The sequence below is a fragment of the Mesorhizobium sp. CAU 1732 genome (assembly GCF_039888675.1).
Classification (GTDB): domain Bacteria; phylum Pseudomonadota; class Alphaproteobacteria; order Rhizobiales; family Rhizobiaceae; genus Aerobium.
The window spans coordinates 100,001-319,344 of sequence record NZ_JBDQQR010000002.1; the positions used below are offsets into that span (position 1 = coordinate 100,001).

General features: G+C 63.8%; 229 protein-coding genes, 3 tRNA genes, 1 other RNA gene, 1 pseudogene and 1 riboswitch (2 of these 235 running past the window's edge). Of the genes and pseudogenes, 100 read left to right on the forward strand and 134 right to left on the reverse strand.

The annotated features are described in order from the left end of the window. Positions 1 to 1,513: the 3' portion of a M23 family metallopeptidase gene (locus tag AAFN55_RS18110; protein WP_347800374.1), read on the forward strand. 437 nt of this gene lie to the left of the window's left edge; 1,513 of the gene's 1,950 nt are visible here — the last part of the coding sequence; its start codon lies off the left edge, out of view; the stop codon is at positions 1,511 to 1,513. A gap of 62 nt (positions 1,514 to 1,575) precedes the next feature. Here the strand turns inward: AAFN55_RS18110 and AAFN55_RS18115 are convergent, their stop codons facing one another. The 11 genes from AAFN55_RS18115 to AAFN55_RS18165 form a co-directional block, all read right to left on the reverse strand. Next, on the reverse strand, positions 1,576 to 3,111 hold the full coding sequence (locus tag AAFN55_RS18115) for a L,D-transpeptidase (protein WP_347800375.1): 1,536 nt from the start codon (positions 3,109 to 3,111) through the stop codon (positions 1,576 to 1,578). 346 nt (positions 3,112 to 3,457) lie between these two features. After that, the gene (locus AAFN55_RS18120; RefSeq protein ID WP_347800376.1) at positions 3,458 to 3,943 is read right to left on the reverse strand and encodes a hypothetical protein; all 486 of its coding nucleotides are present in this window, start codon (positions 3,941 to 3,943) and stop codon (positions 3,458 to 3,460) included. Between the two features lie 393 nt (positions 3,944 to 4,336). Then, the gene (locus AAFN55_RS18125; protein ID WP_347800377.1) at positions 4,337 to 5,023 is read right to left on the reverse strand and encodes a class I SAM-dependent methyltransferase; all 687 of its coding nucleotides are present in this window, start codon (positions 5,021 to 5,023) and stop codon (positions 4,337 to 4,339) included. 291 nt (positions 5,024 to 5,314) lie between these two features. Beyond that, positions 5,315 to 7,918 carry an ATP-dependent chaperone ClpB gene (clpB, locus tag AAFN55_RS18130; RefSeq protein WP_347800378.1) on the reverse strand — a complete coding sequence of 868 codons (2,604 nt, stop codon included), beginning with the start codon at positions 7,916 to 7,918 and terminating at the stop codon, positions 5,315 to 5,317. Positions 7,919 to 8,137: 219 nt separating this feature from the next. After that, entirely contained in the window at positions 8,138 to 8,893 is a 756-nt protein-coding gene (locus tag AAFN55_RS18135) for a DUF4167 domain-containing protein (RefSeq protein ID WP_347800379.1), read from the reverse strand. Positions 8,894 to 9,196: 303 nt separating this feature from the next. Further along, positions 9,197 to 10,069, reverse strand: a complete 873-nt coding sequence (gene prmC / locus AAFN55_RS18140; RefSeq protein ID WP_347800380.1) for a peptide chain release factor N(5)-glutamine methyltransferase — start codon at positions 10,067 to 10,069, stop codon at positions 9,197 to 9,199. Positions 10,070 to 10,230: 161 nt separating this feature from the next. Beyond that, positions 10,231 to 11,307: a peptide chain release factor 1 gene (gene prfA, locus AAFN55_RS18145; protein ID WP_347800381.1), complete on the reverse strand. Its 1,077-nt coding sequence runs from the start codon at positions 11,305 to 11,307 to the stop codon at positions 10,231 to 10,233. Positions 11,308 to 11,320: 13 nt separating this feature from the next. Then, positions 11,321 to 13,591, reverse strand: coding sequence for a phosphoenolpyruvate--protein phosphotransferase (ptsP, locus tag AAFN55_RS18150; protein ID WP_347800382.1), 2,271 nt, complete (start codon positions 13,589 to 13,591; stop codon positions 11,321 to 11,323). 78 nt (positions 13,592 to 13,669) lie between these two features. After that, positions 13,670 to 14,923, reverse strand: coding sequence for an aspartate kinase (locus tag AAFN55_RS18155; protein WP_347800383.1), 1,254 nt, complete (start codon positions 14,921 to 14,923; stop codon positions 13,670 to 13,672). A gap of 146 nt (positions 14,924 to 15,069) precedes the next feature. Further along, the gene (locus AAFN55_RS18160) at positions 15,070 to 15,831 is read right to left on the reverse strand and encodes an ABC transporter permease (RefSeq protein WP_347800384.1); all 762 of its coding nucleotides are present in this window, start codon (positions 15,829 to 15,831) and stop codon (positions 15,070 to 15,072) included. Then, positions 15,828 to 16,754, reverse strand: a complete 927-nt coding sequence (locus AAFN55_RS18165) for an ABC transporter ATP-binding protein (protein WP_347800385.1) — start codon at positions 16,752 to 16,754, stop codon at positions 15,828 to 15,830. Before AAFN55_RS18165 ends, AAFN55_RS18160 begins: the two co-directional genes overlap by 4 nt. Before the next feature lie 189 nt (positions 16,755 to 16,943). Here AAFN55_RS18165 and ubiG point away from each other — a divergent pair, with 189 nt between their 5' ends. Beyond that, positions 16,944 to 17,693, forward strand: a complete 750-nt coding sequence (ubiG, locus tag AAFN55_RS18170; RefSeq protein ID WP_347800386.1) for a bifunctional 2-polyprenyl-6-hydroxyphenol methylase/3-demethylubiquinol 3-O-methyltransferase UbiG — start codon at positions 16,944 to 16,946, stop codon at positions 17,691 to 17,693. A gap of 140 nt (positions 17,694 to 17,833) precedes the next feature. Here ubiG and AAFN55_RS18175 read toward each other — a convergent pair whose 3' ends face one another. From AAFN55_RS18175 to AAFN55_RS18195, 5 genes are all read right to left on the reverse strand, one after another. Then, positions 17,834 to 18,484 (reverse strand): LysE family translocator, encoded by a 651-nt coding sequence (locus AAFN55_RS18175; protein WP_347801038.1) that lies wholly within the window; start codon positions 18,482 to 18,484, stop codon positions 17,834 to 17,836. Between the two features lie 197 nt (positions 18,485 to 18,681). Next, entirely contained in the window at positions 18,682 to 19,107 is a 426-nt protein-coding gene (locus AAFN55_RS18180; protein WP_347800387.1) for a DUF1178 family protein, read from the reverse strand. Next, positions 19,104 to 19,964, reverse strand: a complete 861-nt coding sequence (locus AAFN55_RS18185) for a carbon-nitrogen hydrolase family protein (protein WP_347800388.1) — start codon at positions 19,962 to 19,964, stop codon at positions 19,104 to 19,106. Before AAFN55_RS18185 ends, AAFN55_RS18180 begins: the two co-directional genes overlap by 4 nt. Positions 19,965 to 19,973: 9 nt before the next feature. Next, the gene (gene grxC / locus AAFN55_RS18190) at positions 19,974 to 20,240 is read right to left on the reverse strand and encodes a glutaredoxin 3 (protein WP_347800389.1); all 267 of its coding nucleotides are present in this window, start codon (positions 20,238 to 20,240) and stop codon (positions 19,974 to 19,976) included. Between the two features lie 27 nt (positions 20,241 to 20,267). Next, on the reverse strand, positions 20,268 to 21,020 hold the full coding sequence (locus AAFN55_RS18195; RefSeq protein WP_347801039.1) for a ComF family protein: 753 nt from the start codon (positions 21,018 to 21,020) through the stop codon (positions 20,268 to 20,270). A 104-nt stretch (positions 21,021 to 21,124) separates the two neighbouring features. On the opposite strand from AAFN55_RS18195, the gene AAFN55_RS18200 reads away from it, so the two are divergent. Beyond that, positions 21,125 to 21,964 (forward strand): methyltransferase domain-containing protein, encoded by an 840-nt coding sequence (locus tag AAFN55_RS18200; RefSeq protein ID WP_347800390.1) that lies wholly within the window; start codon positions 21,125 to 21,127, stop codon positions 21,962 to 21,964. 16 nt (positions 21,965 to 21,980) lie between these two features. On the opposite strand, the gene AAFN55_RS18205 is transcribed toward AAFN55_RS18200, so the two are convergent. From AAFN55_RS18205 to AAFN55_RS18230, 6 genes are all read right to left on the reverse strand, one after another. Further along, positions 21,981 to 22,151: a Flp family type IVb pilin gene (locus AAFN55_RS18205; RefSeq protein WP_347800391.1), complete on the reverse strand. Its 171-nt coding sequence runs from the start codon at positions 22,149 to 22,151 to the stop codon at positions 21,981 to 21,983. Positions 22,152 to 22,248: 97 nt separating this feature from the next. Continuing rightward, the gene (locus AAFN55_RS18210) at positions 22,249 to 22,614 is read right to left on the reverse strand and encodes a hypothetical protein (RefSeq protein ID WP_347800392.1); all 366 of its coding nucleotides are present in this window, start codon (positions 22,612 to 22,614) and stop codon (positions 22,249 to 22,251) included. 238 nt (positions 22,615 to 22,852) lie between these two features. Next, positions 22,853 to 23,263, reverse strand: a complete 411-nt coding sequence (locus AAFN55_RS18215) for a (deoxy)nucleoside triphosphate pyrophosphohydrolase (RefSeq protein ID WP_347800393.1) — start codon at positions 23,261 to 23,263, stop codon at positions 22,853 to 22,855. A 2-nt stretch (positions 23,264 to 23,265) separates the two neighbouring features. Then, positions 23,266 to 24,048 (reverse strand): GNAT family N-acetyltransferase, encoded by a 783-nt coding sequence (locus AAFN55_RS18220; RefSeq protein ID WP_347800394.1) that lies wholly within the window; start codon positions 24,046 to 24,048, stop codon positions 23,266 to 23,268. Positions 24,049 to 24,051: 3 nt separating this feature from the next. Next, positions 24,052 to 25,293, reverse strand: coding sequence for a bifunctional glutamate N-acetyltransferase/amino-acid acetyltransferase ArgJ (gene argJ / locus AAFN55_RS18225; RefSeq protein WP_347800395.1), 1,242 nt, complete (start codon positions 25,291 to 25,293; stop codon positions 24,052 to 24,054). 24 nt (positions 25,294 to 25,317) lie between these two features. Further along, a complete protein-coding gene (locus AAFN55_RS18230; RefSeq protein ID WP_347800396.1) occupies positions 25,318 to 26,220 on the reverse strand; it encodes a peptidylprolyl isomerase in 903 nt (300 codons plus the stop codon). Between the two features lie 252 nt (positions 26,221 to 26,472). On the opposite strand from AAFN55_RS18230, the gene secA reads away from it, so the two are divergent. The 5 genes from secA (at position 26,473) to AAFN55_RS18255 (ending at position 32,660) form a co-directional block, all read left to right on the forward strand. Continuing rightward, entirely contained in the window at positions 26,473 to 29,199 is a 2,727-nt protein-coding gene (gene secA / locus AAFN55_RS18235; protein ID WP_347800397.1) for a preprotein translocase subunit SecA, read from the forward strand. A gap of 88 nt (positions 29,200 to 29,287) precedes the next feature. Next, positions 29,288 to 29,551: a type II toxin-antitoxin system RelB/DinJ family antitoxin gene (locus tag AAFN55_RS18240; protein WP_347801040.1), complete on the forward strand. Its 264-nt coding sequence runs from the start codon at positions 29,288 to 29,290 to the stop codon at positions 29,549 to 29,551. Between the two features lies 1 nt (position 29,552). Further along, a complete protein-coding gene (locus AAFN55_RS18245) occupies positions 29,553 to 29,825 on the forward strand; it encodes a type II toxin-antitoxin system YafQ family toxin (protein WP_347800398.1) in 273 nt (90 codons plus the stop codon). A gap of 142 nt (positions 29,826 to 29,967) precedes the next feature. After that, positions 29,968 to 31,380, forward strand: a complete 1,413-nt coding sequence (locus AAFN55_RS18250) for a lipopolysaccharide biosynthesis protein (protein WP_347800399.1) — start codon at positions 29,968 to 29,970, stop codon at positions 31,378 to 31,380. Then, positions 31,380 to 32,660: a GNAT family N-acetyltransferase gene (locus AAFN55_RS18255; RefSeq protein ID WP_347800400.1), complete on the forward strand. Its 1,281-nt coding sequence runs from the start codon at positions 31,380 to 31,382 to the stop codon at positions 32,658 to 32,660. The genes AAFN55_RS18250 and AAFN55_RS18255 overlap by 1 nt, the downstream gene beginning before the upstream one ends. Positions 32,661 to 32,666: 6 nt before the next feature. On the opposite strand, the gene AAFN55_RS18260 is transcribed toward AAFN55_RS18255, so the two are convergent. From AAFN55_RS18260 to AAFN55_RS18295, 8 genes are all read right to left on the reverse strand, one after another. Then, a complete protein-coding gene (locus tag AAFN55_RS18260) occupies positions 32,667 to 34,298 on the reverse strand; it encodes an acyl-CoA synthetase (RefSeq protein ID WP_347800401.1) in 1,632 nt (543 codons plus the stop codon). A gap of 52 nt (positions 34,299 to 34,350) precedes the next feature. Continuing rightward, a complete protein-coding gene (locus tag AAFN55_RS18265) occupies positions 34,351 to 35,088 on the reverse strand; it encodes a DUF296 domain-containing protein (RefSeq protein ID WP_347800402.1) in 738 nt (245 codons plus the stop codon). Positions 35,089 to 35,197: 109 nt separating this feature from the next. Next, positions 35,198 to 36,826: an acyl-CoA synthetase gene (locus AAFN55_RS18270; protein WP_347800403.1), complete on the reverse strand. Its 1,629-nt coding sequence runs from the start codon at positions 36,824 to 36,826 to the stop codon at positions 35,198 to 35,200. After that, a complete protein-coding gene (locus tag AAFN55_RS18275) occupies positions 36,823 to 37,668 on the reverse strand; it encodes an IclR family transcriptional regulator (RefSeq protein ID WP_347800404.1) in 846 nt (281 codons plus the stop codon). The genes AAFN55_RS18270 and AAFN55_RS18275 overlap by 4 nt, the downstream gene beginning before the upstream one ends. Beyond that, positions 37,665 to 38,474, reverse strand: a complete 810-nt coding sequence (locus AAFN55_RS18280) for an SDR family NAD(P)-dependent oxidoreductase (protein WP_347800405.1) — start codon at positions 38,472 to 38,474, stop codon at positions 37,665 to 37,667. Before AAFN55_RS18280 ends, AAFN55_RS18275 begins: the two co-directional genes overlap by 4 nt. 72 nt (positions 38,475 to 38,546) lie before the next feature. Next, positions 38,547 to 39,560 (reverse strand): TRAP transporter substrate-binding protein, encoded by a 1,014-nt coding sequence (locus tag AAFN55_RS18285; protein ID WP_347800406.1) that lies wholly within the window; start codon positions 39,558 to 39,560, stop codon positions 38,547 to 38,549. Between the two features lie 31 nt (positions 39,561 to 39,591). After that, complete coding sequence (locus tag AAFN55_RS18290) at positions 39,592 to 41,436, reverse strand: TRAP transporter large permease subunit (protein ID WP_347801041.1); 1,845 nt, start codon at positions 41,434 to 41,436, stop codon at positions 39,592 to 39,594. Positions 41,437 to 41,761: 325 nt separating this feature from the next. Beyond that, positions 41,762 to 41,846 (reverse strand) — tRNA-Leu (locus tag AAFN55_RS18295). A gap of 171 nt (positions 41,847 to 42,017) precedes the next feature. Between AAFN55_RS18295 and AAFN55_RS18300 the strand changes: the two genes are divergently transcribed. Genes AAFN55_RS18300 through AAFN55_RS18310 form a run of 3 tightly spaced genes read left to right on the forward strand, consistent with a single transcriptional unit; the run spans position 42,018 to position 44,343 of the window. Continuing rightward, on the forward strand, positions 42,018 to 42,602 hold the full coding sequence (locus AAFN55_RS18300) for a YqaA family protein (protein WP_347800407.1): 585 nt from the start codon (positions 42,018 to 42,020) through the stop codon (positions 42,600 to 42,602). A gap of 8 nt (positions 42,603 to 42,610) precedes the next feature. Further along, entirely contained in the window at positions 42,611 to 43,120 is a 510-nt protein-coding gene (locus tag AAFN55_RS18305) for a disulfide bond formation protein B (protein ID WP_347800408.1), read from the forward strand. Positions 43,121 to 43,134: 14 nt separating this feature from the next. After that, on the forward strand, positions 43,135 to 44,343 hold the full coding sequence (locus tag AAFN55_RS18310; protein ID WP_347800409.1) for an NAD(P)/FAD-dependent oxidoreductase: 1,209 nt from the start codon (positions 43,135 to 43,137) through the stop codon (positions 44,341 to 44,343). A gap of 9 nt (positions 44,344 to 44,352) precedes the next feature. On the opposite strand, the gene AAFN55_RS18315 is transcribed toward AAFN55_RS18310, so the two are convergent. Continuing rightward, a complete protein-coding gene (locus AAFN55_RS18315) occupies positions 44,353 to 44,910 on the reverse strand; it encodes an HNH endonuclease (protein ID WP_347800410.1) in 558 nt (185 codons plus the stop codon). A 116-nt stretch (positions 44,911 to 45,026) separates the two neighbouring features. Further along, positions 45,027 to 45,701 carry a DNA-3-methyladenine glycosylase gene (locus AAFN55_RS18320; protein WP_347800411.1) on the reverse strand — a complete coding sequence of 225 codons (675 nt, stop codon included), beginning with the start codon at positions 45,699 to 45,701 and terminating at the stop codon, positions 45,027 to 45,029. Between the two features lie 71 nt (positions 45,702 to 45,772). On the opposite strand from AAFN55_RS18320, the gene gluQRS reads away from it, so the two are divergent. Further along, positions 45,773 to 46,648, forward strand: a complete 876-nt coding sequence (gene gluQRS / locus AAFN55_RS18325) for a tRNA glutamyl-Q(34) synthetase GluQRS (RefSeq protein WP_347800412.1) — start codon at positions 45,773 to 45,775, stop codon at positions 46,646 to 46,648. Between the two features lies 1 nt (position 46,649). On the opposite strand, the gene AAFN55_RS18330 is transcribed toward gluQRS, so the two are convergent. After that, entirely contained in the window at positions 46,650 to 46,937 is a 288-nt protein-coding gene (locus AAFN55_RS18330; RefSeq protein WP_347800413.1) for a hypothetical protein, read from the reverse strand. 175 nt (positions 46,938 to 47,112) lie between these two features. On the opposite strand from AAFN55_RS18330, the gene AAFN55_RS18335 reads away from it, so the two are divergent. Continuing rightward, positions 47,113 to 47,976, forward strand: a complete 864-nt coding sequence (locus AAFN55_RS18335) for a DMT family transporter (RefSeq protein WP_347800414.1) — start codon at positions 47,113 to 47,115, stop codon at positions 47,974 to 47,976. On the opposite strand, the gene AAFN55_RS18340 is transcribed toward AAFN55_RS18335, so the two are convergent. Next, positions 47,973 to 48,827, reverse strand: a complete 855-nt coding sequence (locus tag AAFN55_RS18340) for a YihY/virulence factor BrkB family protein (protein WP_347800415.1) — start codon at positions 48,825 to 48,827, stop codon at positions 47,973 to 47,975. The genes AAFN55_RS18335 and AAFN55_RS18340 overlap by 4 nt on opposite strands. Positions 48,828 to 48,877: 50 nt before the next feature. Between AAFN55_RS18340 and AAFN55_RS18345 the strand changes: the two genes are divergently transcribed. From AAFN55_RS18345 to AAFN55_RS18375, 7 genes are all read left to right on the forward strand, one after another. Continuing rightward, positions 48,878 to 49,744, forward strand: a complete 867-nt coding sequence (locus AAFN55_RS18345) for an SDR family oxidoreductase (protein ID WP_347800416.1) — start codon at positions 48,878 to 48,880, stop codon at positions 49,742 to 49,744. A gap of 22 nt (positions 49,745 to 49,766) precedes the next feature. After that, positions 49,767 to 49,958: a twin transmembrane helix small protein gene (locus AAFN55_RS18350; RefSeq protein ID WP_347800417.1), complete on the forward strand. Its 192-nt coding sequence runs from the start codon at positions 49,767 to 49,769 to the stop codon at positions 49,956 to 49,958. A 2-nt stretch (positions 49,959 to 49,960) separates the two neighbouring features. Beyond that, a complete protein-coding gene (locus AAFN55_RS18355) occupies positions 49,961 to 50,194 on the forward strand; it encodes an amino acid transporter (RefSeq protein WP_347800418.1) in 234 nt (77 codons plus the stop codon). Positions 50,195 to 50,358: 164 nt separating this feature from the next. Continuing rightward, on the forward strand, positions 50,359 to 50,940 hold the full coding sequence (locus AAFN55_RS18360; protein WP_347800419.1) for a cob(I)yrinic acid a,c-diamide adenosyltransferase: 582 nt from the start codon (positions 50,359 to 50,361) through the stop codon (positions 50,938 to 50,940). A 36-nt stretch (positions 50,941 to 50,976) separates the two neighbouring features. Continuing rightward, positions 50,977 to 51,744: a rhomboid family intramembrane serine protease gene (locus AAFN55_RS18365; RefSeq protein ID WP_347800420.1), complete on the forward strand. Its 768-nt coding sequence runs from the start codon at positions 50,977 to 50,979 to the stop codon at positions 51,742 to 51,744. A 199-nt stretch (positions 51,745 to 51,943) separates the two neighbouring features. Then, positions 51,944 to 52,690, forward strand: coding sequence for an electron transfer flavoprotein subunit beta/FixA family protein (locus AAFN55_RS18370; protein ID WP_347800421.1), 747 nt, complete (start codon positions 51,944 to 51,946; stop codon positions 52,688 to 52,690). 24 nt (positions 52,691 to 52,714) lie between these two features. Continuing rightward, complete coding sequence (locus AAFN55_RS18375; protein WP_347800422.1) at positions 52,715 to 53,644, forward strand: electron transfer flavoprotein subunit alpha/FixB family protein; 930 nt, start codon at positions 52,715 to 52,717, stop codon at positions 53,642 to 53,644. Between the two features lie 61 nt (positions 53,645 to 53,705). Here the strand turns inward: AAFN55_RS18375 and AAFN55_RS18380 are convergent, their stop codons facing one another. Further along, positions 53,706 to 54,944, reverse strand: a complete 1,239-nt coding sequence (locus AAFN55_RS18380; protein ID WP_347800423.1) for a serine hydrolase — start codon at positions 54,942 to 54,944, stop codon at positions 53,706 to 53,708. 258 nt (positions 54,945 to 55,202) lie between these two features. On the opposite strand from AAFN55_RS18380, the gene AAFN55_RS18385 reads away from it, so the two are divergent. The 6 genes from AAFN55_RS18385 (at position 55,203) to AAFN55_RS18410 (ending at position 61,748) form a co-directional block, all read left to right on the forward strand. Continuing rightward, the gene (locus tag AAFN55_RS18385) at positions 55,203 to 56,084 is read left to right on the forward strand and encodes a 3-hydroxybutyryl-CoA dehydrogenase (protein ID WP_347800424.1); all 882 of its coding nucleotides are present in this window, start codon (positions 55,203 to 55,205) and stop codon (positions 56,082 to 56,084) included. 387 nt (positions 56,085 to 56,471) lie between these two features. Beyond that, positions 56,472 to 57,677, forward strand: coding sequence for an ABC transporter substrate-binding protein (locus tag AAFN55_RS18390; RefSeq protein ID WP_347800425.1), 1,206 nt, complete (start codon positions 56,472 to 56,474; stop codon positions 57,675 to 57,677). A gap of 242 nt (positions 57,678 to 57,919) precedes the next feature. Beyond that, on the forward strand, positions 57,920 to 58,717 hold the full coding sequence (locus tag AAFN55_RS18395; protein WP_347800426.1) for an ABC transporter ATP-binding protein: 798 nt from the start codon (positions 57,920 to 57,922) through the stop codon (positions 58,715 to 58,717). After that, complete coding sequence (locus AAFN55_RS18400; RefSeq protein ID WP_347800427.1) at positions 58,714 to 59,418, forward strand: ABC transporter ATP-binding protein; 705 nt, start codon at positions 58,714 to 58,716, stop codon at positions 59,416 to 59,418. The genes AAFN55_RS18395 and AAFN55_RS18400 overlap by 4 nt, the downstream gene beginning before the upstream one ends. A gap of 3 nt (positions 59,419 to 59,421) precedes the next feature. Further along, positions 59,422 to 60,426: a branched-chain amino acid ABC transporter permease gene (locus AAFN55_RS18405; RefSeq protein WP_347800428.1), complete on the forward strand. Its 1,005-nt coding sequence runs from the start codon at positions 59,422 to 59,424 to the stop codon at positions 60,424 to 60,426. Continuing rightward, a complete protein-coding gene (locus AAFN55_RS18410) occupies positions 60,423 to 61,748 on the forward strand; it encodes a branched-chain amino acid ABC transporter permease (RefSeq protein WP_347800429.1) in 1,326 nt (441 codons plus the stop codon). Before AAFN55_RS18405 ends, AAFN55_RS18410 begins: the two co-directional genes overlap by 4 nt. A gap of 51 nt (positions 61,749 to 61,799) precedes the next feature. Here AAFN55_RS18410 and AAFN55_RS18415 read toward each other — a convergent pair whose 3' ends face one another. Continuing rightward, positions 61,800 to 62,471 carry a TlpA disulfide reductase family protein gene (locus AAFN55_RS18415; protein WP_347800430.1) on the reverse strand — a complete coding sequence of 224 codons (672 nt, stop codon included), beginning with the start codon at positions 62,469 to 62,471 and terminating at the stop codon, positions 61,800 to 61,802. 39 nt (positions 62,472 to 62,510) lie between these two features. Here AAFN55_RS18415 and argH point away from each other — a divergent pair, with 39 nt between their 5' ends. The 4 genes from argH to AAFN55_RS18435 all read left to right on the forward strand — a co-directional run bounded on the left by argH (position 62,511) and on the right by AAFN55_RS18435 (position 68,213). Next, the gene (gene argH, locus AAFN55_RS18420) at positions 62,511 to 63,914 is read left to right on the forward strand and encodes an argininosuccinate lyase (RefSeq protein WP_347800431.1); all 1,404 of its coding nucleotides are present in this window, start codon (positions 62,511 to 62,513) and stop codon (positions 63,912 to 63,914) included. A 72-nt stretch (positions 63,915 to 63,986) separates the two neighbouring features. After that, the gene (locus tag AAFN55_RS18425) at positions 63,987 to 64,196 is read left to right on the forward strand and encodes a lipoprotein (RefSeq protein WP_347800432.1); all 210 of its coding nucleotides are present in this window, start codon (positions 63,987 to 63,989) and stop codon (positions 64,194 to 64,196) included. Positions 64,197 to 64,216: 20 nt separating this feature from the next. After that, positions 64,217 to 65,485: a diaminopimelate decarboxylase gene (gene lysA, locus AAFN55_RS18430; protein ID WP_347800433.1), complete on the forward strand. Its 1,269-nt coding sequence runs from the start codon at positions 64,217 to 64,219 to the stop codon at positions 65,483 to 65,485. 130 nt (positions 65,486 to 65,615) lie between these two features. After that, entirely contained in the window at positions 65,616 to 68,213 is a 2,598-nt protein-coding gene (locus tag AAFN55_RS18435; RefSeq protein ID WP_347800434.1) for a TIGR02302 family protein, read from the forward strand. Positions 68,214 to 68,240: 27 nt separating this feature from the next. On the opposite strand, the gene AAFN55_RS18440 is transcribed toward AAFN55_RS18435, so the two are convergent. Both AAFN55_RS18440 and rpmB read right to left on the reverse strand, forming a co-directional pair. Continuing rightward, positions 68,241 to 68,861 carry a queuosine precursor transporter gene (locus tag AAFN55_RS18440; RefSeq protein WP_347800435.1) on the reverse strand — a complete coding sequence of 207 codons (621 nt, stop codon included), beginning with the start codon at positions 68,859 to 68,861 and terminating at the stop codon, positions 68,241 to 68,243. A 74-nt stretch (positions 68,862 to 68,935) separates the two neighbouring features. Beyond that, positions 68,936 to 69,232, reverse strand: a complete 297-nt coding sequence (rpmB, locus tag AAFN55_RS18445; protein WP_347800436.1) for a 50S ribosomal protein L28 — start codon at positions 69,230 to 69,232, stop codon at positions 68,936 to 68,938. Positions 69,233 to 69,478: 246 nt separating this feature from the next. Between rpmB and AAFN55_RS18450 the strand changes: the two genes are divergently transcribed. The 3 genes from AAFN55_RS18450 to AAFN55_RS18460 all read left to right on the forward strand — a co-directional run bounded on the left by AAFN55_RS18450 (position 69,479) and on the right by AAFN55_RS18460 (position 71,911). Continuing rightward, entirely contained in the window at positions 69,479 to 70,252 is a 774-nt protein-coding gene (locus AAFN55_RS18450) for a DUF3108 domain-containing protein (RefSeq protein ID WP_347800437.1), read from the forward strand. Positions 70,253 to 70,364: 112 nt separating this feature from the next. Next, positions 70,365 to 71,246: an EamA family transporter gene (locus tag AAFN55_RS18455; RefSeq protein WP_347801042.1), complete on the forward strand. Its 882-nt coding sequence runs from the start codon at positions 70,365 to 70,367 to the stop codon at positions 71,244 to 71,246. Next, positions 71,246 to 71,911 carry a lysoplasmalogenase gene (locus tag AAFN55_RS18460; protein WP_347800438.1) on the forward strand — a complete coding sequence of 222 codons (666 nt, stop codon included), beginning with the start codon at positions 71,246 to 71,248 and terminating at the stop codon, positions 71,909 to 71,911. The genes AAFN55_RS18455 and AAFN55_RS18460 overlap by 1 nt, the downstream gene beginning before the upstream one ends. Here the strand turns inward: AAFN55_RS18460 and AAFN55_RS18465 are convergent. Together AAFN55_RS18465 and gloB are read right to left on the reverse strand one after the other, a co-directional pair. Next, positions 71,889 to 72,332, reverse strand: a complete 444-nt coding sequence (locus AAFN55_RS18465; protein WP_347800439.1) for a cupin domain-containing protein — start codon at positions 72,330 to 72,332, stop codon at positions 71,889 to 71,891. The two genes, AAFN55_RS18460 and AAFN55_RS18465, sit on opposite strands and share 23 nt — an antisense overlap. Further along, positions 72,329 to 73,096, reverse strand: a complete 768-nt coding sequence (gloB, locus tag AAFN55_RS18470; RefSeq protein WP_347800440.1) for a hydroxyacylglutathione hydrolase — start codon at positions 73,094 to 73,096, stop codon at positions 72,329 to 72,331. The genes AAFN55_RS18465 and gloB overlap by 4 nt, the downstream gene beginning before the upstream one ends. A 113-nt stretch (positions 73,097 to 73,209) precedes the next feature. Here gloB and AAFN55_RS18475 point away from each other — a divergent pair, with 113 nt between their 5' ends. Then, positions 73,210 to 73,968 carry a methyltransferase domain-containing protein gene (locus AAFN55_RS18475; protein WP_347801043.1) on the forward strand — a complete coding sequence of 253 codons (759 nt, stop codon included), beginning with the start codon at positions 73,210 to 73,212 and terminating at the stop codon, positions 73,966 to 73,968. Positions 73,969 to 73,972: 4 nt separating this feature from the next. Beyond that, positions 73,973 to 74,476: a peptide deformylase gene (locus AAFN55_RS18480; protein WP_347800441.1), complete on the forward strand. Its 504-nt coding sequence runs from the start codon at positions 73,973 to 73,975 to the stop codon at positions 74,474 to 74,476. A 21-nt stretch (positions 74,477 to 74,497) separates the two neighbouring features. Here the strand turns inward: AAFN55_RS18480 and metA are convergent, their stop codons facing one another. Next, a complete protein-coding gene (gene metA / locus AAFN55_RS18485; protein WP_347800442.1) occupies positions 74,498 to 75,400 on the reverse strand; it encodes a homoserine O-succinyltransferase in 903 nt (300 codons plus the stop codon). A gap of 53 nt (positions 75,401 to 75,453) precedes the next feature. Next, positions 75,454 to 75,531, reverse strand: a riboswitch (SAM riboswitch). An 80-nt stretch (positions 75,532 to 75,611) separates the two neighbouring features. On the opposite strand from metA, the gene hisC reads away from it, so the two are divergent. Then, the gene (gene hisC / locus AAFN55_RS18490) at positions 75,612 to 76,715 is read left to right on the forward strand and encodes a histidinol-phosphate transaminase (RefSeq protein ID WP_347800443.1); all 1,104 of its coding nucleotides are present in this window, start codon (positions 75,612 to 75,614) and stop codon (positions 76,713 to 76,715) included. A 4-nt stretch (positions 76,716 to 76,719) separates the two neighbouring features. Then, positions 76,720 to 77,655 (forward strand): prephenate/arogenate dehydrogenase family protein, encoded by a 936-nt coding sequence (locus tag AAFN55_RS18495; RefSeq protein ID WP_347800444.1) that lies wholly within the window; start codon positions 76,720 to 76,722, stop codon positions 77,653 to 77,655. A gap of 5 nt (positions 77,656 to 77,660) precedes the next feature. On the opposite strand, the gene AAFN55_RS18500 is transcribed toward AAFN55_RS18495, so the two are convergent. Then, positions 77,661 to 78,662: a DUF2125 domain-containing protein gene (locus AAFN55_RS18500; protein ID WP_347800445.1), complete on the reverse strand. Its 1,002-nt coding sequence runs from the start codon at positions 78,660 to 78,662 to the stop codon at positions 77,661 to 77,663. Positions 78,663 to 78,725: 63 nt separating this feature from the next. Here AAFN55_RS18500 and AAFN55_RS18505 point away from each other — a divergent pair, with 63 nt between their 5' ends. After that, complete coding sequence (locus AAFN55_RS18505) at positions 78,726 to 79,274, forward strand: gamma-glutamylcyclotransferase (protein ID WP_347800446.1); 549 nt, start codon at positions 78,726 to 78,728, stop codon at positions 79,272 to 79,274. On the opposite strand, the gene AAFN55_RS18510 is transcribed toward AAFN55_RS18505, so the two are convergent. From AAFN55_RS18510 to ftsE, 4 genes are all read right to left on the reverse strand, one after another. Next, positions 79,234 to 80,034 (reverse strand): 1-acyl-sn-glycerol-3-phosphate acyltransferase, encoded by an 801-nt coding sequence (locus AAFN55_RS18510; protein ID WP_347800447.1) that lies wholly within the window; start codon positions 80,032 to 80,034, stop codon positions 79,234 to 79,236. The two genes, AAFN55_RS18505 and AAFN55_RS18510, sit on opposite strands and share 41 nt — an antisense overlap. Before the next feature lie 76 nt (positions 80,035 to 80,110). Continuing rightward, complete coding sequence (locus AAFN55_RS18515) at positions 80,111 to 80,845, reverse strand: YdcF family protein (protein WP_347800448.1); 735 nt, start codon at positions 80,843 to 80,845, stop codon at positions 80,111 to 80,113. A gap of 67 nt (positions 80,846 to 80,912) precedes the next feature. After that, positions 80,913 to 81,899, reverse strand: coding sequence for an ABC transporter permease (locus tag AAFN55_RS18520; protein ID WP_347800449.1), 987 nt, complete (start codon positions 81,897 to 81,899; stop codon positions 80,913 to 80,915). Continuing rightward, complete coding sequence (gene ftsE / locus AAFN55_RS18525) at positions 81,892 to 82,551, reverse strand: cell division ATP-binding protein FtsE (RefSeq protein WP_347800450.1); 660 nt, start codon at positions 82,549 to 82,551, stop codon at positions 81,892 to 81,894. The genes AAFN55_RS18520 and ftsE overlap by 8 nt, the downstream gene beginning before the upstream one ends. Before the next feature lie 181 nt (positions 82,552 to 82,732). Between ftsE and AAFN55_RS18530 the strand changes: the two genes are divergently transcribed. From AAFN55_RS18530 to AAFN55_RS18540, 3 genes are read left to right on the forward strand one after another with little or no spacing between them, the layout of a single operon-like run. Beyond that, complete coding sequence (locus tag AAFN55_RS18530; RefSeq protein ID WP_347800451.1) at positions 82,733 to 83,356, forward strand: hypothetical protein; 624 nt, start codon at positions 82,733 to 82,735, stop codon at positions 83,354 to 83,356. Continuing rightward, complete coding sequence (gene hpt, locus AAFN55_RS18535; protein ID WP_347800452.1) at positions 83,356 to 83,898, forward strand: hypoxanthine phosphoribosyltransferase; 543 nt, start codon at positions 83,356 to 83,358, stop codon at positions 83,896 to 83,898. Before AAFN55_RS18530 ends, hpt begins: the two co-directional genes overlap by 1 nt. Before the next feature lie 3 nt (positions 83,899 to 83,901). Next, positions 83,902 to 84,264 (forward strand): response regulator, encoded by a 363-nt coding sequence (locus AAFN55_RS18540; RefSeq protein ID WP_347800453.1) that lies wholly within the window; start codon positions 83,902 to 83,904, stop codon positions 84,262 to 84,264. Here the strand turns inward: AAFN55_RS18540 and AAFN55_RS18545 are convergent, their stop codons facing one another. The 4 genes from AAFN55_RS18545 to AAFN55_RS18560 all read right to left on the reverse strand — a co-directional run bounded on the left by AAFN55_RS18545 (position 84,265) and on the right by AAFN55_RS18560 (position 88,996). Next, positions 84,265 to 85,215, reverse strand: coding sequence for an esterase-like activity of phytase family protein (locus AAFN55_RS18545; protein WP_347800454.1), 951 nt, complete (start codon positions 85,213 to 85,215; stop codon positions 84,265 to 84,267). Between the two features lie 200 nt (positions 85,216 to 85,415). Beyond that, positions 85,416 to 87,308, reverse strand: coding sequence for a cobaltochelatase subunit CobT (gene cobT / locus AAFN55_RS18550; RefSeq protein WP_347800455.1), 1,893 nt, complete (start codon positions 87,306 to 87,308; stop codon positions 85,416 to 85,418). Between the two features lie 3 nt (positions 87,309 to 87,311). After that, on the reverse strand, positions 87,312 to 88,298 hold the full coding sequence (gene cobS, locus AAFN55_RS18555) for a cobaltochelatase subunit CobS (protein ID WP_347800456.1): 987 nt from the start codon (positions 88,296 to 88,298) through the stop codon (positions 87,312 to 87,314). A gap of 77 nt (positions 88,299 to 88,375) precedes the next feature. After that, positions 88,376 to 88,996 carry a J domain-containing protein gene (locus AAFN55_RS18560; RefSeq protein ID WP_347800457.1) on the reverse strand — a complete coding sequence of 207 codons (621 nt, stop codon included), beginning with the start codon at positions 88,994 to 88,996 and terminating at the stop codon, positions 88,376 to 88,378. A gap of 163 nt (positions 88,997 to 89,159) precedes the next feature. Between AAFN55_RS18560 and AAFN55_RS18565 the strand changes: the two genes are divergently transcribed. Then, positions 89,160 to 89,462, forward strand: coding sequence for a BolA family protein (locus AAFN55_RS18565; RefSeq protein WP_347800458.1), 303 nt, complete (start codon positions 89,160 to 89,162; stop codon positions 89,460 to 89,462). Between the two features lie 74 nt (positions 89,463 to 89,536). On the opposite strand, the gene AAFN55_RS18570 is transcribed toward AAFN55_RS18565, so the two are convergent. Genes AAFN55_RS18570 through AAFN55_RS18580 form a run of 3 tightly spaced genes read right to left on the reverse strand, consistent with a single transcriptional unit; the run spans position 89,537 to position 92,531 of the window. Continuing rightward, positions 89,537 to 90,808, reverse strand: a complete 1,272-nt coding sequence (locus AAFN55_RS18570; RefSeq protein WP_347800459.1) for an HlyC/CorC family transporter — start codon at positions 90,806 to 90,808, stop codon at positions 89,537 to 89,539. Continuing rightward, entirely contained in the window at positions 90,805 to 91,932 is a 1,128-nt protein-coding gene (gene aroB / locus AAFN55_RS18575; RefSeq protein ID WP_347800460.1) for a 3-dehydroquinate synthase, read from the reverse strand. Before aroB ends, AAFN55_RS18570 begins: the two co-directional genes overlap by 4 nt. Continuing rightward, positions 91,929 to 92,531, reverse strand: a complete 603-nt coding sequence (locus tag AAFN55_RS18580) for a shikimate kinase (protein WP_347800461.1) — start codon at positions 92,529 to 92,531, stop codon at positions 91,929 to 91,931. Before AAFN55_RS18580 ends, aroB begins: the two co-directional genes overlap by 4 nt. A gap of 246 nt (positions 92,532 to 92,777) precedes the next feature. Between AAFN55_RS18580 and AAFN55_RS18585 the strand changes: the two genes are divergently transcribed. Beyond that, a complete protein-coding gene (locus tag AAFN55_RS18585) occupies positions 92,778 to 92,927 on the forward strand; it encodes a histidine kinase (protein ID WP_347800462.1) in 150 nt (49 codons plus the stop codon). Positions 92,928 to 92,941: 14 nt separating this feature from the next. On the opposite strand, the gene AAFN55_RS18590 is transcribed toward AAFN55_RS18585, so the two are convergent. The 4 genes from AAFN55_RS18590 to AAFN55_RS18605 all read right to left on the reverse strand — a co-directional run bounded on the left by AAFN55_RS18590 (position 92,942) and on the right by AAFN55_RS18605 (position 95,793). Then, positions 92,942 to 93,115: a hypothetical protein gene (locus AAFN55_RS18590; RefSeq protein ID WP_347800463.1), complete on the reverse strand. Its 174-nt coding sequence runs from the start codon at positions 93,113 to 93,115 to the stop codon at positions 92,942 to 92,944. A gap of 316 nt (positions 93,116 to 93,431) precedes the next feature. Further along, positions 93,432 to 94,415, reverse strand: a complete 984-nt coding sequence (locus tag AAFN55_RS18595; protein WP_347800464.1) for an HWE histidine kinase domain-containing protein — start codon at positions 94,413 to 94,415, stop codon at positions 93,432 to 93,434. A 272-nt stretch (positions 94,416 to 94,687) separates the two neighbouring features. Then, positions 94,688 to 94,855 (reverse strand): DUF1328 domain-containing protein, encoded by a 168-nt coding sequence (locus AAFN55_RS18600; RefSeq protein WP_347801044.1) that lies wholly within the window; start codon positions 94,853 to 94,855, stop codon positions 94,688 to 94,690. 143 nt (positions 94,856 to 94,998) lie between these two features. After that, entirely contained in the window at positions 94,999 to 95,793 is a 795-nt protein-coding gene (locus AAFN55_RS18605; protein ID WP_347800465.1) for a response regulator, read from the reverse strand. A 228-nt stretch (positions 95,794 to 96,021) separates the two neighbouring features. Between AAFN55_RS18605 and AAFN55_RS18610 the strand changes: the two genes are divergently transcribed. Beyond that, complete coding sequence (locus AAFN55_RS18610) at positions 96,022 to 96,228, forward strand: NepR family anti-sigma factor (RefSeq protein WP_347800466.1); 207 nt, start codon at positions 96,022 to 96,024, stop codon at positions 96,226 to 96,228. A 2-nt stretch (positions 96,229 to 96,230) separates the two neighbouring features. Next, the gene (locus AAFN55_RS18615) at positions 96,231 to 96,779 is read left to right on the forward strand and encodes a sigma-70 family RNA polymerase sigma factor (RefSeq protein WP_347800467.1); all 549 of its coding nucleotides are present in this window, start codon (positions 96,231 to 96,233) and stop codon (positions 96,777 to 96,779) included. Here the strand turns inward: AAFN55_RS18615 and AAFN55_RS18620 are convergent. Continuing rightward, the gene (locus AAFN55_RS18620; RefSeq protein WP_347800468.1) at positions 96,752 to 97,165 is read right to left on the reverse strand and encodes a response regulator; all 414 of its coding nucleotides are present in this window, start codon (positions 97,163 to 97,165) and stop codon (positions 96,752 to 96,754) included. The two genes, AAFN55_RS18615 and AAFN55_RS18620, sit on opposite strands and share 28 nt — an antisense overlap. A 150-nt stretch (positions 97,166 to 97,315) precedes the next feature. On the opposite strand from AAFN55_RS18620, the gene AAFN55_RS18625 reads away from it, so the two are divergent. After that, positions 97,316 to 98,071, forward strand: coding sequence for a Crp/Fnr family transcriptional regulator (locus AAFN55_RS18625; RefSeq protein ID WP_347800469.1), 756 nt, complete (start codon positions 97,316 to 97,318; stop codon positions 98,069 to 98,071). A 5-nt stretch (positions 98,072 to 98,076) separates the two neighbouring features. Here the strand turns inward: AAFN55_RS18625 and AAFN55_RS18630 are convergent, their stop codons facing one another. Beyond that, positions 98,077 to 99,174 (reverse strand): AI-2E family transporter, encoded by a 1,098-nt coding sequence (locus AAFN55_RS18630; RefSeq protein WP_347800470.1) that lies wholly within the window; start codon positions 99,172 to 99,174, stop codon positions 98,077 to 98,079. A 23-nt stretch (positions 99,175 to 99,197) separates the two neighbouring features. Here AAFN55_RS18630 and AAFN55_RS18635 point away from each other — a divergent pair, with 23 nt between their 5' ends. From AAFN55_RS18635 to AAFN55_RS18645, 3 genes are all read left to right on the forward strand, one after another. After that, positions 99,198 to 99,641 carry a hypothetical protein gene (locus tag AAFN55_RS18635; protein ID WP_347800471.1) on the forward strand — a complete coding sequence of 148 codons (444 nt, stop codon included), beginning with the start codon at positions 99,198 to 99,200 and terminating at the stop codon, positions 99,639 to 99,641. A gap of 9 nt (positions 99,642 to 99,650) precedes the next feature. Beyond that, a complete protein-coding gene (locus AAFN55_RS18640; protein ID WP_347800472.1) occupies positions 99,651 to 100,097 on the forward strand; it encodes a hypothetical protein in 447 nt (148 codons plus the stop codon). Positions 100,098 to 100,179: 82 nt separating this feature from the next. Continuing rightward, positions 100,180 to 100,392 (forward strand): hypothetical protein, encoded by a 213-nt coding sequence (locus AAFN55_RS18645; protein WP_347800473.1) that lies wholly within the window; start codon positions 100,180 to 100,182, stop codon positions 100,390 to 100,392. A gap of 7 nt (positions 100,393 to 100,399) precedes the next feature. Here the strand turns inward: AAFN55_RS18645 and AAFN55_RS18650 are convergent, their stop codons facing one another. Next, the gene (locus AAFN55_RS18650; protein ID WP_347800474.1) at positions 100,400 to 101,299 is read right to left on the reverse strand and encodes a diacylglycerol kinase family protein; all 900 of its coding nucleotides are present in this window, start codon (positions 101,297 to 101,299) and stop codon (positions 100,400 to 100,402) included. 225 nt (positions 101,300 to 101,524) lie between these two features. Between AAFN55_RS18650 and AAFN55_RS18655 the strand changes: the two genes are divergently transcribed. The 4 genes from AAFN55_RS18655 to AAFN55_RS18670 all read left to right on the forward strand — a co-directional run bounded on the left by AAFN55_RS18655 (position 101,525) and on the right by AAFN55_RS18670 (position 104,636). Then, entirely contained in the window at positions 101,525 to 102,529 is a 1,005-nt protein-coding gene (locus tag AAFN55_RS18655; RefSeq protein ID WP_347800475.1) for a PRC-barrel domain-containing protein, read from the forward strand. A 220-nt stretch (positions 102,530 to 102,749) separates the two neighbouring features. Continuing rightward, positions 102,750 to 103,685 carry a VOC family protein gene (locus AAFN55_RS18660; RefSeq protein WP_347800476.1) on the forward strand — a complete coding sequence of 312 codons (936 nt, stop codon included), beginning with the start codon at positions 102,750 to 102,752 and terminating at the stop codon, positions 103,683 to 103,685. 11 nt (positions 103,686 to 103,696) lie between these two features. Next, positions 103,697 to 104,317, forward strand: coding sequence for an alpha/beta hydrolase (locus tag AAFN55_RS18665; RefSeq protein ID WP_347800477.1), 621 nt, complete (start codon positions 103,697 to 103,699; stop codon positions 104,315 to 104,317). A 22-nt stretch (positions 104,318 to 104,339) separates the two neighbouring features. Beyond that, the gene (locus tag AAFN55_RS18670; protein WP_347800478.1) at positions 104,340 to 104,636 is read left to right on the forward strand and encodes a GNAT family N-acetyltransferase; all 297 of its coding nucleotides are present in this window, start codon (positions 104,340 to 104,342) and stop codon (positions 104,634 to 104,636) included. Between the two features lie 12 nt (positions 104,637 to 104,648). On the opposite strand, the gene AAFN55_RS18675 is transcribed toward AAFN55_RS18670, so the two are convergent. Then, positions 104,649 to 105,197: an AAA family ATPase gene (locus AAFN55_RS18675; protein WP_347800479.1), complete on the reverse strand. Its 549-nt coding sequence runs from the start codon at positions 105,195 to 105,197 to the stop codon at positions 104,649 to 104,651. A gap of 233 nt (positions 105,198 to 105,430) precedes the next feature. Here AAFN55_RS18675 and AAFN55_RS18680 point away from each other — a divergent pair, with 233 nt between their 5' ends. From AAFN55_RS18680 to AAFN55_RS18700, 5 genes are all read left to right on the forward strand, one after another. After that, positions 105,431 to 107,182 carry an ATP-binding protein gene (locus AAFN55_RS18680; protein ID WP_347801045.1) on the forward strand — a complete coding sequence of 584 codons (1,752 nt, stop codon included), beginning with the start codon at positions 105,431 to 105,433 and terminating at the stop codon, positions 107,180 to 107,182. Next, the gene (locus tag AAFN55_RS18685; protein ID WP_347800480.1) at positions 107,179 to 108,537 is read left to right on the forward strand and encodes a sigma-54 dependent transcriptional regulator; all 1,359 of its coding nucleotides are present in this window, start codon (positions 107,179 to 107,181) and stop codon (positions 108,535 to 108,537) included. The genes AAFN55_RS18680 and AAFN55_RS18685 overlap by 4 nt, the downstream gene beginning before the upstream one ends. Positions 108,538 to 108,737: 200 nt before the next feature. Then, positions 108,738 to 109,715 carry a tripartite tricarboxylate transporter substrate-binding protein gene (locus AAFN55_RS18690; protein WP_347800481.1) on the forward strand — a complete coding sequence of 326 codons (978 nt, stop codon included), beginning with the start codon at positions 108,738 to 108,740 and terminating at the stop codon, positions 109,713 to 109,715. Positions 109,716 to 109,788: 73 nt separating this feature from the next. Then, positions 109,789 to 110,271, forward strand: a complete 483-nt coding sequence (locus AAFN55_RS18695) for a tripartite tricarboxylate transporter TctB family protein (protein ID WP_347800482.1) — start codon at positions 109,789 to 109,791, stop codon at positions 110,269 to 110,271. A gap of 1 nt (position 110,272) precedes the next feature. Continuing rightward, positions 110,273 to 111,778 (forward strand): tripartite tricarboxylate transporter permease, encoded by a 1,506-nt coding sequence (locus AAFN55_RS18700; RefSeq protein ID WP_347800483.1) that lies wholly within the window; start codon positions 110,273 to 110,275, stop codon positions 111,776 to 111,778. Positions 111,779 to 111,812: 34 nt separating this feature from the next. On the opposite strand, the gene AAFN55_RS18705 is transcribed toward AAFN55_RS18700, so the two are convergent. Then, complete coding sequence (locus AAFN55_RS18705) at positions 111,813 to 111,947, reverse strand: hypothetical protein (protein WP_347800484.1); 135 nt, start codon at positions 111,945 to 111,947, stop codon at positions 111,813 to 111,815. A gap of 6 nt (positions 111,948 to 111,953) precedes the next feature. On the opposite strand from AAFN55_RS18705, the pseudogene AAFN55_RS18710 reads away from it, so the two are divergent. Together AAFN55_RS18710 and AAFN55_RS18715 are read left to right on the forward strand one after the other, a co-directional pair. After that, positions 111,954 to 112,103: pseudogene (locus AAFN55_RS18710) on the forward strand (Fe3+/spermidine/putrescine ABC transporter ATP-binding protein); the annotation flags it as partial. Positions 112,104 to 112,221: 118 nt separating this feature from the next. Continuing rightward, positions 112,222 to 112,536, forward strand: coding sequence for a hypothetical protein (locus AAFN55_RS18715; protein ID WP_347800485.1), 315 nt, complete (start codon positions 112,222 to 112,224; stop codon positions 112,534 to 112,536). A gap of 250 nt (positions 112,537 to 112,786) precedes the next feature. Here AAFN55_RS18715 and AAFN55_RS18720 read toward each other — a convergent pair whose 3' ends face one another. The 3 genes from AAFN55_RS18720 to AAFN55_RS18730 all read right to left on the reverse strand — a co-directional run bounded on the left by AAFN55_RS18720 (position 112,787) and on the right by AAFN55_RS18730 (position 116,352). Continuing rightward, positions 112,787 to 114,397 (reverse strand): methyl-accepting chemotaxis protein, encoded by a 1,611-nt coding sequence (locus AAFN55_RS18720; RefSeq protein ID WP_347800486.1) that lies wholly within the window; start codon positions 114,395 to 114,397, stop codon positions 112,787 to 112,789. A 633-nt stretch (positions 114,398 to 115,030) separates the two neighbouring features. After that, positions 115,031 to 115,107: transfer RNA gene (locus AAFN55_RS18725), tRNA-Arg, on the reverse strand. An 81-nt stretch (positions 115,108 to 115,188) separates the two neighbouring features. Then, positions 115,189 to 116,352, reverse strand: coding sequence for a M20 aminoacylase family protein (locus AAFN55_RS18730; protein WP_347800487.1), 1,164 nt, complete (start codon positions 116,350 to 116,352; stop codon positions 115,189 to 115,191). Positions 116,353 to 116,615: 263 nt separating this feature from the next. On the opposite strand from AAFN55_RS18730, the gene AAFN55_RS18735 reads away from it, so the two are divergent. Together AAFN55_RS18735 and AAFN55_RS18740 are read left to right on the forward strand one after the other, a co-directional pair. Further along, positions 116,616 to 117,659, forward strand: a complete 1,044-nt coding sequence (locus AAFN55_RS18735; protein WP_347800488.1) for a D-alanyl-D-alanine carboxypeptidase family protein — start codon at positions 116,616 to 116,618, stop codon at positions 117,657 to 117,659. 5 nt (positions 117,660 to 117,664) lie between these two features. After that, a complete protein-coding gene (locus tag AAFN55_RS18740) occupies positions 117,665 to 118,777 on the forward strand; it encodes a GTP-binding protein (protein ID WP_347800489.1) in 1,113 nt (370 codons plus the stop codon). A gap of 11 nt (positions 118,778 to 118,788) precedes the next feature. On the opposite strand, the gene AAFN55_RS18745 is transcribed toward AAFN55_RS18740, so the two are convergent. From AAFN55_RS18745 to AAFN55_RS18760, 4 genes are all read right to left on the reverse strand, one after another. Continuing rightward, positions 118,789 to 119,031, reverse strand: a complete 243-nt coding sequence (locus AAFN55_RS18745) for a sulfurtransferase TusA family protein (RefSeq protein ID WP_347800490.1) — start codon at positions 119,029 to 119,031, stop codon at positions 118,789 to 118,791. Beyond that, positions 119,028 to 120,422 (reverse strand): murein L,D-transpeptidase family protein, encoded by a 1,395-nt coding sequence (locus tag AAFN55_RS18750; protein ID WP_347800491.1) that lies wholly within the window; start codon positions 120,420 to 120,422, stop codon positions 119,028 to 119,030. Before AAFN55_RS18750 ends, AAFN55_RS18745 begins: the two co-directional genes overlap by 4 nt. 216 nt (positions 120,423 to 120,638) lie before the next feature. Beyond that, positions 120,639 to 121,589: an acetyl-CoA carboxylase carboxyltransferase subunit alpha gene (locus AAFN55_RS18755; protein ID WP_347800492.1), complete on the reverse strand. Its 951-nt coding sequence runs from the start codon at positions 121,587 to 121,589 to the stop codon at positions 120,639 to 120,641. A gap of 89 nt (positions 121,590 to 121,678) precedes the next feature. Further along, a complete protein-coding gene (locus AAFN55_RS18760; RefSeq protein ID WP_347800493.1) occupies positions 121,679 to 122,608 on the reverse strand; it encodes a site-specific tyrosine recombinase XerD in 930 nt (309 codons plus the stop codon). Between the two features lie 151 nt (positions 122,609 to 122,759). On the opposite strand from AAFN55_RS18760, the gene AAFN55_RS18765 reads away from it, so the two are divergent. Then, entirely contained in the window at positions 122,760 to 123,095 is a 336-nt protein-coding gene (locus tag AAFN55_RS18765) for a hypothetical protein (RefSeq protein ID WP_347800494.1), read from the forward strand. A 70-nt stretch (positions 123,096 to 123,165) separates the two neighbouring features. Beyond that, the gene (locus tag AAFN55_RS18770; RefSeq protein WP_347800495.1) at positions 123,166 to 123,420 is read left to right on the forward strand and encodes a glycine zipper domain-containing protein; all 255 of its coding nucleotides are present in this window, start codon (positions 123,166 to 123,168) and stop codon (positions 123,418 to 123,420) included. A gap of 72 nt (positions 123,421 to 123,492) precedes the next feature. On the opposite strand, the gene AAFN55_RS18775 is transcribed toward AAFN55_RS18770, so the two are convergent. The 3 genes from AAFN55_RS18775 to xylF form a co-directional block, all read right to left on the reverse strand. Beyond that, positions 123,493 to 124,275 carry an ATP-binding cassette domain-containing protein gene (locus AAFN55_RS18775; RefSeq protein WP_347800496.1) on the reverse strand — a complete coding sequence of 261 codons (783 nt, stop codon included), beginning with the start codon at positions 124,273 to 124,275 and terminating at the stop codon, positions 123,493 to 123,495. A 9-nt stretch (positions 124,276 to 124,284) separates the two neighbouring features. Next, entirely contained in the window at positions 124,285 to 125,598 is a 1,314-nt protein-coding gene (locus AAFN55_RS18780) for a sugar ABC transporter permease (RefSeq protein WP_347800497.1), read from the reverse strand. Between the two features lie 116 nt (positions 125,599 to 125,714). Beyond that, positions 125,715 to 126,755, reverse strand: a complete 1,041-nt coding sequence (xylF, locus tag AAFN55_RS18785; protein WP_347800498.1) for a D-xylose ABC transporter substrate-binding protein — start codon at positions 126,753 to 126,755, stop codon at positions 125,715 to 125,717. Positions 126,756 to 126,943: 188 nt separating this feature from the next. Between xylF and AAFN55_RS18790 the strand changes: the two genes are divergently transcribed. Beyond that, a complete protein-coding gene (locus tag AAFN55_RS18790) occupies positions 126,944 to 128,191 on the forward strand; it encodes an ROK family protein (RefSeq protein ID WP_347800499.1) in 1,248 nt (415 codons plus the stop codon). 4 nt (positions 128,192 to 128,195) lie between these two features. On the opposite strand, the gene AAFN55_RS18795 is transcribed toward AAFN55_RS18790, so the two are convergent. From AAFN55_RS18795 to AAFN55_RS18860, 14 genes are all read right to left on the reverse strand, one after another. Then, positions 128,196 to 129,806, reverse strand: a complete 1,611-nt coding sequence (locus AAFN55_RS18795) for a CRTAC1 family protein (protein ID WP_347800500.1) — start codon at positions 129,804 to 129,806, stop codon at positions 128,196 to 128,198. Then, entirely contained in the window at positions 129,806 to 131,128 is a 1,323-nt protein-coding gene (locus AAFN55_RS18800; RefSeq protein WP_347800501.1) for a vanadium-dependent haloperoxidase, read from the reverse strand. Before AAFN55_RS18800 ends, AAFN55_RS18795 begins: the two co-directional genes overlap by 1 nt. Positions 131,129 to 131,224: 96 nt before the next feature. Then, positions 131,225 to 131,914, reverse strand: coding sequence for a phosphate regulon transcriptional regulator PhoB (gene phoB / locus AAFN55_RS18805; protein ID WP_347800502.1), 690 nt, complete (start codon positions 131,912 to 131,914; stop codon positions 131,225 to 131,227). A gap of 13 nt (positions 131,915 to 131,927) precedes the next feature. After that, positions 131,928 to 132,635 (reverse strand): phosphate signaling complex protein PhoU, encoded by a 708-nt coding sequence (phoU, locus tag AAFN55_RS18810; protein WP_347800503.1) that lies wholly within the window; start codon positions 132,633 to 132,635, stop codon positions 131,928 to 131,930. Between the two features lie 21 nt (positions 132,636 to 132,656). After that, a complete protein-coding gene (gene pstB / locus AAFN55_RS18815; protein ID WP_347801046.1) occupies positions 132,657 to 133,496 on the reverse strand; it encodes a phosphate ABC transporter ATP-binding protein PstB in 840 nt (279 codons plus the stop codon). Between the two features lie 35 nt (positions 133,497 to 133,531). Next, positions 133,532 to 134,905, reverse strand: coding sequence for a phosphate ABC transporter permease PstA (pstA, locus tag AAFN55_RS18820; RefSeq protein ID WP_347800504.1), 1,374 nt, complete (start codon positions 134,903 to 134,905; stop codon positions 133,532 to 133,534). A 2-nt stretch (positions 134,906 to 134,907) separates the two neighbouring features. After that, positions 134,908 to 136,278 (reverse strand): phosphate ABC transporter permease subunit PstC, encoded by a 1,371-nt coding sequence (pstC, locus tag AAFN55_RS18825; protein WP_347800505.1) that lies wholly within the window; start codon positions 136,276 to 136,278, stop codon positions 134,908 to 134,910. Between the two features lie 108 nt (positions 136,279 to 136,386). Then, positions 136,387 to 137,427, reverse strand: coding sequence for a substrate-binding domain-containing protein (locus tag AAFN55_RS18830; protein WP_347800506.1), 1,041 nt, complete (start codon positions 137,425 to 137,427; stop codon positions 136,387 to 136,389). A gap of 165 nt (positions 137,428 to 137,592) precedes the next feature. After that, complete coding sequence (locus AAFN55_RS18835; protein WP_347800507.1) at positions 137,593 to 141,801, reverse strand: PAS-domain containing protein; 4,209 nt, start codon at positions 141,799 to 141,801, stop codon at positions 137,593 to 137,595. Between the two features lie 101 nt (positions 141,802 to 141,902). After that, positions 141,903 to 142,457, reverse strand: a complete 555-nt coding sequence (locus tag AAFN55_RS18840; protein ID WP_347800508.1) for a sugar transferase — start codon at positions 142,455 to 142,457, stop codon at positions 141,903 to 141,905. Positions 142,458 to 142,459: 2 nt separating this feature from the next. Continuing rightward, positions 142,460 to 143,689 (reverse strand): O-antigen ligase family protein, encoded by a 1,230-nt coding sequence (locus AAFN55_RS18845; protein WP_347800509.1) that lies wholly within the window; start codon positions 143,687 to 143,689, stop codon positions 142,460 to 142,462. A 225-nt stretch (positions 143,690 to 143,914) separates the two neighbouring features. Beyond that, positions 143,915 to 143,989, reverse strand: a tRNA-Glu gene (locus tag AAFN55_RS18850). A 93-nt stretch (positions 143,990 to 144,082) separates the two neighbouring features. Then, a complete protein-coding gene (locus AAFN55_RS18855; protein ID WP_347800510.1) occupies positions 144,083 to 144,496 on the reverse strand; it encodes a VOC family protein in 414 nt (137 codons plus the stop codon). After that, complete coding sequence (locus AAFN55_RS18860; RefSeq protein WP_347800511.1) at positions 144,493 to 144,885, reverse strand: fimbrial protein; 393 nt, start codon at positions 144,883 to 144,885, stop codon at positions 144,493 to 144,495. Before AAFN55_RS18860 ends, AAFN55_RS18855 begins: the two co-directional genes overlap by 4 nt. Positions 144,886 to 144,910: 25 nt before the next feature. Here AAFN55_RS18860 and AAFN55_RS18865 point away from each other — a divergent pair, with 25 nt between their 5' ends. Beyond that, positions 144,911 to 145,954, forward strand: a complete 1,044-nt coding sequence (locus AAFN55_RS18865) for an RluA family pseudouridine synthase (protein WP_347800512.1) — start codon at positions 144,911 to 144,913, stop codon at positions 145,952 to 145,954. Between the two features lie 167 nt (positions 145,955 to 146,121). Beyond that, on the forward strand, positions 146,122 to 147,033 hold the full coding sequence (gene rpoH, locus AAFN55_RS18870; protein WP_347800513.1) for an RNA polymerase sigma factor RpoH: 912 nt from the start codon (positions 146,122 to 146,124) through the stop codon (positions 147,031 to 147,033). A gap of 164 nt (positions 147,034 to 147,197) precedes the next feature. On the opposite strand, the gene AAFN55_RS18875 is transcribed toward rpoH, so the two are convergent. Further along, complete coding sequence (locus AAFN55_RS18875) at positions 147,198 to 148,814, reverse strand: hypothetical protein (RefSeq protein WP_347800514.1); 1,617 nt, start codon at positions 148,812 to 148,814, stop codon at positions 147,198 to 147,200. 72 nt (positions 148,815 to 148,886) lie between these two features. After that, positions 148,887 to 150,185, reverse strand: coding sequence for an adenylosuccinate synthase (locus AAFN55_RS18880; protein ID WP_347800515.1), 1,299 nt, complete (start codon positions 150,183 to 150,185; stop codon positions 148,887 to 148,889). A gap of 207 nt (positions 150,186 to 150,392) precedes the next feature. Here AAFN55_RS18880 and AAFN55_RS18885 point away from each other — a divergent pair, with 207 nt between their 5' ends. From AAFN55_RS18885 to AAFN55_RS18900, 4 genes are all read left to right on the forward strand, one after another. Next, the gene (locus tag AAFN55_RS18885; RefSeq protein ID WP_347800516.1) at positions 150,393 to 151,286 is read left to right on the forward strand and encodes a DMT family transporter; all 894 of its coding nucleotides are present in this window, start codon (positions 150,393 to 150,395) and stop codon (positions 151,284 to 151,286) included. Positions 151,287 to 151,462: 176 nt separating this feature from the next. After that, complete coding sequence (locus tag AAFN55_RS18890) at positions 151,463 to 153,937, forward strand: membrane-bound PQQ-dependent dehydrogenase, glucose/quinate/shikimate family (protein ID WP_347800517.1); 2,475 nt, start codon at positions 151,463 to 151,465, stop codon at positions 153,935 to 153,937. 72 nt (positions 153,938 to 154,009) lie between these two features. Then, positions 154,010 to 154,261, forward strand: coding sequence for a plasmid stabilization protein (locus tag AAFN55_RS18895; protein WP_347800518.1), 252 nt, complete (start codon positions 154,010 to 154,012; stop codon positions 154,259 to 154,261). Beyond that, positions 154,258 to 154,677: a type II toxin-antitoxin system VapC family toxin gene (locus AAFN55_RS18900; protein ID WP_347800519.1), complete on the forward strand. Its 420-nt coding sequence runs from the start codon at positions 154,258 to 154,260 to the stop codon at positions 154,675 to 154,677. Before AAFN55_RS18895 ends, AAFN55_RS18900 begins: the two co-directional genes overlap by 4 nt. 3 nt (positions 154,678 to 154,680) lie before the next feature. Here the strand turns inward: AAFN55_RS18900 and serA are convergent, their stop codons facing one another. Together serA and AAFN55_RS18910 are read right to left on the reverse strand one after the other, a co-directional pair. Further along, positions 154,681 to 156,279: a phosphoglycerate dehydrogenase gene (serA, locus tag AAFN55_RS18905; protein WP_347800520.1), complete on the reverse strand. Its 1,599-nt coding sequence runs from the start codon at positions 156,277 to 156,279 to the stop codon at positions 154,681 to 154,683. A 73-nt stretch (positions 156,280 to 156,352) separates the two neighbouring features. After that, a complete protein-coding gene (locus AAFN55_RS18910) occupies positions 156,353 to 157,531 on the reverse strand; it encodes a phosphoserine transaminase (protein WP_347800521.1) in 1,179 nt (392 codons plus the stop codon). Positions 157,532 to 157,715: 184 nt separating this feature from the next. On the opposite strand from AAFN55_RS18910, the gene AAFN55_RS18915 reads away from it, so the two are divergent. After that, positions 157,716 to 158,015, forward strand: coding sequence for an XRE family transcriptional regulator (locus AAFN55_RS18915; RefSeq protein ID WP_347800522.1), 300 nt, complete (start codon positions 157,716 to 157,718; stop codon positions 158,013 to 158,015). Positions 158,016 to 158,079: 64 nt separating this feature from the next. Here the strand turns inward: AAFN55_RS18915 and AAFN55_RS18920 are convergent, their stop codons facing one another. The 5 genes from AAFN55_RS18920 to AAFN55_RS18940 all read right to left on the reverse strand — a co-directional run bounded on the left by AAFN55_RS18920 (position 158,080) and on the right by AAFN55_RS18940 (position 163,814). Further along, positions 158,080 to 158,745, reverse strand: a complete 666-nt coding sequence (locus AAFN55_RS18920; protein ID WP_347800523.1) for an outer membrane protein — start codon at positions 158,743 to 158,745, stop codon at positions 158,080 to 158,082. Between the two features lie 183 nt (positions 158,746 to 158,928). Next, entirely contained in the window at positions 158,929 to 159,720 is a 792-nt protein-coding gene (locus AAFN55_RS18925; RefSeq protein ID WP_347800524.1) for an outer membrane beta-barrel protein, read from the reverse strand. 210 nt (positions 159,721 to 159,930) lie between these two features. Continuing rightward, on the reverse strand, positions 159,931 to 161,283 hold the full coding sequence (gene glmM, locus AAFN55_RS18930; protein WP_347800525.1) for a phosphoglucosamine mutase: 1,353 nt from the start codon (positions 161,281 to 161,283) through the stop codon (positions 159,931 to 159,933). A gap of 212 nt (positions 161,284 to 161,495) precedes the next feature. Then, the gene (locus AAFN55_RS18935) at positions 161,496 to 162,572 is read right to left on the reverse strand and encodes an SO2930 family diheme c-type cytochrome (RefSeq protein WP_347800526.1); all 1,077 of its coding nucleotides are present in this window, start codon (positions 162,570 to 162,572) and stop codon (positions 161,496 to 161,498) included. 3 nt (positions 162,573 to 162,575) lie between these two features. Beyond that, positions 162,576 to 163,814, reverse strand: coding sequence for a parallel beta-helix domain-containing protein (locus tag AAFN55_RS18940; protein WP_347800527.1), 1,239 nt, complete (start codon positions 163,812 to 163,814; stop codon positions 162,576 to 162,578). A 74-nt stretch (positions 163,815 to 163,888) separates the two neighbouring features. Between AAFN55_RS18940 and AAFN55_RS18945 the strand changes: the two genes are divergently transcribed. Next, positions 163,889 to 164,527 carry a helix-turn-helix domain-containing protein gene (locus AAFN55_RS18945; protein WP_347800528.1) on the forward strand — a complete coding sequence of 213 codons (639 nt, stop codon included), beginning with the start codon at positions 163,889 to 163,891 and terminating at the stop codon, positions 164,525 to 164,527. A 130-nt stretch (positions 164,528 to 164,657) separates the two neighbouring features. On the opposite strand, the gene ftsH is transcribed toward AAFN55_RS18945, so the two are convergent. The 17 genes from ftsH to ruvC form a co-directional block, all read right to left on the reverse strand. Continuing rightward, complete coding sequence (ftsH, locus tag AAFN55_RS18950) at positions 164,658 to 166,598, reverse strand: ATP-dependent zinc metalloprotease FtsH (RefSeq protein ID WP_347800529.1); 1,941 nt, start codon at positions 166,596 to 166,598, stop codon at positions 164,658 to 164,660. A gap of 118 nt (positions 166,599 to 166,716) precedes the next feature. Next, positions 166,717 to 168,096 (reverse strand): tRNA lysidine(34) synthetase TilS, encoded by a 1,380-nt coding sequence (gene tilS, locus AAFN55_RS18955; RefSeq protein ID WP_347800530.1) that lies wholly within the window; start codon positions 168,094 to 168,096, stop codon positions 166,717 to 166,719. Between the two features lie 2 nt (positions 168,097 to 168,098). Beyond that, the gene (ybgF, locus tag AAFN55_RS18960; protein WP_347800531.1) at positions 168,099 to 169,100 is read right to left on the reverse strand and encodes a tol-pal system protein YbgF; all 1,002 of its coding nucleotides are present in this window, start codon (positions 169,098 to 169,100) and stop codon (positions 168,099 to 168,101) included. A gap of 189 nt (positions 169,101 to 169,289) precedes the next feature. After that, positions 169,290 to 169,799 carry a peptidoglycan-associated lipoprotein Pal gene (pal, locus tag AAFN55_RS18965; RefSeq protein ID WP_347800532.1) on the reverse strand — a complete coding sequence of 170 codons (510 nt, stop codon included), beginning with the start codon at positions 169,797 to 169,799 and terminating at the stop codon, positions 169,290 to 169,292. A 219-nt stretch (positions 169,800 to 170,018) separates the two neighbouring features. Next, entirely contained in the window at positions 170,019 to 171,335 is a 1,317-nt protein-coding gene (tolB, locus tag AAFN55_RS18970) for a Tol-Pal system beta propeller repeat protein TolB (protein ID WP_347800533.1), read from the reverse strand. A gap of 53 nt (positions 171,336 to 171,388) precedes the next feature. Next, on the reverse strand, positions 171,389 to 172,441 hold the full coding sequence (locus AAFN55_RS18975) for a TonB family protein (protein WP_347800534.1): 1,053 nt from the start codon (positions 172,439 to 172,441) through the stop codon (positions 171,389 to 171,391). 5 nt (positions 172,442 to 172,446) lie between these two features. Beyond that, positions 172,447 to 172,902, reverse strand: a complete 456-nt coding sequence (tolR, locus tag AAFN55_RS18980) for a protein TolR (protein WP_347800535.1) — start codon at positions 172,900 to 172,902, stop codon at positions 172,447 to 172,449. 10 nt (positions 172,903 to 172,912) lie between these two features. Beyond that, positions 172,913 to 173,623 carry a protein TolQ gene (gene tolQ, locus AAFN55_RS18985; RefSeq protein ID WP_347800536.1) on the reverse strand — a complete coding sequence of 237 codons (711 nt, stop codon included), beginning with the start codon at positions 173,621 to 173,623 and terminating at the stop codon, positions 172,913 to 172,915. Positions 173,624 to 173,862: 239 nt separating this feature from the next. After that, positions 173,863 to 174,354, reverse strand: a complete 492-nt coding sequence (gene ybgC, locus AAFN55_RS18990) for a tol-pal system-associated acyl-CoA thioesterase (protein ID WP_347800537.1) — start codon at positions 174,352 to 174,354, stop codon at positions 173,863 to 173,865. Positions 174,355 to 174,374: 20 nt separating this feature from the next. Then, positions 174,375 to 174,866 carry a GNAT family N-acetyltransferase gene (locus AAFN55_RS18995; protein WP_347800538.1) on the reverse strand — a complete coding sequence of 164 codons (492 nt, stop codon included), beginning with the start codon at positions 174,864 to 174,866 and terminating at the stop codon, positions 174,375 to 174,377. Continuing rightward, positions 174,863 to 175,903, reverse strand: a complete 1,041-nt coding sequence (gene ruvB / locus AAFN55_RS19000; RefSeq protein WP_347800539.1) for a Holliday junction branch migration DNA helicase RuvB — start codon at positions 175,901 to 175,903, stop codon at positions 174,863 to 174,865. The genes AAFN55_RS18995 and ruvB overlap by 4 nt, the downstream gene beginning before the upstream one ends. Next, positions 175,900 to 176,298 (reverse strand): PIN domain-containing protein, encoded by a 399-nt coding sequence (locus AAFN55_RS19005; RefSeq protein WP_347800540.1) that lies wholly within the window; start codon positions 176,296 to 176,298, stop codon positions 175,900 to 175,902. Before AAFN55_RS19005 ends, ruvB begins: the two co-directional genes overlap by 4 nt. Continuing rightward, positions 176,295 to 176,579, reverse strand: a complete 285-nt coding sequence (locus tag AAFN55_RS19010; RefSeq protein WP_347800541.1) for an AbrB/MazE/SpoVT family DNA-binding domain-containing protein — start codon at positions 176,577 to 176,579, stop codon at positions 176,295 to 176,297. The genes AAFN55_RS19005 and AAFN55_RS19010 overlap by 4 nt, the downstream gene beginning before the upstream one ends. A 63-nt stretch (positions 176,580 to 176,642) precedes the next feature. Further along, entirely contained in the window at positions 176,643 to 177,263 is a 621-nt protein-coding gene (gene ruvA, locus AAFN55_RS19015) for a Holliday junction branch migration protein RuvA (protein WP_347800542.1), read from the reverse strand. A gap of 13 nt (positions 177,264 to 177,276) precedes the next feature. Further along, positions 177,277 to 177,693, reverse strand: coding sequence for a type II toxin-antitoxin system VapC family toxin (locus AAFN55_RS19020; RefSeq protein WP_347800543.1), 417 nt, complete (start codon positions 177,691 to 177,693; stop codon positions 177,277 to 177,279). Next, a complete protein-coding gene (locus tag AAFN55_RS19025; RefSeq protein ID WP_347800544.1) occupies positions 177,674 to 177,943 on the reverse strand; it encodes an AbrB/MazE/SpoVT family DNA-binding domain-containing protein in 270 nt (89 codons plus the stop codon). The genes AAFN55_RS19020 and AAFN55_RS19025 overlap by 20 nt, the downstream gene beginning before the upstream one ends. Before the next feature lie 61 nt (positions 177,944 to 178,004). Further along, complete coding sequence (ruvC, locus tag AAFN55_RS19030) at positions 178,005 to 178,532, reverse strand: crossover junction endodeoxyribonuclease RuvC (protein ID WP_347800545.1); 528 nt, start codon at positions 178,530 to 178,532, stop codon at positions 178,005 to 178,007. 151 nt (positions 178,533 to 178,683) lie between these two features. Between ruvC and AAFN55_RS19035 the strand changes: the two genes are divergently transcribed. After that, a complete protein-coding gene (locus tag AAFN55_RS19035) occupies positions 178,684 to 179,460 on the forward strand; it encodes a sulfite exporter TauE/SafE family protein (protein ID WP_347800546.1) in 777 nt (258 codons plus the stop codon). Positions 179,461 to 179,469: 9 nt separating this feature from the next. Here AAFN55_RS19035 and AAFN55_RS19040 read toward each other — a convergent pair whose 3' ends face one another. The 3 genes from AAFN55_RS19040 to AAFN55_RS19050 form a co-directional block, all read right to left on the reverse strand. Beyond that, entirely contained in the window at positions 179,470 to 180,003 is a 534-nt protein-coding gene (locus AAFN55_RS19040) for a DUF1465 family protein (protein WP_347800547.1), read from the reverse strand. Positions 180,004 to 180,387: 384 nt separating this feature from the next. Next, positions 180,388 to 182,034, reverse strand: coding sequence for an acyl-CoA synthetase (locus tag AAFN55_RS19045; RefSeq protein WP_347800548.1), 1,647 nt, complete (start codon positions 182,032 to 182,034; stop codon positions 180,388 to 180,390). A gap of 49 nt (positions 182,035 to 182,083) precedes the next feature. Continuing rightward, positions 182,084 to 182,854 carry a sulfite exporter TauE/SafE family protein gene (locus tag AAFN55_RS19050; protein WP_347800549.1) on the reverse strand — a complete coding sequence of 257 codons (771 nt, stop codon included), beginning with the start codon at positions 182,852 to 182,854 and terminating at the stop codon, positions 182,084 to 182,086. 181 nt (positions 182,855 to 183,035) lie between these two features. Between AAFN55_RS19050 and AAFN55_RS19055 the strand changes: the two genes are divergently transcribed. The 6 genes from AAFN55_RS19055 to AAFN55_RS19080 all read left to right on the forward strand — a co-directional run bounded on the left by AAFN55_RS19055 (position 183,036) and on the right by AAFN55_RS19080 (position 188,462). After that, entirely contained in the window at positions 183,036 to 183,683 is a 648-nt protein-coding gene (locus tag AAFN55_RS19055; RefSeq protein ID WP_347800550.1) for a thiamine phosphate synthase, read from the forward strand. Positions 183,684 to 183,686: 3 nt separating this feature from the next. Next, a complete protein-coding gene (locus tag AAFN55_RS19060) occupies positions 183,687 to 184,670 on the forward strand; it encodes a tetratricopeptide repeat protein (RefSeq protein WP_347800551.1) in 984 nt (327 codons plus the stop codon). A gap of 94 nt (positions 184,671 to 184,764) precedes the next feature. After that, positions 184,765 to 185,331: an elongation factor P gene (gene efp / locus AAFN55_RS19065; protein ID WP_347800552.1), complete on the forward strand. Its 567-nt coding sequence runs from the start codon at positions 184,765 to 184,767 to the stop codon at positions 185,329 to 185,331. A 32-nt stretch (positions 185,332 to 185,363) separates the two neighbouring features. After that, positions 185,364 to 186,155, forward strand: coding sequence for an inositol monophosphatase family protein (locus AAFN55_RS19070; protein ID WP_347800553.1), 792 nt, complete (start codon positions 185,364 to 185,366; stop codon positions 186,153 to 186,155). A gap of 251 nt (positions 186,156 to 186,406) precedes the next feature. Further along, the gene (locus AAFN55_RS19075) at positions 186,407 to 187,429 is read left to right on the forward strand and encodes a MotA/TolQ/ExbB proton channel family protein (RefSeq protein ID WP_347800554.1); all 1,023 of its coding nucleotides are present in this window, start codon (positions 186,407 to 186,409) and stop codon (positions 187,427 to 187,429) included. Position 187,430: 1 nt separating this feature from the next. Next, the gene (locus AAFN55_RS19080; RefSeq protein ID WP_347800555.1) at positions 187,431 to 188,462 is read left to right on the forward strand and encodes a peptidoglycan -binding protein; all 1,032 of its coding nucleotides are present in this window, start codon (positions 187,431 to 187,433) and stop codon (positions 188,460 to 188,462) included. 313 nt (positions 188,463 to 188,775) lie between these two features. Here the strand turns inward: AAFN55_RS19080 and AAFN55_RS19085 are convergent, their stop codons facing one another. Then, on the reverse strand, positions 188,776 to 189,129 hold the full coding sequence (locus tag AAFN55_RS19085) for a DUF1304 domain-containing protein (protein WP_347800556.1): 354 nt from the start codon (positions 189,127 to 189,129) through the stop codon (positions 188,776 to 188,778). 158 nt (positions 189,130 to 189,287) lie between these two features. On the opposite strand from AAFN55_RS19085, the gene AAFN55_RS19090 reads away from it, so the two are divergent. From AAFN55_RS19090 to AAFN55_RS19115, 6 genes are all read left to right on the forward strand, one after another. Then, positions 189,288 to 190,772: a carboxypeptidase M32 gene (locus AAFN55_RS19090; protein WP_347800557.1), complete on the forward strand. Its 1,485-nt coding sequence runs from the start codon at positions 189,288 to 189,290 to the stop codon at positions 190,770 to 190,772. A 317-nt stretch (positions 190,773 to 191,089) separates the two neighbouring features. Continuing rightward, positions 191,090 to 191,503 carry a hypothetical protein gene (locus AAFN55_RS19095; RefSeq protein WP_347800558.1) on the forward strand — a complete coding sequence of 138 codons (414 nt, stop codon included), beginning with the start codon at positions 191,090 to 191,092 and terminating at the stop codon, positions 191,501 to 191,503. Positions 191,504 to 191,638: 135 nt separating this feature from the next. After that, complete coding sequence (locus AAFN55_RS19100) at positions 191,639 to 193,294, forward strand: FAD-binding dehydrogenase (RefSeq protein ID WP_347800559.1); 1,656 nt, start codon at positions 191,639 to 191,641, stop codon at positions 193,292 to 193,294. A gap of 26 nt (positions 193,295 to 193,320) precedes the next feature. Then, a complete protein-coding gene (locus AAFN55_RS19105) occupies positions 193,321 to 194,469 on the forward strand; it encodes an amidohydrolase (protein WP_347800560.1) in 1,149 nt (382 codons plus the stop codon). A gap of 54 nt (positions 194,470 to 194,523) precedes the next feature. Then, positions 194,524 to 194,796: a hypothetical protein gene (locus tag AAFN55_RS19110; protein WP_347800561.1), complete on the forward strand. Its 273-nt coding sequence runs from the start codon at positions 194,524 to 194,526 to the stop codon at positions 194,794 to 194,796. Between the two features lie 82 nt (positions 194,797 to 194,878). Further along, positions 194,879 to 195,226 carry a VapC toxin family PIN domain ribonuclease gene (locus tag AAFN55_RS19115; protein WP_347800562.1) on the forward strand — a complete coding sequence of 116 codons (348 nt, stop codon included), beginning with the start codon at positions 194,879 to 194,881 and terminating at the stop codon, positions 195,224 to 195,226. A 3-nt stretch (positions 195,227 to 195,229) separates the two neighbouring features. On the opposite strand, the gene AAFN55_RS19120 is transcribed toward AAFN55_RS19115, so the two are convergent. Beyond that, positions 195,230 to 197,032 (reverse strand): ABC transporter transmembrane domain-containing protein, encoded by a 1,803-nt coding sequence (locus AAFN55_RS19120; RefSeq protein ID WP_347800563.1) that lies wholly within the window; start codon positions 197,030 to 197,032, stop codon positions 195,230 to 195,232. Between the two features lie 200 nt (positions 197,033 to 197,232). Here AAFN55_RS19120 and rpmE point away from each other — a divergent pair, with 200 nt between their 5' ends. After that, the gene (gene rpmE / locus AAFN55_RS19125; protein ID WP_347800564.1) at positions 197,233 to 197,454 is read left to right on the forward strand and encodes a 50S ribosomal protein L31; all 222 of its coding nucleotides are present in this window, start codon (positions 197,233 to 197,235) and stop codon (positions 197,452 to 197,454) included. 148 nt (positions 197,455 to 197,602) lie between these two features. Here rpmE and AAFN55_RS19130 read toward each other — a convergent pair whose 3' ends face one another. Further along, positions 197,603 to 197,893: a SelT/SelW/SelH family protein gene (locus AAFN55_RS19130; RefSeq protein ID WP_347800565.1), complete on the reverse strand. Its 291-nt coding sequence runs from the start codon at positions 197,891 to 197,893 to the stop codon at positions 197,603 to 197,605. 111 nt (positions 197,894 to 198,004) lie between these two features. Here AAFN55_RS19130 and ssrS point away from each other — a divergent pair. The 4 genes from ssrS (at position 198,005) to AAFN55_RS19150 (ending at position 200,507) form a co-directional block, all read left to right on the forward strand. Next, positions 198,005 to 198,161: non-coding RNA, 6S RNA (ssrS, locus tag AAFN55_RS19135), on the forward strand. Positions 198,162 to 198,196: 35 nt separating this feature from the next. After that, positions 198,197 to 198,784, forward strand: coding sequence for a 5-formyltetrahydrofolate cyclo-ligase (locus AAFN55_RS19140; RefSeq protein WP_347800566.1), 588 nt, complete (start codon positions 198,197 to 198,199; stop codon positions 198,782 to 198,784). 7 nt (positions 198,785 to 198,791) lie between these two features. Beyond that, positions 198,792 to 199,613, forward strand: coding sequence for a YmdB family metallophosphoesterase (locus AAFN55_RS19145; RefSeq protein WP_347800567.1), 822 nt, complete (start codon positions 198,792 to 198,794; stop codon positions 199,611 to 199,613). 123 nt (positions 199,614 to 199,736) lie between these two features. Next, positions 199,737 to 200,507 carry a TerC family protein gene (locus AAFN55_RS19150; RefSeq protein WP_347800568.1) on the forward strand — a complete coding sequence of 257 codons (771 nt, stop codon included), beginning with the start codon at positions 199,737 to 199,739 and terminating at the stop codon, positions 200,505 to 200,507. A 265-nt stretch (positions 200,508 to 200,772) separates the two neighbouring features. On the opposite strand, the gene AAFN55_RS19155 is transcribed toward AAFN55_RS19150, so the two are convergent. Next, positions 200,773 to 201,591, reverse strand: a complete 819-nt coding sequence (locus AAFN55_RS19155; RefSeq protein WP_347800569.1) for an MBL fold metallo-hydrolase — start codon at positions 201,589 to 201,591, stop codon at positions 200,773 to 200,775. A 199-nt stretch (positions 201,592 to 201,790) separates the two neighbouring features. Here AAFN55_RS19155 and AAFN55_RS19160 point away from each other — a divergent pair, with 199 nt between their 5' ends. Together AAFN55_RS19160 and AAFN55_RS19165 are read left to right on the forward strand one after the other, a co-directional pair. After that, entirely contained in the window at positions 201,791 to 202,540 is a 750-nt protein-coding gene (locus AAFN55_RS19160) for a YebC/PmpR family DNA-binding transcriptional regulator (protein WP_347800570.1), read from the forward strand. A 94-nt stretch (positions 202,541 to 202,634) separates the two neighbouring features. Beyond that, positions 202,635 to 203,471, forward strand: a complete 837-nt coding sequence (locus tag AAFN55_RS19165; protein ID WP_347800571.1) for a MoxR family ATPase — start codon at positions 202,635 to 202,637, stop codon at positions 203,469 to 203,471. Positions 203,472 to 203,476: 5 nt separating this feature from the next. On the opposite strand, the gene AAFN55_RS19170 is transcribed toward AAFN55_RS19165, so the two are convergent. Next, positions 203,477 to 204,541 (reverse strand): MBL fold metallo-hydrolase, encoded by a 1,065-nt coding sequence (locus tag AAFN55_RS19170; RefSeq protein WP_347800572.1) that lies wholly within the window; start codon positions 204,539 to 204,541, stop codon positions 203,477 to 203,479. Positions 204,542 to 204,740: 199 nt separating this feature from the next. Here AAFN55_RS19170 and AAFN55_RS19175 point away from each other — a divergent pair, with 199 nt between their 5' ends. After that, positions 204,741 to 205,187 (forward strand): GNAT family N-acetyltransferase, encoded by a 447-nt coding sequence (locus tag AAFN55_RS19175; RefSeq protein ID WP_347800573.1) that lies wholly within the window; start codon positions 204,741 to 204,743, stop codon positions 205,185 to 205,187. Here AAFN55_RS19175 and AAFN55_RS19180 read toward each other — a convergent pair. Together AAFN55_RS19180 and AAFN55_RS19185 are read right to left on the reverse strand one after the other, a co-directional pair. Next, positions 205,182 to 205,625, reverse strand: coding sequence for a type II toxin-antitoxin system VapC family toxin (locus AAFN55_RS19180; RefSeq protein ID WP_347800574.1), 444 nt, complete (start codon positions 205,623 to 205,625; stop codon positions 205,182 to 205,184). The genes AAFN55_RS19175 and AAFN55_RS19180 overlap by 6 nt on opposite strands. Next, positions 205,622 to 205,873: a hypothetical protein gene (locus tag AAFN55_RS19185; protein ID WP_347800575.1), complete on the reverse strand. Its 252-nt coding sequence runs from the start codon at positions 205,871 to 205,873 to the stop codon at positions 205,622 to 205,624. Before AAFN55_RS19185 ends, AAFN55_RS19180 begins: the two co-directional genes overlap by 4 nt. 86 nt (positions 205,874 to 205,959) lie before the next feature. Here AAFN55_RS19185 and AAFN55_RS19190 point away from each other — a divergent pair, with 86 nt between their 5' ends. After that, positions 205,960 to 207,150: a VWA domain-containing protein gene (locus AAFN55_RS19190; protein WP_347800576.1), complete on the forward strand. Its 1,191-nt coding sequence runs from the start codon at positions 205,960 to 205,962 to the stop codon at positions 207,148 to 207,150. Positions 207,151 to 207,190: 40 nt separating this feature from the next. On the opposite strand, the gene AAFN55_RS19195 is transcribed toward AAFN55_RS19190, so the two are convergent. Further along, on the reverse strand, positions 207,191 to 207,892 hold the full coding sequence (locus AAFN55_RS19195; protein WP_347800577.1) for a hypothetical protein: 702 nt from the start codon (positions 207,890 to 207,892) through the stop codon (positions 207,191 to 207,193). Between the two features lie 111 nt (positions 207,893 to 208,003). Here AAFN55_RS19195 and msrB point away from each other — a divergent pair, with 111 nt between their 5' ends. Together msrB and AAFN55_RS19205 are read left to right on the forward strand one after the other, a co-directional pair. Continuing rightward, positions 208,004 to 208,405, forward strand: coding sequence for a peptide-methionine (R)-S-oxide reductase MsrB (gene msrB / locus AAFN55_RS19200; RefSeq protein ID WP_347800578.1), 402 nt, complete (start codon positions 208,004 to 208,006; stop codon positions 208,403 to 208,405). Between the two features lie 493 nt (positions 208,406 to 208,898). Next, positions 208,899 to 209,690: a hypothetical protein gene (locus AAFN55_RS19205; protein ID WP_347800579.1), complete on the forward strand. Its 792-nt coding sequence runs from the start codon at positions 208,899 to 208,901 to the stop codon at positions 209,688 to 209,690. Positions 209,691 to 209,761: 71 nt separating this feature from the next. Here the strand turns inward: AAFN55_RS19205 and AAFN55_RS19210 are convergent, their stop codons facing one another. The 4 genes from AAFN55_RS19210 to AAFN55_RS19225 form a co-directional block, all read right to left on the reverse strand. After that, on the reverse strand, positions 209,762 to 210,922 hold the full coding sequence (locus tag AAFN55_RS19210; protein ID WP_347800580.1) for a M20 aminoacylase family protein: 1,161 nt from the start codon (positions 210,920 to 210,922) through the stop codon (positions 209,762 to 209,764). Between the two features lie 96 nt (positions 210,923 to 211,018). Continuing rightward, positions 211,019 to 211,282 (reverse strand): DUF2312 domain-containing protein, encoded by a 264-nt coding sequence (locus AAFN55_RS19215; RefSeq protein WP_347800581.1) that lies wholly within the window; start codon positions 211,280 to 211,282, stop codon positions 211,019 to 211,021. Between the two features lie 77 nt (positions 211,283 to 211,359). Then, positions 211,360 to 211,668 (reverse strand): DUF1244 domain-containing protein, encoded by a 309-nt coding sequence (locus AAFN55_RS19220; protein WP_347800582.1) that lies wholly within the window; start codon positions 211,666 to 211,668, stop codon positions 211,360 to 211,362. 25 nt (positions 211,669 to 211,693) lie between these two features. Continuing rightward, the gene (locus AAFN55_RS19225; protein ID WP_347800583.1) at positions 211,694 to 212,491 is read right to left on the reverse strand and encodes an N-formylglutamate amidohydrolase; all 798 of its coding nucleotides are present in this window, start codon (positions 212,489 to 212,491) and stop codon (positions 211,694 to 211,696) included. Positions 212,492 to 212,802: 311 nt separating this feature from the next. Here AAFN55_RS19225 and AAFN55_RS19230 point away from each other — a divergent pair, with 311 nt between their 5' ends. Together AAFN55_RS19230 and pyk are read left to right on the forward strand one after the other, a co-directional pair. Continuing rightward, positions 212,803 to 213,213, forward strand: a complete 411-nt coding sequence (locus AAFN55_RS19230; protein ID WP_347801047.1) for a DUF1036 domain-containing protein — start codon at positions 212,803 to 212,805, stop codon at positions 213,211 to 213,213. Further along, entirely contained in the window at positions 213,210 to 214,646 is a 1,437-nt protein-coding gene (gene pyk, locus AAFN55_RS19235) for a pyruvate kinase (protein WP_347800584.1), read from the forward strand. Before AAFN55_RS19230 ends, pyk begins: the two co-directional genes overlap by 4 nt. A 5-nt stretch (positions 214,647 to 214,651) precedes the next feature. On the opposite strand, the gene AAFN55_RS19240 is transcribed toward pyk, so the two are convergent. The 6 genes from AAFN55_RS19240 to AAFN55_RS19265 form a co-directional block, all read right to left on the reverse strand. After that, complete coding sequence (locus AAFN55_RS19240; RefSeq protein ID WP_347800585.1) at positions 214,652 to 215,710, reverse strand: alpha/beta hydrolase; 1,059 nt, start codon at positions 215,708 to 215,710, stop codon at positions 214,652 to 214,654. A gap of 54 nt (positions 215,711 to 215,764) precedes the next feature. Beyond that, positions 215,765 to 216,352, reverse strand: a complete 588-nt coding sequence (locus AAFN55_RS19245; protein ID WP_347800586.1) for a tetratricopeptide repeat protein — start codon at positions 216,350 to 216,352, stop codon at positions 215,765 to 215,767. 62 nt (positions 216,353 to 216,414) lie between these two features. Further along, positions 216,415 to 216,540 carry a type B 50S ribosomal protein L36 gene (gene ykgO / locus AAFN55_RS19250; protein ID WP_347800587.1) on the reverse strand — a complete coding sequence of 42 codons (126 nt, stop codon included), beginning with the start codon at positions 216,538 to 216,540 and terminating at the stop codon, positions 216,415 to 216,417. A 132-nt stretch (positions 216,541 to 216,672) separates the two neighbouring features. Then, a complete protein-coding gene (locus AAFN55_RS19255; RefSeq protein WP_347800588.1) occupies positions 216,673 to 217,749 on the reverse strand; it encodes a 5-(carboxyamino)imidazole ribonucleotide synthase in 1,077 nt (358 codons plus the stop codon). Continuing rightward, complete coding sequence (purE, locus tag AAFN55_RS19260; protein ID WP_347800589.1) at positions 217,746 to 218,243, reverse strand: 5-(carboxyamino)imidazole ribonucleotide mutase; 498 nt, start codon at positions 218,241 to 218,243, stop codon at positions 217,746 to 217,748. The genes AAFN55_RS19255 and purE overlap by 4 nt, the downstream gene beginning before the upstream one ends. 87 nt (positions 218,244 to 218,330) lie before the next feature. Then, positions 218,331 to 218,534: a YdcH family protein gene (locus tag AAFN55_RS19265; RefSeq protein ID WP_347800590.1), complete on the reverse strand. Its 204-nt coding sequence runs from the start codon at positions 218,532 to 218,534 to the stop codon at positions 218,331 to 218,333. A gap of 229 nt (positions 218,535 to 218,763) precedes the next feature. On the opposite strand from AAFN55_RS19265, the gene AAFN55_RS19270 reads away from it, so the two are divergent. After that, positions 218,764 to 218,940 carry a DUF465 domain-containing protein gene (locus AAFN55_RS19270; protein ID WP_347800591.1) on the forward strand — a complete coding sequence of 59 codons (177 nt, stop codon included), beginning with the start codon at positions 218,764 to 218,766 and terminating at the stop codon, positions 218,938 to 218,940. 144 nt (positions 218,941 to 219,084) lie between these two features. Here the strand turns inward: AAFN55_RS19270 and AAFN55_RS19275 are convergent, their stop codons facing one another. Further along, a protein-coding gene (locus AAFN55_RS19275) for a metalloregulator ArsR/SmtB family transcription factor (protein ID WP_347800592.1) crosses the window boundary here: on the reverse strand, positions 219,085 to 219,344 show its 3' portion. It continues 4 nt past the right edge of the window; only the last 260 of its 264 coding nucleotides appear in the window; its start codon lies beyond the right edge, outside the window; its stop codon occupies positions 219,085 to 219,087.

A 219,344-nucleotide genomic window follows, 5' to 3' on the forward strand; every position in this document is an offset into this window, starting at 1 on the left:
GTTGGAGGTGTTCTCCGAAGACGGCGCCGCGCAGACCGCCAATACCGGCGTGATCTACGGCGCCAAGGTGGACAGCGAGGTCAGCCTGCGCACGATCGACTTCCCGATCGAGACCGCGACCTTCGACGAACGCAGCGCCCTGACGGCCGAAGAGGTCGAGACGGTCGTGCGCAACACGGGCGCGATCCTCACCGATGGCGACGTACAGGTGGCCGCACTTCATTACGTGGACCCGCAGCGCTTCGGCGATACACTCGCGACCCAGACGCTGAGCGCGTCCTACGGCATCCGCATCGTCCCAGAAAACGTCTCGGTGTCCGCCCGCGAAACCAGTCTGGTTCCAGAGATAGAGTACGCCGAGGACATCATCCCGTTCCCGGCCGACCGCGAGATCGCCGAAGCGCTCGACGAGGCCGGCTATTCCGGCGACGATTCGGACGGCATGGCCGAATCCTTCGCGAAGCTCCTGAATGGATCGGTTCTGAAGGCGGGGCATGTCCTGCGGCTCGGCATAGAGACGCGAAACGAGGTCAGCCGCATCGTGCGCGGCAGCGTCTATGAGGGCCGCAACCACATCAGGACCATCGCCCTCGACGATCACGACCAATACGTGCCGGGCAGCGAGCCCGAACCCAATCCGGCGGTGCTCACCGCATTCGACGAGAACCAGCCGGTGGTTCGCACGCGTGGCGATCTGCCGACGGTCTATGACGGCATCTACCGCGCCGCGTATTCCTACGGCCTGTCGCGCACCATGACGCAGCAGCTCGTCAGGCTTCTGGCATCGGACGTCGACTTCCAGTCGAGGCTCACTCCGACCGATCAACTCGACGTCTTCTTCTCCCAGCCCGACGATGACGACACCGCCACGGAGGAATCGGAACTCCTTTATGTGCAGGCGTCCTTCGGCGGGACCATGCGGACGTTCTATCGGTTCCAGATGGAAGACGGCGGGATCGACTACTTCGATGAAGAGGGCCGCAGCGCCCGGCAGTTCCTGCTGCGCAACCCGGTGCCCAACGGCACCTTCCGCTCCGGCTTCGGCGGGCGGCGGCACCCGATCCTCGGCTATACCCGCATGCATACCGGCGTCGACTGGTCCGCACCGCGCGGCACGCCGATCATCGCGGCAGGCAACGGGGTCGTGGAAAAGGCGGGATGGGCCGGCGGATATGGACGGCAGACGATCATCCGTCACGCCAACGGCTACAAGACGTCCTACAACCACCAGAACGCGATCGCGCGCGGCGTCACGGAAGGCGCCGAGGTTCGGCAGGGCCAGGTGATCGGATATGTCGGCACGACGGGCCTGTCGACCGGGCCGCATCTTCATTACGAGCTGATGGTGAACGGGACGAAGGTCGATCCCATGCGGGTCCGCCTCCCCGGCGGCCGCGTGCTCAAGGGCGATGAGCTGGAAGTCTTCCTCGAAGAGCGCAAGCGCATCGACACGCTCCTCGAGGAGCAGGATGCGCCGTCGCTTCGCATGGCGAGCGCCAGGGTCGAGAACTGATTTCGCTCAAGTTGAGCTGAGAACGCGGATCGGCCGCGAACAAGCGGCCGACCAGTCCGGCCCTACTCCACGAATTCCACGACCGTGCCCGCCTTCACCATCTTGGCGAGTTCCTGCGCGTTCCAGTTGGTCAGCCGGATGCAGCCGTTCGATTCGGTCTTGCCGATCTTCGACGGGTCCGGCGTTCCGTGGATGCCGTAGGTGGGCTTCGACAACGCGATCCAGACTGTGCCGACCGGACCGTTCGGACCGGGTGGAATCGTCAGGACCTTGTCATTGTCGCCCTGCTTGAAATTGATCTTGGGATTGTAGGTGTATTGCGGGTCGATGGCGATGCGCTGCACGGTGTGCGTGCCTGTCGGCGACGGCGTCGCAGCCGAGCCGATCGTCGACGGATAGACCGCGATGAGCTTGCCGTCCTCGCCATAGGCGCGAACCTGCCTCTGTCCCTTGTCGGCCACGATGCGCGTGACAGTGCCGGTGCGCGGCTTGCCGACATTTGCGACCCTGATGATGGTGCCGGGACGATCGAAGCTGAGGCCAGGATTGAGCGCGCGCAGGTAATTTTCGTCCATGTGGAAGCGTTCGGCCAGCATTTCGGCGACCGAGACGAAACCGAGACGGTCCATCTTGGCCTTTTCGCCATAGTCCGTCGGAACCGAGGCGACGAATGGGCCGGCCACGTCGACCGGGGTGATCTCGTAGCTGGTGAATGCGTCACCGCCGGATGCGGCGAGCGCGGCATCGACATAAGCCGTGTCGTAGGTGCGCAGCGTCTCGCCGGTCAATTCGCGATAGGCGGTGATCGCCTTGTTGACGTTGTCGCCGATCCGCCCGTCGATGACGCCGGGATGCGCGCCGGCACGCCCGAGCAGGATCTGGATCTTCGCGACGTTTTCAGTCGCGCCCTTCTGGACGATTTCCGGCTGCTGTGTCACGTCCGGCAGAGCGCCGGCGCCCTGGGGTGGCACGCCGGTTCCTTCCGGCGGCATGCCGTCGATGATGCTGCCTTGCGCATTCGGATCGGGAATGATGGCGACCGACGAATTGTCGAGCGGCGCGCGCTCGATCTGGTTTCCACCGAGAACATTGGGCGGGTTCTGCCTCGCCATCGGATCGTTCGGCAACGGATTCCCGAAACCGCGATCCTCGTAGGGCGGCGGCTCGCGGGCAAAATCCTCATAGCCGGGCTCAACCGGGGCGGGCTGTGCAGGATAGTCGTTGAAATCGGGCGGCGGGTATCCCTGACGGTTGAGCTCTTCCATGCGCCGCTCGCGCCGCAAACGCGCCATATCGTCGGGATTGTCGAGATAATAACGGTCCTGCTGCGGAAGTCCGCGCGGCGGCTCCTCGAAACGCCTGAACGAGCCCTGCGGCTCGCGGATGGAGATGACCTCGCCGGTATAGACGTCGACCAGCACTTCGCGCCCGTATCGGTCGTAATAGACCTCGACCTCGCGGGATTGCGCAAGCTGGGTCAGAGTGTCGGCCTTCACCGCTCGCGGCGACGGCTCGGTATCCGCAAAGGCGCGCGCAGCCGCCGTTTCGGCCATCCCGAAGGAGGTGAGCATCGCGAGGGTGAAGAGCCTGCCTATCATTCTGAAAGTCCCGTTTTCGTCAAAACGCCGCGAGGCCGCGATTCGTTCACCACAGCCCTTGCGGCATATGCTGCATCATCAGAGATGAACCTGACATGAAAATGGCCGCTTGATGGCGGAATCACCACGGCCCGGCATCGTCGCCGTCCACATGCGCGACTGCATGCCCGGCGCTCGGAGGCGGCCGTGTGCTGCCGGAGCGCGGCCGACCCGCCCAACCAGAATTGCCGTGAAACCGATGGGCGAAACATCAGCACGGCGGCAAGGGGAATCAAACGGCGCGGGATTTTCCGCGGCGCCCTGGAAAAGAGTTTGATTGCGTCGGGGAGAAAAACGCACCGGCAGGTCATGAGGTGTCGTGGGCCGGATGCGGTGCGCCGGGGACGAACGCCGCGAGCCTCGACAGGGAGGCAAGCATGTCGCGAAGCGCCGGCATCCGACATGCTAGCATCCGACTGGCCGGCACCGCGGCAGGGTCGCCGCCGATCCGCCTGCACACGGCGGAGAGCCGCCTTGCCTGCCTGTCGAGCAGCCCTGCCAGCGCGCGAAGGCTGATCGCGAGACGCACGGCATCCGCAGGGCCTGCGCCGGCCGGGACGATCGGTATCGATGCGCCCGGCGTGTCCGGGCCGCCGGCGACGAACTCGCGCGCCACGGCCTCGGCCTGCCGCAGAAACCACAGGACCAGGCTTCGCACGGCGGGGGAACGGCCGGAGGCGCGCTCGGCCAGAACCGCAAGCGCGCAGAGCATGGCGACTATACGGCCAAGCGCCGCCCGTTCCTCCTCCACCGCCCGCTTCCAGTCCATCGCCGCCACTCCGTTGTTCAGCACGGCATTGTCCGGGAGGTGCGGAGGGAGGTGGATAGAATTTGCGCACCATTGCTGACAGATGCTGACAACGCCCGGTTTTAGACCATCCTGCGGCGGGACCGGCGAGGCATGGATCCCCGGGTCTGCGCCCGAGGATGACGAAGTGGAGTGGGAACGCTTTCTCAAGTTCTGATACGACGCTGTCGGTTGTCTGGGCGACCAAACTACCGACTTCGTCATTCTCGGGCGACCGGAGCGAAGCGGAGGGAGACCCGGGAATCCATGCCTCGGCAGTTGGTGACGAGTGGGGTGGTGCCGGATGGTTCGTCCATTTCGGATGTGCGGTGAGTGCCCAGTTCTGCACCACCCTGCGGCGAACCCGCGAGGCGTGGATCATGCGCAGGCCGGACGACGCTATTCTGCGTAAGCCACCCAGCCTTTGATGCTCAATCCTGCGTAGAACAGGCTGGCACCCGAAAATCCCGCGTCGCCCAGCATGGCGACGTCGTCTTCCGGCGACAGGATCGTCAGCCGGCTGCTGATTGCCTGGCGGGCGCTCTCCGCATGGGCGGGGTCCGTTCCATTCGACAGGCCGTAGGCAACATGACGGGCGATCCATATCGACCGCTCGGGCTCGCTCTGCGGGAAGCTGAGGTGGACGAGCACGAATGGCGCACCCGCCTTCAGGCGCCGCCTGATCTGCTTCAGGGTTTCGAGGCGCTGGTCGCGGGGAATGAAATGGAACGTCAAAATGGATGTGGCGGCATCGAAAGGCCCTTCCGGGGCGGCGTCGATATAGCCTTCATGGAGCCGCATGCGTGCGGCATGCGGCGCGGCCACCTGCTCGGCCAGCCGCAGCATATCGCCCGAGGGGTCCACGCCGTCGAACGACCATCCCGGATGCGCTTCGGCGAGCGCCTTGAGTTCCTGTCCGCCACCCGCCCCCAGAACCAGAACGCGGCCATCCGTTGGCATGCGCTCCGCGAGCAACAGTGACACCATGCGGTGCAGGTTGGAATAACCCGGCACCTGCCGTGGCGGGCCTTCGCCGTAAGACCTGACGGCGCTCCCGGAAAACGGCGTGTCGATATTGCGAGGCATGGATGGTCTCCAGATTGCCGTTGCCGGAGCGCGCCTTGCCGCGCTGTCGAACGTCAGCGTCGAGCATGGCGAGGGGCATGTCCGACGGACGGCCACTTCAACTCATGTAACACACAATGTTACATTTCGGATTGCGCGTCAAGACGGCCGGTCTCGTTCAGAATGTTGCGACGAGCAGACAAACCATCCATCCAGCCCAACGGCTATGACGCGTGCCTGTATCGAGACCTCTTCCCAGCGCTTTCGCCTGCCTGAGCGCTACATCACGCTGGGAATGGGTTCTGAGGCGCGTTACGCCGCTTCAGCTTCGGCCAGCCGCGGCTTGGGCCTGAAGTTCAGGCGGTCGGAGCCGGACGTGATCTTCACCAGCGAGCCGTCGAGGATTTCGCCCATGAGGATCTTCTCCGCCAGCGGATCCTGCAATTCCTTCTGCATGACACGCTTGAGCGGGCGTGCGCCATAGGCCGGGTCGTAGCCCTTGTCGGCCAGCCAGGCGACCGCATCACCATCCAGTTGAAGCTCGATCTTGCGGTCGGCCAGCAGCTTTTCAAGCCGCCCGAGCTGGATTTCGACGATCCGGCCCATGTCCTGACGGCGCAGGCGGTGGAACAGGATCACTTCGTCGATGCGGTTCAGGAACTCGGGCCGGAACGACGCCTTGACGACACCCATCACCTCGTCGCGGACCTTGTCGACATCCTCGTTCTCGCCCAGCGCGACGAGATATTCGGCGCCGAGGTTCGACGTCATGATGATGAGCGTGTTGCGGAAATCGACCGTGCGGCCCTGACCGTCGGTCAGCCGGCCGTCGTCCAGCACCTGCAACAGCACGTTGAAGACGTCCGGATGCGCCTTTTCGATCTCGTCGAACAGGATCACCTGATAGGGCCTGCGGCGAACCGCTTCGGTCAGCGCCCCGCCTTCCTCATAGCCGACATAGCCCGGAGGCGCGCCGATGAGGCGGGCGACCGAATGCTTCTCCATGAACTCCGACATGTCGATGCGCACCATCGCTGTCTCGTCATCGAACAGGAACGAGGCGAGCGCCTTGGTGAGCTCGGTCTTGCCGACGCCCGTCGGGCCGAGGAACATGAACGAGCCGATCGGCCGGTTCGGGTCCTGGAGCCCGGCGCGCGCGCGGCGCACGGCCTTGGACACAGCCTGAACGGCTTCGCCCTGCCCGACCACCCGCGTGCCGATCTCGTCTTCCATGCGCAGCAGCTTCTCGCGCTCGCCTTCCAGCATCTTGTCGACGGGAATGCCCGTCCAGCGCGACACGATGTGCGCGATGTGCGGCGGCGCGACGGTTTCTTCCACCATCGAGCCGCGCGCGTCCTGCGATTCGGCCTCGGCAAGCTTCTTTTCCAGATCGGGGATGCGCCCATAGGCAAGCTCGCCCGCCTTGGCGAATTCGCCCTTGCGCTGCGCGATGGCAAGCTCGTTGCGCGCCTCGTCGAGGTCCTTCTTGAGGTCGGCCGCAAGCCCGAGCTTTTCCTTCTCGGCAGCCCAGAGCGCAGTCAGCCGCGAGGACTCCTCCTCTATGTCGACCAGTTCCTTTTCGAGCCGGCCGAGCCGATCCCTGGAGGCTTCATCCTTCTCGGCCTTGAGCGCCTCGCGCTCGATCTTGAGCTGCATGATCCGGCGGTCGAGTTCGTCGAGCTCTTCGGGCTTGGAATCGACCTGCATGCGCAGGCGCGCCGCCGCCTCGTCGACGAGGTCGATCGCCTTGTCGGGCAGGAAGCGGTCGGTGATATAGCGGTTCGACAAGGTCGCGGCAGACACCAAAGCGGAGTCCGAAATGCGCACCTTGTGGTGCTGCTCGTACTTCTCCTTCAGGCCACGCAGGATCGAAACGGTGTCCTCGACGGTCGGCTCGCTGACGAAGACCGTCTGGAAGCGACGGGCGAGAGCGGCGTCCTTCTCGACATGCTTGCGGTATTCGTCGAGCGTCGTCGCGCCGACGCAGTGAAGCTCGCCGCGCGCAAGCGCGGGCTTCAACAGGTTCGACGCGTCCATCGCGCCGTCGCCCTTGCCGGCGCCGACGAGCGTGTGCATCTCGTCGATGAACAGGATGATGTTGCCTTCGGCGGCGGTCACCTCGGACAGCACCGCCTTGAGCCGCTCCTCGAACTCGCCGCGATATTTCGCGCCGGCGATGAGCGAGCCCATGTCGAGCGCCATCAACTGCTTGTCTTTCAGCGATTCCGGCACGTCGCCATTGACGATGCGCAGCGCCAGCCCCTCCGCGATCGCGGTCTTGCCGACGCCCGGCTCGCCGATCAGCACGGGGTTGTTCTTGGTCCTGCGCGACAGGACCTGGATGGTGCGGCGGATTTCGTCGTCGCGCCCGATGACCGGGTCGAGCTTGCCGGCGCGGGCATCGGCGGTCAGGTCGCGCGCATACTTCTTCAGCGCGTCATAGCCCTGCTCGGCAGACGCCGAATCGGCGGTGCGGCCCTTGCGTATCTCGTTGATCGCCTGGTTGAGCGCGGTCGGCGTAATGCCGGCCTTGGACAGGATGTCGGCGGTTTTGGCGGATGTCTCGACCGCCATCGCGGTCAACAGGCGCTCGACGGTGACGAAGGAATCGCCCGCCTTCTTCGCCAGATCCTCCGCGGTCGCGAACACCTTGGCGAGCGGCTGAGCCAGATAGAGCTGGCCGTTTCCACCCTCGACCTTCGGCATGGCCTCAAGCGCGCTCTCCACGCCGAGACGCGCGTCGCGCGGCCGCCCGCCCGCGCGTTCGATCAGCGAGGCGGCAAGGCCTTCCTCGTCGTCGATCAGAACCTTGAGGAGATGTTCGGGCGTGAACTGCTGGTGATTGCGCGACAGCGCCATCGTCTGGGCGGACTGGATAAAGCCCCGAACCCGCTCGGAATACTTCTCGATATTCATGCATGTCTCCATTCCCTCACCGGCCCGCTTCGCGGCGCCGGATCAGATTGCGGTGACGGACCCCCAACGCGGCAATCATGCCATCGCGTTCAGCGGCAGGTCCAGTTCGTGTTGATATGGGTATCTCTTCCCATCCCCTCAAGATCATACAAGCAGGGGCGGAAACGAAAAACGGCGGGCCGAGGCCCGCCGCTTGAATTCACGCTCGAAACTGCCCGGTCACTGGGCCGCTTCGGTCACCGGCTCGTCGCTGCCGGAAGGCTGGTCGCCCTCGGCAGCGTCTTCCGCCTTCACGCGCGGACGGCGCGGACGACGGGGCCGACGCGGTGCCGCCTCGGCGTTTTCTTCGTCGGCAGCGGGCACCTGGACCTCGGCCACCGCAGGCTGCTGATCACTGGAAACGGGCGCGACATCCTGCTGCTTCAGAGCGACTTCGGCCGGCACGCCTTCGATCACGGGCTGCGGACCGGTCCCGCTGGGCGCGACATTGCCACGATTGTCGCGGTTGTCACGACCCTCGCGGTTATCGCGATCGCGGTTGTTGTCGCGGTTTTCCCGCGGCTCGCGCTGCTGCTGCTGGACAGGCTGCTGATCGTTGCCGGAGGACTGGAAGCCCTCCTCGCCGTCGTCATCCATATCCTCGTCGTCGCGCGTGTTGTTCTCGCGAACCTGCTGCTGCGACTGCTGAGCCAGGGCGACCATGATGATGCGGTTGTAGTGCTCCGCATGCTGCAGGTAGTTCTCGGCCATCACGCGGTCGCCGGACGTCTGGGCGTCGCGAGCGAGCGTCGTGTATTTTTCCGCGATCTGCTGAGCGGAGCCGCGGATTTTCACATCCGGACCGTTGCTCTCATAGCTGCGGGTGAGTGGATTAGGGCCCTTGCGGTTGTTGTTGTTTCCGCCGCCGCTATTGTTGTTGTTGTTATTATTGTTGCTGCCGCGTCCGCGCATGCGCCTGTTCTGCTGTGGCCTCATTCGAGTCTCTTCTTTTGAGAATGCTGTTGGGTTCCGGAGAGGCGGCGCTAACCGCCTGCTTCTCGTTCCTTGTCGGCGCAAAGCCGCAAGAACCGCGCCTCCGCCACGTAATTCCTGTCCCGGTTCATGTTACTTGCCGGAATCCCCGCACGAAGCTATGGCGTCGTTTAACGCAACTCGGCAGCTTGTCCCCTGGGAACCGAATCGATAACAGCACTGCCTGCTTCGTTTCATCCGGTAGCGGGAAACTATCCGCAATAATCATGCTTGCCAAGGCCTTTTTTGCGCTGCGCCATCACGGCTTTAGACTGCAAATAACAGTGCCCGTTCATGCCCTCCAAGATCGCGCGCGCTGCGCACGAAGACGAGGCCATGCTTTTCGAAAATCGCGCGGACGACGTCCGCCTGATCATGTCCAACTTCGACTGCGACGTGTCCGTCTTCCTGGAGATGGTGCCTCGCTCCTGCAGCGATGGCTCTGTACGGATCCAGTCCATCTGGTCCGCCGTCGAGCGCGGCAAGCGGGTCATGGTCCCGCACTTCACGCTCAAGCAAGTCTATCTCTCTGGACGCTATATAGGGCGGATTTGAGACGATGATGTGAAATCGCCCCTCGATCGCCTGGTACCAGTCCGATTGAACGGTGGTGACGCGTCCCGTGTTGCCAGTCATATCGGCATTGGCAGAGGCGGTTGCAAGCGCATCCGCCGAAATATCCGATGCCAGGGCCGTTGAACGCGCCTCCTCGCTGAGAAGTGCGAGCGCAATCGCGCCGGTTCCGGTGCCCATATCGAGGATGGTGCACGCGCCGTGGCGGTCGGCTGCAGCCTTCACCAGGGGCAAGACCAGATCGACGAGCGTTTCCGTATCCGGGCGCGGCTCCAGCGTTTCGGAAGAGAGTTTGAGTTTCAGGCCGTAGAAATCGCGGCTGCCGATAATGCGGTGGACCGGTTCGCCCGCGAGACGCCGGTCGAGCGCGGCAAGCACGGCGGCGACCTGCCCCGCCTGCACCTCGCGATCGGGATCGGTGATCGCATCGGTACGGCTCGTTGCGGTGAAATGCTCGACGAGAAGCCTTGCGTCGAGGGCGGGTTCGGGCCTGCTCGCCTCTTCCAGCATGCGCCTTGCATGCCTGACTAGCGACCCGAGCGTGTAGGACACCACGTCAGCCGCCAAGCGCGCTTTGCAGCATCGCACCCCCCTCTGGCCTGCCGGCCATCTCCCCCTCAAGGGGGGAGATTAGTCTCGTCGGCGACACCGCGTAATCTCCCCCCTTGAGGGGGAGATGGCCGGCAGGCCAGAGGGGGGTGAGCGCCGGATGAAGCATCGATCGCGCCTCAGTTCGATCCCAGATCGAGCAACAGCTTCGACTGGTGGTCGGCGATCAGGGCGTCGACGATCTCGTCGAGATCGCCCTCCATCACCTTGTCGAGCTTGTAGAGCGTGAGGTTGATGCGATGGTCGGTGACGCGGCCCTGCGGAAAATTGTAGGTGCGGATGCGCTCGGAGCGATCACCGGAACCGACCTGAAGCCGCCGCGCTTCGGAGCGTTCGTCCGCCGCGCGGTTGCGCTCGATGTCGAACAGGCGCGCCCGCAGGATCTGCATCGCCTTGGCACGGTTCTGGTGCTGGGATTTTTCGGCCGAAACCACCATGATTCCCGTTGGCAGATGGGTGATGCGAACAGCGGAATCGGTCGTGTTGACGTGCTGGCCGCCCGCGCCCGACGCCCGCATCGTGTCGATGCGGATGTCCTCGGCGCGGATGTCGATATCGACGTCTTCGGCTTCCGGCAGGACAGCTACGGTGGCAGCCGATGTGTGGATGCGGCCGCTGGCCTCCGTATCGGGCACGCGCTGCACGCGGTGGACGCCCGATTCGAACTTCAGATGCGCGAAGACACCCTTGCCGGACACCGTGGCGATGACTTCCTTGAAGCCGCCCATTTCACCGTCGCTCGCGGAGGCGATCTCGATGCGCCAGCCGCGCGCGGCGGCGTAGCGCTCATACATGCGATAGAGATTGCCGGCGAACAGAGCGGCCTCGTCGCCGCCCGTGCCGGCGCGGATTTCGAGGATGGCGTTCTTGTCGTCGGCGGCATCCTTCGGCAGCAGGAGGACCTGAATGTCCTTCTGAAGCCCCTCGATGGTCTCTTCCACGCCCGGAATGTCGGCTTCGGCGAGGCCGCGCATCTCGGCGTCCGTGCTTTTGTCGGACAGCATCGCCTGGAGGTCCGCGAGTTCCCCCTCCGCACCACGCAAGGCGCGGATCTTGGCCGCGATGTCCTCGAGGTCGGAATATTCCGACGCCATTTTCACATAGGCTTCCGGGTCGGGTCCGGCCGCCATCTGCGCCTCGAGCATTTCGAAGCGTTTCAGGACCTGGTCCATCCGGTCGCGGGGCAATTCAAGCATCAAAGAGGGCCTGTCAAAGAGGTATGTCGTGGTCGGCGGCAAAGCCCTGCAGCAGGCTGCGGATATTTGCTTCGCTTCCATGCGAATCCAGGGTCTCGGCGAGATGCGCGGTGAGCTTGGCGAGCGGCAGTTCGCGCAGCATCGCCTTGACCGGGCCGATCGCCGCCGGAGACATCGATATCGAGCGGTAGCCGACGCCGAGGAGCGCCATCGCGGAAATCGGCCGTCCGGCCAGTTCGCCGCACAAGGTCACCGAGGTCCCGGTCTTCACGCCGGCCTCAGCGATCTGCCGGAGTACGCGCAGGAACGGCACCGAAATCGGGTCGAAACGGCCGGCGAGCTGGGTGTTGCCACGATCGGTCGCGGTGATGAACTGGAACAGGTCGTTCGATCCGACGGACACGAAATCCACCATGCTCATCAGTTCGTCGAGCTGCCAGAGCAGCGACGGCACCTCGATCATCGCCCCGAGCTTGAGCGTGGTCGGCAAATGATGCGCGAAGCGCGACAGATGCCGGACCTCGCGGTCGATGATCTCGCGCGTCTGGCGGATTTCGCCAATCTCGGTCACCATCGGCAGCATGACGCGCAATTCGCGCCCCCCGGCAGCCTTCAGAAGCGCGCGCATCTGGGTACGCAACAGGCCGGGGCGATCGAGCGTCAGGCGCACGGCGCGCCAGCCGAGTGCCGGATTTTCCTCCTGCCCCGCGCCCTTGAAGTAGGGCAGCACCTTGTCGCCGCCGATGTCGATGGTCCGGAAGGTCACCGGCTTGTCGCGCGCCGCCGTCAGCACGTCGCGGTAAAGCCGCTCCTGCGCTTCGGCGCGCGGGAAGGTCGATGCGATCATGAACTGGAGTTCGGTGCGGAAGAGGCCGATGCCGGCAGCGCCCGATTCGGCGAGTTGCGGCAGGTCGACGGCGAGGCCGGCATTCATCATCAGGTCGATGCGCACGTCGTCCTTGGTGACGGACGGCATGTCGCGCAGTTCGCGGTAGAGTTCCTGACGCCGCGCGCGGAACCTGACTTTCTCGGCGTAGGCGGCTTCCACGTCGGCCTGCGGCCGCAGATGCATCATGCCTTCGTCGCCGTCGACGATGATCGCATCGCCGTTTTCCGACATCGACACCGCGCCCTTCATCTGGCCGGTGACCGGGATGCCCATGGCGCGCGCGACGATGACCACGTGGCTCGTGACGGCGCCGTCTTCGAGGATGAGCCCACGCAGCTTCTCGCGCGGATAGTCGAGCAGTTCGGCGGCCCCCATCGAGCGCGCCACCACGATCGCATCGCGCGGCAGCATGCCGGCAAGCTCGTTCGGGCCGCGCCCCATGAGCATGCGCAGCAGGCGATTTGCGAGATCGTCGAAATCGCTCATCCGCTCGCGCAGATAGGGGTCGGTCATGTGCATCATGCGCGCGCGCATGTCGCTCTGGACCTTCTCGACCGCCGCTTCAGCGGTCAGGCCGTTGCGGATCGCCTCTTCGAGACGGCGCACCCAGCCGCGATCGTTCGCGAACATGCGGTAGGCTTCGAGAACCTCGCGATGCTCGCCCTCGAAGGCGACCTCGCGCCGCGACAGCATGTCGTCGATGGAAAGCCGCAGCGAGCCGAGCGCCTCTTCGAGCCGCACCAGTTCCTCGTCCGAATCCTCGTTGAAGAGGTTGGTGACGACGATGCGCGGCTCGTGCAGGACCACATGGCCGAGCCCGACGCCTTCGTTGAAGCCCATGCCCGAGATCGAGACCGGACGCGACATATCGAGCTCGATGCCGGGGCGCGTCAGCCGCGAAAGATCACCGGTCGCGATCAGTTCGGCGATGACCATGGCGGTCGTTTCCAGCGCCTCGACCTCGTCCTCGCGATACTGGCGCATGGTCTTGTTCTGCACGACCAGCACGCCGAGCGTGCGGCCGGCGCGAAGAACGGGCACGCCGAGGAACGAATTGTAGATTTCCTCGCCCGTTTCCGGGAGGTAGGCGAAGGCCGGGTGCTTCTGCGCTTCCGACAGGTTGAGCGGCCGGGCGCTGGCCGCGATCGTACCGACGAGGCCCTGCCCCAGCCGAAGCTGCGCCAAGTGGACCGACCCGGGGTTGAGACCCTCGGTGGCGTAGAGTTCGAGCATCGAATCGGCGCGCAGCACGTAGAGCGAGCAGACTTCGGCGACCATGTTCTGGGCGATATGGTGCACGATCAGGTCGAGCCGCGCCTGCGGTTCGAGCGCTTCCGCCATAAGTTCGCGGAGCCGTCTCAGCAAAAGGCGTGGGCCTGCGGCCGTGTCACGCATGGCGCCCTCTTTCGAATGCCTGCGGAACGGCGACCGTCATCGTCCGCCGTCCTCTTCCGCAAGCCGGTGTATCGTCTTCTACTGCTTATCCAGACCGTAGACGGAATGCAAAGTCCGAACCGCGAGTTCTGTGTATGGTCCGTCGATCAGGATCGAAATCTTGATCTCGGATGTCGTGATCGCGCGGATGTTGATGCCCTTCTCCGACAGCGCCGTGAACGCGGTCGCGGCGACACCTGCATGGCTGCGCATGCCGATGCCGATGACCGACACCTTGGACATGCCGTCATCGTGCTGAACCACGTCGAAACCGACGGTTTTCTTGACCTTTTCGAGCACGGCGAGCGCCTTGGCGACGTCGCCAGAGGGCACGGTGAAGGTCATGTCGGTGAACGCGCCGTCCTCCGAGATGTTCTGGACGATCATGTCGACATTGATGTTGGCCTCGGCCAGCGGCCCGAAAATACCGCCGGCGACGCCGGGGCGGTCCGCGACGCGGCGCAGCGATATCTGTGCCTCGTCCTTGGCGTAGGCGATGCCGGTGACGACTTGCTGTTCCACGATTTCATCCTCGTCGCAAATGAGGGTTCCGGGCGGATTGTCGAAATCGCCCATGCCGGGTGCGTCCGGATCCTCGAATGATGAACGCACGAAAGTCCGAACCTTGTGCACCATGGCCAGTTCGACCGAGCGCACCTGCAGCACCTTGGCGCCGAGCGACGCCATTTCCAGCATTTCCTCGAAGGAAATGCGAGACAGGCGGCGCGCCTTCGGCTCGATGCGCGGGTCCGTGGTGTAGACGCCATCGACGTCGGTGTAGATGTCGCAGCGGTCCGCCTTCACGGCGGCCGCGATCGCGACCGCGCTCGTGTCAGAGCCGCCACGGCCCAGCGTCGATATGCGGTTGTCGGGCGCGATGCCCTGGAAGCCGGCGATGACGGCGACCTGCCCCTCGCCGAACCGCTTGATCAGGAACGACCCGTCGATCTCCTTGATGCGGGCGGCACCATGCGCGCCGTCCGTCTTGATCGGGATCTGCCAGCCCTGCCACGAGCGGGCATGCACGCCGATCGACTGAAGCACGATCGCCAGAAGCCCGGCGGTGACCTGTTCGCCCGATGCGACGACGGCGTCGTATTCGCGCGCATCGTGCATGGGCGAGGCTTCGCGGGTCCATCCGACGAGTTCGTTGGTCTTGCCAGACATCGCCGAGACGACGACGGCGACTTCGTGGCCCGCGTCGACCTCACGTTTGACGTGACGCGCCACATTGCGGATGCGGGCGATGTCGGCGACCGAAGTCCCACCGAATTTCATCACGATACGCGCCATGGAAGCGTCTGATCCCTGCACTGCGTTTCCGGGGCTCAAAAGCCCGGAATTCTCAAATGAAAGCGCCCCGGCAGACCGAGGCGCGAATGCGCGGGTTCCTTAGCGAAAAGCGGGGTGCTGCGCAAGGATGGGAGCCCGCACGACGTTCAGGTCTTCAGCTTGTATCCGGTCCTGAACATCCAGGTGATGATGGCGAGGCAGACGCCGAGGAAGGCGAACGTCATCACAAGGCTCATGCCGACGCTCACATCCGATGTGCCGATGAAGCTCCAGCGGAATCCGCTGACCAGATAAACCACCGGATTGCCGAGCGAGATCGTCTGCCAGAGCGGCGGGAGCATGTCGATCGAGTAGAACGTGCCACCCAGGAAGGCGAGCGGCATGACGATCAGGAGCGGGATGATCTGCAGCTTCTCGAAACCGTCCGCCCAGATGCCGATGATGAAGCCGAACAGGCTGAAGGAGACGGCCGTCAGCACCAGGAACAGCATCATCATGAACGGATGCTGGATGTGCAGCGGAACGAACAGGGCGGCCGTGGCCAGGATGACGAGGCCGATCATGACCGACTTGGTCGCCGCCGCCCCGACATAGGCGACCACGATCTCCAGATGCGAGATCGGTGCCGACAGGATCTCGTAGATCGTGCCGGTGAATTTCGGGAAATAGATGCCGAAGGACGCGTTGGAGATCGACAGCGTCAGAAGCGACATCATGATGAGGCCGGGCACGATGAACGTGCCGTAGCTGACGCCGCCGATTTCCTCGATGCGCGAGCCGATGGCGGCGCCGAACACCACGAAATAAAGCGAGGTCGAGATGACCGGCGAGATGATGCTCTGCATGATCGTGCGGAAGGTGCGCGACATCTCGAACATGTAGATCGACTTGATGGCGTGGAGGTTCATGCGCGTTCTTTCACGAGACCGACGAAAATGTCTTCCAGCGAGCTTTGCCGGGTTTCCAGGTCGCGGAACCGCAAGCCTGCCTTCGCGAAATCGCCGAGAAGCGACGTGATGCCGGTGCGTTCGCCGTGGGTTTCATAGGAATAGATAAGCTGGCGGCCGCCATCGGCGAGTTCCAGCCCGTAGGAGGCCAGCGAGTCCGGTATGGCGTCGATCGGCTCGGGCAGTTCCAGCGTGAGCTGCTTGCGGCCGAGATTGCGCATCAGCGTCGTCTTGTCCTCGACGAGGATGATCTCGCCCTTGGAGATGACGCCGATGCGGTCGGCCATCTCCTCGGCTTCCTCGATGTAATGCGTGGTCAGGATGATCGTGACGCCGGTCTCGCGCAGCGAGCGCACCAGCGCCCACATATCGCGGCGAAGCTCCACGTCGACGCCTGCGGTCGGCTCGTCGAGGAACAGGATTTCCGGTTCGTGGGACAAGGCCTTGGCGATCATGACGCGCCGCTTCATGCCGCCGGAGAGGTTGATGACCTTCTCGTCCTTCTTCTCCCACAGCGACAGCGAGCGCAGCACTTTTTCGATATGCGCCGGGTTGGCGCTCCGCCCGAACAGGCCGCGGCTGAACGAAACCGTCGCCCAGACCGACTCGAAGGCGTCAATCGACACCTCCTGCGGCACCAATCCGATCAGCGATCGCGTCTTGCGGTAGTCCGTGAGAATGTCGTGCCCATCGACCTTTACCACACCGCTCGTCAGATTGACGGTGCCGCAAACAATGCCGATGAGCGTGGTCTTTCCCGCCCCGTTCGGCCCGAGAAGAGCGAAGATTTCACCCCTCTGCACATCGAGGCTGACGCCCTTCAGGGCGGAAAAACCGGACGCATATGTCTTCGAAAGATTCTGTATGGAAACTGCGGGTTGCATGGGGGCGATTCTTGAAAAGATTTTCTATTTTGATGCGCATATAGGTTGGATCGCACCGATCACAATCCATTTCCGTGAGGCCAGTACCGGCTCCTGACAAACCGCGACAGGATGGGCGCAGCCGGAGTGCCTTCTTGACTTTCTGGCCGCTCCGCCCGACTTGATGGCCTCGCCAGAGGAGACGACACCATGCCGGAAGCCAACCGAACGACGATCGACGACGGTGAAATAGAGCGCTTTTCGGCCATGGCAGCCGAGTGGTGGGACCCCAACGGCAAGTTCCGCCCGCTGCACAAATTCAACCCGATTCGGCTGTCCTACATACGCGACCACGTCGCAGCCCGCTTCGGGCGCGATCCGCGCGCGGCCAAGCCGTTCGAAGGTCTTCGCTTCCTCGACATCGGCTGCGGCGGCGGACTGTTGTGCGAGCCGATGGCGCGGCTTGGCGCCGAAGTGGTCGGCGCGGACGCGTCGGAGACCAACATCGAAGTGGCAAAACTGCATGCGGCCGAGAGCGGGGTGACGATCGATTATCGCGCCACGACCTCGGAAGCGCTGGCCGAAGCCGGCGAGCAGTTCGACGTCATCCTCAACATGGAAGTTGTCGAGCATGTCGCCGATGTCGATCTTTTCATCGAAAGCTGCGCGCAGATGGTCAAGCCGGGCGGCATCATGTTCGTCGCCACCATCAACCGCACCCTGAAGGCACTCGGCCTGGCGATCGTCGGCGCGGAATACGTCCTGCGCTGGCTGCCGCGCGGCACGCACCAATATGGCAAGCTGGTTCGGCCCGAAGAGCTCGAACGCGCGCTGGCCGCCGCCGGCATGACGATCACCGACCGCACCGGCGTGACCTACAACCCCCTCGGCGACCGCTGGCAGCGCTCCACCGATCTGGACGTCAACTACATGGTTCTGGCGGAGAAGGCGGCGCAGTAGCGGGCTAAAACTGCCGACAATCGCGCCGCAACATCCCCTGGACGTCGCCAATTATTGTGCTTGCGGGCGACATGCCATCGCTTCCAGATCGTCACCCACGGGCCAGCCGCTAGCGCGACTTCCAAGGGAGGCCGGACGGTCTATTTCTTTTGATTGCCCGCAAAGGCAGCCGTCAAGCCAAGGCCGATATAGACGAAACCACTGACCCAGCGTTCAGCCTTGAGGTAAACGGGACTGCGCTTCAGCCAGTTGCCGGCCGTGCCGGCAGCAAGTGCGTAGGCACCATCCGTCAGAACGCCAATCGCAGTGTAGAGAATCCCGAGAAAAGCGATCTGCATTGCCACATGGCCGCGGTCGACCTCAACGAACTGCGGCAGGAAAGCGAGAAAGAACAGCGCTGTCTTCGGGTTGAGGAGGTTGACTACAAAGCCCTCGCGAAAGAGGCGCATACGGCTGCGCGTCGGTAAACCGCCCTCGACGTCGGGAATGTCCGATGGGCCGAAGAGCTTTTTGAGACCAAGCCAGATCAGGTAGGCCGCACCAGCATACTTCACGACGCTGAAGGCGAGCGCGGACGATGCCAGGAGCGCCGACAATCCCACGGCGGCAGCGACGACATGAACAAGCGTGGCCGAATGGATGCCAAGGATCGAAACGAGGCCGGCAGAGCGACCCTGCTCGACCGAGCGCGCGAAGATGTAAAGAACTGCCGGTCCCGGCACGAGAAGCAGCACGAGCGTTGCGCTGACGAACAAGCTGAGATTCGTTGCGCTGGGAATTGCCAGATCCATGATTGTGTCCCTATTCCTTCTACAGCAACGATAGCATTTGTCTTTGTCCAAGGCGAGATATGCGCGCCCCCGCGAAACTCCTGATCAGAAGGGAAATTCCTGTGCACGCGGAGAATGTCTCGCTGCGCTTCGGGCGATGACGGGAACGAAATCGCGGTCGAAACTATCCATGCCGAGCGCGCGCTCAGGTCTGCGGCCTAGTTCCTATCGTCAGGAAAGGTCGGGAGCGGCACGAATTCGATGCCGTCCTCGATGAGGCCTTTGGCTTCCTCGAGGGTCGCTTCGCCGTAGATGCCGCGCGTGTCGGTTTCGCCGAAATGGATCTTGCGGGCTTCTTCCGCGAATTTGTCGCCGACATAGTCGGCGTTTTCGCGCACCTTTTCGGCGATGGCCTTCAACTGCGCCAGCGCCTTGCGCTGCTCTGCGCCGATCGCCAACGCCATCTTCTCGCGCTTTCGCCCGGTGGAAACCGCGGGCGCCATCAGGGTCTTTTCCACCTTCGCCGAGTGGCAGACCGGGCACGAGACAAGCCCGCGCTTCAACTGGGTTTCGAAATCGTCTCCGTTGCGGAACCAGCCGTCGAACTCGTGCTCATGGTCACAGGACAGCGAAAAGCGGATCATGATGCCTGCCTGTGCCGGGTATCGACTCTGGCGAGCGCGACCTCGAAATCGCGGATGTTCTTGAGGTTGGGCACTTTCTGGCGCGCCTGCGTCGAAGCGGCCAAATCGATCTCCGCCAGCACGACGGCCGGCTCGTCATGGTCGGCTTCGGCGACGATCCGGCCCCATGGATCGACGATCAGGGAATGGCCGTAGGTCTCGCGGCCGTCTTCGTGCGTGCCGCCCTGCGCGGCGGTGATGACGAAGGCCCCGTTCTCGATCGCACGGGCGCGCTGGAGCACATGCCAATGCGCCTCGCCAGTCTGGCGCGTGAAGGCTGCCGGCATGGTCAGGATCTGAGCGCCTGCGAGCGCCTGTGCGCGAAACAGTTCCGGAAAGCGCACGTCGTAGCAGACGGCCATACCCAACCGGCCGAACGGCAGATCGACGATCGTGCCGCAGGTTCCGGGCTCATAGGTCGACGATTCGCGCCAGCTTTCGCCATTGTCGAGATCGACGTCGAACATGTGGATCTTGTCATAGGACGCGATCTTCGCGCCGTCCGGTCCGAACAGGAAACCGCGATTGGCCACCTTGCCATCCGGGCGGGCGATGGCGGTCGAGCCGACATGGACATGGATGCCGAGTTCGCCGGCAAGCGCTGCCGCCTTGTGGGCGACGGGATCGTCCGCCTCAGGCTTGATCAGCGCCATGAGTTCCACGCGGTCGCGCAGGAGCGCACCCGTCATCTCGGGCGACTGCACATAGGCAGCCCCCTTACCGGCCGCCTCGCGTACCAGCGCCTCGAAATCCGCCACGTTGCGCGCAGGGTCCATGCCCGAGCGCATCTGCAGTGCCGCAACCTTCACCGTCGTCATTGTGCCATCCTATCCTTGCGCGCCGGCGAGCATCGCGTCGAGCTTGCCCGCACGCTCCAGCGCATGAAGGTCGTCGGAGCCGCCGACATGGATATCGCCGATGAAAATTTGCGGGAAGGTGCTGCCGCCCTTGGCGCGCGTGATCATCTCCTGCCGCAGTTCCGGCGAAAAACTCGCATCGTGCTCGGTATAGGCCACGCCCTTGGAATCGAGCAGGCGCTTTGCCGCCGCGCAGTATCCGCACATCACGCGCGTATAGATGGTTACGTCCGTCATGGTTCAATTCCACTCAAGCTTTTCATCTCATATAGTCTCGGCTTCGTCCCGCCGGAAGTCCCCCGGAAGCACCCGCGCGAAGGTGAGCACGTCGACATCACCGGCGCCACCGCGTTTCAGGGCCTTGGCCAGCGCGTAGACCGTGGTTCCGGTCGTGTATACGTCATCGACGACGAGGACCCGTCGGCCGGCAAGTGCCGCCTTCGATCGGGGATCGACGCGAAACGCCCCGCGCACATTGTCTTCGCGTTCGCGAGCCCCGAGCCCCACCTGCTGCTTCGTCGCCTTGATGCGCGCCACAAGCTCCGGCGCGAAGCGCTTGCCGGAGAGATCGCAGATCGTCCGCGCAAGCTCGGCGGACTGGTTGAAACGCCGGACGAAGAAACGCCTGCGATGCAGCGGCACCGGCACGATGAAATCCGCGTCCGCGAGCAGGTCCGCGCCCGCCCGCACCATCCAGCGCGCCATCCACGGCGCAAGCTCGGTCCGGTCGCGAAACTTCAGCCCCTGCACCATCTCGCGCGCGACACCCGAATACACGACCGCGGACCGGGCGCGCGAAAAGGGCGGCGGGTTGGCGATCGCCTCCGGCGAGACGCTGCCCTCGCCCATGTCATGGGTGAACGGCGTGCCGAGTACCTCGCACCACGGACGCTCGATGAACCGAAGCCTGGGCCAGCATTTGCCGCACAGGGCACCCGGCTGCGTGACCAGCCGCCTGCATCCGCCGCACATCGGCGGAAACAACACGCTCGCAGGCCAGCGGAGTGCTGCCTGCATCAAGCCCTTGAACTCCGTCGTCCGATCGGTCACGAGAAACCCTGCCCTGCCCGCACCATATCAGAGTTGAACACGAGCGGCAGTGTGCCGGCAAAGGGAATGGAATGGACCCGATCTTCGATCATCAGAGCCTGGCGGCAAACAGGCGGCGCGCGCGGCACATCGGCGATGAGGGCGCGGCCTTCCTGATGAACCGCGCCGCCGACGACCTCGCGGACCGCCTCTCGACGGTCGGCCGGCAGTTCGCGCGCGCGGCAATCCTGTCTCCGGCAGCAGACGCCGCAGCCGCCGTTCTCAGGGCGAGCGGAAAGGTGACGGATATCGTGGAGCCGAAGGACATCGAACCGGAAGTGCTGGCGCTCGACGCGGAAAGCATCGACCTCGCGATTTCGCTCTACGGACTGCACGCCATGAACGACGTTCCGGGCATGCTGGTCCAAATCCGCCGGGCTCTGAGGCCAGACGGGCTTTTCCTGGGCTGCATGGCGGGATCGGGTACGCTGGGCGAGCTTCGCGACGCGCTGCTCGCAGCCGAGACCGAGCTGTCGGGTGGCGCCAGCCCCCGTGTCTTTCCATTCGCGGATGTCCGCGACGCCGGCGCGCTGCTGCAACGCGCGGGCTTTGCGCTTCCCGTCGCCGATATCGAGACGGTCACCGTGCGTTATGAGACCATGTTCGGCCTGATGCGCGACCTGCGCGCGATGGGCGCGGCCAATGCGCTGGTCGCCCGCAGCAGGAAGCCCGCGCCTCGCGCGCTTTTCATGCGGGCGGCAGAGATTTATGCGGAGCGGTTTTCCGACGATGACGGCCGCATCCGGGCGACGTTCTCGACGATCTGGCTGTCGGGCTGGGCACCACATGCCTCGCAGCAAAAGCCATCGGCACGCGGCAGCGCGACCGTGTCCCTGACGCAGGTGCTTGGGAAGGAAACCGGGAAGCCGTAGGAAGCGGAATGCCCGCTCACTTCTTGACGGCATTCTCCATGATGTCGGCCGAAATCTCGAAATTGCCCTGGATGACATTCACTGCACTGCTGAAACCGCCCATGATCGCCAGCGACAAGACAGCGATGATGAGCCCGTATTCAACAACGGTTGCGCCGCTCTCGTCCTTCAGGAACGCTTTCATCATCGTTTCAGCCCCGCTCATTCCCGCGCAAGCCCGCAGAATGGCGCAACACTAGACCTTTCAAGCATATAAAAGGTAAAGGATGATGGTTATCGAAACCTCAGCACTCGCCGCTGCGGGCTCCATTCGCACGGATGATGCACACCGAATTCGGTGACGGCTGGAGGACGCTGCGGCGAACCGTATAGGTGTTCTGGTTGCGTTGGCCGATCGTGCCCGTGGCCATCATGTCGACGCCCGCCGGATAGGAAGACTGAGCCATGCGCCGCGTCTCCTTGTCTGCGATCGGCGTGAGGATCAAAGCGAGCGCCACAGCGGCCGACCCGAAGAGAAGCGCGACCCGCAATGCGCTCATCCCCGCTTCACTGCCGCGCCACTTCTGGTCGGAGGCGGGATAGTTCCACTCGTCGCGCATCTGCATCCGTCCCCGGTCTGGACCATCGGCGGCCCACGCTGCGCGAGCCATATGGTTCAGATTTTCACGTTTCGCTAAACGATCGATTAACGATCAGAGTGGTTCTGGATGAGGTGAAATCGCTGCTTAAGAAACGCCCCCTCCACCACTTCGTGGTCCCCCTCCCCCATGAAGATGGGGGAGGATCCAGGTAGCGATTGTCCGCGGCCTCGGATCCTCCCCTGCGAAGCGGGGGAGGGGGACCGCCGGAGGCGGTGGAGGGGGTGTTTCGGTGAAAACCTGAAACGCTCTAGAGGAGGTCGATCAGGAAGGGGATCAGCGGCTCGTCGGCGGGCGGCATGGGATAGTCCCGCATCTTGTTGGGACGAACCCATTTGAGGACCTGGCCCTCCTGCGGCTGGGGAATGCCCCAGAAGCGCCGGCACACGAAAAGCGGCATCAGAAGCGTGAAGGTCTCGTAGGCGTGGCTGGCGAAGGTGAGCGGCGCGAGACAGGCGACTTTCGTGTCGATGCCAAGCTCTTCCTTCAACTCGCGAACGACGGTTTCCTCCGGCGTTTCGCCCGGCTCGACCTTGCCGCCGGGAAATTCCCAGAGACCCGCCAGTTGCTTGCCTTCCGGCCGCTGCGCCAGAAGCACGCGGCCGTCGGCATCCACCAGCGCGCAGGCAGCGACGAGCAGGAGTTTCTTCGGTTCACTCATGCTCACGGCTCCGCAGGCGGCGGCTGGCGATAGTGGTAGCGATAGACCTCCGTGAAGCCGAGCGAGCGATAGAGGCCTATCGCGGTCGTGTTTTCCGCTTCCACCTGAAGCCAGGCTTCGCGGGCACCGCGCTTGCGCGCCCATTTCAACGCCGAGAGCAAGGTGCGGCGCCCATGGCCCTTGCCGCGCTCGCTTTCGACCGTCGCGACCTCGAACAGTCCGGCGAGATCGCCGTCATGGACGCAGATGGCGGTCGAGAGCGGCGTCCCCTCCTGCTCGAGCACGAACAGGCCGGTCTGCGGTTCGATGGAACTGATCACCTCGGACAGGCCCGGACGCAAGGAGGCGTCGAGGTTGCGGATCGACATCGCCGCGCTGATGAACCTGCCCATGTCCTTGAGCGGAATCTGATGCATCGCGTCGCGGACCATCGCGTCGTCGAGCGTGGCGCGCATCACCAGCGATTCTGAAAACCTCACCCAGCCTTCGCGGTCGAGGTGGGCGGCGACCTTTCGCCCCGAAAGCGGCGACATGCGAAAGGTCAGCGGCCGTCCATAGGCGTCGAAGCGCCTCGCAGCGCGCGCGATCCGCTCGGTCAGATTGGCGTCGTCGCCAGGATCGAGCGGGCTGACCGAATTGAGACGCTTGGCGGGATGTCCCGCCGTCAGCCGAACCGCCCACGCACCGTCATAGTGGACGGACGCGGCTGGCCAGGCGCGCGAGCCGGCCGCCTCGTAGCGGCGTACGATTGCGAGATCCTGAAAGGGCCGGCCGCCGGTCGTCACGGTCTAGCTCCGGTAGTCGCCGTTGATCGCGACATACTCCTTGGTCAGGTCGCAGGTCCAGACGGTCGCCTTGCCGCGTCCCAGCCCCAAATCGACGCGAATGGCGACCTCGTCACGCTTCATGTAGGCGGACGTGTCTGCCTCCGAATAGGCCGGGTCGCGTTCACCTTCATGGGCGACGCGAATGTCGCCGAACCAGATCGCCAGAAGATCGCGGTCGGCCGGCTCGCCGGCCTTGCCGACCGCCATCACGACGCGCCCCCAATTGGCGTCCTCGCCCGCAACCGCGGTCTTCACCAAGGGTGAATTCGCGATCGACAGGGCCACGCGCTTGGCCGAGCGGCCGGATTTTGCGCCGGTCACGGTGACTTCGACCTGCTTGCGCGCGCCTTCGCCGTCTCGCACGACCTGCAAAGCGAGGTTCTTCAGCATGCGGTTCAGTGCCCGCCGGAACTGCGACAGGCGCGGGTCCTTCGCGTCCGTGATTCGCGGCGCACCACGCTTGGCCGCAGCACCCGTGGCAAACAGCATGAGCGTGTCGCTGGTCGATGTGTCGCTGTCGACCGTGACGGCGTTGAACGTCTTGCCGACGCCCTTGGAGAGCAAATCCTGCAAGGCTGCCGCCTCGATCGGCGCATCGGTTGCGATGAAGGACAGCATCGTCGCCATATCCGGCGCGATCATGCCGGCACCCTTGGCGATGCCGTTGATGGTGACCGGCGTATCGCCGAGCATCACGGTGGCGGTCGCGTATTTCGGGTAGGTGTCGGTGGTCATGATGGCCTTGCCGGCCTCGGACCAGAGCCCTTCCTCGGCGCGTTCTACCATACCTTCGAGCAGATGCGAGAAGCGCCCCGCATCGAGCGGTTCGCCGATCACGCCAGTCGAGGCGAGGAAGACGTCGCCAGGCGTGCAGCCGGCCGCTTTCGCCGCCGCCTCACCCGTCATACGTGTCGTTTCCCGGCCACGCTTGCCCGTGAAGGCGTTCGCGTTGCCGGAATTGACGACGAGGACGCGCGCCTTACCGCCCGTCAGGTTCTGCCGGCAGAAATCGACGGGGGCCGACGGGCATTTCGAGCGCGTGAACACGCCCGCGACACTCGTCCCCTCGTCGAAGATCATCGCGACGAGATCGGTGCGCCCCTTGTACTTGATGCCCGCCTCGGCGGTGGCGATGCGAACCCCCTCGATCGAGGGCATTTTTGGCTGCTTCTTCGGAGCGAGCGGCGAAACGGCGTCTGACATGGCGGCGGCTCTCGCGTCGAAGGTTTACTCTTGCTCTGCGTCTTCGGCAGGTGCCGCACCATCGGCCGGTGCGGCAGGCGCAGCCGCCGGCTCCATCGCAGCCTTGAGGGCGGGATCGGTCACCTCGACGTCAGCCTCTTCGCGCAGCTTCGAGACCGTCTCGAAATACGTTTCACGCAGCAGCAGCGAGCGGATCTGCTCGGACACCTGCTCGAAAGCCGGCGGCTGCTTGCTGCGCTTGTCTTCCAGCTTGATCACATGCCAGCCGAACTGCGTCTCGACCGGCTCCTTGGAATAGCTGCCGACTTCCATCGCAAAAGCCGCCTGCTCGAAAGCCGGAACCATCTGGCCCTGCGCGAAGTAGCCGAGGTCGCCGCCCTGCGCGGCAGCACCGTCGGTGGACTTTTCCTTGGCTATCGCCTCGAAGTCGCCGCCGCCATCGAGCTCGGCGATGATCGCGTCGGCTTCTTCCTTGGTCTTGACTATGATGTGGCGGGCGCGAACCTCTTCGCCGGCGGGCGCCTTGGCGATTTCCTCGTCATAACGCGCGCGAACGGCTTCATCGGTGACGGTCGATGCGATCTCGTCTTCGATATAGGCGCTGTGGAGCGCGCGCTGGCGAAGCAGTTCCATGCGCTTCTTGAAATTCTCGTCGTCGCCGAGGCCCTTTTCCTCGGAGAGCGCCGAAAGAAGCCTGATCTCGACGATGGCCGACAGGGCGGCTGCACGGCGCTGCTCTTCCGGAAGCTGGGCGAATTGCTGGTCCAGGTCGGTGATCGCCATGGTCAGGTCGCTCTCGGTGACGGGCTGACCGTTGATCGTCGCGACGACGGCATCGTCCTGCGCCGAGGCCATGCCAGCGATGGCCAACATCGCCGTGGCGGCGCCAAGAGTAACGATCGACATGCGACGGAACGAATGCTTCATCTGATGATCTCCAATGTGGGGATTGCCGGGTCGGGGGTTAGGAGCCCTTCAAACCAGCCAAAATGTGGCGATTTTCCGCGCGGTTTCCCCGCAGGGAGCGGCGTTGACATCGCATGTGCCCCCTCTTATCTGTCCTTCCACTTGGCGTCCAGAAGCGATTTTGCGGCGCTCTTCCTGTTTCATCCCGCAAATGATGTCGGTAGCGGGTCCTGCCCTGGCGGTGCCGGGCATTCCATACTGAAAGGACCATTGATGGTCAGCCTTGGCGTATTCGCCCGCAAGATTTTCGGTTCCTCCAACGATCGCCGCATCAAAGGTATGCGGCCCCGGGTGGAGGCGATCAACGCGCTGGAGCCTGAACTGAAGGCCCTTTCCGACGAGGCGCTGCGGGCGCGCACGGATATGTTCCGAAAGGAACTGGCCGAAGGAAAGAGCCTGGACGACATTCTGGTCCCGGCCTTCGCGACCGTTCGCGAAGCTGCGCGGCGCGCGCTGGGCCTGCGCCCCTTCGACGTCCAGCTCGTCGGCGGCATGGTCCTGCATGGCGGCGGCATCTCCGAGATGCGCACCGGCGAAGGCAAGACGCTGGTCGCCACCCTGCCCGTCTATCTGAACGCATTGTCCGGCAAGGGCGTCCACGTCGTCACGGTCAACGATTATCTCGCAACGCGCGACGCCGAGTGGATGGCCAAGGTCTACGGATTCCTCGGCCTGACGACCGGCATCATCGTTCACGGCCTCTCGGACGAGCAGCGCAAGGCGGCTTACGCCTGCGACGTCACCTACGCGACCAACAACGAGCTCGGCTTCGACTATCTCCGCGACAACATGAAATATGATCGCGCCCAGATGGTGCAGCGCGGTCACAATTACGCGATCGTCGATGAAGTCGATTCGATCCTGATCGACGAGGCGCGCACGCCGCTCATCATTTCGGGCCCGCTGGACGACCGTTCCGAACTCTACAATTCGGTCGACAGGTTCATTCCGATGTTGCTCGAGGGCGATTACGAGGTCGACGAGAAGCAGCGCACGGCCACCTTCACCGAAGACGGTACCGAGAAGCTGGAGAACCTTCTTCGCGAAGCCGGGATGCTCAAGGGCGATTCACTGTATGACGTCGAGAACGTCGCGATTGTCCACCACGTCAACAATGCCCTGAAAGCGCATCGCCTGTTCCAGCGCGACAAGGACTACATCGTCCGCAATGGCGAAGTCGTCATCATCGACGAGTTCACCGGGCGCATGATGCCCGGCCGCCGCTTCTCCGAAGGTCTGCATCAGGCGCTGGAAGCCAAGGAAAAGGTGACGATCCACCCCGAGAACCAGACGCTGGCCTCGATCACCTTCCAGAACTACTTCCGCATGTATTCCAAGCTCGCGGGCATGACGGGTACGGCACTGACCGAGGCCGAGGAATTCGGCAACATCTACGGTCTCGAAGTCTCCGAAATTCCGACCAACGTGCCGGTGTCGCGCATCGACGAGGACGATGAGGTCTATCGGACGGTCGAGGAGAAGTACAAGGCGATCGTCCGCGAAATCCGCGAAGCGCATGCCAAGGGCCAGCCGACGCTGGTCGGCACCACCTCGATCGAGAAGTCGGAGCAGCTCGCAGAGCGCCTGCGCGCCGAAGGCTTCAAGGATTTCCAGGTCCTGAACGCCCGCCATCACGAACAGGAAGCGGCCATCGTCGCCCAGGCCGGGCGGCCGGGCGCGATCACGATCGCCACCAACATGGCTGGCCGCGGCACCGACATCCAGCTTGGCGGCAACGCCGACATGCGCGTCGCGCAGGAACTCGGCGACATGCCGGAGGGCGAGGAGCGCGCGGCGAAGGAAAAGGCGATCCGCGAGGACGTCCAGCGTTTGAAGGAACTGGCGCTTGCGGGCGGTGGCCTCTACGTTCTGGCGACCGAGCGCCACGAAAGCCGCCGCATCGACAACCAGCTTCGCGGCCGTTCGGGCCGTCAGGGCGACCCGGGTCGCTCGAAATTCTTCCTGTCGCTGCAGGATGACCTGATGCGCATCTTCGGGTCCGAGCGCATGGACACGATGCTGCAGCGCCTCGGCCTCAAGGAAGACGAGGCCATCATCCATCCCTGGATCAACAAGGCGCTCGAAAAGGCGCAGAAGAAGGTCGAGGCCCGCAACTTCGACATCCGCAAGAACCTCCTGAAGTTCGACGACGTGATGAACGACCAGCGCAAGGTGGTGTTCGAGCAGCGCATCGACCTGATGGATGGCGGCAGCCTGACGGAAACCGTCGCCGAGATGCGCCAGGACGTGGTCGAAGACCTCGTCGCCAAGCACATCCCTCCGAACGCCTATGCGGAGCAGTGGGATCTCGCCGGCCTCAAGGAAGGCGTCAGCACCTCGCTCAACCTCGATCTGCCGATCGAGGAGTGGGCGGCCGAGGAAGGCATCGACGAGGAACAGATCACCGAGCGCATCATGGAAGCGACCGAGGCAGCCGCCAAGGATCGCGCCGAGCGCTTCGGGCCGGACATCATGGCCTATGTCGAGAAGTCGATCGTGCTTCAGACGGTGGACAGCCTGTGGCGCGAGCATCTGGTCAATCTCGAGCACCTGCGCTCCGTCGTCGGCTTCCGCGGCTATGCGCAGCGCGATCCGCTCAACGAGTACAAGACGGAAGCGTTCGAGCTCTTCCAGTCGATGCTGAGCAATCTGCGCCAGGCCGTGACCGCACAGCTCATGCGCGTCGAACTGGTGCGCGAGGCCGCCGAAGCGCCGCCCCCGCAGGTTCCCGCGATGCATGGCGCGCATGTCGATGCGACGACCGGCGAGGACGATTTCGGCGGCGATACCGCAGTTGCGGTCGCGGCGGAAAACCGCATCGTCCCGGCGGAGGAGCGCGATCCAGCCAACCCCTCCACATGGGGCAAGGTGAGCCGGAACGAAGCGTGCCCCTGCGGTTCGGGCAAGAAGTTCAAGCACTGCCACGGCACGTTTGCCTGAAAGGCGCGGTAAGTTAAGCAGTGCTTGTCCGTGCCACGGGCTTGCGAAGCCATCTCTCTGTAGCTACATTGTAGCTTAAATCTCGGAGATTATGATGGCTACGGAGACCGTGGTCCGCGCGCGGATCGACGCAAAAACCAAAGACCAGGCGACCGAAGCACTGGCAGCGATGGGGCTGTCGGTTTCGGACGCCATTCGCCTGTTGCTGGTGCGCGTCGCGGCCGACAAGGAGTTTCCCTTTTCGGTGAAGGTCCCGAACGCCACGACACGGAAAGCGATGGCCGAGCTGGAGAATGGCAAGGGCAAGCGTTTTGCCTCCCCAGATGAATTGTTCAAGGACCTAGGCATCTAACGTGCTCACACCTGTTCACACCGGCCAATTCCGGCGTGATGTGAAACGTGTTGAGAAGCGCGGCAAAGATCTCGGCAAATTGCGCGAACTTCTGGGTCTCTTGCTCATCGAAAGCGAGTTACCGGCCACTTACAAAGATCACCCGTTGAAAGGCGACTGGAAAGGCTTTCGTGACGCCCACATAGAGCCCGATTGGCTGCTGATCTATCGGGTCGTCGGCACCGAACTCCAACTCGCTCGCACCGGCACTCATGCCGATCTATTCAAGGCGTGATCGCGCTGTCACTAAGCTTGCTGGCAGCACGCGGCAATAGCGTTACAGAATTGCTCCACACGCACCAATCCGCCTATCTCATCGTTTCTTAAAGACTCTCGGCTAGGGATTGACGGTCCTTTGGAGTAACGGAGTGTATCGCGTGCGCTTTTCCGCAGCATCGACGGCTGATCGGTTTTTGCCGGAGCCATTGGCTGCAAAGGCACGCCCGCTTCTCGGCAAGGTCGATGCGATCATGTTCACCGGAGACGAGCGCGGCCAGGCTGGCCGTACGTCGCTGACGGCGTTTGCGATCCGTATCGTCAGCGCCGTGATCGCGCTCTTCAGCCAGGTGCTGATGGCGCGCTGGATGGGCGGCTTCGAATACGGCATCTTCGTCCTCGTCTGGACCACGATGATCATCGTCGGCAACCTGTCCTGCCTCGGCTTCCACACCGCCGTCGTCCGCTACATCCCCGAATATCGCGAGCGCGGCCGTCTGGCCGAACTGCGCGGCGTGATGACGGCCAGCCGCCGGATCGTTCTCGCCGTGTCGTCGGCGGTTGCATTGGCCGGACTCGCCGGGCTCTGGTTCTTCGGCGATACGATCGAGAGCTATTACGTCATCCCGTTCTATCTCGGCATCGTCTGCCTGCCGATGATCGCGCTGTCCGACACGCTGGAAGGCACGGCGCGCGCCAATTCTTGGGCCGTGCTGGCGCTGGCGCCGATCTATCTCCTGCGCCCGATCCTCATTCTGGCGCTCATGGGCATCGCGCTCTACGCCGGTTACGCACCCGACGCGCAGACCGCGATCGTGACGGCGATCCTCGCCACCTACATCACGACGATCTACCAGATCGCGGCGATCGCGCCGCAGGCCGGCCGCGAGGTGCGCACGACGCGCCCGGTCTTCCGCACGCGCGAATGGCTGATCGTCTCGCTGCCGATCTTCCTCGTCGAGGGGTTCTTTTTCCTGCTTACCAACGCCGACGTGCTGATGGTCGGCTGGTACATGTCGCCGACCGATGTCGGCATCTATTTCGCGACCGTGAAGACGTTGGCGCTCGTCCATTTCGTCTATTTCGCGGTCAAGGCGGGCGTTGCGCAGCGCTACGCGCAATACGCCCACAGCGGCGACATGGTGACGCTCGCCACCTTCGCCCGGGAGACCGTGGCATGGACGTTCTGGCCATCGCTTGCGATGGGTGCGGCCGTGCTCATTATCGGCAAACCGATGCTGATGCTGTTCGGCCCCGGCTTCGATGCCGGCTACCCGCTGCTCTACGTGCTTGTCTTCGGCGTCGTCGCGCGTGCGTCGGTCGGTCCGGCCGAAAGCCTGCTGACGATGAGCGGCAACCAGAACATCTGCGCCGCCGTCTACGGCATGACGCTCGGCATCAACATCGTGCTCAACGTGCTGCTCATTCCGCAATTCGGCCTCTGGGGCGCAGCCCTCGGCACGGCAATCGCGATGACCAGCGAGGCCATAATGCTGGCGTTCGTTGTCTGGCGACGCCTCGGCATCCTCATGTTCGTTCCGTTCTCCGGCAAGACAAGCGCAGGAGCAGTCTGATGGTTGCAGTCCCCCTTCTGGAAGAACTGAGCGGCAGCGCATCCGGGCGCATGATCGGAGGTTTTGCCGACTATGTGGGCGGCGACGTTCCGCCCTCGCTGGTCGAGCAGATGGAAAACCGCCCGCCCCGCAAGCTCGCGATCTACCCCGCCTCGGCCGGGTTCGATCTCGTCGAGGAACTGGATTTCCTCTGCGCCCGCTCGGTCGAGCAGAACATCTTCTTCAACCCGCGTTTCCTCGCGCCCGCCATGCCGCGCCTCGAGGACCGGGACGTGCGCCTTGCCGTGATCCGCGATGGAGACGAGAACCGCAGCCGCCTCCGGCTGCTCGTGCCCTTCACCATCGAGAAGCCCGCGACGCCATTCGGCGTGACCTTCCTGCGCACATGGTCGAGCCCGTTCGGCCCGCTCGGTACGCCGCTGGTCGACCGTGACGATCCGGTCGGCGTGGTGGAGGATTTCTTCGGCATGCTGGCGCGTCCGCACCTGAACCTGCCCAAGGTGCTGGTCATGCCGGAAGTGCGGCTCGACGGGCCGTTCGCGGCGATGGTCAGTTCGCTCTCGGAAAGCCGCAACCTGCCGGTTTCGATCACCAACCGCGTCGAGCGCCCTCATCTGGAAAGCGCGCTAGGCGGTGACGATTATCTGCGCGGCACGCTGAGCGCCCATCATTTCAAGGAGATGCGCCGACTGAAGCGCCGGCTAGGCGACAAGGGTGCGGTCGAGTATGTGATCGCGCGCCAGCCCGACGAGATCAGGCAAGGCATCGAGACGTTTCTGGCGCTGGAGATTTCGGGCTGGAAGGGTCGCGAGAAGACGGCCATGGCGGTCGATCGTTTCCGCGCCGCCTTCGTACGCGAAGCAGCCCATCGCCTGGCCGAAAAGGACCTCTGCCGCATCCATGAACTGCGCCTCGACGGCAAGCCCATCGCGAGCCTTGTGGTCTTCGTCGAGGCCGGCGTCGCCTACACCTGGAAAACGGCCTACGATGAGGACTATGCCTCCTATTCGCCCGGTACGCTCCTGATGATCGAGACGACGCGGACGCATCTCGAGGACCCCAACATCGATGTGACGGATTCCTGCGCCGTGCCCGATCACCCCGTCCTGGGTCGGCTTTGGGGCGAGCGGCGCCCGGTCGGCACGATCGCCATCGGCCTGACCCCGGACGCCGAGCGCATGACGCATCAGGCGGCCTCGCAGCTTCTCCGCGCCAAGCAGACGCGCAACATGGCACGCATCCTGCGCAACCGGGTCAGGAAGGCGTTCGGCCGGGGATAGTAAGCCTTATTCCACCTCGCTCCGCGCCCGGTCGCGAAAAATGCGGCGGATGACCTTGCCGGTCGTCGTCAGCGGCATCGAATCCACGAATTCGACCTCGCGCGGATATTCATGCGCCGAGAGCCGCTCGCGCACCCACAGGCTGATCTCGCCGGCGAGCTCCTCGTCCTTCGTGACACCGTCCTTCAGCACGACATAGGCCTTGACGATTTCGGTGCGCAGCGCGTCGGGCTTGCCGACCACGGCGGCGAGCGCGACGGCGGGATGGCCCGTCAGGCAATCCTCGATCTCGCCGGGCCCGATGCGGTAGCCGGCAGATGTGATGACATCGTCGTCGCGGCCGAAGAAATGCACATAGCCGTCGCCGTCCTCGATGCCCTGGTCGCCGGTCGTCATCCAGTCGCCGATGAATTTTTTGGCGGTCGCTTCCGGGTTGTTCCAGTATTCGAGGAACATGACCGGGTTGGGCCGCCGCACGGCGATCTGGCCGGGCTCGCCCATCGGCACGCGCCTGCCCTCCCCGTCGATGACCGCCACCTCATGGCCCGGCACCGGCTTGCCGATCGCGCCGCCCCTGCTCACGCCGATCGCGTTGCACGAGGCGAGCACGAGATTGCACTCGGTCTGGCCGTAGAACTCGTTGATCGTCAGGCCGAACTCAGTCTTCGCCCAATCGTAGGTCTCGCGCCCGAGCGCCTCGCCGCCCGAGCCGATCGTGCGCAGCTTGAGGTCGAAGTTCCGCACGACGCTGCCGGCCGATTTCAGCATGCGCAGAGCCGTGGGCGGGATGAAGGCGTTGCGCACGGCGACCTTCTCCATGAGACCGAGTGCCGCCTCGGGATCGAACCGCTCGAAGCGCGCGGAGACGACGGGCACGCCGAGATAGAGCCCCGGCAGGAGCACGTTGAGCAGGCCGCCGGCCCATGCCCAGTCGGCCGGGGTCCACAGGCGGTCGCCCGGCTGCGGCAGGAATTCGTGCGGCATCTGCACACCCGGCAGATGCCCCAACAGGACGCGGTGGCCGTGCAGCGCGCCCTTGGGCGGCCCGGTCGTGCCGGACGTGAAGATCATCATAGCCGGATCGTCGGAGCCGGTCTCCTCGGCGACGAGATAGGGCGAACCCGCGGCGACGATCCTGTCGAAACCCAAGGCACCTGCGCCCGCCCCGTCGATAGAGACGATCGTTTCCAGTGCCGGCAGCCGCGCACGGATCGTCTTGAATTTGGCGTTGCCGGCTTCGGTGGTGACAACCGCCTTCACGCCCGCCGTCTGAAGCCGATACTCCAGCGCCTCGACCCCGAACAAAAGCGCCAGCGGCACGGCGATCGCGCCGAGCTTGTAGATCGCGAGATGCGCGATGACGGTCTGGAAGCTTTGAGGCAGGAGAAGCGCGACCCGATCGCCGCGCGCGACGCCGAGCGCGCGCAGCCCGTTTGCGAAGGCATTCGAGTGTGCCGCGAGTTCGGCGTAGCTCATCGTCTCGGCGTCGCCATCCTGCCGATAATCGATCAGCGCGATCCGGTCGGGCTCGATCGCGGCCCATCGGTCGGACACCGCGACGCCGATGTTGAAGCGCTCCGGAATGTGCCAGCGAAAATCGCGATAGAGCGCATCGTAGCTGTCGCGTCGTTCAAGCATGGGCGTTCGCGGTCCACGAGGTTGCGAGGTGTTTACGGACGTTCTGGCCCTTTCAGGCCTCGACCACAAGCAGTTCGAACGTGACGCAGACGGCATTGACGCCCGCGACGAGCCGCCCTTCGCCGATTTCACCGGCCATGCCGACCAGCGCGATGTCGAGGTTGCATCGCCCGTCACGGACGTCACCACGCTTCACCAGCACTTCGGTGGCGTAGGAGGTCATGTCGGGTCCGTCCTCGAACCGCGCGCCGACGAGGCTGCCGATGCCTTCGACGCTTGCATTCGCGATGCCGTGGTCGCGGCAAATTTCCTCGATGGCGGCGCCGATATCCTGATTGGGCCGGATGGTACACAGCACGGCGCGCGTGCCACGACTGACATGCTCATCGGTGCCGTTGACTGCTTGGAACAGCCGGAAATTCGTCTCCGCATCGTCGCGGACGTCGAAGCGCGCGCCCGAGACAAGCCATGCGTCTGCTGCCACAGGCTCGTGAAACTCACTCTCGAGCGGCAGGAGGTGACCCATGCGGCGCTCCCCGTCGGGCAACAGCCACGATCCATGGCAATGCAGGAAGGGCTCGCCGTCACGGAGACCGACGATCATGCCGGCATCCTCGATCGTGCACACGCCGTCCGGCGCATGCGTCTCGCTGTACCACGCCGCATGGCAGTCGTCAGGCGCTGCCGCCGGGATCACGTAGCGCATCGGCGCGACCGTCGCCCCGCGCAGCCGCACGAACCCGCTGGATGCGCCTGTTGCGCGAAACGCGTCCGCCACTGCCTGGTTCACGCTCCTGCCCGGTTGCAAAGTCAGACGCACACGATCGACGGTGCATGACGCGCTGGTGCTGCGTTCCGCATTGACGGGACCGGGATGACGGATGGAGCGCATCGTCAATTCAGGCCGGAACGTTTTCGCCCGGCGAGACGCCATGGCGTCGCTCGAACTCTTCGCGGATCGCCTTCTTGGCGATCTTTCCATAGGCGGATTTCGGCATCTCGTCCCACCACACGATGCGCTTCGGCAGCTTGTAGCGGGAGACTTTGCCCTCGAGCCAGCGGCCAAGCTCGATCGTGCCCGTGTCGGCACCGGCGCGCGCGACGCAGACTGCCACGCCGACCTCGCCCCACATCGGATCGGGAATGCCGAAGACGGCGACTTCGCTGACGTCCGGGTGGAGCAGGATCTTCTCCTCGATTTCGCGCGGATAGATGTTCGAGCCGCCGGAGATGTACATATCCGACGAGCGGCCGGTGATGTAGACGAAGTTTTCGGCGTCCATGTGACCGAGATCACCAGTGCGGAACCAGCCGTTGCGGAACGCCTTGGCGTTGGCCTCGGGATTGTCGAAATAGCCGGCGAAGACGGCCGGGCCGATGACGCAAATCTCGCCGGTCTCGCCGGGTGCGACCACCTCGCCCGCATCGTTCTGGATTTCGACCTGCATGCCCGTGCGCTCGAAACCGCAGGTGCCGATCCGCGCGTGCTCGTCGTCCCCCGCGCTGTGGAAGGCGGGCGGCAGGACTGTGATGTTGCCGGTCACCTCCCCGAGCCCGAAATACTGCACCAGCACGGCGCCGAGCGTCGCGAGCGCCTTCTTCTGGTCGACCCGGTACATCGGCGCGCCGGCATAGATGACGTAACGCAGCGAGGAATGATCGAAGCGGCCGACGCTCTCGTCCTCGACCAGCAGCTTGAGGATCGTCGGCACGGTGAAGATGTTCGTCACGCGCCATTGTTCGACCAGCGCCCAGACGGTCGGAACATCGAGCTTGTCGGTCGGCAGCAGGATCGTCTTGACGCCATGCGCGACCTGAACGAGCTGGTGCACGCCAGCACCATGCGACAGCGGCGCAACCACGATCGAGGCATCCTCACGCGATGTTCCGGGCATCAGGTCGCAGAGATGGTTGGTGACCACGAACGCCATCTGGCCATGCGTCAGCACCGCGGCCTTCGGCCGGCCCGTCGTGCCCGAGGTGAAGAAGAACCAGCACGGATCATCACGGTCGACGGCGACCGCCGCGACGGTCGCGCCGGCATGGCGCGCGATCACGGCATCGATATCGTCGCCGAAATCACTGGCGCCGATGGACAGCACGAAGCGCAGATCCGGCGCGCCGTCACGGCAGGCCTGTGCATGGGCCGGAAACGCCGCGCCGCAGATCATGCCGCGCGCGCCGCTCGCTTTTGCGAGGTAGGCGACCTCCTCAGGCGACTGGCGGTAGTTTGCTGGCACCCAGACCGCGCCGATGCGGAAACAGGCGAACATCGATTCGAACATCTGGTTGCAGTTCGCCGACTGGATCAGCACCCGGTCGCCCTTGGCGAGGCCGAACTCGTCGCGCAGGGCGGACGCAAGCGCGTTAACCCGCGCCTCCATCTCGCGCCATGTCCATTGCTCGTCGCGCCATACGAAGCCGATGTCGTCGGGATTGCGGCGCGCGGCCTGCGACAGGAAATTCGCGAGGTTCATCACGCGGGTAGAGACCGGCTGGATGCCGGGAGAAGTCTGTGCGGCGCTCATCGCGCTTGCCTCTTGATCTGCGGTTTCGGAAGCGCCGGCTCTCTTGCTGAAAACATCTGCGTCAGCCGTTCCTCGACGCGAGTCGCCTCAGCGGTCAGGAGCGCTGCGAGCTCGACCTGACGAGCGGGTTGCATGCGGCTGTCGATCGCGGCGATGGACAACGCGCCTGACGGACGGCCATCCCGCCCTCGGATGGCGACACCGATACCCCATGAATTGGCGAAGATGAGCCCCGGATTGAGCGCGAAACCGTTTTCGCGCGTCAGCGCGACGTCCTGCCGGATCCGTTCGACCGGCAGCATCGGATAGGTGCCCGTCAGCACCGTTTCGTTTGCAGCGAGGATGGCATCGACCTCCGTATCGGGAAGCGCCGCCAGCATCGCAAGCGAACCCGCACCGACGCCCAGCGGATGCTCGAAGCCGGCCTGAAGCGCATGAGTGCGAACGGGATAGGTCCCCTCCTCGCGATAGAGGCAGACGGAGAACGTGTCGCGCCGCACCGAGAGAAAGCTTGTATCCTCCGTCTTCTTGGACATGCGCAGCAGGCTGTCCATCGACACCTGAAGCAACCCAAAGCGGCGCGAGGCGAGGCTGCCCAGCACATAGGCTTCCTCGCCGAGAAAATAGCGCCGGCTGGCCTCGTCCTGCTCGACCAACCCCGCCCGCATCAGAGCGAGCAGCAGCCGGCGCGCGGTGGGCTTGTTGAGCCCGCTTTCATTGACAATGTCGGTCAGGCCGGCGCCACGGTCGGCGTGACGCCCGATGAGGGACAGGAGGCCAAGCGCCCTGTCGACGCTCTGCGCGCCGGTCTGGTCGCGGTCGGGGCGGGCTGCCATGTTCATGCGGGGCGGATCTCGCCGACAGCACAACTCTGCCCGCCATCGACGGGGAGGCAGACGCCGGTGATGAATTTCGCTTCGCCCGACGCAAGGAACACGGCCGCCGCCGCGACGTCCCATGCCGTGCCCATCGTGCCGAGAGGGACCATCGCATTGCGTGCGGCAACCATCTCATCGGGCGACGCATATTGGCCGGAAATCTGTTTGTAGATCATCGGCGTGTCGATCAAGCCTGGCATGATGCAATTGGCCCTTATGCCCTGCCGCGCATATTGCATCGCCAACGCCACCGTGGCCTGATTCACCGCAGCCTTGGTCGCGTAATAGGCGAAATACGGATAGCCGACATAGCGGATCGCGGCGAGCGAGGAGATGTTGACGATCGCGCCCGAACCCTTGGCGAGCATATGCGGCAGCACGGCTTTCGCCGTGCGGTAGACCGGCCCTAAATTGAGATCGATCGCCGCCTGGAATTTGTCCTCGTCGAGTTCGAGCGGTCCGCCCATATGGGTGACGCCGACATTGTTATGCAGGATGTCGATCGCACCGAAGTGCGCCGCCGTCGCGTCCGCAGCAGCACGAACAGACGCCAGTTCGGTCACGTCGGCCGCGATCGCAATCGCGTCGAACCCTTCGGCACGGATGATCTGCGCCGTCTCCTCGGCCGCATCTTCGGAGAGATCGACGCACGCTACGCGTGCGCCCTCGCGCGCATAGGCGACCGCGGCCGCCTTGCCGTTGCCCCAACCGGGTCCGGAAGAGCCCGCGCCGAACACGATTGCGGATTTGTCTTTCAGGCGATCGACCACGACCACTCCGTTATAGATACCCAGGCGGCAGTCGGGCGGAACACGGTCTCGCCCGACTGCCTGTTTCCATGATCAGCCGAGCGTCGTGCCGACCGCCTTTTCGAGAATGGCCCAGGCCTCGTCGCCATACTTGCCCTTCCACTCCGCGTAGAAGCCGGCATCCTTGAGCTTCTCGCGGAAAGATGCCGCGTCGGGCTCGTTGATCTCCATGCCGTTGGAGACGAGTTCCTCCTTCAGCGTGGCGTTGAGGTCCGCAACGTCGGCGCGCTCGTTGACCGCAGCCTCGTCGAGGTTCTTCGCGACGATCGCGCGCACATCCTCGGGCATCGCTTCCCACGCCGCCTTGTTGGCGAGGAACCAGAAGCCGTCCCACATGTGGTTGGTAATGGAGCAGAACTTCTGCACTTCGTAGAGTTTTGCCGTGGAGATGATGGCGAGCGGGTTTTCCTGGCCGTCCACGATGCCGGTCTGCAGCGCGGAATAGACCTCCGCGAAATTGATCGAGGCGGGCGCGGATTCGAACGCCGTGAACATCGAGGTCCAGAGCGGGCTGACCGGCACGCGAATCTTCATGCCCTTGAGGCTTTCAGCGGTCTCGATCGGGCCGGCCGAGGACGTGATCTGACGGAAGCCGTTATCCCAGATCTTGTCCATGACGACGAGGTTCGCCTTCTCGATCTCAGCCCGGACATAGGCGCCGAGATCGCCATCCATCGCCGGCCAGACCTGATCGTAGCTCGGGAAAGCGAAGCCGATGCCGCTGATCGAGGCATTAGGCACCAGCGTCGACAGGATGAGCGGCGAGAGCGTGAAGAACTCGACGCCGCCGGAGCGCACCTGGCTCAGCATGTCGGTGTCTGCGCCGAGCTGGTTCGACGGGAAGATCTGGATCGCGACGCGACCGGAGGTCTCCTCGCGGATCTTGTCGACGGCCTCCTGCGCGCGCACGTTCATCGGGTGCGAGATCGGCAGGTTGTTGGCGTATTTGTAGTTGAACTCGGCCGACTGCGCGCCGGCATGGCGGATGGTCGCGACGAGCGGCACGGCGGCGGCTCCGATCATCAGGCTGCGTCTGGTGATGGTCATTTCGGTTTCCTCCTGGTTGATTATCGTTGGATCAGAGATAAGCGATCGAGAGCGCCGGGATGGCCGCGATCAGCAGCAGCCCGACAAGCAGTGCACCGAGATAGGGCCAGATCGCGCCCATGGCCTCGTCCGGCGAGACGTTGCCTATCTTGCACGCGATGTAGAAGCCGATGCCGATCGGCGGCGCCATCAGGCCGATGTTCATCGCGGTGACCACGACCATCGAGTAGTGCACGTCGTGGATGCCCAGCCTCGCCGCGATCGGGAACATGATCGGCGCCATGAGAACGATCGCAGGCAGCCCCTCCAGCACGCAGCCCAGCACCATGAAGACGACGATCGACACCAGCATGAATGTGAACCACCCGCCCGGCAGGTCGGTCATGTAGACGGCGAGCTGGTTGGCGAAGCCGGTCTGGGTCAGCGCCCATGCCATCGCCGATGCCGTGCCGAGGATCAGCAGGATCGCTCCCGACAAGGCGGCCGTCTCGACCAGCATCGAATAGAATTTCGCGGGGCGGATGCCGCCATACAGAACGATGCCGATGATGATGGCGTAGAGCACCGCGATCGTGGAAACTTCGGTCGCGGTTGCAACGCCACCGCCCACCATGCCGCGGATCAGGAAGGGCAGAACGAGCGCCGGCCCGGCGATCAGCAGGGTCGACCAGACGACGCGGAGCGGAGCGCGTTTCACGCCCTCCATGTTCTCGCCCGACGCCTTCCAGCGCGCCAGCACGGCCAGCACGAGCAGCAGCACCATCGCGATGATGAAGCCGCTCGTGAAGAGCGCGGCAATTGACACGCCCGCGACCGAGCCGAGCACGATCAGGACGATCGACGGCGGTACGGTGTCTGCCATGGCAGCACCCGTCGCCAGAAGCGCGATCATCTCCTTCGGCTTGTGCCCGCGCCGCTTCATCTCGGGAAACAATGCGGGCGCGACGGTCGCCATGTCGGAGACCTTGGAGCCCGAAATACCCGAGACGAGGAACAGAGAGCCGAGAAGCACATAGGACATGCCGGCCTTCACATGGCCGAGCATCGACGCCATGAAGTTCACGATCGCCCGGCCCATGCCGGTCGCATCGAGCACGCATCCCAGCAGCACGAAGATCGGCACGGACAGCAGGATGAGGCTCGACATGCCCTCGTCCATGCGGCCGACCATCACGATCAGCGGCACGCGCGTCGAAAACAGGATGAAGGCGAGCGTACCCAGCCCGAAGCAGAACGCGATCGGCACGCCCATGGCGAGACACAGCGCGACGAGAAAGACGAGGAAGATCAGGATATTGGTATAGCCGAGCGTCATGAAGACGGGCTTGAGCAGCCACGCCCCGCCGGCGAGAATCGCGATGAGCACGATCGCGCCAACGAGATGCGCGACGGTCGATTCGCGAACCGCATGCGCGACGGCGATGATGAACATCAGCGCCAGCCCGGCCACGATCGCCGAAGCGCGATAGCCGACTGAGATGTTCAGCGCGGCCGATGTCAGGAACGATTCTTCCCTGACGTAGACATAGGCCGGCCAGATCAACGCCAGGATCACGGTCGCGACGACCATCAGCGCCAGCGTCGAAACGAAGGCGCGACCGCGCTCCGGCACCATACCGATGAACAGCGTCAGCCTGAGATGCTCGTTGCGATCGATCGCGATCGCCGATCCGAGCATGGCGAGCCAGAGAAACGAGATGGACGCCGCCTCGTCGATCCAGACGATCGGCAACGCCAGCACGTAGCGCGAGAAAACGCCGGTCAGCAGCAGGCCCACCACCACCAGAAGCAGAGCAGCAGCAACCGCTTCGACGGGGCGCATGAAACGCGAACCCGACCGCGCATCGATGACCTCGGCGGGCGTATCGATCGCCATGGCATTGTTCTCGGCAAGCTGCATGCCGCTATCTCCTCCCCTGGCGAAACCGCCTTTGCAGACTGGTCGCGGACAACGCCTCCCGCTCCGCGACCGTGCAAATGGTCCACATTACGGACCATATTTCTATGTTGCTGAATTCTTGGCACGGCAAAGCGGGCGTGACAAGACGTCGTCACGGTCAATACGTTCCATATTGTAGATCGCATTCCGAAAAAAACGCGGCGGGTGGCCGAGATATAGGCTGCGGCGATCGTCAGAAAGCGCGCAGACGAGCAGGTGGCCGCGTCGCAGCGGCTGTTTCAAGGAAGAAAAGGATGAATTTTGGTGCCCCTGGCCGGGATCGAACCAGCACTCCTTGCGGAACTCGATTTTGAGTCGAGCGCGTCTACCAATTCCGCCACAGGGGCCCAAGACGGGCAGATCCGGCGCAAGCCGCCGGATGAGCGGGACTATACGTTTGGACGACCTGTCGTCAAGCGACGACCCGACACCTGCGCGAAAAAGGATCGCACAGCCGTGCTGCATTGCACCATGGCCGTTTTCTTCCTAGGACGGGAGAGACGAAACAAGGATTCCTGATGCTCAGACGCCTTTATGACTGGACGATGGCCCTCGCCCGAACCCGCCACGCCGAACGCTCCCTCGCCGGAATATCCTTCGTCGAAAGTTCCTTCTTTCCGATCCCGCCCGATGTCCTGCTGATTCCCATGGTTCTCGCCGAGCGCCAGAAATGGGTGCGCTATGCGGTGATCAGCACGGTCGCGTCGGTGGCCGGCGCGCTGCTTGGCTACCTGATCGGCGCCGTCCTGTTCGAGAGCATCGGCCATCCGATCCTGGCCTTCTACGGCTACATGGATAAATTCGAGGAGTTCCAGCTCGCCTTCAATCAGTGGGGATTGCTGATCGTCCTCGTGTTCGGCGGGCTCACGCCCCTGCCTTACAAGGTCATCACGATCGCGTCCGGCGTGACGGGTCTTCTCCTGCCGGTTTTTATCGTTTCGTCGCTCATCGCCCGTGGCACCCGCTTCTTTCTCGTGGCATGGTTGCTGCACTATTTCGGGGAGCCTATCCGGACGTTCATCGAGAAGCATCTCAGCCTTCTTTTTACCCTTTTCATGGCGCTGCTGATCGGCGGTTTCATCGCCATCCGCTACTTATTCTAGGGCCCGACATGTCACTGACCGCTGCCACAGGAAAAACCCAGATCATCGGAGCGGGGCTTGCCGCGCTCGGCATGGCGATCACGGTGGGAACCGCGCTCGGCTTCCAGCACATTGGCGGCTACATTCCATGTAAGCTCTGCCTCGAGCAGCGGCTGCCTTATTATATCGGCGTGCCGGTCATGGCGCTGGCATTCCTGTCTGCCGCCCTGAAGGGACCGCCGATCGTCACCCGTGGCCTGCTTCTCGTCGGCGGGTTGCTCATGACGTGGGGGCTCTATCTCGGCGGCTTCCATGCCGGTGTCGAGTGGGGCTGGTGGCCCGGCCCGACCGATTGCGGCGTGGTCGAAGCACCGCAAGGCGGCAGCGGCAGCCTGCTCGACCAGCTCAACGCCGTCATTCCGCCCTCGTGCGACCAGGCGACGGGGCGTTTTCTCGGGCTCTCCTTTGCCGGCTGGAACGTGATCACAAGCCTTGCGCTTGCCGCGATCGCCTACGTCGCAGCGTTCCGGAAAGCCTGAGCGACGCATGTTCCATGCAGGCTGAGACGTTCGACACCGTCATCCTGGGCGCAGGCGCTGCGGGAATGATGTGCGCGATTCATGCCGCATCGCGCGGTGGGCGCGTGCTCGTCGTCGATCATGCGAGATCGCCCGGCGAGAAAATCCGCATCTCCGGCGGCGGGCGCTGCAACTTCACCAACACGGGCACCACCCCGCGCAATTTCCTCTCGGCAAATCCGCATTTCGCCAAATCCGCGCTTGGCCGATACACGCCGCGCGATTTCATCACCTTGGTCGAGAAGCACGGCATCACCTATCACGAGAAGACGCTGGGGCAGCTCTTCTGCGATCATTCCGCCAAGGACATCATCGCGATGCTCCTGAACGAGATGGCGCGCATGGGGTGCGAGGTACGCCTGGCAACCACGCTGGAGGGGATCGAGAAGGCAGAGGATGGGTTTTCCGTCACGCTTGGCGGCGACGGTGCAGCAAGAATCCAGTGCCGACACTTCGTGGTGGCGTGCGGGGGAAAATCCATTCCCAAGATGGGTGCAACGGGCTTCGGTTACCAGATCGCGGACCAGTTCGGCCTCGCCGTGACCGACACGCGCGCGGCACTGGTGCCGCTGACATTCGGCGAGGACGTTCTCGCCGGTTTCCGCGAGATCGCAGGCGTCGCGGCCGATGCGCGGGTTTCCTGCGGCAAGATGGCGTTCGACGAGGCGCTCTTGTTCACGCATCGCGGCCTCTCCGGCCCCGCCATTCTGCAGATTTCGTCCTACTGGCGCGAGAAGCATCCGATCAGGATCGCGTTCCTGCCGAAGGACGACGTCTTCGCTGCCCTTGTGGCGTCCAAGCGGGAGAATGGGCGCCGAAGCGTTGCGAATGCGCTGAGCGAAATCCTGCCGAAGCGGCTGGCGAGCCATCTAGCGGAGACGCATGGCTGGTCGGGCACGATGGGTGAGACGACCGACAAGAAGCTCGCGTCGATCGCCGCCACCATCCAGGGGTGGGAGGTGTTCCCGATCGGATCGGAGGGATACCGCACAGCCGAAGTCACGCTCGGTGGCGTCGATACCGCCGGCCTGAACTCGCGGACGATGGAAACCAAGGCCATAGAAGGCCTCTATTTCATCGGTGAAGTCGTCGATGTGACCGGCTGGCTCGGCGGCTACAATTTCCAATGGGCCTGGGCGTCCGGCTGGGCGGCGGGGACCGCCATAGCCGAGCGGCAGGCATAGCGGCCGGCCCTACGGCTCCAGTTCGACATCCCAGTAGAGATAATCCATCCAGCTCTCATGCAGATAGTTGGGCGGGAACAGCCGGCCATTGTTGTGCAGGTCCTGCACGGTCGGCTGGAACGGCTTCTGGCGCGGCCACATCTTGGCATCGCGGGTGAGAAGCCCGCCTTTCCGCAGATTGCAGGGCGAGCAGGCCGCGACCACGTTTTCCCACGTCGTCGCACCGCCGCAGCGGCGGGGTGTCACGTGATCGAAGGTCAAATCCTCGGGAGTGCCGCAATACTGGCACTGGAAACGGTCACGCAGGAAGACGTTGAAGCGCGTGAACGCGGGATAGCGGGACGGCTTCACATAGCTCTTGAGACAGACGACGCTCGGCAGTTGCATCGAGAAGGATGGCGACGACACCGCATGCTCGTATTCCGCGACGATGTTCACGCGGTCAAGGAAGACGGCCTTGATCGCGTCCTGCCAGGACCAGAGCGACAAGGGGTAGTAACTCAACGGACGGTAGTCCGCGTTCAGCACCAGTGCGGGAAGCGCATCCGGCGAGACTGCGATCGTCACTGATTGACCTCCTGAGACCCGTTATGGACTTCGGTGCATGCTGCGATCGGCGCGGATACTGTAATCCCGAGATTGCAGGAATGTGAAGCTCCATTTTTTCGGCTCGACGTGCCAGATCAGCCTGTTTTTGTTGTTTTTTTCGTGACGACAGCCGGAGGCGCTCCATCGCGCCCGCGCATTTCGCGGTAGTATGCCCAGAAGAGACGCGCAGCGACGCCCCTCCACGGGGCCCATGATTCGGCGAGCGTATAAAGCGCCTTGGCTGGAGGGCGCGGCTCGATGCCGAGCGCGTGGCCGACCGCGCTTTGCAACGCCACGTCGTGAGCGGGGAAGATGTCGGGGTGCCCGGCAGAGAACAGGAGGTACACCTCCGCCGTCCATGGGCCGACGCCGTGAAGCGCGGTCAGGCGCGCCATCGCCTCGTCGGCGTCGATCGTCGCGAGATGGTCGAGGTCGAGCCCATCATCGGCCACCGCAGCGGCGATCGAGAGCAGCGTCTTCTGCTTCGGGCGCGACAGGCCGGCTGCGCGAAAGATGTCTTCTCCCGCTGAAAGCATGCCCTTCGCGTCGAGAGGATCAATGAGCGTCGTCAGGCGACCGAGGATCGCATCCGCGCTCGCCCGCGAGACCTGCTGCGAGACGATGATCGAGACCAGACTGGCAAAGCCGGGAGGCGACAGGCGCAAAGGAACTTCGCCTGCGCGGGTGACGACAGCGCCCAGACGCGGATCGAGGCGCATAAGCGCCGCAAGCCCCTCCTCGATGTCGTCCAGCGTTTCAATGCGTCGCATGCCTTGCCCTCTCGCGCGGCGCACCGTAGCAATCACGCAATGCGCACGACAACCCGCTTTGCCAAAGCCTCATGACACGTCCGGTCTTCCGCTTCGCGCCGAGCCCGAACGGCGCGCTTCATCTTGGCCATGCCTATTCGGCGCTGCTCAACCGGCAGCTCGCGGGCGAAACCGACGGTCGCCTGCTGCTGCGGATCGAGGACATCGACACGACGCGCTGCACGCCTGAATTCGAAGCCGGGATCTATCGCGACCTCGCCTGGCTGGGGCTTGAATGGGAAAAGCCGGTGCGCCGTCAGTCGGACCATTTCGGGGATTATGAGCGCGCGCTGGAAACGCTTGTCGATGCCGGGCTCGTCTATCCGTCCTTCCTGACGCGCGGCGAGGTCCGCGCAATGATCTCCGACGCGGAAGCTGATGGCCGCGAATGGCCGCGCGACCCCGATGGCGTGCCTCTGGTTCCGTCGATTGAGCGCCAGCTCTCCGAGCGGGAACGAAAGAGCCGCATGGCGGGCGGCGATCCCTTTGCGTGGCGCCTGAATGTCGATGCGGCCTTGTCCCATGTCGGCCATTCGCTGTCATGGGATGAGCAGGGTGCGGGGCCGAACGGTGAGACGGGAGTCATGGACGCAAGGCCTGACGCCTGGGGCGATGTCGTGATTGCGCGCAAGGACGTGCCGACGAGCTATCATCTTTCGGTCGTCATCGACGACGCGCTGCAGGCCGTGACGCATGTCGTGCGTGGCCGCGACCTGTTCTTCGCGACCGGCGTGCACCGTCTCCTTCAGGATGTGCTGGGCCTGCCCGAGCCCCTCTACATCCACCACGATCTGGTTCTGGGCGATGACGGCCGCAAGCTCTCCAAGAGCCACGGCGATACCGGCATCGCGGCGCTGCGCGAGGCGGGGCTGACGCCTGAAGACATCAGGCGCATGGTGGGATTGTAAGTCAGAGCCGTGTCAGGGCTGCCTTCAGCAGGGCCAGGACCGAAAGGCACGCGAACGCGCCGGCCAGGCCGGTAGTGATCGCGAGCTGCAGGTCGCGCATCGAGTAGCCGAGATTGTTGGCGAGCGAGACGCCCAGGAAGAACCCCACGGTGATGATGATGGCGTTGCCGGACGCGCCGAATCCGTCGGGGCCCATGATCGCATTCAACGCCAGCGCAAGGATGAAGGCGATGATGCCGACAACCACGAAAGCCATCAAGAGCCAACCGGCTCCCAGATCCCACAACATGCCAAAACCTCTCCGAACGAGCGGACAGGATGCGCCCCGTCGTGCCACACGCATCAAGGCAACGAAGCGTAAGCTTCAATTCTTTCGCTTTGCTTGCACGATTGATTGGCATTAGAGCCATTCAGAGCGATGCCCAGGGGAACGACAGTGTTTCCAACGTCGCAACAGAAGAGACATGCAGACCGCCACCCGTTTCATCCCCGCTCTCTTCGTCCTGCTCTGGGCAACCGGCTTCATCGGCGCGCGCTATGCAATGCCGTGGTCCGAACCTTTCTCGTTCCTGGCGGCCCGCTTCGCCATCGCCGTCGCGATCCTTGCGCTGCTCATACTGATTTTCCGTGCCCGCCGGCTCGCGCCGCGAGAGGCGCTCCACGCGATCATTGCCGGCGCGCTGATCCATGGCGTCTATCTGGGTGGCGTATTCTGGGCGATCCGCAACGGCATGCCTGCCGGTCTTTCCGCTCTCATCATCGGATTGCAGCCGCTGATTACCGCAGTGCTCGCGGGTCCCGCACTTGGCGAGCGTATTCTCCCGCGACACTGGATGGGTCTGACGATCGGCTTCGTCGGCATCCTCATCGTGCTCGGCCCCAAGATCGGCGACGCACTCGGCGGCGTCACGCCGGCGACATTTGGCGCATGCGTCCTTGGCGCGCTGGGGATCAGCGCAGGCACCATCTGGCAGAAGAAATTCGTCGGCAATGCCGATCTGATCACCGGCACGCTGTGGCAGTATCTGGGCGCGACCATCCTGATGGCGGTGGGGTCCTTCGCGCTCGAGACGCGCACCTTCGAGCTGACCGGCGAACTGATCTTCGCCATGACCTGGCTGGTTCTGGTGCTGTCGATCGGCGCGATCTTCCTCCTGATGTGGATGATCCGCGAGGGCGAGATGTCGAAGGTCTCGTCGCTGTTCTATCTCGTACCGGCAGTAACCGCGATCATCGCATGGATCCTGTTCGACGAGACGCTGAACGCGTTGCAGATCGTCGGCATGGTCGTCACGACGTTCGGCGTCGCGATCGCCACCCGGCGTTAGTTTGGAACACGCGCCCGCGCTTCGAGGAAGCGCTTGATCGCCGCGTTGAGCTCGCCGCCCATGATGAAGATCACGGATACGATGTAGAGGAAGACCAGCGCAATCATGATCGAGGCCAACCCGGCATAGGTCGTCGCGTAGGATGAGTACCGGCCGAGATAGGCCGCGAATACGGACGAGCCGACCACCCAGAAGACGAGCGTGAAGATCAGGCCCGGCACGATGTCCTTGAAACGTCGCCGCCCCGCAGGCAGCCAGAAATGCACGGCGATCAGCCCCACCACGATCACCCATGACGCGATGATGAACCGCCAGATCGTGATGGTGCCCATATAGGGCTCGATCCATGGCAGACGGCTCTCCGCGAGACTCGCGACCAGCGGTGCCAGCACCAAAAGCGCCGAAACGATCACGAAGCCGATCGTCGCGACGATCACGAACAAAATGCTCTGCGCCCGCAGGTAGAAGATCGATCGGGTCTCAGAGACGCGGTAGGCCCGGTTGAGGGAAATCCGCAACGCCTCGATGCCGTTCGAGGCGAAGAAGGCCGCGATCAGGATGCCGACCGTCAGCGCGTCGCCGCGCTGCACGGTGAGCACGTTCGTCACCTCATGCGCGATCGGCCCGGCGATCTCGTCGGGCCAGGTATCGAAGACCAGATGCACGGCCGTATCGGCGAACGCCTTGGCGCCGAGGAAACTCGCCAGCGACGTTGCGAAGATCAGGAAGGGAAACAGCGCGAGCAGCGCCGAAAGCGCGAGATGGCTCGCCATCGCCCACCCGTCATCATCATTGAAGTGCCCGATCGCGTCACCGAGGACGCGCTTCAGGACAGCCAGTATGCGCAGCATTGTTCCGCCGATTGTATCCCTTGTGCGAATATGGGAAGGGAATGTCGCACATGGCAAGCATCGAAGCAGCTACGAACGACCGCACCGACAAGTTGCGCACAATCATCGTGACCGGCGCATCGTCCGGCATAGGCGCATATTGCGCGCGTGCGCTCAAGCGGGACGGCTGGCGGGTGTTTGCGACGGCGCGCCGGCCGCAAGACATCGCGACCCTGGAAGCCGACGGCATCGAAGCCTTCTATCTCGATTACCGAGACGCTGATTCGATCGAGCAACTCGTCGCCGACGTGCTCGGCCGCACCGGCGGGCGGCTCGATGCGCTCTACAACAATGGCGCGCATGCGCAGGCAGGCGCGGTCGAGGATCTGCCGGTCGAGGCCCTGCGCGAGCAGTTCGAGGCGAACGTCTTCGGCTGGCACGACCTCACGCGGCGCATCGTGCCCGTGATGCGCGCGCAAGGGCATGGCCGAATCGTCCATTGCTCGTCGATCCTCGGCCTCGTGCCGGTCAAGTATCGCGGCGCATACGCCGCATCGAAGCATGCGATCGAGGGCCTCATGCTGTGCATGCGTGCCGAACTGGAAGGGTCCGGCATCGAGGTCTCGATGATCCAGCCCGGACCGATCGAATCGAAGCTTCCGGAAAACGGGCTCGCTTGGTTCGAGCGTTTCATCGATACGGAAAACTCGGTCCATCGCGATGCCTACCGGGCGCAATTGGCGCGCCTCAGGCAGGGCGGCGTCAAGTCGCGGATGAAGCTGGGACCGGAGGCGGTATACAGGGTGCTGCGCCACGCACTGGAACATCCGCGCCCGCGCCCCAACTATGTCGTGACGACACCTGCGAAGATCGGTGTGTTTCTCAAGCGTATACTGCCGCCCGCACTGCTCTACCGCATTCTTGCCTCCCGGGCCTGAGCCCGCTCAACGGAAACAAGCCATGTCAACGGTCTTCAACATCCTGGCAATCCTCTTCATGGTCGCGGTCCTGATCGTGCTCGGCCGCGGCCTCGTGAACATGATGCGGGGAGGGTCGGGCAACACGTCGAACAAGCTCATGCAGGCGCGCGTCGCCCTGCAGTTCTTCGCCCTCATCTTCATCATGCTCGCGCTGTATTTTTCGCGCGGCTGACGATGGCTGATATCCAGGTCACCATCCACAACGAGCGGATCAAGCTGCTCGCGACGTTTGTCAACGGTACGGGAATCGCGGTGTTCGCTGTCGGTGGACTGGCTCCCGTGTTCTCCGGCCTCTACGGTTCCTCGGGTACGACAGCGTTCCTGCTTCTGGTGAGCGCGGTTTGTTTTCTGGTCGCATGCACGCTACATTATGCTGGAAGCGTCATACTCAAGAGGCTGAAGCCGTGACCGGGTTGGAAATGATATCTCTGCTGATGATGCCTGTGGCCGGCCTGGTCATCGCAGGTGGCGCCATCTATTTCGCCAATCACATCCGCTAGAGTTCCTAAAGTCGGCACTGGAATGGCTCTGCGAGCCCCTGTCGCCATCCTCTATTTCTGAACTGCGTTGAAATGGTCATCCTGAACCGCATCTACACGAAGACCGGCGACGACGGCACGACGGCGCTCGGATCGGGCGAACGCCGCCCGAAATTCGACCTGCGCATTTCGTCCTACGGCACCGTCGACGAGGCCAATGCCTGCATCGGCATGGCGCGTATCCACACCGCCACCGAAAACCCCGAGATCGACGCGATGCTCGGCCGCATCCAGAACGACATGTTCGATCTCGGTGCCGACCTTGCCACGCCGGACACCGGTGAGGATCTGGGCTATGAGCCTCTGCGCATCACGGCAGCTCAGGTCGAAAGGCTCGAGGCCGACATCGACACGCTCAACAAGAACATCAAGCCGTTGCGCACCTTCGTGCTGCCGGGCGGCTCGCCGGCCGCCGCCGCCCTGCATCTGGCGCGCACAGTCGCCCGGCGCGCCGAACGCCTGATGGTCGAAGCCTCGATGCGGGATGGCGAGAAAATCAGCGCGGACGCCATCAAATACATCAACCGCGCCTCCGATTTCCTGTTCGTCGCCGCCCGCGCGGTCAATGACAATGGCGAAAGCGATGTGTTATGGGTGCCGGGTCAGAACAGATGACGGCATGACCGCGCGACCGGAGTGGGGCAGCAAAGAATGTTCATTCCACTTCACGATGCCAACAGCCTGAAATACATAAAAGTCCAGTACGTCACGCTCGGTCTGATCGCGGCGAACTGCGTCATCTATCTGCTGACCGCCGTGGGCTCCGAGCAGTTCACGGAGGCCGCCGTCTTCGGTCTCGGCTACATTCCCTCGACGGTCTTCAACATCGCGGAACGCCCAGACGAGTTGGTGATCGTTCCCGACAATTTCACCTACATCACCTATGCCTTCCTGCACGGCGACATCCTCCACCTCGGCGGCAACATGCTGTTCCTCTGGGTTTTCGGGGACAATGTCGAGGATGCGCTCGGCCACGTCAGATATCTGATCTTCTATCTGGCATGTGCCGCTGCCGGTGCTTTCCTGCATGGCCTGATCATCCCGGATTCGGAAGCCCCGCTGATCGGCGCGTCGGGTGCGATCGCCGGCATCGTGGCGGCCTATCTGATCCTTCACCCCCGCGTGAAGATCTGGGTGCTGGCGCTCGGCCGTATCCCGCTTCGGCTTCCTGCCTGGATATTGCTGGCGCTCTGGATTCTGTTCCAGTTCGCGATGATCGCAATAGGCGGCGAGGACCAGATATCGTGGGCCGCCCATGTCGGAGGCATCATCGCAGGCGCGATCCTGGTGCTGGTCCTGAGGCGAAGAAACGTTCCGCTTCTGGACAGCCAGGTCGTGACGCCGCGCGCAGCAGAGGTCGAGACGCCGATCGAGGCACCTGCAACATCGGATACCCCTTCTCCATGGGGACGGCGCTGATTCAAACGGTTTGAAGTCCGCGCCCGTATTGACGCTGGTGCGACGTATGACTACAGCCACAGGCGATCACGGTTCCTGCCGTTGAAGTAAGGCGGCAGAACGTGCGGAGTTTCGCCTCGGCGATGTCGGTATCCGGCAAGCGAACGCCATGGAAAGCTGATAGCCAGCCACGGAAATTTCTCGGAAAGGTCTCTAGCGCATGAAAGTTCTTGTCCCAGTCAAGCGGGTGGTGGACTACAACGTCAAAATCCGCGTGAAGTCGGATGGCTCGGGCGTCGAGCTTGCCAATGTGAAGATGTCGATGAACCCCTTCGACGAAATCGCCATCGAAGAGGCGATCCGTCTGAAGGAAGCCGGCAAGGTCGAAGAGATCATCGTGGTCTCCATCGGACCCGCGCAGGCGCAGGAAACGATCCGCACCGCGCTTGCCATGGGCGCCGACCGTGGCATCCTGATCAAGGTCGACGAGACCACCGAGCCGCTGACGGTCGCCAAGCTCATCAAGGGCGTGGTTGATGCGGAAGCACCTGAACTCGTCATTCTCGGCAAGCAGGCGATCGACGACGACGCCAACCAGACCGGCCAGATGCTGTCGGCACTGCTCGGCTGGTCGCAGGCCACTTTCGCCTCGAAGGTCGAACTCGGCGACGGCACCGCAAAGGTGACGCGCGAAGTCGATGGCGGCCTCCAGGTCATCGACGTCAAGCTTCCCGCGATCATCACCACCGATTTGCGCCTCAACCAGCCGCGCTACGCGTCGCTGCCGAACATCATGAAGGCCAAGAAGAAGCCGCTCGACGAGAAATCGGCCGCCGATTACGGTGTCGACGTCGCACCGCGCCTCAAGGTGCTGAAGACGGAAGAGCCGGGTGGCCGCAAGGCTGGCGTCAAGGTCAAGGACGTGGCGGAGCTGGTGTCGAGCCTCAAGTCGGCCGGCGTCATCTGATCCAGGCACAGGAGATCTAAAACAATGGCTATTCTTCTCGTTGCCGAACACGACAACGCAACCGTTTCCGACCAGACCGCCAAGGCGCTCTCCGCAGCAGTCAAGATCGGCTCGGACGTCGATATCCTGATCGCTGGCAAGGGCGCCAAGGCTGCCGCCGACGCAGCCGCGAAGCTCAAGGGAGCCCGCAAGGTCCTGCTCGCGGAAAGCGACGAACTCGAGCACCGCCTCGCGGAGCCGACGGCGGCACTGGTCGTCTCGCTCGCCGGTTCCTACGACACGATCGTCGCCCCGGCCACCACGATGGGCAAGAACGTCCTGCCCCGCGTCGCGGCCCTGCTCGACGTGATGCAGGTGTCCGAAATCATCGAAGTCGTTTCGGCTGATACGTTCAAGCGCCCGATCTATGCGGGCAATGCGATCCAGACAGTCCAGTCGACCGACGCCAAGAAGGTGATCACCGTTCGCACGGCCTCCTTCCAGGCAGCCGAAGACGGTGGCTCGGCGTCCGTCGAGAGCGTCAACGCGGCAGCCAATCCGGGCCTTTCGACCTTCGTCGAAAACCGCCTGTCGGAAAGCGATCGTCCGGAACTCACTTCCGCGAAGATCATCATTTCGGGCGGCCGCGCGCTCGGCTCGTCGGAAAAGTTCACCGAGGTGATCCTTCCGGTTGCCGACAAGCTCGGCGCCGCCGTCGGCGCGTCGCGTGCGGCAGTCGATGCGGGTTACGCGCCCAACGACTGGCAGGTTGGCCAGACCGGCAAGGTCGTGGCGCCGGAGCTCTACATTGCTGTCGGCATCTCGGGCGCGATCCAGCATCTCGCCGGCATGAAGGACTCGAAGGTCATCGTCGCGATCAACAAGGACGAGGAAGCGCCGATCTTCCAGGTCGCCGATTACGGCCTCGTCGGTGACCTCTTCACCATTCTGCCGGAACTTGAAAAGGCGCTCTAAAACGAAGCGCTGCAAATCGGATCGAGCGGCCGGGGGCTTTCGGGCTCCCCGGCCGTTTTCGTTATTGTGCGAGCGAAGCTGCGACCTGGCGGAAGAACTCGATGTTCTCCGCCTGCCGCCCGACCGGTTCCGGCGTGTGGTTTATCTTGACGATGACCAACTCGTTTTCCGGATCGATGTAAATGAACTGGTGGTGCAGCCCGATCGCCGCATAGGCATCTGAACCCGGGAACGTCCACCACTGGTACTGGTAGCCGAGATCCTCTCCCGGTGCCGTGGGCTCGTAGCCTTCGTCGGGGACGGTCGATTGCCTGACCCAATCGGCGGGCACCACCTGTTTCCCGTTGGCGATGCCATCATTGAGGAACATCAGCCCGAAGCGGGCGTGGTCGCGTGCCGTGGCGTTCAGTCCCGCGCCAAAGAACTCCCGGCCAGCCGTCTCCGGCCCGTCCATGATCCAGTAGGCGTCGTTCTCCATGCCGGCCGGCTTCCAGAGCTTTTCCGACATATACTCGGCGCCCGTCTTGCCCACGGCCTTCTCGAGGATGCAGCCCAGCACGCTGGTGTCGAGGGTGGCATAGTTGAACGCCGCGCCGGGGCCGTTCGGACCGGGTTTGGATTCGTTCGCGGCATAGTCGCACCAGCGATATTTGTAGCCCACCAGAGAATTGTCATGGACCTTGGTGAGCTGCGTCTCGCTGCCGAACTGGTAGACCTCGAGCCATTCGACGCCAGAGCGCATGCGCAAGAGATCGCGGACCGTAGCGCCGTCATAGCCCGTCCCCGCCATCTCGGGCAGGTAGTCCGTCACCTTGTCGTCGAGGCTCTTGATGGCGCCGTCAGCGACTGCGAGGCCGATCAGCGTGGCGACGTAAGACTTCGCGACCGAGAAGGTTATGAAGCGCGTACCGGCACTGCTGCCGTTCCTGTAGCTCTCATGGACTATATTGCCGTCCTTGATGACGACGAGCGCATTTGTAGACGATGCCTCGAGAAAGCCCTCCAGATCGAGCGTCCTGTCGCCGATCGAAAAATCGCCCTCTATCGACGCCGGCTTCGACGGCAATTCCCAGATCTCGTCTCCCGCCGAGACACTGCGCGTCGCGAACATCTGATCCATGTGCTGGAACGTCAGATAGTTGAGCGAAGCCTCGAACATATGCGCGCGGGCATCGATCATCGTCGGCGTCAGCCAGCGTTCATCGTTTTCGGCAAGGGCGGGCGTCGCTTCAACGAAGAACGCCGTCGCAAGCGCCAGGCCAAGCAGCCGGGCGCGATGTAGCAATTCCATACGTCGCATCGCTTCCTCCCAGTAAATGCGCATGAGAAATTGTTATATACCATAATATTTATGGATGATAACGGAACGATGTCAAGCTCCCTCGCTCGGGGCGCGGAATCGTCTGGTCCGCCGCCTTATCCGATCGGCGGGCGCGCTTTATCTCCGACAGTTTTCGATATTAAATGCGTCAATCGGGGGTAGACGCAGTCGCCCCACCCTTTTAGTTTGCGCTGCACAAGAAATGGGCGGCGACCGCCCGGCGACGGGACCATTGTCATGACAGGCAAGATTGCAACGGTTGGCATCATTGGAGCCGGCCAGATGGGCGGCGGCATTGCACACGTCACCGCGCTGGCGGGTTACAAGGTCAAGCTCTACGACATCTCGCCGGACCGCATCGAAAACGGCATCGCCACCATCAACGGCAACATGGCCCGTCAGGTTTCGTCCGGCAAAATGGAGGAGGCCGCGCGCAAGAAGGCGGTGGCCAACATCTCGCCTGCCCCGCGCATGGAAGACCTGGCGGACGTCGATCTCGTCATCGAGGCGGCAACCGAGGAAGAGCCGGTCAAGCGCAAGATCTTCGCGCAGCTTTGCCCGATGCTGAACCCCGAAGCGCTGCTTGCGACCAACACGTCGTCGATCTCGATCACCCGCCTCGCGGCGCAGACCGACAGGCCGGAGCGCTTCATCGGCATCCACTTCATGAACCCGGTGCCGGTGATGAAGCTGGTCGAACTCGTCCGCGGCATCGCGACCGAGGACACGACCTTCGAGACCGCGAAGGCGTTCGTCGCCTCGCTCGACAAGACGATCACCGTCGCCGAGGATTTCCCGGCCTTCATCGTCAACCGCATTCTGCTGCCGATGATCAACGAGGCGATCTATACGCTGTATGAAGGCGTCGGCTCGGTCGAGGCGATCGATACCGCCATGAAGCTCGGCGCCAATCACCCGATGGGCCCGCTTCAGCTCGCTGACTTCATCGGCCTCGACACCTGCCTGTCGATCATGCAGGTGCTGCATGACGGCCTGTCGGACTCGAAGTATCGCCCCTGCCCGCTTCTGGTGAAGTATGTCGAAGCCGGCTGGCTCGGCCGCAAGGCCGGGCGCGGCTTCTACGATTATCGCGGCGAGCATCCAGTCCCGACGCGCTGAGCCATACGCCAGTCGAGGCTCAGCGCCGGCGGATGCGATCGCAACCCTGCTCCTTCGCGCTGTAGAGACGTCGACCGGCCAGGCCGTCATGAAACCGTGACCTCTCCTCCGGCACTTCCTTGACGGAAGTGTTGTGAGGTGACGTTAGTCTGTGACGACGAAGACAAAGCCGCGTCCCTCCAAAGAAAAAACACAGCGCGGGAAGACCCTGACGATGCGTCAACCGCATAGCGTTAGCCATTACGTCGATTTTCCTTTTGTTTTCAGTGATTGCGATCATCCGACCCTTTACAAAAGGAGATCACGCTAACAGTATCCCCGCCAATCCGGACCGGGGGTCCGGGCGAAAATCCAGTCTCAGGGACCACTCCAAGGGAGGTACTATCCATGTCAACCAAGATCCGCGCGCTGCTCGCCGCGTCCGTTGCCGGAGCGACATTGCTCGCTGCCTCGGCTGCGGTGCAGGCTCAGGAAGTCAAGGTCGGAATCATCTTCGGCTTCACCGGCCCGCTCGAAACCATCACGCCCGGCATGGCCGGCAGCGCAGAGATGGCGCTGAAGGAAGTCAACGACAGCGGCTTGCTGCTCGACGGCCAGACGCTGACGCCGGTGCGCGCTGACTCGACCTGCATCGACAACGCCGCCGCGACCGCCGCAGCCGAGCGCCTCGTCACGACCGACAACGTCGCGGCCATCGTCGGCGCCGACTGCTCCGGCGTGACCATCGGTATCGTCAACAACGTCGCCGTGCCGAACGGCGTGGTGATGATTTCGCCGTCGGCCACCTCGCCGGCACTCACCGACATCGACGACAAGGATTACTTCTTCCGCACCGCGCCGTCCGACGCGCGCCAAGGCGAAATCCTCACAGAGGTGATCCGCTCCAACGATATCAATTCGGTCGCCGTCAGCTACACCAACAACGACTACGGCAAGGGCTTCTCGGATTCGTTCGTCGCGGCCTTCGAGGCAGCCGGCGGCACGGTGACGATCGCCGCTCCGCATGACGACGGCAAGGGCGACTATTCGGCGGAAGTCGGCGCGCTCGCTTCGGCGGGCGGCGACATGCTCGTCGTTCTCGGCTACGTAGATCAGGGCGGCGTCGGCATCATCCGCGCCGCGGTCGACACCGGCGCGTTCGAGCGCTTCGGCCTCGGCGACGGCATGTATGGCCAGAGCCTGATCGACGCGATCGGCGACGATCTCGAAGGCACGGTCGGCGTCATCCCGGGCGCGGAAGGCGAAGGCTCGGAGAAGTTCGCGGCAGCAGCCACGGCAGCCGGTCTCGACCCGACCAGCTCCTACACCGGTGAAAGCTACGACGCAGCGGCGCTGATCGCTCTCGCCATCCAGAAGGCCGGATCGACCGACCGCACCGCGATCCGCGACGCAGTCCTCGACGTCGCCAACGAGCCGGGCGAGAAGATCCTGCCGGGTGAACTGGCGAAAGGCCTTCAGATCCTCAAGGACGGCGGGGACATCGACTATGTCGGCGCTACCAATGTCGAGCTGATCGGACCCGGCGAAGCCTCCGGCACCTATCGCGAGTACATCGTCGAAGGCGGCGAGTACAAGACGGTCGGCTACCGCTAAGCGGCAGCGCTCCAACCACAGCCTGGCTTCGCGAGAAGCCAGGCTGTTTTTGTATTTCGCGCCGCCGTTCACGCAAAAGTGGCCATATTCGACGGCCTGCGACAGGTTTTCGCGGCCAAAAACAGTCAAATTCGGCGAAAATTCGCGCGGGTTTCTTGCGTTCGACGCGTGTTCATGGGCAAGAAGCGCAATCTTCCAACTAGCAAGAATGAAAAGAGCCGAACAAGGCTCAGGGGACCCGAATGATCCGTGTAGACGATCTACATATGAACTTCGGTGGCATCCGGGCAGTCGACGGGGCGAGTATATCCATCGCCAAGGGCTCGATCACCGGCCTCATCGGACCGAATGGTGCCGGCAAGACCACGCTCTTCAACGTGATCGCCGGCCACTACAAGCCGAGCTCCGGGACGGTCTGGCTCGGCGACGAAGACATCACCGGCCTCTCGCCGCACGAGCTTTTCCACAAGGGACTGCTGCGCACGTTCCAGGTCGCGCATGAATTCTCGACGCTGACCGTGCGCGAGAATTTGATGATGGTGCCCGCAAGCCAGCCCGGCGAGACGCTCGTCGATGTATGGCTGCGCCCTTCCAAGGTGCGCGCGAGGGAAGAGGAAGTCCGCGTTCGCGCCAATGAAGTGATCGAGTTCCTCGAAATCTCGCATGTCGCCGACGAGCTCGCGGGAAACCTGTCGGGCGGCCAGAAGAAGCTGCTCGAGCTTGGACGAACCATGATGGTCGACGCCAAGATCGTTTTCCTGGACGAAGTCGGCGCGGGCGTGAACAGGACGCTCCTGAACACGCTAGGCGACGCAATCATCCGCTTGAACAAGGAACGCGGCTACACGTTCTGCATGATCGAACACGACATGGATTTCATCGGCCGCCTCTGCGACCCGGTCATCGTGATGGCCGAGGGCAAGGTGCTCGCCGAAGGAACGGCTTCGGAAGTCCGCGCCAACGAGCACGTGATCGAAGCCTATCTCGGCCGAGGACTCAAGAACCGCCCAGCCCGCAAGTCGAAGGGAGCAGACACATGAGCTTCCTCAAGGGCGAGGCCATGACCGGTGGCTATGGCGGCGCAGACATCCTGCATAGCTGCACGATCGAGGTAGAGAAGGGCGAGATCGCGGTGATCGTCGGCCCCAACGGCGCCGGCAAATCCACGGCAATGAAGGCGATCTTCGGCATGCTGGGACTGCGCGAGGGCCGGGTGATGCTGGGCGAGACCGACATCACCGGGCTGTCACCGCAAGACCGCGTCAAGGCGGGCATGGGTTTCGTGCCGCAGACCTCGAACGTGTTTGCGACGATGAGCGTCCAGGAAAACCTGGAAATGGGCGCCTACATCCGCGACGACGATTTCCTGGGAACAATGGAGCAGGTTTTCGACCTGTTTCCCATTCTCAAGCAGAAGCGTCGTCAGGCGGCGGGAGAACTGTCGGGCGGCCAGCGCCAGCAGGTCGCGGTCGGCCGCGCGCTGATGACCAAACCGACGGTACTGATGCTCGACGAACCGACCGCCGGCGTCTCGCCGATCGTGATGGACGAGCTCTTCGACCGCATTCTCGAAGTTGCCGCCACCGGCATCGCCATCCTCATGGTCGAGCAGAATGCCCGTCAGGCGCTCAACATCGCGGATCGCGGCTACGTGCTCGTGCAGGGCCGCAACCGTTTCACCGACACCGGAGAGGCGCTGCTCGCCAATCCGGAAGTCCGTGCATCGTTCCTGGGGGGTTGAGCGATGATCGATTTTCTCAACGCGCTCGTCGTCTTCGCCAATTTCGTCTTCATCCCCGGCCTCGCCTATGGCGCGCAGCTCGCACTCGGCGCGCTGGGCGTCACGCTGATCTACGGCATCCTGCGCTTCTCCAACTTTGCCCATGGCGATCTGATGGCTTTTGGGACCATGATCACCATTCTGGTGACGTGGTGGCTGACGGGCATGGGCGTCTCGTTCGGCCCGATGCCGACCGCGCTCCTCGCCCTGCCGATCGGCATTCTCGGCGCCGTTGCGATGGCACTCCTGATCGACCGGCTGGTCTTCCGCTTCTACCGGACGCAGAAATCCGCCGGCATCGTCTTCGTGATGGCGTCGGTCGGCGTGATGTTCGTGCTCAACGGCATCGTGCGCCTCGTCATCGGCCCGAACGAGCAGCGCTTCGCTGATGGCGAACGCTTCCTCGTCACCGTTCGCGGGTTCCGGGAATGGTCGGGCCTCGCGGAAGGCCTCGCGATCCGCCTGCCGGTGGTGATCACGCTCGTCGTAGCCGTCATCGTCGTAGCCGCGCTGTTCTGGTTCCTGCAATATTCGCGCACCGGCAAGGCAATGCGCGCCTATTCCGACAATGAGGATCTGGCGCTGCTCTCCGGCATCAACCCGGACCGCGTGGTCGCCGTGACATGGATCATCGCCGCAGCACTCGCGACGATCGCAGGTGTGCTCTACGGCCTCGACAAGAGCTTCCGCCCGTTCACCTACTTCCAGCTCCTGCTGCCGATCTTCGCCGCCGCGATCGTCGGCGGCATCGGCCAGCCTCTGGGAGCCATTGCGGGCGGCTTCGTGATCGCCTTCTCGGAGGTGACGCTGACCTATGCCTACAAGCGCGTGCTTGAATATCTGGGCTTCGAGCCGGCTGGCCTCGTGCAGCTTCTGTCGACCGAGTACAAGTTCGCCATCTCCTTCGTCATCCTCGTGCTGGTTCTGCTGATACGACCGACGGGCATCTTCAAGGGGCGCGTGCTATGAGCAACACCCAACGCATCATCTCGCTCTACGGCCTCATGGCGATCCTGCTGATCATCGTGGGCATGTTCCAGAGCTGGACGCTCAGCCTGACGATCCTGAACCTGTGCCTGATCTCCGCGATCATGGCGCTCGGGGTGAACATCCAGTGGGGTTATGCCGGCCTGTTCAATGTCGGCATCATGGGCTTCGCGGCACTCGGTGGCCTCGCGGCCGTGCTCGTCTCCATGCCGCCGGTTCCCGGCGCATGGGAAGCGGGCGGTATCGGCATCGGGCTGGCACTGCTGGCCCTGATCGGCACGGTCGGTCTCGTCATGGTGGTGCGCGCCTACACGACCGGCTGGACACGAAAGCTCGCCTCGCTCGCCGTCGCCATCGCCGGTTATTTCGTGATCCGCGCCGTCTTCGATCCAGCGGTCGCCGCAATCGAGAGCTTCGACGCGGCCCGCAGTGGCTACCTCGGGGGTCTCGGCCTTCCGATCGTCTTCTCCTGGCTGGTGGGTGGCGTCTTCGCCGCCGCCGCCGCCTGGCTGGTCGGCAAGATCGCGCTCGGTCTGCGCTCGGACTATCTCGCCATCGCGACGCTCGGCATTTCGGAAATCGTCATCGCGGTCATGCGCAACGAGGAATGGCTGACCCGCGGCGTCAAGAACGTGTCCGGCCTGCCTCGCCCCGTCGCCTACGAGGTCCAGCTCCAGCAGGCGCCTTGGTTCATCGACCTCGCAGCCCAGCTCGGCATGAACCCGGCCTTCGCCTCGGCGGTCTATGTGCGGCTGTCCTATGCGATCCTTTTCGCGATCGTGCTCATCATCCTTATGTGGCTTGCCGAGCGTGCGCTGAATTCGCCCTGGGGGCGTATGATGCGCGCCATCCGCGACAATCGCGACGCGGCGGAAGCGATGGGCAAGGACGTCACAGGCAGGCATCTCCAGATCTTCGTGCTGGGGTCGGCTGTGGTGGGCATCGCCGGCGCGATGCTGACGACACTCGACGGCCAGTTCACGCCCGGCCAGTACAATCCGCTGCGCTTCACCTTCCTCATCTGGGTGATGGTGATCGTCGGCGGGTCCGGCAACAATTGGGGCGCCGTTCTGGGCGGCTTCCTGATCTGGTTCCTGTGGGTCGAAGCCGAGCCGGTCGGTGGCTGGTTGATGTCGGTGATGACGTCCGGCTTCGCGGCAGACAATCCAGTCCGCCAGCAGCTTGTCGACGCCGCGCCCTACATGCGGCCGCTCTTGATGGGTGTCATCCTGCTTCTGGTGATGCGGTTCGCGCCGCGAGGGCTGATACCGGAGCGCACCGCGCCCGCCATGCGCAGGAAATAGGCCGCCCCATAAGCCACGTCATCCCGGCCTCCGGGATGACGCCTTCTCCAATTACATCGCCGCGTCGATCAGGCGCTTGGCGTCTGGGCTGGCCCACTCGGCCGGGCCGTTCATGTTGGCCAGCATGCAGCCTTCGTCGTCGATGAGGAGCGTCACCGGCAAGCCCAGCGCGAGGCCGCGCCGCTTCAGATCGTTGAACAGGCCGAGCGTCGAATCGCGATAATAGCCGAGCGCATCGACGTTGGTCTCCTCGAGGAAGCGCTTCGGCTTCTCGTCGTCGCCGGTATCGACATTGACCGCCACCACTTCGAAGCGGTCGTCGCCCATGTCCTTCTGCAACTGGTTCAGCGCCGGCATCTCGTGACGGCAGGGCGCGCACCATGTGGCCCATAGATTGACCAGCAGCGTCTTGCCGGACAGATCGGCGATCGTCATCGGCGCGCCGTCGGGTGCGTTGAAGGCGAGCCCCGAAAGATCCTGCGGCGGGCTCGCACCGAGCATCGCCGCGACCTCGCCCTGCGCGGCGTCGCCGGCGGCCTTTGCGGCCTCGATTTTCGCCGCGCATGCGTTTTCGGCAGCCGGGTCGGCGGCCGACATTTCAGGCGCGTTGTTGCCAGACATGCCGCCCATCACGTATACGCCGATCGCGCCGGCCGTCAGGCCCGCAACGACCGCGATTGCGATCAGGCGCGACGTGGGCAGGTGGAATGGTCCGTTTGCCATGGATGTGTCCAGTCAGTTTCCGGGGGCCGGGTTATCACGATGAGCGAGAAAAAGGCCAGCAACCAGATGTGGGGCGGACGATTTGCCTCGGGTCCAGCAGCGATCATGGAAGCGATCAACGCATCCATCGGCTTCGACAGGAAGCTTTACGCGCAGGACATTCGAGGCTCCATCGCCCACTCTGAAATGCTTTCGGAAACGGGCATAATTTCCGGCGAGGATCAAAAGAAGATCGCTCACGGGCTGAACACGATCCTGTCAGAGATCGAGGCCGGGACGTTCGAATTTTCCACGAAGCTCGAAGACATCCACATGAATGTCGAGGCACGGCTGGCCGAGATCGTCGGCCCGGCGGCCGGGCGGCTTCACACCGCACGCTCGCGCAACGACCAGGTGGCGGTCGACTTCCGCCTCTGGGTCAAGGAAGAACTGCAGCGCACCGACACGGCGCTCGTCGGGCTGATCGACGCCTTCCTCGAGCGTGCGCAGGAGCATGCGGCGACCGTGATGCCGGGCTTCACGCACCTCCAGACCGCGCAGCCCGTCACCTTCGGCCATCATTGCATGGCCTATGTCGAGATGTTCGGCCGCGATCTGTCGCGCGTGCGCGACGCGATCGAGCGGATGGACGAAAGCCCGCTCGGCGCAGCGGCTCTGGCCGGCACCGGCTTCCCGATCGACCGTCACCGAACGGCCAAGGCGCTCGGCTTTCGCGAGCCGACGCGTAACTCGATCGACAGCGTTTCGGATCGCGATTTCGCGCTTGAATTCATGTCGCTCGGCGCGATCTGCGCCACGCATTTGTCGCGCCTCGCCGAAGAGATCGTCATCTGGTCGACGCCGCAATTCGGCTTCGTGCGCCTGTCCGACCAGTTCTCGACCGGCTCCTCGATCATGCCGCAGAAGAAGAACCCTGACGCAGCCGAACTCGTTCGCGCCAAGACGGGACGCGTGACCGGCCATCTGATCGCGCTTCTGACGGTCATGAAGGGCCTGCCGCTCGCCTATTCGAAGGACATGCAGGAAGACAAGGAGGCCGTCTTCGACGCCGCCGAAACGCTCGACCTGATGATCGCCGCGATGACCGGCATGGTCACCGACATGACGATCAACACCGCAGCCATGAAGAAGGCCGCCGGTTCCGGCTACTCGACAGCAACCGATCTTGCCGACTGGCTGGTGCGCGAGGCGGGCCTGCCGTTCCGCGAGGCCCATCACGTCACCGGACGCGCCGTGGCGCTCGCCGAGAGCCGCAAGGTGCCGCTGGAGCGTCTTTCGCTCGAAGAACTGCGCGAGATCGACAGCCGTATCTCGGCCGAGATTTTCGACGTCCTGTCGGTGTCCTCGTCGGTCAAGAGCCGCGCATCGTTCGGCGGCACCGCACCCCAGGAAGTGCGCCGCCAGATCCGCTACTGGAAGAAGCGCCTGAAACGCGACGCTTGACGCGCGTCAGGGGATGCGCGGCCTGAAAAAACTCGCTAGAAACGCGTCACGACAATTCTGACGGACAAGCTCATGCGCGCCGGAACTATCATCAGGACCACAATGCTGATCGCGGCTGTCGCCGTCGCTGTCTCCGCCTGCGGGCGGCGCGGCGATCTCGACACGCCATTCGAAGCGCAGCAGAACGCGCGCAAAGAGGCTGAGCGCAACGACCAGCCTCTGCCGCCGGAGCCGACCCCACCTGTGCGCGACCGGCCCTTCGTTCTCGACCGGCTGATCTAAATCCGCGAAAGACTGCGCCCGTGAACCATTTCGACTATCGCGACGGCGTGCTGCACGCCGAGGATGTTTCGGTGCCTGCGATCGCGGCTGCCGTGGGAACGCCGTTCTACTGCTATTCGACCGCCACGCTGACCCGTCACTACACCGTCTTCGCCAAGGCCTTTGCGGAGCTCGACGCTCTGGTCTGCTACGCGATGAAGGCCAATTCCAACCAGGCGGTGATTCGCACGCTGGCGAAGCTTGGCGCGGGCGCCGACGTCGTCTCGGAAGGCGAGTTGCGCCGTGCGCTGGCAGCCGGCATCCCGCCGGAAAAGATCCTGTTCTCCGGCGTCGGCAAGACGGCGGCCGAGATGGACTTCGCGTTGGCCGCCGGCATTCACTGCTTCAACGTCGAATCGAAGCCCGAACTGGAGCTCCTGTCCGCGCGCGCGGTCGCGGCAGGGCGTATCGCGCCCGTTTCCTTGCGCATCAACCCCGATGTCGACGCGAAGACGCACAAGAAGATTTCGACCGGTAAGGCGGAAAACAAGTTCGGCATCGCATGGCGCGATGCGCGCGAAGCCTATGCGCGCGCGGCCACCCTGCCGGGCCTGCGCATCACTGGCATCGACATGCATATCGGCAGCCAGATCACCGAATTGCAGCCCTTCGACGATGCGATCAAGCTCCTGGTGGAACTGACGCGGACGCTGCGCGACGAGGACGGGCACGACATTCGCCACGTCGATGTCGGCGGCGGGCTGGGCATCCCCTACCGCCTCGACAACAATCCGCCTCCCCTGCCCGACGCCTATGCCGAGATCGTGCGCAAGCACATGAAGCCATTGGGCCTCAAGACGATCTTCGAGCCGGGCCGCCTGATCGCCGGCAATGCGGGCATCCTCGTTTCCGAAGTCATCTTCGTGAAGGAAGGCGACGCGAAGAATTTCCTGATCGTCGACGCGGCGATGAACGACCTGATTCGTCCGACGCTCTATGACGCGTTTCACGAGATCATGCCGGTCGTCCAGCCGGCCGCCGATGCGCCGCGCATGATGGTCGACGTCGTCGGGCCGGTCTGCGAGACCGGAGACTATATCGGGCAGGATCGAGACCTGCCGAGGCTCGCCTGGGGCGACCTGATTGCGGTCGCCACGGCTGGTGCCTACGGCGCCGTGCAGGCAGGAACCTACAATACGCGCCTGCTGGTGCCCGAAGTGCTCGTGAACGGCGATCGCTTCCACGTCGTGCGCCCTCGCCCCACCTATGACGATCTGATCGGCCTCGATTCGGTGCCCGACTGGCTCTGAACCGGCCGCACCGATCGCCGAACCGTCCATCACGATTTGGTGGCCTGCCTCGCCATCGCCGCGTTTACTGTTATCCTAGGAGCGCGATGCGGCGCATGCGGGCGCCGTCGCCGAGCCTCGAAAGGGTCTGATGTCGGAGACGGGCAAGGACAATCGCAGTTCATGGATGGAGCGCGGGCTTCTGGCGCATCTGGGCCGGACGCGCGGCAGCGTTCGCGCCGCGATCGTGCTCGAACGGCTCTGGCCGCTCTGCCTGCCGCTGCTGATCGTCGCCAGCCTGTTCCTGAGCCTGGCCTGGCTCGGTGTGTTTCGGATCGTTCCCGAATGGGCGCGCCTCGTCTTGTTGGCAGGCCTTGGCATGGCCGCCATCGCAAGCCTCGTGCCCCTACGCCACTTCCGGAAACCGTCCGCATCGGAAATCGACGGCCGCATCGAGCGCGCGAACAAGCTTGAACACGCGCCGGTCCGCACCCAGACCGACACGCTCTCCTCGACATCGCAGGACAGTTTTGCGCAGGCGCTCTGGCGCGAGCACCAGAAGCGCATGGCGGAACGTCTCGACCGCCTCTCGGGCGACATGCCGCGCACACGCGTGCCCGAACGCGACCCATGGGGCCTGCGCACCATCGTGGCCCTGCTGCTGGTCGTCGCCTTCGCATTCTCCTTCGGTTCTCTCGGCGGCTCGCCCGTGGACGCGTTCCGTACCCACGCGCGCTCCGATGCCGTGCCGCCACGCATCGATGCGTGGGTGACGCCACCCGCCTATACGGCGAAGCCTCCCATGTTCCTGAACGCCCAAGTAGGGGACGAAGCGCCCGTCTTCCGCGTGCCCGCAGGCAGCGCGATCGCGGTTCGGGTGACGGGCGGCGCGGGCGACGAAGCGCTCTCGTTTCTCGACGCACACACTGGCGAGGCGGCTGCGGTCGCGGTAGCCGACGCCGCCGCGCCAGGCGCGACGCCGCAGCCACAGCGCACGCAGGCGCCGCTTGCACGGCAGTTTGCCGGCACGCTCGATGCGGACGGCATGTTGACGCTGCAATCGGGCGACAGCGAACTGCAGCGCTGGGCTTTCAACGTCATACCCGACACCCCGCCCGTGATCCGATTCGCGGGCGAGCCGAAGCGCGCGGTCAACGGCGCGCTCGAACTCACCTACGAAGTCGAGGATGACTACGGCGCATCCTCGGGGCAGGCCGTCATCGTGCAGGCGGACGAACCCGCCTCGGACGCACATCCGCTCTACGAAGCGCCGGAGATGCAACTGACGCTGCCACGCCGCAATGGCCGCGACATTGCCGCGCGCACCGTGCGCGATCTGTCGGAGCACCCATGGGCCGGCGCGCGCGTGGATTTGACGTTGAAGGCGGTCGATGGAGCGGAGCAGGAAGCGTCGAGCGAGACCAAGACGATCATCCTGCCTGAACGCCCCTTCGCCAACCCGCTGGCCAAGGCGCTGGTCGAGCAGCGACGCATCCTCGCACTCGATGCGAACCGCAAGCCGCACGTGCTCAACCTCATGGATGCGGTGACGCTTCGGCCTGAAGACACGTTCGACAACATGTCCCACTATCTGGGCATCATGTCGGCCCGCAGCCGCCTTGCGATGGCTGAAAGCGACGATCAGCTTCGCGAAGTCGCCGACTATCTCTGGGAAATGGCGCTGCAGATCGAGGACGGCGCGCTGTCGGACGCCGAGCGGCGGCTGCAACAGGCTCAGGAAGCGCTCAAGCAGGCGCTGGAGAACGGCGCGAGCGACGAGGAAATCGACGAACTGATGGCCGAGCTGCGCGAGGCAATGCGCGACTTCCTGCGCGAATTCGCGGAACGCGCCCAGCAGAACCCCGAGATGGCGATGCCCATGCCCCAGAACGGGCAGGAGCTGAGCCAGAGCGACCTCGAACGCATGATGGACCAGATCGAGGACCTCGCGAAGTCAGGGTCCCGCGATGAGGCTCAGGAGCTTCTGTCGCAGCTTCAGGACATGATGAACAATCTGCAGGCCGGTCGCCAGCCGCAACAGGGTCAGGGCCAGCAGCAGAGCGAAATGCGCCAGCAGATGGACCAGCTCGGCGAACTGATGCGCCGCCAGCAGCAGATGATGAACGAGACTTTCCGCCTCGACCAGATGCAGCGCGGGGAGCGTCAGCCCGGCCAGCAGGGCGAACAAGGAGAGCAGGGCCAGCAAGGTCAACAGGGGCAACAAGGTCAGGACGGGCAGCCGATGACGCCCGAGGAGTTTGCCGAGGCCCTGCGACAGTTGCAGGAGGGCCAGGGGCAGCTCCAGCAGGATTTGCAGGCGCTCACCGAAGCGCTCGAAGGCATGGGCCTTGAGCCCGGCGAAGGTTTTGGCGATGCGGGCGAAGCCATGGGCCGCGCCGAGGGCTCACTTGGCGAGGGACAGGGCGAGCGCGCGGTCGGCGAGCAGGGACAGGCGCTGGAAGCGCTTCGCCGCGGCGCTCAGGACATGATGCAGCAGATGCAGCAAGCCCAGCAGGGCGAGGAAGGCGGCAGCGAACAGGGCGGACGCCAGCAGAGTTCGGATCGCGATCCGCTCGGCCGCCCGCGCGCCACGACCGGTCCGGATTTCGGTAATTCCGTCGATGTTCCCGACGAGATCGACGTGCAGCGCGCGCGCCAGATTCTGGAAGAAATCCGCCGCCGGCTCGGCAATTCGCTGAGCCCGCAACTGGAGCGCGACTATCTGGAGCGGCTGCTGGAAATGCGGTGAGGCCTCGGGCCCGCCGCGTAGCCGACCCTACCGCACCGACGGCAGGGGCCGCAGCACGCTGAGAAGCGCACCGTAGGGTGCGAGCATCAGCAGCCCGATCACGATCTTCACCGTGAAATCGCCGAGCGCAAGCGACACCCACAGCGGGACGTCCGCGCCGAAGAACGGCACCGCGAAGCCGAGCGACCCGTCTTCCAGCCCGAACCCGGTATCCAGGAAGGCGAAGCGGGCGGCAAAGGCGAGCGAGAAGAAGATGATCGTGTCGATGATCGAGCCAAGCACCGACGAAATCAGCGGCGCCTGCCACCAGACCCTGTGACGCAGCCGGTCGAACACATAGACGTCGAGAAGCTGGGCGACGAGAAAGGCGGAGCCAGACGCGATCGCGATGCGCGGCGACGCCAGCCAGATCGACAACACGACCGCGATGGCAAAGCCGACATAGACCACCTTGCGGGCGGCCGCGGGGCCATAGCGCCTGTTGGTCAGGTCCGTGACGAGGAAGGCCACCGGATAGGTGAACGCACCCCAGGTCAGAAGATCCTGCAGGCCAAAATGCTGGAACGGGAACTGGACGAGGAAATTGGAGGCTGCGACGACCGCTGCCATTGCGGCCACGAAGGGCCAGACCGAGACTTGCCGGGTCATTTTTTTATCCTGGGTAATGGAACCAGTCGGCGGGCGAATGCCCGCCGCAAGATCGAAAGTCGAGAGTGCTGGCCTTAGGCGGCCTGCTGCTCCGCGAGCTTCTTGGTGATCTGCTTCTTGAGCAGGCGCGCGCGCTGCGACAGGTCATCGGTGCCTGCCTTGACGAGGAACGCGTCGAGACCGCCGCGATGCTCGACCGTGCGAAGCGCATTGGCCGAAATGCGCAGACGCACGTTCTGGCCGAGCGCCTCGGAGATCAGCGTCACGTCGCAAAGATTCGGCAGGAAGCGGCGCCGGGTCTTGTTGTTGGCGTGGCTTACATTGTTGCCGGTCATCACGGCCTTGCCGGTCAGTTCACAAGCGCGGGACATGTCATGCACCTTCGTTACGTTACAGGGCCATACCGAACTACCGCACCATGTGATACGGCGCGCGGGTAGTTTCAGGCGGCCTTCTGGAAAAAGTTGCCGTTCCATAGTGGCATTTGGCGCGGCGGTCAAGCGCAAGCTGCCATCTGAACTGCGCGCCGGCCGCCTCTCCACACCTCATAGAATGGGCGCATTCGCCGGGCAACACCCATCGAGAGGGATATTGCGCACAGCCACAGGGAGCAACCTATGTCGCACTCATGGTCGGGTCTCGCCATCCTTGCCGCTCTCGTCCTGCCGGTATCCGAGGCTGCGGCGAAGCAGGAATCCTATCGCGCCGATTATTCCGTGACGCTGCTCGGCCTGCCGGTCGCCAGGGCGAGCTTCGACAGCACGTTTTCCGGGGATCGCTTCAGCATCAACGGCTCGCTGGCGAGTTCGGGCATCGCGCGGCTGTTCGAACGGACAGACGGAACGACAAGCGCCAGGGGGTCGGTCACCAAGGACGGCGTAAGGCCGCAATCCTTCGTTGCGGACTACACATCCGGCAAGAAGAAGGCGCGCACGACCATCGCATTTTCAGGCGACCGGATCACCAAGGTCGAGAATACCCCGACGCCCAGACGCGGTGGCGACTGGATCCCCGTTCCCGGCGATCAATTGAAGGCGGCACTCGATCCGCTTTCCTCCACGCTGATACGCACGACCGATCCATCCAAGGTCTGCAACCGCACCATCCGGGTTTTCGACGGCGAGATGCGGGCGGACCTCAAGTTGACGCACCGCGAGACCGGAGCGATACGTGGCTTCACCGGGGAAGGCGTCACGTGCGACGCGCGTTTCGTGCCTGTCGCCGGTTATCGCAGGGGACGCAGCCAGATCGAGTTCCTGAAGAACCGGAGCCGGATCCAGATCGCCTTCATGCGCCTCGGCGAAACCGGTTTCTACACGCCGGTCGATGCGTCCATCGGCACGCAGGTCGGCACGTTGCGCATCAGGCTGAGCAGCCTCCAGCCGCGCTGACGGAACCTGCGGCTGCTGGCCGATCACAGCCGGCAACCAGCGTAGCGCCTCTTGCGACATCTCCGCCGTGCCGCTAACCCTGCCCCGGAGATTTCCTGGAGTGACGACGAATATGGCGCGTGCAACGCTGATCGGCTTTTCGGCTGTGGTTATGTGGGCGTTGCTGGCGTTGCTCACCGCGCGCTCTGGCGCGGTCCCGCCGTTCCTGTTGTCCGCGCTGACATTTGCGATCGGCACGGCCGTCGGGCTGGCGATGCGCGTGGTCGCCAAACCCGCGCCGCACCCGCCCATACCGCCGATCGTGTGGCTCGTCGGCATCGGCGGGCTGTTCGGCTATCATTTCTTCTACTTCACCGCGCTGCGCAACGCGCCTGCGGTCGAGGCAAGCCTCATTGCCTATCTCTGGCCGCTGCTCATCGTCGTCGGTTCGGCGCTCCTGCCCGGCGAGCAATTGCGGTGGCATCATGTGGCCGGCGCATGCCTGGGCCTGCTCGGGGCGTTCCTCATCGTCACCAATGGCGGCAATCTCACCTTCGATGGCGAATACGTCTTCGGTTATGCGATGGCAGGCATTTGCGCGCTCCTGTGGACGGCCTATTCGCTCCTGTCACGTCGTTTCCCGGCCGTTCCGACGAGCGTGGTCACATGGTTCTGCGCCGCAACCGCGGCGCTGTCCCTGATCTGCCATCTGCTGCTCGAAGAAACCGTCTGGCCAGCAGGGGCCGGCGAATGGCTCGCCGTCGCGGGCCTGGGCCTGATGCCGGTGGGCGCTGCCTTCTACGCGTGGGACCACGGGGTGAAGCACGGCAACATCCAGGTTCTGGGCGCATCGAGCTATGCCGCCCCGCTTCTGTCCACGCTTGTGCTGATCGTGGCCGGTGCCGCAGCGGCCAGCACGAACATCCTGCTTGCCTGCGCCCTGATCACCGCCGGCGCGGTGCTCGCCGCGAAATCGATGCTGTTCGGCGGCACGACCGGCAAGGCGGGCCAGTGATGCCTTTCGCGGGCGGCATCGAAGATCTCTCCAACGGCACGCTGATATTCTCGGCGATATCGGCGTTTTTCTATCTTGCCGCGTTGAGGCAGCCGCCATCATGGCGGCGCACCGTGGCCAAGACCGCAGCGACGGGCCTGCTGGCCGTGCTTGCCGTCATGGAAGGCGGACCATGGCTGTTGGTGGCGGCGCTCGCCCTGAGTGCCGCAGGTGACGCGTTCCTGTCGCAGGACGGCGAGCCGGCATTCCTGAGCGGATTGGGTAGCTTCCTGCTCGCTCACGTCGCCTATGTCGCGCTGTTCGTGATGACAGGCGCGGGCATCGAAATCCTGACCGCGCAGACATGGCGGATTCCGTTGCCGGTGATCGTTCTCATCGCCTCGGTTCCACTCATTTTGAGGCTCATTCCGGCCGTCGGCGATGCGCTGCGCATACCGGTTGCGGTCTACGTTGCAGCGATTCTCGCCATGATGATCGCGTCAGCCATGGTGCCCGCCCCGATCATCATGATCGGCGCCGCGCTGTTCGTCGCGTCCGATGCGATCCTTGCGAGCGAGCGCTTCCTGCTCGGCGCATCGTCATGGCATCGCATCTGGACCGGGCCGGCGGTGTGGGTGCTCTACTATCTCGCCCAACTGGCAATCACGCTGGGCTTCCTGATCTGACAGGCGGCGTCCAGTCCGGTGGAGCAAGCTCGAACGCGGAAAACGAAAAGCCCGGCGCGACGGTACAGCCGACAAGCGTCCAGTCGCCAGTTGTCTCGGCGGCCTGCCAGACATTGGCAGGCACCACGCCCTGCGGCCGCTGGCCGGCGCCAAGATCGATCCCCAGGCGAATAAGATCGGTCTCCGCATCACCCTCCCGCCACAGGCTGAGATCGAGCGGCGCTCCGGCATGGAAGTGCCAGATCTCCGTCGCGTCCTTCACCCGGTGCCAGTGCGAGCAATCGCCCTTCTCCAGCAGGAAATAGATCGCCGTCGAGTGGCCGCGCTCGCCGCCCTCGGCGTCGCGGAACATCTCGACATACCAGCCGCCCTCGGGATGACGCTGCATGCCAAGCGCGGCGATGATCTCCGCAGCCGTCACGCCAGATCCTTGCGCTTGCGGATTTCCGCGAACACCTCTGCGTCGGTCGCGCGCTCCATGCCGAGATTGCGGCGAATCGCCGGGTCATGCGCACGCAGGAACGGGTTGGTTGCGAGCTCGACGCCGATCGTCGTGGGCAGTGTCGGCTTGTCATCCGCACGCAGAGCCTCGATCTCCTTTGCACGCTTCGTCAGCGCAGAGTTGGTCGGGTCGATCGTCACCGCGAAGCGGGCATTGGACAGCGTATATTCGTGGCCGCAATAGACCGTCGTCGCCGCCGGCAACGCCGCGAGCTTGGCGAGCGACGCATGCATCATTGCCGGCGTTCCCTCGAACAGCCGCCCGCATCCGAGTGCAAAAAGCGTATCGGCCGCGAACAGGACGCCAGATTTCGGCAAATAGTAGGATACGTGGCCCGCCGTGTGCCCCGGCGTCTCGATAACACGCACCTCCTCGTCTCCGAGCTGGAACGAATCGCCCTCGGAGACCTGCCGGTCGATGCCGGGAATCTTCGACGCCTCCGCCTTCGGGCCAATGATCGTCAGCCCGAAGCGTTCCTTCAGCGCCAGATTGGCCTCGACATGGTCGCCATGGTGATGCGTCGTCAGGATCATCGTTGGTTGCCACCCGGTGCGCTGGATCGCCTCGAGAATCGGGCGTTCCTCGGGTGCGTCGATGATCGCGGTAGCGCCGGTCGCCTTGTCGTGCACCAGAACCCCGAAATTGTCGCTGCGGCACAGGAATTGTTCGATCTCGACGGCCATGTCTGTCTCCTTGATGTTCATTGGACGATAGAACAATGGCCGCGTCGCCGAAACCGGATTTCCTGGAAGACGGCTTTCTTGAGTTCGACGCCGCCTGTCGATACGGTCGCGCCATGCTGTCGGACATCATCGATCTGCGGTCGTTCTATTCGTGCACGCTTGGCCGGCTGGCGGAGCGTTCGATCACGATGGCGTTGTCTTCAGTGTGGGCGACGCTGCCCAACGAGCGCCTCGTCGGGTTGGGCTACACGCTGCCCTGGCTGGAACGGTTCGGCACGGACGCCGAGCGCGTCTTCGCCTTCATGCCCGCCATGCAGGGCGCGGTGAACTGGCCGCCCGCCGGACCTTCCGCGACCGCACTCGTCTTCGACGAGGAACTGCCGCTGTTCGATTCGTCCATCGACCGCATCCTTATGGTTCATGCCCTCGAACACACGGAGAACCCACGCGAGACGCTGATGGAAATCTGGCGCGTGCTTGCGCCGGGCGGACGTCTCGTCGTCGTCGTGCCGAACCGGCGCGGCATGTGGGCGCGATTCGAGCATACGCCCTTCGGCAATGGCCGCCCATTCTCGCGCGGGCAGCTCAACGCGCTCCTGCGCGACACGAACTTCACGCCGGGTTCATGGGCGGACGCGCTTCACTTCCCGCCCTCGAAACGGCGCTGGATGATGCGGCTGCACGCACTTTTCGAGCGCGCCGGCAGACGGTTCTGGCCGATATTCGCGGGCGTGATCGTGGTCGAGGCGCAGAAGCGGCTCTACCAGGGCATCCCGGTAGCGGCCCGGTCGTCACGGCGGGTGTTCGTGCCGGTCATGAGCCCGCAAGGTGCGACCCGCGCCATGCGAAACGCCGAGACCGGCGGCTCCTGACCGCATGGCTGTCCGCCCGATCGTTCGCTATCCTGACCCCGCGCTGCGAAACCCATGCGCAGCCGTCGATACGTTCGACGGCGACCTCCGCGCGCTCGCCGACGATCTGCTCGACACCATGCGCGCGGCACCCGGCGTCGGCATCACCGCAGCTCATATCGGCGTTCTCAAGCGCGTAACGGTGATCGAACTGTCGCGGGAGGATGGCGTGCGCGTCTATGTGAATCCGATCATCGAAAACGCGTCGGACGAGACGGCCCGCCACACCGAAGGCAGCGTTTCGATGCCGGGTGTGACCGACGAGATCGAACGCCCTGCCCGCATCCGTGTCCGCTACCAATCGCTGACCGGCGAGCACGTCACGGAGGATGCCGACGGCTTCCTCGCAACGTGCATCCAGCACGAAATCGACCAGCTCGACGGTATCTTCTGGCTCCAGCGCCTCTCGCGCCTGAAACGCGACCGCGCGATCAAGCGCTGGGAGAAGATGCTGCGCGCGCCGGGCTGATCGCTTCAACCCGGCCAAGCCCTACAATTCGTACGTGGTCGTCTGGTAGACCTGATTGATCCAGTTGCCGAACAGCAGATGCGCGTGCGAGCGCCAGCGATTGAGCGGCGGGCGGCTCGGGTCGTCGTCGGGATAATAGCCGTGCGGCACGTCGATCAGTGTGCCGAGCGCGATGTCGCGGTCGTACTCTTCCTTGAGCGACGTCGAATCGTACTCGATATGATTGAACATATAGAGCCGGTTGCCGGTCTTCTCCGCCAGCATGCAGGGGCCGGTCTCCTCCGATTCCATCAGCAGTTCCAGGCCCTGGCCGGACGGAATATCGCTGCTGCGAACCTCGGTCCACCGCGAGACGGGTATGGCGAAATCGTCGGAGAACCCGGTGAGATAGGGCGACGCGGGCGCATTGTTGCCATGGCGGAAAACGCCGAACGCCTTTTGCTCCAGCGTGTATTTCGGAATGCGGTGGAAGTGCCAGGCAGCGGCCATCGCCCCCCAGCAGATGAAGAACGACGAATGCACGTTGGTCTTCGTCCAGTCGAGGATGCGCGTCAGTTCCTCCCAGTAGGTGACGTCCTCGAAAGCCAAAAGTTCGATCGGCGCGCCGGTGACGATGAAGCCGTCGAACTTGCGCGATTTGACCTCATCCCACGTCTGATAGAAGGAGATCAGGTGATCCTCGGACGTGTTCTTGGCCTTGTGGTTGCCGATGCGCACCAATGTAAGCTCGACCTGCAGCGGCGTGGCACCGATCAGCCGGGCAAACTGCGCCTCGGTCCTGATCTTGTTCGGCATGAGGTTGAGCAGACCGATCTGCAACGGCCGGATATCCTGCCGCAGCGCGGTCTGTTCGTCCATCACGGACACGCCCTCGCGCACCAGGATGTCGCGGGCGGGAAGCTGGTCGGGGATCTTGATGGGCACTGCAAACACTCCAAAACAAAAAGACCGGCGGCGAAATCGCGGCCGGTCCAACGGACTTGTTGCAATCGGCCCTTTAGCAAGTTGTTTTACGTGGCTGCAAGCCGACCGGCCAAATCACCACGGATCAGGCCTGCTTTTAGGACGCCGTGGACTTTGCGTCAACGCCAAACCTTGGTAGAGCAGGCCGCCTTTCAAAGCTGGATCGCCCACAATGACCATCAAGTCTCGCCCTCAGCCCCGCCCCGGCGTCATGGACATCGACGCCTACGTGCCCGGCAAGAGTCATGCGCCGGAGGGTGTCGCGAAGGTCCACAAGCTGTCGGCCAACGAGAATCCGCTCGGGCCCTCGCCAAAGGCGGTGGAAGCCGCGCGCGCGGTGGCCTCGAACCTCCAGCTCTACCCGGACGGGGCTGCAACGCGGCTGCGCGAGGCGATCGCCGCCAGGCACGGGCTCAACGTCGCAAACATCATGATCTTCAACGGCTCCGACGAAGCGCTGGCGCTGCTGGCGCGCGCCTATGTCGGCGAGGGCGACGAGGGCATCTACAGCGCGCACGGTTTCCTGGCCTACCCGATCTATATCCGCTCCGTTGGCGCCACACCGGTCCCCGCCAAGGAGACCGACGAGCGCAGCGACGTGGATTCGATCCTCGCCGCCGTGACCGAACGCACGCGAATCGTCTACCTCACCAATCCCAACAACCCGACCGGCACCTATCTGCCGTTCGAGGAAATCCGCCGCCTGCATGCCGGCCTGCCGAAAAGCGTGCTGCTGGTGATCGACGCCGCCTATGCTGAGTTCGTGCGCCGCAACGACTACGAGGCCGGTGTCGAACTGGTCGCCGGGAACGAAAACGTCGTCATGACCCGCACCTTCTCCAAGGCTTATGGGCTCGGCGGCGCACGGATCGGCTGGATTTATGCGCCGTCGCACGTCATCGAGGCGCTGGAGCGCGTGCGCGATCCGTTCAACGTCAACGCCGTCGCCATCGAGGCGGGCGTCGCGGCCTTGCACGACCGTGACCACGTCGAGCGCTCCGTCGGCCACAACGAACAGTGGCTGCGCTGGACGAGCGAGGAACTGGAGAAGCTTGGACTGCGGGTGACCCCCAGCGTGACCAACTTCATCCTGATCCATTTTCCCGAAGACGAGCGATATTCGGCGGCGAAGGCGGACGAGTATCTCGCCGCGCGCGGCTATCTCCTGCGCCGTGTTTCCGCCTACGGCTTCCCCAACGCCCTGCGCATGAGCATCGGCACCGAGGAAGCCAATCGTGGCGTTATCGCCGCTCTGACCGAATTTCTGAAAGCCTGACCCCATGCCCGAAACCATGTTCGACAGGATCGCCCTCATCGGCATCGGCCTCATTGGCTCGTCGATCGCCCGCGTGATCCGCCGCGAAGGCCTTGCGGGCGAGATCGTCATCTCGACCCGCAGCACCGCGACGCTCGAGCGCGCCCGCGAGCTTGGCCTCGGCGACGCTTACGAATCCGATCCCGCAAAAGCGGCGCAGGATGCCGATCTCGTGATCGTCTCGGTTCCCGTCGGATCGTCCGGCGATGTTGCCGCCGCCATTGCATCGTCGCTCAAGCCGGGCGCGATCCTCACCGATGTCGGCTCGACCAAGGCGTCCGTCATCGCACAGATGCAGCCGCATATCCCTGAAGGCGTGCACTTCATCCCCGGTCATCCGCTGGCCGGCACGGAAAAGTCCGGTCCGGATGCGGGCTTCGCGGACCTCTTCGAAAACCGCTGGTGCATCCTGACGCCAGTGGATGGCACCGACCCCGAAGCCATCGAGCGCCTCTCGGCTTTCTGGCGCGCCTGCGGCTCCAACATCGACACGATGGACCCGCAGCACCACGACATGGTGCTCGCGATCGTCTCGCATCTGCCGCACATCATCGCCTACAACATCGTCGGCACGGCCGACGATCTGGAGACGGTCACGAAGTCGGAAGTCATCAAATACTCGGCGTCCGGCTTCCGCGATTTCACGCGCCTCGCCGCCTCCGATCCGACCATGTGGCGCGATGTCTGCCTGCACAACAAGGACGCGATCCTCGAAATGCTGGCGCGTTTCTCCGAGGATCTGGCGTCGCTTCAGCGCGCGGTGCGCTGGGGCGACGGCGACAAGCTGTTCGACCTGTTTTCGCGCACACGCACCATCAGGCGCTCGATCATCGACGCGGGACAGGAAGTCGATTCACCGGATTTCGGGCGTCAGGTCGCCGCGCACCCCGAGAAGCGCTGAGCGTTTCAGAGCGGCGGGATCGATCCAAGCGAGAGAAAGCCGAGGCTGATCTCGCCCTTGGAGATGCGAAGCGGCAGGGTCGGCGCGGTGCCCATGGCGGACATTGCCGAAAACCCCATGCCGATCTCGCGGCGCGCGTCGGGAATAAGGTCGGCCAGCACGCGCCCGATCGCCTGCGGATTGCGCAACGTCACTTCGAGATCGGCATCGATCAGGCCGTCTTCATCGATCGACACAGGCCCCGTGACGGTAGCGCCGGTCTGCTCGTCGAGATTCAGGCTGATCGTCCTGATGGTCCCGGACGTGCCACGCAGGCTCGCAAGGCTGGAGGCCGCCAGACGCACGCCATCGGCAATGGATACATCGACCACGCCATCGAGCGGCGGAATGGGTATGGTTGCCCCTTCCAACTGTTCGCCGAGCTGCAGATCGGTGAAGCGCGAGGCCAGGTCGAGATCCGCCCCGGCGGGCCGCATATGGAATTCAAAGACCTTGGCGCCGGCCAGAAGCGGCGACGCCGCGCCGTTGGCTTCATCGCGGCGCACGGCCAAATCCTGCGCTTCGAGCGATACGCGCTCCGGCAGGTCCGTGGTCAGGCGGACACTTGCGCGCATGCTCGTCCAGTTGAGATCGAGCGCGTTCAGGCCTGGGATCTCCAGGCTCGCGGGGCCATCCAGCTCGCCGACGACATGCTGGGGTGAATAAACCTGCGCTGCCGAGCGAAACTGGCGTGCGCGGAAACTGACGCCCGCGCGGGCGTCCACGAACATGACGGAACGGCAGAACACGCCGATGCGGAACGGATAGCCCTTCGCCTCGGCATTTTCGCAGCTCGCGCGGCGTCCGTCGCGATTGATGGTCGCCACGTTCGCATTGACCTGCTCGACCAGTCTGTCGCCCAGATAGTTCCAGCCGAACGTATAGCCGACGACCACCAGGACGATCGCGACGGCGAACCAGAAGAAGCGCCGGCTGTAGTTGGTTTTCTTGTCTGCGCTTGACGCCATGCCGTCGCTCTCGTTACCCCTCGCCCGTGTCTTCCACGAACGCTGTGACTCTGGATTGGCGATATGGGCGATTTTTGGGTGTTTGGCTATGGCTCGCTGATATGGCGGCCAGGGTTTGCCCATACCGAAACGCGCAGGGCACGCCTCAATGGCTATCGCCGGGCCTTGTGCGTCCGGTCACACGTCCATCGCGGCACACCGGAACGGCCGGGCCTCGTTCTCGGGCTCGACCGCGGCGGCTCGTGCATCGGACTCGCCTTTCGCGTCCCCGCTGACCTTGCCGACGAAGTGATGACCTATCTGCGCGAACGGGAACTCGTCACCGACGTTTATCTGGAAAGACGGCTCCCCGTGCGGCTGGACGACGGCGCGATCGTGGAGGCCGTCACCTATGTCGTCGATCGCCATCACATCCAGTATGCCGGCCGCATCGACGTCGAGGACGCGGCACACATCGTCTCCGGCTCGGCCGGGCGCTCAGGCGCCAATGAAGACTATGTGATCAACACCGTCGCGCACCTGCGCGCGCTCGGCATCCGCGATCACTGGCTGGAAGGTGTCGCCGCGCGGATCACGCCTGTTGAGGCGGCGGTTCGACACCCAGCGCCCTGAGCCGCGCGACGGCGGTGGGAGGCATCTGCGGCGGGTTTTCCGACTGTGCTGCCTCGATCAGCAATTCGTCGCAGACGGCTTCGGTCTCGGCGATCAGCCGTGCGTGGAACGCGTCCTTGTCGAGGCCCGGCTCGATCGGCGGCAGGAAGCGGGCATGGATGACGCCGGGAAAGCGCAGAAACTTGCGCCGCGGCCAATAGAGCCCTGCGACGTGCGCGACGGGCACCACGGGTACGCCGAGCGTCGCGTAGATTTCCGCAATGCCCCATTTGTAGGCGGGATCGTCGCCCGGCGCGCGGCGCGTGCCTTCTGGATAGATGATGAGCTGGCGATTGTCCGCCATACGCGATTTCGCGATCCTGAGCGCGTCCTTGAGCGCCTTGGACCGGCTGCCGCGATGGATCGGGATCATCTTCATCTTGCCGACATACCAGCCGAAGAGCGGAATCCACATCAGCTCGCGCTTGAGGATGTAGACCGGGTCCTTGAGGTAGGGGAAGAACGCCATCGTATCCCAGAAGGACTGGTGTTTCGGCGCGAGAATGAACGGTCCTTCGGGCAGGTTCTCCATGCCCTCGATGCGGCTTTCGGTGCCGGCAATCCATTCCTGAAGCTTGAGGCTGGACCGGGCCCAGAATTTCGGCACGAACCACGCCATGTGGCGCGGCGCGAGGAAATAGTAGGGCGTCCAGAACAACATCTGGAGGATCAGGCTGACGTAGAAGGCGACGTTGAACGCCAGCGATCGAAAGACGAGCATTAGTATTCCGGCCCACGAAGTGTCATGCGACCGTGGTTACACCATGCCGGAAAAAACGCAAATTATGGCGACAGACTCAGTACGACGAACTGTGGAGCCCGGCGCTCGAGGCGTCTATCGTCGCCACGCCGATACCGTCGGCCGGCTTGGGCAAAAGCCCACGCGCGACGGAGGCGAGATACTTCGTATATTCCATGAACAGGACGCGCAGGGCGTCGCCGCTTTTCATCCATTCGCCCTTGTCGAGCGGCGTGTTGACGACGGGATAGGGCAGCAGGACCGTCTCCCCGACCATCCGCTTCAACTCGAGCAGGCTGCGCGGCATGTGATAGTTGTTGGTCACGACGATGACCGTGCCATAGGCGTGGCTCGTGACCCATTTCGCGCTCTCCTCGGCATTGCCGATCGTATCCAGCGCGGCGCGATCGATGTCGATGCAGCATGAAAACAGCTTCTCGTCACCGCCCGTCACGCGTTGCAGGTCCTTCATACGCGCGGATGGGTGGACGCCGCTGATCAAGAGGCGCTTGCCCTTGCCCGACTGCAACAGTTCCAGCGCCGCGTCGATGCGCGCCTGTCCGCCTGTCAGTACAATGATCGCATCGGCACTGCCTTGCAGTTCCGGCGTCGTCAGGCGAGCCACATGCGTCGAGAAGGCTGCGAAGCCGCCGAGGAACGCCAGTCCACCCGCGATGAGGCACACCACGGCGAGGCCAACGGCACGCAGCGCGCCGCGACGCGGCGGTTGCTTGCCATTCTCGTTCGCGCCCAACGCATGCTGCGGCGCGCCTGTCGGTCCGGACACCTTCATGGTGTCATGGTTAACCCCGAATTGCCGCATTGGATAGCCGGATTGTTCGGAATGCGGCTGCAGCACGTCAGCCGTCATGGTGTCTGGTGTCGATGTCGCTCAGGTAGGACACGACGGTCAGATGCGAGGTCGCCGCCGTGAGCACACCGATGGCCGCCACGACCAGCGCAACGCCCAGATAGCCTGCGGCGCCGATGGCGAAATTGCCGAAGAGCGCAGTCGCCTGATCGGCCTGCGGGGTCGCCATGTTGCGCGAGGACCACCACGAAAATCCGATGAAGACGATGACCGCAGCGACACCACCGGCCGCCGCGCCCTTCATGCCGGTCAGAAGAAAATGCTGGCGGAATTCGGCCGCAATGAAGCGCGCCTCCGCCCCGACGAAGTGCAGGACCTCGATGATGTGGCCATTGCCGGCCATCGCGCCGCGCGTCGCGAAGACGACGGACAGCACGGTCGCCGCCAGCATCAACATGAGAACCGACACGCCGATCGTCACCGTCGTCCGCGCCATGGCGATAAGCCGGTCGACCCAGGTCCGATGATCGTCGAGCGACGCCTGCGGCACTTCTGCGGCAAGTGCCGCGCGCACCGCTGCGAAGTCTGGCGGGCCGGCCGGATCGATGGTCACGATGACGAGACGGGGGACGGGCAGTTCGTCGATGTCGAGGCCGGCACCGAGCCAGGGCTCCAGCAGGCGCACGGTTGCCGCGCGGTCGACGATCGCGGCTGAACGGACGCCGGCAAAGCCGGACGCTACGCGCTGCGCGGACGCCAGTGCCGCATCCATGTCCAGTCCGTCGGCCGGCTTGATCTGGATCGTCGCCTCACGCGCGATCTGCGACTGCCATGTCGCGGCCGTGTCGCGCACCAACGTCACCGCGCCGAGCGTCAGGCACGACAGGAACGTCATGATCGCGATCACCAGAATGAGCGCGCTGCCCGCGACATTGTAGGGTGGCACGATCGGCGCCATCTTGCGCGGCACGCGCTCCACGCTGCGCGCCACGGCCTCGTGTTCGGCATCCTCTTCGATGGGCAGCGCCTCAGTCATAGATGTCGAGCCTCCCGCCGGACAGGATCATGCGGCGCGCATCCACCTGCTCCATCAGCCCGAGATCGTGCGTTGCGATGACGACGGCTGTGCCGAGGCGATTGAGTTCGAGAAACAGCCGCAGAAGACGGCGCGCCAGGGGCGGATCGACATTGCCGGTGGGCTCGTCCGCCAGAAGGATTTCAGGCTGCTCGATCAAAGCGCGCGCGATCGCCGCACGCTGCTTTTCGCCGCCCGACAGGACGGGCGGCAAAACATGCATGCGCTCGCCGAGGCCGACCCATTTCAGGAGTTCAATCACGTCGTTGCGATAGGAGGCTTCCTCCCGGCCGCGAACGCGCAGCGGCAACGCGACGTTTTCGTAGGTGGTCATGTGCTCGAGCAGGCGGAAATCCTGAAACACGACGCCGATGCGCCGGCGCATCAGCGGCAGTTCCTTACGCGTGATTCGCGACCGGTCCTTGCCGAAGACGGTAATCAGCCCCCGCGTCGGCTTCAGCGAGAGAAAGAGAAGGCGCAGAAGCGTCGTCTTGCCCGCGCCCGATGGACCGCTCAGGAACTGAAACGACCGCTCGGGCAGGTGAAATGAGATATCGCGCAGGATTTCCGGACCCATGCCGTAACGGAGGCCGACATTTTCGAAGCGGATCACTGGAATTCCTTGCGTCTAGGGCGTGTGCCGGCGGCGGCATAGCGGACCATCTGGCGACCTGACCTTCCATCCGCATGGTTAATGCCGGGTTAATTTCCGTGCTGCGGCCCCGGATCGGCAGCGAAGCGTTAACCAATTGACGGTACCCGGATAGGAGCAGCGCCAAAGGACGGCCGGCCGCATGAGAGATCACGACAAGGCACGCCCGGTTTCCGGCGAAATCATGACCGATCCGCAGGCTCGGCGCGACAATGCGCAGCCGACGGACTTTTCCGAGGCGGAATACGAAACGCTCGACCCGAGATCCGCTTTGCAGCCGGCCCAGCAGTCGACCGCAACTCCGCCGGCTGTCGGGATGGACACACTGCGATTCGCAGCGGCGGCGGAAATCGACGACGGCCGCCAGGGCGGCCCCTTGTTCTGGGGGTTCAGCCTGACGCTGGTCGCACTCGCATTCTGGGTGTCCGGCGGACATGCCTTGATGCGACAGGCCGTGATCGGCGTCCCGTCCCAGATGGCGCAGCCGCTCAGAATTGCCGAGGTGAAGAGCCGCATCGAACTCCAGGGCGGACGCGAAATCCTGTTCGTCGAAGGACAGGCGCAGAATCACAGTGATCAGGAATTGCCCCTGCCGCCGATCGAAATCTCCGTGATCGCGACGGATGGCGAGACGACACGCTATTTTCTGGGGACAAGAGGCACCGAGCTCAAGCCCGGAGGCCGCTACGCCTTTTCCAGCCGCCTGGAGCCTCCTACCAACGGGGTCAAGACCGTTGCGGTCAATTTCCAGGAGGACATCCGCTGATGCCAGTCGTTCGCGGCAAGGATATCGAGGTTCTGTTCAGCGCATCCGCGATTGCCCGCCGCAATCTCGAGTTGGCGAAGGATATCGCCGGACGTGAATATGACGATCTTCTCGTCATCTCGATTCTCAAAGGCTCGTTCATCTTTGCAGCCGACCTGATCCGGGCAATGCACGACACCGGCCTGTCGCCGGAAGTCGAGTTCATCTTCATCTCGAGCTATGGCGCCGGCACGACGAGCGGCGAGGTCAGGGTGCTGCGCGACATCGACAACGAAGTCGCCGGGCGCGACGTCCTCCTGATCGACGACATCCTCGAATCCGGCAAGACGCTGAAATACACCCGCGAACTCATGCTCTCGCGCGGAGCCAAGAGCGTCTCGATCGCCGTGCTGCTCGACAAGCATTCGAAGCGCCAGACCGATCTCACGGCCGACTTCGTCGGCTTCGACTGCCCCGACTATTTCGTCGTCGGCTACGGGATGGACGTGGCGCACGCGTTCCGCGAACTGCCCTTCGTCGGCATCGTCAAGGGAGACGCTTGAGGCATGGCGCGCATCCTGATCGTCGAGGATGACGACTCGGTGCGGACCTTTACGGCTCGCGCCATCGCTGCCGCCGGGCACGAGGTGGAGACGGCCGAAGACGGCGATCTCGGCCTGTCGAGCATCCGCGAAGCGAACGGCCAGTACGACCTGGTCCTGTCCGATATCCGCATGCCGGCCATGGACGGCATCGAAATGGCAAAGCGCGCCGCAAGCGAATTCCCCGGCATCCGCATCCTTCTCATGACGGGCTATGCGGAACAACGCGAGCGTGCGGCGGACTTGGCCGACATCATCGTCGATGTGGTCCCAAAGCCATTTTCGCTGGTCGAGATCCGCAACAAGGTTCAGCAGGCGCTGGCGTAACTACTCCACCAGCCTGAATTCCAGATAGAGCGACCGCTGCAGGAAAGACTGGTTGTCGTCGGACATCAGGCTGATCATCGTCGCGCCATCGGCGCGTTTCCAGACGTCCATCGCTTCCATGTTGTCGATCTGATAGGCCAAATCGGCTTCCAGCACCACGTCGCCATCGATCAGCGCACCGCTGACAATGTTCGCGCCGTCGAAGCGACGAATGCGTATTCCCACGCCCCGCGTGACCGACAGGCGTCGCTCCAGCAACAGCAGATCGCCATTGGGCAGAAATGCTCCGTCCGTTACGTCGAAATCCTCGCTGCGAACGACTTTGAAAATCCCTTTCTGCGGGCCATCGAGGATCGCGGCGAAAATGTTGCCGCTGCCGTCCACGCTGCGTTCGGCGACGACGACCGTCGCGCCCGCAAGCGGACTGTCATCGGGAGCGCGCGCGATGGTTTCCAGACCCTGATTGTAGCGAAGTTCGGCCGGCGGAATGATGAAATCGAGGCTGTCGATCGGCCCTTTCATGTCCTTCGGATCGATCCTGAACTGCTCGACCCGCGCCAGACGCTCGAACGCGACCGTCGCAATGCCGTCGTGAACGCTAAGACCCTCCGCGTCCTTGCCTTCCTTGTCATAGATGATCCGGCCGCCCTCACCTGCGATCGGGTGTATGCGCACGCGCTCGACGCCGATGGGAACCATGGCAGCGTCGCGCGCGATCGTACCGAAGACGAAATAGCCGTGGTCCGCCACGCCCAGAAATTCTTCGCCCGGCGTCAGGAAGCGCAGACCGGACACCTGGCCGAACTCCCGGTCCGAGGACCGCATCGTCAAGCCGCCGACGAACTCCAGCGCGCCGAAGACCGTGTCGCTCGAACCAAGCCGGAAATTCGGTATCGGACTGGACTGGACATCGACGTCACGAATGGCAGCGTTCTGGGCAAGAACCGGCAAGGGCGCGATCAAGAGGGCGGTGGCAAGAGCTAATCCCTGAAAGCCTGCATTCCTTCGCGCCCCCCTTTGTCCTGCCGGACGCCCTGGCCCGAGACCCGCGGCCCGGGCCAGGGCGTCCGGCAGGACAAAGGGGGGCAACATAGGGCACAGAGTTCTGCGTATTGCCAAACAGGCCCGGAGTAGGACGCTGAAAAGCGACCTCACCGCCTGCCCGCGCTGCGCCGCATCTCGCGCTGGCTCTCTTCACCGAAGAGCGCGGCGAGTTGCTCGGTCATCGCGCCGGCCAGTTCCTCGGCATCGACGATGGTGACGGCGCGGCGATAGTAGCGGGTCACGTCGTGGCCGATGCCGATCGCCAGCAGTTCCACCGGCGAACGCGTCTCGATGAGTTCGATGACCGCCCGGAGATGCCGTTCGAGATAGTTGCCCGGATTGACCGACAGCGTGGAATCGTCGACCGGAGCGCCATCCGAAATCATCATCAGGATCTTACGCTGCTCGGGGCGCGCGATGAGCCGGTTGTGGGCCCAGAGAAGCGCCTCGCCGTCGATGTTTTCCTTGAGCAGGCCCTCGCGCATCATCAGACCGAGGTTGCGGCGCGAACGCCGCCAGGGGGCGTCGGCGGATTTGTAGATGATGTGGCGCAGATCGTTGAGGCGTCCGGGATTGGCCGGCTTGCCCTCCTTGAGCCACTTCTCGCGCGCCTGCCCGCCCTTCCACGCCCGCGTCGTGAAGCCGAGAATCTCGACCGACACGCCGCAGCGCTCGAGCGTCCGCGCGAGAATGTCCGCGCAGGTGGCGGCAACCGTGATCGGGCGCCCGCGCATCGATCCGGAATTGTCGATCACCAGCGTCACGACCGTATCGCGGAACTTGGTGTCGCGCTCCATCTTGAACGACAGCGGCTGCATGGGGTCGATGACGACGCGCACGAGGCGCGCGGGGTCCAGCGTGCCCTCTTCGAGGTCGAAATCCCACGACCTGTTCTGCTGCGCCATCAGGCGGCGCTGAAGGCGGTTCGCGAGACGCCCCACCACGCCCTGCAGGTTCGACAATTGCTTGTCGAGGAACGCGCGCAGACGCTCCAGTTCCTCTTCGTCGCACAACTCTTCCGCGCCGACGGTCTCGTCGAACGTGGTCGTGAAGACCTTGTAGTCGATTTCCTTGGGAAGGTTTGCGAACGGATTGTCCTGCCGCTTCGCCTCGCCAGGAGTCTCGGCGTCGAGATCGTCGTCGTCGGAGAGTTCGTCGGCGCTCGCATCGGAGCTCTCCGTCTCACCAGTCTCCTGATCCTCGCTGGCAGCGTCGGAATCCTCCGACTGCGAATCCTCGGAACCGGAATCGTCCTCGCCACCCTCTTCCGACTGTTCCTCGCCCTGCGGCTGGTTCTCGTCGTCGTCCTCGGATTCCTGCTCCTGCTGGTCTTCGCCGAGTTCCTCGGCCATTTCCATCGACGCGAGCATATCGCGCACGACACGCGCGAAGGCCTGTTGATCGTCAAGCTTTTCGGACAGGCCCGCGATGTCGCCGCCCGCCTTCTCCTCGATCCACTTGCGCCAGAGATCGACGACGCGCGCGCCGGATTTCGGTGCCGGACGGCCGGTCAGTTTCTCGCGCACCATCAGCGCGACGGCTTCCTCGATCGGCGCGTCGGCCTGGTCGGCGACGTCGGCAAGATTGGCCTTGGTGTATTTGTCCTCGAGCATCGAGCCGATATTATCGGCGACGCCTGCCATCATGCGCGAGCCGATCGCCTCGACGCGAGCCTGTTCGACGGCATCGAAGATCGCGCGCGCCTGCTTGCCCTCCGGCGCGAGGCGCGTGTGGATGCGGGCGTCATGGCATGCTCGGCGCAAGGCCATGGAATCGCCGAGACCACGCGTGACGGCGATGTCGGCGGCACTGGCTTTCTTGGGCAGATCGGGCAGCCGCGCACGCGCACCGGCAAGCGCCGGCTTCTCCTTGGCGAAGGCGACCTCGAGCTCGTTGTCGCCGGCCATGGCGCGCATGCACACGGACACCGCCCGCTTGAAGGCGTCGGTGTCGCCGCCCTTGCCGGACTTATTGCGCGTGTTGTCGCCCGGGCCGGCCAACGTCTACCCCAGCACCACGTTGGCGGCGCTCTCCGGCAGTTCTTCGCCGAATGCGCGCTGGTAGAATTCGGCAACGACCGAGCGCTCCAGTTCGTCGCACTTGTTGAGGAAGGTCAGGCGGAAGGCGAAGCCGACATCGTTGAAGATTTCGGCGTTCTCGGCCCACATGATGACCGTGCGCGGGCTCATGACCGTCGACAGGTCACCATTGATGAAGGCCGAGCGCGTCATGTCGGCGACGCGGACCATCTTGTTGACCGTGTCGCGACCCTTTTCGGTGCGGAAATGCTTGGCCTTGGCCAGCACGATCTCGACTTCCTTGTCGTGCGGAAGGTAGTTGAGCGTGGTCACGATGGACCAGCGGTCCATCTGCGCCTGGTTGATCTGCTGGGTGCCGTGATAGAGGCCCGTCGTATCGCCGAGGCCGACCGTGTTGGCTGTCGAAAACAGGCGGAACGCCGGATGCGGACGGATGACGCGGCTCTGGTCGAGCAGCGTCAGGCGGCCCGACGATTCCAGCACGCGCTGGATGACGAACATCACGTCCGGGCGGCCGGCGTCGTACTCGTCGAAGACCAGCGCGACATTGTGCTGATAGGCCCAAGGCAGGATGCCGTCGCGGAATTCCGTGACTTGCATGCCTTCCTTGACCACGATCGCGTCCTTGCCGACGAGATCGATACGGCTGACATGGCTGTCGAGATTGATACGGACGCAGGGCCAGTTGAGCCGCGCAGCGACCTGCTCGATATGGGTCGACTTGCCGGTGCCGTGGTAGCCCGACACCATGACGCGGCGGTTGTAGGCGAAGCCGGACAGGATCGCCAACGTCGTCTGGCGATCGAACAGGTAATCCGGATCGATATCGGGAACGTTCTCGTTGGAACTCGAATAGGCCGGCACGACCATCGAGGAGTCGAAACCGAAGGTTTCCTTCACCGGAACCGTCGTGTCGGGAAGGTTGGCTATGTCGCGATCGACCTTGTTCATGATGTCTCCACACGCGGAACCGTTCGTTCCGCCGGCATATTCTCAAAATTCGGAGGCGTATCTAGCAGACGCAGCGACTAACACAAACCCGCTTGTTTCAACACGCGGTAGGCCTGCAGCACGTCGCGGAAGCGGTCTTCCGAACCTCTGTCGCCGCCATTCGCATCCGGATGGTGGCGCTTCACGAGTTCCTTATAGCGCGCCTTGATGTCCGCGCCAGTCGCCTTTGCATCAAGACCAAGCGTTTCCATCGCCTTGGCCTCAAGCGACTTCAGCTTGCGCTCGCGCGGGCGATTGGGATCGCGCGTCGCGCCACCGAAGACGCTGTGCGGATCACGCATGCGGTTATAGTAGCCCGCATTGCCCGAACGCTTTTGCGCGAAGTCAGGGTTCGAGGTCGCCTGGGCACCCGTTCCCATCTTCCAGGTCGGCCGGTGCCCGGTCATCGCTTCCTTCTGGAAACGCGCGACATCCGTATCGGGCACGCCGGAGAAGTAGTTGAAACCCTTGTTGTACTCGCGCACGTGATCGAAGCAGAATCGGAAATATTCGCCCTCGCGCATACGACCGACGGGCGCCCTGTGGGTGCCCGGCTCGTGGCAGCCATCCCACTGGCAGACCGGCGCGCGCGACTGCGCCTCCGCCTTCTTGTCCGGGCGGACCTTTATCTTGTCGAAATATTTCGAATACGCTGTCATCCGAACTCGGAGTAGGATTTTGTGGATCGTATCGCGGCAACCCACCAATTATGGGTGCTTCGCCGTGCGATACAAGAATTGACATTTGCAGGATGATCGCTCACCCCGCATGAATCATGCGAGGTGCTTCGGCGCTCGCCCCATATGGTGAAGGGAAGTGTCCTTGTCCATCCAGTCGACGATCGAAAACAAACTCTCCAAGGCATTCGCCCCGGAACGGGTGTCCGTCATTAACGAGAGCCATCTCCATGCCGGCCATCACCACAGCGGCTCGGACCACCACGATGCGTTCGACGGTACCGGAGAAACGCATTTTCGTGTCCGCATCGTGGCAGAGGCGTTTTCAGGCATGAGCCGCATCGACCGCCACCGTGCCGTGAACGAACTTCTGGCGCCGGAACTCGAGGCCGGTGTTCATGCCCTCGCGATCGAGCCGGCCGCGCCGGGTGAGAAGACCCGGTGGTGATACCTGCTACCAGATCGTGGTGACGTGCGGGTAGCGCCTGATCCTTTCGTCCGCGGTGACTAGCGGGACCATGGTCACACTTGTTCCGCGGGCCTGATCCGTATCCGCGTGATGCGGTTCTTGTCGCGCTTCATCACGATGAAGCGCTTGCCGTGGAACGTGAAGGCCTGCCTCTCCTTTGGGATCGACTGCGTCTCGTGGATGACGAGGCCCGCGATCGTCGTCGCCTCCTCGTCGGGGAGGTTCCAGTCGAGTGCGCGGTTCAGATCGCGGATCGGCACGGAACCGTCGACCACGACCGAGCCATCGGCCTCCTGCTTGACGCCCTGAACATCCAAATCGTGTTCGTCGGCGATCTCGCCGACGATCTCCTCGATGATGTCTTCGAGGGTAACGAGGCCTTCCACTTCGCCATATTCGTCGACGACGATGGCGAAGTGCGATTTTCGCCGCAGGAATGCGTTGAGTTGGTCCTGAAGCGTGGTCGTATCGGGCACGAACCACGGTTTGGAGGCCACTTTCGTGATGTCGATGCGCGAGAAATCGTTGCCGACGTCGTTGAGTGCCCGAAGCAGGTCTTTGGCATGCACCACGCCGACGATGTTCTCGGTGCTGCCCTTCCAGATCGGCATGCGCGTGTGCGGGCTCTGCAGGATTTCGCGGACGAGCGTTTCAGGCGGCTCATCCGCGCTGACCGACCGCATGTTCATGCGGTGGATCATGATGTCGGAGACTTCGAGTTCGTGCAGATCGAGCAGGCCGCCCATGCGGTCGCGATCCTGCTTGATGAATGACCCTTCCCTGTGAAGAACGGCAACGGTCCCTCTCAGTTCCTCGTGTGCCGACAGCATGCCGTCATTTATGGAAAGGCTTACGCCGAAGATGGATAGCATGTTGCGCACGATCCAGTTCACGGCACTCGAAAGCGAGCCGAACAGGAACACGGTGAGCCGCGCAAATGGTGAGACGAACAGAGCGAACTGTTCTGGCTTGGCGAGCGCCCAGGACTTCGGAAGGATTTCCGAGAAAATCACCAGCGTCACAGTCATGCCGATCGTGGCATAAACGACGCCGCTTTGCCCGAAAAGTGAAAGCAGCACGCTCGTTGCGAGCGAAGATGCGAGGATATTAACCAGGTTGTTGCCGATCAGCAGGGCGCCGACGAGCCTGTCCTTTCTCTCGATCAGTCGCTCGACGACGGCGGCTCTTCGGTCGCCTTGCGCTGCCAACGAGTGAAGACGGGCCCGCGACACGGCCGTCATTCCCGTCTCGGTTCCCGAGAACAGGAACGAAAGGCAGACGCAAAACACTATTATGCCGATAGTGATCCAGATTTCCGGCGTCATCGGTCGAGAATCTCCCTCAGAAAGGCAAGCACCTCAGAAGCCGGCACATCGTTGGCAACGAACGACCTCCCCACGCCGCGCGTGAGGATAAAGGTGAGCGCTCCACGCGAGACCTTCTTGTCCTGCGCGATGTAGTCGAGCAGGCGCTCGGCATCCGGCAGGTCGCCAGCGATGTCGGCAATCGCCACCGGCAGCCCGACCTTGGCCAGATGCGCTTCGACACGGTGCGCGTCGTCCATGCTGCACAGGTTCATGCGGCTGGAAAAGCGGTGCGCCAGCGCCATGCCGATCGCGACGCCCTCGCCGTGAACCAGCCTGGCGCTGTCGTAACCGGTCGCCGCCTCCAGCGCATGGCCGAACGTGTGACCCAAATTGAGAAGCGCGCGATCGCCGGTCTCGAACTCGTCGCGGGCGACGACCTCTGCCTTCGCGCGACAGGATTCGGCGATGGCTTGAATGCGCGCGGCACCGCCGGCAAAGACCTCCTGCCAGTTCGCTTCGAGCCAGGAAAAGAAGTCCGGCCGGTCGATCAGGCCGTACTTCGCGACCTCGGCGTAGCCGGCACGAAACTCCCGTTCCGGCAAGGTGTCGAGTACGTCGGTGTCGGCGAGCACGAGGGAAGGCTGCTGAAAAACGCCGACGAGATTCTTTCCGCGCGCGGTGTTGATACCAGTCTTCCCGCCCACGGAGGAATCCACCTGCGCCAGAAGCGATGTCGGCATCTGCACGAATTTCATTCCGCGCCGCACGATGCCGGCCGCGAAGCCCGCAAGATCGCCCACCACCCCGCCACCCAGCGCGATGACGACGTCGCCCCGCTCCAGCCGTGCTTCCAACACGCCATCAACGACGCTCTCCAGCGAGGCGAAGCTTTTGCTTTTCTCGCCCGGCGTGATCGCGATCGTGGTCGATGCGATCCCCGCGGAGGCCAGCGCGTCGGACAAGGCCTGCGCGTGATGACGTGCGACATGCTCGTCGGTCACGATCGCGGCGCGTACTCCCGGCAGCCGCGCGGCGAGCTCTGTTCCAGCGCGCGCCATGAGCCCGCGTCCGATCAGGATATCGTAGGACCGCGAACCGAGTTCAACACGGACGGTCTCGTCCACTGTGTCTGTAGAGATCATTCTGGCCTCGTATGGGCAGCGGATGTGATGCGTTCGAGATGGTCGCCGAGTGCCTGCAACGCTTCGTCGGCGATGATTTCGCGCTTGGTGTCGCGGGTTTCCACCGTAACGTCGGCCAAGGCATAGACGGGATAGCGATCCTGCATCAGTTGCTGCATGACACCACGCGGATCGGCGTTTTTGAGAAGCGGCCTGTTCTGCTTCTTGGCCACGCGTTCCATGAGAACGTCGAGATCGGCCTTGAGCCACATGGATATGCCGTATGAGCCGATCGCTTCCCGCGTCTGCGCATTCATGAACGCGCCACCGCCGGTCGAGACAACCCGTGGTCCTTCCCGCAGCAAACGTTCGATGACCCTCTGCTCCAGAGCCCGGAACTCGGGCTCGCCGTAGCGCTCGAACAGTTCCGGCACGCTCATGCGCGACACGGTCTCGATCTCATGATCGCTGTCGACGAAGGGAAGGCCCAGTGTCTGCGCCACCTTCCGCCCTATCGCGGTCTTGCCGGCGCCCATCAGGCCGACGAACACCACGACCCGCTTTTCCAGCATGGTGAGAACCGACGCCGATGAGCGGCGTGTCTGTGATACGGTCGTCATGATGGCCGGCTCCAGGCTTCAGCCAACGGAAAGCACTTCACATCCGCGTGTGCGATGCGCTGCAGAGTCCCGTTGGTGAAGGCAGAAGCGGTGCCCATCATATCTCCGTCCCTTTCGGGGCGGTAACGACATGAAAACCACTATCGCGTCAAGCATTGCCGCCGGGTTGCGTCACCATCCTTGAAATGGCCATGCAGGCGTCCCATAACGAGACGGGCTTGGAATGGATGGAGTTGCGGGAAAGACATGCCGACACTGTTCAGGTTTTTGACCACGCTGGCCATACTGGCAGGCTTGATCTATGGCGGCATGTACGCACTGGTATTTTATGTAGAGCCCAACAGGGGTGAGATGACGGTTCGAATCCCGCCCGAACGTCTAAATCCGGGCAACTGAATACACGAGCCGGCCTATCGAACCAGTGCCATCGCTGCTGCGACGATGACGGCGAGCGCGAGAACACCGAGCGATATCCACCAGAACCGTCTGGACTGTGCGGCCGACCGCCGGAAGCGCGGATCAGCAGCGCGATGATCCATCGCCATGCGAGCCGCATTCTGTACCGCGTGCATCTGCGAAATCATCACGTCTCTCCACCCAGATATCAACGTATGCGCAGGAACGTATTCCCCTACCTCATGTTCCCAAAAAAATCTTCATGTTTGATGGAACCACATGGTCAATCCTTCGTTTAGGTGCATGTGGCCTGTTGTTTACAGCCCCTCCAAATCGCCCCCCCCCGACATGGATGGTGAGGCCACACACTGACGATACCCCCCAATCGTCTCACTTCAGAGAAAGCTGGTCCACCGACCAGCTTTCTTTTTGTCTTGCGTCGGCGAAGGGTTGCGTTGGATAGCGGATTTATGCGCCACAGACCTGAAGCTGCGAGCAATCCGCTCACTCGATCTCGAAATTTCCGGCCGGAACCTCCAGGCGATAGTCGAGCCTGTCGCCGTCAAGGGTGAATCCTGCCTTGCCTTCGAGCGACAACGGAACCACACGTTCCAGCGCAACGCTGCCGAACTGCTTGTGATCTTCAAGCCTGGAGGCATTCGTCCGTTCGCTCCAGGTCAGCACCAGAGTGCTTTCGCCATCCTCCCCCGCCTGAAGGATGCTCACCAGCGTGGCGACACCATGCGGTCGGGCAAGTGCCCCGTAGCTCATGGAATTGACGACGAGTTCGTGGAGGGCAAGGCCGATGTGCAACGCTGCGTTGGGATTGAGGTAGACGTCGATACCTTCGAAATGCACCCCGTCGTCCGCCTCGCCGCGAAAACGTGCAATCTGCCCTTCGACCAATGCGCTCAGCATGGCGCCGCGCCAGTTCGATGACGTCACCAAATCCTGGGACGAAGCGAGCGACTGGAGCCGGCCGCGGAAGCGATCGAGAAACACGTCGATCCGTGACGAATGACGCCCGGTCTGGGTCGCGATACTCTGAATGATCGCCAGCAAATTCTTGGAACGATGGCTGACTTCACGCAGGAGCGTGCGCAGCGTCTGTTCGCGATGCTTCCGCTCGGTGATCTCGACGACCGTGGTGACGATGCCGTTTACAGTGCCGTCGTCGCCGTGGTCGGCATCGATCCACATGTCGAACCAGCGTCCGCCATCCGGCGTGTTGTCCCGGAACTCAAGCGTATCGGGCGTGCCCGTGGCAAGCACGGCACGCTTGCGGTCCATGATCCGGTCTGCCGACGCCAGGGGTAGAAACTGGCTGTCGATCTTGCCTGTAATGTCACCGCCGGCCCAGCCGTCCGGGATGTTTTGACCCCATTGAACCTGAAGATCGGGAGACTGGTAGAACACGATGATTCCCGCATTGCGCAACGCATGCAGGAGCCCTCTCCCCAAATCGACACTCTGCTTTGGGGATCGCATGTTGACGCCGTCGTTGCCTCTGCTCGCTATGCTTCCAGCTCCTGTGAGACGCCGCGAACACCTTGCGCGAACATGATGTCCGGGCGTTCGTCGTTGTCTGTTGATGGATATGGTCGAGGCAAAAGATGATCCATAAATGCAACGCCGCCGAACGATACAAGACAAGGTCCTGCACCATCCGGCGGGTGACGGAGCGCGAGCTGAGGGGACTGCACGCTTCGCCGCTCGTGGGCGCTGCCTGTGTTGTGGCGCACCGAACTCTCCTCAGCCGCTCAACCCACCCGACGCATGAGGCCAGCGATCAACGAGATGACCAGGAATGCGAGGAAGATGAAGAAAAGGATCTGCGCCAGGCCGGCTGACGCACCGGCGATGCCGCCGAATCCCAACGCGCCGGCGATGATCGCGACAACGAGGAAAACAAGCGCCCAGTACAGCATGGGTATCTCCTTGGAAATGATGCTGGAAAACGTCCATTGACAGTTTTTGTTCCGGAAACCCACCGTCGGGTGGCAAGTTTCTTGAGCAAAGAGAAGGCCGCTCAACGGCGGCCTTGCTCGATCGAATCATTCGCGCATTTGGATCAGGCCGCAGCCTTCGCCTGACGATCGAAAAAGAGTGCCTGGCTGATCAGGGCCTTGACCATATCGGGGTTAAACGGCTTGGTCACGAGGAAAGCCGGCTCCGGACGTTCACCCGTCAAAAGACGCTCCGGAAATGCTGTGATGAAAATGACCGGGACCGGCGCCGAGGCCAGAATCTCGTTCACGGCATCGATGCCGGACGACCCATCGGCAAGCTGGATGTCGGCAAGGACCATCTTTGGCTTGGTGCTGGAAAACAGCGCGACGGCTTCCTTGTGGGTGCGCGCGGTGCCCACGACGCGGTGCCCGAGGCCTTCGACCATCTGCTCGATGTCCATGGCGATCAGCGGCTCATCCTCGATGATGAGAACGTCGGTAGCAACCTGACGCGAAATCTCGTCGCTGGCTTCCGAGAGAAGCGTGGAGAATTTCGAGACATCGACGCCGAGAACTTCTGCCGCCTCGGATTCGGAGAACCCCTCGACCGCCACAAGCAGGAACGACTGGCGCGGAAGCGGTGCAAGCGCGGACAGGTTTGCCGCCGCGCGGCTTTCCCACGAAGGGCTGCTGTCGATATCAGGCACGCGAATGCTCACCGATGTGAAGAGCTTGGTGAAAACGCGGTAGAGAGCGATCCGATCGCTGGAGAGCTTCGGAAAAACGCTCACGTCTGCAATGATCGCCTCGAGCGTTGCAGCGACCAAAGCGTCGCCACTCGCCTGTGAGCCGGTTACAGCGCGGGAAAAGCGCCTCAAAAATGGCAGATGCGGCGCGATCCGTGCGGACAAACTCATAATGTGGCGTCTCCCTCAGGCAGGTACTGTAGCAGAAATGATGCATACTTCGGGCTTAGAACGCGTCGATACCAAAAAAGTTCCAAGAATGTGGAACGTTTTCCCGACAGCCACGTTTGAATTTCCGACTGATCGTTCCGGTCCGCCGATCTGCGCTATTCGTGCGTTTCGCGTCGAGATTGGAGCAGCCGAAACCGGGCGGCGAATTTTGGGGTGAAGAGACACAATATGAAGCCAAATATCCAAGCAGCTTCCGACGGGCATCTCAAGCCGGGACGAAGCGGTGAACCGCTCGGGTCGAATTCCGAGATCGGGCGCAAACTCAAGCAATATTATGACGAGATCGTTTCGGAAGATGTTCCCGACAGGTTCGCGGACCTGCTGAAGCAGCTCGAGAAGCGGGAAGAGTCCGACGCGTCTCGCGAAGGAGCATGACGATGGCGGATGGTTCGTCTTTCAAGAACGACCTGCTAAGCGCCATCCCGAGCTTGCGCGCCTTCGCGATGTCGCTGGCACAGAATGCCGACAAGGCAGACGATCTGGTCCAGGAAACACTGGTGAAGGCCTGGGACAAGCAGGCGTCGTTTCAGCCAGGCACGAATCTGAAGGCCTGGGTGTTCACGATCCTGCGCAACGAGTTCTATTCGCAGATGCGCAAGCGCGGACGCGAAGTGCAGGACAGCGATGGCGTCATCACGGCCCGTCTTGCGGTTCACCCGAGCCAGCAGGGATCCATGGACCTCGACGATTTCCGGGCAGCTCTCGAAACGTTGCCAGGCGATCAGCGCGAAGCGATCATCCTCATCGGTGCGTCGGGCTTTTCCTATGAGGAAGCCGCCGAGATTTGCGGATGTGCGGTCGGTACGATCAAGAGCCGGGTCAGCCGGGCGCGCGGCAGGCTTCAGGAAATCCTCAACGTGGCGGGTGAAGCCGACTACGGACCCGACGCGATCTCCTCTCAGGTCATGGGATCAAACGCCGCCTGACTTTTCGCGTTCTGGCGCGAAATCGCCCTGCCAAGGGCTTCGATCAGGATTTTTCCCGCATAGGGCTTGCTGATGACCTCGACGCCGGCGACGGCGTCGAACATCCCCTCATTGTGCGCATACCCTGTGGCGAACACGAACGGAATGTCTCGCTCGATCAAGCCGCTAGCGAAGTCGAGCGTGGAATGGCCGCCCAGCATGACATCGACGATTGCTGCGTGGAACCGCTTGCCGTCAAGCGGGTCGGGCCCGAGTTCCTGCACATTGCGGGCAATGACGACTTCGACCGCACCGTGGTCGTAACACAATTGCTCGACATCCATGGCAATCAGGTACTCGTCTTCCATGACGAGCACACGCATGCCGTCCAATCGAATGTCGCGCAATGAGATGCCTCCGAAAAACACGGTAAGTGCACCTGATGAGCATGAGTTGTCATTTAAAAAAGACGCACACGCAACTGTGGCGCAGATGCTACATTCATCGCATCGCCGGCGCCGAGCTGTGCTTGGTCTGATATAGAGGTTTGGGGCGTCATGGCTGATATTCCGGTACAATCCGAGCGCAAATATTCGTGCGAGAAATGCCCGTTGATGCGCCGAAAACTGTTCCGGGACTTCAACACGAAGGAGTTGTCGTTCGTTTCGCGCTTCAAGCGCGGCGAACTGAGCGTCGACAAGGGCGCCACAATTCTCTCGGAGGGAACACGCAACCCGCATCTTTATACGGTGCTCGTCGGATGGGGATTTCGGTACAAACTCCTGCCGGACGGGCGCCGGCAGATCGTCAACTTCGTCATGCCGGGCGATCTTGTCGGTCTCCAAGGCAGCCTGATGGGCGAAATGCAGCACTCGATCGAGGCGCTTTCGCCCATGACCTTGTGCGTGTTCGAGCGCGGGGAGTTGATGTCGCTCTACCACGAGCATCCCGAACTCGCTTATGACGTCACCTGGATTGCCTCGCGCGAGGAAAGCATGCTCGACGAGAACCTGTTGAGCGTCGGGCGCCGCACCGCCATCGAGCGCCTTGCCTATCTCGTCGCGTTCCTGGTGAGCCGGGCCAGCGCCGTGGGCCTCATCAACGGCGACACGCTCGAGCTTCCCATCACGCAGCAGCATGTGGCCGATACGCTCGGGCTATCGCTGGTTCACACCAACAAGACGGTGCGCAAGCTGATCGACCGCAAGATGCTGCGTTGGCGCGATCGGGGCTGCGAGGTACTGGATATCGATGGCCTGACGACGCTGGCTCGCTGGGAAGGACCCGGCGAGACGATCCGCCCGTTCATCTGACGGCCTTACGGCTGACCGTTCTGCGCCGTGCCAAAGCCGGGCACGATGTTGCGTGCGATCGCAAACACGACCAGCACGGCCGGTATTGCGATGAATCCGCCCACCGGCCCCCAGATCCAGATCCAGAATGCCAGGGCGAGGACGACGAGGAACGGGTTGAGCGTGAGTGTTCGCCCCACGACGAGCGGTGTGACGAACTGCGCCTCGATCAGGTTCAGCGACATGTAGATCACCAGCGGCATCATGCTTCCGGTGAGCGTCTCGAAGCTTCCCAGCCCGACGATGAACAGAATAGCCGCCATGACGGCCGGGCCGATATAGACCACGAAGTTCAGAAGGCCCGCGAGCGCGCCCCACAGCCAGGGCGACGGAACGCCGGCGACCCACATCGCCAGTCCGACCGCGAGGCCCAGACCTATATTGATGAAGGTGATCGAGAGGAGATATTGCGACACGAGCGACTCCACATCGATGAAGATGTGCGCCGTGCGCCAGCGCAAGCGCCGGCTCATGCACAGCCGCAGCACCGCGATGCGGATGTCATCGCGCGTGGCGATGAAGAAGTAGAGACTGGCGAGGAACAGCAGGATCTGTGCGAACATCGCCGGCGCGAACGTCACCACGCTTTCAACCGCCGAGCCGTCCTCGACAGACACCGTGACACCCGATCCGCCGGTGATGGTGCGAATCTGTTCCTGCAAGCCGCGTATCGCATTCAGCGGTTCGCTGAACTGGGCAAGCTGGACCTGCAACTGCTCCCATATCGAGGGAAGCTGCCCGGCCCAGAAGGTAAGCGGGCCGACCAGTGCTGCGGTCAGTGCACTGAGGACGGCGAGGAACAGAAGCGTCACAAGTCCCGCCGAGACCCACGTCCCGATGCCCCGCTTTTCGATACGCCGAGCGATCGGCCCCAGCATCAGCCCCACCACGACTGCAAGCGAGACGGGCGCGAGCAGGAACCTGCCGGCATGAAGCGCGAAAATGAACGTCACCGCGCCGATCAGCACGATGGAAATCTGCGCGCTCCGCGAGAGACCGATCTCGAAATTCGACCGCGGCGGCAGCCGGACGATCGGGGGTTTTTTGAGCTCGAAAGGCTTCATGAAATAAGGTTTTCCGGATTACAATGTCCCTCAACGTCCCGCCGCGCAGCACGGTTCCCCTCGCGAACCGGCAATGGGGAACCTCGCAGGAGACCGCGCGTTGTGAGGCGGCAACACCCAAGGAGTTTGAAATGGCGACATCAGCAGCAGGTAAGGCGGTAAAGAGCGGCGCGGCCCGGAGCCCGGAAGATCTGGAAGCGGAGATCGACCGTTTGCGCGATGATGTGGCCAAGCTGACCGAGCAGCTCACCCGTACGGGCGAGCATTCTGTTTCTGCTGCGAAGCGTGCGGCCAGCGAAGGCGCGGAGCAGTTGCGCGTGCGCGGCGAAGCCGCTGTCGGCGTCATCAAGCAGAATGCCGACGACCTTGAGCAGCAGCTCACCGAGACGGTGCGCGAGAAGCCGATCACGTCGCTTGCGATAGCGGCAGGTGTCGGCTTCTTCCTGGCGCTCCTTTCGCGTCGTTAGAACGTGCCTATGCTTGCCACACTGCTGGCGTCCGTCGTGTCCGGCGAAGCGACGGAAGCGGTATCGCGCCTTCGCCGCTCGCTGCTGATCTACGCAGCGGCCGCGCTGTTCCTGTTTTGTGGCGCGGGCTTCTTGCTGGGCGCGGGTTTTGTCACCGCCGCTAACGAGCTTGGCACGGTTAACGCCGCGCTGTGGTTCGCCGGCGGCTTCATCGGGCTGGCAATCGTTCTCCTGATCGTCCACCGCATCACGGCGCGGATGAAGGCGAAACGCGTGGCCCGCCGTCGCGGAACCGAAGTGAAGGCCGTTGCAAGCGCAACGGCCATCGCGCTGATACCGACGCTTCTGGCCGGGCGCGGCCGCGCGGTCGTGTTGATTGCGCCTGCGATCGCCGCCCTCGCCTACGCCGTCTACCGCGAAAACTCGCGCGCTCCGCGCACTCGCGACGGCGACTGAAGCATCCGCTTCGCACACGTTTGGAACCTTGACCTCCCCGGCACATTGCCGGGGAGAGGACCTCATATATTTGGAGACACCGATGACGAAAATCGTTGACAAGGACAAGGCCCGTCAGGGGCGTTCTGGAACGCATCTCCTGACGATCCTGATCTGCGCGCTTCTACTTGCTATCGTCGTCTGGTGGGGCGTCGGCATGTTCGGCGAATCCATCGCACCCGAAGATCCGGTCGGTGGCGCGCCGACGGACCAGCCCGCGGAGCAGGCCACGCCTCCCGCCGCGCCGGCTCAGTAAGCGTAAATCAGGACTGCCGGGGCGCCAGCACCTTCAGGGCGCCCGGCAGGATTTCCAGTTCGGTTACTTCACTCAGCTTGCACAACTCTCCATCCATCGCGCAGCCAAGTCGCTTGTGATGCGAGGCAAGCTTTACCGTGACCGTCTTCGCGCTGAAGATATCGACCTGGTCGTTCGCGCGCCAGCGCCCCAGCGCCATGTTGAAGAAGAACCGGGCAAGATCGCGCTTGCGGCGCGCGCGCGTTACATAGACGCCGAGCACCCCGCCATCCGGCGTGTCAGCGTAGGGAAGATGACCCTCGCCGAAGAGATTGTTCGTCACCCCGATACCCGCGGTCGAGAACGTCATCTCCTTGCCGTCGATGGTCATCGCAACCCGGATGCGCGGCGGCCGGAAAAACGTCCCGAAGCCCGCCTGCACCGACGCGCGAATTTTGCCGAGCCGCGATGCAAACTCCCGCTTTTCACGAAGCTTGATCAGCTTGGCATGCATTCCGATCGAAAACTGGTGGATGAAGATGCGGCCGTTGGCGCTCGCGAGATCGACTGCGCGCACCTCGCCATCCGCAAATGACGCCACAGCCTGATCGAGTTGGAGCGGGATCGCCAGGCTGCGGGCAAACAGGTTCATCGTGCCGGCCGGCAGGATCGCAAGAACCTTCTTCGATCCGTTGAGCTTTCCGGCAGCGGACGACACGGTGCCATCGCCGCCGCCCACCATGATGACGTCACACCTGCTCCTGAGCGCCGTGTCGAGTGTGGCTTCGATCTCGGAGCCGGGAACGATGTCAACCTTTACGGTGTGTCCGGCATCTTCCAGCGTCTGTCGCATCCGTGTGGAAAATTGGTCGAGGTCGAGCGTACGCAACGTCCCGCCATCGCGGTTGAGAATGACCTGAAAGCGCATGCGTGACGATCCCTCCGCAGTGCTGGACTGCCAGTGGTCACAGCCCGGACCAATGCGCGTGCGCCATGTTTGTTCCGCTCTTTATCAGGCAGCAATGCCAAGCAAAAAACGGAACCAGACGGGGGTGGTCACGTTGTCAGGATGTGAAGGTCGCGCCCTGCCTCCCCTGCAAAGTTTGGCGTGAGCGCGACCGTGCAAAGAAACAATGCACTAGGAGAGTATATCATGATCCGCAATCTTTTGGCGACTACCGCGATTGCCACGCTCGTTTCGACCGGCGCAGCCTTCGCACAGACGGCTCCGGCCCCCGCTGCCCCGACCGAGGCTACCCCTGCACCGCAGGTGAAGCAGGCCGATGGCTACCTCGCCTCCAACCTGATCGGCGAGACCGTCTACAATGGCACCGGCGACGACGCCGAGAACATCGGCGAGGTCAATGACCTCGTCGTGGATGCCGAAGGCAACGTGCAGGCCATCGTGGTCGGCGTCGGCGGCTTCCTCGGCATCGGCCAGAAGAACGTCGCACTGGAGTTCGGTCTCGTTGAATGGACCGAACGGGACGGCGAAGAGTACATGGTCGTAGAGACGACCCGCGAGGCTCTTGAAGCCCAGGCGGAGTTCGACACGGCAGCCTTCCGGCCACAGCCGGCTGACGCCGAAGTCGGCAACACGCAGCCCGCTACCGCTGAGGATCTGGCATCCGCACCCGCGACAGACGAGGCTGCAGATGACGCCGCTCCGGCTGACGGCATGGCCGCTGCTCCCACGGATGAGGCCCCTGCCGGCGATACCGCAGTTGCTCCAGTCCCCGCAGCGCCAACCGACACGACGGCCGCCGCCCCTGCTGATGACACGGCGACGACCGACGAAACGGAAACCGCAGCGATCGATCGGTCGACGCTCAACGAGGTGAGCGACGTCAGCGCCGACAATCTCGTGGGCACGACCGTCTACGGCGCCAATGACGAGAACGTCGGTGAAATCGGCGACGTGATCCTGTCGGGCGATACGGTCGACGCCGTGATCATCAATGTCGGCGGCTTCCTCGGCATCGGCGAGAAGGAAGTAGCGGTGGGCATGGACAACCTCGCATTCCTCTCGGACGAGGATGGCGATATGTACCTCTACACCTCGCTCACCAAGGAGCAGCTTGAGGCACAGCCGGCCTATGATGAGGCGACCTTTGCCGAGAACCGCGACGAACAGGTTCTGATTGTTCCGGCTCAGTAAGCCAGCAACGCAAACCACGAAGAGGCCCGCCATTGCGCGGGCCTTTTTCCGTTTCAACGGACGACATTCTCATAATAACAAGTGAACAATTCCCCTCTCATTGTTCACATTTTCAGCACGGTCCATAGCGCGTTCCGGTACTTTCCTTTCCTGTCCGCTTACCGACATATGAACCCAACGCCGCCGTGAGCGGCAAGGATCAGTCGGAAGGAGCAGCACCATGCTGAACCAGATCAAGGGTCTCCATCACGTCACGTCGATGGCGCGCGATGCACGCGAGAACAACGACTTCTTTACCCACAAGCTCGGTCTTCGCAGGGTCAAGAAGACCGTCAACTTCGACGCGCCGGACGTCTACCATCTCTACTACGCCGATGAGTTGGGCACGCCGGGCTCGGTGATGACCTACTTTCCGTTTCCCAACATCGGACGCGGCCGGCCCGGCACCGGCGAAGTCGGCACCACAGTGTTTTCCGTACCGGAAGGCACGCTGGGCTTCTGGGAAGAGCGGCTTGCCGGCCAGGGCGTCACCGGCCTGAAGCGCAGCGAGATCTTCGGCCAGAAGCGACTGGCCTTCGATGGGCCGGATGGCGACGGCTTCGCGCTGGCAGAGGTCAGGAACGACGACCGTGCCCCGTGGACGAATGGCGGCGTCGGCGACGCTGAGGCCATCCGCGGGTTCCACTCGATCACCATGCGCTTGCAGGACGGTGGCGCGACCGCCGAACTTCTCAAATTCATGAATTACGAGGAAATCGAGAAGTCGGGCAGTGTGCGTCGGTTCGCGATCAAGGGTGACGGCAACGGCGCCGATATCGTCGATGTCGAGACGCTGCCCGTCGTCAGCCATGCGCGGCAGGGTGCGGGTTCCGTCCACCATGTCGCCTTCGCGGTCGAAAACCGCGAGAAGCAGTTGGAAGTCCGCAAGGCGCTCATGGAAACCGGCTATCAGGTCACGCCGGTGATCGACCGCGATTACTTCTGGGCGATCTATTTCCGTACGCCGGGTGGCGTCCTGTTCGAAGTCGCAACCAACGAACCTGGTTTCGACCGCGACGAGGATACCAGGCATCTCGGTGAGGCACTCAAGCTGCCGAGCCAGCACGAGCATTTGCGCCAATACCTGGAGCAGCACCTCCAGCCGCTGGACGCCTGAGGAGACGAGCAATGGCGATCGACAGCTACATCCACAAGACCGCCGGCGGGAAAGCCGGCGGTCCCCTCCTCTTCGTGTTTCATGGCACGGGGGCCGACGAAAACCAGTTCTTCGGCTTCGGCCAGGATCTCGTGCCCGGCGCGACGGTCGTCTCGCCGCGCGGCGATGTCTCCGAGCATGGCGCGGCGCGCTTCTTCCGCCGAACCGGCGAAGGCGTCTACGACATGGCCGACCTCGAACGTGCGACAACGCGGATGGCCGATTTCGTAACCGCTCACGTCGAGCACGCGAAGCCGTCGGCAGTGCTAGGGCTCGGCTATTCCAACGGCGCGAACATTCTGGCGTCCGTCATCTTCGCAAAACCGGACGTCTTCGACGCGTCCGTGCTCATGCATCCACTGATCCCGTTCGCACCGAAGATCGCCGGTGATCTGACCAGCAAGCGTATGCTCATCACCGCCGGACGGCGCGATCCGATCTGCCCTCCGGACCTGACGATCGCCCTTGAGGGTCATCTGCGCAAAGCAGACGCGGAGGTGGAACTTGTCTGGCACGATGGCGGTCACGATCTTCGCCAGAACGAGGTAATGGCTGCGGCCGAGTTTTTCGCGCCATATCACGCCACGGCATAATTCGATCCATGAGGAGAACACCATGAGCGACGACCTGCACATCGAACTGGAAGATCGCGGCAACAAAGGGCGCTATGTCGTGAAGGCGCCGGATGGTGCGGAAGCCGAGATGACGTTTACCAGGATTGGCGAACATCAGTTGATCATCGATCACACCGAGGTTCCCGACGCGTTTCGCGGACAGGGCGTAGGGTTGCGTCTGGTGACGCGCGCCGTCGAAGACGCACGCGCGGACGGCAAGACCATCATCCCGTTGTGCCCCTTCGCCGCCGCCCAGTTCCGCCGCCATCCCGAATGGGCGGACGTGCTGAAGAAATAGGTTTCGCGGCGTTTAGTCGACCTTCGTCCGGGATTGAAAGCTCGACGGGCGTTTGGCGCATCGCCACGCATCGAGGAGCCTGTCGACATTGGTGTCCACGCCGTCGCCGGCATCCAGTTCGAGGTCGTAGAGCTTGCCGACATGAATGGTCTCGAAGTCGCGCTGTGCGCTGCCTGCCGGCCTGTCGCCGCGCCGAGTCTCGCGATCGATCAGCACGTCAAGCGGGCAATGCACGGCGACGAAGAAGACATCGTGCCGCTCGAGAAGCCTGCGCAGCATCTCCAGCCATCCGTCCGTATCCAGAATGTGCTCGAGAATGAGGTCATTGCCCGCGTCTGCATAGGCAGCGAGGGACGCGTGGAAGCCATCGAAAAAGGCGTGTCTCGCATCGGCCCAGGCGAACTCCCCGCTCCGGAAGCGCTCCGTCGGAAGGACGCCTGAGTCACGAAGATGATCGATCGAGATATGCCAGAAGGGCTTTTCGATACGCGCCTGAAGTGCCTTGGCGAGCGTGGATTTTCCGCTGCTTGATGCACCATGAAGAAAAATGACTTGCGCCATCGCATAGCTCCGCTGGTTCGCGCGGTGATGTAGCACAGGTCTCGCGCGTCCACGCCTGGTTTCCCATCCCATTCGACACGCCCGCGCGCGCCGCGCTATGATCGGGATGAGGATCGGAGGAGTGCAAGTCGGATGGCGCAGGCGTGAACGGACTTTGGCGTCGACATTCCTTCATGCTGGGCGCAGCGGCAGCTTTGCTCTGCCTGCTGATCGCCGGCTTCGGCTCGCGCGCCATGACTGCCCTCTATCTCGATCAGGCGGCGGCGCGGGGCGAGAATACGCTCGGGCTCGCGGTGACCGCGTTGCAAGGGCAGCTTGCCCGCTACGAGGCGCTTCCGAAACTGATCGCCGACGATGAAGACATAGAGGCGCTCGTGGCCGACCCCGGCAATGCCGTGCTTGTCGAGACAGCCAATCTGCAGCTCAAGGCGATCAACGACCTCCTGGAATCGTCCGACATCTACGTGATGCTGCCCGACGGCAACACGATCGCGGCGTCCAACTACGACCAGCAGACCTCCTTCGTCGGCGAGAATTTCAGCTATCGGCCGTATTTTCAGGATGCCATCACCGGCGGAGAGGGACGGTTCTTCGCGCTCGGCACGACATCTCTGAAACGCGGCTACTATTTCGGCGCCCCGATCCGCAACAATGGCGTGATCGAGGGTGTGGTCGTCTTCAAGGTCGACATCGATGCCATCGAGCGGTCATGGCGCGGCAGCGATTACGAGATCATCGTCACCGATCCCGAGGGCATCATCTTCATGTCCGGCCGGCAGGACTGGCTGTTCACGGCTGTCCAGCCTCTGACGGAAGATCGCATCGCCCGAACCGCCGTGACACGCCGCTATGCAGACGCCAACCTCGTCGAACTGCCGGTGACGCGCTCGACCACACCCGACGGACACGATTTGCTGACCGTGCGCGGCGCGGACGGTGCGCAGGAATACATCGCGATGAGCCAAGCGATGCCCGAAGCCGACTGGACGGTCATGGTCCTGCTCGACACGGCCAGCCCGCATGCGCAGGCGCTCACGACCATCACCGCGCTGGTGCTGCTGGTCGGGCTGGGCGCGATGGGCGCGATGATCTTCCTGCAACGCCGCGCCCGCCTTGCCGAACGGTTGCAGGTCCAGCGGGAGGCACAAGTCGAGCTGGAGCGCCGGGTCGAGGAACGGACCGCCGACCTCGCCGCCGTGAACCGGCGTCTCGAAGAGGAGGTCAGCGAACGCCGCGCCACCGAGGACGTGCTTCGCAAGACGCAGTCCGACCTCGTCCAGGCCGGCAAGCTCGCAGCGCTCGGCCAGATGTCGGCGGCGCTCTCCCATGAGTTCAACCAGCCGCTCGCGGCCGCCCGCGCCTATGCGGACAACGCCGCGATCCTGATGGAGCGTGGCCGGCATGACGAGGCGCGCGACAATATCGGGCGCATCGCCTCATTGGTCGAGCGCATGGCCTCGATCAGCAAGCATCTGCGCAATTTCGCACGAAAGCCGAACCAGAAGCTCGGCAGCGTCCCGCTGCGGGATGTCTTCGACGACACGCTGGAGATCGTGGCATGGCGGCTGAAGGCCGCCGGCGCCGAACTCGTGATCGATCTCGAATCCCCATCCCCCGTGGTCAAGGCCGGATCGGTGCGCCTGCAACAGGTGCTGGTGAACATCATCACCAACGCGGCCGACGCCGTCGAGGGGCTTGCCGACAGGCGGATCGATCTGATCGCGCGCCGCGACGGCGCCCATGTCGCCATCAGCGTGCGCGATCGCGGGCCAGGCGTACCGCAGGCGATCGCCGAACGCATCTTCGATCCATTCTTCTCCACCAAGGGCGTCGGCAAGGGCCTCGGCCTTGGGCTCTCGATCTCCTACAACATCGTCAAGGATTTCGGCGGCGACCTGAAGGTCGACGCGCATCCGGAGGGCGGAGCGATCGTGACAATCATCCTGGACGCATCCGACGCCGTGCTTCACGAGGCCGCCGAATGATGCCAGCAACAGTGCTCCTCGTCGATGACGAGGAGGAGATCAGGCGCTCGACGTCGCAGACCTTGCAGCTTGCGGGGTTCGACGTCCGCGAGTTCGTCGCCGCCGAAGCCGTGCTCGACTATGTGACGCCCGGCTTTCGCGGCGTCGTGGTCAGCGACATCCGCATGCCGGGAATGGACGGCATGACCTTGCTCGCCCGCGTCCGCGACATCGATGCGGACGTCCCCGTCATCCTCGTGACCGGCCATGGCGATGTCCAGCTTGCCGTTCGCGCCATGCGCGAGGGCGCCTATGATTTCATCGAGAAGCCTTTCACCGGCAAGCATTTGTCCGACGTGGCGGCCCGCGCGGTTGATCGGCGCGGGCTCGTTCTTGAAAACCGCTTGCTCCGCGCCGCCGCGGGCCAGCGCGACGACGTGGAATCGCGGCTGCCGGGACGCTCGCCGGCGATGATCGACCTGCGCTACCGGTTGCGTGCCGTCGCCGGCACGGACGCCGACGTGCTGATCGTCGGCGACACCGGCGTGGGCAAGGAAGTCGCCGCGCGCGCGCTCCACGACATCAGCGGCCGCGCCGACCGCCCCTTCGTCGCGATCAACTGCGCCGCACTCCCGGCCAATCTGATCGAGAGCGAGCTGTTCGGCCACGAGGCCGGCGCGTTTCCCGGCGCGATACGCGCCCGGTTCGGAAAATTCGAGCACGCGCGTGGCGGCACCGTACTTCTAGACGAGATCGGGTCGATGCCGCCCGACCTGCAGGCACGGCTCATTCGCGTGGTGCAGGAGCGCGTCATCGTGCGCTTAGGCTCCAACGAACCGATACCGCTGGACATACGCTTCATCGCCACCAGCAAGGTCGATCTCGAAAGCGAGGTCGCGGCCGGGCGTTTCCGCGCCGATCTGCTCTACCGGCTCAACGTGGTGACGCTGCGCATGCCGCCACTCTCGGCCCGGCGCGAGGACGTTCCGATCCTGTTTTTCCAACTCTTCCGCGAAGCGGCGGGCCGCTATCGCCGCGATCCGGTCGACCCGCCCGCCCATGTCGTGGCCGAGATCGCGCGGCGCGACTGGCCCGGCAACGTCCGCGAGTTGCGCAACGCGGCCGACCGCTACGTTCTCGGGCTCGGCATAGACGGGCTGGAACAGCCGGTCGACGAGGCCGGCGAACGCCTCGCCGATCGTGTCGCGCGGTTCGAGCGTTCCGTGATCGCGGGAACGATCGAAGCGCATGGCGGCGTCCTCAAGCCGGTCTATGAAACCCTCGGGATTTCGCGCAAGACCCTCTACGAAAAGATGCAGCGCTACGGTCTGGATCGGGGCGGGCGCCACGACGACGACGCGTCTGAGCGCGCCTGAACGACATGCATGTGTCGAAATCCACACATGCAATCGGCGCGATGTTACGCTTTCCACCCATTCAAGCGCCGAAGTCCGTCATTGCCGTGGATTTGCACGCGGGAGATCGTTGCATTTACCGCTGGAGCGCTGGCTAGTCTTGATCCAGAGATCGGCGATGGGAGGAGTTCATCGCCGACTTCAGATCCCAGGAGGAATTCATGAAGAGACTTATCGCGTCCCTGTCCGTTGCCGTCGCTTGCACGGTCCTCGCCCAGGCTGCCAACGCACAGACCTATCCCGAACGGACCATCAGCGTCATCGTGCCGTTTGCGGCAGGCGGCCCGACCGATACGGTCGCACGTCTCGTCGCCGAGGCGATGAGCCGCGATCTCGGCCAGCAGGTCATCGTCGAGAATGTCGGCGGCGCGGGCGGAACCATCGGAGCGGCACGCGTCGCGGCAGCCGAAGCGGATGGCTACACGCTGCTTCTGCACCATATCGGCATGGCCACCAGCGCCTCGCTCTATCGCAACCTCTCCTACGACGCGCTCAACGCATTCGAATATGTCGGCCTGGTCACCGAAGTGCCGATGACGATCATCGCACGCCCGGATTTTCCCGCTGACGACCTTCAGGGCCTGATCGAGCACATCAAGGCGAATGCCGACGACGTGACCTACGCCAATGCCGGCATCGGCGCGGCGTCGCATCTGTGCGGCATGTTGTTCATGAGCGAGATCGAAACCCAGGTGACGACGGTTCCCTACCAGGGCACAGGTCCGGCCATGACCGACATTCTCGGCGGCCAGGTCGATTTCATGTGCGACCAGACGACCAACACCACCAGCCAGATTTCGTCAGGCGCGGTGAAGGCCTATGCGACCACCAGCCCCGAGCGCCTCGAAGCCCTGCCGGACCTGCCGACGGCGGCTGAAGCCGGTCTCGCAAGCATGGAATTCGGCATCTGGCATGGCATCTACGCGCCGAAAGGCACGCCCGCCGAGGTCACCCAGCGCCTGAGCCAGTCGCTCCAGGTGGCCCTGGAAGACCCGAACGTGGTCGAGCGTTTCGCCTCGCTGGCGACCCTGCCCGAGCCGAAGGAAAACGCCACCCCCGAAGCCTTGAAGGCGAAGCTCGAAAGGGAGATCGCTCGCTGGAAGCCACTGATCGACTCCGCCGGCGTCTACGCCGACTGACCGGATCGAGACATCGGCTGGAGGCGCGGCGATGGATGTCGCCGCGCCGCTTTCTATCAGCAAGGGGACAGGTATGACTTTCAACAAGAGCGACCTCGGCGCCGGCGCGGTCTTCGTCGCCATCGGTCTCGGCTTCGGTCTCATGACGCTGTCGGGGCTGGAAATCGGCACGGCACGCCGGATGGGCCCGGGCTTCTTCCCGATCATGCTCGCGGGGATCCTCATAGCCCTCGGCCTCGCGATCCTCGTGAAATCGATCGGACATGCCGACGTCGAGCGCGGACCGCTTCCCTGGCGCGGTCTCGTCGTGCTCCTGAGCGTGCCGGTCATTTTCGGCCTTCTCGTTCGTCCGCTCGGACTGGCCCCTGTCCTGCTCATCACCACTTTCATCACATCCTTCGCCAGCACCCGCATGGGCCTGCTGGCCGCCATCGCGCTGTCTGTCGGCCTGACGATCTTCTGCGTCGTGGTCTTCAATTTCGGCCTCGGCCTTCCGCTCCGCCTCTTCGGCCCGTTGGTCGAACCGTGGACGCGGTCCATCTTCGGAGTGCGCTGACATGGACCTGATCGCCAATCTCGGCCTCGGCCTGTCGGTAGCCCTGCAGCCGCACAACCTCGCCTTCTGCTTCCTCGGTTGTCTTCTGGGTACGCTGGTGGGCGTGCTTCCGGGCATCGGGCCGACCGCGACGATCGCGATGCTGCTCCCCATCACGCTCGGTCTCGACCCCGCCACGTCGCTGATCATGCTGGCCGGCATCTATTACGGCGCGCAGTATGGCGGCTCGACCACCGCCATCCTGATCAACCTGCCCGGCGAGTCGTCCTCCGCCGTCACCGCGATCGACGGATACCAGATGGCCCGCAAGGGGCGCGCCGGCATAGCGCTTGCGACCGCTGCGCTGGGATCCTTCTTCGCCGGAACGGTCGCGACGGTCATCCTGGCCCTCTTCGCGCCACCACTCGCTGCCGCCGCCCTCAATTTCGGTTCGGCGGAATACTTCTCGCTGATGGTGCTGGGCCTGATCTCGGCCGTGGCGCTTGCGCATGGCTCGATCCTCAAGGCGACGGCGATGATCGTGGTGGGTCTGCTGTTTGGCCTCGTCGGCTCCGACCTCTATTCGGGCGCGCAGCGTTTCACCTTCGGCATCCCTCAGCTCGCCGACGAACTGAACTTCGTCGCCGTCGCTGTCGGCATCTTCGGCATCGCGGAAATCCTGCGGAACCTCGAAAACGAGACCGACCGCGACGTCATGGTCAAGAAGGTCACCAACCTCTGGCCGAGCCGCGAGGATTTCCGGCGCATGGCTGCACCTGTGGTACGCGGAACGGCGCTCGGATCGATCCTCGGCGTGCTGCCGGGCGGCGGCGCCATCCTGGCATCGTTCGCATCCTATTCGATGGAGAAGAAGCTCTCCAAGACGCCCGAGGAATTCGGCAAGGGCGCGATCGAAGGCGTGGCGGGACCGGAATCGGCAAACAATGCCGGCGCGCAGACCTCGTTCATACCGATGCTCACGCTGGGCATCCCGTCCAATCCGGTCATGGCGCTGATGATCGGCGCGATGATCATCCAGGGCATCGTGCCGGGCCCGAACGTCGTCAACCAGAACCCGGAACTCTTCTGGGGCATCATCGCCTCGATGTGGGCGGGCAATCTGATGCTCGTTCTGCTCAACCTGCCTTTGATCGGGCTCTGGGTGAAGCTCCTGACGATCCCGTACTATCTGCTGTTCCCGGCGATCATGGCCTTTGCGGCGATCGGCATCTACTCGATCAACTCAAACCCCTACGATCTCTACACGCTGGCGCTGTTCGGAGCGCTGGGCTACGCGCTCGTCCGCTTCGGATGCGAACCGGCCCCGCTGCTGCTCGGCTTCGTGCTGGGCCCGATGCTGGAAGAGCACCTGCGGCGTGCGATGATCATCTCGCGAGGCGACCCGATGGTCTTCGTCACGCGGCCGATCAGCGCCACGCTGCTCGCGCTGGCGGTCATCGTGCTCATCGTCGTGCTGCTTCCCTCGGTGCGCAAGAAGCGCGAAGAGGTGTTCGTCGAGGAAGACTGATGCATGTCGCCCGGCCGGACTTGCGCTGGCCGGGTCAGCCTTCGAAACGTTCGAGCCACCCCTTGCCGACGCCGCGCTGGCGGATGATCGAAAGCGGGTCTTCGCTGTCGAGACGCGCCAGCTTGACGAAGGGCCTCTCGACGATCGTCGCCCGCTTCATCAGCTTCACATATTGCTCGCCATGTCGGAGCGTATCGCTGTGATGTTCGGCGGGCGGATCGCGCAGGTCGACACGCCGAAGCAGGTTTATCAGCGGCCGGTGAACCGCCAGGTGGCGGACTTTCTCGGCGGCATGAATTTCGTCAAGGCGCAGATCGTCGAAGAGCAGGACAAGGCGATCGTGGTCTCAAGACGAACCCGGCACGCCAGGGCGCAGCTTGTCGCAGGTCGGAACCAACGTCGGGCGAAGCCGTTGCGGTAGCGAATTCAAAGGAGCTTTCGCCATGGCGCTATTTTCAAACAATTCCGACAGTTTCGACGTGAACGACGAGATCGCAGCCCTGCGCAAGGAAGTCGCTTCGCTCAGCCGCGCACTGTCCAAGCGCGGCGCGGCTGCCTATCGCGGCGCGAGCCACGAGGCATCCGATCTTTATGGAGACCTTGCCGATCGCGTCGTCTCGGCTTTGCCAGTCATTCGCAAGCGTGCTCATGACATCGAAGATACGATCCGTGACAACCCGCAGCGCACCGTTGCCGCAATCGGTCTGGCAGCCCTGGTCGTGACCGCTGCGGTCGTGTTCGCGAACAGCCGCCGCTAGCGAACAGTCGCCGCATAACGCTTGCGGCGGAATGGCGCAGCCACTTTTGCACGACTGCTATGCAACTTCTGCATTTGCATTCGCAAGAGGCAGTGCCTATTTTTGGACTGTCGGTGATCTACCTCCTCCCAGAGAGCCGACACCCTGGCGCGGCGAACCTCCTCCCTTGTCGCGCTTCAGATTGACCCGCCGGACCTCCTCCCCCGGCGGGTTTTTCTTTTTCGGGACCACAATCCACGCGCGACAGCGTCTAAAACTCTTCCCAGCCCTCTTCCGCAGCTTCGGACCGGATCGCCAACGCCACACCGCCTGCACCCGTGACACGCGGCAAGGAGGCCGCAGCCGGCCTCGCGGATTTCGGTGACGCCCTCGCGACCCTGTCGGGGGCTGTATGCTTGACAGCACCAATCCGGAAACGCCTCAGCTTTGCGCCGAGCTCATTCGCCTCGGCCTTGAGACGCTGCGATTCGGCTGATGTCTCTTCGACCATCGCTGCGTTCTTCTGGGTGATCTGATCCATCTGGCTGACGGCCGTATTGACCTCGCTGATGCCTTGCGACTGCTCGGCCGCAGCAGACGCGATACCCGTCATCAGATGATTGATTTCGTGAATGCGCCCGATCATGCTCGCCAGCGCTTCGCCTGCCGCCCCCACCAGCGAAACGCCCGATTCGACGTGACCGCCGCTGGCGGAGATCAATTCCTTGATCTCCTTGGCCGAACTCGCGCAACGCTGCGCGAGGCTGCGCACTTCCTGCGCAACAACGGCGAAGCCGCGCCCTGCTTCGCCGGCACGCGCCGCCTCGACGCCTGCATTGAGAGCGAGGAGATTGGTCTGGAACGCGATCTCGTCGATAACGCCGATGATCGCCGCGATCTCCTGGGACGATTCCTTGATCTTCCCCATGGCGGTGACGGCTTCGGAAACGATCTTTTCGGACTGGCTGGCCTCGTCCTGCGTCGACGCCACAACGCCGGACGCCTTGGCGGCGCTGTCGGCGGTGTGCCGGACGCTTTCCGCGAGTTCGTGCAACGCAGCGGAGCTTTCCTCCAGGCTGGCAGCCTGCTGCTCGGTGCGGCGCGACAGATCGTCGGATGCGGATGCAATGCCTTCCGCGCCTGCGAGGATCGACGACGACGTGCCATGCACTTCCGCAAGCGCCGCGCGCAACGCATCGACCGCCGAATTGAAGTTTCGCGCCATTTCGGCGAACTCCTCCGGCAAGGCGGCGCTGAGGCGGCTCTCCATGTTCCCGCCCGCAAGATCGTTCAAGGCGTCGCCAAGCAGCGCAAGCGCCGCGCGCTGCGCGGTTTCCGCCTTGGCCTTTTCCTCCTCGGCCTGGCGTCGCGCTTCGGCGAGTTCGTCCAGATAGACGGAAATGGCGTAATCCATGTCGAGCATGGCCGCCTTCACCACAGTCGAAATTTCGGCTGCGAGCCCCGCCGTCTTGCGGCGGCCGAACCGCGATGGCCAGCGTTTCTCCATCACGGCGCCGATCAGCTTTTCCACGATCAACGCATAGCCGCCGATATACCAGCGGGGCTCAAGCCCGAGGCGGGCATGCGCCTTGCCGACTGCGGACACGCCGGCAACGTAGCGTTCATCGAATTCGGCAGCCGCGATCAGGTCCCAATGCGATTGCTGACGCTTCTTTGCCGACCCCATCAGGCCATCGCTGGCGAAGAAGCGGCTTGTCTGAGGCGTCGCCTGCACCTTGGCGTAGAAATCGTCCAGCGCATCGCCGATCGACCCGGCGATCACCGGCTGCAGGGCGCGAAGCCGCTCCTTCGCACTCTTGTCGATTCCGATGAAATCCAGGCGCTCGTGCAGAGCGGCCATGTCGTGACTGTGGGTGTTCATGCCTGCTTCCAGAGGATGGGTGGTGTCCGGAGAATGTCGAGCATGGTCGACTCTGGCACATGGCATCATGCCACAGTGGCGGCCCGCAGGGGGACTTTGCCTTCAGAAGCTACAAGACAGTGAAACGGTGAATAGCCGGTTAAGCCGAACCGGCACAGCAGCCCCCGGCAGCCCAAAAAACAACCCCGGCGCGAGCCGGGGCTGTTTGTTATGCCGGACTATTGGGCAGGAGGCGGAGCCGCAGGCTGCTCGGTGATGCCGTCGGCTGGTGCTCCTTCTCCACCACCCGGATCGGTGCACGCAGAAAGCGCAAACATGACCAATCCGATAGCGGGCAAAATGATGCTGAACTTCATGTGTCCCTCACATAACTGTTCTCGCCCCCCGGAGCGTATTCAATCGTGAGGATCGGCCGAGGCGCAACCGCTGGATGGCTCAAGTTTGCTATCACCCGTTCACATTGCATCAGAACATGCGCCGTTACCGGATGATGCAGCCATCAACAAACCGGTCGCATGGTCACGGCTCGCCAAACGGATAGCGGCGGCCGGCAAAGCCTAAGGCCAGAGGCGCCACGGGGCCCCATGAAGCTGATCATGCCCAGAAAACCGGACGTTAAAGCGCTAGCTTGAATGGTGATCCCGACTGGATTCGAACCAGTGACCCCCAGATTAGGAATCTGGTGCTCTATCCTGCTGAGCTACGGGACCACACGCTAGCGATATAACCGCTTCGATCCGGATCGCCAACTGGTTTGGCGCCCGGATCCATCATCTTCGTGACGAGCGCGACTAACGTCCGAGCGCCGTTTCGGCGAGCTTCACCCAGTATGAGACGCCATGCGGGATCACCTCGTCATTGAAGTCGTAAGCGGGATTGTGCAGGTTGGCCGTGTCGCCATTGCCGAGGAAGATGAAGGCGCCCGGCCGTGATTCGAGCATGTAGGAGAAATCCTCGCCGCCCATGACCGGGTTGACGTCCGCCTGCACGTTCGGATCGCCGGCAACGCCGACAGCCACGCCCGCTGCGAAGGTCGCCTCGTCGGGATTGTTGTAGGTCACGGGATAGTTGACGTCGATGTCGACATGAACGCTCGCGCCGTTGGCAGCCGCGATGCCTTCGCAGATCGCCCGCATACGCTCGCGCGCCTTTTCGCCGACCTCGGTGCGCAGGGTGCGGATCGTTCCGGCCAGCTTGGCTTCCTGCGGAATGACGTTGTAGGCATCGCCTGCGTGAAACTTGGTGACCGACACGACGATCGAATCGATCGGATCGATCGTGCGGGCAGCGATCGTCTGCAATGCCTGCACCATCTGGCTGGCGGCGACGATCGGGTCGATGGTTCCATGCGGCATGGCGGCGTGGCCGCCCTTGCCCTTGATCGTGATCGTGAACTCGGCGGTCGCCGCCATGATCGGACCTGGGCGGATCGCGAACTGGCCAACGGGAAGCCCGGGCATGTTGTGCATGCCGAAGACGCGCGAAATCCCGAAGCGATCCATCATGCCGTCATCGACCATGGCCTTGCCGCCGGCGCCGCCTTCTTCGGCGGGCTGGAAGATGACCGCGACCGAGCCCGCGAAGTTGCGGGTCTCGGACAGGTACTTCGCCGCACCGAGGAGCATCGCCGTATGGCCGTCATGTCCGCAGGCGTGCATCCTTCCAGCGGTCTGGGACGCGTAGGGCTTGCCGGTGATCTCGGTCAGCGGCAGGGCATCCATGTCGGCGCGCAGGCCGATCGTCGGCCCCGCACCGAGATTGCCCTTGATGATGCCGACGACGCCGGTGCGGCCGATGCCCGGCACGACCTCGTCACATCCGAAGGCACGCAGCTTCTCGGCGACGAAGGCCGACGTCTGGTGCACGTCGTAGAGCAACTCGGGAATGGTGTGCAGATGCTGCCGCCATCCGGTCACTTCGTCATGCATTTCAGCTACGCGGTTGATAATCGGCATGTGGATACGACCTCGGCTTGGGCTCGGACTGCATCAACCATCACGTGAACTTGCCTCGACGGCTTTGCCATCTTGGCGTCACATAGGCTAAATAGCAGGAACGGATGTTCGGGGCCCCGTTGTTTGGCTTGGATCGGCGGCTGGCACCGTCACGAAAGACCTTACTGACCGCAGGGCGATCACGGCAAGAGGCGATTTCTGAATTGACGATACGGCGGAAGATTATCACACGCGGTCTTGCGACGGCCCTGGCGTCGCTGCTGATGGCGAGCGCGTCCCAGGCAGGACCATCCGTGCTCGTCGATCTCGGCACCGGCAAGGTGCTCGAGCAGGAGGACGCGTTCGCGCCCTGGTATCCGGCCTCGCTCACCAAGCTGATGACGACCTTCGTCACCTTCCGCGCCATCAAGGCCGGAGAGATCACGATGGAATCGCCGATCCGGGTTTCGGAACGCGCCTCGAAGGAACCGCCGAGCAAGATGGGCTTCAAGCCCGGCTCGGTGCTCACCGTCGACAACGCCATCAAGATTCTGATGGTGAAATCCGCCAACGACATCGCAACGGCCGTCGCCGAAAGCGTTGGCGGCTCGCGTCAGGCCTTCGTGGAACGGATGAACGCCGAGGCGCAGCGTCTCGGCATGTCGAACACGCGCTTCGCCAACGCGCACGGCCTCCATGCCGACGAGCAGATGACGACCGCCCGCGATCTCGCCGTGCTGGCGATGGCGCTGCGCAACGAGTTCCCGCAATATGCCGGTTATTATTCGCTCGAGGCGATCAAGTCGGGTGAGTCGCTGATGGAGAACCACAACGACCTCATCATGCGATTCGACGGCGCCAACGGCATGAAGACTGGTTATACCTGCCCTTCAGGCTTCAACCTGATCGCGTCCGCGACGCGCAACGGACGCACGTTGATGGCCGTCGTGATCGGCGAACCGACGGTCGAGGCCCGCGCGGACAAGGCCGCCAACCTGCTCGCCAAGGGTTTTGAGACGTCAGGAGACACCGCGCCCTTCCTCGGCCAGCTTCGTCCGAACGGCACCGAAGCCGCGCAACCGATCAATTTGCGCTCGACGATCTGCACGGAAGAGCACTGGAAGGTGGTGACCGAGGCCCGCGGGCCGGCCGGCAAGCCGGTCTACACCTCGCCCCACATCAAGGAACCGACGCGCGAGCCGGTGGTTGTCGCAGTCGGGCTCGGTGGCGCGACAGGCCCTGAATCGCCCGCGCCGCGCTATGCCGATGTCCCGATCCCGACGCCCCGGCCCGATTATGCGCCTGGCGCGATGGCCGAAGGCGGCTGATCGCAGTGACCCATCAGCCGATCGCCGTTTCGATCCTCACCGGCTTTCTCGGTGCGGGCAAGACTACGCTTCTCAACCGCCTGCTCAAGGACCCCGCGCTCGAAGCGACCGCGGTGATCATCAACGAGTATGGTGAGGTCGGCATCGATCATCTGCTGGTCGAGAAAGCGACGGACGGCATCATCGAACTGGCCGATGGCTGCATCTGCTGCACCGTTCGCGGCGAACTGGTCGATACCCTTGCCGACATCGTCGACCGCATGCAGACGGGCAAGATCGCTCCGCTGAAGAGGATCGTCATCGAGACGACCGGCCTCGCCGACCCGGTGCCCGTACTTCACGCGGTGATGGGCCACCCTGCTTTGTCGCAGGCCTTCCGGCTGGACGGCGTCATCTGCGTGGTGGATGCGGTCAATGGCGGCGCGACGCTCGACGCCCATGCGGAAGCCGTGCGCCAGATCGCCGTCGCCGACCGGATCGTCATCGCGAAATCCGACCTTGCCGAAGCCGAGGGCGTGACGGCGTTGCGCACACGCCTGCGCACGCTGAACCCTTCCGCCGACATGCTGGAAGCCGACGATGGCACGACCGGCGTCGCAGCCCTTTTCGAATGTGGCGTCTACAACCCGGAAACGAAGACGGCGGATGTACAACGCTGGCTGGGCGAGGCCCGGCAGCATGATCATCATGATCATGCGCATCATCATGACCACGATCATGAGCACGATCACCACCACGCCCATGACGATCGCGTGAGGTCGGTCTCGCTTGTGCATGATCGGCCGGTGCCATTTTCCGCCATCGAGATGTTCTTCGACCTGCTGCGCTCGACGCAGGGTGAAAAACTCCTGCGCATGAAAGGCGTCATCGAACTGGAGGACGACCCGGATCGCCCTCTCGTGATTCACGGCGTGCAGAAGCTGATGCATCCGCCGGCACGCCTGCCCTCCTGGCCGGACGGGCCGCGCGGCACCCGCATCGTCCTGATCACCTACGACCTGCCGGAAGATTATGTGAGGCGGTTGTTCTCGGCATTCACGAGCACACCCACGATCGACACGCCGGATCGCGCGGCGATGGAAGAGAACCCGTTGGCCATCGCGGGCTACAAGGCGTAGCAATCAGGGCGTCAGAGCTGGCCGCGCTCGATCAGGAAGCGGTGTCCACCTTCCACGGCTGAACTTTCGATGAGGCGATGGCCCGCCTCCTGGCAAAAGGCCGGAATGTCGATGACGGCGAGAGGGTCGGTCGTCTCGACGCAGAGCATGACGCCCGAACGCATGGTCGACAGCCGCTTGCGCGTGCGCAGGACGGGCAGCGGACAGTTGAGCCCTCTCAGATCATAGACCGCGACGGCGTCCAAGCGGATCATCCGCCGAAGAGGCCGGTAAGGCGCTTGCGCAGGCCAAGGCCGCCGGTTTCCGGGGGTGGCGAATTCGTCACCGCCGCGGCCGGCATCACCTCCGCCTCAGCGCCTGCCTGTGTCTGCGCGGTCTGTGTCGCGGCGGTTTGCGGCGCCGGAGTCTGTGGCGCAGCGGGCGCTGCCGCCGTGGCAATGGCCGGCGCGTCAGGCATCGGCGCAACATCGACGGGCTGAGTATCCGCAGGCGCGCGGCGGAAGGGGAAGAGCGACAGCATCGACGGTTTGGACGGAACCGCCTGCGGCGCGACTGCCTGCTGCTGAGCGGCCTGCTGTGCGGCCGGCGCTGGCGTCGGCACCACGGCGACAGTCGTCTCAAGTACCTGCGGGGCCGGCTTTTCGGCCACCAGGATTTCGGGCTTGGCAAGCGTCGGCGGCTCGCGCATCACCCGCTCGCCCCGCGCGCGTCGGCGCGACCAATCGGCGACGAGCGCTGCCTCTTCCAGCCCGGCGATGGTAGGCGCCGGAGCGGTCGGCTTCTTGAACGTACCGTTTGCCGCCTTGAATGCCGCATCGTAGGTGTTCTGGTAGCTCTTGTATGCGACCTGCAACGACTGCGGCTGCGTCGTCGCCGGGCATGCGGCCGAAGGCGAGAACGTGCTGCCGTCCGCGGCCATCTGGTTGAAGACGTAACGCTTCTCGCAGACATCGACCTTGGGCGGGACCTTGGTGATCTCGAAGTGGTCGTAGCCTTCCTTCAGCATGGTCCAGAACGCGTAGTTCCGGTCCTCCTTGTAGCGGGCCATATTGGCCGCCGTCATGCGGAACGGGAAAGCCTGGATCTGGAATTCGGTCTGTCCGCCGGCGAACGCGTCACGCGCCAGCGCATAGATCTGTTCGATCTGCCCGTCGGTCATCGAATAGCAGCCAGCCGACGAGCAGGCGCCATGGACCATCAGATGCTGCCCGGTGCGGCCGTTCGCGCGGTCGTAGCTGTTGGGAAAGCCGATGTTGAACGCAAGATGGTAGCTCGACTGCGGGTTCATCTGGTGCGGTCGGACCGAGTAAAACCCTTCCGGTGCCTGACGATCGCCTTCCGTGAACTTCGGCCCGAGACGGCCGGACCACTTGCAGATGTCGTAGCTGATCGCGAGGTCGTAGCGCCCGGAGGACTTCTGTTTCCAGACCTCCAGCGTCGCCTCTTCCTTGAAGATGCGGAGCATGATGGGCGCTGTCGTCGACATGCCCTTGGCGCGCATCGACTGCACGAGTTGTTCCGGCAACGGCTTGGTGGCCTTGGGGCCGGCGGTGGTCGTCGGCGCGATTTCCTCGAGCGTCCCGTTGCAGCCCGCCAGCGCGAGACCTGCAACCAACAGAACGGCGCTTGCGATGCTGGTCTTCATTGGATCGTCGTTCTGCCCTGAATGCCAAAAACCGGAAGCGCGCGTTCGTCCGCCGCAACGGTGTATCCCGACACCGATACTGAATCGGTTAACCTTGAAAATCCGTTACCGCAATGTACGTCACCGCGCCGTCACGGCAAAGTCATCGGGGACGACTTTGTTATTGAAAGTAAAGTCCGGGCAATTTTGTGGCAGGAAATGGGCCGGAACGGCCCGTCAGAGCGTGCGGCCCATGGCTAGGAACTTCTCCCGGCGCTGCTCGCGGAAGTCCATATTGCCCTGGCGCAATTCTTCGAAGCCCTTCGAGATCTGCGCTCCGGCAGCCTCGATGATCGCCTCCGGCGCGCGGTGGGCGCCACCCAGCGGCTCGGCGATGATGCCGTCGATGATCTTGAGCTCGAGCAGGTCCTGCGCGGTGATCTTCATGTTCGTCGCCGCATCTTTCGACCGCGTCGTATCGCGCCACAGGATCGAAGCCGCGCCTTCCGGCGAAATCACCGAATAGATCGAATGTTCGAGCATGTAGACCTGGTTGGCGACGGCGATCGCGATCGCCCCGCCTGACCCGCCCTCGCCGATGATCAGCGAAATGCTGGGCGAGCGCAGCGACAGGCAGGCCGACGTCGAGCGTGCGATCGCTTCCGCCTGGCCGCGTTCCTCCGCCCCGATGCCGGGATAGGCGCCGGCGGTATCGACCAGGCTGATGACCGGGATGCCGAAGCGATCCGCCATCTCCATGACACGCACGGCCTTTCGGTAGCCCTCCGGGCGTGCGCTGCCGAAATTGTGCTTGAGCCGGCTCTGGGTGTCGTTGCCCTTCTCCAGCCCCAACACGGCAACGGATTCGCCATTGAAGCGGGCGAAGCCGGCGATTACGGCATTGTCCTCGCCAAAGGCGCGATCGCCGGCAAGCGGCGTGAACTCGGTGAACAGCGCGCGCACATAATCCAGGCAATGCGGCCGGTCGGGATGGCGGGCGACCTGCACCTTCTGCCACGGCGTCAGCGCGCGATAGGCCTCGCGCAGCGCATCCTTGGAGCGCTTTTCCAGCCGCGATATCTCGTCACCGACATCGACCGCCTCGCCGTTTTCCGAAAGCTTCTTGAGCTCCAGGATTTTGCCTTCGAGGTCTGCGACCGGCTTTTCGAAATCGAGATAATTGAACATTCGCGCTGCTGCATCCAAGGGTGTAGTGCGGTGAAGAAGCCTCCGAAAGGCTCGTTCGCGGCCAAAAAGGCCCGCCTCACATAACGATACTAGTGCGGGTCGGCAAGCGGGTGATGCTTGCTCACCAGTTCGACCAGCCTGTTTTCAAGGACATGTGTATAGATTTGCGTCGTCGATATGTCCGCGTGACCGAGAAGTTGCTGGACGGTGCGCAAATCCGCGCCGTTCTGCAGCAGGTGGCTGGCGAAGGCGTGGCGAAGGACGTGAGGCGACACCTTGGCCGCCGGAACGCCTGCCCTAGCGGCAAGACCCTTCAATTCGCGCGCAAAAACCTGCCGCGGCACATGACCGGCCTCGGATGAGGACGGGAAGAGATACGGACTTTCGCCAAACCTTGGCACGCCTTTCCGCACGGCAAGCCAGGCCTTGAGGGCGCTTCTGGCCTTGGTCGACAGCGGCACCATGCGATCCTTCGACCCCTTGCCACGCACGACGAAGAAACGTTCGTCGCGCAGCGCGACGCTGACGGGCAGCGCCACGAGTTCGGACACGCGCAACCCGGTCGCATAGAGCGTCTCGACAAGCGCTTGCAGGCGGATAGCGGCGAGAACCGCCGCGTCGTCGGGAGCATCCTTCGTCTCGACCTCCGCCCGTTGCAGAAGTTTCGCGACCGCATCCTCCTGCATCGTCCTGGGCAGGGACCTGCCCTTTCGCGGCGGATCGATCACGGCGGTCGGGTCGTCGCTGCGAAGGCCTTCGGCATAGAGGAACTTGAAGAACTGGCGCGCTGCCGACAGCATCCGCGCCTGGGACGACGACGCGAAGCCCCGCGCCGCGATCTCGTCGATCCATGCCCGCAAATCGGACGAGGTAGCCGTCGCCAGGCCCGCGCCCTTGCGCGCCATATAGCCGGATGCGTCCTCGAGATCGCGACGATACGCGGCAAGCGTGTTTTCGCTCGCACCGCGCTCGGCGCTCATCATCTCCAGGAAGGCCTCGACCCTCGAACCGCTGTTCAAATCCGGACTCCTTGAACGTGTGGGAGACACTACCGCGCGGCGGCTTTTCAAAGTGTGAACCAAGCCGATTCGAGCGCAAACGCGTGTCCAGCAAGGCCCGCAGGAACTTTTCCGGATGTCAAGTCGTTAACTGCTCCGAAAGGAACGCGTCATGGAACACATTGCAGCTTTGCTCTTGATCGTCGGATGTTCGCAGGACCTCGGTGAATGCCGTGAGCTCCCGGCTCCCGTTCCGGTCTACGAGACCTATGAGGAATGTGATGCAGCGCTTCCTGCATCCTATGACGCGCAGAAGAATTCGGCGGAGCGCGTGTTCGCGCGCTGCATCGACGTCGATCCCGCGATGGAGGAGATGGATGCCGAACTCGTCTGGGACATCACGGCCGAAGGAATGTTGGTTGCGGCGGTGGAACCGATTGACGAGTCGGGTGTTCTTGTTGCGTCACATGTTGATCGCGACGAGGCGGAAAGCGTCTCCCAACGATAGGACTTGATAGCGCCACACCTCGGCGGCATGGTATCGCCGAAGGGTCATTGCAATCTTATGGAGGCTGGTAATGAAGAAAATGTTGTTGGCAGGTGTTGCCGCGTTGATGCTCACAGGTTGCACGACCGCTGAGCAGACCGGTGTTGGTGGCGCAGCAGTTGGTGCGGCTGTCGGTGGTCTCGCGACCGGCCGCGTTGGCGGCGCTCTTGCCGGTGCAGCCGTTGGCGGCGCAGCAGGTTACCTGATCGGCCGTACGGCCGACCGTCCGGGCTGGTGCCGCTATCGCGACCAGTATGGCCGGACCTACGAAGCACGCTGCTCGTAACAGCACGTCCATCCGGACATGGAAAAGGGGATCCTCGCGGGTCCCCTTTTTCTTTTCTGCTGGAAATCAGCCTTAACCGGTGCTCATCGCGCCCGGTCCCGGTATCGCGCCGGGCGGGCATTTCCCGAGAATGATCATGCCGAGCACCTCGTCTTCCGTCACGTCCTGCGTCCGCGCGGTGCCGACGACCCGGCCGTTCTTCATCACGCACACCCGGTCGGCGAGATCGAAGACATCGTGGATGTCGTGGCTGATCAAAAAGATGCCGATGCCGTCTTCCTTCAACTGTTTCACCAGTTCGCCGACCTGCGCCGTTTCCTGCGGGCCAAGCGCTGCCGTCGGCTCGTCCATGATCAGGATGCGCGCATTGAAATGGATCGCGCGCGCGATCGCCACCGATTGACGTTGGCCGCCTGAAAGCTTGATCACCGGCTCCTTGAAGCGCTGGAACCGCGGATTGAGCCGGCCCATCACCTCACGCGTTTCCGATTCCATCGCGACGTCGTCGAGCGTGCCCCATTTGGTGCGCAACTCGCGTCCGAGGAAGAGGTTGGCCGCGGCATCGACGTTATCGGCCAGCGCCAGCGTCTGGTAGATCGTCTCGATCCCGTACTTCTTCGCCTCGCGCGGATTGCTGATCGACGCTTCCTCGCCATTGACGAGGATCGTCCCCTCGTCGCGCTTGTAGGCGCCGGACAGGATCTTGATCAGCGTGGACTTGCCCGCGCCATTGTGCCCGAGAAGCGCGACGACTTCGCCGGCATTCAGGTCGATCGACGCATCGTCGACGGCATGGATGCCGCCGAACGAGATCGAGATGTTCTTCAGCTCGACGAGAGGGGCGTTTTCAGCCATGGCAGCCTCCTATTGAACCCGGTTGCGATAAAGCGTGTCGAGCCAGACCGCGACGACGAGCGCGAGCCCCACGACGATGTTCTGCAACGGCGTATCGACGCCGAGCAGGATCATGCCGGACGCCAGCGACTGCATCAGAACCGCGCCGAGCATCGCCCCGGCGATCGTCCCGACACCGCCCGAGAGCGAGGTTCCGCCAATGACGGCCGCCGCGATGACGAGGAGTTCGTCCAGCGTGCCCTGCGCATTGGTGGCCGCGTTGAGGCGGGCCGTCGAAATCATCGCGCCGATGCCGGCAAGACCGCCCATCAGCATGAAGATCTTCATCGTCACCCAGCGGGTGTTGATGCCGGCGAGTGCCGCGGCTTCCGGGTTGCCGCCGATCGCGAAGACGTAGCGCCCGAAACGCGTGCGCGTCGTCAGGAACGTCATCGCGATGCCGACCGCCAAGGCGATCAGGACAGGGATGGCAATGCCATGCGCGATGAACAACCCGCCTTCGGGCAGCTCGATGTTGTTCGCCTGGGCATAGCGGCGAACGATGCCGATCGGCCAGGGATAGGAATTCGCGACCTGAACCGCGGCGAGAATGAGCGCGCACGCGATACCGCCCAGCAGCGCTTCCGCCCAAACGGGCCGCCGCGGAAACTTGAAGCGCTTGCGTTGCGCGCGCGCGTTGATCAGCATCAGGACCACGAAGGCGCAGGCGAGAAAGCCGACGACCCAGCTCCATGTCGCGCCGATCGAGCCGTCCGGCCCGCCGCCCATCAGGCGGAAGGTTGCGTCCATGGGAGCGACCGTTCGGCCGCTCGTCACCCACCACGCCGCGCCGCGCCAGACGAGCAGGCCGCCCAGCGTCACGATAAAGGCGGGAACCGTGAGATAGGCGATGATGAAGCCATGCAGCGCGCCGATCGCGACACCGACGCACAGGCCCACGAGCGCGGCCATGATCCAGGTGAACGGATTGCCGAAGCCGATGAGACCCGGCAGGAATTCGGCCTGCGTCACCCCCATGATCATCCCGGCGAAGCCGAGGATCGAGCCGACCGACAGGTCGATGTTGCGCGTCACGATCACCAGCACCATGCCCGTCGCCATCACGGCGACCGACGATGATTGAACGGACAGGTTCCACAAATTGCGGGGCGTCAGGAAGAGCCCGCCCGACAGAAGGTGGAACAGCACCCAGATGATGATCAGCGCGCCGACCATCCCCAGCATGCGCGTATCGATTTCCGTTGCCTTGAGAAACCGCGCCACTGGTCCGCCGTCGCTCGATCGAGCAACGTCGACAGGCGCTCTTGCGCTTGCATCCGACATGAAGGTCTTCTCCCATCCGACGCCGCTCAGGGCACGATGCGCCGGGACGTGCAGGTTACTGAAACGCCGCGGTCTTCGTCAAACCGCGGCGTTCGTTTCTTGATCCGCGCTGCGGATTAGTCGCAGGCTGGCGTGGAGCCGGCCGAAACGCCCTGGCAGACCACGTCCTTCGTGACCCAGCCCGCGTCGATCACCACGTCCAGATTGTCCTTGGTGACCGGAACCGGGGTCAGGAACACCGAGTTCATCTCGATGCCGCCGGGCGTCGTGAACTTGGTGACGTTGGCGATACCGTCCATCGCGGTGCCGTCGGCGAGCTGCGAGGCGATCTCCGCAGCATTCTTGCCGAGATCGCGCGAGTCCTTCCAGACCGAGACGGTCTGCGTGCCGAGCGCGATGCGGTTCAGGGCCGCATGGTCGGCGTCCTGGCCGGAAACCGGCACTGAGCCTGCGAGACCCTGTGCTTCCAGCGCCGCGATGGCGCCGCCGGCAGTACCGTCGTTCGAGGCGACCACGGCGGCGACCTCATTGTTGTTCTGGGTCAGTATCTGTTCCATGTTGCGCTGCGCGTTGGCGGGCAGCCAGCCGTCGGTGTAGGCCTCGCCGACATTCTTGATCTTGCCGGCATCGATGGCTTCCTTGAGCACTTCCATCTGGCCGGAGAACAGGAAGTCCGCGTTCGGATCAGACGACGAGCCCTTGATGAAGGCATAGTTGCCTTCCGGCTTGGCTTCGAGAACGGCGCGCGCCTGCATGCGGCCGACTTCCTGATTGTCGAACGTCAGGTAGAAGGCGTCGACATTTTCGATCAGGCGGTCATAGGCGACGATCGGAATGCCTTCGTTGACGGCGTTCTCGACAGCCGGTCCGATGGCGCTTGCGTCCTGTGCGAGAATGATCAGCGCGTTCGCGCCCTGGCTGATCAGGGCTTCGACGTCGGTGAGCTGCTTGGCGGCCGACGACTGGGCGTCCGCGGAGATGTACGTGTCGCCGGCGGCTTCGATCGCGGCTTTCATGGCAGCTTCGTCTGTCTTCCAGCGCTCTTCCTGGAAGTTGGACCATGACACGCCGATGATCTTGCCTTCGGCATGCGCCGCAGCAGACAGCGTGAGCGACATGGCGGCGCCCGCCAGCAAGGCGGTTGCGAAATTCCTCATGATGTTCCTCCCTGCGCTCCGTTGAGCGCTTGATGATACGAGCTCTTCAACAGTGCGAAGCTCTTTTTTTCGAGCCTCGAAAAAAATAATGACTCAGTGAACGGGCCATGTCAATATCCAACGCGCAGTGCTGGTGTAGCCGGGAGGACAACGCTACACGGGGTCCATTGCAGGGAGGATGACGAGTCATGACGGTCGGCGTACGACACGACGATCTGCGCAAGCGCAATCGCTCTATGGTGATCGCCGCCGTCAGGCGGGCGAACCAGCCGTCCCGCACCGAGATCGCAAGCACCACGGGCCTCAGCCACTCCACGATCTCCACGATTTCCGCCGATCTGATCGGCGAGGGCATCCTTGTTGAGGTCAAGAACGGCGAGACGGCAGCGCTCAAGCGCGGCCGTCCGCAGGTCGCGCTGGGTCTGAACCCGCGCGCCGCCATCGTGATTTCCGCCATGCTGTCTCTGAATTCGCTGTCTGCCTCCGCAATCGATTATGCGGGCACGGCCATCGCGCACGACATCTCGCGCCCGCCGACCCTGACGATGACGGCGGTCGAGCTGTCGGACGCGGTCATCGCCTCGATCCGCAGGCTTCTGGCCAAGCTCGGCACCGGGCATAGCCCCGTCGTCCGCATCACGCTTGCCGTTCAGGGCATCACGGATTCCGGGGCACGCGAACTGCTCTGGTCGCCCATCACGCCGCACAGCGACATCGCCTTCGCCGCCGCCATCGAGGACGCTTTCTCGCTGCCGGTCACGGTGGAGAACGACTGCAACATGATCGCGGTCGCGCTCCGGGGCCGCATGCCCGAGCGATATCGCGACAATTTCTTCACGATCCTGCTCTCGAACGGCATCGGGATGGGGCTCATCCTGAGGGGCGAGCTGTTCACCGGCTCGCATTCGTCCGGCGGCGAGTTCGGGCACATGATCCACATCCCCAACGGCGCTTTGTGCCGGTGCGGGCGGCGCGGCTGCATCGAGGCCTACGCCGGAAACTATGCGATCTACCGCCACTCCCGTGGCGAAAGCGAACGCGCACAACCCGTGGCCGACATCGACGACGCGACGATGCTCGCGATGGCCGCAGCGGCACGCGACCACCCGGGCCGCGAGCGCCAGGCGTTCGTGAATGCCGGCGAGGCGATCGGCTTCGGTCTCGGCAGCCTGTTCGCGCTCTTCGACCCAGCCCCGGTCGCGATCGTCGGGCTCGGCACATCGGCTTTCGATATGATCGAACCGTCCATGCGCGCCGCAATCGCACGCACCGCAGGCGGCCAGCACAATGCCGCGATCTCCTTCGAGCTGGAGCCCGACGAGATGCCGTTGATCCGCGAGGGCTGCGCGCGTCAGGCGCTGACCTTCGTCGACAACGAGATATTCGGACCGGGCATGTCACCGAGTGCATTTGCACACGGCCAGGAAGTCGCCTGAAGCCTCAGCGTTCGGGCGTCCAGGAAGTCGGCGCCTTCCCCTGTTCCACGATCTGGAAACTGTTCGTGGCGACCTCCTGCCACGCGCCTTCGCTGCCATCCGGCCAGATCACCCGCATCTGCGCCTGCTCCTCGTCGGCAAGGCCGAAATGCCACCAGCCGGCATGCCCGCTCGCATGCCCGCCGCCGGCGGTGATCTCCCGGCGCATGACGTGCTCGCCGCATTTCACCTCGATCCATGAACCGACCGCATCGCGGTTCGGTCCCTCCTGCACGAGCTTGATCTGCAACCACCGGCCCGCATCGTCGCTGGCATTGCGCCAGAGTTCGGCGCTCTTCCAGCGGTTGACGACCACCAGATCGACGAGACCATCGAGGTTGAAATCGACAAGTGCGCCCCCGCGCGCGATCGCCACGCTCGCGACCCCTGCTTTGTCGCCCGCCTCCACGAACGTGCCGTCAGGCTTCTGCAGCAGCAGATTGTTGGGATCCTCGGCCGCGAAGTCCGGCATTTCCGCGACGTTGCCCTTGGCCACGAAGAGGTCGGCCAGGCCGTCATTGTTGACGTCCTCGAACTGCGCGTGCCACGCCGTGCTGGGCTTCAGATTGTCACCGACATAGGGGCGGTGTGCGGTCACGCCCTTGGCGAACGCCAAATCCGCATAGTCCGGCCTCGGTGATGCGCCGGGCTCCCTGTTTGCAAGCGTCTGAAGCTTGTTGTCGGCCATGCTCGTCAGGAAATATTCGGGATAACCGTCGAAATCGAGATCGTAGGCCGCGATTCCCATGCCCCAGATGCGCAGGCGCTTCCAGCCGTCCTGCGGCGTGTAGCGTACCGGCGCGGCATTTGGCTCGATGCGCCAGAGCTGCTCCTCGCCACCCTTGTAGTATTCGCGGTCGTTCGAGACGCGAAGCGACGGCGTGCCGGACCGGTTCCAGTCGGTGAACAGCATGGACAGCGCGCAATAGCTCGGCGTCAGCGCGATTGGCGGAGCAAATTTGCGCTCGCCTTCGGGCCTGTGCAGCCAGTTGTCCGTGCACGACCCCCATGGAAACGCATCCTGCGTCCGGTCGATGTAGTTGCCGACCGCAAGCGTCGGCCATTGCGCGCCGCGTTCCCAGGTCGCCGCGAATGCGGTCGACCATGCGTCGCCGCCGTCGAAGGCCCAGTCCTCGTTGGCGCGTTCGAATGTGCAGCCGCCCTTGCCGCGCATCACGACGTTCTCGCCCACGCGCAACAGGACGACATCCATGATGCCGTCGCCATCGATGTCGATCGGATAGACGCCGGTCACCGCGTCCAGTTCGAGGCCGCTCTCCGCCTTCTCGAAGGCGAGCGCGCCGCCGCGCCGGCTGACGTTGCGATAGAACGAGGCCGGAGCGCTTCCGCCTGCGAGCAGCATGTCGGGGTAGCCGTCATCGTCGCAATCGAACGTCGCGACGCCGCCCCCGACCATATATTCCCAATCGCCCTCATAGATGCTCGAGACGCCGGCGCTCGCGGTCTCGTCGATGAAACGCGGAACGGCCACCCCGTCATCCGCAGCAGTCGCTGCGGACACGGAAACCATGGCTCCGACGACACCGGCAAGCAGGACCTGTCCGCGCATCGTCATCACCGCGTCTTCAGCGCGGTTATGTACGCCGCGATGCAGTGGCCCTGTTCGAGACCGAGATCGATCGCCGCGCGGAAGTGGATCCCGCCATAGAGCCTCGACAACGCAGCCTCCTCCGCCGCCTCATGGAAATTCGCGAAATGGCGACCGGCCAACCCGTCATCGACATGGGTTATGTCCTCGAAGGCGAAGTTGTCGCCGAAGATAGCCGTCAGGATGGCGGCCGCGGTTCCCGATTGCGTGCTGTGCCCGCTCGGATATTCCGGGAAGGGCGGCGTGTTGAGCAGAGGCTCCCACTTCGGGTCGATGACGCGGCGGATATAGGTGATCGGCCGTACGAGGTCGTATTCGAACTTGGCATGCCAGCACCCGATGAACGCATCCGCCATGCCCATGCCGAGGCGCGCGAGCACATCGACCGTCTCATCGATACCGGCTTGATTGTCCTGGAGAATCTGGATTGCGATCGAGATCCAGTGGCCCGGCGGTGTGGGTGACAGCATCGGATCGTCCGACCAGAACAATGCGATGTCTCGATGCTCGGGCGTGAGATTCGTCTTCGCTTCGTAGACCTCGTAGGCCTCGCGATAAAACTCGGAATCCGGCTCCTCGCTGTATTCCGGCGGCGGCGGCAGGCCGCAGGTGCCGCCTTCGGGCATCGCGAACGGGCGGTTGTTGCCCCAGTCGGGCAAAAGCGGCGATTGCTGCTGGGCGACGAGGCTCGTCGGAACCCAGTGCGCCGGGCCTTCCGTCAGGTCGTAGCTTTGCGGAAATCCCATATTCTCGATGATCGCGCCGCCATCCTCGAGCGACCATGCGAGGATGTGATCCGCGACCGCGATGCCATGGGCGGTGCTGCGTTGGACGATATCGTGCGCCAACCCTGTCGCCGCCCTTTCCGCCAACCTGCGCTCCATCGCACCAAACGCGCGCTGTCCCGTGGGGCCGGTATTGCTGAACAGCGATTTGATGGCGTGAGCGGTGGCGGCCTGGACGACGACGGCATCGTCATAATCCGCGCCCTCCTCGCGGGCCGGCAGCGCATCGAGGCCGTTCACCTGTCCGGCGAGGCTCGTCAGATCGTCCGAGCCCGAGGCGATCGCCTCGAACGCCGTCACGCCGACATAGCCGAAAGCGCGGCTGGCAACGGGCGGCGAATAGGTGGGAGTGTGGCGAACCAGTTCCAGGCTCAGCCGATACCAGGTGATCACCACCTCGCTCGGCGACATGCGCTCGCTGTCCTCAGCATGTGCCTGACCGGCACCACTGATCACAGCCACGCCGATGGCTATCGCGATAAAGGCGAAACGAATGAGATCCATGATCCTCCCCCAAGGTGATCGCATCCGGATGAACGCGGTCGATCGGAGATAACCATGCGCGGCAGCACTGCCGCAAGCCTCACCGGCAGTCGATGCTCAGGCTTCCTTGATCGCGTAGCCCGCGCCGCGGATCGTGCGGATGACGTCGGGCATGCGGCCATTGTTGACCGCCTTGCGCAGTCGGCCGACATGCACGTCGACCGTGCGCTCGTCGATGTAGATCGTCTCGCCCCAGACATTGTCGAGAAGCTGCCCGCGCGAAAACACCCGGCCCGGATGCTGCATCATGAACTCCAGCAGCCGGAACTCCGTCGGTCCAAGCTTGATCTCGCTCTTCTTGCGGTAGACACGGTGCGATTCCCTGTCGAGCAAGATGTCGCCGACCTTGAGAACGCTCGACAGGACCTCCGGCTTGGCGCGGCGCAGGAGCGCCCTCACCCGCGCCACGAATTCCGGCGTCGAGAACGGCTTGACCAGATAGTCGTCAGCTCCGGTCGACAGACCGCGAACCCGGTCGCTTTCCTCGCCCCGCGCGGTCAGCATGATGATCGGCAGGCGCTCGGTTTCCGCCCGCATGCGCAGCCTGCGGCACAATTCGATGCCCGAGATCGCCGGCACCATCCAGTCGAGGACGAGAAGGTCGGGAACATTTTCCTGAAGCCTTATCTCGGCCTCGTCGCCGCGCATGACGACTTCGACCTGATAGCCTTCCGCCTCCAGATTGTATTTCAGCAGAACGCCGAGCGGCTCTTCATCCTCGACGACCATGATCTTGGGAGCAATCATCGGCTGCTGGTCCTCATTCCGCCTCGACCCTGACCGACGTCTCGTCGATCTTGGGCCTGTGCAGGGGCAGTTGCTGCCCGGTCACCACATAATACGCGTTTTCGGCGATGTTCGTCACATGGTCGCCGATGCGCTCCAGATTCTTGGCGCAGAACAGGAGGTGGGTACAGGCCGTGATGTTGCGCGGATCCTCCATCATGTAAGTCAGGAGTTCGCGGAAGATCGCGGTGTACTGGACGTCGATCTTCTCATCGTCCGCGCGCAGCGTGACGAGATCGGCAGCGTTGCGGGCCTCGTAGCGCTCGATGACCGCATTGACCTGCGCGATCACCATCTCGGCCATCGCATCGATCGAATGCGACAGCCCGCGCGGCGTCGCGTCCTCGCCCACCGCATTGACGCGCTTGGCGATGTTCTTGGCGAGATCGCCGATCCGCTCGAGATCGGCCGCCATGCGGATCGCGCCCACGACGGAGCGCAGATCCTGCGCCATCGGCTGGCGCTTGGCGATCAGCGTGATCGCCCGGTCGTCCAGTTCCCGCTGCCGTGCGTCCATCACCGCGTCGTCGGAAATGACGCGCTGCGCGAGAGCGTTGTCGGAGTTCAGGAGGGACCGCGTCGAGGCCAGGACCATCTCGCTGCCCAGCTCCCCCATGTCCCGGATCAGCCGGTCGATGTGGCCGAGTTCCTCGTCGAAGGATGCGACTGTATGTTCACCCATGGCTGGTTCCTCTACGCCGCGTCAGCCGAAGCGACCGGTGATGTAGTCTTGCGTGCGCTTCTCGTTCGGGCTGGTGAAGATCAGGTCCGTCGGACCTTCCTCGACCAGTATGCCCAGATGGAAGAAGGCGGTTCGCTGCGAGACGCGGGCGGCCTGCTGCATCGAGTGCGTGACGATGACGATCGTGAAATTCTGCTTCAGATCGTCGATGAGCTCTTCGATGCGCGCCGTCGCGATCGGGTCGAGCGCCGAGCACGGTTCGTCCATCAGGATGACCTCGGGCGACACCGCGATCGCACGCGCGATGCACAGGCGCTGCTGCTGGCCGCCGGAAAGGCCGGTGCCGGGTTCGTTGAGGCGGTCCTTCGCCTCGTTCCACAGGCCGGCCTTCTGCAGGCTGGATTCCACGATCGCGTCGAGATCCGCCTTGTTGCGGGCGAGCCCATGGATACGCGGGCCGTAGGCCACGTTTTCATAGATCGATTTCGGGAACGGGTTCGGCTTCTGGAACACCATGCCGACACGTGCGCGCAGTTCCACCACGTCGAGCGAGGCGTCATAGACGTCGAAATCGTCGAGCTCGATCTTGCCCGTCACCCGGCAGCCCTCGATCGTGTCGTTCATGCGATTGAAGCAGCGCAGGAATGTCGACTTGCCGCAACCCGACGGACCGATGAAGGCGGTGACCGCCTTCTCGGGAATGTCGATCGACACGTCGAACAGCGCCTGCTTCGCGCCGTAGAACACGCCGACGTCGCGTGCCTTCACGCGGATCGGCCGTGCGGCCGGGTCGGGGGTCCGGACGGTAGACGACTTGATCTGGTAGAGGTCTGACTGCCCGACGATCTCTTCGGTCGGCATGCGCATCTCTCTGGTCTCCGATTTGACGTTGGTGGTCATGTGCGGCGCTCCAGTCTGGTCCGCAGGAATATTGCGATCGCATTCAGGGCCAGCATAAGGCCGAGAAGCACGATGATGGCGGCAGATGTGCGCGCCTCGAAGAAATTCCGGTTCTCGTTGCCTTGCCAGAGATAAATCTGGACCGGCAGCGCGCTCGACTGGTCCATCGGTGTCGCCGGCACGGCCGCCACGAAGGCGTTCATGCCGATCAGGAGCAGCGGCGCGGTCTCGCCGAGCGCCTGCGCGACGCCGATGATCGTCGCCGTCAGGATGCCGGGATAGGTGACCGGCAGCACATGGTGGAACACCGTCTGCGTCTTCGATGCGCCAAGCCCGAGGGCCGCCTGCCGCAGCGATGGCGGCACCGCGCGCAGCGACGAGCGGGTCGCGATGATCACGGTCGGCAGCGTCATCAGGGTCAGCACGAGACCACCCACGATCGGAGCCGATAGCGGCAACCGGAAGAAGTTGATGAACACCGCCGCGCCCAGCAGGCCGAACACGATCGACGGCACCGCCGCGAGGTTGTTGATGTTGATCTCGATGAGATCGGTAAACCGGTTCTTCGGCGCGAACTCCTCGAGATAGACGGCACTCGCAACGCCGATCGGCACGGCCAGGAATATGACCACCATCATCATGTAGAGCGAACCGACGAAGGCACCTGCAAGGCCCGCGGCAGCCGGTGCCGAACGCGAATCCACATTGGTGAAGATGTGCCAGGCGAAGGCGAAGCGCATCTTGCCTTCTTCCAGCAACGTGTCGGCGAGCGCGCGCGCCGGCGCCGAAAGCTGCTGCTGCGTATCAGGCAGGTCGCGGTTGATGTTGCCCTTCAGCCAGTTGTCGGCATTGGCAGAGCCCAGCATGTTGACGGTCACGGTCTGGCCGAGAATGCTCGGGTTGGCGACGAACATGTCGCGCAGCTTGAAGCGCTCGTTCGTCTCGATGATCGACAGGATCTGGCGCGTATCGGCTTCGGTCCCCGGCGCGGCATTGCGGACGGCGGCCTCCACGACGCGGTTCCAGTTGACCATCGTCGCCTTGCGCTCCCAGTCGAGCACGGCGCGCCGGTAGTCCGCCGGCGACTGGCCGTCCTGCCGGACTGGCTTGGGCTCGACCTTGACGATCTCGGGATCGAAGAACACGTCGACGGTCAACGTCGCCTGCGTAAAGGCCGGAAGGCCCTTCGAAAGGATGTTCGTGAACAGGATCGCTACGAACCCGATCGCAGCCGCGATCGCAAGTATCCCGTAGATGCGGAACCGCTTCTCGCGCGCATGCCGCGCTCGCAGTCCGCTCCTGATCAGCGCAAGCCGTTCGGCATTCGCGTTCCCGCCGGCATTCGGTTCGGATTTGAAGATGTCGGCCATGGCTACTCGTACTGCTCCCGATAGCGGCGGACGATGTAGATCGCCGCGATATTGAGGATGAGCGTCATCACGAAGAGGGTCAGTCCCAGCGCGAACGCGACCAGAGACTGCGGCGATGCGAAGTCCGTGTCGCCGGTGAGCTGGTTGACGATGGTGACCGTGACGGTCGAAACCGGCTCGCCGGGATTGAGGCGGAGATAGGGGCTGTTTCCGGCCGCAAGCACCACGATCATCGTCTCGCCGATCGCGCGGCTGACGGCGAGCAGGAAGGCGCCGACGATGCCCGGCAGCGCGGCTGGGAGGATGACGCGCTTGATCGTCTCGGATTTCGTCGCGCCGAGCCCGAAGGAGCCATCCCGCATCGCGCGCGGAACTTGGCGGATGATGTCGTCCGAAAGGGACGAGATGAACGGCACGATCATGATGCCCATCACCACCCCGGCTGTCAGGGCGCTGGTCGCGCGGATGTCGAGGCCCACCGACTGGCCGATACCGGCGAGGAACGGCCCCACCGCCACGAGCGCGAAGAAGCCGTAGACGATCGTCGGGATGCCCGCGAGGAGCTCGATGATAGGCTTGACGACGCTGCGCACGCGCGGGCGGGCATATTGCGACAGGTAGATCGCCGACATGAGGCCGATCGGCAGCGAGACGAACATCGCAATCGACGCGACCATCAACGTGCCCCAGAGGAGCGGCAACAGGCCGTATTCACCGCCTGCCGCACCCGTCGTGGAAAAGCGCGGGTTCCAGACGGTGCCGAAGAAGAAATCGATCGGGCTGACGAAGCTGAAGAAGCGGATCGCCTCGGTCAGCAGCGACGCGACGATGCCGACCGTGGTCAGGATCGCGACCACCGAGCAGCCGACCAGCAGGATCGTGACGAAGCGCTCGACCTCGTTGCGGGCACGCAACCGGGCGGAAATGCGCTTGCGCGACATGAAGATCGCAAGGGCGCCGCAGCCTGCAGCCGCCGCGATGATCGCCGCGAAGGTGAGCGTACGGAATTCGCGCAGCGCCTGTGCGGCGAGATTTTCATAGGGCTGCGTATCGCCGACGACACCGAAGCCGGATTCGATCTGGCGGATGCGCAGGATCGCGGCGTTCAAATCCTGGCCGGTCAGCGCGGCCACTTCGGGCGGCAACTGCGCCAGGATATAGGCACGAGACGCGCTTTCGCCGAAGAGCGCCCACAGCGCGAAAATGAGAAGGGCCGGCAGAAGCGCCCAGATCGCGCTCAGCGAACCATGATAGACCGGACGCGAATGCAGCTTGCCGGCAGGCGTTGCGAGCGCGCGGCTGCGCGACCACCCGCTCTGATATGCGAAGGCCAGAAGCGCCAGCAAGAGGCCGGCCACGATTGCCGTGTTCATCGGCGATGTCCCATTGAGAGAAGCCCGTTGGATTCGGACAGCCGGCTCCTAAACCGGAAGGTTTCGCTGGGGAACCGCACGGCAGCGCCCCAGCGAAATCAGTGAGCCTTACTGAACGTCGGCGACGGTGAGCGCCTTGCCTTCCTGGAACTCGGCGAGGACCTCGGCGGTCTCCTCGACCGGAGCCGGGATCAGGCCAGCCGTCTCGAGCGTGCCGCCCAGACCTGCCATGCCGTCCGACAGGAAGAACTCGACATATTCCTGGATGCCCGGGATCGTGCCGACATGCTCGCCCTTCACGTAGAAGTAGAGCGGACGCGAAACCGGATATTCACCGGCTGCGATCGTCTCGAGCGAGGGGGTGACGCCCGACATGGTGGCGACCTTCAGGGAGTCGCGGTTCTGGTCGTAGAAGGAGAGACCAAAGACGCCGACCGTGTCCGGGTTCGACTGCAGGCGTGCGAGCGTCTCGGTGTAGTCGCCGGCGATCTCCACGACCACGTCCTGGCGGATCGCGGTGCAGGCCTTGTCCATGTCCTCTTTGCTCATCTCAGGCAGTTCGGCCGCTTCGCAACCCTCGTGCAGGACGCGCTCTTCGAAGACTTCACGCGTGCCGTGGTTGGAAGCCGGGATCGCGACGGCGATCGGCTGTTCCGGCAAGGACGGATCGATCTCGTTCCAGGTCTTGTACGGGTTGGCGGTCATCTGGCCATCGACCGGCACCTGTGCGGCGATCGCCTTGAAGACGTGGATCGGCTCGAGCGCGAAATCGGCCTTGTCGGCGCTCGTCGCGAAGACGATGCCGTCATAGCCGATCTGGACTTCGAGGATCTTGCTCACGCCGGCGGCGTTGCAGGCTTCGATCTCGGAAGCGCGGATGCGGCGCGAAGAATTTGCGATGTCGATGGTGTTCTCGCCGACGCCCTGGCAGAACTGGCGCAGACCGCCCGAAGAGCCGCCCGAGCCGACGACTGGCGTCTTGAATTCAGGGAACGCATTGCCGAACTCTTCGGCCACGATGCTTGCGAAAGGCAGGACCGTCGAGGATCCGGCGATCTGGATGGTGTCGCGCGACTGGGCGTTCGCGCCGCTGACGGAAGCGGCGATGGCGAGCGTTGCCGCCGAAGCCGAAAGGAAGAACGTGTTCATAGTGCCAACTCCTGATCGGAAATTCCGTGTGGACGCATCTCGCGTCGGGAGTGGCAATAGCGGGCCTGTGTAACAGTTGGATGACAGTTTCGTGTCATGCCGATTACGATCCCCGCGTTGCAGCATAAGGGTCGTTTGCCGACGCTGATCGGAGAAGAATTATGCTCAGCCGGCTATACGGCCTTCGGCATCTCCGGCTTCCATCCAGCGTTCGATCTTCTGCGTCAGCGCTCTCGGGCTGATCGGCTTGGACAGATAATCGTCCATGCCCGCATCCATGCAGCGTTCGCGGTCGCCCTTCAGCGCATGCGCCGTCACGCCGATAATCGGCACATGGAAGCCCGACAGCGTTTCCGCCTCGCGGATTTTACCGGTCGCCTCAAGTCCGTTCATCTCTGGCATGGACACATCCATCAGGATCATGCGCGGGTTCATCGTGCGATAGGCCTCGACGGCAAGGCGGCCATTGCCGACGATCTCGTAGGTAAAGCCCGTCTCGCCCAGAATTTGCGTGAAGACGAGCTGGTTGACCTCATTGTCTTCGGCGACGAGGATATCGACCCGATGTCCGGCGCTCGGCCGGGGCGAAATACGCAGTTCGGGCCGCGCCGGCTGCCCGTATTGCGCCGAAGCGGCCGTCTCGGCCGCCTGAGCGCCTCGTTCGATGACAGTGCCGGCGTGGCCGGTGCGCCGCCGCTGGATGGACGACACCAGTGCCTCGAGCAACGCGGACGAGCGCGCGGGCTTGATCAGGTGCGCGTCGATTTCGAGACCGCGATAACCCGGCTGGTGCAGCGACTGGTCGACGGATGTCAGCAGGACGATCGGCGTAGCCGCAATGGACGGTATCGAGCGGATGGCGCTGGCGACATCCGCGCCGGACATGCCGGGCATCTGGTAATCGAGGATGACGCAATCGACACTCAGACCGTGCGCGGCCACCGCCTTGAGCACCGCGATGCCTTCGGGCCCGCCTTCGGCAGCGCAAGCATCGAAGCCCCAGGCAGCCATCTGCTCCAGCAGAATTGCCCGGTTGACCGCGTTGTCGTCGATCACGAGGATTCGCGCGCCGGAGACGTCGACCGGCATGGCCTTGTCCTGACCGGCACGACCGGAACGCGGCAGGCTGATCGTGAACCAGAACGTCGAGCCTTGCCCCTCCACGCTCTGCACGCCCATCTCGCCCTCCATCAGCCCCACGAGCCTGGACGTGATGGCAAGACCGAGTCCGGTGCCTTCATGGCGGCGCGTCGAAGACGCATCCACCTGACTGAACTTGTCGAAGACCTGGGCGAGCTTGTTCTGGGGGATGCCGATGCCGGTATCGGTCACCGAGACGCGCAGTGCCGTGTCGTCGTCGCGGTTCTCGCCCGTCACATCGACCAGCACATGGCCTGAATCCGTGAACTTGACGGCATTGCCGAGCAAATTCGTGATGATCTGGCGGATACGCCCGACATCGCCGACATAGTGATCGTGCAGCCCCGGCTGGACGCGGACGATAAGTTCGAGGTCCTTCTCCTTGGCCCGCGCCGAAACCAGTGTCGCGACATCCTCGATCGCTTCGGCGAGATGGAACGGCGCAGGGTCGAGCACGAGCTGTCCTGCATCGATCTTCGAGAAGTCGAGGATGTCGTTGATGATCGTCAGGAGCGCGTTGCCGGACTTCACGATGATGTCGGTAAAGGTCTTCTGGCGCGAATCCAGGTCCGATTTCGCCAGCAGTTCGGCCATGCCGAGAACGCCGTTCATCGGCGTTCTGATCTCGTGGCTCATATTCGCCAGGAATTCCGACTTCGCCCGGTCGGCGAGAACCGCCTTGCGCTGCGCGTCCTGAAGTTCGGCCTCGCGGTCCTTGAGTTCGGTGATGTCGGTGCTGGAACCGATCAGATGCATCGAGCCGTCGGCGCCGACAAGCCGGCTCTTCTTGGCGATCAGTTGCCGCGTCGAGCCGTCGCGGTGCGTCAGCGTCTCCTCGGTCTCCGACATGCGGCCTGTGGCGAGGACCTGAAGGTCGCGGTCGGCAAAACCGTCCCCTTCGTCGCCGAAGAAGTCGCGGTCGCACTTGCCGAGCGCTTCTTCCTTGGTGATGCCGGATATGTTGCACCACGCCTTGTTGACGAATTCGAAGGCGAGCGTATCGGATTTGACGTAGGTCGACACCGGCAGTTCATCGAGAACATGCGTGTAGAGCTCGATCTGCGCCATGCTGTCGCGCAGCGCTTCCTCGCGCTCCTTGAGTTCCGTGATGTCGACGCGCACGCCCACATAGGTCCCGTCGCTTTTGCGCGTGTCGAACGCCTTGAACCAACGGCCGTCCGGATTGCGCCGCTCGAACACCGAATGGCGCGTGCGATAGCGCGCCAGATACCCCTCGATCCACGCGTCGCGATCGATGTCGTAGAGCTGGTCGAGTTCGGGGTCCCCGCTTTCGCGGAAATATCCGGCCGTATGCGCGACCTCGACGGCTTCACGCAGCGGCTTGCCGGGCTGCATGGCCGAGACCATCGCGGGCAGGGCTTCGTGGACCTTGCCGTTGGCGAGCACGAACCGGTCGTCCTTGTCGTAGATGATGACGCCGGCAGGCAACGTCTCGATGACGCTCGCGACGTAGCTGCGGGCGTTCTCGCTCTCGATCTCGCGGCGCTTGATGTCGGTCACGTCGAAGATCGAGCAGACGAGATACTCCGTGTCGCTCGACGTCTGGATGCGGCTCTTGCGGACCAGCCTGGAACCGGATCCGGCAGGCGTCGCGTATGGAGCCTCGGTCTCATAGATTTCGCCGGTCGCAAGCACGTGCGCCTCGATGCCCTCGAACGCACCGCGTTCTTCCGCAGGGACAAAATCCTCGTCGCGCTTGCCGACCATCTTGTCCGGCGTCGTGCCGAAGAAATCGGCGAATGCCTCGTTCGCCATGACGAAGTTGAGCTGCGAATCCTTGACGAACATCGGATTGGGAACGCCGTTGATCACGGCCTCGGCCACCGTGGCCTTTTCCAGCGCGTCCGCCAGTTGCGCTTCACGATCCTTCATCGACGTAATGTCGTAATAGGAAACGAGCCGCTTTCCGCCCGACAGCGTGGTGACCGAATAGATCATCGTGCAGCCGTCCGCGCGGCGGAACTCCCGCGCAGGGACGTCGCCATCGCGGATTTCGTTCAGCCGGGAGGTGACGTACTCCTCCCACTCGTCGTCGGCCACATCGTAGATGCCGTTGTGGCGATTGATATCCATCAGGGCCCGGAAGGGATCGCCCACGGCGACGTCGTCCCGCGTCAGCTTCCAGATATCGTAGAATGCCTTGTTGACGATCTCGGCGTGGAGATCGCGATCGAGGATGACGACGCCGAGCGTCAGCGTGTCGAGGCTGCGCTGCAGATCGTGCAGCAGCATCTCCGCTTCTCCATGCGCCTTTTCCAGCCCGATCTGCTGTTCTTTGAGCGCGGTTATGTCGGTGCAGATGATGATCGTGCCGCCATCGTCGGTGCGCATCTCGCGATGCATCGCCCAGCGGCCATCCGCGAAGCCGAGCAGCGTTTCCGAGCGAAACGCGTCCCTGCGCTTGCCGAGCATCTGCGCGCGAAAGGCGTCGCCACCTTCCTCGCCAATCGACCAGATGCCACGCTCGAGCGATGTCTGCACGATCTTTTCGAACGGAGTGCCTGGACGTATGACGTCTTCCAGCCCCGCATACATGGCGACCATGGCCTCGTTGAACAGAACGAGTTGATCTTCCGAATCGTAGTAGCAGAAGGCATCCTGCATGACGTTGAGAGCCGACATCAGCCGCTCGGCATGGCTGTGGCCGGAATTTTCCGCCTCGATGAGCTGGTCGCGGCTTTCGCGCATCGACAGTTCGCGACGCGCCTCGCTCAAATCGTCCATGATCGAAAACAATGCGGTCACGTTGCGCCCTGTGCCGCGATATCCGAGAAACTCTCCCGTGCCGTCGAAACGGGGAACGCCCGACACCGAAATCCAGCGGCAATCGTCATTGCCGTCAGGGGATTCGTACACGAAATCCCGAAACGGGCGACGCGCTGCCAGGTCGTCCAGATGGCGCGACGGCGTGCGGCCCGGCTGCGCTGCCTTGAGCAGCAGTTCCAGCCTTGAACGCCCGATGACACGCGCGGGATCGACACCGCTTATCGTCTGATAGCTGTCCGACAGGCTGGAGATTCTGTGCTGCGCATCGGATTCCCAGATCCAGTCGGCGGCGCAATCGAGCAACGCCGCGATTGCCTCGGGCTCAAGCGCTTCGCCATGGCAGCGTATCGCGCCCGCGTGCGAGCCCGGCCCGACAGACGTCCCTTGCCCGCCAGCATTCCGGCCGTTTCCCGGCTCGGATGCGGTGTGCCCCTCCCGCTTTACCACCGTCCAGATACCCCCTGCGCAGAATCACGCAATCTGGACTGTGCCCGGCAAGGCTTAACGTTCCGCTAACCATGATGCTGAAATTGCGAGGCAAAAGCGGTTCAGAGGCGGCCCCGGAAAACGGTCCGGAACAGGATCTCGACATCGCGGGCGAGCGTGATCCGGTGCATGTACTCGCCATCGGTCTGCGCACACAGTTGGGGGCGGGACATATCGATGTCGCGGACCTGCGCGAGCCCCGTGATGCCCGGCCGCAGCGCGAACACGCCTTCGGCACGGCGATGTGCGATGAGTTCAGCCTGACGCGGCAGGCATGGCCGGGGTCCAACGAGGCTCATCTCGCCCTTCACCACATTCCACAGTTGCGGCAACTCGTCGATCTTGAACCGCCGCAGAACGCGTCCCACTGGAGTGACCGCATCGGCTCCGACCTCATGCGTCGGGACATCCGGCGTGTGCTCATGCATGGTTCGCAGCTTGTAGCACAGGAAGGGCGCCTCGCTCTTGCCGACACGCTCCTGCGCGAACACGATCCGCCCTGGAGACGTCACCCGCACCGCCACCATCGCAACAGCGATGACAGGCAGAGCGACAAGTAGCCCCGGCACGGAAAGCGCCACGTCGAACATACGCTTGAGGCGCCCCGCATAAGCCATGATCAGCGATCGGTTCCTTCGACCGCCTGCCGATTGGGGTCCGGAATGCTTGCAGCAAGCACGATCATCGAGAAGATGAAGAAGCTGTCCATGATGTCGTGCTTGAACATGATCTGGCTCAAACCGCACGCGGCGTAGATGAGACTGACCTGAAGTGCAAAAAAGAGGCGCTTTCGGTGGTCAGGATCGCGCGGCGCCTGCCAGGCGACATAGATCGGCGCGAAAAGAACGGCCAGGAGCGCAGCCAGAACCACGATGCCCCCATCGATCGTGAAGGAGATGAAGGCGTTGTGGGCGTGGGTGAAATTGCGCAGCGGACCGTCGTGGCGCAGTAGTTCCTCTACCTTGTCCATCCGGTTCTGGATGCCGTGCCCGAAGATCGGCGATTCACCGATGATCTGCCATCCGGCCATCCAGAGCCGCAAGCGCTCGCCGATATTCTCCGACGTTTCCCCGGCTATCACCATGTCGATTTCCTCGACGGTGTCGTAGAAACGATCGGTGATGAGATCGGATGCGGCATAGATCGCAATGGCCGCGAACACGGCCGCCGCCGCACCCGCCAACTTTGCCTTGGGCGAGCGCCAGACGCCGGGCATGTATGCGATCAGGAGTATGACCGTCACCGCGGAGGCCAGCACGACGCCTCGCGTCAACGACAGGACCACCGCAAGCAGACCCGCCATCGTACCCACCGCGGCAAGAAAACGATCCCGGCGCACCGCACTGCTGACGTTCAGACCGGCAATGCCGGCGAGGCAGAGCGAGATGATCCCGAACACGGCGGCATTTCCGGCGCCGCCCTCCGCGCGCGAACCAGAGATGGCGACCTGCATCAGGGCAATGATGAGCGCCCCGATAGCGCCTATGGCGGCGCCTTTTATGTAGAGGTTGAGATAGTCGAGCTGAGGCGAGGCACGCAGCCGCGGCACGACCACCCAGACGCCCAGAAACGGCAGCAACCAGTAGGTCGAAACGAGCACCTGGGAGCGATTTTCGCCAAGAAACGCGGTTGCGAGTTCCAGCGCGACGAAGGCCGTGATCGTACCGGCGATTACGCGATCGGTTCGCGTCAGTCGAAAAGCGAAACGACCCAGCACGAGGCAGATCACCGCCCACACCACGAAGGCGCTCAGCATGACGGAAATAGTGCTTCCCATGATGGCCGGCAGCGCCGCCATCAGAAACACCGACATCGCATTGTTGCGGTCGAAAGCAGGGAGGCTTTTCAATATATTCACGGCAGGGGATACACTATACTTTTGCTTTGATAATATATGAGCTTGGAATTATATTCCAGACACGCTCTGATATAACTTTCCAAATCCGACACAGGCGATGATCCGAACGTCACGGCCATTGTAACTGCAGTGTAGCCGGGCTTCTCCGCGCGTCTTGCGCAAAGCCAGACGTGACAAGAGGGCAGCAAAAAATGGCAAATCTGGATCATGGAAAGCTGGTACGCCCACGGGGAATCGAACCCCGGTTTGCGCCGTGAGAGGGCGCCGTCCTAACCGCTAGACGATGGGCGCTTGCCAGAACCGGCGATATAGAGGGGATTCGAATCCATTGCAACATGGCAACGAGCGCTTTTTCGCGTTGCCGTGCCTGAATGGGTCTGGTGGTCACGGCTTGGATGATCCGGCCTTCCGCGGCTCTATCAGGTCGAACAGATTGCCGTAGAGATCGGCAAAGACGGCGACCGTGCCATAGGCTTCCCGTCTCGGTTCCTCGCGAAACGCCACACCTTTCGCACGCATGCGGGCATGGTCGCGATCGAAATCGTCCGTCTCGATGAAAAAGCCGACCCGTCCGCCCGTCTGGTCGCCGATTCGCGCCACCTGATCGTCTCCCTCGGCACGCGCCAGAAGAAACCGGGCGCCGCGATCCGCATCCGGCGCCACGACCACCCAGCGCTTATCCTGCCCGAGATCGACATCGTCCATGACCGCGAAATCGAGGCAGTCGCGATACCAGGCCAGCGCCTCGTCATAGTCACGCACCAGCAGCGTGACCGTCGCGAGGCGGCCGCCGTTCACTCGCCCTCTCCCGAGATCGCGTAGCGGCCGACGATCCGGCCGTTTGTCAGATCGTAGAGGTGGATGGCCGAACGTCCGTCGCCGAACTCGATATGCAGGCTGATGCGGCTGCCCGAAAGCGACTGGTCGACGATCCGCGCGCCATCAGGCAACGCAATGCGCCCTTCGGGCAGAACGGGACCTGTCGCCCCCGGTATCTCCGCGACCGCGTCCCCTGCCGGCGCGCTGACCTGCGTCGCTCGGTAGACAAGCGCAATGACGACCGCCATAAGGGCGATGAACAAGATGCCCAGATTGATGACGATGAAGCGCACGAGGCGCTTGCGTACGCGTTCGACGGCAGGGTCGAGCGGCTTGTCTTGCTCGTCGTCGTCATTGGGCGCCGTCATGAAACATTTCCACTGAGAGTGATCGATGAGCGCACCTGATAGCGAAGCCGACGCCGCATTGAAAGAGTTCGTCGCCGACGAAGCCGGCATGCGCATCGATCAATGGCTCGCCGTGCGCGTCGGACCCGAATTGTCGCGCAGCCGCATCCAGGCGCTGATCCGCGACGGCAATGTGACGGTCAACGGCACCGCCATGCGAGAGGCGAAGCGGAAGCTCTCCACAGGCGATCGCATCGCGATCATCATGCCCGAGCCCGAACCTGCGGAGCCGGAGGGCGAGGATATCGCCCTCGATATCCTCTACGAAGACGACGACCTCATCGTCATCAACAAGCAGGCCGGCCTTGTCGTGCACCCCGGCGCGGGCAACTGGACGGGAACGCTCGTCAACGCCCTCATCCACCACTGTGGAGACACCTTGTCGGGGATCGGCGGCGTCAGGCGCCCCGGCATCGTCCATCGGCTCGACAAGGACACCAGTGGCGTGCTGGTCGTCGCCAAGAACGACAAGACACATCGCGCCCTTTCGGAAGCCTTCGCCGACCACGGTCGCACCGGCGATCTGGAACGCGCCTACGACGCGCTCGTCTGGGGTTCGCCATCGCGCGCCACCGGCACCATCGATGCGCCGCTCGGACGCTCCGGAACGGACCGTACCCAGCGCGCCGTCGTCCGCGAAACGCGGGAGGATGCACGCCATGCGGTGACGCACTTCACCGTGCTCGACCGTTTTGGCGAGAAACAAGATGCGACGGCCATGGCGTCGCTCGTGGAGTGCAGGCTGGAAACCGGTCGCACGCATCAGATCAGGGTGCATATGGCGCATATCGGTCATCCGCTTATCGGAGACCGCGACTACGGCAAGGCGTTCTTCACCAAGGCAAACAGGCTCGGCGAGCCGCTCGGCAATGCCGTGCGTGCATTCCCGCGTCAGGCACTGCACGCGCGGCTTCTCGCATTCCGCCACCCCTCCTCGGGCGAGATTCTGCGCTTCGAGGCGCCGCACCCTGCGGATCTCTCGGAACTTCTGGCCGAGTTTCGCCGTTGGTCGGACGCGGGCAAAACCTGACCGTCATCGTTCACTTTGGCGTGACGCTCTGTTTCATGGCGAAACGGACCGTGTTTTTGCCCAAAACGTTCCTATATTACTCCTACGGCGTAGTGCGCCGGAGTGCGACGACGCCCGCTGCCCGCCGGTAGACGGGGGCAGGACACCAAGAGAGGGAGGGTGCTTTTATGGCCCAATCACTACCCAGCATCGTTTCCGGAGAAGGCGGCCTATCCCGCTATCTCGAAGAAATCAGACGTTTCCCGATGCTTCAGCCGCAGGAAGAGTACATGCTCGCCAAGCGGTATCTGGAGCACGAGGATACCACAGCCGCCCACAAGCTCGTGACGAGCCATCTGCGCCTCGTGGCGAAGATCGCCATGGGTTACCGCGGTTATGGCCTGCCGATCGGCGAGGTGATTTCTGAAGGAAATGTCGGCCTCATGCAGGCCGTCAAGAAGTTCGAGCCCGAGCGCGGTTTCCGCTTGGCCACCTATGCCATGTGGTGGATCAAGGCTTCGATCCAGGAATATATCCTGCGCTCGTGGAGCCTCGTGAAGATGGGCACCACTGCAAACCAGAAGCGGCTGTTCTTCAACCTTCGCAAGGTGAAGGGCAAGATTCAGGCGCTGGACGACGGTGACCTGAAGCCCGACCAGATCGCGGAGATCGCGACACGCCTCAACGTGTCCGAGGCCGAGGTCGTGTCGATGAACCGCCGCCTGTCGGGCGACGCGTCGCTCAACGCGCCTATCCGCGCGTCGGAAGGCGAGTCCGGCGAATGGCAGGACTGGCTCGTGGACGATCACGCGAGCCAGGAAGACATGCTCGTCGAGCAGGATGAACTGGAAAACCGCCGCGGTATGTTGACGGGCGCGATGAGCGTGCTCAACGATCGCGAACGGCGCATCTTCGAGGCCCGCCGCCTGTCGGAGGACCCGCTGACGCTTGAAGAGCTGTCATCCGAGTTCGACATCAGCCGCGAGCGCGTGCGCCAGATCGAGGTGCGCGCGTTTGAGAAGGTGCAGGACGCGGTGAAGGCCGCAGCCAAGCGTCAGATGCAGGCGCTGCGCACCATCGAAGCCGAACCGGCTCACTGATCGTCGCGCTTTTTCAGGAATGAGATCCAAGCCGTCGCGGAAACGCGGCGGCTTTTTTTGTGCATGTCGCCCGAAAGTGGGCACCGGTGTCAGGATAACGACATGCATGAAAGAAGACCGGAAGCGCGACAAGCGATCTGAAAGATCGCGGCGCGCTTCAGGTCTCAGCCGCTCGATGCTTCGTCCCAGGCGCGGAGCGCATCCTGGAACACGCGGTCGCCGGGAATGCCCTTCTCGAGCGTGAGAAGCGCGCGGCGGCCGGACTGGTACACGATCGGGATATCGACCCAGCTCTGGCGGCGCATGAGGTTCATGTTCTGCTCGATCTCGGCCGGCGAATTGCCGAGCGCGATCAGGAAGAAGCCGTCGGCGATCCGGGCCGGCAGGCCGATCAGCGGATTGCCGGGGGCCTGTTCGGTTTCCTTGAACGAAATCCGCGACACGTTCGAAATGCCGCCGCCCTCGAAGCCGTCGGGCGTGAGGAAGATCATCTCGACGATGTGGCTGGCCGGCAGGGTCTGGTCGCCATTGCGGCGGATCGTCATACGCAACTGCACGTCCTTGCCCGGGATGGTGGCTTCGGCCCTGATCGCGGGTTCCGCCGGCTGGTCGCCGCCGGGCGATTCCTGGACGACGGACCAGACGATCGACCCCATTTCGGCCGACCCCTGCACGGAATTGGTGCGCTCCTCGTAGAAGATCGCGCGCTGGCCAACGGCCACGCCGGGCGTATCCGCGGGAGCGGCGGCGGCTGGCGTGTCTTCCGACTGAGCCGTCTGCTCCCCGCCTGCGGCGGGGGTGTCCCCCTCGCCCGGCTGGGCGAGCGCGGAAATGGAGGTGCCTTCGCCGACGCTGGCCGTCCCGCCCGCGGGGCCCTCATCCACTTCCGAGCCGTCCGGCATCAGGCGCTGCGTGAACTTTTCGGCCTCGACCGCAGGCTCCGCAACCGGCGCATCCGGCTGAACGGCGGCTATGTCTTCCTCCGCCTCCGGCGGCGTGGCAGGCGTCGGCGCTTCCGCTGTCGGGGTTGGCGCTGCTGGCGTTTCCGCCGGCTCGTCGGCAGTGGTTGCCACCTCCGCCGGCTGTTCGGTGCCGGTTCCGAGACCCACCAGATTGGATATGTCGTCGCGATTGGCCCAGATGCCGTAACCCGCGCCGGCGGCGACCAGCAACAGCACGAGCGCACCGACCAGAACCCCGGTCCGGCGCTTGCCGCCTTCACTCTGTTCGTAACGCTGCGACGTGCGCTCGCCGGCCATCACGCCCAGCGCGTCCTCGCGCTCGGGCGGCCCCTGCATCTCGCCGGCCTGATCCTCATCGCCGTCGTCCATCGCAGGATCGACGGCAACCGACTTTGCCGGCACTGCAGGCGGGATGACTGGTGTCGGCGTTGCGGCTGTCGCCGAACTGCTTGCGATAGCTGCCGCCGCCTGTACCGGCTTGACCTCGGCTGGCGACGGAGCGGGCTCGACGTCAGGAGACGACGGCGCAGGCTTCGGCGCCACGGGGCTTATCGTGTGCAGGCTGGCGAAAACGTCTTCGAGATCCTCGTCCGGCTCCGGTTCCGGCTCGGCCGCATAGTCGGCCCGCACGACGGCGATCGCGTCGTCCAGGGCCTTGCGCTGGCGGTCGAGAACAGCGGCCGGCGGCGGCGGGTTGAGCGCCGCCAGTTTGGCTTCGATCGTGCTGCGGGCCTTCTCATAGACGCGCTCGCGCATCTCGGGCGTGTTGTCGCCAAGACTGCCGATGGTCTTTCTCAGAACCGCTACGAAATCTGCCATTCTCTGCCCTGTCTCTGGGTGTCCGGGACGGTTGATCTGCGCAAATCACCCTTCACGGAACAAGTGCCGAACCTAATCTTGAAAGGGGTCCGTAACAAGTATCGTGTCTTCGCGCTCGGGGCTGGTCGACAAAAGAGCGACCGGCGCACCGATAAGTTCTTCGATGTAGCGGACATACTTGACCGCCTGCGCCGGAAGGTCGTTCCAGCTCCGCGCGCCTGCCGTCGTACCCGACCAGCCTTCGAGCGTTTCGTAGATCGGCTCGACACGCGCCTGCGCGCCCTGGCTCGCCGGCAGATAGTCGATCACCTCGTCATCGAGGCGATAGCCGGTGCAGACCTTGATCTCGTCCATCCCGTCGAGAACGTCGAGCTTGGTCAGCGCGATGCCGTCGATTCCGTTGACGGCGACAGCCTGGCGCACCAGCACCGCATCGAACCAGCCGCAGCGGCGCTTGCGCCCCGTTACCGTGCCGAATTCGTGCCCGCGCGTGCCGAGGAACTCGCCGACCTCGTTATCCTGCTCGGTCGGGAACGGCCCTTCGCCGACGCGGGTCGTGTAGGCCTTGGTGATGCCCAGCACATAGCCGATCGCGCCTGGTCCAACGCCCGAACCCGTCGCGGCCTGGCCTGCAACGACATTCGACGAGGTCACGAATGGATAGGTCCCGTGGTCGATGTCGAGCAGCGTGCCTTGCGCGCCCTCGAAGAGAATCCGATCTCCCGCGCGGCGCGCGTCGTCCAGCAACTTCCAGACACGATCCATATAGGGCAGGATGACGTCCGCGACAGAGGTCAGTTCCTCCATGATCGTCTCATGCGCCACTTCGCCATGCCCCAGGCCACGGCGCAGGGCATTGTGATGCGTCAGCAGCCGGTCGACCTTCGCCGGCAACGTTTCCAGATCCGCCAGATCCATGACCCTGACCGCCCTGCGGCCGACCTTGTCCTCATAGGCCGGACCGATCCCGCGCCGTGTCGTACCTATCTTGGTTCCGGAATTCGACGCCGCGTCTTCCCGAAACCCGTCGAGCTCCCGATGAAGCGACAGGATTAGCGCGGTGTTTTCGGCGATTTTCAGGCGATCCGGGCCGATTTCGACCCCTGCTTCGCGAATACGCGTGAGTTCCGCCACGAAAGCATGCGGGTCGAAGACGACACCGTTGCCGATGATGGAGAGTTTCCCCGGCCGCACGACGCCCGACGGCAGCAGCGACAGCTTGTAGACCTTTCCGTCAACCACCAGCGTGTGGCCGGCATTGTGGCCACCCTGGAAGCGCACCACCACGTCGGCGCGCTCTGACAGCCAGTCCACGATCTTGCCTTTACCTTCGTCGCCCCACTGAGAACCGACGACCACAACGTTGGCCATGGAAACCTTCCTTCTCTGCAGCCGAACGCGTCGCCCGGCAAAATGACAGGCCTCTATAGCCTCAACATATCGGTTGCGCGACCCCGGAAACCGCGCTGATACGCCGTCTGTCCCCGATTTCTCGGCCCTTGGAGCATTTACTCCACGGTCTTTACCCACTAGGGCGACTTACGCAATCCCGCCGTCCGTCTTCCGGAAAGCTCGATCATGTTCCGCAACGCCTACGTCCTCCTGATGCTGACCATGCTCATGTGGGGCGGCAATGCGGTGGCCGGAAAGCTCGCCGTGGGCCACATCTCGCCTATGCTCCTGACGAGCCTGCGCTGGCTGATGGCATTCCTGATCATGCTGGCGATCGGCCTTCCTCAGCTTCGCCGGGACTGGACGCTGGTGAGGCGAAACCTCCTGTTCCTGCTGGCGCTCGGTACGGTCGGCTTCACGATTTTCAATGTCGCGCTCTATTCCGCGTTGACGTTCACGACGGCAATCAACGCCTCGATCGAGCAGGCCGGGATGCCGCTGATCATCTTCGTGGCGAACTTCCTGCTGTACCGGATGGGCGTGTCGATCGGCCAGATCTTGGGGTTCTCGATCTCGATCGTCGGCGTGGCCCTCACCGCGACCCATGGCGATCTGTCGCGGCTGGCGGAGCTCGACGTCAACCTCGGCGACGCCCTGATGCTGCTTGCGATCATCTTTTATGGCGGCTACACGGTCGCGCTGCGCCACCGTCCGGCGATCCACTGGAAGAGTTTCATGCTCGTCCTGTCGGCCGGCGCGACATTGTCGTCGCTGCCCTTCCTCCTCTGGGAAGGTGCGCGGGACGCGATCATCTGGCCCGACACGACAGGCTGGAGCATCGCGGTTTTCACCGCATTGTTCCCATCGATCCTGTCGCAGGTCTTCTACCTCAAGGGCGTCGAGATCATCGGGTCGAACAGGGCCGGTCTGTTCGTGAACCTCGTTCCTATCTTCGGGACGCTCCTCTCCATCGTCATTATCGGAGAGGATTTCCACCCCTATCATGCGGTTGCACTGCTGATGGTCTTGGGCGGCATATGGCTTGCCGAACAGAGCGGTCGCAAGCGGGCGTCTCGTTAGAGCATCGGACCGAAAAGTGGCCTCCGGTTTTCGGTCCGATGCTCAAACAATGAGATAGATCGTCACTCGTGCGTCCGTAAGGATGCACGGAAAGCTGGCGTCGAGGCGATCTGCCACCGCAAATGGAACCAATTCCGACGCCGCCTGTTTGTCGTAGACAAAATGGGGGACCGAGCATGCTGACGTTCGTCGCAATACTCATGGCCGTGATCGGCGTCGTGCTGGCCGGTGGCGGCCTGTGGCTCGTGCTGCTTGGCGGCTCCTGGTACTATCTCATAGCAGGCGCGGCGTTCATCGCGACCGCTGCCGGGCTGTGCCGACGCAGGCCCGGCGCCCTCGCAATCTATACGATCCTGGTCATCGGATCGCTGTTGTGGGCCGTCCGGGAAGTCGGGCTCGACTGGTGGTCGCTGATGCCGCGCGGCGGACTGATCATCGTGATCGGCATCCTCCTGCTCTGGGTCTGGCTGCGAGAAAACCCCGAACGCCTCGGCGTGCGGCAGCCAAGCTGGCGTTTGGCCGGCTACAGCCTGATCGCCGCTCTCGCCGCGTCCATAGGCGTCGCCGCCTATTCGCTGACGATCGACGTGCGCCAGATCACGGGCGAGGTCGCTGCCGCGTCCGGCGAACTGCCGCCAAGCGAAAGCAGGGCGCCCGAGGACGAGTGGCCGGCCTATGGCCGCACGGTCGGCGGCAGCCATTACTCGCCGCTCGATGCGATAACCCCCGACAACGTCGCGACCCTGACGAAGGCCTGGGAGTACAAGACGGGCGACATCCGCGATCCCGCCGTCGATCCCGAGGAGACGACCTACGAGGTCACGCCGACGATGGTCGACAGCCTTCTCTACGTGTGCACGCCACACCATCTCGCGATCGCGCTCGACCCCGTGACCGGCGAAGAGGTCTGGAAATTCGACGCGCAGGTTGGTGCCGACCAGATGCGCCAGCATCAGACCTGCCGTGGCCTGACGCACTACGTTGTCGATGCCGCACCACCCGCACAGGCGACACCCGCGCCCGCGACGGAACTTCGTGGTGCCACGACACCCGACGCAGCAACACCCGGCGACGTCGTCGAAACCCCGGCCCCGACCGGCCAGACAGCACCGGCTCCCGAACAGACCGCCGAAACCGGTCAGAGCTGCACGGCGCGCATCCTGTTGCCAACGGCCGACGCCCGCCTCATCGCGCTGGATGCGAAGACCGGCCTGCCCTGTCCCGAATTCGGCGAGAACGGAGCGGTTGATCTCTGGGCCAACATGCCCAACGTTTATGACGGCGCCTACTATTCGACCTCGCCGCCCGTCGTCGCAGGCGGGTTGATCGTCGTCGGCGGCGCGGTCAACGACAACGTGTCGACCACCGAGCCTTCAGGCGTGATCCGCGCCTTCGACGCGCGGACCGGGGAACTCGTCTGGAATTTCGACAGCGGCAACCCGGACGAGACCGCACCCATCGCCCCTGGCGGGGAGTATGTCGGGAATTCCCCCAATGCGTGGTCGCTCCTGTCGGTGGATGAAGAGCTCGGCATCGTTTACGCGCCGATGGGCAACCAGCCACCGGATCAATATGGCGGCGATCGTTCGGAGGAAACGGAGCGCTTCTCGTCGTCCGTCACCGCGCTCGACCTGCGGACCGGTCAGGTCCGCTGGGTCTTCCAGACGGTGCACCACGATCTCTGGGACATGGACGTGCCGTCACAGCCGCAACTCGTCGATCTGACGCGCGACGGGCAGACAGTTCCTGCACTCGTGCAGGCAACGAAGCAGGGCGACATCTATGTGCTGGACAGACGGTCGGGCGAACCACTGCTGCCGGTGACGCAGGAGCCAGCCCCGCAAGGCGCGGTCGAAGGCGATTTCACCGCTCCCACCCAGCCGACGTCGGCGCTTTCCTTCAAGCCGGAACCCCTGCGCGAGCGCGACATGTGGGGCGCGACGATGTTCGACCAGCTCTACTGCCGCATCCGCTATCACCAGCTCGACTATCAGGGCCGGTACACCCCGCCTTCGGTGAACGGCGCGATTATCTATCCCGGCAATTTCGGCACGTTCAATTGGGGCGGCGTCGCGATCGACCCGCTTCGACAGGTGGTGATCGCCAACCCGGTCTACCTCGCCTTCACCGTCAGGCTGATCCCCCGCGAAGACGATACGACGAGTTATGTGTCGGAACAGGAACCGGGCTTCAACGAAAACTTCGGCGCGCCCTACGCGGCTGCGATGCGGCCCTTCATGTCGCCTGTCGGCCTGCCCTGCCAGGCCCCGCCATGGGGTTATGTCGCGGCCGCCGATCTCAACACCGGAAAGACCATCTGGCAGCACCGCAACGGCACCGTGCGCGATCTCTCGCCACTGCCCCTGCCCTTCGCCATGGGTGTCCCGTCGATCGGCGGGCCGATCGTGACGGCCGGCGGCGTGGCCTTCCACTCGGGCACGCTCGACTACTACGTCCGCGCTTTCGACGTGACCAACGGCCGCGAGCTCTGGCGCGACCGTTTGCCCGCCGGCGGACAGGCCACGCCGTCAACCTATCGCGGCGCTGACGGGCGGCAATATCTGGCCGTCGTTGCGGGCGGGCATGGTTCGACCGGCACGAAGGCCGGCGATTCCATCATCGCCTACGCACTGCCGGAGAACCGAGAGTAGGCGGCGGCGCGCCTGTTGTTTGGCCTTCGCTCCCCGTCATGCCATCATGATAGCAGACCGATGGAGGCCTTCATGGGTCAGTTGCTTGTCAGACAGTTCGATGACGATTTGAAGCGCCGCCTGCGCGAGCGGGCGGCGAAGCACGGCGTGAGCATGGAACAGGAAGCCCGCACGATCCTGCAGGCCTCCCTGTTACGGGACGAAGGCCGCGGTCCCGGCCTCGGCACGCAAATGGCCAATCTGTTCAAGGACATTCCTGACAACGACGAGCCGCTGCCCACCATCCCGGACTCGCCTGCCAGGCCAGCCTCTTTCGACGAATGAACATCCTCGACACGAATGTAATCTCGGCAGTCATGCGGCCGCATCGAAATGCGGAAATCAGGCACTGGCTGGACGTGCAACCGACCGCGTCTTTGTGGACGACGACCGTTTCCATCTATGAGATCGTCGCAAGTCTCGGGACACTCCCGGAGGGCCAGCGAAAGAGAATGCTGGAAAAGGCGTTTGCCGCGAGCATCGAGACATTGTTCGAAGCCCGCATCCTTCCATTCGACGTGGAGGCGGCCGAGCATGCCGGAGCGATCCTGTCGCGGCGGTTGCTCGCCGGCACAAACAAGGAAACCCGCGACACCCAGATCGCCGGCATTGTCATGTCCCGCCGCGCAACGCTTGCCACGCGCAATGTCAAGGATTTCAGTGACCTCGACATTGCGCTCGTCAATCCGTGGACGCCTTGAGAATTACCCCGTGACGTCGAACTCGAGCGGCTTGGCCGAATCGATCTTCGGATCGGCGCGGAGTTCCTCGAGCACGGCTTCCGGGAACGGGGCGTCGAGATAGAGCAGCGCGATCGCATCACCGCCGGGCCGGTTGCGCCCAAGCTGGAAGTTCGCGATGTTGACGCCGTTCTTGCCGCAGATCGAGCCCAAGAGGCCGATGATGCCCGGTGCATCCGCATTCGTCGTGTACAGCATGTGCTGCCCGACCTCGGCATCGAGATTGATGCCCTTGATCTGGATGAAGCGCGGCTTCCCGTCCGAGAAGCAGGTGCCCGCAATCGTCCGCGTGCGGCTCGCGGTCTTCACCGAAAGACGGATATAGCCGTCGAACACGCCGGACTTGTCGCGCTTGACCTCCGACAGGATGACACCGCGTTCCTTCGCCATGATGGGCGCGGAGACCATGTTGACGTCGGCGACCTGCGGACGGATCAGACCGGCAAGCGTGGCGCTGATCAGCGCGCGCGTGTTCATGTTGGCCGTGGCGCCGTCGAACAGGATTTCAACTTCCTGGATCGGCTCGTCGGTGACCTGGCCGACAAACGCGCCGAGCACTTCGGCAAGCTTGATGAACGGCTTGAGGCGCGGCGCTTCCTCGGCCGTGATCGAGGGCATGTTGATGGCGTTGGAGACCGCGCCCTTCACGAGGTAATCCGCCATCTGCTCGGCGACCTGAAGGGCGACGTTTTCCTGCGCTTCCGAGGTCGATGCGCCCAGATGCGGCGTCGCGACCACGTTTTCCATGCCGAAAAGCGGGCTGTCGGTCGCGGGCTCCGTCTCGAACACGTCGATGCCCGCGCCGGCCACCTTTCCGCTCTTCAGCGCCTCGATCAGGTCGGCCTCTATGATCAACCCGCCGCGCGCGCAATTGATGATGCGCACGCCGTCCTTCATCTTCTCGAAGGCGGCCTTGTTGATCACGCCGCGCGTCTTGTCGGTCATCGGCGTGTGCAGCGTGATGAAGTCGGCACGCGCGAAAATCTCGTCGAGCTCGACCTTCTCCACGCCGAGTTCGGAGGCTCGGCCTTCCGAGAGGAACGGATCGTAGGCGATGACATGCATCTTGAGCCCGACGCCCCGCATCGCCACGATGGAGCCGATATTGCCGCAACCGATCACGCCCAGCGTCTTGCCGGTGATCTCCACGCCCATGAAGCGGTTCTTCTCCCACTTTCCGGCATGGGTGGAGGCGTTCGCCTCGGGAAGCTGGCGGGCCACCGCGAACATCAGCGCGATCGCATGCTCCGCGGTGGTGATCGAATTGCCGAAGGGCGTGTTCATCACGATGATGCCGCGCCGCGAGGCGGCGGGGATATCGACATTGTCGACACCGATGCCGGCGCGGCCGACGACCTTGAGATTGGTCGCCGCCGCGATCAGCTTTTCGGTCACCTTGGTCGCCGAGCGGATCGCGAGGCCGTCATACTGGCCGATGACTTCGAGCAGCTTGTCCTTGTCCTTGCCCAGATCAGGCAAATAGTCGACCTCGACGCCGCGATCCTTGAAGATTTGCACGGCGGTCGGGGAAAGTTTGTCGGATACGAGTACGCGGGGCGCCATGATGGCCTCCTTCGTCATGTTTTGTCGTGAACAGGTGAAGTGGGGGCCGCCACCCGAGCGGCCCGAAATTGCCTCAGGCAGCAGCCTTGAGCGCCGCCTTCTGACTGGCGAATGCCCAGTCGAGCCAGGGCAGAAGCGCCTCGAGATCGGCCGTTTCCACGGTCGCGCCGGCCCAGATGCGCAGGCCCGCAGGCGCGTCGCGATAGTGACCGATGTCGTAGGCGACGCCTTCCTTGTCGAGCGCCGTGACGATGCCCTTGGCGAAAGCGGCCTGGGCGTCAGCATCGAGCGCCGTCACGTCCGGGTCCACGATCGTCAGGCAGACGGAGGTGTTGGAGCGGGTCTCCGCCTTGACCGCGAGGTTCGCAAGCCATGGCGTCTTGGCGACAAAGGCATCGATCGCGGCGAAGTTCGCGTCCGCGCGCGCCACCAAACCGTCCAGCCCGCCGATCGACTTCGCCCAGGTCAGCGCGTCGATATAGTCCTCGACGCAGAGCATCGAGGGCGTGTTGATCGTCTCGCCCTTGAAGATGCCCTCGATCAGCTTGCCGCCCGAGGTGAGACGGAAGATCTTCGGCAGCGGCCATGAAGGCTTGTAGGTTTCGAGCCGCTCGACGGCGCGGGGGCTGAGGATCAGCATGCCATGCGCGGCCTCGCCGCCCAGCACCTTCTGCCAGGAGAAGGTGACGACATCGAGCTTGTCGAAATCGAGCCTCTGCGCAAAGGCGGCCGACGTCGCGTCGCAGATCGTCAGGCCCTTGCGGTCGGCGGGAATGAAATCGCCGTTCGGCACACGCACGCCGGACGTCGTGCCGTTCCAGGTGAACACCACGTCGCGGTCGAAATCGATCGTGGAGAGGTCGGGAAGCTGCCCGTATGGCGCTTCGATCTTGCGGGCGTCTTCGAGCTTGAGCTGCTTGACCACGTCTGTGACCCAGCCGGAACCAAACGATTCCCACGCGACCATATCGACCCCGCGCTCGCCCAGAAGCGACCACATCGCCATCTCGACAGCGCCGGTGTCGGACGCGGGCACAATGCCGATACGCCAGTCGGCGGGGACCTGAAGAACCTCGCGGGTGAGGTCGATGGCATGCTGGAGCTTGGTCTTGCCGATCTTGGCGCGATGCGAGCGTCCGAGCGGGGCATCGGAAAGCGCATCGAGCGACCAACCGGGACGCTTCGCGCAGGGACCTGAAGAGAAATTGGGGTTTGCCGGACGGAATCCGGGCTTCGACGGTAACGTCGTCATCGTGGCTATCCTTCCAGATAGATAGCTCCTCGTTGGGGAGGAGTGGCCCGCTGCGGGAACTACTGGAAGGCGCGGAGAAGCGCAAGGGGTAAAAACCAATGACTGCCCCGTCCGTCAGCGGCGACCGACCACGCCATTGACGTCGCCAATCGCCTCGGGCCATGCTTCTCTCATGGAGACCAGCATGATCACCGGACCCCTGTGCCGCGCTGCACGCGCGCTGACCGAACTCTCGCGCGAAAAGCTCGCCGCACTGTCGGGCGTGGACGAGCATGTCATCGAGCTGTTCGAACGCAGGATCGCGGCCCCGGATGCGAATGTCGTCGCGATGCTGAAATCGACGCTGGAGGATATGGGTGCGGTCTTCATTCCAGAAGACAGACGCGGGGCCGGCGTTCGGTTGAAATTTACCGCATCGGAGACGAAACGGATCGCGACGCTCGAAAGCGAGGGCGGGCTGATTCGGGGCGACGACGTGCCGTAAACTGGGCCTCCAAAAAGCAAAACGGCGGGCCGGAGCCCGCCGCGTCGCCTGAGATAGATGCTGCCTACCAGAGATCGTAGCGCAGGCCAACCTTGAAAAGATGCTGCTTGATGCCGCGGTCGATTTCGAACGTATCCGTGTTCAGATATTCCGCGTCAGGCGTGTGCAGGAACTGGTATCCGAGGTCGATGGACGCATTGTCGGTGACCTTGTAGCTGGCGCCCGCCATAAGGGCGTAGGCGAAGTTGTACTGGCGGTCGTCGAGTTCCAGGGCGATGTTCTCCTGCCTCAGATGCGTGACGCCGACGCCGGCGCCGACATAGGGCGTCAGGCCCATGATCGTGGCGACGTCGAAGTAGCCGTTCACAAGGCCGCTCCACATCGAGCTGGACGCCTCGAAAGTGTCCGCCCCTATCGTGATGTCCGCCGAATCGCCGCCGAGATAGGCGATGTTGAGGTCGGCGCGGAAATTGTCGGAGAAGTGGTAGCCGAAGCCGGCGCCCCCGCCGAAACGGCGATTCTTGGTGTCGAAGGGCTCGAAATCGTAGAGCGGATCGTCGAAATTGTAGCTGACGTCACCGCGCAGATACCAGCCTGAACCGATCTCGACCGGCACCATTTCCGGCGCTTCCTCGATGTAGATCGGGGGATCGTAGTCGGCGGCCATCGCCGTCGATGCGAACAGCGCAAAGGCTGCGGCAGAAGCAAGCAGGCGGGCAGTCTGGCTCATCGAAGTGTCTCCCCAGGACGCGACACGGCGGCGCGATTTGATCTCGGGACCATCATTAACCATGATGGTTAAACCCCGGTTAAGGATAACCAGCGGTTACCGGCACAATGGGAAATTGTTGCGCGCACATGCAAAGAGCCCGGCTTTCGCCGGGCTCCGCGTCTCCAATCCAGGGACTGGCTGTTAGTTGAAGGCGTAGCGCACGCCGAGCTTGAAGTCGTGCGAGGTGATCTTGCGGAACTCCATCGGATTGTCGATGAGGTTGGTGCCGTCATAGGCGATGATGTCGCCCGAGCGCGCGTCGCCCAGATTCATGAAGCTGTAGCCCAGGTCGATCGTCATGCGCTCGGTCGCCTTGAGGCCCACGCCTGCATGCAGCGCCCAGGCGAAGTTCCACTCAGAAGCGGAATCCGCATAGGCCAGCGTCGGCGCGCCGAACTCGTCGATACCGGCATCGCGGAACGAATGGATCGTGTTGCGGCTCGCGCCGATACCCGCGCCCACATAAGGCACGATGCCATGGAAGTCGCCGAGATCGGCATAGGCATTCGCCATCAGGAGCCACTCGGACTTCTTGCCCGTATAGTTGTTGAAGCGGTCGATGCCGCCGGCGGTCCAGGTGTCGAGCCCGTGGAACCCGACCTCGCCGCGATACTCGACGATGCCGTCGACGCGCAGATAGTCGTTGAACTGGTAGCCGACACCGGCGCCGAAGAGCGGACCGGCCTCGAAGTTCTTGTCGACGACCTGAAAGTTGTTGGCGTCCGTGAAATCGTCGAACAGCACATTGTACAGTTCGTCGACGCGCTGGTTCGTCATGCCGATATGGCCGCGCAGGTACCAGCCGCCATAGACGGGCTCCGGCGGTACGTATTCGACGACCGGCGGCTCATAAAGATCTGCGGCGGCGGCGGGCAATGCCGCGCCCGCCAAGGCCGCGGCGACAGCCGCGATCGGCGCAATGGACCTGAACATGACTTCCACCCCTGCTGCGGCCGGACGGACGACTCCGACACGGCGCGAATTGAACTCGGGATGGATGATGAAGGGAAAAAGTTAAGCACGGCTTAACCTTACCGCTTAACCATGTTGCCACGGCAACAACGACCCCAAACGCAGGAAAGCCCGCCGGATAGCGGGCTCTCGGTATTCGCTCGGATCGAAGGATCGATATCGAAGGCCGCGTCAGGCGGCGTGGCGCGTATCCGCGATGACGCCGACGATGTCATCCACCACCTGCTCGACCAGCACCTTGTCGTCCGCCTCCGCCATGACGCGGATCAGCGGCTCGGTCCCGGACGGGCGAATCACTAGCCTGCCCGAATTGCCAAGGCGCGCGCGCGCATCCTCGATGGCGGATTTGACGTGCTTGTCCTCCAGGGGCGCGCCGCCCGAAAAGCGTACGTTCTTCAGGATTTGCGGTACGGGCTCGAACTTGCGGCAGATTTCGCTGACCGGCCGATCTTCGCGCTTGATGCAGGCAAGAACCTGCAGCGCCGACACGAGGCCGTCACCCGTCGTGGAGAAATCGGACAGAACGACATGGCCGGACTGCTCGCCGCCCACATTGAACCCGTGGGCGCGCATATGCTCCACGACGTAGCGGTCGCCAACCTTGGTGCGGTGAAGCGAGAGGCCGATATCGCCCAGATAGCGCTCGAAGCCGAGATTGGACATGACCGTCGCCACCACGCCGCCGCCCGCGAGCCGGCCGTTGCGGTGCCATGATTCCGCGATCAGCGCCATCATCTGGTCGCCATCGACGACCGTGCCGGTCTCGTCGACGATCACCACGCGATCCGCATCGCCATCGAGCGCGATACCGATGTCGGCGCGGACTTCGTGGACCTTCTTCGCCAGGCCCAGCGGGTGCGTCGAGCCGCAATCCTCGTTGATGTTCATGCCGTTCGGCTCGACATTGATCGCGATCACTTCGGCGCCCAGTTCCCACAGCGCGGCGGGCGCGACCTTGTAGCCCGCACCGTTGGCGCAATCGACCACGATGCGCAGGCCTGCCAGAGACATGGAGCGCGGCAGCGTGCGCTTGGCGAACTCGATGTAACGATCGTGAACGCCGTCGATACGCTTGGCGCGGCCGAGCGCGTCGGCATCGGCCAGCGCGATATCCACGTCGCGATCGAGCATCTGCTCGATGCGCATCTCGATCTCGTCCGAGAGCTTGTAGCCGTCGGGGCCGAACAGCTTGATGCCGTTGTCGTAATAGGGGTTGTGCGAGGCGGAGATCATCACGCCGATATCGGCGCGCAGCGAGCGCACCAGCATCGCAACCGCAGGCGTCGGGATCGGGCCGAGAAGGAAAACGTCCATGCCGGCCGCGCAGAAACCCGCCACCATGGCGTTCTCGATCATGTAGCCGGACAGCCGCGTGTCCTTGCCCAGAACCACACGATGGCGGTGGCTTCCGCGCTGGAACGACATGCCGACGGCCATGCCGACCCGCATGGCGACTTCAGCCGTCATCGGCAGTCTGTTCGCGCGTCCCCGGATTCCGTCGGTTCCGAAATAACGTCTCGTCATGTCTTCTCCGGGTTCCCGCCCTTGCTTCGCTGGCGAAGAGCTTTGCCACAAGGAACTGTCATCGGGGTATCACAATATATGAGTAGCGGTTACGAAATGCTGACCAATTGGTAAATGACGCAAAGTCCTCATTTTCGCTGAAACGCGGCTGTTTTGGACCGTAATTGCGCATTCAGGGTGAGGAAATCTCGACCTTGGTCGAGTGGGCCTACCTATTTCAGGCTCTCGACCCACGCGCGCAACAGCGTGGCGGCCGCGTCGTCAGGCAGCGCCCGGCCGAGTTCCGGCATCATGATACCCGGTTCGATGCTCTCCACCCGGTAGTTGAGGATCGAACCGTCCGGATCGCCCGGCTTGATATCGAAGAGGCGGCCGCCCGAACCGCGCCCCGCTGCCACCGGCCGCTTGTTGATCCCCAGGGCAGGACCGTGCGGCTCGGTCCAGGTCAGGTACAGCCCAGAATTGCTCGCCGGCCCCTCGCGGCGATGGCAATGCGCGCAGTTGACGTCGAGCCAGGCGCGGGCGCGGGCATCGATAGGGGCACTTTCGTCGCGCCAGTCCGGCGCCGCACCGAGCGCTGCCAGATCAGGCAAACCCTCCAGCATGCCCTCGTCGCGCCAGCGCTCGAGCTGGTTCGCCTGTCCGTCGTCATAGTCGATGACATGGTTGAGATTGCGCGCCTTCGGCCCCAGCGGCACGATCTCGCCGCTCATCGCGTGGCATGCCTTGCACTGGTTCTTGTTCGGCACCGCGTAGGTGAACGACAGCGCATCGCCGTCCGCGCCGATCGTCGCGATATCGACCTTGGCGCCCGCGATCTTCAGTTCGGCCTCGGTCTGCGCGTCATTCCACAGATAGGCCCACGCCTGCCAGCCATTCTCATGCTTGAGCATGACGCGGGTCTCGATAAGGCGGACATCGGTGTCGGGCGCACGGAAATCCGCGGGAAACGCAAAGGTCTTCACCAGCGCCGAGCCCACCGGAAAGTCGAACGCCTCGTCCTCGACATAGGTCGCCGCCTTGCCCTCCGGCACATAGGCGAAGCGCATCTTGAGCGCGCCGTCCGAAAACAGCGCCGTAGCGGGCGAAAACGGCACCACGCGATCGGCCGGACGCTGCCGCGCCATGTCGTCGAAGAAGCCGTACGCTGACAGCAGCTTCGGAGGCCGGTCGGCGAGGATCGCCTCGTCGGAGACGGCGAAAGCAGGGGAGGCGATCGCTGACGATAACAGAATAGTCAGTGCGAGTACGACGCGCCCTACGCGCCAACCGACGTAGGCGGCACGCATTGCTTATGCCCCCTCATCCTGCGGCAGCACCACCGCGGCAGGTTCGGGCAGCGCGCCCTTGTATCCGCTGATATCCTTGTCCGGCCACCAGCCCCACGGCAGCAGCATCTGCGAGATCATCTTGAGGTTGGCGAACGTCGTTCCGTCCGCCTCGTCGATATAGATGCGATCGCCCGCCGACACCCATGAGAGATACTCCGGAATGCGCGTCACGCCGTCCCAGATGATGTCGGGCAGCGGCGTGCCGGCCACGTCGGACAGGATTTTGCCGACCCCGCCATCCGGCTCCCAGCCGCCTTCCCCGTAGGTATTGCCGTGCACGAAGACCCCACGCGGCACGAACATGTAGTCGTCGTCCTCGTATTCGTTCGGATAGGCCGCAATCAGCACATGCGTCGTCGCGTTCTTGTCGAAACGGTTGCCGAAGACGTGGACGTTGCGGTTGGCCATCACCATCACGCCCATGCCCTTCGGCACGATGCCGACGATGTTCCCCTCGGGCGCGAAATTCGGCGTGTCGTTCTCGACGATGTCGTTGTCGAAAACGCGGATGTCGTGCCCGCCCTGGACCGGCAGGTTGGGGAGGTCGAAGATCAGGATGCCGCCGGTGTTGTGGCGGGCCGTGTTGCCGTAGACGTCCGCCCGATAGGAATTCTCGATCTCGATGCCCGCGACATTGTACTCCGCCACCGAATTGCGGACGATGATGTCCTCGCTCTGGCCGACATAGATGCCCGCATCCGATGCGCCACGCACGATGACGCCGTCGATCAGCACGTTCTTGGACGATACCGGATAAACGCCGTAGGCGCCGTTTTCCGGCTTGGGTCCGCCCGTCCATTCTACGCGCAGGTTTCGAAATGTGATCTGGTCGGAGCCCTTCGACTTGACGCCGTCGCCCTTGCTATCCTCGACCCCGAAATCCTCCAGCACGACGCGATCGGATGTCACCAGCAGGCCCTCGCCCGAGCCCGTCTGGCCGGCGAAGGACAACACGGTCCGGTCCGCGCCCTCGCCGCGCACCGTCACCTCGTCCACATCGAGCGAGAGCCCATCGGTCAGATCGTACCGCCCCGCGGCGATCGTCACCGTGTCGCCCGGCTCCGCCAGGATCAGCGCCTCGATCAGGCGCTCGTTGGCGTTTTCGCCCGGCTCGACGCGAATGTCCGCTGCGCCCGCCGTCATCGTGCCCGCGAGCAGCGCGACGATCGAAAGTCCCCCCATGCTGTTGAAAAGCTGCATCGTCTTCCTCCCCTTTTCCTGCGACGATGCGCCTCACATTGCGCCGAGTCAAGAAAGATGAAACAGTTTCACTTATGAGCGTCACACTGGAAGCGAGAATACCCGGCCGAACCGCCGAACCGCGCCAGAAGCGTGCGTTGGCGACGCGTGCGAACGTGCTTGCCGCAGTCGAGGCCATCGTCGCGGCAGAGGGCGCCGAGGCCGTGACGACCACGCGCATCGCCGAGGAGACCGGCGTCGCGGTCGGCACGATCTATCGCTATTTCGCGGATCGCGACGCGATGCTTTTGGAAACCTATGACGCGACGGTCGCGCGCATCATCACCGTCTGCCACGGCGCATTCGAAACGCTTCCGCCCGATGTCGATAGGAACGAGGCGGCGCGCGGCCTTCTGGCGGTCTATCTCGACGCTGCCGAAGCGATACCGGCGCATCCGGGCCTGCTCGCGGCGATGCGTCGCCTGCGTCCCGTCGAAAGTGCTGCGACCGGCGCCGAGGACCGCATCGTCACCGAGATCATCGCTCCCTTCCTGGCACGCTTCGCGCCGCTGGCCGCGATCGAGCCGGTGCGGCTCCGCCTGATGAGTACGGTGATCGGAACGCTGGTCGATCTCTATCTGGTGATGCCGGACACGACAGATCGCGAACGTGTCCGTAGCGAGATCGAGGCGCATGTGCTCTTCATGCTCGACCGGGCTGCCGCAGCACGCTGATCGGCGCACTAGGAGAACCGGTAGGCACCACGAAAATCGTATAAACGCAAAACGCCGCGACAAGCGCGGCGCTGCTATTCGGCAGATGAAAGCGGGGCTGTGCCGGCAGTAACTCCGGCGGCTCCTCGCCTCAGCCCTGCGGCTGAGGCTCCATGCCGCCTTCGGGCTCTTCGCCACCCTTCTTCTTGCCTTCCTTGCGCGCGCCGGCTTTCGGCACGGTGGAACCGCGTGAGGGAGGTGTGTCGTCGCCCAGATCACGCGACGGCTTTTCGCCGGCCATGATCTGCTTGATCTCGTCGCCGGACAGCGTCTCGTATTCGAGAAGTCCTTCGGCGATCGCGATCCATTCCTTCTTCTTGCGCGTCAGGATGCGCGTGGCCTCGGTATAGGCCTCGTCGATCAGACGGCGGACTTCGGCGTCGATCAACTGCGCAGTCTCTTCCGAGACGTTCTGGGTGCGCGCGACGGAATGGCCGAGGAACACCTCTTCCTGGTTCTCGCCGTAGGCGACGTGACCGAGCTTTTCCGAAAAGCCCCAGCGGGTCACCATGGCGCGCGCCAGCTTTGTCGCCTGCTCGATGTCGGACGACGCACCGGAGGTGATGTTGTCCTTGCCGAACTTGAGTTCCTCGGCGACGCGGCCGCCCATCATGATGATGAGGCGCGACGTCATCCACTTGTAGCTCATCGAATAGCGGTCGCCTTCGGGCAACTGCATCACCATGCCCAGCGCACGGCCGCGCGGGATGATCGTCGCCTTGTGCAGCGGATCGGCCGACTTGACGCTCAGCGCGGTGATCGCGTGGCCGGCCTCGTGATACGCGGTCAGCTCCTTCTCGGCCTGCGTCATCGCCGTCGAGCGGCGCTCCGCACCCATCATGATCTTGTCCTTGGCGTCCTCGAACTCGGCCATGGTGACGAGCCGCTTGTTGCGGCGCGCAGCCATCAGGGCGGATTCGTTGACGAGGTTCATCAGGTCGGCGCCGGAGAAGCCCGGGGTGCCGCGTGCCAGAACCTTGAGATCGACATTCGGTGCCAGCGGCACGTTGCGGACGTGGACCTTGAGGATCTTCTCGCGGCCGATGATGTCCGGATTGGGCACGACCACCTGGCGGTCGAAGCGGCCTGGACGCAGAAGCGCGGGATCGAGCACGTCGGGACGGTTCGTCGCCGCGATCAGGATGACGCCCTCATTGGCCTCGAAGCCGTCCATCTCGACGAGAAGCTGGTTCAGCGTCTGCTCGCGCTCGTCATTGCCGCCGCCGAGACCGGCACCGCGATGGCGGCCGACAGCGTCGATTTCGTCGATGAAGATGATGCAGGGCGCGTTCTTCTTGGCCTGCTCGAACATGTCGCGCACGCGGCTCGCGCCGACGCCGACGAACATCTCGACGAAGTCGGAGCCCGAAATGGTGAAGAACGGAACGTTGGCTTCACCTGCGACCGACCGCGCCAGAAGCGTCTTGCCGGTGCCGGGAGGGCCGACGAGCAGAACGCCGCGCGGAATCTTGCCGCCGAGGCGCTGGAACTTCTGCGGGTCGCGCAGGAACTCGACGATCTCCTCGAGGTCCTGCTTGGCCTCGTCCACGCCGGCGACGTCCTGGAAGGTCACCCGTCCATGCGCTTCAGTGAGCAGCTTGGCCTTCGACTTGCCGAAGCCCATGGCGCGCCCGGACCCGGACTGCATCTGGCGCATGAAGAAGATCCAGACGCCGAGGATGAGGATCATCGGCAGCCACGAGATCAGATAGCCGAATATGGAATTGGAGCCGTCGGACTCGGGCCGCGCATTGATCGTCACGCCGCGCTGTTCGAGCCGCTGGACCAGCCCGGTATCGCCGGGCGAATAGGTCTGGAAGCCTGAGCTGGAGTCGCCATAGGTGCCGGTGATCCGGCTGCCGGCGATCGTGACCGTGTTGACACGGCCCGAATCCACCTCGGCGAGAAACTCGGAATACGGAACCTCCCGCGCCACACCACGTTGCTGGGGCGTCTGGAACAGGTTGAAGAGCGCGATCAGCAAAACGGCGATGATCGCCCAGAGCGCGAGGTTGCGATAATTCGGATTCATCGTGTTTCCCGTTGGTGACCGGCGTCCACAAACGCCGCCGGCACGCATCCCAAATGCAGTAGTCGAGCCTAACATAGGCAGCGCGCGGACCCTTGCCAAGCGCTACAAGGCCACTCGGTTAAGGTCCTTCGTCAATGTGGTTGTTCAATGGCGCGGATGGAAGTGCAGGCGCGCCGACGAGCTGCCGCAAGGTCATCGCCAGAGGCAGATCAAAATCGGGCAGGAAGCGCGCATAGGGCGATGCGATCCGCACAGCGGTCACGCCTGCCGCGACCTGCCCCGCGCCAAGCAAGCCGGCAAGCGCTTCACCGTCGAACACGGCCGGTTCGGCAGCCAGCGCAGCCCGCACAAGGCTTGGCGGCACGCCCGCAATGTCGGCATTCATCGCCTTTGCGTGACCGGGTCCGAGCGGACCCACGCTCAGCGGCTTGGCCGGACCGGTCGCCGCGATCCGCCACCGTCCATCCCAGACCGCATTGCCAAACGTCTGCAAGATCGGCAGCGTCCGCGCTTCGCGCCTGATCCACACTGCATCAGACCTGGCATCCACGACGGCGCGCGACAATGTGGCGCGCAGCGTTTCCCGCCCGATCCTGTCGAACAAAGCGGCGGTGCGGGTGGCGTCAGGCAGATGAGACGTTCCCCCGGCAACGGCCAGAAGCGCGCGCAATGCCTGCACGCCCCCGTCCCGGTGCGACGTTCGGAAGACGGCGTGATCGAGCCGGAACAGCCCGGCGGCTGGAGAGGTGGCATGCTGGCCGAGCACATCGGCAGCGCGCTGCGCGATGTCGCGCCGCGCGCTTGCTGCAGCCCTTGCGCGATCCGCCCAGTCCTCGACTGTGCCGGACTCACCCAGCGCCCCGCGCATCCGCACCCGTTCGTAAGATGGGTTCCTGTTCGTCGGGTCATCGATCCACGCGATGCCGCGCGCAACGAGGTCGTCACGCAATCGCTGGCGGCGCACCCCGAGAAGCGGCCGCACGATCCAGATGCGGTCGTCGAAAAGCGTGGCGGGCGCCATCCCGGCCAGACCGGCGCCCTCGCCGCGTTCCGCGCGCATCGCCACGGTCTCAGCCTGGTCGTCCATCGTATGGCCGGTGAGGATCGCCGACGCGCCGACTTCTTCCGCCACATGGGCGAGCAGGTCGTAGCGCGCCTCGCGCGCCGCTGCGATCAAGCCCGTCGCCGGCTTCATGCCGCGCCAGGTAACGGCTCGATGATCGATGCCGTGGTCATTGCAGAAGGCTGCGACCTGTCGCGCCTCGTCTGCGGCTTCTGCACGCAGGCCGTGATCGACGGTGACCGCGACCGCGCGGGCTGACGACCCGGAATGGATCAGGAATTCCCGCAGCAAGACGAGCAGCGCGAGCGAGTCGCTGCCACCGGAAACGGCGACGACAAGAACGCGATTGGCTGACAGGTCTAGCGAGGAAAAGAGAAGCGCCGGATCGATGCGGCTTGACGCGCTATCGGTCCGTGGGCCTGCAGCAGGCGTCACGATCAGCAGGAGGCCTGTGCCTGTTCCCGCTTTATGCTCTCCTTGAGAGCGTCGGTCGTCTGGGGGTAGCGCTGCTGCACTTCCGAAAACGTGGCGCAGGCGACGTCGCGCTGCTTCATGGCCGCCAGCGAGACACCGAGCTTGAAGAGCGTGTCGGGGGCCTTGCGGGCCTGCGGAAAGTCGCGGCTCGCTGCAAGGAAGATTTCGGCCGCCTCGCGCGGCTTCTCCTGCGCGAGGAGAGATTCGCCCAGCCAGAAATGGGCGTCGGCGGCGTTGTCGTTGTCGGGATAGGTGGCGATGAACTCGCGGAAGCCTGCCTCCGCCGTTCCGTAGTCGCCGGACAGGATGAATTCATAGGAGTTGCGGTAGAGTGCGTCGGCTCCGCCGCCCGATGGCAGCGCCGCGACCGTCGTGCCGTCCGAATTGCCGCCGGAAGCCGCAGGCGGCTGTGCGGCAATGCCGCCGCCCGTCGCATTCCCGTTCTCGTCGAAGGTGATGGTGCCGAAATCGCGCGGCGGCGCGCCGAGCACCTGCGAGTCTCCGTCGACGCGCGGCGGCGTGGTCGAGTAGAACTCGTCGTCGCCGCTGCCCGCCCCCGGTGCGACCGCGGCCGTGTTCTGCTGCGGCTGCGCGCGCGGTGCGGTTTCGCCCGCGTCGGTCCGGCGACCTTCCATCTCCTGGAAGCGCAGTTCGTTGTCTTCCTGCATGCGGCGCAACTGGTCCTGCATCTGGAGAAGCTGGAAGTTCAGCTCCTCGATCGTGCCGGAGAGCTGGCGCACCTGCTCTTCAAGCTGCGTGATGCGGGGATCGGACGCCTGCGCAAGCTGCACTGGTGCGGCCTGGCTGCGCTGGGAAATCCCCGGCAGCCGCAATGAAGGAAGCGAGAAGGAGATGCCGCCACCCTGTTGGGCCGCCGGGAGGTCGGCCCGGTCGATCGCATGGGCAACGCTGGTCAGCGCGATCGGCAATGCGACGACACCGCTGAGCAAGGTTCGCAGGAACATGGGTCAATTCACCTTGAGTTGATACTGAACGAGCAGGATCGAGCCTGCCCATTGTTGCTTTTATCAGCACAGCAGAGTTCGGCCAAATTTTGTTTACACCGCGGAAAGGCGGGCTTTGGGCCGCGATAGCCCAAGAAAAAGGCGGCCACGGGGCCGCCTTTCGCTCGTATCGATGATGTTTGACCGAAATCAGCTTCCGGCACCGTTGAGCACGGTGACCGAGCGGCGGTTCTGCGACCAGCACGAAATGTTGTCGCAGACGGCAACCGGGCGCTCCTTGCCGTAGGAGATCGTCCTGATGCGGTTCGCCGGAACGCCGCGAGCGACGAGGAAGTCGCGGGCCGAAGCGGCACGGCGCGCGCCGAGTGCAAGGTTGTACTCGCGGGTGCCGCGTTCGTCGGCGTGACCTTCGACCGTGATCGAATAGGAGCTGTACTGGCCAAGCCACTGCGCCTGGCGCGACAGCGTCTGCTGCGCATCGGCACGGATCACGGACGAGTCCGTATCGAAGAAGATGCGGTCGCCGACATTGACGGTGAAGTCCTGGCTGGAACCCGGCGTGGCCGCACCGGCACCACCCCCAAGGCCCAGGTCGGACGCGTTGTTGGGAGTCTGCTTGTTGGCGCAGCCCGCGATGGCGAGCATGGCGACGAGAGCGACGGCAATGGGATTGCGGGTTATGGCTGCGATACGGCGCATGGCCGCCTCTCCTTCGCATTTGAGTGAAACTGTTGAACGTCCAGTAACCATGACTGGGTTAATCTGTGATCAACGAACAGGGTTAATAGTTGACTAACGGGCCAGTGTAGAACTCGTGGCGTCCCCGCCGACTCACCGCTATTCGCCCGCACACTAGGGCAAAATACGGCGGAAACGCGGCGTTTTCATGCCGCGCATCGCTTCGCTGGCTATTCCCGGTTACTCGAGAAGGGGCGACCATGCCGGGTCGGACGCGAATTGCGGCGTCGCGATGGCCTGCTCGTTGCGCCCCGTCAGATCGATCGAGAACAGCCGTGGTCCACCGGAACCGGCAGGCTCGCGGAAGAACATGATCACCCGTCCGTTCGGAGCCCATGTCGGTCCTTCCTGCAGATAGCCGGAGCTGAGAATACGCTCGCCGGACCCGTCCGTACGCATCACGCCGATCTGGAATTCGCCGCCTGTCTGCTTGGTGAAGGCGATCAGGTCGCCGCGCGGCGACCAGACCGGCGTCGAATAGGTGCCGTCCCCGAAGGAGATGCGCTGCGGGTTCGAGCCGTCCGCACCCATGACGTAGATGTGCGGTCGCCCGCCGCGATCCGACGTGAACACCACTCGCTGGCCATCCGGCGAGTAGGATGGCGAGGTGTCGATCGAGTTCGAGTTCGTCAGACGGGTGGTGCTGCGGCTCCTGAGGTCCATCGCGTAGATATTGGAGTTGCCGTCGTCGCGCAGCAGGCTCATCACGACCTTCTGCCCGTCCGGCGAAAAGCGTGGCGCGAATGTCATGCCCGGAAAATTGCCGACGAGTTCGCGCTGGCCGGTCTCGATCTGCAGCAGATAGACCTGCGGCTGACCGCTTTCATAGGACATGTAGGTGATTTCCTGCCGGTTCGGCGAGAAGCGCGGCGTCAGGACGATCGAGCGTCCGTCCGACAGATGACGCTGGTTCGCGCCGTCCTGGTCCATGATCGCAAGCCGCTTGACGCGCTGGTTCTTCGGCCCGCTCTCGTCGACATAGACGATGCGCGTATCGAAATAGCCCGTCTCGCCGGTCAGGCGCTCATAGATCGCATCCGCGATGATGTGCGCAACGCGGCGCCAGTTTTGCGGGTTGGCGAAGAACTGCTCGCCCACCAGTTGCTGGCCGGCAAACGTGTCCCACAGGCGGAATTCGGCGCGCAGGCGGCCGTCGGCCTCCTTGGTGACGCGACCGGTCACGAGCGCTTGGGCGTTGACGACCTTCCAGTCGTCGAAGCGGGGCGCCTGATCCGGGTTCGATATCTGCTCGATGAAGGCTCCCTTCGCGATCGGTGCGAACAGACCCGAACGTTTGAGATCGGCGGTCACGACTGCCGCGATCTCGGCGCCGACGCCATCGGCCGACACGAAGTCGGTGATCGCGATCGGCATCGGCTCGACGACGCCCTGCGTGATGTCGATTTCGAGCTGGGCTCGGGCCGGCAGTGCCGTCGTAAGCGCAACGCCTACAGCCAGCGCTGCGACCGAAAGAAAGGACTTCAGGGATTTCATCATGCGATTTGCCTCATGGGTCCGAATTGGGCTCATGTCTTGGGTTTTCTCGAAGATCAGAACATGTCGCGCGGGTCGAAATTGACGGTCACTTCCGCCCAGGCGTCGTGTTTGTCGGCCGGGAGCTGAAAGCCCCGCTGGTTGCAGACGCGCACGGCGCGAAGGGTGCTGTCGTCGAAGGCGCGGTCGCCGCTCGAGGTGTGCACCGCTGGCTGTCCCTCCAGCGTGCCCGTGGAATCCAGCCTGAACTTCACCGTAGTGCGCAGGTCGGACGCGCCCACCGCACCTGCCGGCACGTTCCAGCAAGCCTGAAGCTGACGCCTGATGGCGTCCTCTTCGGTCTGGCTGAGCTTCGCGCCCGTCGTCTGGCGACCGCCGAGTGCGGCCTGCTCGGTGGAGCGCTGTGCGCCGCCGCCGGAGGCCTTTTCACGGTTGAGCAGCGCCGCGACCTGATCCTCAAGGTTCTTTGAGTCCGACTCGCTCGATGCGGTTTCCCGCTTGGGCACGGCAGGCTTTTCAGGCTCCCTGCGCTCGGGCGCCCTGGCCGTCTGGGCCTGCGGCGGTTGCGGGCGCGACTGCGGCGTCGGCGCGCTCGTCGGAAGCTGCATCCCGTCCGGCGCGGGTGCTTGCGCCACTTCCGGCTCGGGCGTCGGTTCCGGGGTCACCTCCTGGGGCGGCGCAGGCGTCGGCGCGACTTCCGTGGCCGGGACCGGCTGCGGTTCCGGTTCTGGCGCTGGCTCCGGCTGCGGGGTCGGCTCGGGCGTCGGCGTCGGTGGCGTTTCGGAGGGAGGCGGCGCCTCGGCCGTTTCTACGGGGCGCGGCCTTGGATTGGGTGTAGGCGGCGTCGGCAGATCGACCGTGTTGTCGCCGACCTGTTGGGCATTCTCGACCACATCCTCGCGCGTCGTGGGGATCGGCGCCGGCTTCTCGGCCACCGGCGCTTGCCGATCGCCGGAAATGCTCTGCGCGAATTCCTCGATCGGCACGACGTCGACCGGGAATGATTCCGAGTTCGTCATATCGAGCGCGCGCGGCGACGACAGCGAAACCAGGCCGAAGCCGATTACAGCCGCATGCAGTGCCAGCGATGTGCCCAGTCCGGCTTTCATTCGGTCTAGCTGCCCTGTTCCTGCAAGGTCACGAGCCCGACATTGCGGAAACCGGCACCGTTGATGCGGCCCAGCACGCGCATGACGGTTGCGTATTCGGATCCGCCATCCGCACGCACATAGATGCGCTCGTCATAGCCGGTCTGCGCGATCGCCTCGAGCTTCGGGACGATCTCGTCGAGCGCGATCTCCGTATCCTGAAGGTAGATCTGGCCCGCCTGGTTCACCGAAACGGTGATCGGCTGCGTGTCGGAGTTGAGCGCGTTGGCGCGCGATTCCGGCAGGTCGATCGGCACGCCGACCGTCAGGAGCGGAGCGGCGACCATGAAGATGATGAGCAGCACCAGCATCACGTCCACGAAGGGCGTGACGTTGATTTCCGACATGAGGGCATGGCTGCGACCGCGCCGCCTGTGGCCGCGTCCGCCCCGCCCTCCAGCCTGTCCGGCCGACATACCCATTGGTTACTCCTCAAGCCGCCTTGGCGACTTTTTCATCGATTTGCCGCGACAGTATGGCGGAGAACTCGTCAGCGAAGCCCTCCATGCGCAGCGCGATCTTGCTCGCGTCGGATGACAGCTTGTTGTAGGCGAGCACCGCCGGAATAGCGGCGAGAAGGCCGAGCGCGGTTGCCAGCAGCGCTTCCGCGATGCCCGGCGCCACGACGGCGAGATTGGTCGATTGCGAACCGGCGATGGCCTGAAACGACGTCATGATGCCGATCACGGTGCCGAACAGTCCGATGAACGGTGCCGCCGAACCGACCGAGGCGAGGAAGCCGAGCCGGCCTTCCAGCGTCTCCATTTCACGCGTGAGCGCCAGATCCATCGCCTTGTCGATGCGTGTCTGAAGGCTGAGCGGCGACTTCACGCCCTTCTCGAAGCTCTTCTTCCATTCCCGCATCGCGGCGACGAAGATCGATCCCATGCCGCTGGTCTTGCGCTCCGAAAGCGTGCGGTAGAGTTCCTCGAGCGACTGGCCCGACCAGAACGTCTGCTCGAAGCGGTTCAGCGCGACGCGTATGCGTGCATAGGCGACGAGCTTGTCGATGATGATCGCCCAGGTCCAGACGGAGGCGACCAGAAGACCGATCATGACCAGCTTGACGATCCAGCCGGCTTGCCAGAACAAGCCCCATATGGAGTGGTCGCCGCTGGGAGCGGCAAGAGCGATTTGTTCCATTAATACTTAGTCCCTAAGATAACGGGGCGTCGCCATGCGGCCGCCCTTGCGCACCATCCCAATCGACCTCGGCCTTCGGAAAGGCCCGCAATCGCCCTCATGCGCCATGTCGGCCTTGTCCGGGCGAAATTTGGTGAAACGAAGGCGTGCTTGATTCACGCAATCTTCACCATGATCTTGATGGACGGTTAAGGTTAAGGATGCGTTAGTGCGCGCCGCCTGAAAGCGGCGGAGCCAGCCTAATCCGCTCGATCGCCGGCCGGCATGAACGTCGCGATCCATTCTTTCGGGAAGCGGCGTGGCCGCCCGCTCTCGGAGATGATCGCCGCTTCGACGCGCGCTTCCACGAGAAGTTCGTCGCCGCGCTTCAATTGCTGCGCCATGAATATCCGCGCGCCGGATACGCTTTCGGTCCGCGTGTCGATGGTCAGTATGTCGTCGATCCTGGCCGACGCGCGGAAATCGATCTCCATACGCCGAACGACCCAGACCAGCTTCTCGCCATGCTTGCCGTCCGCCAGCTCCGTGTGGTGCACGCCCGCCAGCCGCAGGAAGTCGGAACGCCCGCGTTCGAAGAATTCGAGGTAGCGCGCATGGTAGACGACGCCGGAAAAATCGGTGTCGGCATAATAGACACGCGCGAAAAGACGATGGCCGAACGGCGTCAGTTCACCCGAAAGGCCCGCGGCCGCATCGGCGCTGTCACGAAGGGTGCCGGCATCAGGGTGCATTGTCGTCCTCCTTCCGGATATCAAACGGCAGGCGCGGGGCGTTCGAAGCGCTGTTCGCGCACGCCGCCCGACCATTGGTCGCGCTCCGCCTCGCCGACCAGCACGAAGCCGAACCCCTCATACAGGTGCCGCGCGGCGCTCAGGCCGTCGAATGTCGTCAGGTAGATGCCGGGAAAGCCGCACGCATCGCAATGACGGATCGCGTCGCCAAGCAATCGGCGGCCGAGCCCGGTGCCGCGCGACTGGTCGCTCGTGATGAACCACCGCAGATGCGCCAGCGTCTCGCCATTGCCGGGCGCTTCGACGCTGATCGTTCCCAACAGCGCGCCGTCATCATCCGTCTCGGCGACGAAATAATCCTGTCCGTCGCGGAAATCCTGCAGGAACGTCGCCAGCTCGATCGCCACCTTCGCCTCGAAGGCAAGGCCGAAGCCCCATTGGCGCGCGTAATAATCGGCATGGAGGCGCACGATATCCGCGATGATGCCGGGCCTGTATCCGCTCGCCGTCATTCTTCTTCCTGGAACAGGCCGATCTGCTGCTGGGCGAGATCACGCGGTGCATTGAGGCCGAGATGCCGCCAGGCATTGGCCGTGAGAACACGGCCACGCGGCGTTCGTTGAATAAAGCCCTGCTGGATCAGATAGGGCTCGATGATGTCCTCGATCGCGTCACGCGGTTCCGACAGGCCCGCTGCGATCGTCTCGATGCCGACCGGGCCGCCGCCGAAATTGCGCGCGATCATGTTGAGATAGCGTCGATCGAGGCTGTCGAGGCCGAGCGCATCGACCTCGAGCCGCGACAGCGCGGCATCGGCCACCTTGCGATCGACCTGCTCGGCGCCGGCGACGGTCGCGAAATCACGGACGCGCCGCAGGAGGCGACCGGCGATACGCGGCGTACCGCGCGCGCGCCGCGCGATCTCGGTCGCGCCGTCATCGCTCATCGGCAGCGAGAGAATGCGCGCCCCGCGTCGCACGATCAGGTCGAGCTCCTCGACCGTGTAGAAATTGAGCCGCACCGGAATGCCGAACCGGTCGCGTAGCGGATTGGTGATCAGCCCGAGCCGCGTCGTCGCGGCCACCAGCGTGAAGCGGGCGAGATCGATCTTCACCGACCGCGCAGCGGGGCCTTCGCCGATGATCAGGTCGAGCTGGAAATCCTCCATCGCGGGATAGAGGATTTCCTCCACCGCCGGGCTGAGCCGATGGATCTCGTCGATGAAGAGCACGTCGCGATCTTCGAGATTGGTCAGGAGGGCGGCCAGATCGCCGGCCTTGGCGATGACCGGTCCCGAGGTCGAGCGGAAATTGACGCCGAGTTCCTTGGCCATGATCTGCGCGAGCGTCGTCTTGCCCAGGCCCGGCGGTCCGACGAACAGGACATGGTCCAGCGCCTCGCCACGATTTTTCGCCGCTTCGATGAAGACTTTCAGGTTGGCGCGCGCCGCCGCCTGACCGACGAACTCGTCGAGCGACTGCGGGCGCAGCGTGACATCGACATCCTCGCCACGTTTTTCGGGGGTGATGAGCCGGGGGTCGGTGTTCACGAGAGGAGTTCCATGGAGGGGGTCAGCCGGGCCACTCTCCGATCGAATGTCACTGTGCGTGAACAGCCTGCACGCTCGGCTGACCACGCGATCAACTGATCCGCGACGTCCGGCAGCGGCGACGAGGCATCATCGAACAAGGTCAACAATCGCTCTCCATGCTCTACGACGAAATCATCGCTTTGAAGTATCTTATGGACCAACTCGTTCAGCGTTTCCCGAGAATAGCCAAAGCGGCGGCCCAACAACCAGATCGTCTCCGCTAGAACAATTCCGCTGATATAAGCCGGATCATCAGGCGAACGATCACTGAAAAATTCTCGCGCAGCCGCGTTTTGATCAACATTGTCGAAGACGACGAGCCGTATCAGCACATTTGTATCGATGCCAATCAATCGATGCCCTCGCGCCATTCGCGTTGGATACGCTCATCATCCTCCGCAACCGCATCCATGATCGCCTCGTCGATCTCCTCGATCTTTAGAGACTTGCCAGATGGCGGAGTTCCGAGAATGCCAGCCAGATCAACAGCGCGTAATTTGCGCGTTCCAATCTCCACCCGCCCATCGCGAAACGTATAGGTCAAGCGATCCCCAGGAGCGAGGTTCAGATAGTCTCTCACTTCTTGGGGGATTGTCGTCTGGCCTTTTGAGGTCAATTTCGACTGAACGCCCACTTCCTTACCTCTTGAAAATTCCTTACCGGAAATAATAGTAAGGAATCATGTCGCAATCAAGGATTATCGAGCCAGTTCCTTCAACCCCAGCCTGATGAGCTTGGCCGAATCCGCCCCCTCCCCGGCCGCCTTTATCGCCCCCGCAATCGCAGTGGCAGCCACATCGCGAGAATAACCGAGATTGACGAGCGCGGAGACGGCATCGGCTATCGGCGCGGGCGCGACACCTTCGCCAAGCTCCTGCTTGAGGCCGATCGTGCCGCTCGCTTCACCCGCATAGGCCGGGGCCTTGGACTTGAGTTCGGTGACGATGCGCTCTGCAACCTTCTTGCCGACGCCGGGCGCGCGGGCCACCATCGCGATATCGCGCAGCGCGATCGCATTGGCGAGCTCGGACGGCGACAGCGTCGACAGGACGGCCAGCGCGACCTTGGCACCGACGCCCTGAACGTTATTCTGGAGAAGGCGAAACCATTCGCGCTCCAGTGCCGACCCGAATCCGTAGAGCCGGATCATGTCCTCGCGCACATAGGTCTCGATCAGCAGGACAGCCGCCTCGCCCGCGCCGGGCAGGTTCGCCAGCGTCCGCGTCGAGCAGTACGCGACATAACCGACGCCGTGCACGTCGATGATGCAATGATCCTCGGCGATCTCGTCGATCGTCCCCTTGAGCTTCCCGATCATTGAAGAATCGCCTTCATGGGTGCGTGTCCGGAGCAACTATCTCCAGATCTGGAAAATACGTCCGGTAGCGCGCGGCGTCCCGCGTGAGAAGACGATGCCCCGCAACCAGCGCATGCGCGCCAATCAGGAAGTCCGGCAGCGTCCGATCACGCACTCCCCCTCGGGCACGGTAGTCGCGATGCGCTTGTCCCGCCAGCAACCCTGCTTCGAATGGAATGTCATCGAATGTCCACAGCGGCGGCTCGAAGACCCGGCGATAACGCGCCCCTGAAATAAACGCATGCGCGACCTCAGCGGCGATCAACACATTGAAGACCAGGCTACCCTGCAATCTGGCATCAGCAATCATCCGCTTTGCCCAAGGCGTCCATGCCGACCCCGGCTCGACGATGTCGATGATGACATTGGAGTCAATTATTGTTCCGCTCACCACGATCTCTCGTCATTGCCATGATGTCATCGGCCGAAAGATTGGCATCGCCAGTGCCCTCAAGCTGTCGGAACCACGTTTCGACTTCGTGCAACAAAGCTTTGCTTCGTGTACCATTGCCGACGCCCCTGATGATTTCGACGATACCATCCGCCCTCTCCACGAAATCCACCTCGCTACCGGGGCCAATTTTCAATCGGTCCCTGATCGCCTTCGGAATCGTCACCTGGCCTTTTTCAGTCACACGCATGGTAATACCTCTTGGGTATTACTTATCGGCGCCACAGGAACAAGTCAAGAACAAGAGGCCCTCAGACCGCAGCAGCCAGCGCCGCGGCAGCCGCCATTCGTCCCGTCACGCTCTGGCGATGATGGGCGTGGCAGATCGCGATTGCGAGCGCGTCGGCGGCATCGTCGGTGTCGTAGGTCGCCTTCGGCATCAGCACGCGGACCATGAGCTGGATCTGCTTCTTGTCGCCGTGGCCGACACCGATCACCGCCTTCTTCACGGCATTGGGCGCGTACTCCGCGACACGCAGGCCGGCGAGCGCCGGAACCAGCATCGCGATGCCACGCGCCTGGCCGAGCTTGAGCGTGGCGGTCGCATCCTTGTTGACGAAGGTCTGCTCCACCGCCGCCTCGTGCGGCATGTGGCCATGCACGATCGCGGACAACCCCTCATGGAGTTGCAGCAGGCGCGAGGCGAGATCCGCCTTGTCGTCCGAGCGCACGGTCCCTGCGGCCACGAAGCGCAGCGAGTTGCCCAGCGTGTCGATCACGCCCCAGCCGGTACGGCGAAGGCCGGGATCGATACCGATAATGCGAATCGTGCTGTCCATGCCGTCACCTTTGCCGGGTTCAGGCTGGAATGCCATCGAAATGTGAACAAAGCAGAAACAACGCCTGGCATAGCGGGCAGTTCGGCGCTTGGCCTTTCGCGGCAATGCCCGGCGGGATATCGCGGGGTCCAATCACGGATGGCAGATCCCCATGGAATTCCCACCTTTCGACCTCGCCATGGCGATCCTTCTCGCGGTCGCGCTCATCGCAGGTGTCGCCAAGGGACTGTCGGGCTTCGGCACCGGCATGATCATGGCCCCGATCGCGGGCGCGCTCTATGGCCCGAAGGCGGCGCTGGCGATCATCGTCCTGATCGATTCCCTGCCGGCAATTCCGGTAGCCCTGCCTGCGTTGCGCATCGCGCGCTGGCGCGAGGTGCTGCCGGTCTCCGCCGGGCTTTTCCTGCTGTTTCCGGTCGGCATCTGGATCCTGACTAATGGAAACGAGACCGCGCTTCGATGGCTGATCTGCCTGTCGATCCTGGCCTGCGTCGGCGTATTGTGGTCGGGATGGCGCTATCGGGGTCCGCGCAACACGCTGACGTCGCTGGGCGTGGGCGGCGTCGCGGGCGTCCTGTCCGGCATCGCCTCCATCCCCGGCCCGCCCGTCATCGCCTACTGGATGGCGGCCGGTCTGCCCGCGCTCATCGTGCGGGCGAATCTTCTCGCGCTCTTTTTGCTGGGCGAGTTCGTCTCGATCGGCAATCTGTGGGTCGCAGGCCTCTTCGAGCGCGACGTGGTAATGCTGAGCATCATCGCGACGCCCGCCTATTTCGCGGGCATCCTCGGGGGCTGGGCGATGTTCGCGAAAGGCGGAGAGTGGCTCTACCGCGTCGTGACGTTCGGCCTGATCGTGCTTGCCGCGGTCCTGTCGCTACCCCTCTTCGATCAGGTATTCGAGGCTCTGGCCGCGCTGGCCAGAACCTGAGCGCCAGGATCAGCCGCGTGCGAAGGCGGTCTGAAGAAGCGTGATCTGGTCTGAAACGGGGTTCGCCACGCGCGACAGCGGCGCGTAGGACAGCGTGTCGGCCTCGCCATAGATTTGGTCGTCCATCCGGCGCACCAGCGCCTGCAGGCGAAGCGAGTGGTCGACGATCCCGCGAAACGCTTCCGGCAGTTCGCTCCAGCCGGTCGCATCGCCCTGCGCCGACGCGGTATCGAGCCGCACCTTGGCTTTCTCGGCCGCGACCTGGTCGCGCGTCATCTCGCCCGAATTCGCGGCGCGCTGGAGCAGAAGCCACGACGCTATCTGCATGAGGCGGGTCGTCAGGCGCATGGACTCGGCGGCATAGAGCGTCGCGCCGATGCGCGACAGGCGCTTGGCGGCGACGCGGCCTTCGCCGTCGAGATATTCGGCGGCCTGCTCGACGAGGCTCATACCCTCATTGTAGAGCGGCTTGAACGAGTTGGAGAACACGCGCCTCTCGGCGAGCTTGATCGTGTTTGATCCCTCGAAACCGTGCTCTCGCATCAACTGCACCCCACAAAATCATTGCCGCATCTGCCGTCCGGACCGACGGTTTTTCTGACGCCGAATGGCCTAAACGATCTTCGAGCGGAATTTGATCCGTTGCGGGGTCGAACGCAAGCGCATGTTTAACGAAAGGTTAACGTCCTCGGCGAGGCCAAACCCGGCCTTCCGGACAAAAAAAGAGCCGCGAAAGGCGGCTCTCAGGAGTTAACAGGGAGGCGTCAAACGGAGTGGCCCAGCCACTCGGTAAGAATCCAGATCACTGGATGCCCACAGTAATGACATGTAAAGCTTAACCGAACCTTAACAGCATGGTTAACAAGCCATGAAAATGTCCCGATGCGGGACATTTTCGTCGCCCTGCCCTCGCGCCCCGCGTGCGAATCACACGTCGAGTGCCTTCGCCATATCGCGCAGCCGGAACTTCTGGATCTTGCCCGTCGAGGTCTTCGGGATTTCCGCGAAGATCACGGTGCGCGGGCATTTGAAGCGCGCCAGAAGCGTCCGGCAGTGCTCCACGATCTCCGCCTCGGTCGCGGTTTTTCCGGGCTTCAGCTCGACATAGGCGACGGGCGTCTCGCCCCATTTGTCGTCGGGCCTCGCAACCACGCCGCAAGACGCCACCGCCGGGTGCTTGTAGAGCGCGTCCTCCACCTCGATCGTCGAGATGTTCTCGCCGCCCGAAATGATGATGTCCTTGGAGCGGTCCTTCAACTGGATGTAGCCGTCGGCATGCATGACGCCGAGGTCACCGGAGTGGAACCACCCGCCGGCAAAGGCCTCGTCGGTCGCAGCCCTGTTTTTGAGATACCCCTTCATGACGATGTTGCCCTGGAACATGACCTCGCCGATGGTCTCGCCATCGGCGGGCGTCCGCTCCATAGTCGCCGGGTCCATGACGGTCAGCCCCTCGAGCGCAGCATAGCGCACGCCCTGCCTTGCCTTGCGCGCGCTCTTCGGCCCCTTGTCGAGATGGTCCCAATCCGAGTGCCATTCGTTCACGACCGCCGGTCCGTATGTCTCGGTCAGGCCGTAGAGATGCGTCACCGCGAAGCCGGCATCCGCCATGCCCGACAGCACCGCCTCGGGCGGAGGTGCTGCGGCCGTGTTGAAGGTCACGGATTGGGTGACCTCGCGCTTCTCGTCATCCCTAGCGTTGATCAGCGCCGACATGACGACCGGCGCCCCGCACAGATGCGTCACGCCGTGGTCGGCGATCGCATCGTACATGGCCTTGGCGCGCACCCAGCGCAGGCAGACATGCGTGCCCGCCTGGATCGCGAGCGTCCACGGGAAGCACCAGCCGTTGCAGTGGAACATCGGCAGCGTCCAGAGATAGACCGGATGCCTGCCCATGCCCGCATGGATCGTGTTGGTATAGGCCATCAGCGCCGCGCCGCGATGGTGGTAAACGACGCCCTTGGGATTGCCGGTCGTGCCCGACGTGTAGTTAAGCGAGATCGCGTCCCATTCGTCGTCCGGCATCGACCAGTCGAAATCCGGGTCGCCCGAGGCGACGAACGCCTCGTAGTCGATCGTCCCGATGCGCTCGCCCTTCGGATAGGGAGCATCGTCGCCATAGTCGGGATCGTCATAGTCGATGACGATCGGCTTCACCGTGGCAAGATCGAGCGCCTGCTTCACCACGCCGGAGAATTCGCGATCGACGATCAGGACTTTCGTTTCGGCATGGTCGAGCTGGAACGCGATGATGGCCGCGTCGAGCCGCGTGTTGAGCGAATGAAGCACCGCCTTCACCATCGGCACGCCGAAATGCGCCTCGAGCATCGCTGGCGTGTTCGACAGCATCACCGAGACGGTGTCGCCCTTGCCGATCCCTTTCGCGGCGAGCGCGGAGCCGAGTTGCAGCGAGCGGCGCCAGAAATCGCGATAGGTCGTGCGCGCCGCGCCGTGGATGACCGCGATCTGGTCCGGAAACACCTTGGCCGCGCGTTCCATATAGGAAAGCGGCGTCAGCGGCTGGTGGTTGGCCGTGTTCCTGTCGAGATCTGTGTCGTAAGCGCTGCCCATAGATGTCCTCCGTGTCGTCCTGATTATGCACGCGCCGGCGTCGTCGTCATCAACCCCACAGGCCGCTCATCCCGTCCCAGACCAGTTTGAGCCCGATGACGAGCACCATCGCGTACATGAAGGGATAGAAGATTTCCGGCCGCATTCGGCGCACGATCCATGCTCCCGCGAGCGTGGCCAGCGGCGCGATCGGCATCAGCACGGCCGACGCGGTGAGGTTGGCGCCATCGAACTGCCCGAGCGCGAAATAGGGGATCAGCTTCACCGCGTTGACGATGGCGAAAAAGATCACGCTGGTGCCGACATACAGGGTCGGGCTTTGCCTGAGCGGCAGGGCATAGACCTGATAGGGCGGTCCGCCGGCATGGGCGACGAAACTCGTGAAGCCGGTAACGAGCGACCAGAACGTCGCCTTCCAGCCATTGTGCTGCGTGGCGCGCTCGTTTGCGTTCAGCTTCTGGGCAAGCCAGTTGGCGAAGAAGCCGAGCGCGATCACGCCGACGATCAGGCGCACCGCATCCGGCGTCACCACCGAGGCGGTCAGCCAACCGATACCGATGCCGAGCATCGCGCCGGGCAGCATGAGCTTGAGCGTGACCGGGTCGCGCTCCCCCCGCCATGTCCACAACGACACCATGTCCATGACGATCAGGATCGGCAGCAGGATCGCGGCCGCCTGCACCGGCGACACGACGAGCGCCATCAGCGGCACGCCGATCAGGGCCATTGCTCCGCCAAGGCCGCCCTTGGAGAGCCCGACCAGGATGACCGCCGGAATGGCGGCTGCATAAAACCAGGGATCTGCGGGAATGGAGAACATCGTACGGAAAGGCCTTTCACGCGATCCCCTACCCGCAAACCGGCGCGTTGGCGAGAGATGATGGCCCATCCCGGCGGTGCGGCGAGGCGCTGCTTTGACTGTTCAAGCGTCGCGGCTTGTTCTATGCCCCATTGCAACCATGATCGACGGCCAATGAAGCCGCATTCCCGAGGCTCGACCCATGAACCCCACGCAGACGCCAAACCGTTGCCGCATCGTTCTGATCGCCGCCAAAGACGAAGAGCCCGGACGGTTGATCTCGGCATTCGACGGCGGCGACGTCGCGTCGCTGATTCTGCCTGCCTGGGGCATGGATGACGACGCCTTCCAGCTTTACGCCGAAAAGATCGTGCCGGCCGCGCAGGAGAACGGCATCGCGGTGATGATCGCCGGCGATGCGCGTATCGCGATGCGGGTCCAGGCCGACGGGCTGCATTTCGAGGGCAACCGGCGCGATCTGGAAGACCTCATCGAGAAGCACCAGTCCAAGATGATGGTCGGCACCGGCGGCGCGACCACGCGCGACGACGCGCTGAATTTGGGCGAAGCGCGACCCGACTATATGTTCTTCGGAAAGTTCGGCTACGACAACAAGCCCGAGCCGCATCCGCGCAATCTGAAACTCGGCGAATGGTGGTCGGAAATGATCCAGGTTCCCGCCATCGTGCTCGCGGGGTCCGACGCGGCCTCGGTTCCCGCCGTCGCGGCGACCGGCGCCGATTTCGTCGCGCTGACCGCCGCCGTCTTCGCCGAAGGCACCGACCCCGCGCAAGCCGTTGCGCTCATCAACGCCGCGCTGGATGCCGGCGCGCCGGTTTTCGAGGACTGACGAATGCGACGGATGCGCCTCCCCGGATTGCTGGCATGCGCGCTTGCGGCGGCAACCGGCTTCGCGCAGGCGCAGGAGACTACGCCGACCGTCGCGCCTGATGGTGGGCGCGTCACCGCACCGGATGCAGAACGCGTCGACCAGGGTCGTTTCTCCCAAAGACCCGCCGATGCCGCCTACGGGGCCTACCAGCGCGGCTACTACATCACTGCCCTGAACATCGCGACGCCGCTTGCGATCAATGGCGACCCTGCCGCCCAGACCCTGATCGCCGAGCTGTACTCGCGCGGCATGGGCGTGCGCCAGGACATGGCCACCGCGACGGAATGGTACGAGAAGGCCGCGGCCCAGAACGTGCCCGAGGCGATGTTCCAGCTCGCGATGATCCTGCTCGATGGCGGGCCGGAATTTCGCGACCGGAACCGCGCCTTCGAGGTGATGGGCCGCGCCGCCGATGCCGGCAACAGCATGGCGCAGTTCAACTATGCCCAGATGATCCTGGCCCGCGAGCAGACCCCCGAAGCGCTGACCCGCGCTTTCTCCTATTATGAACAAGCCGCCGATCGCGGCCTGCCCGACGCGCAATACGCCATGGCGCAGGCGCTCCAGCACGGCGTTGCAGGCCGGGAGGTCGACATGCCGGGCGCGCGGCGCTGGCTCGAACTGGCCGCCGCGCAGAATTTCGACACGGCGCAGATCGACCTCGGCGCATGGCTGATCGACGGCATCGGCGGGGATCGCGATTTGGAGGCGGGGTTCGGCTGGACGATGCGCGCAGCCGCTGCCGGCAATCCGGCCGCACAGAACCGCGTCGCCAAGCTCTATCGCGCGGGCATCGGCGTCGAGCCGGACTCGATCGCCGCCGCTGCATGGTATTTGCGGGCACGCCGCGTCGGCCTCGTCGATCCGCTGATGGAAGACCATCTCGCGGGCCTGACGGAAGACCAGTTGAAACAGGCTGGCGAGCAGGCAGGCGCGCTCGGCTGAGCCCTCCCTTGCCTCTTTGCGCGTTTTATGGTCTTGGAGGCCGCGATGAACGCGCCCCACGCGGCGCGGCGGCAAAATATTCCGGAACCAGACAATGGCTAAGATCAACGGCAACGAAATCCGTCCCGGCAACGTCATCGAACACGATGGCGGCCTTTGGGTTGCGGTCAGGACCAATGCGGTGAAGCCCGGCAAGGGCGGCGCCTACAACCAGGTCGAGCTCAAGAACCTCATCAACGGCACGAAGCTCAACGAGCGTTTCCGCTCCGCCGAGACCGTCGAGAAGGTTCGCCTCGAGCAGAAGGACTTCACCTTCCTCTACGAGCAGGGCGACGCTCTGGTGTTCATGGACGACGAGAGCTACGACCAGCTCGAACTGCTCAAGGACTTCGTCGGCGACCGCGCCGCCTTCCTTCAGGACGGCATGAAGGTCACCGTGGAACTGCACGAAGAGCGCCCGATCGGCATCTCCCTGCCCGATCACGTCACGCTGACCATCACCGAGGCCGATCCGGTCGTGAAGGGGCAGACCGCCGCCTCGTCCTACAAGCCGGCTGTGCTTGAGAACGGCATCCGCGTTCTCGTCCCGCCCTTCATCTCGTCGGGCGAGCGCATCGTCGTCGACACCAACGAGATCACCTACCTCCGCCGCGCCGACTAAGCGCGGCCAACTGAACACGGAGTTTCGCTCGCATGGCGCGTTCGGCGATCATCAATGTCATGGTGCAGACCGCCATGAAGGCCGGCCGCTCGCTGGCGCGCGACTTCGGTGAAGTGCAGAACCTCCAGGTTTCGCTCAAAGGCCCCGGCGACTATGTCAGCCAGGCCGACCGCAAGGCCGAGGAGATCATCTACACCGAGCTGTCGAAAGCGCGCCCCGGCTATTCCTTCCTGATGGAAGAGCGCGGCGAGGTCGAAGGCGACGACGGCCAGCATCGCTGGATCGTCGATCCGCTCGACGGCACGACCAACTTCCTGCACGGCATCCCGATCTTCGCGATCTCGATCGCGCTGGAGCGTCAGGGCCAGATCGTCGCCGGTGTCGTCTACAATCCTGCGATGGACGAGCTCTACACCGCCGAACGTGGCGGCGGCGCATTCATGAACGATCGGCGCTTGCGCGTTGCGGCACGCAAGAACCTGTCGGACACGGTCGTCTCGACGGGCATCCCGCATCTCGGGCGCGGCCATCATGGCCATGCCCTGATCGACCTGAAGAACGTCATGGGCGAGACGGCCGGCATCCGCCGTCTCGGCGCCGCGTCGCTCGACCTCGCATGGGTCGCGGCGGGCCGCTTCGATGGCTACTGGGAGAGCTGGCTGGCGCCGTGGGATCTCGCGGCCGGCATTCTTCTGGTGCGCGAGGCTGGCGGCTTCTGCTCCGACCGCAATGGCGGCCAGGAGATGTTCGACGACGGCTCGATCGTCGCGGGCAACGAGGCTATCCACAAGGCGCTCCTGAAGACCCTTCAGAAGCGAGCCTAGGCGAACGCGCATGGTTCTCGCCGGCCGCCGCGCGGTCGGCGGACAACAAAGCGCAGCCTTACGCAACTTTCCCGAACGCATTTCGTACCAGCATGGTAGATGCTGACCGGCGGAGTGACGCCCGGCAGGCGCTGAACCGTTTGCCGAAGGGCATTTGCGAGCCTTGCTTGCTCACGTGCGCCTTTCAATTTTGTCGCAATTCCGTTTAGAGTCGTGATCACTTTGATGCCGAAACCGATTCAGAGGCGCGCATGGCATTCCTAAGAACTCTGGGAGCGGACGGTTTGACCGAGGATGCGGACTACGATCCGCGCAGCCTGTCGAGCCCTCAGGTCTTCCTCTTCTCGATGCTGATCTTCCTTGCGATCTCCGGCTTTGTGGCGGCAATCCTCTATCGGCAGATATCGTCGGCGTTCCAGACCAATCCGGGCCTGAACGGCCTGATCCTCGGCGTGCTGGTGGTCGGCATCATCCTCGTCTTCGGCCAGGTGATCCGCCTTTTTCGCGAAATCAAATGGGTCAACTCCTTCCGCGCCGGCACCGAGGCGGGCGATCCGGTTCTGCTCGCCCCGATGAAGGCGATGCTCGGCCGCTCCTCGGCCATGTCGCTGTCGACGAATTCGATGCGGTCCATCCTCGATTCCATCGCGACCCGCCTCGACGAAAGCCGCGACATCTCGCGCTATCTGATCGGCCTGCTCGTCTTTCTCGGCCTGTTGGGCACCTTCTGGGGCCTGCTTGGCACCATCGGGTCGATCGGCGACACGATCCAGTCGCTCGACCCCGGCACCGGCGACACCAACGACGTGCTCAACACGCTCAAGGCCGGTCTTTCCGCGCCGCTGGCCGGCATGGGCACGGCGTTTTCGTCCTCGCTCTTCGGCCTTGCCGGTTCGCTGGTCCTCGGCTTCCTCGACCTACAGGCGGGCCGCGCGCAGACGCGGTTCTACACCGAGCTTGAAAACTGGCTCTCGACGGTCACGGACCTCGGCTCCGACTTCGCCGTCGATCCGACGAAGGCAAGCACCACGGACGAGCTCAAGGCGCTGTCCGAACGGCTCCATGCGATGCAGGAATCCGGCGGTGTTTCCAACCCCCGCATCGCGGCCTCGATGGCCACACTCGCCGACGGCATCAGCGGCCTCGTCAAGAACATGCGCTCCGAGCAGCAGCTCATGCGCGACTGGGTCGAGGCGCAGGCCAACGAGCAGAAGGCGATGCGCGTGACGCTCGACAAGCTCGCAGACGCCATCCGCAAGCAGGAGAAGCACTGAGATGGCGCTCGCCCGTGGGCGCAGAAGCCAGCGCACGGTCGATTACTGGCCGGGGTTCGTCGACGCGCTGTCGACGCTCCTGCTGGCGATCATGTTCCTGCTGTCGGTCTTCGTGCTCGCCCAGTTCCTGCTCTCACAGGAGATCACGGGCCGCGATCAGGTCCTCAACCGGCTGAACTCCCAGATCAACGAATTGACGCAGCTCCTCGCGCTCGAACAGTCGAGCACGCAGGACCTCGAGGATGCGCTGTCGAACATGCGCGCCTCGCTGTCGGTCGCCGAGAGCGAGCGGTCCAGGCTGGAGCAATTGCTGGCGTCCGGCCAGGGCGCGGGCGCGGAGGCCGAGGCCCGCGCCGGCGAATTGTCTGGCCGGCTCGATGACGAGCGCCAGATCAGCCAGCGCGCGCTCAGTCAGGTCGAGCTGCTGAACCAGCAGATCGCGGCACTGCGCAGCCAGATCGGCGCGCTCGAATCCGCGCTCGAAGTGTCCGAGGCGCGCGACCGCGACTCCAACATCAAGATCGCCGATCTCGGCCGCCGCCTGAACGTCGCTCTCGCCCAGCGCGTGCAGGAACTGAACCGCTACCGCTCCGACTTCTTCGGGCGCCTGCGCGAAATCCTGTCGGACCGCGAGAACATCCGCATCGTCGGCGACCGCTTCGTATTCCAGTCCGAAGTGCTGTTTCCGGTCGGCTCGGAGGTGATCAACGATGTCGGCCGCGACGAAATGCGCAAGCTCGCCGGCGCGATCCTGGAGCTTCAGCGTGAAATCCCGCCGGAGATCAACTGGGTGCTGCGCGTCGACGGCCACACCGACAACGTCCCGCTTTCAGGCACGGGCCGCTATCGCGACAATTGGGAACTGTCCTCGGCGCGCTCGACCTCGGTGGTCAAGTTCCTGATCGAGAACGGCGTGCCGGCCAACCGGCTCGTGGCGGCAGGCTTCGGCGAATTCCAGCCGCTCGACGAGGCCGACACACCGCAAGCCCGCGACCGCAACCGCCGTATCGAGCTCAAGCTGACCGAGAGGTAGGGGGTCCCGAACCCGACCCTGTGCGCTGACCTCACCGCCCTCCCGGGTTCCTCTGCCCATGGATGGCAGGGCCATCGCTTATGAAACCATGAGAGCGCAGCGCCCTCATCACCCTCACCCTCCCCACAAGGGGGAGGGAGACCTTGGTGCCCCGCCATTTCCAGGAACACTTCTGCCGGGTATCCATGCCTCAGAATCCCCTCCCCCTTGTGGGGAGGGGTAAGGGGTGGGGGTTGCTCCATACGCGCTTCTCCCGCAGTTCACGGGGAGAGGAAGACGGCAGGTGAGGGCGGCGCAATCGTAAAAAAGGACGCTAAATCCCTAGCCACAACGCTGCCAGCGCCAGCGCCGCAGGCACTGCCTGAATGTAGAGAATCTTCACGCTCGACGTCGCCGCGCCGTAGACGCCCGCGACCAGGACGCAGAGCAGGAAAAACACCTTGATGGCGAAGCCGCCATCGCCGAGCCACAGGCCCCATGCGAGGCCGGCGACGAGGAACCCGTTATAGAGGCCCTGATTGGCGGCCAGCACCTTCGTGGCGGCTGAAAACTCCGGCGTGGTGCCGAATGCCTTGCGGCCGCGCGGCGTATCCCACAGCGCCATTTCGAGAATGACGATATAGACGTGGATCAGCGCGACGAGCGCGATCAGGATGGCGGCGATCATTTTCTGCCCCTCTGCGGTTTCCCTTGAGGGAATTGATCACGCATCGGCGGTTGACGACAAGCCCGATGATGCGGCGACATCCAGATATCCGCCGCTTCAATCCGCGCCTCGAAGTCTCTACTGTCGCGCTCATCCACCACCGCAATCAGGAATCTCCCATGTCCTTCCAGAAGCTTGACGAACTCGGCCGCCGCCTCGACGCTCTCGACCACGCGTTGTCGATCCTCGGTGCCGATGAGGCGACTCATATGGCTGTCGGGGGTGGCGAGGCGCGCGCGGAGGCCATGGCGACCCTTGCAGGCATGGCCCACCGGCAGGCGACCGCGCCCGAAATCGACGACTGGATCGAGGCCGCGTCGCAGGAGGCGCTCAACGAGGACCAGACCGCCGCCCTGCGCGAATTCCGCCGCCGTCACCTGAACCTCACCTGCCTGCCGGCGGAATTCGTGGAGCGCCAGACGCGGACGAGAATGCGGTGCGAGCAGTTGTGGCGCGACCTGCGCGCCAGGAACGACTGGGCCAATTTCCAGCCCGCACTGGAAAGCGTGGTCGATATGGTGCGCGAGGAAGCCCATCTGCGGGCCGACGCGCTCGGTCTCGACCCGTATGACGCGCTGATGGAGCAGTTCGATCCGGGCAACCGGGTCGCCGAGATCGGCCCCGTTCTTGAAGATTTGAAGACCTTCCTGGTCGATTTCGTGCCCAAGGCGCTGGCAGTGCAGGAGGAACGCCTCGCGAAGCGACCCCTCAAGGCGCTGTCGGGCTCCTACCCGATCGAGAAGCAGCGCGAACTCGGGCTCGCGATGATGGCAGCCGTCGGCTTCGACGTGACCCATGGCAGCCTGGCGGTGTCGCATCACCCGTTCTGCGGCGGTGTGCCCACCGATGTGCGGATCACCACGCGCTACCGGACCACGGAGTTCCTGTCGTCGCTGATGGGCGTGCTGCATGAAACCGGCCACGCGCTCTACGAGCAGGGCCTGCCCCGCGAGTGGTCTCACTGGCCGCTGGGCAAGGCGCGCGGCATGTCGATGCACGAGAGCCAGAGCCTGTTCGTGGAAAAGCAGATCGGCCGCAACCCCGCTTTCTGGCAGTGGGCGCTGCCGGTCGTCGAGCGGCATCTGGGCGAGGACTGGTCGATGGACGACATCCTGCCGCACGTCCACCGCGTCGAGCGCGGCCTGATCCGCGTCGACGCCGACGAGGTTACCTATCCGCTTCATGTCATACTGCGGTTTGAGCTGGAGCAGGATTTGATTGCGGGCCGCCTGCAGGTGGTCGACCTTCCCGAGGCATGGGACGCCAAGATGCAGGCCTATCTCGGCCTCTCCACCATCGACACCCCGGCCGACGGACCCATGCAGGACGTTCACTGGCCGTCCGCCTTCTTCGGCTACTTCCCCTCCTATACGCTCGGCGCGATGATCGCAGCGCAGCAATGGGCCGCGATCACGCGCGAAAACCCCATGGTCGAGCAGGGCTTCGCCGAAGGGCGGTTCGACGCCGTCAACGACTGGCGCCGCGAGAAGATCTGGTTGCAGGGGTCGCGCTGGTCGACGCCCGAACTGATCGAGCGCGCGACGGGGGAACCGTTGAATGCCGAGCATTTCCGCAGGCACCTCGAAGCACGCTACGGTGAGTAAGTCCGTGATTTCGTTCACGAACGCGCGATCCGCTGCTCACGCGAAAATGATGCGCCGACGAATGACGGACTGTTCAACAATTGTTCAACTTGAGCGGGAATCGCGCATCTCTGCGGGTTTGCGCGGCAAACCGTAAAAATCCTCCATGTCATTTTACGTAGCGTCATATTGCAGAACGATCGGGCGCTACACACCTTCCAAACAGCCGGGATTTGCCGGCGACGTTTTTGGTGAGGACGTCGCAACGGGCAGGTCTGGACGGCTGATATCGACCCTCGGCTCCCAAACGACGGGTCACCAAGAAATGGACTAAGACAATGAACAAGCTGATCCTCAGAACTTCCCTTGCCGCTCTCCTCGTTTCGGTTCCCATGGCCGGCGCATTCGCCGATTCCAACAGCAACCGTGACGCCGCCGCCGGTATCGGCGCTGCCCCGCTCGTTGACACGATGTCGACCGCTTCGATCCGTGGCGTATCGACCGCATCGTCCAACTGGCAGGTCCTTGAGACCCAGTTGAACGCAGCTCAGACCAACCTCGCGCCCACCTCGCGCGGTGAAGGCCTTGATGCGGCGGCCGTGAACCAGTTCCGTTCGCAGATCGACACGATCCGTCAGTCGGCCAAGGCCGAGGCCCAGTCGAATGGCGGCCAGCTCAGCGAGAGCTCCTACCGCGCGTACTCTGCACAGGTCCGTGCGATTCAGGATAACATCTACGCACAGCAGGGCTGAACCAGCTTCTGATGTGACGATCTTCGAAGGCCGCCCTCGGGCGGCCTTCGTGATTCGTGTATCCGCCCAACTGCGCCGTTGACCGCATCACGCGAACAGCGGCAAATGGTGCAGACGCTCAGGGAGGAGCAGCACTTGGCGGATAATGCGGACGCGATCGTGATCGGCGGGGGATTGGCCGGCCTTGTGGCAGCGGCCGAACTGGCCGATGCGGGCAGACGTGTCGTCATCCTCGAACAGGAAGGCGAAAACTCGCTCGGCGGGCAGGCCTTCTGGTCGCTGGGCGGCCTTTTCTTCGTAAACAGCCCCGAACAGCGCCGAATGCGCATACGCGACAGCCGCGAACTGGCGCTGCAGGATTGGCGGGGCTCCGCGCAATTCGATCGCGAGGAGGACTTCTGGCCCCGTCGTGTTGCGAAAGCCTATGTCGAGTTTGCCGCCGGCGATATGCGCCCATGGCTTTACGAGATGGGAATGCGGTGGTTTCCCGTGGTCGGCTGGGCCGAGCGCGGCGGCGGCATGGCCCATGGTCACGGCAATTCCGTTCCGCGCTTTCACCTGACATGGGGCACCGGTCCCGGCGTGCTCGAACCCTTCATCAGGCGCGTTTCCGCCCATGTCGACACCGGCCTCATCACGCTGAAATTCCGCCACCAGGCAAGCCACCTCATCAAGACGAACGGCGCGGTGACGGGAGTGTCGGGCGAGATTCTCGAGCCCTCGACCGTCGAGCGCGGCCAGCGGTCCGGGCGCGGCGTCGTCGGCACGTTCGAGCTCAATGGGGGCACCGTTCTGGTCACATCCGGCGGCATCGGCGGCAATTTCGATCTGGTGCGCAGGAACTGGCCGAAGAACCGCCTCGGGCCTGCGCCGAAGTCGATGATTGCCGGCGTGCCCCACCATGTCGATGGCCGGATGGTCGGCATCACGCAGGAGGCTGGCGCGCGCATCATCAACGCCGATCGCATGTGGCACTATACGGAGGGCGTCCAGAACTGGTCGCCGATCTGGCCGAACCACGGCATCCGCATCCTGCCCGGCCCGTCCTCGATGTGGTTCGACGCGCGCGGACGCCGCCTGCCGGCGCCCTGCATGCCCGGCTTCGACACGCTCTCGACGCTCAGGCACATCCTCTCCACCGGCTATGACTATTCATGGTTCGTGCTGACGCAGGCCATCATCGAAAAGGAGTTCGCGCTCTCGGGCTCCGAGCAGAACCCGGACATCACCTCCAAGAAATGGCTCAACGTCCTGAAAAGCCGGCGCGGCAAGGGCGCGCCGCCTCCGGTCGAGGCCTTCAAGAAGCACGGCGCGGACTTCATCGTGCGCGACAACCTGCCCTCTCTCGTCGAGGCCATGAACGCGCTGGCTGGCGAGAAGCTTATCGATTTCCCGCGTCTCGAGGGGCAGATCGAGGCGCGCGACCGTGAGATCGACAATCCGTTCTCCAAGGATGCGCAGATCACCGCCATTCGCGGCGCCCGGACCTATCTCGGCGACCGGCTGATCCGCACCGCGAAACCCCACCGCATCCTCGACCCGCACAACGGCCCCCTGATCGCCGTTCGCCTGCATATCCTCACGCGCAAGACGCTCGGCGGCATCCACACGAACCTCAATGGCGAGGTGCTCGACGCTGCCGGCGAGCCGATTTCCGGGCTCTATGCGGCGGGCGAAGTGGCCGGCTTTGGCGGCGGCGGTTATCATGGCTACAATGCGCTTGAAGGAACCTTCCTGGGCGGCTGCATCTTTTCCGGAAGGAATGCCGGCCGTCACGCCGCCGGGCGATAGCACTGGAACAATCGAAAGCGACGCTCATGCTGCTTAGCAATCAGGATATTGCCGATCTCGTCTCATGGCGGCGAAAGCTCCATGAGCAGCCCGAAATCTCGGGCGAAGAGGCGGAGACGGCACGCCAGGTCGTCGAATTCCTCAATGAGACAGGCCCCGACCTCGTTCTGGAAAAGCTCGGAGGCCACGGTGTCGCCGTGGTCTATCAGGGCATTGAGCCCGGCCCGACCGTGATGATCCGCTCGGAACTCGACGCGCTTCCGATCGAGGAGCTCGGCGACATCCCGCATCGCTCAACGGTGCAAGGCAAAGGCCATCTGTGCGGTCATGACGGGCATACCGCGATCCTGGCAGCGCTTGGACGCGTCTTTGGGCGCGAGCGGCCGCAACGCGGACGCGTGGTGCTGATGTTCCAGCCGGCGGAGGAAAACGGCGCAGGCGCCGCCGCCGTGATCGCCGATCCGCGCTTCGCGGATATCCAGCCCGATTACGCGTTCTCGCTGCACAACATCCCCGGCATACCGTTTGGCGAGGCCCGGATCAAAGACGGCATCGTCAACTGCGCCTCGCGCGGCATGCGCATCGTGCTCACCGGCAAGACGGCCCACGCCTCGGCGCCCGAGACGGGCGTTTCACCGATGAAGGCGCTCGCATTCCTCATGCCGGGACTGACCAGCCTGTCGACACCGGACTTCGAGTCTCCCGATTTCGCGATGGTGACCGTAACCCACGCGACGATGGGCGCGGCAGCCTTCGGCATCGCGCCCGGCTACGCCGAAATCTGGGCGACGCTGCGGACCCTGGGCGATGAACGCATGGCCGAGCTTGTCGCCGTGGCCGAGCGCCTGGCGACGGAAGCGGCCGCGTCGCAGGGCCTCGAAGTGATGATTGACTATCACGACATCTTCCAGGCCTGCGATAACCATCCCGAGGCCGTGGCCGAACTGCGCCGCGCGCTGGATGAAGAAAATGTGCGGCACGACGAGACGACCCTGCCGATGCGCGCATCGGAAGATTTCGGCCGCTTCGGCGCAAACGCCAGATCGGCGATGTTCTTCCTGGGTGCGGGCGAAGACTACCCGTCGCTGCACAATCCCGACTACGATTTCCCGGATGATCTCATCCCGATCGGTGCGAAAGTGTTCGCAAGGGCAGCGCGCAACCTGCTGGGGTAGCTTTGATCTTCATACGAAATGCATTACCTATTCGTGTGAAATGGGAGATGCATCATGGGTATCGCCAACAAGGATCGCGCGACGTTTTCAATCGACAGCGCAGTCAAGCAATCGCTTGAAGACAGGGTTCCAAAGAGCCGGCGCTCCGCCTTCGTGGAGCAGGCGATAGCCGACGCACTCAGGAAAGAAGCCGTTGCACACCTGAAGAATACGCTGGACGACATCCGGGCGTCCTCCGTCGTTGGCGAAGACAGCGTAGACCTGATCAGGCGACTGCGCGACGAACGCGGCGCGTATATAGCGCATCGTCACGGACCTCGCGTCTGATGGTGGTGCTTGACGCCTCGATCCTGGTCAAACTTTTCCACGAGGAACCCGATAGCGATCTCGCAAGGACGGCGGTTGTGCGATGCGCCGAGCAATCAACGTCCATGATTGCGCCGGCATAGCGCTCTATGAGGCGCTCTCCGTAGCAATCCACTATGAGATTCCGTTCGAGTTGCCGATCAAGCTGTTCGACGACATGAAGCGGACAGGCTTCATGTTCGTCGAGCCCAGCCCGGTGGAATTGAAGCAGGCGGAGCGAATAGCGACAACGAAAGCGAAGGGATCAGGCTTCCCTCAGTTGGAAGATTCGATCTATCACGCCATGGCTATCGTGCGGGGCGGCACGTTTCTGACCGCCGACCGCAAGCATCTTGAGAGAACCCGAGGATTTGGCGGTGCCTGCCTGCTGTCACAATGGGCTCCCGCCTGACGGCTACTCCGCGGCCCGTCCGAACGCTGCCGCACCGTGGTCGAACTGCAACTGCGCGAGGCGTGCATAGACCCCGCCCTGCGCGACCAGGCTCTGGTGCGTTCCCTCCTCGACGATGCGTCCCTGATCCATCACGAGGATACGATCGGCCTTGAGAACCGTCGCGAGCCGGTGCGCGATGACGATCGTGGTGCGCCCTTCCATCAGGCGCTCCAGCGCGGCCTGAACCAGCATCTCGCTCTGCGCGTCGAGCGCCGACGTGGCTTCGTCGAGCAGCAGGATCGGCGCATCGCGCAGGATCGCGCGGGCCACCGCGACACGCTGCCTTTGTCCGCCCGAAAGCGTCACGCCACGCTCGCCAAGTTCCGAATCGTAGCCCCGGTCCAGCCGCCTGATGAATTCGTCGGCATGCGCGTCGCGCGCGGCAAGCTCGATGTCGGCCTGCTTCGCCCCCGGCTTGCCGAAGGCGATGTTGTCGGCGGCACTCGCCGCGAAGATGGTGACGTCCTGCGGCACGATCGCGATGCGGTTGCGCACCGCCTCCGGGTCGGCGTCGCGAACGTCCACGCCGTCGATCAGGATCGCGCCCGAATCGGGATCGTAGAATCGCAGGAGAAGCGAGAAGACGGTGCTCTTGCCCGCCCCGGAAGGGCCGACGATCGCGACGGTCTCGCCGGGCCGGACCGAAAAATTCAATCCCTCGAGCGCCGACTGCCCCGGCCGGACCGGATAGGCGAAGGAGACGTCCCGGAAGACGATGGCGCCCTTCGCCGGCTCGGGAAGCGGCACGGGGTTGGCCGGCGCCGTGATCGCCGGTTCCTCGGCCAGCAGTTCCGTCAGGCGCTCCGCCGCGCCCGCCGCCTGGCTGAGTTCGCCCCACACTTCCGACAACGCGCCCAGCGCGCCGGCTGCGAACACCGCATAGAGCAGGAACTGGCTGAGCGTGCCCGGCGTCATGGTGCCCGAGAGCACGTCGCGCGAACCGATCCACAGCACCGCGACGACCGAGGTGAAGATCGTGAAGATGGCGAAGAAGGTCAGGAACGACCGCGCGAAGACCGATGCCCTCGCCGCTTCGAACGCGGTCTCCACCGCGCTGGAAAACCGTCCGGTGACGAGCTTTTCGTTGGTGAAGGCCTGCAGCGTCCGCACCGCGCCGATCTGCTCGCTGGCGTAAGCGGTCGCGTCGGCCAGCGTATCCTGCGCGAAACGCGACTTGCGCCGCACCGAGCGGCCGAACGCGACCAGCGGCAGCACGACGATCGGGATCGCGGCAATGACCAGCCCCGAAAGCTTGGGGCTGGTGACGACCATCATCCCCAACGCGCCAAGACCCATGATGAGGTTTCGCAGTGCGACGGATGCGGTCGCGCCGACGGCCGATTTGATCTGCGTCGTATCGGCGGTCAGCCGCGAGACGATCTCGCCCGACTGCACGCCGTCGAAGAACGCCGGCGACAAACGCGCCACATGCGAAAAGACGTCGCGCCTGATGTCGGAGACGACGCGTTCGCCCAGCGTGATGACGAAATAGTAGCGGGCGGCCGATGCGATCGCGAGCAACGCCGCGAGGATGATCAGCATCGAGAAATAGTTGGAGATCAGCACGCTGTCGGAATCGTTGAAGCCGTGATCGATCATCCGGCGCACGGCGATCGGCAGCGTCAGCGTCGTGGCTGCCGCCAGGGTGAGGAACACGCAGGCGCCTGCCACCAGCTTGCGATAGCGAAGCATATACGGGAACAGCCGGCGCAATGGGCCGAGATCGCGCCCGCGCTTGTGCTTCTCGTCAGCCGTCTCAGCCATCCGCTCGTCCCTGTCGCCGTGCGTCCGCGAATTTGCGGCGACGCCGGCCTTGTTTATCCTGACCGCCTCATGTATAGGCAGCCGACCGTTTTTGGAGCCGTAGCCCTCAATAGCTGCGGCTTCAGGTTTTGACAGTGGGCGCATCGCCGCAGCAGCTCGCATTGCGCGACTTTCGCCCGACAGCCACCAGGACGACACCGATGAAAACCGATATCCATCCCGACTATCATTCCATCAAGGTCGTCATGACCGATGGCACCGAATACATGACCCGCTCGACCTGGGGCAAGGAGGGCGACACGATGAACCTCGACATCGACCCATCCACGCATCCGGCCTGGACCGGCGGAAATCAGACCCTGCTCGATCGCGGCGGCCGCGTGTCGAAGTTCAAGAAGCGCTACGAAGGCCTCGGCATATAGACCGAGAGCGTCAGCGACACTCTACAGGAACCCGCCTTCGTGGCGGGTTTTTTGTTGTCTTCTCGCGGCGCGGTTTGTTAGGCAGGCGAATTTGCATGATCGGCGCGGCCCGTCAGGCAGCGCGAAAAGGCTGAGGCCTTCGCCCCCGCTACTCCCCCTTGCGATCCGAATGCCCGAGATCGCGGTCCGGCCAGACGCGGTCGCGCACCATCTGCTTGAGCACCTTGGCCTCGGGAAAGCCGCCGTCGCGCTTGCGCTCCCAGATCAGCTCTCCATCGAGCGTGATCTCGAAGATGCCGCCCGTGCCCGGCACCAGGCTGACCTCGCCGATGTCCGCGCCGAACGTCGACAGCAGTTCCTGCGCCATCCAGGCGGCGCGCAGCAGCCATTGGCACTGGGTGCAGTAGGTGATGCGGATCGTCGGTTTGCCTGCTGTCATCCTGCGGTCCGTTTGCGTCTCGGCTGCACTATTCCTGCCTTTCTCGACGAGCCGGCGTCAAGGTCTCGCAATTCGCTGGCATGCGGGATCACGGAGCCCTATATTGGGTTCGGCGTTCTGCGCTTTTCGACAGGAGTAACACTTCCCCGGGGCCTTATTGATCCCAAGGGAGCTGTCCCTGGCCGGGCCCGTGGGCTCGGTCATATGGCGCCCACCTACGTTGTAGGCACCCGGGATCAACCTCTCCATCGGTCGTCGCGGAACGTCTTTTCTTTTGCCGCGTCATCAGCCAGACATGGCTCCATGACGACGACACCCCGCGATCACAAGAAATCCCTCCGACTGCGGGCGCTCGCACGCCGTGATGCGCTTGATCCGGTCTGGCGCGTCGAGGCATCGCTCGACATGGCCGACAGGGCCGACGATATCGGCATCCAGCCCGGCACGATCGTCTCCGGCTTCTGGCCGATGCGCTCCGAGGTCGATGTGCGGCCGCTGATGTTCGCTTTGCGCGAGCGCGGCGCGCGGCTTTGCCTGCCGGCCATCCTCGACAGGACGACGATTGTCTTCCGCGACCTCGTGCGCGGCGCGGACCTCGTCGACATGGGCTTCGGCACGGCCGGACCCGGCGGCGAGGCGCAGGTCCTCGATCCCGCAATCATGCTCGTGCCGCTCGCCGCCTTCGACGGGCGCGGGCATCGCATCGGCTACGGCGCGGGCTATTACGACCGCGCGATCGACGCACTCCATGCGAAGGGCATGACGCCGCGCCTGATCGGCATCGCCTACGATTGCCAGGAGGTTCCTGAGGTGCCCAACGAGGATCACGACGTGCAACTCGACGAAATCCTGACCGAAAGCGGCTTGCGTCGTTTTCCGCCGGCACTATAGACGGGGCATGAGGCTACTCTTTCTTGGCGACATGGTGGGACGATCCGGCCGCACGGCGGTCTGGGAACGGCTGCCCGGTCTGATCTCCGACTTCCGGCTCGACTTCGTGATCGTCAATGGCGAGAACGCGGCCGGCGGCTTCGGCATCACCGAAGACATCTTCCGCAGCACGATCGACGCGGGCGCCGATGTGGTGACCACCGGCAACCACGTCTGGGACCAGCGCGAGGCGCTTCAGTTCGCGCCGCGCGAGGAGCGGTTCATCAGGCCGGCGAATTTCCCGATCGGCACGCCGGGCCGGGGCACAGGCCTGTTCGAGGCCCGCAACGGCGCGCGCGTCTTCGTCACCAACATCATGGGCCGGGTGTTCATGCATCCCGAACTCGACGACCCGTTCCAGGCCGCGGAGCGCGAGCTTTCCGCCTGTCCGCTCGGCGAGCAGGCGGACGCCGTGGTGATCGACTTTCACGCCGAAGCCACCAGCGAAAAGATGTGCATGGGCCATTTCGTCGACGGCCGCGCCAGCCTCGTCGTCGGCACCCACACCCATCAGCCCACCGCCGATCATCAGATCCTCAATGGCGGCACCGGCTACATGACCGATGCCGGCATGTGCGGCGATTATGATTCGTCGCTGGGCATGGACAAGGAAGAGCCGCTCAACCGCTTCCTGTCGAAGGTGCCGAAAGGCAGGTTCGAGGCGGCAAGCGGCCCGGCGACCATCTGCGGCGTCGGCATCGATATTTCCGACCGCACCGGCCTTGCCGAGCGGATCGCACCGCTGCGGCTCGGCCCGCGTCTGGAAGAAACGGTCCCCGCTTTCTGGTAGGCCTTTCGGAACCAAACACGCGGTCGCGGATTTCAGGCACGCGCCGCCGCAGTTGACGGACCCCGGCGCCAGTCATACTTCTTTCCAATTCGTATTCAGCGCGCGCGCTCGGGGACCATGACGATGGAATTTCTCGCAGGCTACTTCGATTGGACCAGCGATCCGACTGCCTGGGTCGCGCTGGCGACCCTCATCGCCCTGGAAGTCGTCCTCGGCATCGACAATTTGATCTTCATTTCCATCCTGTCCAACAAGCTCCCCGAGCATCAGCGCGTGCGCGCCCGGCGTCTGGGCATCGGTGCGGCGTTGATCATGCGCCTGATACTGCTGGCCACGATCGCCTTCATCGTGCAGTTGACGCAGCCGGTCTTCACGCTCTTCGGCGAGCCGTTCTCGTGGAAGGACCTCATCCTTCTGGTCGGTGGCCTCTTCCTGGTCTGGAAGGCGACGAAGGAAATCCACCACACGGTCGATCCCGTCGATCAAAAGGAAAACGTCGTCAGCCGCACGATCAGCGTGACCCTGGGCGGCGCGGTCTTCCAGATCCTGCTGCTCGACCTTGTCTTCTCGATCGATTCCATCATCACCGCCGTCGGCATGACCGAGCATATCGCGATCATGTACATCGCCGTCATCGTCACCGTGGCCGTGATGCTGCTGGCGGCCACGCCGCTCGCGAACTTCATCGCCCAGAACCCCACCATCGTCATGCTTGCGCTAGCGTTCCTGCTGATGATCGGCATGACGCTGATCGCGGAAGGCATGGGCTTCCACGTGCCCAAGGGCTACATCTACGCCGCGATGGGCTTCTCCGCCCTGGTCGAGGGTCTCAACATGCTGTCCCGGCGCAAGCGCGCCGCGGACAAGGGAGCGGAGACAGACGCCACGCATTGAGGGACCGCGAACGCCGGACAAAGGGGGATGCGCCCGCGCATCCCCCTTTGTCGTTTGTGCGCGGGGTTGAGCGATCCTGAATGCGTTGGAACGGCTTTGCTCGAACACCCCCTCCACCGCCTGCGGCGGTCCCCCTCCCCCGCTCCGCAGGGGAGGAACCAGCGCGGCGGCCGTTCGCTACCTGGATCCTCCCCCATTTTCATGGGGGAGGGGGACCGCCGAAGGCGGTGGAGGGGGTGTGTTTTCAGCCAAAACCTGAAACGACCTAAACCCCCCTCAGCACCAGGATCGTCGGCCGTCGCGGCAGGTCGCGCAGCGAGACCGAGAACGAGGGCTCGTCGCGCATGTCGACGTCGAACGTCTCGCCCATGGCTGCCGTGAACTCGCCGAGCGGGGTCGCATGGCGGTGCATCGGCAGGATGATCGACGAGAACAGGCGCTGCGTGATCTCGCTCACCGCGCCGACGGACAGCGTCATGCCGCCGTCGATCGGGACCATCACGATATCGAGCCGGCCGATCGCGCCGTAATGGGCGTCTTCGAGGCGATGATGCAAATGGCCGAGATGGCCGATGCACAGGCCCGCGACCTCGAAGATGAAGATCGAGTTGCCGCCCTCCTCCATCTCGCCCCAGCGGCGGATGTCTGTGGGAACGTTGCGCACATAGACGTCGTCGACCACGACGGCATGTTTCGCCGGCCCGCCTTCGGGGTTCCAGCCTCGCAGCACATGTTCGATCGCCGGGTCGGGCAGTTCGGTATAGTGCGTGCGATGCGCCTTGTTCATCGTCACGATGCGCGGCAGCGGCTCGGAGCCGTAGAGCCCGGAGAAATCGGTCGCGATGCGCACGCCGCCCGGCGTCTCGATCACATAGGTCGAATGCCCCGCATAGGTGATCGTCACCTCGCCATCCACGAAGGTCTGGGCCGGCGTGAAACTGGCATAGGTCACGTTGGGCATGGCCTGCGCGATCGCCAGGCACTGGCTCGGCACCGGCTCGTCCTGCTGTTGCGCGGAGGCCGGCGTGAGCCAGAGCGCAATCAGAAAAGCGGTGGTCGACGCGAGATTGCGGGCAAGGCGCATGGCGAACTCCCGATGGCCGACGGCATGTCGTCGTGTCAGCCTAAGCCCTCGAACCGGCACCGCCACGGTTTTCGCGGCACCGCAGCTTCACGATTTCGCGAGAGACAACGGCGGCCGCGACTTCTGGACGTGCGACGGCGATTTCTTTATAAGGCCGGCAATTCAACGAAAATCCCGAACCGTCCGCAACAGGGGTGCCATGGCAGGCCATTCACAGTTCAAGAACATCATGCATCGCAAGGGCCGCCAGGATGCGGTTCGATCCAAGATGTTTTCCAAGCTCGCGCGCGAGATCACCGTTGCCGCCAAGATGGGCGCGCCCGATCCCGACATGAACGCGCGCCTGCGCCTTGCCGTCCAGAACGCCAAGGCTCAGTCGATGCCGAAGGACAACATCCAGCGCGCCATCAACAAGGCGTCGGGCGGCGATGCGGAGAGCTATGACGAGGTTCGCTACGAAGGCTACGGTCCCGGCGGCATCGCGGTCATCGTGGAAGCACTGACCGACAACCGCAACCGCACCGCATCGAACGTCCGCGCGGCCTTCACCAAGGCCGGCGGCGCGCTGGGCGAAACTGGCTCGGTCGCCTTCCTGTGGGATCGCGTCGGCGAGATCGTCTACAAGCCGGAGGCCGGCGACGCCGACGCGGTGATGGAAGCCGCGATCGAGGCCGGTGCCGAGGACGTGCAGTCCGACGAGGACGGCCATGTCATCCTCTGCGCCTTCGAGGATATCGGCGACGTCACCAGCGCGCTGGAAAAGACGCTCGGCGAAGCTGAATCCGTCAAGACCATCTGGAAGCCCCAGACCTTGACGCCGGTCGACGAGGACCGCGCGCAGTCGATCCTCAAGCTCATCGGCACGCTGGAAGACGACGACGACGTCCAGAACGTCTACGCCAACTTCGAGGTCGACGACGAGACGCTGGCCAAGCTCAGCGCCGCCTGACGTGTAACGCCGGCGAGGCGGCCGCTGATGCGGCCGCGCGCCTTGCCGCGACACGCTCACCTGCCTACTGTCTCCCGCGAAACAGGAGAACCCGATGCGCTTTGAAGGAACGGCGGCCTATGTCGCCGACAAGGATCTGATGGTCGCGGTCAATGCGGCGATCAAGCTGGAACGTCCGCTTCTGGTGAAGGGCGAGCCGGGCACCGGCAAGACGGAACTGGCCAAGCAGATCGCATCGGCGCTCGGGCTCGATCTCCTCGAATGGAACGTCAAGTCGACCACGCGCGCGCAGCAGGGTCTTTACGAATACGACGCCGTCTCGCGCCTGCGCGACAGCCAGCTCGGCGACGACCGCTTCAACGACATCGGCAACTACATCCGCCACGGCAAGCTCTGGGAGGCCTTCGAGGCCGACCGCAAGGTCGTGCTCCTGATCGACGAGATCGACAAGGCCGACATCGAGTTCCCGAACGACCTTCTGCAGGAACTCGACAAGATGGAGTTCCACGTCTACGAGATCGGCGAGACGATCCGCGCGAAGCAGCGCCCGATCGTCATCATCACCTCGAACAACGAGAAGGAACTGCCGGACGCCTTCCTGCGCCGCTGCTTCTTCCACTACATCCGCTTTCCCGACGTCGAGACGCTGTCGCGCATCGTCGAGGTGCATTATCCCGGCATCAAGCAGAACCTCGTGCGCGCCGCCCTGACGCAGTTCTACGAGGTGCGGGACGTACCGGGGATCAAGAAGAAGCCGTCGACGTCGGAAGCGCTCGACTGGATCAGGCTGCTCGTCGCCGACGACATCGACCCCGCCGACCTGCGCGCCGACCCGAAGAACGCGCTACCGAAGCTTCACGGCGCGCTTTTGAAGAACGAGCAGGACGTCCATCTCTTCGAACGCCTCGCCTTCATGGCACGGCGGCAGTAACCCGGTCAGACGGTCCGCGCCCGCATCCGGCCGTCGCTCGAATCGGCCCAGCGAAGTTCGCCCGCATGCAGCATCTTGTTGACGTGCGCGTGCACCTCCGAAAAGGCGAACGACATCTGGTGCGCGTCGAGCGTGCGGTGGAACAGCACCGGCACCAGATCGGCGACCGATTTCGGCTCCTGCCTGCACGCATCCGCGATCAGCGCGCAACGCTCCTCGTGATGCGCGATCAGTTCGGCGCAACGCGTATGCAGCCCGTGGAACGGCAACTGGTGGCCGGGAAGCACGAACGCGTCGGCCGGGACCGCCTGTGGTATGGCCCGCAGCGAACGCAGGTAGAGACCGAGCGGATTGCCCTCCGGATCGACCGCCCAGACGCTGACATTGGGCGTGATCTTGGCCAGCACCTGGTCGGCTGCCAGAAAAATGTTCTCCTCGCGCAGATAGAGCATCAGTTGCTCGGGCGCATGCCCGTCGCCCGCCATCACGTCGAAGGCCCGCCCGCCGATCGTCAGCGTATCGCCGGCCACCAAACGGTGGAAGGTGGGCGGCAGGGGCGCGACCATACGCAGGTAATTGTGGCCCTGCGTGGCCACCAGCGCGGCGGTCGAGGGATCCATGCCGTGCTGGAGGTAGAAGTCGAGATACGGCTTCGCCTCGAGCGCCTCGGGCCGCAGCGAGATGTTGATGCAGCCGAGATAGCAGGTCTGGCTGGTCAGGAGCGGCAGTTCGAAGCGCTGGCACAGCCAGCCCGCGAGCCCGATATGGTCGGGATGGAAATGCGTCACGATCAGCCGCGTCAGCCTGCGCCCAGCGAGAGGCCCGGCGACCAGCGCTTCCCAGACATCGCGCGTCGGCTGGTCCGCGATGCCGGTGTCCAGCACCGCCCAGCCGTCGCCGTCCTCGATGAGGAAGATGTTGACGTGATCGAGCCTGAAGGGCAGCGGAATGCGCGTCCACAGGATGCCCGGCGCGACCTCCGTCACCTCGCCCGTCTTTGGCGGTTCGGCGAAGGGAAAGCTGAGCCGGGCGGGCTCGGCGGCATTGGCTTGGGTCGGTCGATTGAGCACGGCGGCCTCTGGCTTTTGGTCGGACAGGCTCGCCCGGCGGTTGCCGAGGCTTAGCGGCGCGAACCGAGCCTGACAAGTCTCATAAGCCGATGCCGGTATCGGCCAGCGACAGCCCCATCGATGCGGCCGTTGCTGGCCCTGTCGTGACCGCACCGTCCTGTCACAACGTACACCCAACCAATTCAAGCCGGAGTGCACCATGTCAGAGCCGACGATCCGCCCCTTGTCCGAAGGCGACCACGCCGACTGGAAGCGCCTCTGGACCGACTATCTCACCTTCTACAAGGCGAGCGTTTCCGAAAGCGTCTACGCCTCGACCTGGAAGCGCCTCTTCACGCCGGGCGAGTTCGAGCCGCGCGGCTTCATCGCCACCATCGACGGCAAGGCCGTCGGCCTCGTCCACTATCTCGACCACCGCTCCTGCTGGTCGGAGGTCAACAATTGCTACCTGCAGGATTTGTTCTCCGACCCAGGCGCACGCGGCAAGGGCGTCGGCGCAGCACTGATAAAGGCCGTGAAACAGGAGGCCGCGTCCAGGGGCATCACCAACGTCTACTGGATGACGCACGAGACCAACGACACCGCCCGCAGGCTCTACGACCGCGTCGCAAGGCGGACGGGGTTCATCGAGTACGATCTGCTATGATGCGGGATCGAAGTCGCCGAGCATGATGCACAACCGCGCTTCGTCCGGCCGCAGAAGCGATTGTACCTTGCGATGCAGCCTGGCGTCGGCCGTGATCAGCCGACACTCTTCCAGTTGCGCAAGCGCGATGTAGAAACAGTCATAGACCGCATGATCCAACCGAACCGAGAGATCGACGGAAAGCGGGACCAACTCCCGCATCGAAGCGGTCTGCACGGCGAAATCATCGATCACCGTCGTTGCTCGCATCGCCTCGCCTCCCGATAGCTCGCCGCGCCGCATCATCTTCCATACGATGTTGGCGCATTCCGCATAGATGAGTTGCGGCGCTATGAGCCGATACGAGCCAACCAAGGCTTCCGCATTGCTGGAATCAGCCTCGGGGACCACCCATTTGATCGCAACACTCGCATCAACGACGAGTGTCTGCCGGATCACCGTTCGTCCCTAGATTCACGCAGGAGTATCTCGGACGGCGTGTGGTATCTGTCCTTCAGGCTGTCCCGGAACTCCGCCGCCCTGCGCTTCCAGTCCTCGACATCAACCTGAGGTGCGGGATCCCACACCAGAGCCTTAGTTAGAATTTCCCGATGCTCAGCCTCGGCCGAGCGGCCGTTGCGGGCAGCACGCTCCTTCAGGCGGCGGACGATCTCGTCATCGACATTGCGTACATGCAGGCTGGCCATGGTTCGCTCCTTGGACGGCGATGATAGCATTTTGCTAGCAAATCGTCCATCTTGCCTTCGGCGCCCGACGCGCGCAAAAAGCAACGATGTTCATACCCTTCTTCCTCGAGCTCAAGGCAGCCAAGGTTCCGGTCTCGCTGCGCGAGTATCTCACCCTGCTCGAAGGCATGGAAGCCGATCTCGTCACCTACGACGTCGAGGGCTTCTACTATCTGTCGCGCGCGGCACTGGTGAAGGACGAGCGCCACATCGACCGCTTCGACCAGGTCTTCGGCCACGTCTTCAAGGGCGTCGAGGCGGTGTCGGGCGAAGGCGCGGTCGATGTCGCCAACCTGCCCGAGGAATGGCTGCGCCGGCTCGCCGAAAAGCACCTCACCGACGAGGAAAAGAAGCTGGTCGAGGCGCTCGGCGGTTTCGAGAAGCTCATGGAGACGCTTAAAGCACGCCTCGAAGAGCAGAAAGGCCGCCACCAGGGCGGCTCAAAATGGATCGGCACCGCCGGCACCTCGCCCTTCGGTGCCTATGGCTACAATCCCGAAGGCGTGCGCATAGGCCAGCACGAGAGCCGCCACCGCCGCGCGGTCAAGGTCTGGGACAAGCGCGAGTTCAAAAACTTCGACGATTCCGTCGAGCTCGGCACCCGCAACATCAAGGTCGCGTTGAAGCGGCTGCGGCGTTGGGTGCGCGAGGGAAGCCTGGAGGAGCTGGACCTGCCCGGCACGATCCACGCGACGGCCGAGCATGGCTATCTCGATGTCCAGACCCGGCCCGAGCGGCGCAATGCGGTCAAGCTCCTGATGTTCTTCGATGTCGGCGGCTCGATGGACGACCACATCAAAATCGTCGAGGAACTGTTTTCGGCCGCCCGGGCCGAGTTCAAGCACATGGAATATTTCTACTTCCACAACTGCCTCTACGAGGGCGTCTGGAAGGACAACCGCCGCAGGCATGCCGAGACGATCCCGACGATGGACGTGCTCCACAAATACGGCCACGACTACAAGGTGATCTTCGTCGGCGACGCGTCGATGAGCCCCTACGAGATCGCCTATGCGGGGGGCTCGGTGGAGCACTGGAATCCCGAGGCGGGCGTGGTCTGGATGAGCCGCGTCATCGCGCAATGGCCGAACGCCGTGTGGCTCAACCCGATCAAGGAAAAGCACTGGGGCTACACGCACTCGATCGGGATGATCCGCGAGCTCGTCTCGCAGCGCATGTACCCGCTGACGCTGCGCGGGCTGGAAAATGCGACCAGGGAACTGTCCCGAAAGCATTGAGCGCGGCAGCCCGCAAAGCGAGTTTCACAGGCGCGCAATCCTAGTCGGTCAGCGCAAAGATTGTGTGCCAGGTCGATCCCGCCGAGTAAAACCCGCGCCGACTCAGTTCACGCAGCACGGCCCGCATGTGCTGCGCGCCGTATACGACCGCGATCTGCTTGGTTTCGCCGGATGAGCTATCCAATTCCCTTGCCAGACATTCGACCAAGCGCTTGTCGCGCGAATGGAGGAGCGCATTTTCGAGGGATTCCACCTCGCCACTCCAGCCCAGTATCTCGGCAGCGGATTTGCGGTCTTCCAGCGACATGTTCTCGGCAAGCCGCTCTCGCGAAGCAAAGTAACGCAGATAGATCCCGTATAGCGGAGCCAGTACCGCCACGAACAAGCGAATCCATAACGGAATCTTTCGCCATTCATGGTGAAATTCTTCCGGGGCGAGGTCGGCAAGGACTATCCGGGCAGGAACGTTTTCCTGAGTTGGAGTTCTAGGCTGACGGACCAGTCGCAGCTTCCTGAAATCGAGCCATCTGTACGAACGGGTGAGATTCCGGTTAACAGACGAACGAAGCCCCTCCGTTAAGACCACGTCGGAGAAAAAAGCTTTTTCGAATACCTGTCGGTAGAATTGATCTTCGCCAACATGAACCATGGGGTAGAGAGTGACCGACACGGAACTGTCCCTGCTGACGAACACCGTATGGGCCGCTCGCAGTCCGAGCGGCGAGGTTTCCAGAATCTGCATCGTGTGTAGTAGCGCCCCGCCCCTGATCTTGGACCATATCCGCAGGCGTATAACACTTGGTCAAGATGATTTTGGCACTACATATGATGCATCGAGGGAATGGAGTTAGCCATGGACACCCACACCTATCCCGTCACCCGCACCGATGCGGAATGGCGCGCGCTGCTGACGCCGGAGCAGTATCAGGTCATGCGCCAGCATGGCACGGAGCGCCCCGGCAGTTGCGCCCTGCTCTACGAAAAGCGCGCCGGCACGTTTTCCTGTGTCGGCTGCGACCAGCCTCTGTTCGAATCGACGCTGAAATTCGAGAGCGGCACCGGCTGGCCGAGCTTCAACGACCCCCTTCCCGGCTCCGTCGAGACCACGGAAGACCGCAGCTACGGCATGGTCCGCACGGAATGCCATTGCGCCACCTGCGGCAGCCACCTCGGCCACGTCTTCCCCGACGGCCCACCCCCCACCGGCCTGCGCTACTGCATCAACGGCGTCGCGCTGAAATTCGAGGCGGCCTGACGGCTCGGATGGCTTCGGTTGGGATGGCATAGGGTGAGCCCGGTTTGGCTGAGCGGGCTTCACCGAGTTTGCTGTGCGACGTTGACGGTTGGCGACGAATTCCCCCGCCCACTTCGTCATCCTCGGGCGGAGCAGGAACGAAGTGACTGCGCAGACCCGGGGATCCATGCCTCGCCGGTCCCGCCGCTCGGTGGTGCAGAACCCTGGTACTTACCCGGTCACCGGAGACCCCGGACATCCCGCACCACCGCGCCCGTCACCAACGGGCGAGGCATGGATTCTCGGGTCTCCCTCCGCTGCGCTCCGGTCGCCCGAGAATGACGAAGTTGAGGTGGAGATCGCCGGTGGAGAGAATTTCACATCGCCGAAACCGTTTCCGACGCCCGATCAATCACTTGCGAAATACCCCCTCCGAACTCCCCGCCATTTTATCCACCCCCCTCCCAACCCCCGCGATAATCCCCCCGCCCTGACCAAATGGGCGGAGGATGCGATGGACTGGAAGGCCGCGATCGAGACGAACCGTCAGGCGCTGAAGCGCGTGCTGGTAACCCTTGTGGCGATGGCCGGCATCACCGGCGGTGGCGCAGACCGCACCCTGCCGCGCCATCTCCACCGCGCCGTGCTGCGGCTGCTGCGTCCGGCCGAAGCGGCAGTGCGGCGGCTGGTCATCGTGGCCGCGCGTGACATGGACCCGCCGCCGACGCCCAAGGCGACGCCACCAGCGCCTGTCGTGCATCGCAAACCGGTGGCTCACCCCGGCATGGCTCCAAAAACCCCGGCCAGAACCCTGACCCTGCCGCTGTTCGATCCGCTGCCGCGATGGCGCGGACGCAGGCGGCCGACTGCACTTGGCGTGCCGCGCATCCGCGTTCCCGGCTTCAGCGCGCCGTCCATGGTCGCCTTGCGCCATCCGCCTCGGGCCGACGATCCGGTCGATGCCGCGCGGCTTACGCTTCGCCTGCAGGCGCTCGGTCGCGCGCTCGACGATCTGCCCGCCCACGCCCGCCGCTTCGCGCGCTGGCGGGCAAACCACGACGCCGCGGCCACGCAAAACAGAAACCATGACGCCGCACTTGACCCTCCCTTTTGCGGGAAGGGTCGGCAGGCCGTCCCAGCGGAGCGAAGGGTTGCGAGACGGGGTGCGGGTGTTCGCCGCGTCTGGCCGTTGCGTCCCGGCCGTCCGCCGGGCTGGCAGAAGCGGCCAACCCACGAGGTCCACGACGCGCTCGCCACCCTCCATGGCCTGGCTCTCTGGGCAATGGAGCCGCCCGACACATCATGATGGCGGGGGACGGCGAACGGATTCCTGAAATGGCCAGACCGGAAACGGGGCGTGGCAGCGAGGACGCGCGCCTACGCCAATCGCGTCTCGACAAGCCGGACCCAGAAGCTCACGCCGGCGGGGATGGCCTCGTCGTCGAAATCATAGGCCGGGTGATGCAGCCCCGCCGTATCGCCATTGCCGATGAAGACGAAAGCGCCCGGCCGCGCCGTCAGCATGTGCGAAAAATCTTCGCCCGCCAGCACCGGCTTGACCGCCACGTCCAGCGCCCCCTCGCCAACCACCTGTCGCGCGACCTGCGCCACGAAGGCCGCCTCGTCCGCCGGATTGAAGGTCACCGGATGCGCCTGAACGTAATCGACGCTGACCTCGGCACCGTTGGCTGCGCCGATGCCGGCACAGATGTCGCCGACCCGCCGCTCGACGCGTGCTGCGTCGGCCATGTCGAGCGCCCGCGCCGTGCCCCAGATTTCGATCGTTTCGGGAATGATGTTGAAGGCCGTGCCGGCGATGACGCGCGTTACCGTCACCACGACGGAGGCGATCGGGTCCGTCTCGCGCGACACGATCGTCTGCAGCGCATTGATGATCTGGGTACCGGTGATGATCGGGTCGATCGTGGTGTGCGGCCGCGCCGCGTGGCCGCCTTTGCCCTTGATGCCGATGGTGAACTTCGCCGTCGCCGCCATCATCGGGCCCGGCGCGACGGCGATATGCCCCGTCGGAATGCCGGGCATGTTGTGCATGCCGTAAATCTGCCTGATGCCGAAACGGTCCATCAGCCCATCGGCCAGCATCGCCTTGGCGCCGCCGCCGATCTCCTCGGCAGGCTGGAAGATCACCGCGACGGTGCCCGCGAAATTGCGCGTCTCGGCGAGGTATTTCGCAGCCCCGAGCAGCATCGCCGTATGGCCGTCATGCCCGCATGCGTGCATGCGTCCCGCAACCTTCGAGGCGTGGGCGGCACCGCTGTCTTCCGCGATGGGAAGCGCGTCCATGTCGGCCCGCAGGCCGATCGTCGGCCCGGTGCCAAGGCTGCCGTGGATCAGTCCGACGACGCCCGTCTGCCCGACGCCGGTGACGATCTCGTCGCAGCCAAAGAGGCGGAGGTTTTCGGCGACGAACCGCGCCGTCTCGTGAACCTCGAAACCGATCTCCGGCGCTTCGTGCAGCCGCCGGCGCCAGCCGGCGATTTCGGCCTGCATCTCGCTGGCGCGGTTGAGGATCGGCATTCTGTCTCCTTCAGTCCGTCAAGCCTGCCGCAGGAAGCGGCCGACTCGGCGGGCAAGTCTAGGAGCGGAATGCAGCGATCGCCAGACCGGCCGGACTTATTCCATGCCGAGCGCGGCCATGTAGAGGTCGAGGATCGCTTCTTCTTCCTCGCGCTCCGCCTGGTCCTTCTTGCGAAGCCGGATGATGGTGCGGATCGCCTTGGTGTCGAAGCCGGTGCCCTTGGCTTCGGCGAAGACTTCCTTGATGTCGTCGGCGATCGTCTGCTTCTCTTCCTCGAGGCGCTCGATGCGCTCGATGAAGGCGCGAAGCTGGCCCGAGGCAACGGTTTGAGCGGAATCGGCTGTGATGTCCTCGGCCATGTCGGTCTCCAGAAGGGTTGGCAGCGACTCGTGGCCGCTCAAGATCGGCGCTTGGTTGCCTCACCCCGCCGCGACGGTCAATGGTCTTTCGGCCGGTTGGTCTCGAATGCTGACTTCTTCTGGTCGGATGCGTCCGTCTGGTATTTCGCCTGCCACTCGGAATAGGGCATGCCGTAGATGATTTCGCGAGACCTGTCCTTGTCCATTTGCACACCCGCCTCGTTGGCGGCATCGCGATACCAGTTGGACAGGCAGTTGCGGCAGAAGCCGGCGAGGTTCATCAGGTCGATGTTCTGGACATCGGTGCGCGTGCGCAGATGCGCGACGAGCGTGCGGAACGCCGCCGCCTCAAAATCGCGCTGCTGGTCCGGGGTGAGCTCGGTCATCGTCTGCTCCTTGGCGGTCATTCGATCAGATCGGCCCGGTACGGGAGCCGAATTGCTTCACGACATGCATATCGGGCAGCCGGTTGATCTCTTCAAGGATCGGCACCAGCCGTTCCACCCACGAATCGATGCCCTGCCTCGTCGCGATCAGATCCTGCCTGATCTCGATCAGCGCATGCGCGTAGCCGTTGACGATGGCGTGGCGATACATCGTGTCGCCGCGCAGCGCGCCGTCATAGGGCTCGTTGTCGCCCACGACCATGGCCGGGTCGCGTGCCAGCATGTCGAGCAGCGGGCGCACGGCACGGTCGTCACTGTCCCACAGGATGCCGACATGCCAGGGCCTCGGCCGGCCCTGCATGGCGGGCGTGAAGGAATGCACCGAGAAGATGAAGGGGGCGTGCCCGCTCTCGGCCGCCACGGAAGCGATCACGGACCCGACCGCGTCGTGATAGGGGCGATAGTAGCGGTCGAGCCGACGCTCGCGCTCGTCGTCGCTCATCGGGTAGTTCGCCGGAACGATCGTGCCGTCATAGAGCTGGCGGATCAGCGTCGGGTCGTCCTCGCCGCGATTCGCGTCGATCAGCAGGCGCGAGAAATGCGCCATGACGGCAGGCACGTCGAGCGCCGCAGCAAGCCCCCGCGTCACGGCCTCCACGCCGATGTCATAGGCGATGTGGCGGTCGAATTCCGCAGCCGGCAGGCCGAGGTCGCCATACTCCTGCGGCAGTTGCCTGCCTGCATGGTCTGCGAGCAGAACGAGGCCGCGCGACCGGTCGCCATCGATGGCTTCGAACGGGGCGAAGAGGGCGTCGCGGGTCATGGGCGGGGTTTGATCCGTATAGGGCAAAGGGTGAACCATCTGTGTTCCATGAAGCGGCGGGCCATGCAATGCCGCCGTTTGGTCCAGCTTCCCGTCAGGATCGGGACCTGCGGGCGTTCCGTGCCGGATTCGCATTCTAAATCGGTTCGGACGAACCCCGGCCATGCGTTGACATGGGAGGGGACTTCTCCGAAAAGGAGCGTTGTATGCTGATTTTATCGGCGCGTGTCATGAGGATGGCTTTGTCGAAAGCGATGCGGTCTCGCCTTGCAATAGGCCTTGCGACGCTGGGCGCGGCCTGTGCGGCGGGCATGGTGTCAGCGACCCCGGCGCTGGCGGATTTCCGGGTGTGCAACGCGACGCAAAGTCTCGTCGGCGTGGCGATCGGCTATCGCGCGCGCACCGGCTGGGTCACCGAAGGCTGGTGGCATGTCGAAGGCTCGACCTGCAAGACGCTGATCGAGGGTGCCCTGTCGTCGCGCTATTATTATCTCTACGCCGAAGACGCCGAACGCGGCGGTCGCTGGGACGGGCCGGTCAACATGTGCGTGGCGGAACGCGAGTTCAAGATCGCCGGCCCCGGTGACTGTTTCGCGCGCGGCTTCCAGCGCGCCGGCTTCCAGGAATACGACACGGGCGAGCAGGCGAGCTGGATGGTCCAGCTCACGGACGATCCCGCGAACAGCGGCGCGCCTGCCGTTACCGGATCGGACACGCAATGAGACGCAGCCGCAAGGTCAAGATACTCGCAACGCTCGGTCCCGCCTCATCCGACGAGGTCATGATCAAGCGGCTGTTCGAGGCCGGTGCGGACGTGTTCCGCATCAATATGAGCCATGCGAGCCACGAGCTCATGCGCGAGCTGGTGGCCCGCCTGCGCAAGGTCGAGGAAGAGGTCGGCCGGCCGATCGGCATTCTCGCCGACCTTCAGGGCCCCAAGCTGCGCGTCGGCAAGTTCGAGAACGGCTCCGTCGAGCTCGAACCCGGCCAGACATTCACGCTGGACGACAACCCGAAGCCCGGCGACGACAAGCGCGTGCACCTGCCGCATCCGGAAATCCTCAAATCCGTCGAGCCCGGCCACCGGCTGCTGATCGACGACGGCCGGCTGCAACTGAAGGTCATCAAGGCCAACGGCAAGTCGATCGTCTGCGAGGTGGTGTCCGGCACCAAGATTTCCGACAAGAAGGGCGTGAGCCTGCCCGATACGGATTTGCCGGTCGGCGCGCTGACGGAAAAGGACCGCAAGGACCTCGACGCGGTGCTCGCGACAGGCGTGGACTGGGTGGCGCTGTCCTTCGTGCAGCGCCCCGAAGACCTTGCCGAAGTGCGCAAGATCGCGCGCGGGCGCGCAGCGATCATGTCGAAGATCGAGAAGCCGCAGGCGGTCGCGCGCCTGGCCGAAATCATCGAACTGTCCGACGCCTTGATGGTCGCGCGCGGCGATCTCGGCGTCGAAATGCCGCTCGAGGCGGTTCCGGGCATCCAGAAGCAGATCACGCGCGCCGCGCGCCGCGCCGGCAAGCCGGTCGTCGTCGCCACGCAGATGCTGGAATCGATGATTTCCGCACCCGTTCCGACCCGCGCGGAAGTGTCGGACGTCTCGATCGCCGTCTTCGAGGGCGCGGATGCGGTGATGCTGTCGGCCGAATCGGCTGCCGGGCAATATCCCGTCGAGGCCGTCGCGACGATGAACGCCATCGCCGTGCAGGTCGAGAAGGACCCGCTCTATCCGGGCATCATCAACGCGCAGCGCTCGGAGCCCGAGGCGACGGGAGCCGACGCGATCTCGCTTGCCGCGCGCCAGATCGGCGAAACGCTGAAGCTTGCGGCGATCGTCACCTACACGGCGTCCGGCACCACCGGACTGCGCGCCGCCCGCGAGCGTCCGCAACTGCCGATCATCGCGCTATCGCCCGTTGTCGAGACAGCGCGGCGGCTCTCGCTGGTCTGGGGCACGCATTGCGTGGTCACGGAAGATGCCAACGATCTGGACGACATGGTCGACCGTGCCTGCCGCATCGCGTTCCGGGAGAATTTCGGAGGCGCCGGCGATCGCATCATTATCACCGCCGGCGTGCCGCTGAGAACGCCTGGCGCAACGAACATGCTGCGCATCGCCTATATCGGCAGCGATGGACAGGGCGGGCACTAACCCTTTTATCGAGAGACCGCGACGTCGGGCGCGCCCTCTCCGGGCTCGCTGACGGCACGCGCATCGCCCGCGATGCGTGCTTCGGCCACGCGCGCCGCAGCCTCCAGATCGATCGGTCTCCCCGCGATCTTTTCGATGGCGGCGACGACGAGGTCGGGCGCGATCCAGTCCGGCTTGTGGCCGAGATTGTCGACCCAGACGAGTTCGGAGCCGGCGATGTCGCGCGCGAGCCCGACCGAATGGATGTTCTCCAGAACGACCGTGTCGCGATTGCCGGTGATGATCACCGTCGGTGCCTTGATCTCAGGGTAGCGCTTCGATGCCTCGACGACGTGGTCGTAGAGCCCCGCCACGTCCATCGCGTTCCAGCGGAATGCGGAGGGCCGCAGCACGAGCGAAATCGCCGCGTCCTTGAGATAGGTTTCCGGCAGCCTGTTCGGCGAGAAGACGGAGGCTGACGCCGCGCGCATCTGCATCGACCCGCCGGGCCACGCCAGCGTTTCGGTGAACAACCGGCCAAGCACAGGCACTGCGGACAGCTTGTAGTACCAGGCGGTGCCGGCACCCGGCCACGGATGCGTCGCGGCGGACAGGAACACCAGCCCGCGCGTCTTGTCGGGATGGTTCAGCGCAAACGCCGCCGTCACCGCTCCGCCGAAGGAGTGCCCGACGATGATCGCATCGTCCATCCCATAGTGATCCATCAGCGCCGCGAGCGTATCGGCCTGCTCGTAGGGATTGGCGTTGCCCGGGCCGCGCTCCGACCAGCCATGACCGGGGCGGTCGAAGAACAGCATCTGCGCCCTCCCCTCCAGCAATGGGCGAATCGGAAACATCTGGTCGAGCAGATTGCCGCTTGCGCCATGGATGAACACCAGAGGCGGGAGGTCTGCATCGGGATCAGCCGGAACGTGAACGGTATGAAGCCGCGTCTCATCGACGGTCACGAACGTGCCGGCAGGCGGATTGTTGCGTTCGATGACCCAGGCGCCGATGCGGCTGACGCCGGCGAGAACGAGAAGCAGGGCGAGCAGGAAGCAGGCGGCGGCAACGGCGATGTTCATGCTCGCAAACTACGAAGGGAGATCAGGAAGGTTTCAGAAGAATTGCGAGCGCCGTCAGATGCCTTCGCCGGCCATCTCATCGGCAAGTTTCCCGAGTTCGGTCTGTGCGTCGCGCATCATCGGGTAGACGTCGAGCACGCGTTCATAGGCATGCATCGCGGCCTGCTTGCGGCCGCTGTTCTTGAGGATGACGGCAAGCCCCCCGAGCGCCCCGAAATGGCGCGGCTCCAGCCGCAGGGTGCGGTCGATGTCGGTCATCGACTTGGCATAGTTTTCCATCGTGAAATGCAGCGTCGCGCGCTTGTTCCAGCCTTCGGCGTAGTCGGGCGCGAGCAAGGTGACCTGATCGAGAAAGTCCATCGCCACGTCGTATTTCTCGGCATCGATCGCCTCTTGCGCCCAGCGCATCAGAAGGTCGGTCGTGGCGCTGCCGGATCGCGACCACTCCTGCCAGATACGGCTGGAGACGCGCTTGGCCGACGGCTCGTTCTTGGCGCGCTTGAGTTCGGTAAAGAGCGCGTCGAGACGAGAGCCCTCTTCGGGCGCGGTGATGGACGTCGAGGACCGGCCGGTCGACTGGGCGCTCGCGACGGTGGGAATCACGACCAGCAGGGCGAGGGAAATGGCAAAAACGTTCCGCATGCGCAGGAGCCTACCTGCACAGTGCGGAACGTCAAACTGAATTTCGCGTGAAGGCGGGGGCCTCAGCCCTGGCGCGCCTTGAAGCGAGGTGCAGTCTTGTTGATGATGTAGACGCGGCCCTTGCGGCGAACCATGCGATTGTCGCGATGGCGGCCCTTGAGCGACTTGAGCGAATTCTTGATCTTCATCGGTCCAGCCCGTTTCTGTGCCCGTTCGGGCTTAACGTAAAGACGCGCCCTCAGGCGCGCCGCAAATCTGCGCTGGCTCTTAAACGAGACTCGCAGTTGGTGTCAACCGGATGTGCCGCAGAAGCAGCTCACTCAGCGCTTGAGTCGTGTAAAATGGCCCATCTTGCGGCCCGGACGTGCCTCGGCCTTCCCGTAGAGATGCAGCACGACATCCGGTTCGGCCAGAAGCTGGGGCGCGCGCAGCACGTCGTCGCCGATCAGGTTTTCCATCACGCAATCCGAATGCCGCCTCGTATCGCCGAGGGGCAGCCCGGCGATCGCGCGGATATGCTGCTCGAACTGCGAGACCGCGCAAGCCGCTTCCGTCCAGTGGCCCGAATTGTGGACGCGCGGAGCGATTTCGTTCACCAGCACGCTGCCATCGGCAAGCACGAAGAACTCGACCCCGATCACGCCGACATAGTCGAGCCCGGTGAGGATCGCTTCCGCGGCAACCCGCGCCGCATCGGCGGTAACGTCGGAAACCGAAGCGGGAATGGTCGAGCTGTGCAGGATGCCGGCGCGATGCGCGTTTTCGGCCGGATCGTAGACCTCGATCGCACCATCGACGCCGCGCGCGGCAATGACGGAAATCTCGCGCTCGAACGGCACCAGCGCTTCCAGGATGAGCGGCACGCCACCCATGGCGTCGTAGACGCCGGCGGCATCCGCCGCATCCGCATCGCGGAACACCCGCTGGCCCTTGCCGTCATAGCCGAGGCGGCGCGTCTTGAGGACGCCGCTGCCACCGAACCGGGCGAGCCCGTCGACAAGATCATCGTCGCTGTCCACGGGCACGAAGCCGGCCGTGGATATGCCCATCGCGTTGATCGACGCCTTCTCGGTCACGCGGTCCTGCGCGACCTCGAGCGCACGCGGCGGCGGATAGACCGGCACATCTGCCGACAGGAGTTCCACGGCCCGAACCGGCACGTTCTCGAACTCGTAGGTGACGACGGCGCAATCCTGCGCGAGTCCGGCCAGGCCGTGCGCATCGTCATAGCCGGCGATGATCTGCCGGTTGGCGACCTGTGCCGCGGGGCAATCGGCCTGGGGCTCGAGAACGATCGTCTGGTAGCCGAGCCGTGCGGCAGCCATCGCGAGCATCCGGCCGAGCTGGCCGCCGCCGATGATACCGATCGTCGAGCCGGGGGCGAGCAAGCCGGTCATGCCCCGTCCGAGGGGCGCTCGGCGACGGCATCCGTCTGCGCGGCGCGCCAGGCATCCAGCCGCGCGGCAAGCGCCTCGTCGTGAAGTGCGAGGACGGCGGCTGCGAGAAGGGCGGCGTTGATCGCGCCCGCCTTGCCGATCGCGAGCGTGCCGACCGGAATGCCGGCGGGCATCTGGACGATCGAGAGAAGGGAATCCTGGCCGGACAGAGCCTTCGATTCGACCGGCACGCCGAAGACCGGAAGCGGCGTCATGGCGGCTGTCATGCCCGGCAGATGTGCGGCGCCGCCGGCGCCCGCGACGATGACCTTGAAGCCGCGCTCGCGCGCCCTGCGGGCGAAATCATAAAGCCGCTGGGGCGTGCGATGGGCGGAAACGATGAGGCTTTCATGCGCGATGCCCAGCGCATCGAGGGTCTGCGCGGCGTGGCTCATCGTCGCCCAGTCGGACTGGCTGCCCATGATAATGGCGACGTCAGCGTGCGAGCCCACCATGTCTGCTCCGATTCGACCATATGCCCGCAATTCGGGCTGCCGCCGAATAGTTCAATTGTGGCGAAGCCGCAAGGATCGCAGGAGATTTCAGGCGATGATGTCGGGAATGATCTTGTCTTCAAGCTGCTGAAGGCGGTCCTTCAGGGCCAGCTTTTTCTTTTTCATTCGCTGGATCTGGAGCGTGTCACAACCCATGGCAATCATGGCATTGATCGCGGCATCGAAATCCGTGTGCTCCTGCTTCACCTTGGAAAACTCGAGACGAACCTCGGCCTGTTCCTGTTCCGACATGCTTTACCGTCTGCGAAGTGTGAGGCGCGAGGGCCTGCTCGGGCGGGTTCCGGGGCTTCCGCGACCGGCGATGGCCTCATAGCACATTTCACCTTGTTAGGAAATGCGACTACTCAGCATTCGACAGCCTTAATCTGAGGTGGCACAGTGTCATCGTGCTGTCACAAGGCGGCCTGCGGTGGACGTCTGTCGGCGGTACGATCGAGGAACCAGAAAGGGAGAGCCTATCATGTCTCTTGCATCCCACCTTGCTGAGCTCAAGCGTAAGCATGGCGATATCGAACGTGAAATCGACGAAGCATCGAACCATCCCTCATACGACGCCCTCGAAATTGCACAACTGAAGCGACGCAAGTTGGCGCTCAAGGACGAGATAGAAAAGCTGCGGTCTCCGACCCGGCATTAATCCATATTCGAGCCGGATATCCGGCCTACTCGACGACGCCGTGCCGATGGCGCCCCAGCCATCGGCCGGTGGGGATTTTGCTTCTCCACTCCGCGGACTGGACGCCCGGCTGTCTGGAAGGACAATCCGAGACCCTGCGCGCAATCACTCCGTCCAGAACTGATCCAGCCAGATATTGAGCTTGAGGAACCCGTCCGTGTCGACGGCATAGATCCGGCGCGTTCCTTGCGCGCGCGCGTTCACCAGACCCGCATCGAGAAGAACCTTGAGGTGCTGCGAGACGGCGGGCCTGGAAATCGGCAGTCCGCCTGCCAGTTCATTGACGGTCTTGGGACCGCGCCGCAGCTCCTCGAGGAGATGACGGCGATTGGCGTCCGCGATGGCCATGAACGCATCGATCTGGA

Excerpts from the sequence above, each read along its gene's own strand:
- AAFN55_RS18115 (WP_347800375.1), bottom strand. The coding sequence starts at position 3,111 with ATGATAGGCAGGCTCTTCACCCTCGCGATGCTCACCTCCTTCGGGATG.
- AAFN55_RS18125 (WP_347800377.1), bottom strand. The coding sequence starts at position 5,023 with ATGCCTCGCAATATCGACACGCCGTTTTCCGGGAGCGCCGTCAGGTCT.
- clpB (WP_347800378.1), bottom strand. The coding sequence starts at position 7,918 with ATGAATATCGAGAAGTATTCCGAGCGGGTTCGGGGCTTTATCCAGTCC.
- AAFN55_RS18135 (WP_347800379.1), bottom strand. The coding sequence starts at position 8,893 with ATGAGGCCACAGCAGAACAGGCGCATGCGCGGACGCGGCAGCAACAAT.
- prfA (WP_347800381.1), bottom strand. The coding sequence starts at position 11,307 with ATGCTTGAATTGCCCCGCGACCGGATGGACCAGGTCCTGAAACGCTTC.
- ptsP (WP_347800382.1), bottom strand. The coding sequence starts at position 13,591 with ATGCGTGACACGGCCGCAGGCCCACGCCTTTTGCTGAGACGGCTCCGC.
- AAFN55_RS18155 (WP_347800383.1), bottom strand. The coding sequence starts at position 14,923 with ATGGCGCGTATCGTGATGAAATTCGGTGGGACTTCGGTCGCCGACATC.
- AAFN55_RS18160 (WP_347800384.1), bottom strand. The coding sequence starts at position 15,831 with ATGAACCTCCACGCCATCAAGTCGATCTACATGTTCGAGATGTCGCGC.
- AAFN55_RS18165 (WP_347800385.1), bottom strand. The coding sequence starts at position 16,754 with ATGCAACCCGCAGTTTCCATACAGAATCTTTCGAAGACATATGCGTCC.
- ubiG (WP_347800386.1), top strand. The coding sequence starts at position 16,944 with ATGCCGGAAGCCAACCGAACGACGATCGACGACGGTGAAATAGAGCGC.
- AAFN55_RS18175 (WP_347801038.1), bottom strand. The coding sequence starts at position 18,484 with ATGGATCTGGCAATTCCCAGCGCAACGAATCTCAGCTTGTTCGTCAGC.
- AAFN55_RS18180 (WP_347800387.1), bottom strand. The coding sequence starts at position 19,107 with ATGATCCGCTTTTCGCTGTCCTGTGACCATGAGCACGAGTTCGACGGC.
- AAFN55_RS18185 (WP_347800388.1), bottom strand. The coding sequence starts at position 19,964 with ATGACGACGGTGAAGGTTGCGGCACTGCAGATGCGCTCGGGCATGGAC.
- grxC (WP_347800389.1), bottom strand. The coding sequence starts at position 20,240 with ATGACGGACGTAACCATCTATACGCGCGTGATGTGCGGATACTGCGCG.
- AAFN55_RS18195 (WP_347801039.1), bottom strand. The coding sequence starts at position 21,020 with ATGCAGGCAGCACTCCGCTGGCCTGCGAGCGTGTTGTTTCCGCCGATG.
- AAFN55_RS18200 (WP_347800390.1), top strand. The coding sequence starts at position 21,125 with ATGGACCCGATCTTCGATCATCAGAGCCTGGCGGCAAACAGGCGGCGC.
- AAFN55_RS18205 (WP_347800391.1), bottom strand. The coding sequence starts at position 22,151 with ATGATGAAAGCGTTCCTGAAGGACGAGAGCGGCGCAACCGTTGTTGAA.
- AAFN55_RS18210 (WP_347800392.1), bottom strand. The coding sequence starts at position 22,614 with ATGGCTCGCGCAGCGTGGGCCGCCGATGGTCCAGACCGGGGACGGATG.
- AAFN55_RS18215 (WP_347800393.1), bottom strand. The coding sequence starts at position 23,263 with ATGAGTGAACCGAAGAAACTCCTGCTCGTCGCTGCCTGCGCGCTGGTG.
- argJ (WP_347800395.1), bottom strand. The coding sequence starts at position 25,293 with ATGTCAGACGCCGTTTCGCCGCTCGCTCCGAAGAAGCAGCCAAAAATG.
- AAFN55_RS18230 (WP_347800396.1), bottom strand. The coding sequence starts at position 26,220 with ATGAAGCATTCGTTCCGTCGCATGTCGATCGTTACTCTTGGCGCCGCC.
- secA (WP_347800397.1), top strand. The coding sequence starts at position 26,473 with ATGGTCAGCCTTGGCGTATTCGCCCGCAAGATTTTCGGTTCCTCCAAC.
- AAFN55_RS18255 (WP_347800400.1), top strand. The coding sequence starts at position 31,380 with ATGGTTGCAGTCCCCCTTCTGGAAGAACTGAGCGGCAGCGCATCCGGG.
- AAFN55_RS18260 (WP_347800401.1), bottom strand. The coding sequence starts at position 34,298 with ATGCTTGAACGACGCGACAGCTACGATGCGCTCTATCGCGATTTTCGC.
- AAFN55_RS18270 (WP_347800403.1), bottom strand. The coding sequence starts at position 36,826 with ATGAGCGCCGCACAGACTTCTCCCGGCATCCAGCCGGTCTCTACCCGC.
- AAFN55_RS18275 (WP_347800404.1), bottom strand. The coding sequence starts at position 37,668 with ATGAACATGGCAGCCCGCCCCGACCGCGACCAGACCGGCGCGCAGAGC.
- AAFN55_RS18285 (WP_347800406.1), bottom strand. The coding sequence starts at position 39,560 with ATGACCATCACCAGACGCAGCCTGATGATCGGAGCCGCCGCCGTGCCG.
- AAFN55_RS18290 (WP_347801041.1), bottom strand. The coding sequence starts at position 41,436 with ATGGCGATCGATACGCCCGCCGAGGTCATCGATGCGCGGTCGGGTTCG.
- AAFN55_RS18300 (WP_347800407.1), top strand. The coding sequence starts at position 42,018 with ATGCTCAGACGCCTTTATGACTGGACGATGGCCCTCGCCCGAACCCGC.
- AAFN55_RS18305 (WP_347800408.1), top strand. The coding sequence starts at position 42,611 with ATGTCACTGACCGCTGCCACAGGAAAAACCCAGATCATCGGAGCGGGG.
- AAFN55_RS18310 (WP_347800409.1), top strand. The coding sequence starts at position 43,135 with ATGCAGGCTGAGACGTTCGACACCGTCATCCTGGGCGCAGGCGCTGCG.
- AAFN55_RS18320 (WP_347800411.1), bottom strand. The coding sequence starts at position 45,701 with ATGCGACGCATTGAAACGCTGGACGACATCGAGGAGGGGCTTGCGGCG.
- gluQRS (WP_347800412.1), top strand. The coding sequence starts at position 45,773 with ATGACACGTCCGGTCTTCCGCTTCGCGCCGAGCCCGAACGGCGCGCTT.
- AAFN55_RS18330 (WP_347800413.1), bottom strand. The coding sequence starts at position 46,937 with ATGTTGTGGGATCTGGGAGCCGGTTGGCTCTTGATGGCTTTCGTGGTT.
- AAFN55_RS18335 (WP_347800414.1), top strand. The coding sequence starts at position 47,113 with ATGCAGACCGCCACCCGTTTCATCCCCGCTCTCTTCGTCCTGCTCTGG.
- AAFN55_RS18340 (WP_347800415.1), bottom strand. The coding sequence starts at position 48,827 with ATGCTGCGCATACTGGCTGTCCTGAAGCGCGTCCTCGGTGACGCGATC.
- AAFN55_RS18345 (WP_347800416.1), top strand. The coding sequence starts at position 48,878 with ATGGCAAGCATCGAAGCAGCTACGAACGACCGCACCGACAAGTTGCGC.
- AAFN55_RS18350 (WP_347800417.1), top strand. The coding sequence starts at position 49,767 with ATGTCAACGGTCTTCAACATCCTGGCAATCCTCTTCATGGTCGCGGTC.
- AAFN55_RS18355 (WP_347800418.1), top strand. The coding sequence starts at position 49,961 with ATGGCTGATATCCAGGTCACCATCCACAACGAGCGGATCAAGCTGCTC.
- AAFN55_RS18360 (WP_347800419.1), top strand. The coding sequence starts at position 50,359 with ATGGTCATCCTGAACCGCATCTACACGAAGACCGGCGACGACGGCACG.
- AAFN55_RS18365 (WP_347800420.1), top strand. The coding sequence starts at position 50,977 with ATGTTCATTCCACTTCACGATGCCAACAGCCTGAAATACATAAAAGTC.
- AAFN55_RS18370 (WP_347800421.1), top strand. The coding sequence starts at position 51,944 with ATGAAAGTTCTTGTCCCAGTCAAGCGGGTGGTGGACTACAACGTCAAA.
- AAFN55_RS18375 (WP_347800422.1), top strand. The coding sequence starts at position 52,715 with ATGGCTATTCTTCTCGTTGCCGAACACGACAACGCAACCGTTTCCGAC.
- AAFN55_RS18380 (WP_347800423.1), bottom strand. The coding sequence starts at position 54,944 with ATGCGACGTATGGAATTGCTACATCGCGCCCGGCTGCTTGGCCTGGCG.
- AAFN55_RS18385 (WP_347800424.1), top strand. The coding sequence starts at position 55,203 with ATGACAGGCAAGATTGCAACGGTTGGCATCATTGGAGCCGGCCAGATG.
- AAFN55_RS18390 (WP_347800425.1), top strand. The coding sequence starts at position 56,472 with ATGTCAACCAAGATCCGCGCGCTGCTCGCCGCGTCCGTTGCCGGAGCG.
- AAFN55_RS18395 (WP_347800426.1), top strand. The coding sequence starts at position 57,920 with ATGATCCGTGTAGACGATCTACATATGAACTTCGGTGGCATCCGGGCA.
- AAFN55_RS18400 (WP_347800427.1), top strand. The coding sequence starts at position 58,714 with ATGAGCTTCCTCAAGGGCGAGGCCATGACCGGTGGCTATGGCGGCGCA.
- AAFN55_RS18405 (WP_347800428.1), top strand. The coding sequence starts at position 59,422 with ATGATCGATTTTCTCAACGCGCTCGTCGTCTTCGCCAATTTCGTCTTC.
- AAFN55_RS18410 (WP_347800429.1), top strand. The coding sequence starts at position 60,423 with ATGAGCAACACCCAACGCATCATCTCGCTCTACGGCCTCATGGCGATC.
- AAFN55_RS18415 (WP_347800430.1), bottom strand. The coding sequence starts at position 62,471 with ATGGCAAACGGACCATTCCACCTGCCCACGTCGCGCCTGATCGCAATC.
- argH (WP_347800431.1), top strand. The coding sequence starts at position 62,511 with ATGAGCGAGAAAAAGGCCAGCAACCAGATGTGGGGCGGACGATTTGCC.
- AAFN55_RS18425 (WP_347800432.1), top strand. The coding sequence starts at position 63,987 with ATGCGCGCCGGAACTATCATCAGGACCACAATGCTGATCGCGGCTGTC.
- AAFN55_RS18435 (WP_347800434.1), top strand. The coding sequence starts at position 65,616 with ATGTCGGAGACGGGCAAGGACAATCGCAGTTCATGGATGGAGCGCGGG.
- AAFN55_RS18440 (WP_347800435.1), bottom strand. The coding sequence starts at position 68,861 with ATGACCCGGCAAGTCTCGGTCTGGCCCTTCGTGGCCGCAATGGCAGCG.
- rpmB (WP_347800436.1), bottom strand. The coding sequence starts at position 69,232 with ATGTCCCGCGCTTGTGAACTGACCGGCAAGGCCGTGATGACCGGCAAC.
- AAFN55_RS18450 (WP_347800437.1), top strand. The coding sequence starts at position 69,479 with ATGTCGCACTCATGGTCGGGTCTCGCCATCCTTGCCGCTCTCGTCCTG.
- AAFN55_RS18455 (WP_347801042.1), top strand. The coding sequence starts at position 70,365 with ATGGCGCGTGCAACGCTGATCGGCTTTTCGGCTGTGGTTATGTGGGCG.
- AAFN55_RS18460 (WP_347800438.1), top strand. The coding sequence starts at position 71,246 with ATGCCTTTCGCGGGCGGCATCGAAGATCTCTCCAACGGCACGCTGATA.
- gloB (WP_347800440.1), bottom strand. The coding sequence starts at position 73,096 with ATGGCCGTCGAGATCGAACAATTCCTGTGCCGCAGCGACAATTTCGGG.
- AAFN55_RS18475 (WP_347801043.1), top strand. The coding sequence starts at position 73,210 with ATGCTGTCGGACATCATCGATCTGCGGTCGTTCTATTCGTGCACGCTT.
- AAFN55_RS18480 (WP_347800441.1), top strand. The coding sequence starts at position 73,973 with ATGGCTGTCCGCCCGATCGTTCGCTATCCTGACCCCGCGCTGCGAAAC.
- hisC (WP_347800443.1), top strand. The coding sequence starts at position 75,612 with ATGACCATCAAGTCTCGCCCTCAGCCCCGCCCCGGCGTCATGGACATC.
- AAFN55_RS18495 (WP_347800444.1), top strand. The coding sequence starts at position 76,720 with ATGCCCGAAACCATGTTCGACAGGATCGCCCTCATCGGCATCGGCCTC.
- AAFN55_RS18500 (WP_347800445.1), bottom strand. The coding sequence starts at position 78,662 with ATGGCGTCAAGCGCAGACAAGAAAACCAACTACAGCCGGCGCTTCTTC.
- AAFN55_RS18505 (WP_347800446.1), top strand. The coding sequence starts at position 78,726 with ATGGGCGATTTTTGGGTGTTTGGCTATGGCTCGCTGATATGGCGGCCA.
- AAFN55_RS18510 (WP_347800447.1), bottom strand. The coding sequence starts at position 80,034 with ATGCTCGTCTTTCGATCGCTGGCGTTCAACGTCGCCTTCTACGTCAGC.
- AAFN55_RS18515 (WP_347800448.1), bottom strand. The coding sequence starts at position 80,845 with ATGAAGGTGTCCGGACCGACAGGCGCGCCGCAGCATGCGTTGGGCGCG.
- AAFN55_RS18520 (WP_347800449.1), bottom strand. The coding sequence starts at position 81,899 with ATGACTGAGGCGCTGCCCATCGAAGAGGATGCCGAACACGAGGCCGTG.
- AAFN55_RS18530 (WP_347800451.1), top strand. The coding sequence starts at position 82,733 with ATGAGAGATCACGACAAGGCACGCCCGGTTTCCGGCGAAATCATGACC.
- hpt (WP_347800452.1), top strand. The coding sequence starts at position 83,356 with ATGCCAGTCGTTCGCGGCAAGGATATCGAGGTTCTGTTCAGCGCATCC.
- AAFN55_RS18540 (WP_347800453.1), top strand. The coding sequence starts at position 83,902 with ATGGCGCGCATCCTGATCGTCGAGGATGACGACTCGGTGCGGACCTTT.
- cobS (WP_347800456.1), bottom strand. The coding sequence starts at position 88,298 with ATGAACAAGGTCGATCGCGACATAGCCAACCTTCCCGACACGACGGTT.
- AAFN55_RS18560 (WP_347800457.1), bottom strand. The coding sequence starts at position 88,996 with ATGACAGCGTATTCGAAATATTTCGACAAGATAAAGGTCCGCCCGGAC.
- AAFN55_RS18570 (WP_347800459.1), bottom strand. The coding sequence starts at position 90,808 with ATGACGCCGGAAATCTGGATCACTATCGGCATAATAGTGTTTTGCGTC.
- aroB (WP_347800460.1), bottom strand. The coding sequence starts at position 91,932 with ATGATCTCTACAGACACAGTGGACGAGACCGTCCGTGTTGAACTCGGT.
- AAFN55_RS18580 (WP_347800461.1), bottom strand. The coding sequence starts at position 92,531 with ATGACGACCGTATCACAGACACGCCGCTCATCGGCGTCGGTTCTCACC.
- AAFN55_RS18585 (WP_347800462.1), top strand. The coding sequence starts at position 92,778 with ATGCCGACACTGTTCAGGTTTTTGACCACGCTGGCCATACTGGCAGGC.
- AAFN55_RS18590 (WP_347800463.1), bottom strand. The coding sequence starts at position 93,115 with ATGATTTCGCAGATGCACGCGGTACAGAATGCGGCTCGCATGGCGATG.
- AAFN55_RS18595 (WP_347800464.1), bottom strand. The coding sequence starts at position 94,415 with ATGCGATCCCCAAAGCAGAGTGTCGATTTGGGGAGAGGGCTCCTGCAT.
- AAFN55_RS18600 (WP_347801044.1), bottom strand. The coding sequence starts at position 94,855 with ATGCTGTACTGGGCGCTTGTTTTCCTCGTTGTCGCGATCATCGCCGGC.
- AAFN55_RS18605 (WP_347800465.1), bottom strand. The coding sequence starts at position 95,793 with ATGAGTTTGTCCGCACGGATCGCGCCGCATCTGCCATTTTTGAGGCGC.
- AAFN55_RS18610 (WP_347800466.1), top strand. The coding sequence starts at position 96,022 with ATGAAGCCAAATATCCAAGCAGCTTCCGACGGGCATCTCAAGCCGGGA.
- AAFN55_RS18615 (WP_347800467.1), top strand. The coding sequence starts at position 96,231 with ATGGCGGATGGTTCGTCTTTCAAGAACGACCTGCTAAGCGCCATCCCG.
- AAFN55_RS18625 (WP_347800469.1), top strand. The coding sequence starts at position 97,316 with ATGGCTGATATTCCGGTACAATCCGAGCGCAAATATTCGTGCGAGAAA.
- AAFN55_RS18630 (WP_347800470.1), bottom strand. The coding sequence starts at position 99,174 with ATGAAGCCTTTCGAGCTCAAAAAACCCCCGATCGTCCGGCTGCCGCCG.
- AAFN55_RS18635 (WP_347800471.1), top strand. The coding sequence starts at position 99,198 with ATGTCCCTCAACGTCCCGCCGCGCAGCACGGTTCCCCTCGCGAACCGG.
- AAFN55_RS18640 (WP_347800472.1), top strand. The coding sequence starts at position 99,651 with ATGCTTGCCACACTGCTGGCGTCCGTCGTGTCCGGCGAAGCGACGGAA.
- AAFN55_RS18645 (WP_347800473.1), top strand. The coding sequence starts at position 100,180 with ATGACGAAAATCGTTGACAAGGACAAGGCCCGTCAGGGGCGTTCTGGA.
- AAFN55_RS18650 (WP_347800474.1), bottom strand. The coding sequence starts at position 101,299 with ATGCGCTTTCAGGTCATTCTCAACCGCGATGGCGGGACGTTGCGTACG.
- AAFN55_RS18655 (WP_347800475.1), top strand. The coding sequence starts at position 101,525 with ATGATCCGCAATCTTTTGGCGACTACCGCGATTGCCACGCTCGTTTCG.
- AAFN55_RS18660 (WP_347800476.1), top strand. The coding sequence starts at position 102,750 with ATGCTGAACCAGATCAAGGGTCTCCATCACGTCACGTCGATGGCGCGC.
- AAFN55_RS18665 (WP_347800477.1), top strand. The coding sequence starts at position 103,697 with ATGGCGATCGACAGCTACATCCACAAGACCGCCGGCGGGAAAGCCGGC.
- AAFN55_RS18670 (WP_347800478.1), top strand. The coding sequence starts at position 104,340 with ATGAGCGACGACCTGCACATCGAACTGGAAGATCGCGGCAACAAAGGG.
- AAFN55_RS18675 (WP_347800479.1), bottom strand. The coding sequence starts at position 105,197 with ATGGCGCAAGTCATTTTTCTTCATGGTGCATCAAGCAGCGGAAAATCC.
- AAFN55_RS18680 (WP_347801045.1), top strand. The coding sequence starts at position 105,431 with ATGACTGCCCTCTATCTCGATCAGGCGGCGGCGCGGGGCGAGAATACG.
- AAFN55_RS18685 (WP_347800480.1), top strand. The coding sequence starts at position 107,179 with ATGATGCCAGCAACAGTGCTCCTCGTCGATGACGAGGAGGAGATCAGG.
- AAFN55_RS18690 (WP_347800481.1), top strand. The coding sequence starts at position 108,738 with ATGAAGAGACTTATCGCGTCCCTGTCCGTTGCCGTCGCTTGCACGGTC.
- AAFN55_RS18695 (WP_347800482.1), top strand. The coding sequence starts at position 109,789 with ATGACTTTCAACAAGAGCGACCTCGGCGCCGGCGCGGTCTTCGTCGCC.
- AAFN55_RS18700 (WP_347800483.1), top strand. The coding sequence starts at position 110,273 with ATGGACCTGATCGCCAATCTCGGCCTCGGCCTGTCGGTAGCCCTGCAG.
- AAFN55_RS18715 (WP_347800485.1), top strand. The coding sequence starts at position 112,222 with ATGGCGCTATTTTCAAACAATTCCGACAGTTTCGACGTGAACGACGAG.
- AAFN55_RS18720 (WP_347800486.1), bottom strand. The coding sequence starts at position 114,397 with ATGAACACCCACAGTCACGACATGGCCGCTCTGCACGAGCGCCTGGAT.
- AAFN55_RS18730 (WP_347800487.1), bottom strand. The coding sequence starts at position 116,352 with ATGCCGATTATCAACCGCGTAGCTGAAATGCATGACGAAGTGACCGGA.
- AAFN55_RS18735 (WP_347800488.1), top strand. The coding sequence starts at position 116,616 with ATGGCGAGCGCGTCCCAGGCAGGACCATCCGTGCTCGTCGATCTCGGC.
- AAFN55_RS18745 (WP_347800490.1), bottom strand. The coding sequence starts at position 119,031 with ATGATCCGCTTGGACGCCGTCGCGGTCTATGATCTGAGAGGGCTCAAC.
- AAFN55_RS18750 (WP_347800491.1), bottom strand. The coding sequence starts at position 120,422 with ATGAAGACCAGCATCGCAAGCGCCGTTCTGTTGGTTGCAGGTCTCGCG.
- AAFN55_RS18755 (WP_347800492.1), bottom strand. The coding sequence starts at position 121,589 with ATGTTCAATTATCTCGATTTCGAAAAGCCGGTCGCAGACCTCGAAGGC.
- AAFN55_RS18765 (WP_347800494.1), top strand. The coding sequence starts at position 122,760 with ATGGAACACATTGCAGCTTTGCTCTTGATCGTCGGATGTTCGCAGGAC.
- AAFN55_RS18770 (WP_347800495.1), top strand. The coding sequence starts at position 123,166 with ATGAAGAAAATGTTGTTGGCAGGTGTTGCCGCGTTGATGCTCACAGGT.
- AAFN55_RS18775 (WP_347800496.1), bottom strand. The coding sequence starts at position 124,275 with ATGGCTGAAAACGCCCCTCTCGTCGAGCTGAAGAACATCTCGATCTCG.
- AAFN55_RS18780 (WP_347800497.1), bottom strand. The coding sequence starts at position 125,598 with ATGTCGGATGCAAGCGCAAGAGCGCCTGTCGACGTTGCTCGATCGAGC.
- xylF (WP_347800498.1), bottom strand. The coding sequence starts at position 126,755 with ATGAGGAATTTCGCAACCGCCTTGCTGGCGGGCGCCGCCATGTCGCTC.
- AAFN55_RS18790 (WP_347800499.1), top strand. The coding sequence starts at position 126,944 with ATGACGGTCGGCGTACGACACGACGATCTGCGCAAGCGCAATCGCTCT.
- AAFN55_RS18795 (WP_347800500.1), bottom strand. The coding sequence starts at position 129,806 with ATGACGATGCGCGGACAGGTCCTGCTTGCCGGTGTCGTCGGAGCCATG.
- AAFN55_RS18800 (WP_347800501.1), bottom strand. The coding sequence starts at position 131,128 with ATGGATCTCATTCGTTTCGCCTTTATCGCGATAGCCATCGGCGTGGCT.
- phoB (WP_347800502.1), bottom strand. The coding sequence starts at position 131,914 with ATGATTGCTCCCAAGATCATGGTCGTCGAGGATGAAGAGCCGCTCGGC.
- phoU (WP_347800503.1), bottom strand. The coding sequence starts at position 132,635 with ATGGGTGAACATACAGTCGCATCCTTCGACGAGGAACTCGGCCACATC.
- pstB (WP_347801046.1), bottom strand. The coding sequence starts at position 133,496 with ATGCCGACCGAAGAGATCGTCGGGCAGTCAGACCTCTACCAGATCAAG.
- pstA (WP_347800504.1), bottom strand. The coding sequence starts at position 134,905 with ATGGCCGACATCTTCAAATCCGAACCGAATGCCGGCGGGAACGCGAAT.
- pstC (WP_347800505.1), bottom strand. The coding sequence starts at position 136,278 with ATGAACACGGCAATCGTGGCCGGCCTCTTGCTGGCGCTTCTGGCCTTC.
- AAFN55_RS18830 (WP_347800506.1), bottom strand. The coding sequence starts at position 137,427 with ATGAACACGTTCTTCCTTTCGGCTTCGGCGGCAACGCTCGCCATCGCC.
- AAFN55_RS18840 (WP_347800508.1), bottom strand. The coding sequence starts at position 142,457 with ATGGCTTATGCGGGGCGCCTCAAGCGTATGTTCGACGTGGCGCTTTCC.
- AAFN55_RS18860 (WP_347800511.1), bottom strand. The coding sequence starts at position 144,885 with ATGACGGCGCCCAATGACGACGACGAGCAAGACAAGCCGCTCGACCCT.
- AAFN55_RS18865 (WP_347800512.1), top strand. The coding sequence starts at position 144,911 with ATGAGCGCACCTGATAGCGAAGCCGACGCCGCATTGAAAGAGTTCGTC.
- rpoH (WP_347800513.1), top strand. The coding sequence starts at position 146,122 with ATGGCCCAATCACTACCCAGCATCGTTTCCGGAGAAGGCGGCCTATCC.
- AAFN55_RS18875 (WP_347800514.1), bottom strand. The coding sequence starts at position 148,814 with ATGGCAGATTTCGTAGCGGTTCTGAGAAAGACCATCGGCAGTCTTGGC.
- AAFN55_RS18880 (WP_347800515.1), bottom strand. The coding sequence starts at position 150,185 with ATGGCCAACGTTGTGGTCGTCGGTTCTCAGTGGGGCGACGAAGGTAAA.
- AAFN55_RS18885 (WP_347800516.1), top strand. The coding sequence starts at position 150,393 with ATGTTCCGCAACGCCTACGTCCTCCTGATGCTGACCATGCTCATGTGG.
- AAFN55_RS18890 (WP_347800517.1), top strand. The coding sequence starts at position 151,463 with ATGCTGACGTTCGTCGCAATACTCATGGCCGTGATCGGCGTCGTGCTG.
- AAFN55_RS18895 (WP_347800518.1), top strand. The coding sequence starts at position 154,010 with ATGGGTCAGTTGCTTGTCAGACAGTTCGATGACGATTTGAAGCGCCGC.
- AAFN55_RS18900 (WP_347800519.1), top strand. The coding sequence starts at position 154,258 with ATGAACATCCTCGACACGAATGTAATCTCGGCAGTCATGCGGCCGCAT.
- serA (WP_347800520.1), bottom strand. The coding sequence starts at position 156,279 with ATGGCGCCCCGCGTACTCGTATCCGACAAACTTTCCCCGACCGCCGTG.
- AAFN55_RS18910 (WP_347800521.1), bottom strand. The coding sequence starts at position 157,531 with ATGACGACGTTACCGTCGAAGCCCGGATTCCGTCCGGCAAACCCCAAT.
- AAFN55_RS18915 (WP_347800522.1), top strand. The coding sequence starts at position 157,716 with ATGATCACCGGACCCCTGTGCCGCGCTGCACGCGCGCTGACCGAACTC.
- AAFN55_RS18920 (WP_347800523.1), bottom strand. The coding sequence starts at position 158,745 with ATGAGCCAGACTGCCCGCCTGCTTGCTTCTGCCGCAGCCTTTGCGCTG.
- AAFN55_RS18925 (WP_347800524.1), bottom strand. The coding sequence starts at position 159,720 with ATGTTCAGGTCCATTGCGCCGATCGCGGCTGTCGCCGCGGCCTTGGCG.
- glmM (WP_347800525.1), bottom strand. The coding sequence starts at position 161,283 with ATGACGAGACGTTATTTCGGAACCGACGGAATCCGGGGACGCGCGAAC.
- AAFN55_RS18935 (WP_347800526.1), bottom strand. The coding sequence starts at position 162,572 with ATGCGTGCCGCCTACGTCGGTTGGCGCGTAGGGCGCGTCGTACTCGCA.
- AAFN55_RS18940 (WP_347800527.1), bottom strand. The coding sequence starts at position 163,814 with ATGCAGCTTTTCAACAGCATGGGGGGACTTTCGATCGTCGCGCTGCTC.
- AAFN55_RS18945 (WP_347800528.1), top strand. The coding sequence starts at position 163,889 with ATGAGCGTCACACTGGAAGCGAGAATACCCGGCCGAACCGCCGAACCG.
- ftsH (WP_347800529.1), bottom strand. The coding sequence starts at position 166,598 with ATGAATCCGAATTATCGCAACCTCGCGCTCTGGGCGATCATCGCCGTT.
- ybgF (WP_347800531.1), bottom strand. The coding sequence starts at position 169,100 with ATGTTCCTGCGAACCTTGCTCAGCGGTGTCGTCGCATTGCCGATCGCG.
- pal (WP_347800532.1), bottom strand. The coding sequence starts at position 169,799 with ATGCGCCGTATCGCAGCCATAACCCGCAATCCCATTGCCGTCGCTCTC.
- tolB (WP_347800533.1), bottom strand. The coding sequence starts at position 171,335 with ATGATGAAATCCCTGAAGTCCTTTCTTTCGGTCGCAGCGCTGGCTGTA.
- AAFN55_RS18975 (WP_347800534.1), bottom strand. The coding sequence starts at position 172,441 with ATGAAAGCCGGACTGGGCACATCGCTGGCACTGCATGCGGCTGTAATC.
- tolR (WP_347800535.1), bottom strand. The coding sequence starts at position 172,902 with ATGGGTATGTCGGCCGGACAGGCTGGAGGGCGGGGCGGACGCGGCCAC.
- tolQ (WP_347800536.1), bottom strand. The coding sequence starts at position 173,623 with ATGGAACAAATCGCTCTTGCCGCTCCCAGCGGCGACCACTCCATATGG.
- ybgC (WP_347800537.1), bottom strand. The coding sequence starts at position 174,354 with ATGCACCCTGATGCCGGCACCCTTCGTGACAGCGCCGATGCGGCCGCG.
- AAFN55_RS18995 (WP_347800538.1), bottom strand. The coding sequence starts at position 174,866 with ATGACGGCGAGCGGATACAGGCCCGGCATCATCGCGGATATCGTGCGC.
- ruvA (WP_347800542.1), bottom strand. The coding sequence starts at position 177,263 with ATGATCGGGAAGCTCAAGGGGACGATCGACGAGATCGCCGAGGATCAT.
- AAFN55_RS19025 (WP_347800544.1), bottom strand. The coding sequence starts at position 177,943 with ATGCGTGTGACTGAAAAAGGCCAGGTGACGATTCCGAAGGCGATCAGG.
- ruvC (WP_347800545.1), bottom strand. The coding sequence starts at position 178,532 with ATGGACAGCACGATTCGCATTATCGGTATCGATCCCGGCCTTCGCCGT.
- AAFN55_RS19035 (WP_347800546.1), top strand. The coding sequence starts at position 178,684 with ATGGAATTCCCACCTTTCGACCTCGCCATGGCGATCCTTCTCGCGGTC.
- AAFN55_RS19040 (WP_347800547.1), bottom strand. The coding sequence starts at position 180,003 with ATGCGAGAGCACGGTTTCGAGGGATCAAACACGATCAAGCTCGCCGAG.
- AAFN55_RS19045 (WP_347800548.1), bottom strand. The coding sequence starts at position 182,034 with ATGGGCAGCGCTTACGACACAGATCTCGACAGGAACACGGCCAACCAC.
- AAFN55_RS19050 (WP_347800549.1), bottom strand. The coding sequence starts at position 182,854 with ATGTTCTCCATTCCCGCAGATCCCTGGTTTTATGCAGCCGCCATTCCG.
- AAFN55_RS19055 (WP_347800550.1), top strand. The coding sequence starts at position 183,036 with ATGAACCCCACGCAGACGCCAAACCGTTGCCGCATCGTTCTGATCGCC.
- AAFN55_RS19060 (WP_347800551.1), top strand. The coding sequence starts at position 183,687 with ATGCGACGGATGCGCCTCCCCGGATTGCTGGCATGCGCGCTTGCGGCG.
- efp (WP_347800552.1), top strand. The coding sequence starts at position 184,765 with ATGGCTAAGATCAACGGCAACGAAATCCGTCCCGGCAACGTCATCGAA.
- AAFN55_RS19070 (WP_347800553.1), top strand. The coding sequence starts at position 185,364 with ATGGCGCGTTCGGCGATCATCAATGTCATGGTGCAGACCGCCATGAAG.
- AAFN55_RS19075 (WP_347800554.1), top strand. The coding sequence starts at position 186,407 with ATGGCATTCCTAAGAACTCTGGGAGCGGACGGTTTGACCGAGGATGCG.
- AAFN55_RS19080 (WP_347800555.1), top strand. The coding sequence starts at position 187,431 with ATGGCGCTCGCCCGTGGGCGCAGAAGCCAGCGCACGGTCGATTACTGG.
- AAFN55_RS19085 (WP_347800556.1), bottom strand. The coding sequence starts at position 189,129 with ATGATCGCCGCCATCCTGATCGCGCTCGTCGCGCTGATCCACGTCTAT.
- AAFN55_RS19090 (WP_347800557.1), top strand. The coding sequence starts at position 189,288 with ATGTCCTTCCAGAAGCTTGACGAACTCGGCCGCCGCCTCGACGCTCTC.
- AAFN55_RS19095 (WP_347800558.1), top strand. The coding sequence starts at position 191,090 with ATGAACAAGCTGATCCTCAGAACTTCCCTTGCCGCTCTCCTCGTTTCG.
- AAFN55_RS19105 (WP_347800560.1), top strand. The coding sequence starts at position 193,321 with ATGCTGCTTAGCAATCAGGATATTGCCGATCTCGTCTCATGGCGGCGA.
- AAFN55_RS19110 (WP_347800561.1), top strand. The coding sequence starts at position 194,524 with ATGGGTATCGCCAACAAGGATCGCGCGACGTTTTCAATCGACAGCGCA.
- AAFN55_RS19115 (WP_347800562.1), top strand. The coding sequence starts at position 194,879 with ATGCGCCGAGCAATCAACGTCCATGATTGCGCCGGCATAGCGCTCTAT.
- AAFN55_RS19120 (WP_347800563.1), bottom strand. The coding sequence starts at position 197,032 with ATGGCTGAGACGGCTGACGAGAAGCACAAGCGCGGGCGCGATCTCGGC.
- rpmE (WP_347800564.1), top strand. The coding sequence starts at position 197,233 with ATGAAAACCGATATCCATCCCGACTATCATTCCATCAAGGTCGTCATG.
- AAFN55_RS19130 (WP_347800565.1), bottom strand. The coding sequence starts at position 197,893 with ATGACAGCAGGCAAACCGACGATCCGCATCACCTACTGCACCCAGTGC.
- AAFN55_RS19140 (WP_347800566.1), top strand. The coding sequence starts at position 198,197 with ATGACGACGACACCCCGCGATCACAAGAAATCCCTCCGACTGCGGGCG.
- AAFN55_RS19145 (WP_347800567.1), top strand. The coding sequence starts at position 198,792 with ATGAGGCTACTCTTTCTTGGCGACATGGTGGGACGATCCGGCCGCACG.
- AAFN55_RS19150 (WP_347800568.1), top strand. The coding sequence starts at position 199,737 with ATGGAATTTCTCGCAGGCTACTTCGATTGGACCAGCGATCCGACTGCC.
- AAFN55_RS19155 (WP_347800569.1), bottom strand. The coding sequence starts at position 201,591 with ATGCGCCTTGCCCGCAATCTCGCGTCGACCACCGCTTTTCTGATTGCG.
- AAFN55_RS19160 (WP_347800570.1), top strand. The coding sequence starts at position 201,791 with ATGGCAGGCCATTCACAGTTCAAGAACATCATGCATCGCAAGGGCCGC.
- AAFN55_RS19165 (WP_347800571.1), top strand. The coding sequence starts at position 202,635 with ATGCGCTTTGAAGGAACGGCGGCCTATGTCGCCGACAAGGATCTGATG.
- AAFN55_RS19175 (WP_347800573.1), top strand. The coding sequence starts at position 204,741 with ATGTCAGAGCCGACGATCCGCCCCTTGTCCGAAGGCGACCACGCCGAC.
- AAFN55_RS19185 (WP_347800575.1), bottom strand. The coding sequence starts at position 205,873 with ATGGCCAGCCTGCATGTACGCAATGTCGATGACGAGATCGTCCGCCGC.
- AAFN55_RS19190 (WP_347800576.1), top strand. The coding sequence starts at position 205,960 with ATGTTCATACCCTTCTTCCTCGAGCTCAAGGCAGCCAAGGTTCCGGTC.
- AAFN55_RS19195 (WP_347800577.1), bottom strand. The coding sequence starts at position 207,892 with ATGCAGATTCTGGAAACCTCGCCGCTCGGACTGCGAGCGGCCCATACG.
- msrB (WP_347800578.1), top strand. The coding sequence starts at position 208,004 with ATGGACACCCACACCTATCCCGTCACCCGCACCGATGCGGAATGGCGC.
- AAFN55_RS19205 (WP_347800579.1), top strand. The coding sequence starts at position 208,899 with ATGGACTGGAAGGCCGCGATCGAGACGAACCGTCAGGCGCTGAAGCGC.
- AAFN55_RS19210 (WP_347800580.1), bottom strand. The coding sequence starts at position 210,922 with ATGCCGATCCTCAACCGCGCCAGCGAGATGCAGGCCGAAATCGCCGGC.
- AAFN55_RS19215 (WP_347800581.1), bottom strand. The coding sequence starts at position 211,282 with ATGGCCGAGGACATCACAGCCGATTCCGCTCAAACCGTTGCCTCGGGC.
- AAFN55_RS19220 (WP_347800582.1), bottom strand. The coding sequence starts at position 211,668 with ATGACCGAGCTCACCCCGGACCAGCAGCGCGATTTTGAGGCGGCGGCG.
- AAFN55_RS19225 (WP_347800583.1), bottom strand. The coding sequence starts at position 212,491 with ATGACCCGCGACGCCCTCTTCGCCCCGTTCGAAGCCATCGATGGCGAC.
- AAFN55_RS19230 (WP_347801047.1), top strand. The coding sequence starts at position 212,803 with ATGGTGTCAGCGACCCCGGCGCTGGCGGATTTCCGGGTGTGCAACGCG.
- pyk (WP_347800584.1), top strand. The coding sequence starts at position 213,210 with ATGAGACGCAGCCGCAAGGTCAAGATACTCGCAACGCTCGGTCCCGCC.
- AAFN55_RS19240 (WP_347800585.1), bottom strand. The coding sequence starts at position 215,710 with ATGAACATCGCCGTTGCCGCCGCCTGCTTCCTGCTCGCCCTGCTTCTC.
- AAFN55_RS19245 (WP_347800586.1), bottom strand. The coding sequence starts at position 216,352 with ATGCGGAACGTTTTTGCCATTTCCCTCGCCCTGCTGGTCGTGATTCCC.
- ykgO (WP_347800587.1), bottom strand. The coding sequence starts at position 216,540 with ATGAAGATCAAGAATTCGCTCAAGTCGCTCAAGGGCCGCCATCGCGAC.
- AAFN55_RS19255 (WP_347800588.1), bottom strand. The coding sequence starts at position 217,749 with ATGACCGGCTTGCTCGCCCCCGGCTCGACGATCGGTATCATCGGCGGC.
- purE (WP_347800589.1), bottom strand. The coding sequence starts at position 218,243 with ATGGTGGGCTCGCACGCTGACGTCGCCATTATCATGGGCAGCCAGTCC.
- AAFN55_RS19265 (WP_347800590.1), bottom strand. The coding sequence starts at position 218,534 with ATGTCGGAACAGGAACAGGCCGAGGTTCGTCTCGAGTTTTCCAAGGTG.
- AAFN55_RS19270 (WP_347800591.1), top strand. The coding sequence starts at position 218,764 with ATGTCTCTTGCATCCCACCTTGCTGAGCTCAAGCGTAAGCATGGCGAT.